Source organism: Rhodococcus sp. NPDC056506, from assembly GCF_042794945.1.
Taxonomy (GTDB): domain Bacteria; phylum Actinomycetota; class Actinomycetes; order Mycobacteriales; family Mycobacteriaceae; genus Rhodococcus_F.
In genome coordinates, this window is record NZ_JBHTSW010000002.1 from 169,783 (window position 1) to 342,830 (window position 173,048).

The 173,048-nt window shown below is 61.8% G+C and carries 158 protein-coding genes and 1 pseudogene (1 of these 159 running past the window's edge); 81 read left to right on the plus strand and 78 right to left on the minus strand.

The annotated features are described in order from the left end of the window. Positions 1 to 848, plus strand: the 3' portion of a protein-coding gene (locus ACFQ6H_RS03015; RefSeq protein ID WP_378643767.1) for a SulP family inorganic anion transporter. 853 nt of this gene lie to the left of the window's left edge; 848 of the gene's 1,701 nt are visible here — the last part of the coding sequence; the start codon falls outside the window, past its left edge; the stop codon is at positions 846 to 848. Here ACFQ6H_RS03015 and ACFQ6H_RS03020 read toward each other — a convergent pair. The 3 genes from ACFQ6H_RS03020 to ACFQ6H_RS03030 all read right to left on the minus strand — a co-directional run bounded on the left by ACFQ6H_RS03020 (position 840) and on the right by ACFQ6H_RS03030 (position 5,201). After that, complete coding sequence (locus ACFQ6H_RS03020) at positions 840 to 1,661, minus strand: hypothetical protein (protein ID WP_378643770.1); 822 nt, start codon at positions 1,659 to 1,661, stop codon at positions 840 to 842. The genes ACFQ6H_RS03015 and ACFQ6H_RS03020 overlap by 9 nt on opposite strands. Before the next feature lie 14 nt (positions 1,662 to 1,675). Beyond that, on the minus strand, positions 1,676 to 4,375 hold the full coding sequence (locus ACFQ6H_RS03025) for a LuxR C-terminal-related transcriptional regulator (protein ID WP_378643773.1): 2,700 nt from the start codon (positions 4,373 to 4,375) through the stop codon (positions 1,676 to 1,678). A gap of 187 nt (positions 4,376 to 4,562) precedes the next feature. Then, complete coding sequence (locus tag ACFQ6H_RS03030) at positions 4,563 to 5,201, minus strand: TetR/AcrR family transcriptional regulator (RefSeq protein WP_378541745.1); 639 nt, start codon at positions 5,199 to 5,201, stop codon at positions 4,563 to 4,565. 88 nt (positions 5,202 to 5,289) lie between these two features. Here ACFQ6H_RS03030 and ACFQ6H_RS03035 point away from each other — a divergent pair, with 88 nt between their 5' ends. Genes ACFQ6H_RS03035 through ACFQ6H_RS03050 form a run of 4 tightly spaced genes read left to right on the plus strand, consistent with a single transcriptional unit; the run spans position 5,290 to position 8,909 of the window. Further along, positions 5,290 to 6,072 carry an SDR family oxidoreductase gene (locus ACFQ6H_RS03035; RefSeq protein ID WP_378643776.1) on the plus strand — a complete coding sequence of 261 codons (783 nt, stop codon included), beginning with the start codon at positions 5,290 to 5,292 and terminating at the stop codon, positions 6,070 to 6,072. Positions 6,073 to 6,121: 49 nt separating this feature from the next. Continuing rightward, the gene (locus tag ACFQ6H_RS03040; protein WP_378643778.1) at positions 6,122 to 7,189 is read left to right on the plus strand and encodes a dihydrodipicolinate reductase; all 1,068 of its coding nucleotides are present in this window, start codon (positions 6,122 to 6,124) and stop codon (positions 7,187 to 7,189) included. Next, on the plus strand, positions 7,186 to 8,121 hold the full coding sequence (locus tag ACFQ6H_RS03045) for an NAD-dependent epimerase/dehydratase family protein (RefSeq protein WP_378643781.1): 936 nt from the start codon (positions 7,186 to 7,188) through the stop codon (positions 8,119 to 8,121). The genes ACFQ6H_RS03040 and ACFQ6H_RS03045 overlap by 4 nt, the downstream gene beginning before the upstream one ends. 38 nt (positions 8,122 to 8,159) lie before the next feature. Beyond that, entirely contained in the window at positions 8,160 to 8,909 is a 750-nt protein-coding gene (locus ACFQ6H_RS03050; protein ID WP_378643783.1) for an ankyrin repeat domain-containing protein, read from the plus strand. On the opposite strand, the gene ACFQ6H_RS03055 is transcribed toward ACFQ6H_RS03050, so the two are convergent. Continuing rightward, a complete protein-coding gene (locus ACFQ6H_RS03055) occupies positions 8,870 to 9,910 on the minus strand; it encodes a helix-turn-helix domain-containing protein (protein WP_378541756.1) in 1,041 nt (346 codons plus the stop codon). The genes ACFQ6H_RS03050 and ACFQ6H_RS03055 overlap by 40 nt on opposite strands. A gap of 99 nt (positions 9,911 to 10,009) precedes the next feature. Between ACFQ6H_RS03055 and ACFQ6H_RS03060 the strand changes: the two genes are divergently transcribed. Then, entirely contained in the window at positions 10,010 to 10,816 is an 807-nt protein-coding gene (locus ACFQ6H_RS03060; RefSeq protein WP_378643786.1) for an alpha/beta fold hydrolase, read from the plus strand. A 30-nt stretch (positions 10,817 to 10,846) separates the two neighbouring features. On the opposite strand, the gene ACFQ6H_RS03065 is transcribed toward ACFQ6H_RS03060, so the two are convergent. The 4 genes from ACFQ6H_RS03065 to ACFQ6H_RS03080 form a co-directional block, all read right to left on the minus strand. Then, the gene (locus ACFQ6H_RS03065) at positions 10,847 to 12,037 is read right to left on the minus strand and encodes a lipid-transfer protein (protein WP_378643789.1); all 1,191 of its coding nucleotides are present in this window, start codon (positions 12,035 to 12,037) and stop codon (positions 10,847 to 10,849) included. Next, positions 12,034 to 12,507 (minus strand): Zn-ribbon domain-containing OB-fold protein, encoded by a 474-nt coding sequence (locus ACFQ6H_RS03070; RefSeq protein WP_378447555.1) that lies wholly within the window; start codon positions 12,505 to 12,507, stop codon positions 12,034 to 12,036. The genes ACFQ6H_RS03065 and ACFQ6H_RS03070 overlap by 4 nt, the downstream gene beginning before the upstream one ends. Positions 12,508 to 12,718: 211 nt before the next feature. After that, entirely contained in the window at positions 12,719 to 14,446 is a 1,728-nt protein-coding gene (locus tag ACFQ6H_RS03075) for an FAD-dependent oxidoreductase (RefSeq protein WP_378643790.1), read from the minus strand. Between the two features lie 33 nt (positions 14,447 to 14,479). Then, positions 14,480 to 15,487: a diiron oxygenase gene (locus ACFQ6H_RS03080; RefSeq protein ID WP_214880718.1), complete on the minus strand. Its 1,008-nt coding sequence runs from the start codon at positions 15,485 to 15,487 to the stop codon at positions 14,480 to 14,482. Between the two features lie 277 nt (positions 15,488 to 15,764). Here ACFQ6H_RS03080 and ACFQ6H_RS03085 point away from each other — a divergent pair, with 277 nt between their 5' ends. Beyond that, positions 15,765 to 16,607, plus strand: a complete 843-nt coding sequence (locus ACFQ6H_RS03085; RefSeq protein WP_378643791.1) for an SDR family oxidoreductase — start codon at positions 15,765 to 15,767, stop codon at positions 16,605 to 16,607. A 66-nt stretch (positions 16,608 to 16,673) separates the two neighbouring features. On the opposite strand, the gene ACFQ6H_RS03090 is transcribed toward ACFQ6H_RS03085, so the two are convergent. The 3 genes from ACFQ6H_RS03090 to lanKC form a co-directional block, all read right to left on the minus strand. Then, on the minus strand, positions 16,674 to 17,912 hold the full coding sequence (locus ACFQ6H_RS03090) for a DUF222 domain-containing protein (RefSeq protein ID WP_378643792.1): 1,239 nt from the start codon (positions 17,910 to 17,912) through the stop codon (positions 16,674 to 16,676). A gap of 62 nt (positions 17,913 to 17,974) precedes the next feature. Then, on the minus strand, positions 17,975 to 18,967 hold the full coding sequence (locus ACFQ6H_RS03095) for a hypothetical protein (protein ID WP_378643795.1): 993 nt from the start codon (positions 18,965 to 18,967) through the stop codon (positions 17,975 to 17,977). 422 nt (positions 18,968 to 19,389) lie between these two features. Next, positions 19,390 to 21,972: a class III lanthionine synthetase LanKC gene (gene lanKC / locus ACFQ6H_RS03100; RefSeq protein WP_378530622.1), complete on the minus strand. Its 2,583-nt coding sequence runs from the start codon at positions 21,970 to 21,972 to the stop codon at positions 19,390 to 19,392. A gap of 371 nt (positions 21,973 to 22,343) precedes the next feature. On the opposite strand from lanKC, the gene ACFQ6H_RS03105 reads away from it, so the two are divergent. The 3 genes from ACFQ6H_RS03105 to ACFQ6H_RS03115 are packed head-to-tail and all read left to right on the plus strand — an operon-like array spanning position 22,344 to position 24,967. Further along, on the plus strand, positions 22,344 to 23,537 hold the full coding sequence (locus tag ACFQ6H_RS03105; RefSeq protein WP_378530624.1) for a thiolase family protein: 1,194 nt from the start codon (positions 22,344 to 22,346) through the stop codon (positions 23,535 to 23,537). A 28-nt stretch (positions 23,538 to 23,565) separates the two neighbouring features. Then, entirely contained in the window at positions 23,566 to 24,327 is a 762-nt protein-coding gene (locus tag ACFQ6H_RS03110) for a 3-hydroxyacyl-CoA dehydrogenase (RefSeq protein WP_003942978.1), read from the plus strand. Between the two features lie 13 nt (positions 24,328 to 24,340). Further along, positions 24,341 to 24,967, plus strand: a complete 627-nt coding sequence (locus tag ACFQ6H_RS03115; RefSeq protein ID WP_378530628.1) for a TetR/AcrR family transcriptional regulator — start codon at positions 24,341 to 24,343, stop codon at positions 24,965 to 24,967. A gap of 72 nt (positions 24,968 to 25,039) precedes the next feature. Here ACFQ6H_RS03115 and ACFQ6H_RS03120 read toward each other — a convergent pair whose 3' ends face one another. Together ACFQ6H_RS03120 and dhaL are read right to left on the minus strand one after the other, a co-directional pair. Then, the gene (locus tag ACFQ6H_RS03120; RefSeq protein WP_378530630.1) at positions 25,040 to 26,662 is read right to left on the minus strand and encodes a long-chain fatty acid--CoA ligase; all 1,623 of its coding nucleotides are present in this window, start codon (positions 26,660 to 26,662) and stop codon (positions 25,040 to 25,042) included. A 101-nt stretch (positions 26,663 to 26,763) separates the two neighbouring features. After that, positions 26,764 to 28,449 carry a dihydroxyacetone kinase subunit DhaL gene (gene dhaL, locus ACFQ6H_RS03125; RefSeq protein ID WP_378643800.1) on the minus strand — a complete coding sequence of 562 codons (1,686 nt, stop codon included), beginning with the start codon at positions 28,447 to 28,449 and terminating at the stop codon, positions 26,764 to 26,766. A gap of 54 nt (positions 28,450 to 28,503) precedes the next feature. Between dhaL and ACFQ6H_RS03130 the strand changes: the two are divergent. Together ACFQ6H_RS03130 and ACFQ6H_RS03135 are read left to right on the plus strand one after the other, a co-directional pair. Beyond that, positions 28,504 to 29,366 (plus strand): annotated as a pseudogene (locus tag ACFQ6H_RS03130) (patatin-like phospholipase family protein). Next, positions 29,363 to 30,217: an LLM class flavin-dependent oxidoreductase gene (locus ACFQ6H_RS03135; RefSeq protein WP_378530634.1), complete on the plus strand. Its 855-nt coding sequence runs from the start codon at positions 29,363 to 29,365 to the stop codon at positions 30,215 to 30,217. Before ACFQ6H_RS03130 ends, ACFQ6H_RS03135 begins: the two are co-directional and overlap by 4 nt. Before the next feature lies 1 nt (position 30,218). Here ACFQ6H_RS03135 and ACFQ6H_RS03140 read toward each other — a convergent pair whose 3' ends face one another. After that, positions 30,219 to 31,229 carry a threonine aldolase family protein gene (locus ACFQ6H_RS03140; RefSeq protein ID WP_378643803.1) on the minus strand — a complete coding sequence of 337 codons (1,011 nt, stop codon included), beginning with the start codon at positions 31,227 to 31,229 and terminating at the stop codon, positions 30,219 to 30,221. Positions 31,230 to 31,564: 335 nt separating this feature from the next. Here ACFQ6H_RS03140 and ACFQ6H_RS03145 point away from each other — a divergent pair, with 335 nt between their 5' ends. Together ACFQ6H_RS03145 and ACFQ6H_RS03150 are read left to right on the plus strand one after the other, a co-directional pair. After that, a complete protein-coding gene (locus ACFQ6H_RS03145) occupies positions 31,565 to 32,104 on the plus strand; it encodes an HNH endonuclease (RefSeq protein WP_378530638.1) in 540 nt (179 codons plus the stop codon). Positions 32,105 to 32,123: 19 nt separating this feature from the next. Continuing rightward, positions 32,124 to 32,381 carry a WhiB family transcriptional regulator gene (locus ACFQ6H_RS03150; RefSeq protein ID WP_378643805.1) on the plus strand — a complete coding sequence of 86 codons (258 nt, stop codon included), beginning with the start codon at positions 32,124 to 32,126 and terminating at the stop codon, positions 32,379 to 32,381. A 4-nt stretch (positions 32,382 to 32,385) separates the two neighbouring features. Here the strand turns inward: ACFQ6H_RS03150 and ACFQ6H_RS03155 are convergent, their stop codons facing one another. The 7 genes from ACFQ6H_RS03155 to ACFQ6H_RS03185 all read right to left on the minus strand — a co-directional run bounded on the left by ACFQ6H_RS03155 (position 32,386) and on the right by ACFQ6H_RS03185 (position 38,674). Then, positions 32,386 to 33,807, minus strand: a complete 1,422-nt coding sequence (locus tag ACFQ6H_RS03155) for a DUF2252 domain-containing protein (RefSeq protein WP_378541783.1) — start codon at positions 33,805 to 33,807, stop codon at positions 32,386 to 32,388. An 80-nt stretch (positions 33,808 to 33,887) separates the two neighbouring features. Further along, positions 33,888 to 34,211, minus strand: coding sequence for a DUF6292 family protein (locus ACFQ6H_RS03160; RefSeq protein WP_283306201.1), 324 nt, complete (start codon positions 34,209 to 34,211; stop codon positions 33,888 to 33,890). Positions 34,212 to 34,280: 69 nt separating this feature from the next. Next, entirely contained in the window at positions 34,281 to 35,561 is a 1,281-nt protein-coding gene (locus ACFQ6H_RS03165; protein ID WP_378643808.1) for an NAD(P)/FAD-dependent oxidoreductase, read from the minus strand. A gap of 47 nt (positions 35,562 to 35,608) precedes the next feature. Continuing rightward, a complete protein-coding gene (locus ACFQ6H_RS03170) occupies positions 35,609 to 36,091 on the minus strand; it encodes an acyl-CoA thioesterase (RefSeq protein ID WP_372472416.1) in 483 nt (160 codons plus the stop codon). 125 nt (positions 36,092 to 36,216) lie between these two features. Then, positions 36,217 to 37,020, minus strand: coding sequence for a class I SAM-dependent methyltransferase (locus ACFQ6H_RS03175; protein WP_378643811.1), 804 nt, complete (start codon positions 37,018 to 37,020; stop codon positions 36,217 to 36,219). Then, the gene (locus ACFQ6H_RS03180) at positions 37,017 to 37,676 is read right to left on the minus strand and encodes a FadR/GntR family transcriptional regulator (protein ID WP_378643814.1); all 660 of its coding nucleotides are present in this window, start codon (positions 37,674 to 37,676) and stop codon (positions 37,017 to 37,019) included. The genes ACFQ6H_RS03175 and ACFQ6H_RS03180 overlap by 4 nt, the downstream gene beginning before the upstream one ends. A 95-nt stretch (positions 37,677 to 37,771) precedes the next feature. After that, a complete protein-coding gene (locus ACFQ6H_RS03185; protein ID WP_378643817.1) occupies positions 37,772 to 38,674 on the minus strand; it encodes an Lrp/AsnC family transcriptional regulator in 903 nt (300 codons plus the stop codon). 224 nt (positions 38,675 to 38,898) lie between these two features. Here ACFQ6H_RS03185 and ACFQ6H_RS03190 point away from each other — a divergent pair, with 224 nt between their 5' ends. Beyond that, the gene (locus ACFQ6H_RS03190) at positions 38,899 to 40,614 is read left to right on the plus strand and encodes an amidohydrolase (RefSeq protein ID WP_378541792.1); all 1,716 of its coding nucleotides are present in this window, start codon (positions 38,899 to 38,901) and stop codon (positions 40,612 to 40,614) included. After that, positions 40,614 to 41,948, plus strand: coding sequence for an MFS transporter (locus ACFQ6H_RS03195; RefSeq protein ID WP_378643819.1), 1,335 nt, complete (start codon positions 40,614 to 40,616; stop codon positions 41,946 to 41,948). The genes ACFQ6H_RS03190 and ACFQ6H_RS03195 overlap by 1 nt, the downstream gene beginning before the upstream one ends. A 152-nt stretch (positions 41,949 to 42,100) precedes the next feature. Here ACFQ6H_RS03195 and ACFQ6H_RS03200 read toward each other — a convergent pair whose 3' ends face one another. The 3 genes from ACFQ6H_RS03200 to ACFQ6H_RS03210 all read right to left on the minus strand — a co-directional run bounded on the left by ACFQ6H_RS03200 (position 42,101) and on the right by ACFQ6H_RS03210 (position 44,805). Then, a complete protein-coding gene (locus tag ACFQ6H_RS03200) occupies positions 42,101 to 42,466 on the minus strand; it encodes an antar domain protein (RefSeq protein WP_378627961.1) in 366 nt (121 codons plus the stop codon). Between the two features lie 335 nt (positions 42,467 to 42,801). Further along, positions 42,802 to 43,668 carry an alpha/beta hydrolase family protein gene (locus ACFQ6H_RS03205; protein WP_378643822.1) on the minus strand — a complete coding sequence of 289 codons (867 nt, stop codon included), beginning with the start codon at positions 43,666 to 43,668 and terminating at the stop codon, positions 42,802 to 42,804. A gap of 90 nt (positions 43,669 to 43,758) precedes the next feature. After that, entirely contained in the window at positions 43,759 to 44,805 is a 1,047-nt protein-coding gene (locus ACFQ6H_RS03210) for a LacI family DNA-binding transcriptional regulator (RefSeq protein ID WP_378530658.1), read from the minus strand. A 249-nt stretch (positions 44,806 to 45,054) separates the two neighbouring features. On the opposite strand from ACFQ6H_RS03210, the gene ACFQ6H_RS03215 reads away from it, so the two are divergent. The 6 genes from ACFQ6H_RS03215 (at position 45,055) to ACFQ6H_RS03240 (ending at position 52,068) form a co-directional block, all read left to right on the plus strand. After that, positions 45,055 to 46,509 (plus strand): APC family permease, encoded by a 1,455-nt coding sequence (locus ACFQ6H_RS03215; protein ID WP_378643825.1) that lies wholly within the window; start codon positions 45,055 to 45,057, stop codon positions 46,507 to 46,509. Beyond that, entirely contained in the window at positions 46,506 to 48,110 is a 1,605-nt protein-coding gene (locus tag ACFQ6H_RS03220; protein ID WP_378643828.1) for a N,N-dimethylformamidase beta subunit family domain-containing protein, read from the plus strand. Before ACFQ6H_RS03215 ends, ACFQ6H_RS03220 begins: the two co-directional genes overlap by 4 nt. A gap of 1 nt (position 48,111) precedes the next feature. After that, a complete protein-coding gene (locus ACFQ6H_RS03225; RefSeq protein ID WP_378643831.1) occupies positions 48,112 to 48,474 on the plus strand; it encodes a cupin domain-containing protein in 363 nt (120 codons plus the stop codon). Between the two features lie 14 nt (positions 48,475 to 48,488). Then, positions 48,489 to 49,916, plus strand: coding sequence for an aminobutyraldehyde dehydrogenase (locus ACFQ6H_RS03230; protein ID WP_378644021.1), 1,428 nt, complete (start codon positions 48,489 to 48,491; stop codon positions 49,914 to 49,916). A gap of 302 nt (positions 49,917 to 50,218) precedes the next feature. Next, positions 50,219 to 50,470 (plus strand): hypothetical protein, encoded by a 252-nt coding sequence (locus ACFQ6H_RS03235; RefSeq protein WP_378643834.1) that lies wholly within the window; start codon positions 50,219 to 50,221, stop codon positions 50,468 to 50,470. After that, positions 50,467 to 52,068: a N,N-dimethylformamidase beta subunit family domain-containing protein gene (locus ACFQ6H_RS03240; protein ID WP_378643836.1), complete on the plus strand. Its 1,602-nt coding sequence runs from the start codon at positions 50,467 to 50,469 to the stop codon at positions 52,066 to 52,068. The genes ACFQ6H_RS03235 and ACFQ6H_RS03240 overlap by 4 nt, the downstream gene beginning before the upstream one ends. A gap of 83 nt (positions 52,069 to 52,151) precedes the next feature. On the opposite strand, the gene ACFQ6H_RS03245 is transcribed toward ACFQ6H_RS03240, so the two are convergent. Beyond that, positions 52,152 to 52,838 (minus strand): nucleoside/nucleotide kinase family protein, encoded by a 687-nt coding sequence (locus ACFQ6H_RS03245; protein WP_378643839.1) that lies wholly within the window; start codon positions 52,836 to 52,838, stop codon positions 52,152 to 52,154. 124 nt (positions 52,839 to 52,962) lie between these two features. Here ACFQ6H_RS03245 and ACFQ6H_RS03250 point away from each other — a divergent pair, with 124 nt between their 5' ends. From ACFQ6H_RS03250 to ACFQ6H_RS03270, 5 genes are all read left to right on the plus strand, one after another. Further along, positions 52,963 to 53,556, plus strand: a complete 594-nt coding sequence (locus ACFQ6H_RS03250; RefSeq protein WP_378530671.1) for a TetR/AcrR family transcriptional regulator — start codon at positions 52,963 to 52,965, stop codon at positions 53,554 to 53,556. 45 nt (positions 53,557 to 53,601) lie between these two features. Next, positions 53,602 to 54,480 (plus strand): crotonase/enoyl-CoA hydratase family protein, encoded by an 879-nt coding sequence (locus ACFQ6H_RS03255; protein WP_378530673.1) that lies wholly within the window; start codon positions 53,602 to 53,604, stop codon positions 54,478 to 54,480. 14 nt (positions 54,481 to 54,494) lie between these two features. Continuing rightward, a complete protein-coding gene (locus tag ACFQ6H_RS03260; protein ID WP_378643841.1) occupies positions 54,495 to 56,138 on the plus strand; it encodes an AMP-binding protein in 1,644 nt (547 codons plus the stop codon). A 97-nt stretch (positions 56,139 to 56,235) separates the two neighbouring features. Then, on the plus strand, positions 56,236 to 57,789 hold the full coding sequence (locus ACFQ6H_RS03265) for an acetyl-CoA hydrolase/transferase family protein (protein ID WP_378643843.1): 1,554 nt from the start codon (positions 56,236 to 56,238) through the stop codon (positions 57,787 to 57,789). Positions 57,790 to 57,826: 37 nt separating this feature from the next. Then, on the plus strand, positions 57,827 to 59,050 hold the full coding sequence (locus tag ACFQ6H_RS03270) for a PucR family transcriptional regulator (RefSeq protein WP_378643845.1): 1,224 nt from the start codon (positions 57,827 to 57,829) through the stop codon (positions 59,048 to 59,050). Here the strand turns inward: ACFQ6H_RS03270 and ACFQ6H_RS03275 are convergent, their stop codons facing one another. After that, a complete protein-coding gene (locus ACFQ6H_RS03275; protein ID WP_378643847.1) occupies positions 59,051 to 59,878 on the minus strand; it encodes an SDR family oxidoreductase in 828 nt (275 codons plus the stop codon). A gap of 196 nt (positions 59,879 to 60,074) precedes the next feature. Between ACFQ6H_RS03275 and ACFQ6H_RS03280 the strand changes: the two genes are divergently transcribed. Beyond that, on the plus strand, positions 60,075 to 61,307 hold the full coding sequence (locus ACFQ6H_RS03280; protein ID WP_378643849.1) for a PucR family transcriptional regulator: 1,233 nt from the start codon (positions 60,075 to 60,077) through the stop codon (positions 61,305 to 61,307). 4 nt (positions 61,308 to 61,311) lie between these two features. On the opposite strand, the gene ACFQ6H_RS03285 is transcribed toward ACFQ6H_RS03280, so the two are convergent. After that, entirely contained in the window at positions 61,312 to 61,659 is a 348-nt protein-coding gene (locus tag ACFQ6H_RS03285) for a hypothetical protein (protein WP_182261544.1), read from the minus strand. Between the two features lie 225 nt (positions 61,660 to 61,884). On the opposite strand from ACFQ6H_RS03285, the gene ACFQ6H_RS03290 reads away from it, so the two are divergent. Beyond that, on the plus strand, positions 61,885 to 62,970 hold the full coding sequence (locus tag ACFQ6H_RS03290) for a TerC family protein (RefSeq protein ID WP_378628001.1): 1,086 nt from the start codon (positions 61,885 to 61,887) through the stop codon (positions 62,968 to 62,970). A 175-nt stretch (positions 62,971 to 63,145) separates the two neighbouring features. Beyond that, the gene (locus ACFQ6H_RS03295; RefSeq protein ID WP_378643851.1) at positions 63,146 to 64,075 is read left to right on the plus strand and encodes an alpha/beta hydrolase; all 930 of its coding nucleotides are present in this window, start codon (positions 63,146 to 63,148) and stop codon (positions 64,073 to 64,075) included. On the opposite strand, the gene ACFQ6H_RS03300 is transcribed toward ACFQ6H_RS03295, so the two are convergent. The 5 genes from ACFQ6H_RS03300 to ACFQ6H_RS03320 all read right to left on the minus strand — a co-directional run bounded on the left by ACFQ6H_RS03300 (position 64,058) and on the right by ACFQ6H_RS03320 (position 69,222). After that, positions 64,058 to 64,711 (minus strand): Dabb family protein, encoded by a 654-nt coding sequence (locus ACFQ6H_RS03300; protein WP_378643853.1) that lies wholly within the window; start codon positions 64,709 to 64,711, stop codon positions 64,058 to 64,060. The two genes, ACFQ6H_RS03295 and ACFQ6H_RS03300, sit on opposite strands and share 18 nt — an antisense overlap. A 10-nt stretch (positions 64,712 to 64,721) precedes the next feature. After that, on the minus strand, positions 64,722 to 65,069 hold the full coding sequence (locus ACFQ6H_RS03305; RefSeq protein ID WP_378541829.1) for a hypothetical protein: 348 nt from the start codon (positions 65,067 to 65,069) through the stop codon (positions 64,722 to 64,724). Between the two features lie 60 nt (positions 65,070 to 65,129). After that, positions 65,130 to 66,620 (minus strand): MFS transporter, encoded by a 1,491-nt coding sequence (locus ACFQ6H_RS03310; protein WP_378643855.1) that lies wholly within the window; start codon positions 66,618 to 66,620, stop codon positions 65,130 to 65,132. A 154-nt stretch (positions 66,621 to 66,774) separates the two neighbouring features. Beyond that, positions 66,775 to 68,238, minus strand: a complete 1,464-nt coding sequence (locus tag ACFQ6H_RS03315) for a benzaldehyde dehydrogenase (RefSeq protein WP_378643857.1) — start codon at positions 68,236 to 68,238, stop codon at positions 66,775 to 66,777. A 93-nt stretch (positions 68,239 to 68,331) separates the two neighbouring features. Further along, positions 68,332 to 69,222, minus strand: coding sequence for a LysR substrate-binding domain-containing protein (locus ACFQ6H_RS03320; RefSeq protein WP_378447514.1), 891 nt, complete (start codon positions 69,220 to 69,222; stop codon positions 68,332 to 68,334). Between the two features lie 124 nt (positions 69,223 to 69,346). Between ACFQ6H_RS03320 and ACFQ6H_RS03325 the strand changes: the two genes are divergently transcribed. The 3 genes from ACFQ6H_RS03325 (at position 69,347) to ACFQ6H_RS03335 (ending at position 72,820) form a co-directional block, all read left to right on the plus strand. Beyond that, entirely contained in the window at positions 69,347 to 70,714 is a 1,368-nt protein-coding gene (locus ACFQ6H_RS03325) for an NAD(P)/FAD-dependent oxidoreductase (protein WP_317826081.1), read from the plus strand. A gap of 66 nt (positions 70,715 to 70,780) precedes the next feature. Continuing rightward, complete coding sequence (locus tag ACFQ6H_RS03330; RefSeq protein ID WP_378447513.1) at positions 70,781 to 71,533, plus strand: IclR family transcriptional regulator; 753 nt, start codon at positions 70,781 to 70,783, stop codon at positions 71,531 to 71,533. 99 nt (positions 71,534 to 71,632) lie between these two features. Further along, the gene (locus ACFQ6H_RS03335; protein ID WP_378530697.1) at positions 71,633 to 72,820 is read left to right on the plus strand and encodes a 4-hydroxybenzoate 3-monooxygenase; all 1,188 of its coding nucleotides are present in this window, start codon (positions 71,633 to 71,635) and stop codon (positions 72,818 to 72,820) included. Between the two features lie 30 nt (positions 72,821 to 72,850). Here ACFQ6H_RS03335 and ACFQ6H_RS03340 read toward each other — a convergent pair whose 3' ends face one another. The 3 genes from ACFQ6H_RS03340 to ACFQ6H_RS03350 all read right to left on the minus strand — a co-directional run bounded on the left by ACFQ6H_RS03340 (position 72,851) and on the right by ACFQ6H_RS03350 (position 75,302). Continuing rightward, entirely contained in the window at positions 72,851 to 73,207 is a 357-nt protein-coding gene (locus tag ACFQ6H_RS03340) for a DUF4440 domain-containing protein (protein ID WP_378643861.1), read from the minus strand. 48 nt (positions 73,208 to 73,255) lie between these two features. After that, positions 73,256 to 74,575 (minus strand): ClC family H(+)/Cl(-) exchange transporter, encoded by a 1,320-nt coding sequence (locus tag ACFQ6H_RS03345; protein ID WP_378643863.1) that lies wholly within the window; start codon positions 74,573 to 74,575, stop codon positions 73,256 to 73,258. A gap of 106 nt (positions 74,576 to 74,681) precedes the next feature. Next, positions 74,682 to 75,302: a LysE/ArgO family amino acid transporter gene (locus ACFQ6H_RS03350; protein ID WP_378643866.1), complete on the minus strand. Its 621-nt coding sequence runs from the start codon at positions 75,300 to 75,302 to the stop codon at positions 74,682 to 74,684. A 75-nt stretch (positions 75,303 to 75,377) separates the two neighbouring features. Here ACFQ6H_RS03350 and ACFQ6H_RS03355 point away from each other — a divergent pair, with 75 nt between their 5' ends. The 5 genes from ACFQ6H_RS03355 (at position 75,378) to ACFQ6H_RS03375 (ending at position 82,555) form a co-directional block, all read left to right on the plus strand. Next, positions 75,378 to 76,271 carry a LysR family transcriptional regulator ArgP gene (locus tag ACFQ6H_RS03355; RefSeq protein WP_378643869.1) on the plus strand — a complete coding sequence of 298 codons (894 nt, stop codon included), beginning with the start codon at positions 75,378 to 75,380 and terminating at the stop codon, positions 76,269 to 76,271. A 132-nt stretch (positions 76,272 to 76,403) separates the two neighbouring features. Beyond that, a complete protein-coding gene (locus tag ACFQ6H_RS03360) occupies positions 76,404 to 77,876 on the plus strand; it encodes a class I adenylate-forming enzyme family protein (RefSeq protein ID WP_378643871.1) in 1,473 nt (490 codons plus the stop codon). Positions 77,877 to 77,961: 85 nt separating this feature from the next. Beyond that, entirely contained in the window at positions 77,962 to 79,809 is a 1,848-nt protein-coding gene (locus ACFQ6H_RS03365) for a DUF3556 domain-containing protein (protein WP_378541850.1), read from the plus strand. Beyond that, on the plus strand, positions 79,806 to 81,239 hold the full coding sequence (locus ACFQ6H_RS03370; RefSeq protein ID WP_378643874.1) for a phytoene desaturase family protein: 1,434 nt from the start codon (positions 79,806 to 79,808) through the stop codon (positions 81,237 to 81,239). The genes ACFQ6H_RS03365 and ACFQ6H_RS03370 overlap by 4 nt, the downstream gene beginning before the upstream one ends. A 35-nt stretch (positions 81,240 to 81,274) precedes the next feature. Then, a complete protein-coding gene (locus ACFQ6H_RS03375; protein WP_378644023.1) occupies positions 81,275 to 82,555 on the plus strand; it encodes a PucR family transcriptional regulator in 1,281 nt (426 codons plus the stop codon). Positions 82,556 to 82,657: 102 nt separating this feature from the next. Here the strand turns inward: ACFQ6H_RS03375 and ACFQ6H_RS03380 are convergent, their stop codons facing one another. Beyond that, positions 82,658 to 83,959 (minus strand): DUF222 domain-containing protein, encoded by a 1,302-nt coding sequence (locus ACFQ6H_RS03380; RefSeq protein WP_378643877.1) that lies wholly within the window; start codon positions 83,957 to 83,959, stop codon positions 82,658 to 82,660. A gap of 295 nt (positions 83,960 to 84,254) precedes the next feature. Between ACFQ6H_RS03380 and ACFQ6H_RS03385 the strand changes: the two genes are divergently transcribed. From ACFQ6H_RS03385 to ACFQ6H_RS03415, 7 genes are all read left to right on the plus strand, one after another. Continuing rightward, a complete protein-coding gene (locus ACFQ6H_RS03385; RefSeq protein ID WP_378643880.1) occupies positions 84,255 to 85,556 on the plus strand; it encodes an SWIM zinc finger family protein in 1,302 nt (433 codons plus the stop codon). Then, on the plus strand, positions 85,553 to 87,037 hold the full coding sequence (locus tag ACFQ6H_RS03390) for a DUF5691 domain-containing protein (RefSeq protein ID WP_378643883.1): 1,485 nt from the start codon (positions 85,553 to 85,555) through the stop codon (positions 87,035 to 87,037). Before ACFQ6H_RS03385 ends, ACFQ6H_RS03390 begins: the two co-directional genes overlap by 4 nt. Before the next feature lie 59 nt (positions 87,038 to 87,096). Then, positions 87,097 to 88,167: an AAA family ATPase gene (locus tag ACFQ6H_RS03395; protein WP_378644025.1), complete on the plus strand. Its 1,071-nt coding sequence runs from the start codon at positions 87,097 to 87,099 to the stop codon at positions 88,165 to 88,167. After that, the gene (locus tag ACFQ6H_RS03400; protein WP_378643886.1) at positions 88,146 to 90,350 is read left to right on the plus strand and encodes a DUF5682 family protein; all 2,205 of its coding nucleotides are present in this window, start codon (positions 88,146 to 88,148) and stop codon (positions 90,348 to 90,350) included. The genes ACFQ6H_RS03395 and ACFQ6H_RS03400 overlap by 22 nt, the downstream gene beginning before the upstream one ends. Continuing rightward, the gene (locus ACFQ6H_RS03405) at positions 90,347 to 91,510 is read left to right on the plus strand and encodes a VWA domain-containing protein (RefSeq protein WP_378643889.1); all 1,164 of its coding nucleotides are present in this window, start codon (positions 90,347 to 90,349) and stop codon (positions 91,508 to 91,510) included. The genes ACFQ6H_RS03400 and ACFQ6H_RS03405 overlap by 4 nt, the downstream gene beginning before the upstream one ends. A 105-nt stretch (positions 91,511 to 91,615) precedes the next feature. Further along, a complete protein-coding gene (locus ACFQ6H_RS03410) occupies positions 91,616 to 91,837 on the plus strand; it encodes a hypothetical protein (RefSeq protein ID WP_378643891.1) in 222 nt (73 codons plus the stop codon). Positions 91,838 to 92,018: 181 nt separating this feature from the next. Beyond that, positions 92,019 to 94,346: a putative bifunctional diguanylate cyclase/phosphodiesterase gene (locus ACFQ6H_RS03415; RefSeq protein ID WP_378541862.1), complete on the plus strand. Its 2,328-nt coding sequence runs from the start codon at positions 92,019 to 92,021 to the stop codon at positions 94,344 to 94,346. 1 nt (position 94,347) lies between these two features. Here the strand turns inward: ACFQ6H_RS03415 and ACFQ6H_RS03420 are convergent, their stop codons facing one another. Together ACFQ6H_RS03420 and ACFQ6H_RS03425 are read right to left on the minus strand one after the other, a co-directional pair. Continuing rightward, positions 94,348 to 95,472 carry a GGDEF domain-containing protein gene (locus ACFQ6H_RS03420; RefSeq protein WP_378628053.1) on the minus strand — a complete coding sequence of 375 codons (1,125 nt, stop codon included), beginning with the start codon at positions 95,470 to 95,472 and terminating at the stop codon, positions 94,348 to 94,350. A gap of 121 nt (positions 95,473 to 95,593) precedes the next feature. Next, entirely contained in the window at positions 95,594 to 97,033 is a 1,440-nt protein-coding gene (locus ACFQ6H_RS03425; RefSeq protein ID WP_378628056.1) for an amino acid permease, read from the minus strand. Between the two features lie 157 nt (positions 97,034 to 97,190). Between ACFQ6H_RS03425 and ACFQ6H_RS03430 the strand changes: the two genes are divergently transcribed. Further along, complete coding sequence (locus ACFQ6H_RS03430) at positions 97,191 to 98,729, plus strand: PucR family transcriptional regulator (protein ID WP_378643894.1); 1,539 nt, start codon at positions 97,191 to 97,193, stop codon at positions 98,727 to 98,729. On the opposite strand, the gene ACFQ6H_RS03435 is transcribed toward ACFQ6H_RS03430, so the two are convergent. From ACFQ6H_RS03435 to ACFQ6H_RS03445, 3 genes are all read right to left on the minus strand, one after another. Then, positions 98,705 to 100,141 carry an aldehyde dehydrogenase family protein gene (locus ACFQ6H_RS03435; RefSeq protein ID WP_378643896.1) on the minus strand — a complete coding sequence of 479 codons (1,437 nt, stop codon included), beginning with the start codon at positions 100,139 to 100,141 and terminating at the stop codon, positions 98,705 to 98,707. The genes ACFQ6H_RS03430 and ACFQ6H_RS03435 overlap by 25 nt on opposite strands. Next, on the minus strand, positions 100,138 to 101,511 hold the full coding sequence (gabT, locus tag ACFQ6H_RS03440; protein WP_378643899.1) for a 4-aminobutyrate--2-oxoglutarate transaminase: 1,374 nt from the start codon (positions 101,509 to 101,511) through the stop codon (positions 100,138 to 100,140). Before gabT ends, ACFQ6H_RS03435 begins: the two co-directional genes overlap by 4 nt. A gap of 106 nt (positions 101,512 to 101,617) precedes the next feature. Beyond that, positions 101,618 to 102,424 carry an alpha/beta fold hydrolase gene (locus tag ACFQ6H_RS03445; RefSeq protein WP_378643902.1) on the minus strand — a complete coding sequence of 269 codons (807 nt, stop codon included), beginning with the start codon at positions 102,422 to 102,424 and terminating at the stop codon, positions 101,618 to 101,620. A gap of 75 nt (positions 102,425 to 102,499) precedes the next feature. On the opposite strand from ACFQ6H_RS03445, the gene ACFQ6H_RS03450 reads away from it, so the two are divergent. After that, positions 102,500 to 103,261: a DUF2127 domain-containing protein gene (locus ACFQ6H_RS03450; RefSeq protein WP_378447495.1), complete on the plus strand. Its 762-nt coding sequence runs from the start codon at positions 102,500 to 102,502 to the stop codon at positions 103,259 to 103,261. On the opposite strand, the gene ACFQ6H_RS03455 is transcribed toward ACFQ6H_RS03450, so the two are convergent. Both ACFQ6H_RS03455 and ACFQ6H_RS03460 read right to left on the minus strand, forming a co-directional pair. Further along, the gene (locus tag ACFQ6H_RS03455) at positions 103,245 to 104,384 is read right to left on the minus strand and encodes a cation:proton antiporter (RefSeq protein ID WP_378643905.1); all 1,140 of its coding nucleotides are present in this window, start codon (positions 104,382 to 104,384) and stop codon (positions 103,245 to 103,247) included. The two genes, ACFQ6H_RS03450 and ACFQ6H_RS03455, sit on opposite strands and share 17 nt — an antisense overlap. 7 nt (positions 104,385 to 104,391) lie before the next feature. Further along, on the minus strand, positions 104,392 to 104,850 hold the full coding sequence (locus ACFQ6H_RS03460; RefSeq protein ID WP_378628085.1) for a hypothetical protein: 459 nt from the start codon (positions 104,848 to 104,850) through the stop codon (positions 104,392 to 104,394). Positions 104,851 to 104,999: 149 nt separating this feature from the next. On the opposite strand from ACFQ6H_RS03460, the gene ACFQ6H_RS03465 reads away from it, so the two are divergent. Both ACFQ6H_RS03465 and ACFQ6H_RS03470 read left to right on the plus strand, forming a co-directional pair. Beyond that, on the plus strand, positions 105,000 to 105,446 hold the full coding sequence (locus ACFQ6H_RS03465; RefSeq protein ID WP_378643907.1) for a cupredoxin domain-containing protein: 447 nt from the start codon (positions 105,000 to 105,002) through the stop codon (positions 105,444 to 105,446). A gap of 82 nt (positions 105,447 to 105,528) precedes the next feature. Then, entirely contained in the window at positions 105,529 to 107,319 is a 1,791-nt protein-coding gene (locus ACFQ6H_RS03470; protein WP_378643910.1) for a CocE/NonD family hydrolase, read from the plus strand. Between the two features lie 48 nt (positions 107,320 to 107,367). On the opposite strand, the gene paaI is transcribed toward ACFQ6H_RS03470, so the two are convergent. The 4 genes from paaI to ACFQ6H_RS03490 all read right to left on the minus strand — a co-directional run bounded on the left by paaI (position 107,368) and on the right by ACFQ6H_RS03490 (position 110,863). Next, positions 107,368 to 107,736, minus strand: a complete 369-nt coding sequence (paaI, locus tag ACFQ6H_RS03475) for a hydroxyphenylacetyl-CoA thioesterase PaaI (protein ID WP_378532713.1) — start codon at positions 107,734 to 107,736, stop codon at positions 107,368 to 107,370. A 66-nt stretch (positions 107,737 to 107,802) separates the two neighbouring features. Next, on the minus strand, positions 107,803 to 108,114 hold the full coding sequence (locus ACFQ6H_RS03480) for an EthD family reductase (protein ID WP_378530753.1): 312 nt from the start codon (positions 108,112 to 108,114) through the stop codon (positions 107,803 to 107,805). Positions 108,115 to 108,120: 6 nt separating this feature from the next. After that, the gene (gene paaZ / locus ACFQ6H_RS03485) at positions 108,121 to 110,163 is read right to left on the minus strand and encodes a phenylacetic acid degradation bifunctional protein PaaZ (RefSeq protein WP_378643913.1); all 2,043 of its coding nucleotides are present in this window, start codon (positions 110,161 to 110,163) and stop codon (positions 108,121 to 108,123) included. An 88-nt stretch (positions 110,164 to 110,251) separates the two neighbouring features. Further along, a complete protein-coding gene (locus ACFQ6H_RS03490) occupies positions 110,252 to 110,863 on the minus strand; it encodes a TetR/AcrR family transcriptional regulator (RefSeq protein ID WP_007730612.1) in 612 nt (203 codons plus the stop codon). 107 nt (positions 110,864 to 110,970) lie between these two features. On the opposite strand from ACFQ6H_RS03490, the gene ACFQ6H_RS03495 reads away from it, so the two are divergent. From ACFQ6H_RS03495 to paaK, 9 genes are all read left to right on the plus strand, one after another. Then, entirely contained in the window at positions 110,971 to 111,699 is a 729-nt protein-coding gene (locus tag ACFQ6H_RS03495; protein WP_378643915.1) for an enoyl-CoA hydratase/isomerase family protein, read from the plus strand. Continuing rightward, positions 111,696 to 112,553 (plus strand): 3-hydroxyacyl-CoA dehydrogenase family protein, encoded by an 858-nt coding sequence (locus ACFQ6H_RS03500; protein WP_378643917.1) that lies wholly within the window; start codon positions 111,696 to 111,698, stop codon positions 112,551 to 112,553. Before ACFQ6H_RS03495 ends, ACFQ6H_RS03500 begins: the two co-directional genes overlap by 4 nt. Before the next feature lie 27 nt (positions 112,554 to 112,580). Beyond that, positions 112,581 to 113,366 carry an enoyl-CoA hydratase-related protein gene (locus tag ACFQ6H_RS03505; RefSeq protein ID WP_378643919.1) on the plus strand — a complete coding sequence of 262 codons (786 nt, stop codon included), beginning with the start codon at positions 112,581 to 112,583 and terminating at the stop codon, positions 113,364 to 113,366. A 91-nt stretch (positions 113,367 to 113,457) separates the two neighbouring features. Continuing rightward, on the plus strand, positions 113,458 to 114,426 hold the full coding sequence (paaA, locus tag ACFQ6H_RS03510) for a 1,2-phenylacetyl-CoA epoxidase subunit PaaA (protein WP_378530763.1): 969 nt from the start codon (positions 113,458 to 113,460) through the stop codon (positions 114,424 to 114,426). Further along, positions 114,423 to 114,725: a 1,2-phenylacetyl-CoA epoxidase subunit PaaB gene (gene paaB, locus ACFQ6H_RS03515; protein ID WP_214880577.1), complete on the plus strand. Its 303-nt coding sequence runs from the start codon at positions 114,423 to 114,425 to the stop codon at positions 114,723 to 114,725. The genes paaA and paaB overlap by 4 nt, the downstream gene beginning before the upstream one ends. 29 nt (positions 114,726 to 114,754) lie before the next feature. After that, positions 114,755 to 115,672: a 1,2-phenylacetyl-CoA epoxidase subunit PaaC gene (gene paaC / locus ACFQ6H_RS03520; protein WP_378643923.1), complete on the plus strand. Its 918-nt coding sequence runs from the start codon at positions 114,755 to 114,757 to the stop codon at positions 115,670 to 115,672. Positions 115,673 to 115,737: 65 nt separating this feature from the next. After that, the gene (gene paaD, locus ACFQ6H_RS03525; RefSeq protein WP_378532715.1) at positions 115,738 to 116,196 is read left to right on the plus strand and encodes a 1,2-phenylacetyl-CoA epoxidase subunit PaaD; all 459 of its coding nucleotides are present in this window, start codon (positions 115,738 to 115,740) and stop codon (positions 116,194 to 116,196) included. Positions 116,197 to 116,200: 4 nt separating this feature from the next. Beyond that, positions 116,201 to 117,280: a 1,2-phenylacetyl-CoA epoxidase subunit PaaE gene (gene paaE / locus ACFQ6H_RS03530; protein ID WP_378643926.1), complete on the plus strand. Its 1,080-nt coding sequence runs from the start codon at positions 116,201 to 116,203 to the stop codon at positions 117,278 to 117,280. Between the two features lie 41 nt (positions 117,281 to 117,321). Beyond that, positions 117,322 to 118,623: a phenylacetate--CoA ligase PaaK gene (gene paaK / locus ACFQ6H_RS03535; protein WP_378643929.1), complete on the plus strand. Its 1,302-nt coding sequence runs from the start codon at positions 117,322 to 117,324 to the stop codon at positions 118,621 to 118,623. Between the two features lie 3 nt (positions 118,624 to 118,626). Here the strand turns inward: paaK and ACFQ6H_RS03540 are convergent, their stop codons facing one another. The 3 genes from ACFQ6H_RS03540 to ACFQ6H_RS03550 all read right to left on the minus strand — a co-directional run bounded on the left by ACFQ6H_RS03540 (position 118,627) and on the right by ACFQ6H_RS03550 (position 120,647). Then, entirely contained in the window at positions 118,627 to 119,250 is a 624-nt protein-coding gene (locus ACFQ6H_RS03540) for a LysE family translocator (protein WP_378643931.1), read from the minus strand. A 220-nt stretch (positions 119,251 to 119,470) separates the two neighbouring features. Beyond that, positions 119,471 to 120,304: a MurR/RpiR family transcriptional regulator gene (locus ACFQ6H_RS03545; RefSeq protein ID WP_378628120.1), complete on the minus strand. Its 834-nt coding sequence runs from the start codon at positions 120,302 to 120,304 to the stop codon at positions 119,471 to 119,473. Between the two features lie 37 nt (positions 120,305 to 120,341). Continuing rightward, positions 120,342 to 120,647, minus strand: coding sequence for a putative quinol monooxygenase (locus tag ACFQ6H_RS03550; RefSeq protein ID WP_378541902.1), 306 nt, complete (start codon positions 120,645 to 120,647; stop codon positions 120,342 to 120,344). A 287-nt stretch (positions 120,648 to 120,934) separates the two neighbouring features. Here ACFQ6H_RS03550 and ACFQ6H_RS03555 point away from each other — a divergent pair, with 287 nt between their 5' ends. After that, on the plus strand, positions 120,935 to 122,467 hold the full coding sequence (locus ACFQ6H_RS03555) for an amidohydrolase family protein (RefSeq protein ID WP_378643934.1): 1,533 nt from the start codon (positions 120,935 to 120,937) through the stop codon (positions 122,465 to 122,467). A 29-nt stretch (positions 122,468 to 122,496) separates the two neighbouring features. Here the strand turns inward: ACFQ6H_RS03555 and ACFQ6H_RS03560 are convergent, their stop codons facing one another. The 10 genes from ACFQ6H_RS03560 to ACFQ6H_RS03605 form a co-directional block, all read right to left on the minus strand. Then, positions 122,497 to 123,690, minus strand: a complete 1,194-nt coding sequence (locus tag ACFQ6H_RS03560) for a globin domain-containing protein (protein ID WP_378530783.1) — start codon at positions 123,688 to 123,690, stop codon at positions 122,497 to 122,499. Between the two features lie 31 nt (positions 123,691 to 123,721). Then, a complete protein-coding gene (locus ACFQ6H_RS03565) occupies positions 123,722 to 124,171 on the minus strand; it encodes an Rrf2 family transcriptional regulator (protein ID WP_042446409.1) in 450 nt (149 codons plus the stop codon). A 119-nt stretch (positions 124,172 to 124,290) separates the two neighbouring features. Further along, positions 124,291 to 125,421 carry a galactokinase gene (galK, locus tag ACFQ6H_RS03570; protein WP_378643943.1) on the minus strand — a complete coding sequence of 377 codons (1,131 nt, stop codon included), beginning with the start codon at positions 125,419 to 125,421 and terminating at the stop codon, positions 124,291 to 124,293. Next, the gene (gene galT, locus ACFQ6H_RS03575; RefSeq protein WP_378643945.1) at positions 125,421 to 126,524 is read right to left on the minus strand and encodes a galactose-1-phosphate uridylyltransferase; all 1,104 of its coding nucleotides are present in this window, start codon (positions 126,522 to 126,524) and stop codon (positions 125,421 to 125,423) included. The genes galK and galT overlap by 1 nt, the downstream gene beginning before the upstream one ends. Continuing rightward, positions 126,521 to 127,147, minus strand: a complete 627-nt coding sequence (locus ACFQ6H_RS03580) for an SMI1/KNR4 family protein (RefSeq protein WP_378530789.1) — start codon at positions 127,145 to 127,147, stop codon at positions 126,521 to 126,523. The genes galT and ACFQ6H_RS03580 overlap by 4 nt, the downstream gene beginning before the upstream one ends. Before the next feature lie 21 nt (positions 127,148 to 127,168). Further along, a complete protein-coding gene (locus tag ACFQ6H_RS03585; protein ID WP_378643948.1) occupies positions 127,169 to 127,753 on the minus strand; it encodes a TetR family transcriptional regulator in 585 nt (194 codons plus the stop codon). After that, entirely contained in the window at positions 127,750 to 128,799 is a 1,050-nt protein-coding gene (locus ACFQ6H_RS03590) for a saccharopine dehydrogenase family protein (protein WP_378643950.1), read from the minus strand. The genes ACFQ6H_RS03585 and ACFQ6H_RS03590 overlap by 4 nt, the downstream gene beginning before the upstream one ends. A gap of 88 nt (positions 128,800 to 128,887) precedes the next feature. Beyond that, complete coding sequence (locus ACFQ6H_RS03595; protein ID WP_378541914.1) at positions 128,888 to 129,241, minus strand: VOC family protein; 354 nt, start codon at positions 129,239 to 129,241, stop codon at positions 128,888 to 128,890. A 106-nt stretch (positions 129,242 to 129,347) separates the two neighbouring features. After that, positions 129,348 to 130,091, minus strand: a complete 744-nt coding sequence (gene lepB / locus ACFQ6H_RS03600) for a signal peptidase I (protein WP_378643953.1) — start codon at positions 130,089 to 130,091, stop codon at positions 129,348 to 129,350. Positions 130,092 to 130,175: 84 nt separating this feature from the next. Further along, positions 130,176 to 130,727: a transglycosylase family protein gene (locus tag ACFQ6H_RS03605; protein ID WP_378643956.1), complete on the minus strand. Its 552-nt coding sequence runs from the start codon at positions 130,725 to 130,727 to the stop codon at positions 130,176 to 130,178. 588 nt (positions 130,728 to 131,315) lie between these two features. Between ACFQ6H_RS03605 and ACFQ6H_RS03610 the strand changes: the two genes are divergently transcribed. Further along, positions 131,316 to 132,827, plus strand: a complete 1,512-nt coding sequence (locus tag ACFQ6H_RS03610; RefSeq protein WP_378628156.1) for an anion permease — start codon at positions 131,316 to 131,318, stop codon at positions 132,825 to 132,827. Between the two features lie 3 nt (positions 132,828 to 132,830). Here ACFQ6H_RS03610 and ACFQ6H_RS03615 read toward each other — a convergent pair whose 3' ends face one another. Genes ACFQ6H_RS03615 through ACFQ6H_RS03625 form a run of 3 tightly spaced genes read right to left on the minus strand, consistent with a single transcriptional unit; the run spans position 132,831 to position 136,279 of the window. Then, positions 132,831 to 133,580: a succinate dehydrogenase/fumarate reductase iron-sulfur subunit gene (locus tag ACFQ6H_RS03615; RefSeq protein ID WP_378530803.1), complete on the minus strand. Its 750-nt coding sequence runs from the start codon at positions 133,578 to 133,580 to the stop codon at positions 132,831 to 132,833. Next, positions 133,577 to 135,529, minus strand: coding sequence for a fumarate reductase/succinate dehydrogenase flavoprotein subunit (locus ACFQ6H_RS03620; protein ID WP_378643958.1), 1,953 nt, complete (start codon positions 135,527 to 135,529; stop codon positions 133,577 to 133,579). Before ACFQ6H_RS03620 ends, ACFQ6H_RS03615 begins: the two co-directional genes overlap by 4 nt. Then, positions 135,530 to 136,279, minus strand: a complete 750-nt coding sequence (locus ACFQ6H_RS03625; RefSeq protein ID WP_378643961.1) for a succinate dehydrogenase cytochrome b subunit — start codon at positions 136,277 to 136,279, stop codon at positions 135,530 to 135,532. A 156-nt stretch (positions 136,280 to 136,435) separates the two neighbouring features. Here ACFQ6H_RS03625 and ACFQ6H_RS03630 point away from each other — a divergent pair, with 156 nt between their 5' ends. Both ACFQ6H_RS03630 and ACFQ6H_RS03635 read left to right on the plus strand, forming a co-directional pair. After that, entirely contained in the window at positions 136,436 to 137,764 is a 1,329-nt protein-coding gene (locus tag ACFQ6H_RS03630; RefSeq protein WP_378643963.1) for a lipase family protein, read from the plus strand. Positions 137,765 to 137,766: 2 nt separating this feature from the next. Next, the gene (locus ACFQ6H_RS03635) at positions 137,767 to 139,017 is read left to right on the plus strand and encodes a Tat pathway signal protein (protein WP_378643966.1); all 1,251 of its coding nucleotides are present in this window, start codon (positions 137,767 to 137,769) and stop codon (positions 139,015 to 139,017) included. A gap of 51 nt (positions 139,018 to 139,068) precedes the next feature. Here the strand turns inward: ACFQ6H_RS03635 and ACFQ6H_RS03640 are convergent, their stop codons facing one another. Next, on the minus strand, positions 139,069 to 140,445 hold the full coding sequence (locus ACFQ6H_RS03640; protein WP_378541933.1) for a spinster family MFS transporter: 1,377 nt from the start codon (positions 140,443 to 140,445) through the stop codon (positions 139,069 to 139,071). 52 nt (positions 140,446 to 140,497) lie between these two features. After that, positions 140,498 to 141,373, minus strand: a complete 876-nt coding sequence (locus tag ACFQ6H_RS03645; protein ID WP_378643969.1) for an SGNH/GDSL hydrolase family protein — start codon at positions 141,371 to 141,373, stop codon at positions 140,498 to 140,500. A 136-nt stretch (positions 141,374 to 141,509) separates the two neighbouring features. Here ACFQ6H_RS03645 and ACFQ6H_RS03650 point away from each other — a divergent pair, with 136 nt between their 5' ends. From ACFQ6H_RS03650 to ACFQ6H_RS03660, 3 genes are all read left to right on the plus strand, one after another. Beyond that, positions 141,510 to 142,793 carry a PucR family transcriptional regulator gene (locus ACFQ6H_RS03650; protein ID WP_378643972.1) on the plus strand — a complete coding sequence of 428 codons (1,284 nt, stop codon included), beginning with the start codon at positions 141,510 to 141,512 and terminating at the stop codon, positions 142,791 to 142,793. Between the two features lie 23 nt (positions 142,794 to 142,816). Continuing rightward, entirely contained in the window at positions 142,817 to 144,217 is a 1,401-nt protein-coding gene (locus tag ACFQ6H_RS03655; RefSeq protein ID WP_378643975.1) for a serine hydrolase domain-containing protein, read from the plus strand. A gap of 147 nt (positions 144,218 to 144,364) precedes the next feature. Beyond that, positions 144,365 to 145,003 carry a YdcF family protein gene (locus ACFQ6H_RS03660; RefSeq protein WP_378541944.1) on the plus strand — a complete coding sequence of 213 codons (639 nt, stop codon included), beginning with the start codon at positions 144,365 to 144,367 and terminating at the stop codon, positions 145,001 to 145,003. Positions 145,004 to 145,005: 2 nt separating this feature from the next. On the opposite strand, the gene ACFQ6H_RS03665 is transcribed toward ACFQ6H_RS03660, so the two are convergent. Beyond that, complete coding sequence (locus tag ACFQ6H_RS03665; RefSeq protein WP_378643978.1) at positions 145,006 to 145,914, minus strand: AraC family transcriptional regulator; 909 nt, start codon at positions 145,912 to 145,914, stop codon at positions 145,006 to 145,008. A gap of 175 nt (positions 145,915 to 146,089) precedes the next feature. Here ACFQ6H_RS03665 and ACFQ6H_RS03670 point away from each other — a divergent pair, with 175 nt between their 5' ends. Then, complete coding sequence (locus tag ACFQ6H_RS03670; protein ID WP_378530827.1) at positions 146,090 to 146,782, plus strand: alpha/beta hydrolase; 693 nt, start codon at positions 146,090 to 146,092, stop codon at positions 146,780 to 146,782. A gap of 55 nt (positions 146,783 to 146,837) precedes the next feature. Here the strand turns inward: ACFQ6H_RS03670 and ACFQ6H_RS03675 are convergent, their stop codons facing one another. Further along, the gene (locus ACFQ6H_RS03675; protein ID WP_378541948.1) at positions 146,838 to 147,269 is read right to left on the minus strand and encodes a MarR family winged helix-turn-helix transcriptional regulator; all 432 of its coding nucleotides are present in this window, start codon (positions 147,267 to 147,269) and stop codon (positions 146,838 to 146,840) included. Positions 147,270 to 147,430: 161 nt separating this feature from the next. Further along, complete coding sequence (locus ACFQ6H_RS03680) at positions 147,431 to 148,099, minus strand: DsbA family protein (RefSeq protein ID WP_378643980.1); 669 nt, start codon at positions 148,097 to 148,099, stop codon at positions 147,431 to 147,433. Positions 148,100 to 148,190: 91 nt separating this feature from the next. Here ACFQ6H_RS03680 and ACFQ6H_RS03685 point away from each other — a divergent pair, with 91 nt between their 5' ends. Then, positions 148,191 to 149,066, plus strand: coding sequence for a helix-turn-helix domain-containing protein (locus ACFQ6H_RS03685; protein ID WP_378541952.1), 876 nt, complete (start codon positions 148,191 to 148,193; stop codon positions 149,064 to 149,066). Here the strand turns inward: ACFQ6H_RS03685 and ACFQ6H_RS03690 are convergent. Together ACFQ6H_RS03690 and ACFQ6H_RS03695 are read right to left on the minus strand one after the other, a co-directional pair. After that, entirely contained in the window at positions 149,053 to 150,048 is a 996-nt protein-coding gene (locus ACFQ6H_RS03690; protein WP_378541954.1) for an ABC transporter substrate-binding protein, read from the minus strand. The genes ACFQ6H_RS03685 and ACFQ6H_RS03690 overlap by 14 nt on opposite strands. Positions 150,049 to 150,054: 6 nt before the next feature. Further along, the gene (locus ACFQ6H_RS03695; protein WP_378541956.1) at positions 150,055 to 151,449 is read right to left on the minus strand and encodes an MFS transporter; all 1,395 of its coding nucleotides are present in this window, start codon (positions 151,447 to 151,449) and stop codon (positions 150,055 to 150,057) included. Between the two features lie 119 nt (positions 151,450 to 151,568). On the opposite strand from ACFQ6H_RS03695, the gene ACFQ6H_RS03700 reads away from it, so the two are divergent. Continuing rightward, positions 151,569 to 152,231: a TetR/AcrR family transcriptional regulator gene (locus ACFQ6H_RS03700; protein ID WP_378541958.1), complete on the plus strand. Its 663-nt coding sequence runs from the start codon at positions 151,569 to 151,571 to the stop codon at positions 152,229 to 152,231. A gap of 7 nt (positions 152,232 to 152,238) precedes the next feature. On the opposite strand, the gene ACFQ6H_RS03705 is transcribed toward ACFQ6H_RS03700, so the two are convergent. Next, on the minus strand, positions 152,239 to 153,459 hold the full coding sequence (locus ACFQ6H_RS03705; RefSeq protein ID WP_378541960.1) for an SfnB family sulfur acquisition oxidoreductase: 1,221 nt from the start codon (positions 153,457 to 153,459) through the stop codon (positions 152,239 to 152,241). 98 nt (positions 153,460 to 153,557) lie between these two features. Here ACFQ6H_RS03705 and sfnG point away from each other — a divergent pair, with 98 nt between their 5' ends. Then, on the plus strand, positions 153,558 to 154,682 hold the full coding sequence (gene sfnG, locus ACFQ6H_RS03710; RefSeq protein WP_378541962.1) for a dimethylsulfone monooxygenase SfnG: 1,125 nt from the start codon (positions 153,558 to 153,560) through the stop codon (positions 154,680 to 154,682). Between the two features lie 12 nt (positions 154,683 to 154,694). Here sfnG and ACFQ6H_RS03715 read toward each other — a convergent pair whose 3' ends face one another. Next, positions 154,695 to 156,215, minus strand: coding sequence for an aldehyde dehydrogenase family protein (locus ACFQ6H_RS03715; protein ID WP_378643983.1), 1,521 nt, complete (start codon positions 156,213 to 156,215; stop codon positions 154,695 to 154,697). A gap of 127 nt (positions 156,216 to 156,342) precedes the next feature. Here ACFQ6H_RS03715 and ACFQ6H_RS03720 point away from each other — a divergent pair, with 127 nt between their 5' ends. Together ACFQ6H_RS03720 and ACFQ6H_RS03725 are read left to right on the plus strand one after the other, a co-directional pair. Next, positions 156,343 to 157,485 (plus strand): acyl-CoA dehydrogenase family protein, encoded by a 1,143-nt coding sequence (locus ACFQ6H_RS03720; RefSeq protein ID WP_378541965.1) that lies wholly within the window; start codon positions 156,343 to 156,345, stop codon positions 157,483 to 157,485. A gap of 9 nt (positions 157,486 to 157,494) precedes the next feature. Next, entirely contained in the window at positions 157,495 to 158,187 is a 693-nt protein-coding gene (locus tag ACFQ6H_RS03725; RefSeq protein WP_283305416.1) for a GntR family transcriptional regulator, read from the plus strand. 27 nt (positions 158,188 to 158,214) lie between these two features. On the opposite strand, the gene ACFQ6H_RS03730 is transcribed toward ACFQ6H_RS03725, so the two are convergent. Next, on the minus strand, positions 158,215 to 158,904 hold the full coding sequence (locus ACFQ6H_RS03730) for a TetR/AcrR family transcriptional regulator (protein WP_378643987.1): 690 nt from the start codon (positions 158,902 to 158,904) through the stop codon (positions 158,215 to 158,217). A 44-nt stretch (positions 158,905 to 158,948) separates the two neighbouring features. Between ACFQ6H_RS03730 and ACFQ6H_RS03735 the strand changes: the two genes are divergently transcribed. The 3 genes from ACFQ6H_RS03735 to ACFQ6H_RS03745 all read left to right on the plus strand — a co-directional run bounded on the left by ACFQ6H_RS03735 (position 158,949) and on the right by ACFQ6H_RS03745 (position 162,316). Then, entirely contained in the window at positions 158,949 to 159,827 is an 879-nt protein-coding gene (locus ACFQ6H_RS03735) for an oxygenase MpaB family protein (RefSeq protein WP_378643990.1), read from the plus strand. Positions 159,828 to 159,931: 104 nt separating this feature from the next. Further along, positions 159,932 to 161,071: a serine hydrolase domain-containing protein gene (locus ACFQ6H_RS03740; protein WP_378643992.1), complete on the plus strand. Its 1,140-nt coding sequence runs from the start codon at positions 159,932 to 159,934 to the stop codon at positions 161,069 to 161,071. Between the two features lie 150 nt (positions 161,072 to 161,221). After that, positions 161,222 to 162,316 (plus strand): diguanylate cyclase, encoded by a 1,095-nt coding sequence (locus ACFQ6H_RS03745; RefSeq protein ID WP_378643995.1) that lies wholly within the window; start codon positions 161,222 to 161,224, stop codon positions 162,314 to 162,316. A 9-nt stretch (positions 162,317 to 162,325) separates the two neighbouring features. On the opposite strand, the gene ACFQ6H_RS03750 is transcribed toward ACFQ6H_RS03745, so the two are convergent. After that, complete coding sequence (locus ACFQ6H_RS03750) at positions 162,326 to 162,538, minus strand: DNA-binding protein (protein ID WP_378541969.1); 213 nt, start codon at positions 162,536 to 162,538, stop codon at positions 162,326 to 162,328. A 32-nt stretch (positions 162,539 to 162,570) separates the two neighbouring features. Beyond that, positions 162,571 to 164,001, minus strand: a complete 1,431-nt coding sequence (locus ACFQ6H_RS03755) for an MFS transporter (protein WP_378643998.1) — start codon at positions 163,999 to 164,001, stop codon at positions 162,571 to 162,573. Between the two features lie 63 nt (positions 164,002 to 164,064). Here ACFQ6H_RS03755 and soxR point away from each other — a divergent pair, with 63 nt between their 5' ends. Continuing rightward, complete coding sequence (soxR, locus tag ACFQ6H_RS03760; RefSeq protein WP_378541971.1) at positions 164,065 to 164,505, plus strand: redox-sensitive transcriptional activator SoxR; 441 nt, start codon at positions 164,065 to 164,067, stop codon at positions 164,503 to 164,505. A 12-nt stretch (positions 164,506 to 164,517) separates the two neighbouring features. Here the strand turns inward: soxR and ACFQ6H_RS03765 are convergent, their stop codons facing one another. The 3 genes from ACFQ6H_RS03765 to ACFQ6H_RS03775 form a co-directional block, all read right to left on the minus strand. Continuing rightward, the gene (locus ACFQ6H_RS03765) at positions 164,518 to 165,324 is read right to left on the minus strand and encodes an ABC transporter ATP-binding protein (RefSeq protein ID WP_378644001.1); all 807 of its coding nucleotides are present in this window, start codon (positions 165,322 to 165,324) and stop codon (positions 164,518 to 164,520) included. Positions 165,325 to 165,339: 15 nt separating this feature from the next. Next, positions 165,340 to 166,044, minus strand: a complete 705-nt coding sequence (locus ACFQ6H_RS03770; protein WP_003943086.1) for a FadR/GntR family transcriptional regulator — start codon at positions 166,042 to 166,044, stop codon at positions 165,340 to 165,342. 102 nt (positions 166,045 to 166,146) lie between these two features. After that, complete coding sequence (locus ACFQ6H_RS03775; protein ID WP_378644004.1) at positions 166,147 to 166,707, minus strand: QsdR family transcriptional regulator; 561 nt, start codon at positions 166,705 to 166,707, stop codon at positions 166,147 to 166,149. A gap of 158 nt (positions 166,708 to 166,865) precedes the next feature. On the opposite strand from ACFQ6H_RS03775, the gene ACFQ6H_RS03780 reads away from it, so the two are divergent. The 6 genes from ACFQ6H_RS03780 to ACFQ6H_RS03805 all read left to right on the plus strand — a co-directional run bounded on the left by ACFQ6H_RS03780 (position 166,866) and on the right by ACFQ6H_RS03805 (position 172,897). Next, positions 166,866 to 167,837, plus strand: a complete 972-nt coding sequence (locus ACFQ6H_RS03780; protein ID WP_378541975.1) for a phosphotriesterase — start codon at positions 166,866 to 166,868, stop codon at positions 167,835 to 167,837. 3 nt (positions 167,838 to 167,840) lie between these two features. Then, complete coding sequence (locus ACFQ6H_RS03785) at positions 167,841 to 169,496, plus strand: AMP-binding protein (RefSeq protein WP_378644006.1); 1,656 nt, start codon at positions 167,841 to 167,843, stop codon at positions 169,494 to 169,496. Between the two features lie 251 nt (positions 169,497 to 169,747). Further along, on the plus strand, positions 169,748 to 171,139 hold the full coding sequence (locus ACFQ6H_RS03790) for an MFS transporter (protein WP_378644008.1): 1,392 nt from the start codon (positions 169,748 to 169,750) through the stop codon (positions 171,137 to 171,139). A gap of 68 nt (positions 171,140 to 171,207) precedes the next feature. Continuing rightward, entirely contained in the window at positions 171,208 to 171,882 is a 675-nt protein-coding gene (locus ACFQ6H_RS03795; protein WP_378447436.1) for a TetR/AcrR family transcriptional regulator, read from the plus strand. Positions 171,883 to 171,920: 38 nt separating this feature from the next. Continuing rightward, positions 171,921 to 172,553 (plus strand): HAD family hydrolase, encoded by a 633-nt coding sequence (locus ACFQ6H_RS03800; protein WP_378644010.1) that lies wholly within the window; start codon positions 171,921 to 171,923, stop codon positions 172,551 to 172,553. Positions 172,554 to 172,609: 56 nt separating this feature from the next. Beyond that, entirely contained in the window at positions 172,610 to 172,897 is a 288-nt protein-coding gene (locus tag ACFQ6H_RS03805) for a putative quinol monooxygenase (RefSeq protein ID WP_230817338.1), read from the plus strand. The last annotated feature ends 151 nt before the right edge of the window (positions 172,898 to 173,048 follow it).

Consider the following 173,048-nt stretch of genomic DNA (forward strand, 5'->3'; position numbering starts at 1 on the left):
CAATCGACGCCAATCGTGAACTGGCTGGACTGGGCGCGGCAAACCTGGGATCGGGCCTCTGCTCGGGAATGGTAGTAAACGGCAGCCTTTCGAAGACTGCTGTCAACGGGGGAGCGGGGGCCAAATCTCAGGTCAGTGGATTGGTGGTCGCTGCACTGACTCTTGTGACGCTGTTGTTCCTGACTGGGTTGTTCGAGAAGTTGCCAGAGGCGACGCTCTCGGCGGTGGTCATCGCAGCAGTGATCGAACTGGTCGATTTCTCTTCTCTCGCAGCGCTGTACCGGGTGTGGACGAAGCGGTTGGGCAGCATCTACGGGCACGCCGCGCGGGCCGATTTCGCCGCAGCGATCGCGGCGATGTTCGGAGTCCTGCTGTTCGACACCTTGCCCGGATTGATCATCGGAATCGCCGTCTCGATGTTGCTGCTCCTGTATCGAGTCTCCAAACCGCATGTGGCCGCTCTGGCCAAGGACGGCACGCGCTGGGTCGACACCAGCAGTCATCCTGATCTGAAGACACTCGACGGCGTCGTAGTGGTCAGGGTTGAAGCGGGGATGTTCTTCGCCAATGCCGACCACGTGCGTGATCAGATCACCGATTTGGTGACTGCCGGCACCACCATGGTCGTCCTCGACGCCGAGACGTCACCGTTCATCGATGTCAGCGCGGCCCAGATGCTGGCTCAGCTTCGAGATTCGTTGGCTCGCAAGAATGTGAGTTTCCGTGTGGCACGCGACATCGGACAATTCCGCGACGTTCTGTCCGGCGCTGACCAGGGCGCGCTGAAGGTCGACGTCTACCCGACTGTCTCGCAAGCGCTTGCAGGTCGGGACAACACCTCAGCGTGAGGTTCGCAGCCAGATTCCCAGCGGACCGGAATCTTTGGCCACTGATCCGACGATCGACGACGCGACAACCACGATGGCCGAGAAGATGAACAGCCAGCCGATGACGGTGAACATCACGCCCAGGAGACCGAACTCGTCCTGAGACGTCTTGGTCATCCGCGGCAGAAAAAGAGTGCCGGCCACGTGCAGGCCGGTCAGACCCGTCGCGGTGAGCAGTCCGGACCCGACGCACATGCGAGTGGTCATGCGATTGGCCGTCAGTAGCATGGGCACGGCGGTCCAGACGAGTGCCCACACCCCATAGACCGCAAAAAATTCCAAGAGATTGCCCACTCCCGGAACGCTGTTCAGTTCTCGGCACAGGGCCGCGCCGACCACCGACCCGGCCACGACGAAGACGACAGCGATCCATCGCCACGCCTGACGAAGCGTCGCGGTCGGCACGCTCCAGATACGTCCGTACATGCGGCCGAGAGCGCGCGCGTAGGACGTGGAACTGATCAGCAGCATGAGCAAGCCGACGATCCCGAAAGCCGCAGCAGTGGAGGTACTGGTGATTTCGGCGTTGGGGAGTTGGACGCCGAGGTCATCCTTTGCGGCATCGGCCAACGGCTTCAGCTGCTCCAGGGTGGACGCCGCGATCATGACCGGCAGCAAGGAAGTGAAGGCCTGGGCTGCCAACGTCATGGCGCTGTCCACGAGTCCGACTTCGAAGACCCCGATGGTTGCATCGGTCGCCAACCGTCGACTCGGTGTGCCTCTCGCCCAGACGGTCAGTCGATCGCGCGTATCGGAATACAGCTTCGGGGGCATGGAGGCAGTCTTGCTCAGATGAGTCCGCCGCGTCGCGCAGCCTTGAGTGCGTCGCGTCGGTTGCTCACTTCCAACTTGCGATAGATCCCACGAAGATGCGTCTTGATGGTGTTGACGGACAGGAACAGCGTGTCGGCAATCGACTCGGTGGTGTCTCCCGAAGCGAGTTCACGCAGCACGGTGTATTCGCCCGGGGTGAGGATCGGTGCACTCACCAATTCTTGTGGACGTATGCGGTTGCGTACCTGTTCGGCGAATGTTTCCTGATCACCGAAATGCCCACTGAACTCGTCGAACACCGGCCGCAGGGATGGGCCGTAGTCGAGGAAGGGACGCAGCAAGTTACCGGCTTCCGCGGCGCGTAGCGCTTTGTGAAGGGAACGAAACGACTTGCGCTCGTGACCTGTTGCAGCGTGGATCCCGGCTTCGAGTGTCCAGGCGTAGACGTGATGTGCGAGCAGCGGGATTTCGGAGGACCCGAGAGCTTCGGAAACTTCGGCGAGTGCTTCCGCGAACTTGTTGGACGAGAAGGCGACGGCACCCCGCGCGAGATGTATCTCCGCGGTCTCGCCGAACCGATCGGCCGCATCCCGTACGAGTCGGGCTGCCCATTCCACTTCGCCGACGGAAAGGCACGCGTTGACGACGGGCGGTAGAAGAGCCAAGGTCGCGAACGCGAAGGTACGTAATTCGATCGCGCTGAGCATCGCGTCGCGGACATCGGCGGCGGTCGAGCGTCGGTCGGTCGAGCCGTCGAGACTGTGAAGGCCGAAGGTTACGACGGAGTGCCACCCGAATGCCGGCGTGCTGGCGCCGAGAACGTCTGTGCTCCGGTAGTTTCCGATCGTCGGGATGCGGTACGGAAGCTCACTCGAAGCGCAGAGATATGCAGCAAAGGCGGCCACCGACGCGGACAACTCGTACTCCGCAGTCGTCGTGATGCGATGCTCGACCGCGTAGTCCAGAGCGTAGATGGAGTGAGCCCTCATGGCCCCGATGTCTCCGCTGAGGGAAGCGACATAACCCAGTCCGGTCAGCGACTTCAAGACGAATCGCGCCCTGCCCCGCAGCGTCCCGAGTGCGACGGCTTGAGTGTATTCGACAGTCGCCCTGTCGAACTCACGTCGAAGTAAGTGCGCAGTCGCCAACTCCATGTGTGCGTAGGCTTCGACGTCGGAGTGGGTGCTGTTCTGACGCTGCTCCAGACGTGACGCCAGCGGCTCGCTGTCGGAAGTTACCGTAACGCAGGATATTTCCAGGCTCATTGCCTGAAACAGTGGGTCGTCTGCAATCGGTGGATGAGTTGCTTCGAGAAGATCGAGGCACGTCGTCGCCGAGGTGACGTCACCGGAATGGAGGGCGGCCGCCGCCAGCACCAGCCGGGTGATCGGGGCTTCAGAGACCTGCGTCGACACGGATTCGAGGACTCGCACGACGTCTCCACAGTGCCCGTCGAGTACGAGGCCCAGCCCGCAGCGTTCGAGAAACGCGATAATGCGGCGTGGGTCGCCGATCGACACCTCGAGTTCGAGCGCTTCGAGTTCGAGGTGATTGCTTTCGAACCAGGACGCGGCTCGCAGGTGTGCGCGATTTCTCTCGTCGTGATCGACGCGACGGAACTCTGCCCGAAGATGTTCGCGCAACAGCGGGTGATAACTGAACCACGTTGTGTGATCGGCGGAGTCGGTACGGGTGACAGGGAAGTTGAACTGAATCAGCGAGTCGATCTCGGACCGTGCGTTCGAGTCGGTCAGAGTTTCCGCCAATTGGGCGGAGAAAGAATCGACCACCGATGTCCGCAGCATGAACGAGGTGACATGTTCGGGCAAGGACGTCAGTACCTCGTCGACGAGAAAGTCTGCGATCGGGCGGGGCGTGTGCGTGAACTCGTCGAGCGCATCGCCGATGTCGCTGCGGCCCGCCAGAAACGCTGCGGTGAGGCGAACGACGGCGCCCCACCCCTTGGTGAAGTTCTCGACGATTGCAAGCTCGTCGTCGCGCAGCGTGATGTTGTACTCACCGAATATCGCGGTGATCTCGGAGCGGTCGAAAGCAAGATCGGTGGATGCGAAGCGGGTGAGTCGGCCGTCGAGAGCCAGGCGATGCCACGTGAGCGGTGGTTCGTAGCGGGCGGCGACGATGACCGACAGGTTGCCCGGCGTCTGGGTGAGAATTCGATCGAGCAGACTGATAGACATCGGATCGTGGAGGGTGTGAACGTCGTCGAGGATCAACGTTGTTCGGCGCTCGTGCGTTTCGAGGGTCTCCGCGAAGTGCGCGAGCCATTGCTCGACAGGTGGCCTGGATCCCGTCTGCGCGGGAAGCCTCTGGCCTGACGTGTCGACGGATGTCGCGATCGCCTCGGCGAGGGATTCACACAGTATCGACACGTTGTTGTCGCGCTCGGCCAGTGTCAGCCAGGCCAGCGCAACATCAGGGGAGGCGCGCGAATATTCGCGAGCCCAATCGGCCAGCAGCAAGGTCTTCCCCGCCCCGGCCGGAGCCGAGAGCAGCCCGACGGGCCCGGGTCCCGAGCCTTTGGTGGCTGTGGAGGCGGTGAGCTTGCGATGCAGGCGCGGACGCGGGACCAGTCCTTTGACGGCAGATGGCGGGTGAAAACGACCGTTGAGTACGGCACCTGGCACGTGCGCTTGCCCGACGCGGTGAGACGCGTCGAGCGTTAGTGCAGCGGCATCACGAAATGGGCTGCTCATCCGACTCCTGTTCGACTGGCTGCACTGGACGTGACCGCTGGATCGACATTTTGAACGAGTTAGATGATGTGAAACTACCCAATTCGGACACTTGTTAAGCGTCCAAATCAAAAATTCGGACCAAAGTCCCTGATTTAGCGAGTCCCGATTTCGAACTCCACGAATCGTCCGTTCGGCTCTACCGCGCTCAGGTGATGTCCTGGTCCTTCGGCGTGACGCCATGGAGCAATATGTCCGGCATTCGTTCGACCAGGGGTGCGGATTCGTCCTCGGGCATCAGCATTCTCAGGACCATCGTGCCGCCGACGATGAACAGCATCGTTGCCTGAGCGTCCCGCATCGCGTCGGTATCACCGTCGCCGCGGTTCAGCATCTGCGCGAGCATGGCGATGCCGGGGCCGCCGAACTCCGACCACAATGTCGACGGCAGGTCGCCGCGCTCGGCGAATGCGGAGAGCAGGCCCGGCAATGCGGCCTTCACCTCCGGCTTTGCAAAGAGTTCCAGGGTGTAGTTGCACGAAGCCCGTACCCATTCTTCGGGGTCGGTGGCGTCGGCGACGGGCGGAGGCTCGTCGACCCAACCGAAGACTGCTTCGAAAACCAGGTGGGTCTTGGACGGCCACCGACGGTACAGGGCGGGCTTGCCGACGCCGGCGCGCTCGGAGATCGCCACCATCGTCGTTTTGTCCCAGCCGACCTCGGCCAGCAACTCGCGTGCTGCGGCCAGGGCTGAATCACCGATGGCGGGATCGCGGGGCCTCCCGCGTAGCCGTTCGGTGTCTTCGTCTGGGGTGACGATGTCTGGGGTGACTTCTTCGAAATCCATTGTGAATAGCGTAACGCAGTGTTACGTTTCTCCATATTCGTAACACGGCGTTACGTTATCCCTCGGGTGCCCTGTGGAGGTGCGCGTCATGACTCAATTGCTCGAAGACTCGACCGTGGTTGTTTCCGGTGTCGGAACCGGTTTGGGGCGTGAAATCGCTTTGGCTGCAGTCCGTGACGGGGCCAATGTGGTGCTCGGCGCAAGAACCGAAGAGAATTTGAAGTCCGTCTGCGAGGAGATCGACCCGACCGGCGCTCACGTCGCCTATTCAGTGACGGACATCGCCGATCCGGAGTCGTGCTCGCGCTTGATCGATACTGCCACCGAACGTTTCGGCCGGGTGGATGCGCTGGTCAACGTCGCGGCCAAGGAAGACGTGTTCGGCGGACTCGAAGGCGCTGATCTGAGTGCCTGGAAGGCGATGCTGGACGTCAACGTCATCGGAACTCTCACTTTGACGCAGGCGGCGTTGCCCGAATTGAAGAAGCGCGGCGGCTCTGTCGTCATGATCGGCTCGCAGGCCATGTTTCATCCGCAGTTGCCCCAATCGGCATACGCGACGTCCAAGGGTGCGCTGTACGCAGCGATGTGGTCGCTGGCAAAAGAACTGGGACAGTATCGAATCCGTGTCAACACTGTAGTTCCGACATGGATGTGGGGACCGCCGGTACAGCTCTACGTCGGCCTCGCGGCGGCCGACCGTCGGGTCCCCGAAGAAGACATCATCGCCGAGATCAGCAAGAACATGCCGCTCGGTGAAATCCCGGCAGACGACGACGTAGCGGATGCCGTGGTCTTCTTCGCGTCCAATCGCGCGCGAATGTTGACCGGGCAGACGCTGTTCGTCAACGGCGGCGAGTTCTTCCGCTGATCGTCGATACACCATCTGTTGACTCTGCTCTGGAAAGGACTGTACTGCAATGAAACACAAGGTCATCGTCTGGGGAACGGGCGTCGTGGGGAAGTTGGTCATCCGCGAACTGCTCGATCATCCCGAATTCGAACTGGTCGGCGTGATCGTGCACAACCCGGAGAAGGACGGCGTCGACGTCGGCACACTCATCGGAGTCGAGCCGGTGGGGTTGGCCGCCACGATCGACAGCGAGGCAGCACTCGCCGTCGATGCTGACGCGGTTGCATACTTCGGTCCGACTGCTGAATTCGCCATCGAGAACATCGCGAACATGTCTCGCTCTCTGCTGTCAGGTAAGCATGTGGTGTCGACGTCGATGACGCCGTTGGTCTACCCGCAGGTGTGCCCGAAAGAAATGCTGGAGGACCTCGAAAAGGCTTGTCGTGAAAGCGGAAAGTCGTGCTTCACCACGGGAATCGATCCGGGATTTGCCAACGATCTCTTCCCGTTGACGCTCATGGGCGTCTGTGGCCGGGTGGACAGCGTCCGCGTGCAGGAACTGTTGGACTACGCGAACTATGCAGGCGACTACAGCTCCACGATGGGAATCGGCGTGTCGGTCGATACTCCGGCGGTACTCGAGATTCCCGAGGTGTTGATCTTCGCCTGGGGTCACACCATTCCGATGATCGCCGACGCCGTCGGAGTCAAGTTGGACCGTATCGACACCGTGTACGAGAAGTGGGCCGCCACCGAGCCGATCACGTATCCGTTCGGTGTCATCGAACCCGGTCAATGTGCCGCAGTGCGATTCGAGATCCGCGGTTGGGTGGGTGACGAGGCGAAGATCGTGATCGAGCACGTCAACCGCATCACCAACGATGCCGCAACACACTGGCCCAGAGCAACTTCCGTGGAGAACGACGTCTACCGCGTGATCATCAAAGGCAGTCCGGACATCACGCAGGAGACCGCGTTCCGTGGGGCGCTCGACGGAGATCCGATCACCGGAGGTTGCCTGGCGACGGGAATGCGAGCGATCAACGCCATTCCGATGCTCGACGACATCGACGCCGGGCTCGTTTCAGCGCTGGATCTTCCCCTCATCGCCGGGCGAGGCACCATCCGATCATGAAGGTGCTCTTGACGGGAGCCTTCGGGAACATCGGTTCGCACGTTCTGACGGAACTCGTGCGCAGAGGTCACGACGTTCGTTGTCTTGCGCTGGCAACTCCCGAGGATCGCAAGCGGGCGAACGCCTTTCACGGGATCGAGACGATCTGGGGCGACATTCGTGACTACCAGACCGTCGAGGCCGCGGTGGCAGGGGTAGATGTCGTAGTTCACTTGGCCGCAGTCATTCCGCCTGCCAGTGAACTCGACGTTGCTGGTGCGGCGAAGGTCAATGTCGAGGGAACTCGTAACGTCGTCACGGCAGCGCTGGCGCAGAGCGGTCCACCGAAAGTTCTCTTTGCGTCGACATTCGATGTTCACGGTCGAACGATGGATCGGAAACCGCCTCGTAGAGTGGATGATCCACTCGAGGCGACGGATGGTTACACAGCCCAGAAGATCGAAGCCGAACGCATAGTGCGAGAGTCCGGTCTGACGTGGTTCATCCCGCGGTTCGCCGACGTTCCGATCATCGCCGCACGTGGGGCCGATCCCATCATGTTCGAGATCGGCTTGGACAACAGGATCGAGGTGCTGCACCCAGATGATGCGGCCGTCGCTCTCGCCAACGCACTGGAGACGCCACAGGTGTGGGGCCGGGTGCTGTTTGTCGGTGGTGGTGAGTCCTGTCAGGTGACCTACCGTGACTATCTGGCGAGGATGCTTGGCGCCATGGGGTTGGAACCGTTGCCCGAGACAGCTTTCAGCGGCAACGAATATGTGACGGACTGGGTGGATACCGAAGAGAGTCAGCGGCTGTTGCGGTATCAGAGCCGTAGCTTCGACGACATCACCGCGGACATCGCAGCCACGCTCGGCTGGAAACGGTGGATCATTCCGGCGATCAAACCGGTGGTGAGACGATCGATGTTGAAGATGTCGCCCTATCTGTGATTCTCGGGCCATTCGGCCGGCTGTGGAAGACTGGTTCCATGAAGCGGATGTCGAGAGCTGTCCTCGCAGGCGGAATAATCGCAGCGTCGGTAACCGGAGCCTTGGTGGGTTGCAGTTCTTCCGACACCTCGGTGGCGCCGACCACCGCGTCGTCGTCAGCGACGGCACCGCCTGCAGATGCCAAGCCGCCGTCGTCGCCGGAATCCGAACGGGCACTCTTCGATGCGGTGGACCGCAATGATCCGGCAGCGATCACCGCTGCCCTGGCTTCCGGTGCGAACATCGAAGCCCGCGATCAGGACGATCGGACTCCGCTCGTCGAGGCCACCAAGAACAACGCCGTCGCTGCGGCGTCCACGTTGATTCTCGCTGGTGCAGACGTGAACGCGAAGGATTCCATGCAGGATTCGGCCTTCCTGTATTCCGGAGCCGAGGGATTGAACGAGATTCTGGCGCTCACGCTCGCCCACGGCGCGGACGTCGACAGCGTGAACCGTTACGGCGGTACGGCTCTGATTCCCGCGAGTGAATACGCTCATGTCGAGACCGTCCGGATGCTGATCGCTGCCGGGGTCCCGGTCAATCACGTCAATGATCCGGGGTGGACGGCGCTACTCGAAGCTGTTGTCTACGGCGACGGTTCCGCGCGCTATATCGATGTGATCACTCAGCTCCTCGACGCTGGGGCAGATCCCTCGATCCGGGATGCGTCAGGAAAGACCGCGTTGGACAATGCCGAAAGTCGTGGTCAGTCAGACGTTGTGGCGCTACTTGAATCGCGGAGCTGACGCCAACGAGTCGGGCTGATTCCGTAGGCCAGCCGAAAGCGTCGGCTGAAGTGGCCGGCGTCGACAAAGCCCGCCCGGTGCGCGATGGTCGCGATCGGCAGGTCGGCGGTGGCCGGTCCACGAAGTTCTTCGCGAGCCTTCTGCAGACGCTGGGTGATGATCCATTGCTCGATCCGAAATCCGTTGTCCGAGCAGATCTTGTACAGCTGTCGCAGTGAGATGTTGTGGGCGTGAGCAATTCGTGCGGGATGCAGTGCTGGATCGTGAAGGTGTTCGCGGATGTATCGACGGATCGAAGCCGCGGCGAGTGTCGATCTCGGGGCCGAAGCGTCGGGATTGGAATGCGCGATGGAGGTGACCAACGCGCGCGCGAGTTCGATCGAAGCCTCACCCAGTTGTTCGGCCGCGGGATCGGTGTCCAACAGGTCGGCGCAGCGGAACAATTCGCGAACGTGCGCGATCATCAAGGGGTACAGATTGCTGTGATGAGGCCGGGTCGCTGCGTCGCGGACGGTCTCGATCGGCAATCCCAGACGATCCATCGGAACGTAGAGGCACTGGGAAGCGCCCGCTCCCGACCAGGAGAAATCGTAGGTCGACGTCAGGTCCGTCATCAACAGTTCACCGGCGGGCACTCTGCGTTGTTCGTCGTGTTGGTCGAGATGGCCGATCCCGCTCTCCTGCAGGGCAATCGCAAGGACGGGCATCGATGCGGACCGGACGTGGCGTGGTGTTCGGGCCAACCGCATACCAGTCGACTCGGAGCGGAACAGTGATGCTGCACCGAGGTTCCACACGTTCATTCTTGCGCTCACCCGTTCCGGGGTCTCCAAGTGGATTGCGCACGGAACCGAGGCACGACCCATCGCGTCGACAAAGGCGTCCGTGCGTTGGTCAGGCTCCAGCACGGATGTATCCAGGAGCAAAGCCATGCAGCCCTGATACCCCGCGATGCGGACGCTCAACCAGAAGTTGTGCAGTGTGAGCCCAGAAGTCTGCACGGACAGTCACGTCCGTCGCACCAGGTATTTCTAGGATCGAAACGGGCATGTCCCGGCTTACCGCAGTTTCTCGCTTTTCGACGAGAGTGAAGGAAACGCATGAAGATCTCACGTGTATTCACAGCAGTTCTGGCGTTGCTCATGACAGTTGCGGCCGGACTGATCTTCGGCTCTGGTGCCGCGGTGGCAAGCCCCATGCCAACTGTCGTTCTCGTTCACGGCGCCTTTGCCGACGCGACCAGTTGGGACGGCGTTGCCGCCGACCTCCGTTCGCGTGGCTATCGCGTCGTGGTGCCGGACAATCCTCTACGCGGGCCCGCTTACGACGCATCCGTGATCGAGAAGACGGTTGCGGATATCGACGGGCCTGTCGTGCTCGTCGGCCACTCGTACGGCGGCGCGGTGATCACCAATGTCCACGACCCGAAGGTTCAGTCGTTGGTGTACATCGCGGCGTTTGCTCCGGTTCAGGGTGAGCCGGTGCAGATCACGATCGATCCCATCAGGTTCCCGGGCAGTCAATTGCTGCCTCCGGCGTTGGGATTGAAGATCGTGGACGATCCTCACGCGATCGGCGGCAAGAACGTCGACGGCTACGTCACCGACGAGTATTTCCATTCGGTCTTCGCTCAAGATGTTTCGGACGAAACAGCGGCAACGATGTTGGCGCATCAGAAGTCGATCGCGCTGTGGGCAAATCTGGAACCGGGTGGTGCGCCATCGTGGGCGAACACACCGAGCTGGTATTTGGTCGCCGGTGACGATCGCGTGATTCCGCCGACAGCGCAGCGGTTCATGGCAAATCGCATGGGCGCGAGCACCAGCGAACTCCCGACCTCGCACGCATCGCTGGTTTCACAGCCAGGGGCAGTGGCAGACGTGATCGTGGCGGCAGCTCACGGTTGAGTGAGCGACCGCCACGAAAGCAGAACAGGGTCAGGCGGAAACGATCACCGAGGAGCCGTGGCCGAACAGGCCCTGGTTGGCGGTGATACCGATGCGAGCGCCTTCGACCTGACGGCCTTCGGCCTGTCCACGAAGCTGCCAAGTGAGCTCGCACACCTGCGCAAGTGCCTGTGCGGGAACGGCTTCGCCGAAGCATGCGAGACCGCCGGACGGATTGACCGGGATGCGGCCCCCGATGCTGGTGTCACCCGCACGCAGTAGGTGCTCGGCCTCGCCGCGCTTGCACAGGGCGAGGTCTTCGATCCAGTCCAGTTCCACCGAGGTGGCGAGGTCGTAAACCTCGGCGACGTCGACGTCCTCGGGAGAGATCCCGGCTTCTTCGTATGCGGCGTAGCCGATGGACTCCTTGAACGTGCGCTCCGGAGCGGGGACGGCGGAGCTGGAATCGGTGGAGAAGTTCGGCATGTCCATGATCGTCTGCGGGAACGTCGGCGTGACTGTCGAAATAGCCTTGATTCGAACAGGTTCCGCGATACCCATCTTGCGGGCGTATTCCATCGACGTCAGCAAGATTGCGGCGCCACCGTCAGAAGTTGCGCAGATGTCGAGCAGGTGCAGGGGATTGGACACGACGGGGGAGGCCAACACGTTTTCGACGGTGACTTCCTTGCGGTAGCGCGCATTCGGATTGGCCAGCCCGTGCTTGGCGTTCTTGACCTTCACGTTGGCGAAGTCCTCAGCGGTTGCGCCGTAGAGGTCGATGCGACGACGCGCGTTGAGCGCGAAGTACGCCGGGTTGGTCATGCCCATGAGGCGGAAGCGCAGCCAGTCCGGGTCGTCCCAACGCTCACCGGCAACGGGAGCGAGGAAACCCTTGGGCGTGGTGTCGGCGCCGACGACCAAGGCAACCTCACTGAGGCCGGCCAGGATTCGAGCGCGCGCAGTGTCGAGTGCCTGGGCCCCCGTCGCACACGCGGCGTACGACGTGGCGACGCGAGCGCCGTTCCAGCCGAGTGCCTGGGCGAACGTGGCTCCGGCGACGTATCCGCCGTACCCGTTGCGGACGGTCTCGCCGCCGACGATGAAGTCGACGTCCTGCCAGTCGACACCCGAATCGGCGAGCGCGGCGCGAGCGGCGGCGACGCCGTACTTCACGAACGACTGGCCCCACTTGCCCCAGGGGTGCATGCCCACACCCAGTACTGCGACGTCCTTGCTCATGACTGCGACTCCTGATCGGCGGCGACAGGCTTCCAGCGCCACGTCGTACGAACTCCGGTTTCGTCCGTGTACAGCGGCTCGACAACCAATTCGACGGTATTGCCGACCTTGAGATCGTCGACGCCGTAACCGTCGGCCACCTGGCCGAGGATGACGATGCCCTCAGGCAGCTCGACTGCTGCCAGAGCGAAGGGCTCGTACGGATCCGAGCGCGGGATGTACGGCGGTGGCGGCTGGTACTGCGCGTCGGTGTACGACCAGACGGTGCCGCGGCGGGAAAGTTCCACGTCGTCGAACTCCTCGCTGAAGCAGCTCGGGTTCTTGCAGAACGTCGCCTCACGAGGGAAGGAAATGGTGCCGCAGGATTGGCACTTCGTGCCGATCAGAGCAGGTTCGTCGCCGGTGGTGAACCAACCCTCTACTGCAGGTGTCACACTCCCGTTCGGCGCCGGCGTTGCAGTCTCGCTCATGCAATCCTCATCTGGTTGGCGCGCCTGATCCTGAGATCGTGGCCCGCTGTGCCGCTTACTGGAACAGGTTGCAGTATTACACGATTTCCGCCGCTGACGGGCAAAAATTTTCGCTGAGTGGGACGCCCGGCTCAACGCAGACAGCCCCGCCGGGCAGACGAGTCTGCAGGCGGGGCTGTGTGCGTGAAAGTAGCTGTTTACCTGTGGTGGATCAGCGAGCGCGAACGGGTCGACCGAATCGACGGGCCGGCTTCACCCGAGCTGCGGCTTGGAGGATCGACGTGACCTCGCCTTGATCGAGAATCTTCTCGCGGACGCGATCGTGGGCAGCGCCGCGTTCCAACTCTGCCTTGTCGATGGAGTGCCAACCCTCGCGGTCGACAACGTCGGACTGCCGAGCTCGGACCAGACGATCGACGGCGGAGTCGTCGGCGACAGGGTTGGTCAAGCGGCCGTCGTTGAAGTCGTCGACGAGCATCCTGATGGTTTCCTGCGCACAGGACTTGTTGGTGCCGATGAACCCACTCGGTCCACGCTTGATCCATCCGGTTGCGTAGACGCCGGTGGCGGGATCACCGTTCGGAGCCTCGAGGACGCGGCCGCGCTCGTTCGGAATGACCGAACCACGCTCGTCGAACGGGACGCCGGCGATGGGCACTCCGCGGTAGCCGATCGAGGTGAGAACGAGCCCGGCGTCGATGGTCTCGGTATCGCCGGTCGCCTCGATCTGCACGGTTCCGTTGACGTCGACCAGGGCGTTGCGAGCGAATTCGATTCCACTGACCTGGTCGTCGCCGGTGATAGACGTCGGCGTGAGCAGGTAGCGCAACGTGATGCGCTTGTTGCCGACGTCGACGTGATCGCGGTTTTTCAGGGCTTCGAGTAGACGCAACTTCTGCTCGACGGCGTGTGGAAGCTCGCCGCGTTTTGCCAGTTCTTCGGTTGCCGAGTCGAGAACCATGTCGTCGGGTCCGACGGACAGTTCGATGTCCGGCAGTGCCATCAGACCGGTGAACTCGGGAACTGTGAACGCTGACTGCGCGATTCCGCGGCGACCCACGATGACAACTTCTTCGACACGACTCTTCCGCAGAGCGGCGAGTGCGTGAGCGGAGATGTCGGTACCCGCCAACTTCTCGGGATCGGCCGTCAGGATGCGAGCGACGTCGAGGGCGACGTTTCCGTTTCCGATGATGACCGCGCGGCGATGCGAGAGGTCGAAGACGTCGTCTGCGTGATCAGGGTGGCCGTTGTACCAGGCCACGAAGTCCGTGGCCGAAGCCGTGCCACGCAGATCAGCACCCGGAATGCCGAGACCACGGTCGGACGATGCGCCGACTGCGTAGAGCACCGCATGGTGATTTTCGAGCAGTTCGCTGTGCGAGATGTGCTTGCCGATCTCGACGTTGAGGTAGAACTCGAAACCCTTTTGCGCGGCGATCTTGTCGAACAGGCGGGTGACCTGCTTGGTCTTCTGATGATCCGGAGCAACGCCGGCTCTGACCAAGCCGTACGGGACCGGAAGGCGATCGAAGACGTTGACCTGCACATCGGGCTGCGTCAGCAACTCGTCCGCGGCGTACATCGCCGACGGGCCGGAACCGACGATCGCCACTCGCAACGGCGGGCGGCCCTTGTCGACATGGGCTGCCGGGATGACCTTGGCGAGAAGTGGCCGAGGCCGCTCTTCCTTGTAGAAGTCCGCATTGATGGACAGGAACACTCGCTGCGGGTCGGTCAGCTTCGATTCGGGGACGATGGCATCGACCGGGCAGGCCGAGACACATGCCCCGCAGTCGACGCAGGCCTGCGGATCGATGTGCAGCATCTCGGCGGTGAGGAAGTCCGGCTCGTCCGGCGTCGGATGGATGCAGTTGACCGGGCAGGCGTAGACGCACGAGGCGTCGCTGCAACAGGACTGCGTGACTACGTGTGGCATGGCGCTATGAGTCCGATCTCGACTGTCCGGGAGCTACGCGGCGGCGTTGTGCGAGCTGCGGTGAGGTTCGCTACGGAAGCGTGATGCCCGGCCGTCCATCTTGCAGGCCTTCCACACCAAGCGCGAGGCACGGTTCATCAGTCCGGTGTCGGTGGCCAGCATGCGGACGTCACCGAAGTAGTTGCGCAGGGTCTGACGCGATTCTGGCAGATCCCAGAACAGGTCCTTCTTCACGGACTTCGGGATGTCGAACTGCTTCCAGAACGACTTCGGCGGGATGACGATGGCGTCACAGAGAATGCGCATGACGATCGGGAACAGCAGCGAGAGGACAAACCGGTTCGGGCGTGACATCAGCGGGATGCGACGGCTCAGAAGCTTGTGCGCGAACGAGATGTGGCGCGCTTCCTCGGCCACGTGGATGGCCATGACCGACTGCATGATCGGGTGGATCTGGCCGCCGGCGCGCAGGATGCTCTTCTGGATGTGGTCGATCGGCTCTTCACCGGCGAGGACACCGACGAAGAACAGTTCGGGGAACGGACCCGCGGCGAGGGGGATGAAGGGTGCAAGCATCTTCATCGGACGGCTCATGCCCGGAGCGTCGGCACCGATGCGGTTGACCATCTCCTGGAACATCATCGTGTGGTTGCACTCTTCGACGGACTCGTGCGTGCAGTAGCGTGCCTCGGCCGAATCGTTGGGCAGCGAGAAGACGTACTGCATCATGCCGCGGATCAGGATGTTCTCGAACTGGAGACCGACCTTCGCGACGTTGGCCTGGCGCCACATGCCGATTTCGATCTGCTTGGCCTCGGACTGCGCCTGGTACCAGGGGTGTGCACCCAGCGGGTCCGTCTCGGCCGGGAGGATCCAGCGGCGATCGTTCGGGACGACGGCGAACTCGGGGGAATCCCAGTCGATGTCGAGGTACGGGTCGAAGTGCTTGTGCACCGAGCCCTCGGACAGGAGTCGAAGCGTCTCGTTGTACGAGTCGTCGGATGCTTCTGCGCGCTTGTCGAGCGGCGATGTGAGCGTCATGGCGTCTCCTCTTCGTTTCGGTCACCGCTGGTGTTTCTCGCGGTATTCGGTGGAATCGAGGGCCGGTTGTGTGATCGCTGGCACTCGGTCTGGATTTAATGTAACCCGAGGTATCAGGAAAAGCTAGTGGCAGATACTCCTGGATCTCGACGAATTCTTGACACGGTCGAAACGGCGCCATAACTTACTTTTGAGTAATTTCCGCGGTGCGTCCGAAGTGGGCTGTTCAGGGACGGGTTCGCACCGAATCGCACGCGAAGATCGAACCGAGGCCGACGTGATCAGATCGATTCTCAGCAATCTCGCATTGAGTCCGCCGACGCGTCTGCGCTCACTTGTTCCGTCGCGTGGCGTCACGCTCTCCGACAAGACAATCGTTCTGACGGGAGCCTCCTCGGGGATCGGTGAGGCGACCGCCCACCTCTTGGCCCGGCGAGGAGCCGAGATGATCCTGGTCGCGCGTGGTGAGGAAAACCTCGAACACGTGCGGGACGCGATCCACCGCCAGGGAGGGTGGGCGCATATCGTGCCTGCGGACCTCTCTCGAGGGGAAGCGGTGGACGAACTCGCGGAGACCATCGCCGATCGATTCGGGTCGGTCGACATACTCGTCAACAATGCGGGTCGCTCGATCCGGCGTACCGCGTTGGATTCGGTCGACCGATTCCACGACTACGAGCGCACCATGGCACTGAACTATTTCGGACCTACACGACTGACGCTGCGTCTGCTGCCCGCGATGCTCGAGGCGAAATCCGGACACATCATCAACGTCGGAACCTGGGGAGTTACTGCCGGGGTGATGCCCAGGTTCAGCGCCTATCACGCGTCGAAGTCTGCGCTCAGTGCCTTCGGCCGAAGCCTCGGAGCGGAGTGTCACGGCACCGGTGTCGATGTCACGACAGTGCAATTCCCGCTCATACGAACACCGATGATCGCGCCGACGGCAGATTACGTGAGCCAGCCGGCGCTGACAGCCGATCAAGCTGCGTCGTGGATCTTGCGGGCGATCAATACTCGCCCCGCCGAGATGTATCCGCGATACGCGGGGCTTCTCCGGGCGATCGATGTTGTATCCCCTTCTGCTACTGACGCTCTCGTGCGCAGGGCCGGGATCTGACCTGAACGTACGTCGAGCACCGGGGCATGGTGATGCCCCGGTGCTGATGTGTTCGATTGTCGCGATTCACGCCGCTGTCGGTGGGCTGTTCCCGCCGATCGGATGCTGATACGGATCAATCGACATCGGTGGATAGAACACTGTTTTTCGGTCGGGGCCGATCTCGACCCGCCATTCGGTGTGGTGCATCGTCCGATGATGATGACCGCACAACAAGATCAGATTGTCGAGATCTGTTGGGCCACCATCGTTCCAGTGAACAATATGATGAGCATCGCACCACCCCGATGGAGTCCCGCACCCCGGAAACGCGCACCCACCATCCCGGACGGCCAACGCGCGCCGTTGGGGTACCGTCGCGGTTCTCGCTTCCTTACCGCAGTCGAGCGGAACACCGTTCTCATCCAACAGAATCCGGGTGACCGAGCAATCACAAGCCAACATCCGGGCGGTGTCGATGCTGATCGGTCCCACCCAATCCGTCCACGCAAACCCCAACTCCTCCGTGGAGGGCAACAGATCCTTCAAGGCTTTGAGGTCGGTCATGTCTTTCGCCGACGCAGTCACCGTGATGTGCGGTTTCACCCCACCCTCGATCGGACCCAACCCCGCCCGCTCGTACCGCCGCAACAACTCGCAAAACCCGTCCGCCCGTCGCAGCGCCGGAGTGCGGGTGTCTTTGACGCCGTCCTTCTCCGGCGTCGGCGCCGACAGACTCGACAACAACGTGATCAGACGGGCACCGTTGACCGCATCCAGATCACCCTTCACTGACACGCGCCCGTACAGGCCTTTCGAGGCGTAGAACTCGTTGCGCTCCGAATCCTCCCCGACCGGGACGCCGTCTTCGCGTTTTCCGTACTGCTTCTCGATCCGCCGGATCGCCGCCCGCACCGCATCACAATCGGCAATGTTCTTCGAGGCCAGATCAAGCAGGATCCTGCGGGCCTTGTCGACGTCCGCCGGGGTCATGTTCTTGGGTGGATGCTGACAAAACGACGCCACCTGACGGGCCTTCAACGCATCCACGTCACCACGGTGAAAAGCATCGGCGACAACAGGTTCGAGCAACAGCAACCGCGCCAGACTGACCAACAGACTGCACTCACCGATCTCCAAATTCGTCGAACCGTGCAACCACTGCGCGATCGCCCGAAAACCCTTCCCGACCACAGTCTCCCGGGAAAACATCTCCACGATCAACAACACCATCCGCGACTGCAATTCGTGCCGGACGCGCACCAGATCCAGAACCTCACTCTTGAGGTCCTCGCCATCCAGCTGCCACGCTTCCCGACTGTCCATGCCGAAAGTTTAATCGAACAAAGTTTCGAACACAAGGGAATGTGGATCGAAAATGGCTGCTATCAAATCGATTTCGACATTTCAGACATTCGGTTGTGGGCGGGTTGCCGACGTAGTCCACGTGCGCCGACGAGTGCGAGCGCCACCATCAACCCGGAGCACAACAGCATCACGGCAGTCTCGATGAACTGAAATTGCCAGTACCGACTCTGCGGGTGATAGGCCACGGCGTAGTGATCGATTCCCTGTTCTCGAAGGCAGTCGTCGATCTCGCGGTCTTGCTGCTTTTGATCGGAAGTATCCGAGGCCCTGCACACTGAGTAGTCGGCGTCGATCATGTTGCTGTCCATATCGGCGAAGCCGGCACCGATGACCCACCTCGAGTCGAGATTTTGGTACGGAGACGGTGCGTATTCTGCGGCACGTGCCCGTCCGTCGATGGGTTGGACTTCGATGTCGGGAGCCGAGTAATGCTCGCGGACCATTGCGCTCAACGCGACGGGCACGATCAAGAACACGAGAAGAGTCGTGACCATCGCGACGACGGTGTTGCGTACGAGCAATGCGGCCGCGCTGCCGGTGACCATGGCGACAAAGGTGTAGGCGCCGAGGACGATTCCCGTCGTGTGAAAATTGGGGAACTCCATCAACGAGAACGAGGTCATTTCATCTGTTGCGGTTGCTCCCCGGCCCAGCGAATGGGTCCAGCCGAGCACCAGGCCCAGGACTGCCAGCCCCAGCGTGATGGGAACGAAGACCACCAGGACCCGCAAGAAATACCATCGAACAAGGCTGGTGGACTCGAGAAAATCGAGGTTTTCGGGGCCTTGCTCGAAGTCTCGGGCGAACGTGGTGACGCCGACCAGCATTCCTGAGGCGAAGGGAAGCAGGAGTGCGAGAAGCGTCGTCAAGGTGAGAGCGGTGTCGGCGCGGCAACCGCCACCTCCGTCGTACCAGCGTGAGCAGATTTCTCCGAAAACCCAACTCTCGCCTGAACGCTGAACGAACCACCCTGAAATTGCGACGGTCAGGATCAGGAGAAAGATTACCGCCAATGACCATACGATCTGCCCTCGGCATTGCCGCCAGGTCGCGTAAATCATCGGCGTATGCGGCTCGGTGATGTGTTGATGCGTCTCATGATCAAACAATACTGTTCGTTTGGTAATTCGCATGGATTTCAAAAGCCGATACCCCGGACCTTTGTCCGAGGTATCGGCCGGAGGTCAGAGGCAGAAGAAACTGAGCGAACTGATTGCCGCGTTCTGCTCGAGTTGGCCGGCATCTCCGACGTTGCCGGCGGCGACTGACAGATCCTGAAGGGAGAGAATAGCGTCCATTGTCATTTCCTTTGTTGATCGGCATGTTTACCGATGGATTTGATCGATCGAATTTTCTTGCGGTGCTGATTTCATTTCAGGTTTTTGGCCTGATACTTCTGTGCTCCAATCTTCCGGGGGTGATTTCTTCCGAACAATTAGGAGATGTGGCAGTTCGACGCGCACATCAGTGGAAACGACTGCCGGGCAGTTGACGATCCGGCATGTCGGAGCAATGCCAGTATTCCTGCAGATCCGGTTGCCCAATCTGTCGACAGTCTCAGGTTTTGCTCGCCTGGAAAGTGCAGGCTTCCTTGGTGATTGACGGAGTGAAGGCCTAGAAGTCCCAACTGTTGGACCAATGCGCTTTCGTAATCGGAGTCGGCATAGGGGGTCTTGGAGAGCTCGACCAGAAAGAGAATCAATCCAGCTCGACCGTTGACCAGCCCCGCTTGGGCAGTGAATTCGACTGTGGCGGCGCGGGATATCGCACGCACCGCAGCTGCGTAGCGCGGTTCGTCGACATGGCGCAGAAGTTGTAGAAGTACCAGGCCCACACCGACCGATCCCGATCCGAGATACGGCATTGTCCGGCGCTCCTCTCGCAGCTGCATCGACCCGTCAGGGCACATCGACATCACCGACAGATCGATGTCGACGAGCTGGCGTGCGTGTTCCAGCGATCGAGGATCACCGCTCAGTTCGTAGTGGCGAGTCCAGAACAGCGCTTGTCCGCTCGGTCCCCGCATCAACCCACCTCGGCCGGCCACTGCCCAAGGCGGCCCGTCGGCGACGCGGACATGCGCGCGAGCAGCTGAAATTCGTTCGCTCAGAGTTTCAGTCACGACGGCGAGAGTGGGTGACACGATCGGTCGTGAAACCGATTCCTCGAGTAGTAGGCAACCGATTCCGGAAAGGCCGCTGAAGAGGCTGGAGTCGAGCTCGTCGAGTGGGGCTCGACACAAAGTCTCGACCCATCTGTCGGCAGTCGAATGTCGCCCGTGATGCCGAAAGGTGTGCACCGCACCCGCCAGCCCGTCGAAGAAACCGAACTGTGGTTGCGTATCCGAATCAACCTGATGTTCAGTCCATTCCAGGACTGACTCCAAGGTGTCGGTGGGAAGATCATCGGCGAGCAGGTTTCCGCACGAGCCGTGCGCAATGCCGTAGCCGTTCACCTCGAACTGGGCGATGTCGCCGGGAAAGAGTCGATCAGCGCGGGCGAGATCAAGCGAGGCGAGGATGCCGCAGCGCAATAGAGCGGCCGTGCGTTGCAAGGTTTCGTTCGACGACGTGTCCCAACGATGCGGGCGATTCTCCGGTTCCGGCGGGAGTACGTCGAGCATCGAGTAGAGCGAGGCACGGAAGGCACGAGGAAGATCGAATCGAGACACCGCATAGTCGATGAGTTCGGGGATCTTGTTGCAATCGAGAGGGAACAATGTAGTAAGTGGGACAAAGAGTCCCAGCTCGATGCATCCCAAGGAGTATCGATCCGCCTCGATTCCTGTCAACTGTCGAGGTGCGGTGTATCCGGGAGCTCCGGTGGACCGGGGCGGATGCTCGTCGATGTTGTGGGCCATCTCGAAGTCGATGATCCGAATACCGGACGGTGAGCACATGACGTTGCCAGGGTGTAGATCGGCGTGAACGATTCCGGCGTTGTGGAAGCTCTCGACCGCGGTGGTCAACTGTTGTGCAATTTCGAGTGCCCAGGTTCTGTATTCCGTTCGGGAACCGAGTGTCTGGTCCGCGCGTATCAGTGGGTAGCGGAGCGCAATTTCCTGATTCAGGGGAGTGCCGGGAGCGCGCTCGGTGACAAGGAAGTGATGTCCCTCGCGCTCGAACAAGCTGATCGCAGAAGGTGGGTACGGGTTGTCGGCCAGGTGAGTCAATTTGTCGTACTCGTTACGGATCCGGTCGATTGCGTACCGGCCGTTGGCGTCCGGGGCGGTAAAGGGACGGCCTTCTTTGATGACCAGATTGACGCCGTTGCTGTCGAACGCAGAGTAGATTCCTCCACTGTTGCTGAAGTGCAGGGCTTCTCGAATCGAGAAGGGGAACTCACCTGGTGATTTGAGTTTGTCTTGTTGTGCACGAACAAAGTCCGGGATTTGTACCCAGTCGGGAGTCCTGAAGGAAGTGCCGCGCAGATCTGGTTCGAGCGATCCGTCAGGACGCCGAATTGCCGGGACACGATCGCCGAACGAATCGTAGGTCTGCATGGGCAGGTACGCGCCGTATCGTAGGTAGAGCGGTCCACGGTTCCAGCGCACATCGCTGAGGATGTAGGGTCCGTCGGCACCCGCGACAAGCCCGTCCAGTTCGGTGATGACACGTTGTGTGGCAACACCATCCGGCGGATAGATCGTGATGAATTTTCCGCTGGAAGTTCGATTGGCCTGCTTGCTGTTGGACAACATGAGGTCTGTCGCCGTCCGAAGAAATTTGAACGGCACCAGATTGTGGCCGCAATACGCGGAAACGGTATCGAGCAACTCCTGTGCGTTCGCCTGGGTAGCGGAGCAGTGGATCTTCCATCCCTGTTCGGGCAGCGGATTTCCAGGCGGTTGGAAGTAGTTCCACGGTCCGCTTTGGGGACCGCGCCGCCAGAGTGACCACTCCACCGACTTTGCGGGGACAAAGTGCTGGTCAGTCGGTGTGTCAGGTCGAATCACCGTTCTGATTCGGTCGTAGAAATGCGAGTCGGCACGAGTGAAGGCAACGTATCGCAGGTCCACGCTCAACCTCCCGGTCAGTCCCCCTGCGGTTTGTCATCGATTGGTGCCACGTCCCGAATCCCCATGTGGCTTGGATTGCTTGTGGCGGAAGGTTATCCGATTCCGGACATTTCGGGCGAAGATTGAAAACCTATCATTCGAAAGTACTAACGGTTGGCTGAGGCCCGACGAGGTTACTGATCGTGTGAACGGTCGTTGGTGAGCATCTGATTCGAAGCCCGGCAGCTCCTCTTGACGCGCGGGTTGCGTCGATGGTAATCCTTTAGCGAGCGCTAAGTCAGGGTGCTCCCTCGATCTCGGTCCGGCGCTCGGCGCCACGAAACTCGGGTGCCGGACCGCCCCAGCAGTACACGTCCTCGAAGGGAACGAAGATGACCAAGGCAGTGATCGTCGATGTAGTCCGGATCGCATCAGGCAAGGGCAAGCCGGGCGGAGCACTGTCCGGGACGCACCCTGTCGAACTGATGGCCCATGTTCTACGTTCCATCGTCGATCGAAACGGCCTGGACCCCGCCCTGGTGGACGACGTTATCGGCGGTTGCGTCGGACAGGCCGGTGAGCAGGCTCTCAACATCACCCGCAGCGCGGTCCTCTCGGCCGGATTCCCCGAGTCGGTACCCGCCACCACGATCGATCGCCAGTGCGGATCAAGTCAGCAGGCTGCGCACTTTGCCGCGCAGGGCGTGATCGCCGGTGCATACGACATCGTGATCGCGGCAGGTGTCGAGTCGATGAGTCGTGTCCCGATGGGCACTACGACGATGGGGAAGGACGCTTCCGGTCCGGGCGTCGCGGCTCGCTACCCCGAAGGCCTGGTCAATCAGGGCATCTCCGCGGAGTTGATCGCCGCGAAGTGGAAGTTCGACCGCGAGGCTCTCGACGCATTCGCTGCGCAGTCCCACCAGCGGGCAGCGGAGGCAGCGGCGAAGGGGCTCTTCGACAAGGAGATCCTGCCGATCTCGGTGATCGATGCCGCCGGTGAGACCGTCTCGCACACCGTCGACGAGACGGTTCGCGCGTCCACTACCGCCGAGGGTCTCGCCGGCTTGAAGCCGTCGTTCTACTCGGAGAAGTACGCGCAGCGTTTCCCTGAGGCACAGTGGTCGATCACTCCCGGTAACTCGTCGCCGCTCACCGACGGTGCATCCGCGGCACTGATCATGAGCGAAGAAATGGCGTCGAAGTTGGGGCTGACCCCGCGAGCACGCTTCCATTCCTTCTCCGTCGCGGGCGACGACCCGATCTTCATGCTCACCGCGCCCATCCCGGCGACCCACAAGGTGCTCGCTCGCGCCGGCCTGAGCATCGACGACATCGACACGTACGAGGTCAACGAGGCGTTTGCTCCCGTGCCGCTCGCCTGGGCTCACGAGTTCGGTGCCGACCCGGCAAAGCTCAATCCGTGGGGCGGCGCCATTGCTCTCGGCCACGCCTTGGGGTCCTCGGGTACACGCCTGCTGACCACGATGGTCAACCACCTCGAGGCCACCGGGGGACGCTACGGTCTGCAGACCATGTGCGAGGGCGCCGGCATGGCCAACGCCACCATCATCGAACGCATCTGAAACACATAACCTTTCGAAAGGAACTCTCATGATCGTCAACGACAGCGTCGCCGTCGTCACCGGTGGAGCATCCGGCCTCGGCCTGGCCACCACCAAAGCCCTTCTTGCCGACGGCGCCAGCGTCGTCATCATCGACCTGCCGTCGTCGAACGGTGAAGCCATCGCCAAGGAACTCGGCGACCGGGTCCGCTTCGCGGCCGCAGATGTCACCGACGAGGCCGCGGTCACCGCTGCACTCGACGTGGCCGAGTCCCTCGGACCCCTGCGCGTGGCAGTCAACTGCGCCGGAATCGGCAACGCAGTCAAGACGGTCAGCAAGAAGGGGGCCTTCCCGCTCGACGCTTTCAAGAAGGTCATCGACGTCAACCTGATCGGCACCTTCAACGTCCTTCGTCTTGCTGCGGAACGTATTTCGAAGACCGAACCCATCGACGGTGAACGTGGCGTCATCATCAACACCGCCTCGGTTGCAGCCTACGACGGCCAGATCGGGCAGGCTGCGTACTCCGCGTCGAAGGGCGGCGTCGTCGGTATGACGCTCCCCATCGCCCGCGACCTCGCGTCGCTGCTGATCCGCGTCAACACCATTGCGCCCGGTCTGTTCAAGACCCCGTTGCTGGCCGGACTGCCCGAAGCAGCCCAGGCATCGTTGGGTCAGCAGGTGCCCCACCCCTCACGCCTGGGCGATCCCAGCGAGTACGGCGCGCTTGCTGCACACATCGTTTCCAACCCCATGCTCAACGGTGAGACGATCCGCCTCGACGGTGCAATCCGTATGGCACCGCGTTAATTTCGGGCATCACATGACTGGTGAGGTGGAGTCGGTGAATTCGGTGGCAGTGGACTGGAGGTCCTTCCCGCCGCTGGTGATGACCGACATCCTGACGGCTTCGCTCGAGCTGTTCGACGAGAACGGTTACCACGGTACGACGGTGCGACAGATCGCCAACCGCGTCGGGGTAACCGTTCCCGCGCTCTACTATCACCACGCGAACAAAGAGGCGGTCCTGGTCGCTTTGTTCGAGATCTCGATGAGCGAACTGAATACCAGAACCGAAGCGGCAGAAGCGGAGGCCGGTGAGAATCCGGTACGACGCTTTGCCTTGGTGGTGGAGGCGATTGTTCTCTACATGACCCACCGGTCGCGGCATGCAGCGTTGGACACCGAGATCCGGCATGTCTCACCGGAAAGCCGAAGCCGATACGCCGCCAGCCGTAAACGGCTCGAGTTGCTGATGCGCAGGATCGTCGACGACGGTGTGGCATCAGGAGATTTCGCGGTCACCGATACCGAGGAGACCGTCCGGGCAATACTCGGTATGGCACAGTCACTGCCGCGTTGGTTCCAGACCGGCGGTCCGATGTCACCGTCGCAATTGGCGCAGAAGTACGTCGACATCGCTTTTCATACGGTCGGGTATCGACCGTAAGGTGTCTCGTCCGTAAACGAAGGCGGGCAACAGGTCGAAAACCTGTTGCCCGCCTTCAGAATTTGATACGTGTCAGAGTCGCGTGACTTCGAGTCCACCCTCGTGGTAGTCGGCCCGCAAGCGCTTCTTGTCGAACTTGCCGACGCTCGTCTTCGGGACTTCCTGGACCACAGCCCAGTTCTCGGGCAGCTGCCACTTGGCAACCTTGTCCGAAAGATACTGTTGCAGTTCGGACATGGTGGTTTCGGAACCAGCGCGAAGAACAACCGCAACCAACGGGCGCTCGTCCCACTTCTCGTCCGGCACGCCGATGACGGCAGCTTCGGTGACGTCGGGGTGGCCCATGACGGCGTTCTCGAGGTCGACCGAGGAGATCCATTCGCCGCCGGACTTGATGATGTCCTTGGAGCGGTCGGACAGGCTCAGGAAGCCGTCGGACGTGATGGATCCGACGTCGCCGGTCTTGAGCCAGCCGTCGTTGAACTTGTCTTCCGCGTCGACGCCGTAGTACGACCCGGTGATCCAAGGGCCGCGCACTTCGAGTTCGCCTACGGAAACTCCGTCGTGTGCAACAACTTTGCCGTCGTCGTCGATGAGACGCGCCTCGACAGATGCCGGGAATCGACCCTGCGAGTAGCGGTACTTCCACATCGCGTCGCCGGTGACACCGGCCGGCGGGCGGGCAACGGATCCGAGCGGGGAGGTTTCGGTCATGCCCCAGGCGTGCAGGACGGAGACGTTGTGATCGGCCTCGAATGCGTGCATGAGGGCGGGCGGTACCGCGGAGCCGCCGATCAGAACCTCACGCATCGAGGAGATGTCCTGAGGGTTCTGCTCGAGGTAGAGGTGCAGGCCCTGCCAGATGGTGGGTACGGCTGCGGCGAACGTCGGCTGCTCGCTGGCGATGATCGCAGCCAACGGGGCAGGCTGGAGGAAGCGGTCGGGCATGATCAGCGAGGCGCCGATCATGAACGCGGCGTAGGGAAGTCCCCACGACATGGCGTGGAACTGAGGCACCACGGCAAGCGCACGATCGCCCTGGGCGAGGTTGGGGCCGTCGCTCATGCAGACCTGCATGGAGTGCAGGTAGATCGAACGGTGGGAGTAGACGACGCCCTTGGGATCACCCGTGGTGCCGGATGTGTAACACATTGCGGCAGCGCTGAGTTCGTCGACCTCGGGCCAGTCGAATTCGGTGGGCTGATCGGCGATCAAGCCCTCGTAGGTGTGAACCTGCACGCCCTCGGGAGCTTCGAGTCCCGCAGTGGAGGTGCCGGTGACGATGATGTGCTTGACGGTCGTCAGCGACGGAAGCTGCGGAGAGAGAAGCGGAATCAGGGACGGGTCGACGATGATCACGCGGTCCTCGGCGTGATTGGCGACGTGGATCAACTGCTCGGGGAACAGACGAATGTTCAGCGTGTGGAGCACAGCGCCCATCGAGGGGATCGCCAGGTACGCCTCGAGATGCTCGGAGTTGTTCCACATGAACGTGGCGACTCGCTCGTCGCCCTCGACGCCGAGCCCGCGCAGGGCGTGCGCAAGCTGTGCACAACGCTTGCCGACGTCAGCGTAGGACACACGGCGCGGGCCGGACTCAGTCCACGTGACAACCTCGGAGGCGCCGTGAACGGAGGCGCCGTGGCGGAGAAGTTGCGCAATGGAGAGGGGGGCGTCTTGCATGGTGCTCAGCATGGGCTGCTCCTGTGTGGTGTGTGAGACCGGTGCTTTTGCCCACGGGCCGTCACAAACGATGTGCTGTGGCTGCCAGATTAGTCACAGCACAGAAGTGCTCGCTAGTGCCCCACTGCACAAGCGAAGAACCACGCTATGAGTAGCGCTCCCGGATCGACCACTCCGCGAGCGGCTTCTCCCACATAACTTGCACGTCCGCGGTTTGCGAGCATGGTTTCGGTCGACTCCGCCCCGGCCGCTGCGGCTTCCGCTGCGCTCGCCAGAGCAGCCTCCCGATCGGCTTCCGAGCTCACGGACTGCTCCAACGACTCGACCGCCGGAACTATCGCGTCGACCATCGTCTTGTCGCCGACGCGTGCGCCGCCGAGCGAGGTGATGTTGTCGAGTCCCGCCCGCGCTGCAGCCGCGATCGCCCCGAGGTCGAGTTCGGAGTCCGCCGAGTCTGCGGCAACGCGGAAGAAATGCCTGAACCAGATGCCGAACAAAGCGCCGGAGGTACCGCCGGCGTGGCCGAGGTAGGCCTGCGAGACCGCGTCGAATATCGTTGCAGTGGAATAGGTGTCACGGATCGCTGAGATGTCGAGCTGATCCAGCGCGGCCACCATGTTGGTCCCGAAATCACCGTCACCCGCTCGTCTGTCGAGATCGGTGAGGGCCGGTTCCTGCTCCAGTACCTTCTCGGCCCAGTCCGCAATCCAGCCGCCGACGAAGCTGCTTTCGGCAGTGCGTGAGATGTCGGGTGTGAATGTGGGACCGAAAGATTCGCGCTTGCCCATGCCGGTGTACTCGCGCGCCCTAGCATTCGGCCAGGCGGGCGCTTTTGTTGGTGCGTCCCATAATTCGAGGATTTCTTTGTCTGTGCGAACAAGAGTGATGGACGCGCCTGCCATGTTCAATGCAGTGACAAAAGTTCCGATCAATGTCCGCTCGATGTGAATTCCCTGTTCGTCCAGATAATCTCCGAGTTCGGCGAACAGTAGTTGCAACTCCAGCGGGTGGGTGGCGCCGAGACCGTTGACGACGGCGATGACGCGGTCACCTTCGGCGAGACTCAAGGACTTGATGATCGGGTCCGTCAGCCGCCGCACCAATTCCGGTGCGGGCAGGGCGTCCACGCGTTCTGTGCCGCGTTCGCCGTGGATGCCGATACCGAGTTCCATCTGACCCGCCGGCAAGTCGAACGACGGCTCGTCAGCCCCCGGCAAAGTGCACGGGTGAAGAGCGACGGCCATGCTCCGAGCGGAGTGCGCGACGTGTTGTCCGATCCGGGTCACCTCGGCCAGGTCGTCGCCGCGGGCGGCGGATGCGCCGCAGACCTTCTCCACCACGATGGTTGCCGCAGTACCGCGTCGCCCCGGGCCGCTGCCGTCTGCGCGTTCGGTCGCGACGTCGTCGTCGACCAGGACGACGTCCGTATCGATCTTGTCCTCGCGTAGCAACTCTCGGGCGATACCGAAGTTCATCACGTCGCCGGTGTAGTTCTTCACGATGTGAAGGACGCCGCCGCCGGCGTCGGCAGCCTTGGATCCCTCGTGGATCTGAAGTGCATTGGGTGAGCTGAAAACCAATCCCGGGCAGACGGCCGTGAGCATTCCTTCGCCGATGAATCCGGCGTGCATGGGTTCGTGACCGGAGCCGCCGCCGGAGACGAGTGCGACCCGTCCGCGAGGAAGCGGCCTCGCCCGTGTGAGATATCCAGGGTCGGGATTCCAGGCGATGTCGTCGGTGGATGCGATCAACCCGCGGAGTGCGTCGGGAACAAATGTCTTTGCGCTGCGCATGAACATCACTTCAGAGTAGGTCTAACGTCGACTTCGGGCACGGATCACGATCGACGAGAGGTGGACGGCGTGAAATTGGGGTTGGTACTTGCCGGCGGCGGCGTTGCGGGAATCGCCTGGGAAACCGGTTTTCTGTTGGGCGTTCAGGACAAATCGCCTGACACTGCAGCATCGCTGCTGACTGCGGACGTGTTGATCGGCACGTCCGCAGGTTCCACGGTGAGCGCTCAGATTGCGGGCGGTGCAACACTGCAAGAACTTTTCGACGCACAAACAGCGGACGCGACCGGCGAAATCGATCCGAAGGTCGATGTCGAGGTACTCGGTCAGATGTTCGTGGACGCGATCGCAGGATCGCAGGACCGGGCCGAGCAGCTCCGTTTGCTCGGCGAGGCAGCGATGGGAGCCGACACCGTCGAACCCGCCGTGCGTCGTGCGGTCATCGAGGCGCGGCTGCCGAATCGGTTGTGGCCCGACCGGGAGTTGCGCATCCCGGCGATCAACGCGGAGACCGGTGAGTTGAGGGTGTTCGGCAATGCCTCCGGCGTCGACCTGATCGACGCAGTCGGAGCGAGTTGCGCTGTCCCCGGGGTGTGGCCGGTAGTCACGATCGACGGTCACCGGTACATGGACGGCGGAATGGCCAGTGGCTCGAATGTTCTTCTGGCTGCCGACTGCGATGTAGTCGTGGTTTTTCACCCGCGGCAGACCCTGCCCCGAATCTGCTGGGCGGCAGTCTACGAGAGGAAATCGATGTGTTGGCGCCCGCGCGCGTACTGCCGATCTTCGCCGACGACGCCGTCGTGGAAGCGATCGGAACGAACTCGCTCTCGCCGACAACCAGGCGCCCGGCAGCTGAACTCGGCCGTGAACAGGGCCGGCGAACAGCCGACGAGATCGCCGCTTTTCTGGTGACGGCATGAGTACCGCACGGATTGCTGTCGTCCTGCGCCCGGAACAGCCCCCGGAGGACCTTGTCAGCCATGCGAGGTATGCCGACGAGAGTGGTATCGGTGAGGTCTGGCTGTGGGAGGACTGCTTCTTCGGCGGAGGAATAGCCACTGCTGCAGCTGTATTGGCTGCAAGTGAGCGCCTGGGAGTGGCGATCGGCGTGCTGCCGACCCCGATGCGCAACACCGCGATCACGGCGATGGAGATTTCGGCGCTCGCAAGAGTTCATCCGGATCGACTGCGGGTTGGCTTCGGTCACGGCGTTCAGAGTTGGATGCGGCAGATCGGGGCCAAGGCCGAATCGCCGTTGACTCTCCTGCGGGAGCAGTTCGGAGCAGTCGAGCGGCTACTGCGCGGTGAGTCGGTGACGGTGTCCGGTCGATACGTGAATCTCACGGACGTCACGCTGGCGTGGCCACCGGAGAAGGTGCCGCAGTTGCTCGTCGGTGCGACGGGGCCAAAGACTTTGGCGCTCAGTGGCGAGTTGGCGCAGGGCACTGTGCTCTCGGGTGGGACGACCCCGGACGGCGTGCGTCGGGCGATCGCTCACATCGGGGCGTCGGATCACGAGGTTGTCGTTTATGTCATCTGTGCTTTCGGTTCCGGCGGTCGTGAGCGCGCCCTTGCCGAGGCCGCAGCGACCGGTAGCGAGTCGCCGGAGGATGCGATTGCCGCGGGCACCGCGTCCGAAGTCGCGGCAGCAGCACGGCGATGGGCGGCAGCAGGTGCTACCACCGTGGTACTCCAACCGACTGTTGACGAGCCGGATGTCCGCGAGTTCATTCGCTTTGTCGCGCAGGAGGTTCAACCCCTGGTGACGTAGCTCAGAAGGTTACTCTGGACAAAACCGCGTCGATGTCGGCAGTGCTCACGTCGCGATGTGTCACGAACCGAACCTTCCCGGCAACAGTGACCGCGCCGACGTCGACAGCGGCGAGCTGTGCAACGGTGGCCGACGGATCGGGTGTTGCGGCGAGAACGATGTTGGTGGCGGGTTCGTCGACAGCCCAACCGCGTTCACGAAGCCCCGATGCGAGGCGCTGCGCGTTGTCGTGATCGTCGGAGAGGCGAGCTTGTGAGCGCAGCGCGACGATGCCGGCTGCGGCCAGCACTCCGCCCTGGCGAACACCGCCGCCGAGCATCTTGCGGATCCTTCGGGCTTCTGTGATCAATTCGGGTGATGCGGCGAGTATCGAGCCGACCGGCGCACCGAGTCCCTTGCTCAGGCATACCTGAACGGTATCAGCGCCGGAAGTCAGTTCGGTGGGCGAAACAGCTAGTGCAGCAGCGGCATTCCAGAGACGGGCGCCGTCGAGGTGAATCTTCAAGCCACGTGATCGCGCGGCGTCGACCAGTGTCGTCCACTCGGTCGGATTCATGACGGCACCGCCGGCGAAGTTGTGAGTGTTCTCGAGACAGAGCAGCGTGGTGTTCAACGTGAAATACGGGCCGGGGGAGCCTGCCGCCTTCACGACGGTCTCGGGGCTGGGACGCCCGGGTCCGCCGTCGTGCGGCAAGGCCATCGGCATTCCCTGGGCGAGCCAGGCGGCGGTGCCCAATTCGGAACCCAGGATGTGAGAGTGCTCCGGTGCCAGGAACTGATCGCCGCGGCGAAGGTGCAGCATCAGCGCAATCAGGTTGCCCATCGATCCGCTCGGCACCCACAGTGCGGCTGTGAACCCCAGAGTGTGCGCCACTTCTTCCTCGAGCGCCGCCATGGTCGGGTCGTGATCGAGGACGTCGTCACCGACCTCTGCGTCGGCCATTGCCTTGCGCATCTCCGCGTCAGGCTTGGTGACGGTGTCCGAGCGAAGGTCGATGTACGACGAAGTCATGGCTCATTCGATCAAGCCGCGTGTTCCGGCGTCAAACCGCGGTATTTCCAGGACGGCTCTTCCGGACTGATAAATCGATATCGCTGAGGATGCCTTCCGTGTGATGATGGGCGCCGGCAAGCGCCGGTGAAGAGAACAAGAAGTGGAAGGGGACAGGCATGCGCGACTGGAAGCAAGCGTTGCACCTGCGCGGGCACTCACCCCGCGGCATTTCCCATCCCGCATTCGGGGAACAGAGTGGCGCTGAATACATGCCGTTCCCCAATTCTTGCACTTGCTCCTGACCCGCCTTCGTGTCCAGGAGTTTCACTCCTCGACACGAACTGAGAACTCTCATGCGGAACCCGAACCGCGCACCCGCCGCCGCCTCTCACAGTTGGATGAACCGGTCCGTCCACGTACTCAACGCCACGTACGAGTACCTCGGTGAAGTGAGCGCCGATCGGGCGGTCGTCCTGATCGCCACCGGCTCCGCGCAGTCCACCGAAGACGTGATCCCGGTATTTCCGGTGCGCTCCAAGCACATCGAGATCCCACTGCCTCGGACGATTCTGCTCGCCGAGTACGTGTACGTTGCTCACCGGGTGACGGTCACCGATTCCAGTCGGGCCACTTTTGCCGGTGTTTTCGACCGGGACGGTCGTCAATGTGCGTACTGCGCCGCCCGGGCGACAACCATCGACCACGTCCAGCCTCGAAGCCGTAACGGCCCGAACACGTGGGGAAATCTGGTGGCGTGCTGCAGTTCCTGTAATCAGCGCAAGGCGGATCGCACACCGGCTGAGGCCGGTATGCGGCTGCTGTGGGAACCAAAGGCACCTCGGCGCATCGAGAAAGTGCAGCAGAAGATCTGGCGTGAATTGAGTCGGACGTGACGGCCGAAGGGAGCAAGTGATGTACGCAGACGAGATCTCGAATCTGGCTGAGCTTCTGCCGATTTCGGACGACCGGGTTTGGTGGCAGGCGGAATGCAGAGGGGACCCCGAGCCGGACCGCTGGTTCCCTTTTCCGTCCGAGGGGTATTCCTACGCGACCGACGTGTGCAGCAGGTGCCCGATTGCGGATTCATGTCGTGAATTCGCCTCTGCCACTGGCCAGAGCGGAATCTGGGGTGGAGTGAAATTCGAGCAGGGCAGGATCGTCGCGGCGTGAGGGATCAGATTCCCGGCTCCGCGGCGATCGTGCCCGCTGATACCGCCCGACACAGGGCGTCGTGGTCACGTTCGGTCTGATCGGCGTAAAGCCGAGCAAACCGGGTGAGGGCGGTATCGACCGCGTCCGAGGTTCCCAGGTAACCGGAAATCAGTGACGCGCCACTGGTTCGGGCGTGTCCCTTCGCCAGGAGGCGACCGCAGATCGCGACATAGTCGGTCAACGCTGCTGCGTCGATATTGTTCAGGTCCACAGAACCTTTCATGTTCCGGAACTGACGGACGTAGTACTGGCGGTCGTCGACGGTGCACCAACCGAGCAGTGGATCGCTGACCGTCTGGAGTGCTTGCTGGTATTCCGCGACGCGTCGTCCTTGGTGGTCGTGCCAGGCCGAGTCGCCGTGGACGAAGGGTGCAACTACGGATCTGCGAGCCTGTTTGAGCTGCAAGAAGATGACGTCGTCCGGGATGCTCCCTTCGCACAGAGCGACATAGGCTCGCAGGGCGACGCTTCCGACTCCGACGACTCGGTGCGCCACGTCGATGACGTTGTAACCCGAGACAACTCGACGCCAGTGTGGTGCAAGGGTTTCGAGATACTCGTCGAGACCCTCCAGGAGGAAGTCGGTGTCCTGTGGGGTGAGTCGTGTTGTGAGCGGCGGGTTCTCGAGTAGCTGGCGTCGGCCGTGGTCCTCGACGGTGAACCGGGGAACCGCGTGATCGCTCGTGCGCCGTCGTGCCCGCTCCGCGGCGCGGCGGATCTCGGCCAGCAATCCGGGATCGGTGACGTGATCGGTGAGTCCGTCGAGATCGACCCGGTCGAATGAACGATCGAACAGTGGACGCTCGGACAGCTTTGCCAGGTGGAGGCGATACGCGGACACACACGAGGTTGTTGCTGTCTCGCACTGAGCTTCGGTGAGGCCGTTCTGCCGACCGGCCACCCAGATGCTCGCGGCCAGCCTTCTCAAATCCCATTCCCAGGGGCCTGGATGTGCTTCGTCGAAATCGTTGAGGTCTATGACAAGTTCGCGTTCCGGGGATCCGTAGAACCCGAAGTTTCCGACGTGTGCATCTCCGCAGATGACGGGTGTGATGCCGGTGGACGGGAGCTGCGCCATGTCCTCGGCCATCAATCCGGCAGTACCACGCAGGAATCCGTAAGGCGAAGCGACCATGCGTCCCACACGGATCGGAACCAACCAGTCGAGTCGTCCCTCGTGTGCTGTGTTGACCTGATCGACCGGGTCACGTCGGTTGAGTGGTGGCGTCCAATCGCCGAGCGACGATCGTGCCACTCGCTTGCGCAGGCCTTTCCCGATCTTGCGACGCTCGCTGCGGGGTGTCTGACGCGCCCGCAAAGTCGCCCTGCCGTCCGGTTCGTTCTCGAGAGCCAACTGACCGGCAGGCCTGCTCAGCGGGTCCATGTCGGGCTCTCTTTCGTCGGGCGTGCGAAACTCGCGCTCGATCTTATGCCCGCTGGACTGAGCGCCGCGCGACGAGTTCCTTAACTACCCGCCTGTGCAATCAACTCGACGGCGCGGTCGGCGCACAGTTCCGGATCCGGCATTCTCCCGATACCGAGGCATTCGACAACGGCGAACGACGTATCCGGTGTGGTTTCCACACCGAGAGCCCACCCGAAGTAGTGATTCCAGGCGAGCACCGCTCGGTGGCCGCTGTGCTGCGGAATTTCGCTACCCAGCACGATCACCGCGTCGAACGCGGGACCGTCGCACCAGATCACCGATTCGGCGAAGGTGGAGCTGGCGACAGCGACTACGTACCTGTGACAAGTCGATTCACTCGGAATGGCGATGTGTGCACGCATGGTCGCTCCTCCGGCTCGGTTGCGATCGGAGGGTTCCCCATTGCCGGTGCCGAAAAAACGCTTGGCAGATTACGTCCCGGCCACAGATCCACGACGCAGACGGTGCCTGAGATGTTTTTGTGCTGCCCGAACGACCGAGCGAGCCGAGAGATACTGCTCGGCAGGTATCAACCGGGAACCGAACAAGTAGAACCTTTGGGCTTCGCCTTGGTCATGGGTGGCCGCGGAGATGAGCAGACGTTCGAATACGGTGAACTTTCGCCCACCGGCGTAACCACTCATATAGTCGATGTGACTCGTCATACTCGCTCTGGCACTGCGGTATTCGGTCAGTGCAGCTTTCATGTTGCGATGTGAATCGAGTGTGTGTGCCGTCGTCTCCACCAGTACTTGCGCGGTGGCGTCGACCAGCATCTGCGCGGTCTCTAGTGCCCACGAGCATCCGATGCCCCACAACGGGTCGTTTGTCGCCGCGGCGTCGCCGATGAGTGCGAACCCGTTACCTACCGGTTCGGTGAGGGTTGTGGAGAAGTGTTTGGTACCAACGATCTTCCCGACGATGTGCTCGCGGCGAATCGGCGGAGCGCCGGGTAAAGCGTTGGCGTATTCGAGGAAAGCGGTAGACAGGTCGTCAGTGAACGAATCGAGTTTGTCGAGGGCGGGGAAGACGACCAGCACGCTGATCCCGCCGTCGTTGGGGAGCAGATAGGCGACGTCGGGATCCATGAACCACGACAGTGAAGATTCTTCGTCGAGTCGTTCGAGTCCGGAGAGTTGGGCGAAGTAGCTGAAGCGACCGTTTGTCACGGTCTCCGAGTCGCATCGCGCGGATCGTGCGACTGTCGAATCCTTGCCGTCCGCTCCGACGGTCAATTTCGCTTCGAGAGTGAAGGCCGAGCCCTGTGCGGTTCCGTACACGCCGGCCGTGGTGCCGTTCTTGGTCAGCAGCCCGGAAACGCGATGTCCGAGAAGAAGGTCGACGTTCGGGTAGTCGTTCGCGAGTTGCCGCAGGAGCGGGTCGAGCGTCTCCCTTCGGACATTGAATCCCGGTGGCGACGAGGCGTCGGTGGCGTCAGGGGTGATCCATCCCCACGGAGTCCAGAACTTCGGAACGGTTTGCACCATTCCCAGGGCGAGCAGTTTTTCCGTGGCGCCGAGCCTTTGCAGGATCGGGGCGCCGCACGGTTGTAGATGGTGAGTGCACAGGACCTTGTGGGCTCGGGCGTCGGAGCGGGCGTCGAGAAGCGCTGTTCGCAGACCTTGCTGGGCGTACATGATTGCGGCGGCGCATCCAGCAATGCTTGCGCCGACAATCACGACGTCATATTTGTCTTGCGCTTTCGAAGTCACACCGGTCAGTTTAATGCATAAGATTATAACTTAAATGCTTGCAATATTCAGTCATCGTGTTCGGGCGTTAGGTCCCGAACTGCGGCCCGGATGGACTGTTCCCGCAGTTCGTTCTCCCTTCGCAGCTCACGGCGCCGACGCCCGGCCTCGAACCGTTGCCTCGCGATTGTTCCGGTCGGTCGGAGTTGGGGTACCTCAGCGGGTTTTCCGTCGCTGCCCATTGCCACCATCGTGAAGTAACAACTGTTGGTATGTCGAGATTTTCCGAGAAGGATGTCTTCGGTTTCGACGCGTATTCCGATTTCCATCGACGTGCGCCCGGTGTAATTGACGGAAGCGGTGAAGGTGACAAGTTCACCGACGTGCACCGGCTCGCGAAACACCACACGATCCACGGACAGGGTCACGACGTACGTCTGGGCGTATCGACTCGCGCACGCGTAGGCAACCTGGTCGAGGAACTTCAGAATCGTTCCGCCGTGAACGTTGCCCGAGAAATTGGACATGTCCGGCGTCATGAGGACGGTCATGGACAAGGTTTGTTTCGATGCTTGCTGCGACGCTTGCTTCAATTCGGGCAGGGAGTTCGATTCGGACATCGAGCGGGCCTCTTCGGGTCGGTGGACGGTGAAGAGACCGTATCCGGCCCCACGGGTTACCCGCGCGTTCGAAGGGGCGCGGTCCTAGGGTTCGGGACAGTCCCGACGTGCAGGACGTATTCACTGGTGGCGACGGGTCCGGTTGCGCTCGACCTGAGATAGGGCGCAAGCGTCGAGCGCAGGTGAGCGGACATCGAAGCCCAGCTTCCTGTTTCTCTGACTGCCTCGCGAAAATTCTTCAATGCCGGTGCCTGGTCGCACAGTTCCTCTATGGGATCCGACCCGGCTGGTAGTTGCCACTCGAGCACATGAGAGGACGAGCTCACCGACTCCAATCCAGCTGCTGCCTTCTCGAATTCGCTCGAGCGCGCCCACGTCGTCGGTAGCGGTGTGATGCCTTTCCATGCTGAGGCTGCTTCTCTGCGGAGTGCTGCTGCCCACCCGTTCTCCGACCACGTTGCGACGCAGATCTTTCCGCCTGGCCTGGTCACCCGCATCATTTCTGCGAGAGCGATCGCGGGATCGGGGCAGAAGATGATCCCGAAGATACTGACGCAGGCGTCGGCGCTCGAATCCGGCCACGGCAACGATTGTGCATCGCCGATCGTGAAGGTGGGTTCAGTGATGCCGGGGCGGGGAATCCAGCGTTCGCGCGCGGCCTCGAGCTGGCTGGCGGAGAGGTCGAGTGCGTGGACCGTCATGCCGCTCTGGGCCGCCGGGAGCGCAAAGTTTCCGGTTCCGGCGCAGACGTCGTACACCGTGCTGACGTGTCCGATCGAGCGCAGTGCCTCCCGCGATGCCGGTGAGAGTTGTTCGGCAAGAGTCGAATACGTTGCGCCGTTCCAGGTTCCCCGATTCACGACAAGCTCCTCTCGATTGCGTCGATGACCGTATCGAGTGCTGCGCCTGCCGCGCGTGCTGCTTCGTCGGGGTTGCGTTTCTCGATGGCTGCGATCAAGGGTCGATGCTCGTCGACGTGGAATCCCGGACCGATGCTCACCGCGGACAGTGAATCCGATACGGCGGCGAGGACTCCCCGATAGACGTCGATGAGGGCGGAGTTATGCGAAGCCTCGACGATCGAAAGGTGCAGGGCCATACCGGCTTCGGTAGTGCAGAAGCCGCCGGCGTGATCCGGGTGGGCGTTCCAGGCCGCGCGGATCCGTGCGAGGTCTTCGGGGGTGCGGCGCTGCGCTGCGAGCCGTGCGGCTTCGACCTCGAGTCCGCGTCGCAAGCTCAGTACGTCGAGAACGTCGCCTCTGGCGAGTCTGCGCCCGAGAAGTCCTTCGACCGGCGACGCCGCCGTCACGTACACGCCGCCGCCGTGGCGAACGGACAGAACTCCGGCATGTGCAAGCGCCCGTACCGCCTCGCGCATGGTGTTTCGGGCGACTCCCAATTGCTCGACCAGCGCGGTCTCCGGTGGGAGTTTTGATCCGACGGGCCATAGTCCGGAGGCGATGGCCTCCTCGATCGTCGCGGCGACAGTGTCTACCTTGCGTCCGGAATCGGACATGTATGCAACCTTGGGTAAGTGGGTCAATGACTTGTCCGAGGTTAACGTGCTCAACCAAGTGGGTCAATGACTTGCCAACTACCCGGACTTGCCAGCTACCCGCGTACGTCCAGGCTGCGGGCGTAGTGCTCTTTGAACACCTCGAGATGTGCCCAGGATTCCAAGCCGCTGACACCGTCGATCCCGCGGATTCGCTCGGACAGGGCATGAAGGTCGTTGGAGGAGTTGGCGGCAACGGTCGCGATCACGTCGTACCGCCCCAGGGTTCGGGCGAGGAATTCGATTCCGGGCAGCGACTCGATCTCCGACACCGCGTTGTCGTCCCGCGAGCCCAGGTTGACGCCGATGCCCATCGCCAATGTCCGGCCACCGCCTCGCCGCTTGACGACGGCTCCGACGCGAAGTGCCGTGCTCGCGACAAGGTGATTGACGCGGTTGCGTACGGCACTCGGCGACAGGCCAGTATGTTCGGCCAGCTCGAGAAATGGCATGCGCCCGTTGCGTTCGAGTAGTTCGATCAACGCGACGTCCGTCGAGTCGAGTCGGATGTCGGCTTGTAAAGCGCTCTCGGGCATGAAGATTCCCTTGATGACGTCGACGTAGACCAGCGTGCTCACGGATCGAACGCCTCGCTGTGAGCGGAGTTCGGCGATGGCGCGATACAGATCGTCGTGACCGGGCACACGAAGTTCCGCAATCACGTTGTACTGCCCGCTGACTGCCGAGATGTAGACGGCGGCCTCGGACTCGATCAACGCGTTCAGCACGGGGGTCATCGGTCCGGACACGGCGATCGAGACGTGTGCGAGTGCCTTCAATCCGAGAAGTTCGGGATGCGCGACCGCAACCACGGACACAGTTCCCGAGTCGAGCAGTGCCTGCACTCTGGTGGACACCGCTGCGCGTGGTGCGTCGACCGCCGCGGACAGTTCGCGGTATGTCGCTCGCCCATTGCGCTGAAGTGCGGCAATGAGCTTGGAATCGAGATCGACGGTCATGGATGTCCCAACTTTTCCAGAGATTTTTCTGTACCCGCTACCTATTAGAACAGTCGCATGTGGCCATGAATGATGCGGATAAGTGCAGAAATGCTCGAAAACCACTACAAAAAAGTTGTATACCACCTGGTCTGAAACTTTGATGCATTGCATAGCTCCAGGTCAGGGCGTAGTTTTCGCTCAACACGCAGTGACCTGCACCACCATCTCGACGAAGGACCACCATGCGCAAGTTGCACACGCACGAAGCCTCGCCGCTCGACGCCACCGCCACGATCTTCACCGGCGCCAAGATTCACACCGTTGACGACAGCACGGCGGGAGCCGAAGCGTTCCTGGTGTTCGGAAACCGCTTTGCAGCGGTGGGAACACTCGAGGAATGCCGCACCGAGGCGCGTCGCCTGAGCACTCGCACAATCGCGGTGGTCGAACTCGACGGTGCCACCGTCGTCCCCGGCTTCGTCGATCCGCACGCACACCCGCTCATGTACGGGCAGATGCTCAGCTGGGTGGACTGCGGTCCGGAGAAGGCTCACTCGATCCCCGGAATCATTGCGCTGCTTCAGGAAGCGGCACTCACAGCACCTGCGGGTGTCCCGATTCGCGGATACGGCTACGAGCACCGCAACCTGATCGAAGGGCGTCATCCGCTCAAGGAAGAGCTCGATCAGGTCGCCACCGATCGCGAGGTCTACCTCATGAACGCGAGCGGTCACGGTGGCGTCGTCAACTCCTTCACCTTCGACAAGCACGGCATCGATGCGAGCACCGAGAACCCGGCCGGTGGCGAGTTCTTCCGAGATTCGGACGGCGAGCTCACGGGCGAGCTGTCCGACGCCGCGTGCAACATTCTCACCGGCGTCAACGGAGTGAAGGTCGGTCATCACGGACCCAACTTCCATCTCGAGGACGAGCCCGAAGAGCACCTTCGCCAGCTGTCCGTCGCGCAGGACAAGTTCCTGGCCGGCGGCGTCACCACCATCGGTGACTGCCAGGTGACCCGTCGTGAATTCGACATGTACCTGCGTCTGGCCGAGCAGGATCAGCTCAAGACCCGCGTCTCCATGTACATGCTCAGCCACCTCCTCGATCACGTCATCGACACGGGAATGCACGGCGCCTTCGGAAATTCCAAGCTCGCGTTCGGCGGCATCAAGTTCTACGCCGACGGCACTCTCGGTGGCTGGACCGCGTACTTCCCCGACGGATACGTGGGCGACCCGTGCCGCACCGGGCAGCTCTACCACGAGCCTGCGGACTACTCGGAGCTGATTGCCAAGGCACACTCGGTGGGTCTGCAGACCGCCACGCACGCTCAGTCGCCGACGGCCATCGACATGGTGCTCGATGCCATCGAAGCTGCGCAGAAGGCTCACCCTGACGCCGACGCGCGTCACCGCATCGAGCATTGCGGACTTCCGACTGCCGAGCAGATCGCCCGGATGAACCTGGCCGGTGTCTACCCGGTGAACCAGCCGCAGCATTACTACAACTGGGGCGAGGGCGTCACCGCTGCGATCGGGACTCCGGGTGAGCGGTTCAACCCGCTCGGCGAGTTCATCGCTGCCGAGGTTCCCGTGACCATCAGCTCCGACGCACCGGTCGCCGAGCCCAAGCCGCTCGAAGCGATTCAGGCTGCGGTCACCCGTGTGACGCGTCAGGGCCATCAGCTCGGCTCGGATGCACTCCGCATCACCGCCGACCAGGCACTGCAGGCTCACACGCTCAACGGTGCGCGTGCGCTGGGCCGTGAAGCAGAACTGGGCAGCATCTCGGTGGGCAAGCGGGCCGACTTCGTCATTCTGGGCGCGGATCCTCTCGAGGTTCCGGCCGACGCGATTGCGCAGATCGATGTCCGGGAGACCTGGATCGACGGCGAACTCGCACATTCAGGTCATAACCACCTATTGTCGAGCACTTCGACCACCGAGGAAAAGTAATGAACCGAGAGCAACAGATCGTGAAGGCCCGCAAGGCGGGATTTGCAGCCTTCGTCGGTACAACTATCGAGTGGTACGACTTCTACGTCTATGCCACGGCAGCCGCGCTGGTATTCGGTGACATCTTCTTCCCGCCCGGAACCGACCGCCTGACCGGTGTTGCTGCGGCGTTCGCGACGTACGCCGTCGGCTTCTTCGCTCGCCCGCTCGGCGGAATCGTGTTCGGCCATGTCGGTGACAAGATGGGCAGGCGCACCGCCCTTGTCGTGACTTTGACGCTGATGGGCGCAGGAACATTCCTCATCGGCATGTTGCCCACCTACGCGTCGATCGGGTTCTGGGCGCCGTTGCTTCTGGTTGTTCTTCGCTTCGTCCAGGGCTTTGCCGTCGGCGGCGAATGGGGCGGTGCCGTCCTGATGGCCGTCGAGCATGCTCCCGAGGACAAGAAGACCTTCTACGGCGGATTCGCCCAGCTGGGCAACCCCGCCGGCGCGCTTCTAGCCACCGGTTTCTTCAGCATTCTCTCCACCTGCGGCGACGACGCTCTGCGCGAGTGGGCGTGGCGTCTGCCGTTCCTCTGCTCGGCGCTGTTGATTCTCGTCGGCTTGGTCGTTCGCCTGAAGGTCGAAGAGTCCCCGGTTTTCGAGTCCGAGGTGAAGTCCGCGGACGTACCGGAAATGCTGCCGCTCAAGTACGCGTTGGTGACCAACTGGCGCCCGATCATCCTGGGCATCGGCATTCTGCCCGTCGCAGTCGGCGGCTACTACCTCGTGACGACCTTCATCACGGCGTACGCAACCGACCCCGATGTCGGGTTGTCCGAGACGTTGATTCTCAACGCGCTCAGTGTCGCGGCAGTGGTCGAGTTGATCGCGACTCTCGGAGTGGCGTGGCTCGGCGACAAGGTGGGACGCGTCCGCGTCGTTATCTGGGGTCTTGCCGCGGTCGCAATACTCGCAGCACCGCAGTTCCTGGTGCTGAAGTCCGGATCCGTGTTCCTGATCTTCCTGACCTTCGCCGTCATGCGACTGGTGCTGGCTGCCACGTACGGTCCGATCGCCGCTGTTCTGTCGCAGATGTTCAAGCCGCAGGCTCGCTACACGAGCATCTCGTTGGCGTACCAGGGCGCCGGCGCGATCTTCGGCGGATTGTCTCCGCTGGTCTCGACGCTGATGTACAAGGCAACCGGCAGCATCTGGCCGGTCATCGCACTGCTGATCGGCATGTGCATCCTGAGCATCGTCTGCCTGCTCTTCGCTCCGCAGCATGTGGACGAGGCGACCGATACCGACGGTGCACCGCAGGGCCTGAACAAGGAATCGGCTTCCGCCTGACTGCCGAGGGTCGGCTTCCGCCTGACTGCCGAGGGTCGGCTTCCGCCTGACTGCCGAGGGTCGGCTTCCTGTCAACTGAAAACACAAAGCTGGGGCAGTACACGATTTCCGTGTACTGCCCCAGCTGTCGTTCAGCTGTCCTTCAGGGCCGGTTACGCGCCGACGAGATGGCGATGAAAGTGATCGCTGCGTCGGTGTGCCTGGCTGAGATTCCTGATCTCACGCAGCCAGAAGTGAGACGCCAGTGCGTTATCGCTTCCATAGCCGGTGCCGGACGTGTCCTCGTCGATCAGGGCGACAAGCGCCTTGATCAGGCTGGTGACCTTGAGGTTGTTGGTCTGAGAATGTCGGACCAGCAGGTCGGCAGCTTCGTCGGAGCTGCAACGGTAGAGGGTGCAGACGATTTCGATCCCGCGCTCGCGGATCCGGCCCGAAGTTGTCGGGATCCGTAGACCGTTTGTCGAGTTGCTGTTCGTCTGGTTGTTCGTGTTGTCGGGGTGAATCATGGTGTTGATCAAGGTATTCCTTTGAACTGCACGGGTTTTAGGCCCGTGCAGTGTGTAGCGCATGTTGATACTGGTGCAGTCGGTACGCGATTGGCGGCAGACTCCGTCGGAGCCTTCGGCCTGGTCAACAATCTGCGGGACTGATGAAAGTGCGTAGTGATCAAAGGCGCGGATTTGCACCGAACTGGAAGTCTGCCCTGGAACGAATACTGGAACCTTAGTTCCGGGCGAAGCGACCGGCTGCCTGACTGACGGCTGCCCTCTGATTACCCCACCGTACGTCATCGATGCGGTTTCAGCTAATTCTTTATCGGGCGATCGTGATCACAGCGGGTGCTTTTACCTGCTCAAGAGGCATTAATGTGGTCGAGTATTGCTTGCTTGGTGATAGCCCAGGCGTTGGTGGTCGGGTTCCCGAATTCGCCGTGGCCGACTCCGGGTAGTTCGATCAGATCGACCGCATCGCCTGCTGCTCGGGCGGCACGGGTATAGCGTCGGCTCTGTTCGATCGAGACGACCTTGTCGCCGAGTCCGTGGATCGCCGTGACAGGGATGCCGGTGGGGAGGTGTTCGATCGGTGATGCGATGCGGTAACGGTCCGGATGGTCGACGGGCATGCCGCCCAGAAGATTTCGAACAAATCGATCTTTGCCAGCGGTTGCGGCGAGCGTCATGTCGAAGACGCCGGCCATGATCGTTGCCGAGCGAACGGGCACGGTGAGGTCCGGTTCCGGAGCGTCTGCACTCTGCTGTGATCGCGACGCGACCCAGGCGGCTAGCTGTCCACCCGCGGAGTAGCCGGCGATGTGTACACGGCTCAAATCCAGTCGCCCGGAAGCTCTTTCCTGAACAACGCCGGCCAGGGCGTTGGTAGCCGCAACCGTATCGGAGAGCGTGGTCGGCCAACCGCCCTGACCACCTACACGCCTGTATTCGATGTTCCAGACCGCAATTCCATACGGGGTCAAGGTTTTTGCCCACGCACCCGCGTACTCGAGATTGCTTTTCTGAGCCCAGCCGCCGCCGTGGATGAGGACAACGACCGGCAGGTCGCCGTCGGATCCGGTTGGAAGATACAGATCGCCGAACGTGTCTGCGGCCGCGGCGTATGCGATGCGTACGGGAGCCACTTCACGATCGAGACCCGCTGCACTGCTGACAGACAGGAGGAGAGTGAGAACACAGACGAGCGCTACGGCGAGGTACCCGGCCAAGCGGTCGCGGGAGCGGTGCGCGATGACCTGATTCCTCTCGGCGTGTGACGGACGATAATTCGGAAATCAGTCTATCGGTGCCGAGTGAATTTATGGTGTGAGCGTAAGTGCCGTGCTTGCCCGCACACGTAGTTCGCTCCGAGTATGTATCTGAGCTGGGCGTCCGTCTCCGTCGATCAAGGCGAGTAGTGCATCCACTGCCAATCTCGCTTGTTCCTCGGGGAAGAAATCGATTGCAGTGATCGGGGGATCTGAAATCAACAGAGCAGGTTCGTCGCTGTCCTGTGCGATCAAGACGTCTTCTGGAATTGACAAGCCGAGATCGCGCGCTGCCCGAACGGCGGCGGGAGCGCAACCGAGGATCAACGACAGTATCGCGTCGGGAGGATTCTCGGACGTGAGCGCCTTGTGGGTCGATGTATAGGCTGCGGCAACGAGCAGGTCGACGGTATCAGCGCCAGAGGACGGCGCCAGATCGTCGCTGATTCGAGGCGTCACCCCGCGGGCGCGGCACCACTCGATGTACGCCTTGGTCGTGGCGCGCGTCCACTCCGAATGCAGTCCGGGGGTGAGGATGAGGATGTCTGTCGCGCCCTGGTCGGCGAGGTGATTCAGGAGCGTTTCGGTAGTCGAGACGAGATCCGGCGAGATGAAGCATCCGAATTGTTCGGCTCGTCCCGGACCCACTGCAGCAGAGGGGATTCCGATCCTCCGCAGGACATCGACACGAGGGTCGTGGGCGGCGGGGTCGACAACGATAACTCCGTCCATCTCGATGCGACGTAGTCCGTTCGGATCTTTCATCGACGGAAGCAGTAGGAGTGAATGATCAGCCTGGAATGCGGCCTGGGTGGCGGCGGTTGCCACACGTCCGTACCAGTCGAAGTTGAGGTACTCAGCCGATGACATCTCTTCCGGGGCCGGGAGCATCAGTCCGAGGGTGGCAGTTCTGCCTGTCCGAAGATTCTGTGCCGAGCGATTGGCCCGGTACCCCAAGCGGTCGGCGACTTCTTGGACGCGTGCGCGAGTTGCGGAGTCGACTCTGCCCTTGCCGTTGAGTGCGTAGGAAACGGTCGACACGGCGACACCGGCGGCAGTCGCGACGTCACGAAGCGTCGGGGCGTTCGGCGTGATCATCGGGTCGCTTCCTTTGCTGGTCGGTTTCTACTCAAGAGTAACGCCCGAGCATCGGGCGCTGCTGCAATTGGTGGACGGTTGTCTAAAAAAGGACTAGTGCCGAATCGTTTCATCGCAGCTATTGACAGTGCTGAAACGATTCGGCACGCTCATGGAACGCCAGTCGAACGCCGAATGAATTTCCTGGAGACACATGTCGTACTCGTTCCAGTCCAAGCGCATAATTGCGATAACGCACGGAGTCACTCCATGACCGACAACACCGACCCGCGAAGGGTGGGCACAGCTCCCGACCCGCATCCGCCCGGACCTACTCCGGGGCTTCGTAGGGGGACGATCAACAGCCGACATCTGGTCTTCTTTGTCATCGCCGCCGCGGCACCGCTGACCATTCTGGTGGGATTTGCGCCGCTCGGACTGATGAGCGCGGGCGCTGCACTTCCTGTCGGTTACATCGTTCCGGGAATCGTCTATCTGCTGTTTGCGGTCGGATTCACGGCGATGAGCAGGCATATTCGTGGTGCGGGCGCCTTCTACGCCTACATCACGGAGGGGCTCGGCACCATCGTCGGCGCCGGATCTGCGGTGGTGGCCTACGTCGGCTATCTCGGCGGTCAGATCGGCTTTGTCGTCGCGTGCGGCATTTTCACGTCGTCCACCCTCGACAGTCTTTTCGGTATCTCGGTTCCGATCTATGCATGCGCGCTGACAATTGCCGTTCTGGTTACGGTCGTGGGATACAACCGGGTGGACATCGGTGCCAAGGTGCTCGCGGTGTTGATGGCTCTCGAACTCGGCGTGCTCGCAGTTTTCTGTGTTGCGGTCCTGGCCAAAGGCGGGCATGAAGGACTGTCGCTGGGCAGTTTTTCGCCCTCGACCTTCCTGACGGCCAGCTTGGCCAGCGTCTTCGTGTTGACCTTCACGTCCTTTGTCGGCTTCGAGCAAACGGCGATTTACAGCGAAGAGGTGGTCGACCCCCGGCGCACCGTTTCTCGGGCGACGTACACGGCAGTCACCGTCCTGGCAGTCGTCTATTCCTTCTGCGCCTGGGTGATCGTGCAAGCCGTCGGACCGAGTCGCATGGTCGACTTCCTCGGCGGCGATCCGTCCGAGCTCATCTTCGACCTCAACAGTGAATTTGCGGGCGAGATGATGACCGACGTCATGCACCTACTCATCGTCACGAGCTTCTTCGCGGGGTGTCTGGCTCTGCACAACGCGTGTAGTCGCTATCTATTCGCGATGGGGCGGGGCAGGATCCTGCCGACGGCGTTGGCGAAGGTGTCGGCGTCGACCGGTACCCCCAGCGTCGCCGGAATTATGCAGGGCGCGTTGACCTTTCTCGCGATCGCAGGATTTGCGTTGACCCCAGCAGATCCGTACACGCAGGTTGTCTTGTGGACGAACACCCCGACCATCATTGCGGTGCTTGCTCTGCAGATTCTGACCTCGCTTGCAGTGCTCCGATTCTTTTCGCAAGGAGCTAGAGGAGAAGGATTGTGGCAGAGGCTGATTGCACCGTCGCTCGCGACTGTTGCACTCGTCGTGGCACTTGGTTTCCTGCAAGTCAACATGGGTGCCATGACGGGCCTGACCACTGCTCAAAATCTGTTGTTCGTGGTACCGCTGGTCATTGCATTCGTAGTGGGGGTCCTTCGGAGCCTGTGGCTTCGAAGCCACTCGATCGAGGTGCTTTCGGCATGAGTGAATACGCATGGTCGGTTCCCGGCGGATTGGTCGAACGGCCGGGATTGAATCCGGGAGAGCCGGAGATCTGGGTGTACGCAGACAAGTTCTCGTATTTCGCCGGCGACACCGTCTCTCTTCGAGTACACACCACCGCAGACGAATACGACCTCGAGATCGTGCGAGACGGAGCCCGCCCACAGAGCATCGTCAAGTACCTCGGTCTCCCGGGAAAGCAACAGCCGACGCCCGACGACGCCTACGCGGTCGGGTGTGGATGGTCGGAGTCCCTGGCACTCACGGTTGCCTCGAATTGGTCCTCGGGGATGTATTTGATTCTCGTACGGATGCGCCACGAAGGCGTCGTCGTCGAGCGTGAAGGCTTTTTCATAGTGCGATCGCGTACCGCTGCGCCGGCCGACATGGTTCTCATTCACACGACCAGCACGATGCTCGCCTACAACGACTGGGGCGGAGCCAACCACTATCGTGGAGTCCCGGACGGTTCCGGCGACGTGCCGACACCGTTTTCCTCGACGCAGCGGCCCATCGCGCGAGGAATGTTGCGCAAACCCACAGGCGCCGCCCGCAACATTCACACTGATACACCCGGAATCGGATGGATTCCGCGTCATCCGCCGTACGAATGGGCGTGGGAGAACGGCTACTCGCGCCACCATGCGGATGCGTTCTGGGCCACGTACGAACGCCCCTTCACGGTGTGGGCGGAAGACCGAGGGTTTCGCGTCCACCACATCACTCAGCATGACCTACATGAGGATCCCTCAGCACTGCAAGGGTATTCGTGTGCGGTCATCGTCGGTCACGACGAATACTGGTCATGGGAGATGCGTGACCGTATCGACGGATTCGTCGAAGGCGGGGGTTGTTTGGCGCGCTTCGGCGGGAACTTCCTGTGGCAAGTTCGTATCGAGGGCGATACGCAGGTCTGCTACAAGAATCCGTTCGAAGATCCGATGCGAGAAGTCGACCCGACGCGGGTGACGACTGCGTGGGATTCGCCCGAGATCGACCGGCCGGGTGCGTGGACTATGGGTTTGACCGGAATGGCGGGAGTGTACAACCGTTACGGTGCAACAACTCCCAGGTCTTCGGGCGGGTTCACGGTGTATCGGCCTGATCATTGGGCGTTGAACGGGACCGATCTGTACTACGGAGACAATTTCGGAAGCGCGCCGATCTGCGTCGCCGGCTTCGAGATGGACGGCGTGGATTTCACGTTCCGGAAGGGCCAGCCGTATGCGACCGGAGTCGACGGTGCTCCCGAGGATCTGGAGATCATCGCGATGGCACCGGCGGTGTCGGGTTCACGGGACAAGTGGAACGGGACGGTTCCGATCGGTGCGCCCTTTGCCGAGGTGCAGGGAATCCTCGAATGCTTTTACGGCAGTGATCCCCCCGAGCATCTTCGTGATCTCGAATACGGATCGGGAATGGTCGCCTGTCACAAGCGAGGTCTTGGGACCGTGTTCAACGCCGGCTCCACCGAGTGGGTGAACGGACTCATCCATCACGATCCCTTCACCGAACGAATAACTGCGAACGTACTGAATCTCTTTGCCGCCCAATTGACAAGCTTGAACACGGAGGAAAACTGACGTGAGTGTCAACGACATTCGAACCTTCGGACCCGGCCAGGGGACGCAGTTCGTGCCGGAATGGGGTGATGATGCGAGCGCGAATTGGTCCGAATCGGAATGGCGATCGTTCGGTGATCCGGAAGGTGAGTACTTCGGCGGTGGTTGGGAAGGGGAGCCGGGCACTTTGCTGTGTGACCCTTACCCGTACGACGAGGTCTGTGTCATGATCAGCGGCCGGGTGGCGCTGATCGACCTCGATGGAAACCGTCGCGAATTCACCTCCGGTGATGCATTTTTCGTTCCGAAATCATTTCGTGGGATCTGGGAAACCGTGGAACCGTCCAAGAAGTACTTCATCGCATTGCCGGGATCATGCTCGTGAGTGTTGCCTCGACCATGGGCGTCGAAGTCTTCGGCCACGTCATCGACGGTGTCTGTGAGACATCACTTGGAAATCTGTCCCAACTGGTCAATCCTGCGAACGGCGAAGTCTATGCGCGTGCGGCCGTTGGTTCTGCGGAAGACGTTGATCGAGCATGTCTGTCTTCGGAGATCGCTTCCAGGAAGTGGCGTCGATCAACGCCTGCGCGGCGTCAAGAGTTGCTACTGGCACTGGCGGACGCTCTGGAATCGAATGCGAAGTACTTCCTCGAGGTTGAATGCCGCAGTACCGGAAAGCCTCTCAGGCAGGTGCGAGACGACGAGATCCCGCAGTGTGTCGATTTTCTGCGGTACTTCGCTGGTATCGCTCGCTCATTGCCGGGTACTGCCGCAATGGAATACACCGAGGGCGCCACCTCGTATGTCAGGCGAGAGCCGATCGGTGTAATCGGTGCAATCGCACCGTGGAATTATCCGCTGATGATGGCGGTCTGGAAGATCGCGCCGGCACTCGCGACGGGAAACACCCTCGTGCTCAAACCGGCTGAAGAGACTCCGGAAACTGCAGTAATGCTGGGAGTTCTTGCTGCGCAGATCTATCCACCTGGAGTGCTCAATGTGGTGTGTGGCGATCGCGATACCGGAGCCGCGCTTGTCGCTCATCCGGCGCCTCGCATGATCGCGCTGACGGGGTCGACGAGAGCGGGTATTTCGGTCGCCAAGGCGGCATCCGAAGACGTCAAGCTTTTGCACCTCGAGCTCGGAGGTAAGGCTCCAGCTGTCGTGTTTGCCGATGCGGACCTGGACGGAGCAGTCGCGGGGATCGTTGCCGGCGCCTTTTACAACAGCGGTCAAGATTGCACCGCTGCAACGAGGATTCTCGTACAACAAGAGGTAGCGGAAGAGTTCACCGAAAAGTTGACGGCTGCGGCCGCGGACTTGAGGTTGGGAGGCCCGGACTCGGGCGATTGTCTCGGCCCTCTGGTCAGCCGCGCTCATCGTGATCGGGTGGCAGAGTTGGTAGAAAGACGTTCCACAAATGCGAACGTACGTGTTGGTGGAGGGCAGCCTGCCGGATCTGGTTTTTTCTATCTGCCGACTGTCATTTCCGGGGTGCGGCAGGACGACGAGTTGGTTCAGGAAGAGATATTCGGGCCCGTTGTCACGGTGCAGTCGTTCTCCACTGAAGTCGAGGCGATCGAACTTGCGAATGGGACCAAGTACGCTCTCGCGTCGAGTGTGTGGACGTCCGATCACGGCACTGCGATGAGGATGACTGCCGAACTGGACTTCGGCTGCGTCTGGGTCGGCGTGCACGGGGCTCTCACCGCGGAAATGCCGCACGGCGGCTTCGGTGGTTCGGGTTACGGGAAGGACCTGTCGGAGTTCGCGCTCGCGGAGTACACGCGGGTCAAGCACGTCATGCACGCCACGAAGCCATAGTTCACTCGAATTCGATTGCGATGACGGCTACCGCCTGGGGGTCGATCGTCCCCAAGCGTCACACGACATGACGGCACTTCATGAGGTCCAATCGTCACTGGAAGACAAACCTGACGGACGGTTGTTGCGCGAAAGTAAATTGCCGAATCGTTTCACTGCAATATATTGATAGCGCTGAAACGATTCGGCACTCTCGTAGTTCGTTGGGCAACATCGGATGAACCTCGAATGAATCTCGGATGAACCTGGCACCCTCGTTTCAGTCCAAAGCGCATGCTTGCGAGAACTCACGGAGTCACTTCATGATCGACGGAACCGTCCCGCGGCAGGTGGGCAAAGATCCCACCTTGTATTCGCCCGAATCCATCCAGGGGCATCGGACGGGAACGGTCGACAGCGGGCATGCGGTCTTCCATGTCGTCACTGTCGTGCCGCCGCCGCCGGCCGTCCCGTTCCGATTTGCGCCCTGCGGACCTATGCCTGCAGGTACGGCGCGCCACCGTTGCTTCACACCCTCGGGCTTGGACCCGTCGATCGAGCGGCCTGCGGCGTGAGCGAATACGCATGGTCGGTCTCCGGTGGTTTGGTCGAACGGCCGGGGATTAGTCCGGGAGAGCCGGAGATCTGGGTCTACGCCGACAAGTTCTCGTATTTCGCCGGCGAGACTGTCTCCATTCGGGTGCACACCACCGCTGACGAATACGACCTCGAGGTGGTGCGAGACGGAGCCCGCCCACAGAGCATCGTCAAGTACCTCGGTCTACCGGGAAAACAGCAGTCGACGCCCGACAACGCCTATGCGGTTGGTTGCGATTGGTCGGAATCCGTTGCCTTCACAGTCGCCCCGAACTGGGCGTCGGGAATGTACTTGATCGTGGTCCGAATGCGCCATGAAGGTGTGGTCGTGGAACGGGAGGGTTTCTTCATAGTCAAGGCGCGTGAAGCCGACCACGCCGACTTTGTTCTCATTCACACGACGAGCACGATGTTGGCCTACAACGACTGGGGTGGGGCAAACCAATACCGGGGTGTTCCGGACGGTTCCGGCGACGTGGCGACACCGATCTCCTCGACGCAACGTCCCATTGCGCGAGGTATGTTGCGCAAACCCGAAGGCGCAGCGCGTAATACCCATACCGATACGCCGGGAGTTAGATGGATTCCGCGTCACCCGCCGTACGAGTGGGCCTGGGTGAACGGCTACTCGCGCCACCACGCTGACGCGTTCTGGGCCACGTACGAGCGCCCCTTCACGGTGTGGGCGGAAGAGCAAGCCTTTCTTGTACACCACGTCACTCAGCATGACCTGCACGAGGATCCTTCAGTACTGCAAGGGTATTCATGCGCCGTCATCGTCGGCCACGACGAGTGCTGGTCATGGGAAATGCGTGACCGTATCGACGCGTTCGTCGAAGGCGGAGGTGGTTTGGCGCGATTCGGCGGGAACTTCCTGTGGCAAGTTCGTATCGAGGGCGATACGCAGGTCTGCTACAAGAATCCGTTCGAAGATCCGATCCGTGAGGTCGACCCGACGAGGGTGACGACTGCGTGGGATGCGCCCGAAATCAGCCGGCCGGGTGCGTGGACCATGGGTTCGACCGCTACGGCCGGCGTCTACAGCCGTTACGGCGCAACAACTCCCAGGTCTTCCGGCGGTTTCACGGTGTATCGCCCTGACCATTGGGCGTTGAACGGAACCGATCTGTATTACGGCGACAACTTCGGAAACTCTCTCTGTATTGCCGGTTTTGCCATGGACGGCGTGGACTACACGTTCCGAAAGGGCCTGCCGTACGCCACCGGAGTCGACGGCGCGCCCGAAGACTTGGAGATCATCGCGATGGCACCGGCGGTGTCGGGTTCACGGGACAAGTGGAACGGAACGAGCCCCATCGGTGCGTCCTTGGCGGACGCGCGGGGAATCGTCGAATGGTTTTACGGGAGTGAGCCACCCGAGCATCTTCGTGATCTCGAGTACGGATCGGGAATGGTCACTTGTCACAGGCGAGGTCGCGGGACGGTGTTCAACGCTGGTTCTACCGAGTGGGTGAACGGACTGATCAATCACGATCCGTTTACCGAGCGGATCACCGCAAACGTGCTGAATCTATTTGCTGCGCAACTCTCGAACTTCAACGTGAAAAACAATTGACGAAACCCTCATGGCAATAAATACGAACGTATGTATTGCCAGCGAAAAGCATGTGTGAACTGTGCCTTCGTCCCTGCAGTCGGTCATTTTCGTGGTGATGCAGGATGGTGAAATGGCTGACGAGAAGGTGCAGGCACGATCTCGACGATCAGATCCGCGCGCGACCTGACTTCCCTGATCAGGTCGGCGTTCGGCTGATCTACCCGTTTCACCCACTCGGCAGCCGCTTCGGAACTCTTTCCGAAGCGGCTGTGGCGTGTCACCAAGCGTTCCGTGCGAGTCGCCTCCGGAACGTCCAGATACCAGACCTCGTCGAGTGTCGCACGCACTTCAGGCCACCCACCGGTCGGTAGGAGAAGATAGTTCCCTTCGGTGACGATCAACGGTGTATGTGGATCGACGGAGGTTGCACTGCCGATTGATTCGTCGATCTCGCGATCGAAGACGGGGACGTAAACGGTGGCATCCGAGGTTTGGAGCCGGCGCAGTAGAGCCGCGTATCCGCCGGCGTCGAAGGTGTCCGGAGCGCCTTTGCGTGCACGCCTGCCCAGCTTGTCGAGTTCCTGATTGGCAAGATGAAAACCGTCCATCTCGACGACGGCGCAACGAGAACCCAGTTTCCGTGCAATAGCCTGTGACGCCGTCGATTTTCCGGCTCCCGGCGCTCCCGTGATGCCGAGGATGTGCCGGCGGTTGTCGGTGATCAGGGAATTGGCGCGTGAGGCAAGTTCATCGAGCGTCAGTGAGACGGTCGGCGGAGTGGTCTCCACGCGAAGCTCCATCCTGTATGCGGGTCGGGTTCCTCGAGCGTACGCGCGGAGCCGAGACCTATTGACAGTCTAAATGGACTGTGAAACTGTGAGCCATGCCACGCGAGAAACTGGAGGTGTGAGCGTGACTCTGCGTGATGTGCAGCGCGAAGCGACACGCCACCGAATTCTTGACGCGGCAACGGATTTACTGATCGCGGACGGGTATTCGTCGTTGACGACGCAGTCGGTGCAAACCGCTGCCGGAGTCAGTCGTGGCGCTCTGCTGCACCACTTTCCGAACATGCAGGAGTTGACTGCGGCGTTGGTGTCGAACATCGTCGTGCGGAACGAGGCGGCGGTAAGAGCGGCGATGTCTCGGCAGGATCCGTCGGTGGACACGATCGAGAACTCGATCTCCGCTTTGTATTCGGCGTTGACTCGGCCGCCGTTTCAAGCGGAACTCGAACTGTGGTCCGCAGCTCGGACGGATCCGGTTCTGGCAGAGGTACTTCGAGAATCGGAGCGCGTCGCCGGGCGGGATCTGCAGCGTGTTGTCCACGACGCTTTCGGTCCCGAAATTGTTGCTTCCGAGAACTATTCGCAGATTGCAGATCTGACGGTGCTGATGCTCCGTGGTTTGGCGCTGTCCCGCGCAGTGCAGAAGAGCGACGCCTCTGCGCGTCGTTCGATCAGTCAATGGGCAGGCGTCGTTCGCCTGCTCCTCACCCAGAACTAGCGCAACTCGTTCCGATCGAGGTGTGCTCTGTCGACAGGACCGATGATGACGGATTTTGCGACCCTGAAGTACGAGACCTCGGACGGTAAGGCGTATATCACGCTCAACCGACCCGATCGGCTCAACGCGATCGATGATGTGATGCCGTCGGACATTCGAAATGCGGTGGCAGCAGCCAACGACGACGACGATGTTCGCGTGATCATCTTGCAAGGTGCGGGCAAGGCGTTTTGCGCCGGGTACGACCTCAAGAAGTTCGCTGAAGGAGACCTCGACGGAAAGTGGAACCAGGGCCCGGTATGGGACCCCATCAAGGACTTTCGGGGGATGAAACAGAATACCGATGACTTCTTCACGCTCTGGCGATCGCTCAAGCCGACGATCTGCAAGGTTCAGGGTTACGCAATCGCCGGCGGGAGCGACATCGCGCTGTCCTGCGACATGCTGATCATGGCCGACGACGCCCACATCGGGTACCCGCCTGCGCGCGTCTGGGGTTGCCCGACGACGGCGATGTGGGTGTATCGACTGGGAGCCCAGCGGGCCAAGCGAATGTTGTTGACTGGCGACACTATTGACGGTGTCACGGCGGCAGACTGGGGATTGGCGCTCGAAGCGGTGCCGGCCGATGAATTGGACTCGGCAGTGGAAGCGTTGGCGGATCGCATTGCCGGTGTCCCGCTTAATCAGTTGGCTATGCAGAAGATGATGATCAATCAGGCATACGACAATATGGGGCTGCAGGGCACCCAGGTGCTGGCAACCCTGTTCGACGGAATCACGCGTCACTCTCCGGAAGGGCGCTGGTTCAAGGATTTTGCCGAGCGCGACGGATTTCATGCCGCGGTGCAATACCGCGATTCCGGGCGCAAGATTCCAGACGGAGGCGGGCCGCTCCCCGCGTCCGACACCCCTCCTCGATAGAAAGTGGATGTGAGATGAGCAGTGTTCTCGAAACGTCGTACTTCCCCGCTGACGTGTCGGACCCGATTGCGGAACAAACCGTGGGCGGGCTGCTGCGAGAGTGCGCCGCGGACTCGCCGAATCTGGTTGCAATCAGAGAAGTAGTTCCGGCGCAATCGCATTCGTTGTCCGGGGCCGCCCAAACCGATCGTACGTGGACCTTCGCGCAACTGCTGGACGAAGCGGAGGGGTGTGCGCACTACCTCTTGTCCCAGTTCGATCGCGGAGACCGGATCACCGTCTGGGCTCCGAACGTTCCGGAGTGGATGATCCTGCAATACGGCGCCGCGCTCGCCGGAATGGTTCTGGTGACTGCCAATCCGGCGTTGGGTGCGGAGGAACTGGCGTACGTCTTGTCGCAGTCCCAGTCCCGCGGGCTCTTCCACACCGGAAAGTTCCGCGGCGGTGACATGGCGGCGGTGGCGTCCGAGGCAATTTCGATTGCGGGAGAGGAGGTTCTGGCAGTCAACTTCGAAGACTGGGATCGTCAGGTTCGAGGTTGGACCGGCGAGCGGGGCGCTCTGCCGGAAGTCTCTCCCGATGACAATGCGCAGATTCAGTACACGTCGGGAACCACCGGTGTGCCCAAGGGTGCATTGCTGCATCACCGAGGTTTGGTCAATAACGCCGATTTCGTCAGCCGGAGAGGTCAATTCCCCGAACGGGGTTCGGTCGTCTCGGCCATGCCACTGTTCCACACGGCCGGATGCGGCATCCTGGTTCTCGGTGCCGCACAGCGAAGAATGTCCATAGGCCTGATCCAGTACTTCGATCCGGTTGCGGTTCTCGATGCGGCAGAACGCTTTCACGCCGACGTCGTCAGTGGAGTACCGACGATGCTGATCGCCATGATTAACGACGCGACCTTCGCCAGCCGCGATTTCTCGGCGTGCTCAGTGGTCGTATCCGGTGGATCGTCGGTACCGCCCGAACTCGTCAGCACGGTGGAGTCGGCATTCGGTGCGGGATTCAGCATCGTCTACGGACAAACCGAAGCCAGTCCCGTGATCACGCAGACCAGTCCGGCCGACACCCCCGAAGACAAGTCGGAGACGGTCGGCCTCGCGTTGCCACAGGTCGAGGTGAAGATCTCCGACGTCGTGACCGGGGACAGCGTTCCGCACGGCGAACAAGGTGAGATCTGCGCTCGCGGGTACCTCGTCATGACCGAGTACTTCCGCAATCCAGAGGCCTCGACCGCGACCGTGGACAAGGACGGGTGGTTGCATACCGGCGACTTGGGGACGATGGATCAACGTGGATACGTCCGGGTCACCGGACGCCTCAAGGACATGATCATCCGCGGCGGGGAGAACATCTATCCGCGTGAGGTCGAGTCCGTGATCTTTACGCATCCGAAGATCCTCGATGTGGCGGTCGTCGGTGTTCCCGACGAGGTGTGGGGTGAGCGCGTGGTTGCCGTCATCCGCTGGAAGGACGAGTCCGATCAACCGACTGCCGCCGAACTGATCGAGTTCTGCAACGAACGACTAGCGCGCCACAAGGCACCCAAGGAATGGTTCAGCGCGGAAGCATTCCCACTGACAGGCTCGGGCAAGATCCAGAAGTATCGGATCGCGAGCTTGGTCGGCGAAGGCGTGTACGGCGTCGTCAGCTGATCGGAGCACAGCACGTCGGAGCTCATAGCACGTCGGGGCGATTCTGTCTGGGTTATCCCCGTAAATCGCTTCGACGTGCCGTGTTTATCCTGATGGCGTGAGTTCAACCCTCGGTGAGACCGGACACAAAGCTATCTCCAACCGCATCCGCGCCACAGCCTTTGCGTCGAAGGTGATGTCCGCATCCGACGCCGTGAAGTTCATCAATCCGGATGACACTGTCGCGATCAGCGGTTTCGCAAGCGCCGGTACGCCCAAGGTCGTCATCCCGGCCCTTGCCGAGCGTATTCACCAGACCCGTGGCAACGGATCGAACTTCACGGTCAATCTCCTGACCGGTGCTTCGGTGTCCACCGAGACCGAAAGGCTGCTCGCCGAAGTCGACGGAATCGCACTGCGTATGCCGTATCAGTCCGAGGCCACCGCACGTCGCCGGATCAATGACGGTCGCATGGACTACGTCGACATCCATCTCTCCCACGTGGCTCAGCAGGTGTGGGAGGGCTACTACGGCAATGTCGACGTCGCGGTGGTCGAGGTCGCCGGTATCACCGAATCGGGTGAACTGATTCCCTCCGCGTCGATCGGCAACAACAAGACGTGGCTCGACGTCGCCGACAAGGTCATCCTCGAGGTCAACTCCTGGGTGCCCGAGGCGATGGAGGGTATTCACGACGTCTATTACGGCACGGCGTTGCCGCCGCATCGCAAGCCGCTCCAGATCATCCGCGTCGAGGACCGGATCGGTCAGACCACGTTCCGGGTGGACCCGGCCAAGGTGGTGGCCGTTGTCGAGACCAACTGCCGAGACAGCGCGAGTCCGCTCTCTGCGCCCGACGCCGTCAGCGAGGCGATCGCCGGGCACGTACTGGAATTCTTCGACTTCGAGGTGCGCGCCGGACGGATGCCGGCCGATACGTTGCTTCCGCTGCAGGCGGGCATCGGCAATGTCGCCAACGCGGTGCTCGGAGGGCTCGATCGGGGGCCGTATCGCGGGTTGACCTGCTACTCCGAGGTCATCCAGGACGGGATGCTGAAGCTGATCAAGGACGGCACCGTCGCGCATGCGTCGTCGACGGCTTTGGCGCTCACCGACGAAGGCATCGAGGAACTGACTGCGAACATCGACTTCTACCGCAACCACATCACGCTCCGTCCGCAGGAGATCAGCAACCACCCCGAGGTGGTGCGCAGACTTGGAATCATCGCCATGAACGGGATGCTCGAGGCCGACATCTACGGCAACGTGAACTCGACGCACGTCATGGGGACGAAGATCATGAACGGAATCGGCGGTTCGGGGGACTTCGCCCGCAACGGCTACGTGTCCATGTTCCTGAGTCCGTCGACGGCCCGCGGCGGCGAGATCTCGGCGATCGTGCCGATGGTTCCGCACGTCGACCACACCGAGCACGACACGCAGGTATTGGTCACCGAGCAGGGGTTGGCGGATCTGCGCGGTCTGTCACCGCGGCGCCGCGCACGCCTGATCGTCGACAAGTGTGCTCACCCGGAGTTCCGGCCACTCCTTCACGATTACATCGCTCGCGCCGACGCTCAACCGGGTGCCGGGCAGACTCCGCACCTCCTGGGCGAGGCATTCTCGTTCCATCAGCGCTACATCGACACGGGCTCGATGCGGCTTTCCTGACGCCAAGCAAGGCCGCGCACAGTGAGAGAATGCGAGGGTGAGCCGAACCGGGGTACCTGACGACGCCATACGCCGGGTCGCGGCGGCAGGGGCGGACGACGCCGGTGGCCTACCCGTCGATCTGCTGGGCGACTTCCTCGACGTGCTCAGCGACGCTGTCTGTGACGGGAAACCGCTGCAGCGTCGTCAGTTGCACCGCTTCCGCGCTCGCGGTGAAGAAGCAGCGCAGCAGGGTGTGGCCCTGCGAGCCCTGCTCGATCTGTATCTCTCCTCGGCCTGGCGTCTGTGGCGTGAACTGCCTGCTGTTATTGCGGCACAATCGGATCCGAATGCCGTCGTCGCGGCCGGCGAAGTGATGCTGCGTGCCGTCGACGATGCCGTCGCAGAACTGGCCGAAGGTTTTCAGTTGGCCAGGCGTTCTCTGGTCCGCTCGCAGGTATCGGCACGCCGCGAGTTCGTCGACGACTTGTTGACCGGCGGCGCTGACGTCGTCGGATTGTTGGGTCGCGCTTCAGGATTCGGTCTCCACCTCAGTGGTCCGCATGCCGTGGCAGTAGTGACCGCAGCCCGCGAGTTCACCGACGACAACCCTTTGGTGCGAGCTGTCGAACGTGCCGTTCTGGGCAGCAAAGGTGACGCCGACGCGCTGGTTGCCAGCAAGAGCGGCAAACTGGTCGTCGTTTTCGCCGCGCCGGATCGCGATGCCGTCGACCACGTGCTGGCCGGGATTCGGTCGGCTCTCGGACCGGGGACAGGCGCCGTAACCGATAACGACGGGCGAGTGCAGTTGCAGCGACGCGTATTGGACGGCACTTGGCAGATCGCGGTCGGGCGCCCACGCGCCACCGCTTCGGGCGTGGTGGCGTCGTACCGGGAGGCACTCGACGCACTCGACCTGGCGCAGCGACTGTCGTTGAACGCACCGATCATCGACGCTCGCGATCTGCTGGTCTACCGGGTTCTGGTCAACGACAGACCAGCGGTCACCGACCTGATCCAGACGCTTCTCACGCCGCTGCTCGAGGCACGCGGCGGCGCTGGGCCGATGATCGACACCCTGCTTGCGTACTTCTCCGCCGGCGGCAACACGGCGAAGACCGCCCGAGACCTGCATCTGTCCGTCCGTGCGGTGACGTACCGCTTGGACCGCATCCGCGAACTTACCGGCCAGAACGTCAACGACCCCAACGACAGCTTCGCGCTGCACGCAGCTGTGCTGGGCGCGAAGCTGCTCGATTGGCCTGCCACCGAGCTGACCTGATCAGCTTGCGCGGGCGCGTTCCTCGTAGGCGGCACGTGCCGCGGTGTCGACGTCGCCGAGAAACTGCGTCTCGACGCCGAAAAGGCGGCTCAATGCCTCGTACGGTCGCCGGGGGAAGAACCCTTGCGCCTGGACGAGTAGTCCGGACGCTCGCGTAATGCGCACGCGTGGACGAGGTTTGGTGATCAGTCCGACGATGGCTTCGGCGATTTCCTCCGGCTGAACCTCGCGGAATCCCTTCATTCCCGAAGTGCCCGAGGTGAGTTGGGTGTTGGTGAGCGTCGGCAATACGGACGAGACGTGCACTCCGGTGCCACGAACTTCCTTGCGGACCGAATCGGTGAATCCCAAGACTGCATGCTTGGCGCCGCAGTAGGTCGACAAACCCGGGCAGGGGAGTTCGCCGGCAAGCGAAGCGATGTTGATGACGTGTCCGCGCCCCCGCGGCAGCATCCGTCGCAATGCGAGCTTGGTTCCCGTGATCACCCCGAGGACGTCGATCTCGATGATGCGCCGGGTCACGGTGTCGTCCTCGTCGACGATCCGGCCGACCGGCATGATGCCCGCATTGTTGACCAGTACGTCGATCGGGCCGAGTTCACCTTCGACGGTGTCGAGGAAGTCGAAGAACGAGGCGGGATCGGTGACGTCGAGACGTCCGAACGTACGGATGCCCAAATCCTTGCTTGCCTGCGCGAGAGTGGCTTCGTCGATGTCGCCGATCGCGACCGTCGCACCGAGGCTGATGAGGCTCTTCGCGGTGGCGTATCCGATGCCTCGGGCGCCGCCGGTGATGACCACTACCTGACCGTCGAAAGGCTTGTCCATTTGCTCCAGCGTCTCCAAAGATAGGGGATGGGGTTGCAGTGAGGTAAATCTGCAGCGCCGTGAAACTGCGGTGAGATGTGATTGTGGACCAGCCGAAGCCGGGTTACTAGGGCTTGATGCCCGAACTCAATCGCTAGGTTTGTGACAAAGTCACAATCGGGGTCACGAATTGGGGCCACGAATCGGGGAGACGGATATGGACACATCGGAGTTGGACGGCTGGATTGCAAATCTCGCACCCATCTATCTCCAGCCGGAGGTGATCGACGGTTTCGTCCAACGCATCGACGACGCCATTGCCCTGGCCAACCCGGAAGTCGCAGCGGACCGGGAGCTGCGACGCGATGTGGATGCAAGCACCGCGGCGCAGCTCCGCGTCATCGTGGCCGCGATCGCGGGTGGTTCCCAGGAGGTCACGCCGCCGGCGGAGTCGATTGCGCTTGCGCTCACCGTTGCCAGGCGCGGAATGGATCTTCGAGTCCTGCTCAAGATCTACGGCGCCGGACGCCTCGCGATGCTGGGTTTCGTCGACGAGTCGATCGAGGCACTCCCGATCGGTCCGGAACTCAAACGCGCACTTCTCGTTCGGGTGTGGGGTTCGGCGATGCGATGGCTGGAGGTGACCACCGAATTGTTGGTGGCCACATATGCGCAGGAACGGGAGAGCTTGGCGCGCGGCGCTTTTGCGCGTCGATCCGAGACCGTTCACGCGATCGTCGCCGGCGAAGCTCTTCACTCCGAAGAGGTTTCGCAGATTCTCGATTACCCGATGCGGCGCCACCACACTGCATTTGTTCTCTGGACGGACGACACCGACCCGGCTGCAGACGTATTGGCGCGATTGGACTCGTATGCACGTTCCTTGGTGGGCGAGTCGAACGGCGAGCGTGTGCTGACGCTACCTTCGGGTGCGCGCGAGGTGTGGTCGTGGGTCGCACATTTCGACCACCTGGAGTGGGCGTCGCTCGATCATGCTCGAAATGCGGATCTTCGTGTCGCAGTGGGGGCCAGCGGTTACGGAATGGAGGGATTCGCACGCAGTCATCGCGAGGCGCTCGCCGCGCAGCGCGTCGCAGTCCGGTCGACGGGTTCTTCGCCCGTCACCGTCTACGAGGACGTTCAGGTTCCCTGTCTGCTTACCGAAGATCTGGGCGAACTGCGTGCGTTGGTGGCTCGGGAACTGAAAGGCCTGGCCGGCACGGACAGCGTCACGACGCGTATCCGTGACACCGTCCGGGTCTATTACGAGAACAATTGCACTGCAGCGGCTACGGCCGCGGCGCTCGGCCTGCACAAGAACACTGTGCGGTATCGACTCGATCAGGCCGAAAAGCTACTAGGTCGCAGCGTGGACGATCGGCGCCTGCCGACGGAGTTGGCGCTCATCGCGCTGGAGAGCTACGGGGTCAGCGTCTTGCCCGCCGGGTGATTCGTTATTGCATGTCGTCGAGGCCGGGGAGCGAGTAGCCGGAGTTGTCATCCCAATCGGCAGGGGTGTCGTCGAGTGAAACGTCCCAGTCTGCGTCCGGCACTGCTCTGCGAAGCTCGGTCAGAGCGTTGAACCAGTAGACGAGCGAAGGAATTACCTCGGTCGGATCGCTCGAGATCTTGGTCGAACCGTTGAGCAGAGTGTTGGGGATATCCGACGGGTAGAGGTCCAGGACCTCGTAGTCGAACGGAAATTCGTCGTTGTGGACGGCGATGAGTCGGTCGACTTCGGCCTTCTCGTCGTCGGTCAGCGGTGTAGTGCGGACGGCGGAGTAGTACAACGAGGTGCTCATGCTTGCCAGGCTAGAACAAGATGCCTTCCAACGGCGGTTTCGGCCGCAACACCCTCAGATTGCAGGGTATCGGCAACTTCAGGTCTAAAAGTCGTCGATATTTCGACAGGGATGGATAGAAGTCGGCAAGGAACACTGGAGAAGACGGCGAGACGGCCGTCCGAACCCAGTGAAGGAGCTCCCCGTGACCGCAGTCATCAGTGCCATTCGGGTAGGTGGTCAGCGATGAACGTTCCCATGTGGGCGTGGGCCGCGTTCGCCGCAGTCATCGTCGTCATGTTGCTCATCGACCTGCTCGCCCACCGCGGCGCGCACGTCATCGGCTTCAAGGAAGCGGCCTGGTGGAGTGCACTCTGGGTCGGTTTGTCTCTCGTGTTCGCGGTGGTTGTCACCCTGACCTTGGGGGTGAACTCGGGCGTCGAATTCACCACGGCCTGGCTGTTGGAGAAGAGCCTCTCCGTCGACAACCTCTTTGTGTTCGCCCTGATCTTCGGTTACTTCAAGGTGCCCCGTGAGTACCAGCACCGTGTGCTGTTCTTCGGTGTCATCGGCGCCCTGATCTTCCGCGGTATTTTCCTCGCCGCCGGCGTTGCCGTGGTCAGCAAGTTCACGGCCGTGCTGTTCGTCTTCGCCGCCATCCTGCTCTACAGCGCGTACAAGCTGCTCAAGGATGACGACGAGAGCTTCGATCCGGGAACCTCGCTGGCAGTTCGCCTGCTGCGCAAGATCATGCCGGTCCGTGAGGAATACGCCGGAACCAAGTTCTTCGTCAAGGAAGCCGGAAAGCGCGTCGCAACACCGCTGTTCGCCGTCGTCGTCGCCATCGAAGCCGCCGACCTCGTGTTCGCAGTCGACAGCGTCCCGGCAGTGCTGGCAGTGAGTGACGATCCGTTCATCGTGTACTCCAGCAACGCGTTTGCGATCTTGGGTCTGCGTGCCCTGTACTTCCTGCTCTCGGGTCTGCTCGAGAAGTTCCACTACCTGTCCAAGGGTCTGTCGATCATCCTCGCCTTCATCGGCGTGAAGCTGATCATGCAGGCCAGCCACAAGGTGATCAGCACGTCGATCCCCGAGATTCCCTCACTGGTCAGCCTCGCGGTGATCATCGTGGTGTTGGCAGGCTCGATCATCCTGAGCCTCAAGAAACCGCTACCGGAAGCGCCTGACGCCGACGAGGTTGCGCCCGGTGACACTCCGGTCGAGCTCGGGAAGGCAGGCAGTGAAGCCGAGACAGAGGCTTCGGGCATCGAGCTCGCGGCCGGCGATCGTGATGACGACGACGACAAGGTAGATGCTCGCAGTAGGAGCTGACACCTGATCGGCTGAACCGAATCGAAAAGGGAGACCACACAACGAGGTGTGGTCTCCCTTCTCGTTTCTCACGACTCTCGCTACAAAACAGACCACTGATCGGGAGGGTGTGTTCTCACTCAGCCGTGGGCGATTTACCTTGGCGAATGCCCGACGTCCGAGATCAGGAGTGCCCATGACAATTCACGCGGAAGTCGTCACAATGCTGGCCACGCTCAACGCAGCATTTCCGGACGTCACCAGCTTCGACCCGTCGGAGTTACGCGCTTTGCTTCGGAATCGGCGAGCTCCGCTGGAGCGGCTTCCCGACATGCGTGCAGTCGAAGATCTCGCAATCGACGGCCCTGGGGGGGATCTGTCGATCCGCGTCTACCGCCCGCACGCTTCCCCCGATGCCATTCCGCTGGTCGTCTTCGCTCACGGTGGAGGCTTCGTGTTCTGCGACCTGGACAGCCATGATGAATTCTGCCGGTCCATGGCGGAAGGTGTCGGCGCCGTTGTGGTCTCCGTCGATTATCGTCTGGCCCCTGAACATCCCGCCCCGGCAGCACACGACGACGTCTATGCCGCAGTGGAGTGGGCAGCGAAGCACGCGGCAGAGTACGGCGCTGACCCGAGCAGGATCGTGCTGGCCGGTGACAGCGCGGGTGGCAATCTTGCTGCGACAGTTGCCATTGCCGCCCGCGATCGTGGAGGTCCGGAGGTTGCGGCGCAAGTTCTCATCTATCCCGTGATCGACGACGATTTCGACACCGAGTCCTACCGTCTCTACGGCACCGACCACTACAACACGACTACGGCCATGAAGTGGTACTGGGACCAATATGCGCCCGAACGCCGAGATGACGTGCGGGTGATACCTACTCGGGCAGAGTCGTTCGCCGATCTTCCAGCGGCCGTCATCGTGACAGCTGAGCTGGATCCGCCGTGCTCGGCCGGCGACGAGTACGCGAAACTGCTTGCCTCGGCCGGCGTCCCGGTGCAGCATCATCGCTTCGACGGGCTATTTCACGGGTTCCTCACTATTCCGTCGTTGTCGCTCACGGAACCTGCACGACAGAAAGTTTGGGCGATGATTCGCGAGGCGTCAGCCGTCACTCGATAGGAGTTCTTCGCTCAATTCGCCGAAGGTATGACAGATTCTGTCCCGAACAATGACTTCGGTGCATTCGGGGTCGAACCAGCGATCAACGACGCCCCAATGGATCGGATGGTCGAGGTATTGGGTCTGCAGTGACGCGAGATCGGTGAACTCCTGCTCCCACACATGGGTCCACGGTGCTTCGTCACATGCAGATGGTGCGCCGGTCGCTGCGCTCACTCGACTGAGCCGCCAGGCAGCGATCGAGGAGATATGCGCGGGCATCTTCAGCAAGTCGCTTTCGAAGCGTTCGATTGCGTCCTCGGGGGTATGGGGTGCAACGCGAATCAGCAGCGCTCGGTACACCCCGTTCGGGCCGGTGGCGCGCGAGCGACCCTCGGTTCCGGAAGCGTACTCGGCGCCATGAAAGCGCTCGACGGCGTCGTGGTGAAGTCCGGCGTCAATGGCACCTCGAGCGGCCTGCCACGACGCTTCGTCCTCGAACTGGAGATGCATGATCAGATCTCCGCCGTTGATGACGCCGGGCAGTGTGGCGGTGACGAGATGGCGAACTGATCCAGACGATTCTGCCACTGCTGCAATGGTGTTCATCGCATCGACCCAGCTGGCCGAGTCCGCGGTGTCGGCTGCAAAAACCACCCTTGTGACGTTATACATCGGCCAGTCCCTCGACGTCGTCGGCAGCGGCAGCCATGGTGCGGCTTCGTTCGGCAATGAGCGGAGCCGTTGCGTCCCACCATTGCCGGAGAGTGGCGTCACCGCGGCTCGAACGAGTCATCTCCCACCAACCGGCGGTCCCCTCGACGGTCCACGTGATGGTGACGATGTTGGACTCGTCCTCGGCCCACAGCGGCGGACTGACAAGTATGTTGTCGAGAGTCAGGTTGCGGCGACTGGCATTCGGCAGGTAGCCGGCGCGAAATTCGTCGACGAACTTCTGCCCACATCCGGGATTCGTGACTATCCGGTCGATCACGTAGAGCGTCTCACCTGGCATCTGCGCAGGCTACGGTGCGCTTAACCCCCTGCGGTACTTCCGATCTCACGCAGCGGGAGGTTACTCCGTGGAGGCTGGGGAACGCGCCGGGCGCAGACCCAGCCACCCGACCACACCGACGAGGGCGAAGGCCACGGCGGCGGTCACGAACGTGACGGTGAAGGCGGATTCGCTGGGCAGAGCGGCTACGCCCTCGGGCAGGTTCGCGATGGTCATCGAGGCGAGAATCGTGGTTACCACCGCACTGCCCATGGCGCTGCCGGTGGAACGGGAGATCGAGTTGATGCCGTTGGCTATTCCACTCTGGCGATGCGGAACACTCGACATGATGATCGCGGGCAAAGCCGCGTAACCCAGGCTGACGGCGGTGCCGATCACGATGCCGGCACCGATGACCGATGCGGTGTGCGTGTGGTCGTATGCGAGCCAGGCGAACGGCACCGCACCACAGATCGCGGTGAGTCCCAGGACGAAACGTGGCCCGCGCACTCTGATGAGGCGCCCACCGATCGGTGCCGCGATCAGCGAGGCAATCGCTCCCGGCAGTAGGAATTCCACCGATGCACGCAGAATGCTGGCGTCGAATCCGTATCCCGTGAGGGCATGGGGAAGTTGCACGAGATAGGAGATGCCCAGGAAGTTGGCGAACATTCCGAAGCCCAGCATGACCCCTGCCAGGTTCGCCATCATCACGGGCCGGTGGACGAACATCCGCATGTCGACCAGTGGTTCGTCGACGATCTTCTCGATCCAGACCCAGACGGCGAACATCACGATCGAGCCCAGGAAAACACCGATGGTCAAGGGCGAGATCCAACCCCATTGGTGGCCTTGCGAAATCGACAACAGGAGCAGAAGGAGTGCAGCGCCCAGGCTCAGCGCACCGATGACGTCGACGCGCCCACCGCTCTTGTGCTTGGTCGCCGGCACCAGCGTGATGACGGCGACGAGGGCAAGCAACGCGAACCCGGTGGCCATCCAGAAGGCGTTGCGGTAGTCGGCATCCGGAGCCGATGTGAGAAGTCCGGTGGCGACGAGGGCGAGCCCGCTGCCGAATGCAAGAGTTCCGCTGACCAATGCCATCGCGCCGGGAAGCTTGTGCGGGCGAACCTCTTCGCGCAGAACCGAAAGAGCCAGCGGGAAGATGGCGGTGGCAGTTCCCTGGAGGACGCGTCCGAGGATGAGAAGTGGCAGATTGTGTGCCAGTGCGGCGACGATCGAACCGATGACCATCACGATCAGAACGCCGACCAGCGTGCGCTTCTTGCCGTGCTGGTCGCCGTAGCGGCCCAACAGGGGAGTGAAAACGGCGGCCGAGAGCAACGTCGCCGTCGTCACCCAACTGATGCCGGCCGCGGATGCGCCCAGATCGGACTGAATGCGTCCCAAGATCGGAACGGGCAGCGTCTGCATCATCGAGACGATCATCGCGGCCAGGCTGAGGGCGCCGATGATGACGGCCTCGCGGCGCGGTGATGTTACGACGGATACATCCGGGGTGTCGTGGACCGTTGGCTGCGCAGCGCTGTCGGTCGTCACTGAATTCGTCAAGTGGGTCCTTCTCGGGAATTACAAGAGAAAATGCTTAATGTGGCGAAGTAATTTTCTCTGGATGGTAAGTCCGCGAGATCGATCCCGTCAATGCTGGTCAGTGAGCCACCGGGACACGCCTGGTATTTGTCGGACCAGCTCGGTGTTTGTCGAACTAGAAGGGGTAGACCGGGAGTGTGCTCTGGGCCGTCACCCACTGCGTTTCGGTGAAGGCGTCGAGGTTTGCGCCGATACCGCCGACGCGGCCGCCGTTACCCGAAGATGCCATGCCGCCGAACGGGATGACGGCTTCGTCGCCGACCGTCTGATCGTTGATGTGTACGAGGCCGGTGGGGATTTGTTGGGCGAGCTCGAGCCCGCGCATGGCGTCGGAGGTCAGAATGCCCAGTGACAGTCCGTACTCGGAGTCGTTGGCTATGGCGACGGCTTGTTCGACGGTGGCAAAGGAGGTCACCGGTGCGACCGGCCCGAAGACCTCGTCGGCGAAGGCCGGTGCGGTCAGTGGGGTGTCGGCCAGCACGGTGGGTCGGTAGAAGAGATCCTCGTAGGTGCCACCGGCAGCCAGTTTTGCCCCGGCCGCGATGCTTCCGGTGACCAGGGAGTGGATGTGGTCGCGTTGTTTGGCGTCGATGATGGGGCCGAGTGCGACCTGACCAGTGAACGGGTCGCCTACCGGAAGCTTGTCGGCGCGTTCGGCAAGGAGTGCGGTGTAGTCGGCAGCGATACTTTCGTGGACCAGTTGACGACCAGTGGTCATGCAGATCTGCCCCTGGTGCATGAACGAGCCGAAAGCGCCGACAGATGCTGCCTTTTCGAGGTCGACGTCGTCCATGACGATCAGCGCGTTGTTTCCGCCGAGTTCGAGATGCGCTCGTTTGAGGTGGCGGCCTGCCAGTTCGCCGACAGCCCGTCCGGCGCGGGTCGACCCGGTGAATGCGATGACGCGAACGCTCGGATGAACCACGATTGCCTCACCGGCGTCAGCGCCGCCCGGCAACATGCTGAACACTCCCGCGGGCAAGCCGGCCTCCTCGAAGATGCGAGCGAGAACCACACCGCCACAGATCGCCGTGCGCGGGTCAGGCTTGAGGATCACCGAATTACCCAGTGCCAGTGCGGGAGCGACTGCACGGATCGACAGGATGATCGGAAAGTTGAAAGGTGCGATGACGCCGACGGTTCCGACGGGTACGCGACGAGAGAAGCTCAGGCGAGGTTGCTCCGAGCGCAGCACTTCACCTACTGGGTGTGCGGCCAGGGCTGCGGCGTTGTAGCACTCCTCGGCAGCGGTATGGGTTTCCAGTGCGGCCTTGGCCGGGATGCTGCCGGCCTCCCGGATCACCCATTCGCCGATTTCGTCGGCGTACTGCTCGAACAATTGACCGGCGCGGCGCAGAACAGCGGCGCGTTCGGTGTAGGGGCGTGCTGCCCAATCCTTCTGAGCTGCAGTAGCGTTTGTTGTAGCGGCTGCCACGTCGTCGGGTGTTGCCATGCCCACCGTCGTCAACTGCTTGCCCGTGGCGGGTTCGACGACGATGCGATCTTCGGCGTTGCCGCGGACCCATTCACCGTCGAAGATCTTCGATTCCCACACAGGTTCGCTCAACAAGCTCGACATGGCCGCTCCTCGAGAAAGGGATGCGACTGCTCGCCGCATCACATGGTTACCCACCACGTTGCTCTGTGAGTGAGGTCGATCGCCATCGCACTTTCATTCAGTGAAAGACGGGTTCATTGCGTCCTTGAGTGCTTGGATCAGATCGGCGAACTCGGTGGAGAAGGTGATGCCGCTACGGGTCACCCCGGACACCGGAATTCGCAAGCGGCCGTGCGATTCTCGCATGAAGCTGATTCCAGCACGTGGAGATTCGCCTGCGGTGATCGAATACAGCAGCGTCCAGGCGCGAGGGTTGGTGATCACGTCCAGCGTGGCGGTGTGATCGCTCGGAATTGCAGGGCCCAGTTGGACGCGTCGATCTATTTCGCGGAACGCGTCCTCGACCACCTTGTGGATGAGGACCTGGCTTTGGCGTGGCGGCAAGAGCAGGGGATATGCGGCCAGATCGTTGAGGTCGACGCTTTGCTGACCGGCCAGGGGGTGCCGGCTCGACATGACGACCAAGAGGTCCTCGACGCCGAGGTCCAGGGGCTCGAGTCCGGGGCGGTCGACGCCGCCGCGAATCAGCGCGATGTCGGCGTCACCGGAGGCCACGGCGTCCATGCGGTGGGCAAAACTCTTGATGACGAACTCGACGTCCAGGTCCGGATGAAGTTCGCGCACGTGTGCGATGGCGTCCAGCGTCTGAGCGGCAAAGCTCATGTTTCCGGTGATCCGGATCCGAGCTCTCGGGTCGCGTGCGACGGAGTACGCCATCGTTTCGAGGCTGAGGACTTGCTGCGCGATGGGCACCAGTCGCGATCCTGCCGGGGCCAGCCGAACAGCTCGGGTCGAGCGTTCGAAGAGCGTCGCGCCCAGTTCCTTCTCCAGTCGCGCGACCTGATGGCTGATCGCCGACTGCGAGATGAAGCAGCGCTCGGCAGCTCGACTGAAGCTCAGTTCCTCGCTCACGACGAGGAAGTACTTGAGTTGGCGGAAGTCCATGAAGACAGCTTACTTATGAGCAATCGAGATAACAGTCTTGCGAATACTCCAGCTAGCTGGACCGGACCCATGATCAGTCCATACCGTAATAGTCATACTTTCAATTTGGTTGAGGAGATTTGTTGTGGATAGAACAGCTGCGGGTCGCGCTGACATCGACGCGACTGGACACGAGCAGACTCAGGTAGTGATCGTCGGCTCGGGATTCGGAGCCCTCGCCGCGGCCAAGACCCTCGCGAAGTCCAAGACGCCGTTCGTCCTCATCTCCGCCACCACCGAGCACCTCTTCCAGCCGCTGCTCTACCAGGTGGCGACGGGTGTTCTGTCGGCCGGCGAGGTTGCTCCGCCCATCCGCACGATCCTGCAGAAGTACCCCAACGCCGACGTGCGACTCGGCCGCGTCGTCGAGGTCAACGCCGAAGAGAACACGGTCGTCTACGAAGCCTCGGGCACCCGCCATACGCTCGGATACCGCTCGCTCATCGCAGCCACCGGTGCCACGCAGGCGTACTTCGGTCATGACGAGTTCGAGAAGGTCACCTACAAGCTCAAGACCGTCGAGGACGCCGAGGTACTGCGCAAGCAGATCCTGCGCTGCTTCGAAGAAGCTCACACCACCAACGACGCGCTGGTTCGCCGCAACCTGCTCAGCTTCGTTGTCGTGGGTGCAGGCGCGACCGGCGTCGAGCTCGCCGGACAGATCAAGGAACTGGCGCGTCGCTACTTTGCGAAGGCCATCAACAACATCAGTGCCGACGAGGTCACGGTCACCATGGTCGAAGGCGCCGGCGTTGCGCTTCCTGCCTTCGGCGGCAAGCTCAGTGAGTACACGCAGGCCTCGCTCGAGAAGTCGGGTGTCGAGGTGGTCCTCAACACAATGGTCACCGCCATCGACGAGCACGGCGTCACCGTCTCTTCGGCAAAGACCAAGGAAGAGAAGCGCATCGACGCCGAGACCGTCATCTGGTCGGCCGGTGTACGCGCCAACGACTTCGCCGCGGTGCTCGGAGAGGCAACCGGTTGTGAGAGTGACCGCGCAGGTCGTCTGCTCATCAATCCGGACTTGACCGTCGGAGGATTTGCCAACGTCTTTGCCATCGGCGACATGACTTCGCTGAACGGTCTGCCGGGTCAGTCGCCCGTTGCAATGCAGGGTGGCCGTCACGCCGCGAAGACTGTGAACGGAAAGGTCAAGGCAGGAACGCCTTTCAAGTACTTCGACAAGGGCAGCATGTCGATCATCAGCCGATTCAGCGCTGTGTGTCGCGTCCGCAAGGTCGAGTTCAAGGGCACGATCGCCTGGTTCATGTGGTTGGCCGTGCACGTGATGTACCTGGTGGGCTTCCGCAACCGGTATGTCGCCGTGATGTCGTGGTTCGGATCGTTCATCGGTCACCGTCGTCCGCACTTCCATTACGCGCAGGAGCCGATGAAGATCGAGGCCGCGCCGCCGGTGACCGAACGCGAACCGGAATTGGCGCACTCCGCGTAGCTCTGCACCGCTCGAACACGTTTCGCCTGATGTCAGTCACACGGCTTTGTGAGTCACACTGTGTGAATGGCATCAGGCGACCGTTCGTTGATCGGCCGGGCATTTATCGTGCTCGGTGCCTTCGATGCGACGTCTCCTCGGTTGACTCAATCTGAGATCAGTCGCCGCACCGATCTACCTCTGCCCACCGTCCATCGACTGTGTGGGCAGTTGGTGGCTGCCGGCGCCCTCGAGCGTCGGAGCGACGGCAAATACCAGGTCGGAGTCCGGTTGTGGGAGATCGGCGCTCTCGCTCCCGGGGCGCACGGTCTGAGACAGGTGGCGTTGCCGTTCCTCGAGGACCTGTACGAGGTCACCCGGGAGAACGTGCAGTTGGTTGTCCGTGAGGGCACCGAGGCGCTGTACCTCGAGCGCTTGTCCTCGCGTAGCGCCGTCACGGTGGTCGGCCGCGCGGGCGGAAGGTTGCCGTTGCACGCGTCCAGCGGTGGATTGATTCTCCTGGCGCACGGCGGAACCGAGCTTCTCGACGACGTCCTCCGAGCCGGCCTCGAGGCGTTCACACCCAAAACCATTACGTCCGAGCGGATCTTGAGAGCAACTCTCGACGAGATCAGACGCACCGGATTCGTGGTGTGTCGTGAGTATCTGAATGTCGGAACTCTTGCCGTTGCCGCTCCGGTCCGCGAAGCCGGCGGCGACGTTGTCGCAGCGGTGTCGACAGTTGTTCCGGTGGAGCAGGATCCGGCTCCCTTACTGCCGGCCTTGGCCGCGGCTGCTCGCGGAATATCACGCGGGCTTGGTGGCGGCGGGCTTCGATAGCTCAGTTTCGATCTTTCACTGAGTGAAATTTCAGCTGTTCAGGGGAGCGGTAGTGGTTGAGGGTGGTCTCAATCGCCACTCACCTCAGGAGTTCTCTGTATGTCTTCGTTGCGCACCCAGGTCGGAATCGTCGGTGGCGGTCCCGCCGGGTTGATGCTCTCGCATCTCTTGCATCTGAGGGGAATCGATTCGATCGTCCTGGAATGCCGCACCCGCGAAGAGGTGGAAGGCACCATTCGTGCGGGTGTGCTCGAACAGAACACCGTTGATCTCATGGTCGAGACCGGACTCGGTGACCGACTGAAGCGAGAAGGCCTCGAACATCACGGAATCGAGTTGCGATTCGGTGGGCGAGGGCACCGCATCGCATTCGACGAACTGACCGACGGGCGCGCCGTCACGGTGTACCCGCAGCACGAGGTGCTCGTAGACCTGATTGCGCGACGCCTCGCCGACGGTGGGGACATTCGATTCGGAGTGACCGACGCGCGAGTGCACGATCACGAATCAGATAGCCCGAGTATTACTTTCGTCGACTCGGACGGTAGCGACCAGAAGCTCGAGTGCGTCCTGGTGGCCGGTTGCGACGGGTCACGAACCGAAACGCGAAAGCTGATTCCCGAACCGTCGATCCGCACGGATCATTTCCGGCAGTATCCCTTCGCGTGGTTCGGCATCCTGGCAGAGGCGCCGCCGTCATCGGAAGAATTGATCTACGCCAACCACGAGCGTGGGTTTGCGCTGATCAGCACACGGACGCCCGAGGTGCAGCGTCATTATCTTCAGGTCGATCCGGACGACTCCGTGGACAACTGGTCCGACGATCGAATCTGGGACGAGCTGCACATGCGGGTCGACGGTGAGGGTGCGGAGATCAAGGACGGCAGGATCTTTCAGAAGTCGATCCTTCAGTTCCGCAGTTTCGTGTGCGAGCCGATGCAGCACGGCAACCTCTTCCTTGCTGGGGATGCGGCGCACACTGTGCCGCCGACCGGCGCGAAGGGAATGAATCTCGCGATTGCGGACGTCTACGCCTTGGCAAAGGCAATGGACAGTTTCTTCACCTCGTCCGACCGAAAGATGTTGGACGGGTATACCGAAACGGTGCTGCCGCGTGTGTGGCGGACGCAGCACTTTTCGTGGTGGATGTCATCGATGCTTCATCGCTTGCCAGACGACAGCGGTTTCGGCCATCGTCGTCAGTTGGCTGAGTTGGACATGGTCACGCGCTCGGTGGCCGGACGAACATTGATCGCCGAGAACTACGTCGGAACGCCCTTGACCTAGAGGGCTGTTCGCAGGTTGAACATTGTGCGGTCACAGGAGCGGGGTGCCTTGATGGTGTACCAATTGCCATCCGCTCGGTGTTCGACGCCACAAGGATGTGCGCCGCGCGCGACGCATCCCACGAACTGAATCCCACTGCGTGAGGACGTATCCGTCGTCGATGATTCGACCGGTCATATTGTGAACTTCGATGGCGACGGCGTCGATGGGTTCGTTCCGCAGTGATTCTACGGTCGACGGGAGGTCCCAGACGCTGCCCGATGCGCCTATCTCGATGAAGTCTTCGGCGAGCAATGCGAGCACACGTGCGCTGTTGCGCCTGCATTCGACAGTTTGCAATTCCCGCTCCAGGGCGAGGACTTCCCCGACGTCGGTGCGTGGGGTCATGGATGCTCCTCTGCGTACACATCACGGCGGTGACGATGTTGATCATGATCATCCCAGAGGAGGGCGTCGAGCTTCCAGCATCCGCTCTCGGAGACTGTCGTAGATGGGGGCCGACCCTGCCACGGTAGCGACGAATACCGCTGCGGCCGTGGCCGCGAGCATCGGGACCAGCGTCGACGTCACCGCTGTCATCTCGACCACGATCACGATGCCGGTGAACGGTGCGCGCACCACGGCGCCGAAAAACGCGGCCATGCCTACGGTGGCCATGGTGATCGTGAGTCCGGCGCCGACTCCGGGCACGAAGCTAGACAGTCCGGTGAAGATCGATCCCCACAGTGCGCCGAGTGCGAGTAGGGGAGCAAAAAGTCCGCCGGGAGTGCCGGCGGCGTACGACAGCGGGCCCGTGAAGAACCGAACCACCAAGTACAGCAGCAGAATCGGCAGAACGAAGGTCCTGCCACCGACGACCATCTGTGCAAGAACGTCACCGCCCCCACTTGCCAGCGGGTCGAGGAAGAGCGTCAGGCCGATGACGGCGCCGATCATTGCGCCGATGACTGTCGGTGGGATCCTGTTGAGTCGTGCAACGATATCGAGTAGTCCCAGAATCAAGCGGTTGTACGCGATACCGAGTAGCCCCGTGAGGATTCCGAAGACGACAAACAGTGGCAACAGTGCGAGTTGAGGTGTCGGGACGGTGCCGACCTCGAAATCTGGTTGATCGCCGATGACAAGTCGTGCACAGCCCACCGCGATCGAAACACCGAAAAGCGTTGGCAGAACAGTGCGTAGCCGGAAAGAGTGCGTCACCTCCTCGCAGACGAACAGTGCGCCGGCGATCGGCGCGTTGAACGCAACGGCGAGTCCTGCTCCGGCCGTGGACGTTTGCAGCATGGCGACGTCCGGTTCGGTAAGGTGGGCCCGTCGTCCCGTTTCCGCTCCGATTGCCGCGCCCATGTGGACGGTGGGGCCTTCGCGGCCGAGGACCAGACCCGAGCCGATCGCCAAGAGGCCGCCGATGAATCTGGCGGGCACGAGATTGATTCCCGGCGGCTTCGCTTCACCGCGGGACACTGCCTCTACGTGCTGGATACCGCTTCCCTGTGCGAGGGGTACTCGTCTGACGATCAGAACAGCAAGGACGGTGCACAGCGCAACCAGGACGACCGGCACGAGCCACCCGACGTACGGAACGTGATGTGCCCAATTCACGATCGTCTGACGAAGTTCATCGGCCCTGATCAGGCACCATCGGAACGCGCCGCCGACAAATCCGACCACGACGCCGGCGGCCGCAGCGAGTAGACACAGCAAACCCAGTCCGCGGTAGGAGTTACGCGGTTCGGAGTCGACATCCTCGGTCATCGTGATCAGCCCTACCTGATGGTCACAACTCTCGACAGGTGAATTGAGCCTTCCTCACCTTGGACGGTAACCCATCCCGATACCGGAAAGTGCTTGTATCGCCGGGTCACAATTCGGTGAGCAGACTGATTCCGAGGACTGTCATCATCACGGCGATCAGAGCGTCGAGAACCCGCCAGGCGGTGGGTTTTGCAAAAAGCGGTGTCAGCAGGCGCGCGCCGTAACCGAGGGCGCTGAACCAGACTGCACTTGCGGTGACGGCGCCGATTGCAAACCACCACCGTCCGATCTCGCCGCGACCGTTGGCAATTGAACCCATCAGCACGACGGTGTCGAGATAGACGTGCGGATTCAGCCAGGTGAGTGCCAATGCCATCGTGACGGCGGTAAGCCTCGACCCGTTGCCATGTTGATCCGGTGCCAATGTTTGCGGTCGAAGTGCTCGTTTGGCGGCGAAGAGTGCATAGCTGAGTAGGAAAAGGGCACCGGCGATGCGAACGGCAGTGATCAGTGACGGTGCGTGTTCGAGGAGGGCGCCGATTCCGCTGATGCCTGCAAGGATCAGAACTGCGTCTGAGACGGCGCAGACTGCGACGATCGGGAGTACGTGCGAGCGCGTCAGGCCTTGGCGAAGAACGAATGCATTCTGTGCGCCGATTGCGACGATCAGAGAGAGTCCGACTCCGAAACCGACGAGGGCCGACGCTGGGTCGGTGGTGCTGAGCATGTTGTCGAGCCTGCCCCGCAGATTGTAATCAGTCCAGCTAATGATTCTTAGGATGCATCAGAGTAGCTTCAGATTATGTTGGACTTCGAGCAACTGAGGGCATTGCACGCTGCGGTCGACGAGGGAACCTTTGACGCGGCGGCGCGGAAGTTGTACATCACGCCGTCGGCGGTCAGTCAACGGATCAAAGCTCTCGAGACCTCGGTAGGCCGGATCCTGGTGCAGCGCACCAAACCCATCAGGGTTACCGATTCCGGGCGGGAAGTCCTGCGTCTTGCCCGTCAGATAGATGCCCTTTCGCGCGATACCGTGCGAGAGCTCGGCCTTGAAAACGGTTCGGGAACATTCGCCCGTGTCTCTGTCGCGGTCAACGCCGATTCGCTGTCCACCTGGGTTCTGGGTGCTCTCGCGGAGTTCACGCACGAGGTCAGTTTCGACTTCCATCTCGACGATCAAGACCACACCACCGAACTGTTGCGCGACGGTTCGGTCATGGCCGCTGTCACGTCGGTCGCGTCGCCGATTCAAGGGTGTTCTTCGAGTCGGCTCGGCATAATGCGCTATCGGCCCATGGCGAGCGCGGAGTTCTGTCGTCGTTGGTTTGCGGATGGTGTTACGGCAGAATCTCTTTCCGCCGCGCCGCTGGTGGTGTTCAATCGGAAAGATCTCTTGCAGGATCGGTATCTCGATCAAAAAGTCGGCCATCCCGTCGATCCGCCCCGCCATCTTGTTCCTTCGTCTGCAGATTTTGCGGACGCGGTTCGGCGGGGATACGGCTGGGGGCTGATACCGGACCTGCAGCGTGGCGACGACGGTCATTCCGGGGCGCTGATCGAATTCGACCCGGACTTCGTGGACGACGTTCCGCTGTATTGGCAGCAGTGGAAACTGTCGTCGCCAGTCTTGCGCCGGATCTCCGAAGTGGTGACGCAGCGGGCCCATGAGGTGTTGCATCAGCCCTTGATCTGACGTGCGCTGCACATGCGGCGTTGTGCTCCGGGAACAAAGAACCTGGATAAGTTGATCTCCTGGGACCGTTTCTTCGACCACGGGACGCCGATAGTGTTTTGAGTCACACACGAATGAAAGGTGCTGACTCTCGTGGCGGACATCGGATATCTGGCTTGGGATCTTGCAGAGAAGTACGGGAAGAAGCCGTGCCTGCGGGACGACCACGTCGAACTCACCTATGAGGAGTTCGCAGATCGCACGGAAGCTGTTGCCGCGCAATTGGCCGGACTCGGGATCGGACTCGGTGACGTGGTGGCGATCATGCTGCCCAATCGCGTCGAGTTGCTGATCGCGATCATGGCTGCTTGGCGAGTAGGTGCTGCGGCTACACCCATCAACCCGATGTTCACTGCGAACGAAGCGGATTACCAGATCGCGGACTCCGGTGCCGAGTTGGTCATCACCGCCACCGCCGACGCGCCCTCGGGTGGCCGTGCGGTATTGGTCGTCGACGATTTGGCGACAGTGCCGCCGACGGATCTCCGGCCCGGAACCGATGTTGCAGCAGACGATCTGGCGTTGCTCATCTACACCAGCGGTTCCACCGGACGACCCAAGGGAGTGATGCTCTCGCATGCCAACCTGCAGTTCATGGCTTCGTCGATGGGCAAGAACATCGGTGTCACCGGCGCAGATCACTGCCTGCTGATCTTGCCGCTGTTCCATGTCAACGCGATCTGCGTCAGCGTCTTGACGCCCTTGCTCGTCGGCGGGCAGGTGAGTGTCACCGGGAAGTTCTCGGTGTCGAGATTCTTCGACGACGTTGCGCGGCTTCGTCCCACGTATTTCTCGGCGGTGCCGGCAATCTACGCGATGCTGACCTCTCAGCCGGAAGACGCGTCGATCGACACGTCCTCTCTGAGGTTCGCCGTGTGTGGTGCGGCACCGATCAGCAAGGAGCTCCTCGAACGCGCTGAGCAGCGTTTCGGTTTCGTGATCGTCGAGGGGTACGGACTTACCGAGGGGACCTGTGCGTCGGCCTGCAATCCTGTCGAGGGGGTGCGCAAACTCGGCACGGTCGGACCGGCGCTGCCCGGCCAGCAGATTGCGATTCTCGCCGAGGATGGAACCTTTGCGCCCGTCGGTACCGCCGGAGAGGTAGTCATCAAGGGCGACAACGTGATGCGCGGTTACCTGGGCAAGCCGGAGGAGACCGCGAAGACCGTCAAGAACGGCTGGTTGCACACCGGTGACGTCGGAGTACTGGACGAGGACGGCTACCTGACGCTGGTGGACCGCATCAAGGACATGATCATCCGCGGGGGCGAGAACATCTACCCCAAGGAGATCGAAAACTCGCTCGCCACACATCCTTCCGTGCTGGAGGCCGCCGTCATCGGGGCTCCGCACCAGGTCTACGGAGAGGTGCCAGTTGCCTATGTCGTCGCCTACCCCGACGCGCCCGTCACCGAAGACGAACTGCTCGAACATGTCACGGCCTTGCTCACCCGAGTGAAGGTGCCAGTGGCGATCTACGTCGTCGATACGCTTCCCCGAAACCCGGTGGGCAAGATCGACAAACCTGGAATGAGACGAGCTTTGAGCGCAACTCCCGCTCACTAGTCACTTCCCAGTAGTACCAGCACAACTCGGCGACGTCCGTCGAGTCGATCCGTCATGCCCACATTCCGTATTTCAGGAGCACATCATGGGATTCAAAGAAGGAAACTTCCCTCCCGTCGATCCGGCAACGTTCATGGACAAGCCGTTTCTCGAGCGTCTGCGTGACATGTCCACGCACTGGGTGGATTACGGCTTCGGTACGCCGAAGATGGTCCACACCGTCTACATCATGAAATTGTTGTTCCTCTACCTGGCAGCTGGAACAGCCGTTGCCACTTTGACTTCCGGCCTCTCGTGGTTCGACATCGGATCGTGGTGGAACCAGCCGATCATCTACCAGAAACTCATCATCTGGACGATGATGCTCGAGATGCTGGGCCTGGCAGGATCCTGGGGCCCGCTCGCCGGCCACTTCAAGCCGATGACCGGTGGAGTTCTGTACTGGATCCGCCCCGGCACCATTCGCCTGCCACCGTGGCCGGGCAAGGTGCCGCTCACCTCGGGTGACACCCGCACGATGTTCGACGTTGTCATCTATGTCGCCGCAGTCGCCAATCTCCTTGTTGCCGCTGTTCTTCCCGGTGTTCACACCACAGGAATCGATTCGGCAATCGCTGACAATGCCGGACTGGTGCGCCCGACGGTCTTGTACTCCTTCCTGGTACTCATGGTGATTCTCGGGTTGCGGGACAAGGTGCCCTTCATCGCTGCCCGTAGTGAGCAGTATTTGCCGGCGATCTTCTTCTTCACGTTCCTGCCCTTCGTCGACATGATCCTGGCGCTCAAACTGCTGATCGTCATGGTGTGGATCGGTGCCGGTGTCTCGAAGTTCGGTCGCCACTTTTCGCTGGTGGTCCCGCCGATGCTCAGCAACACGCCGTGGATCCCGTCGAAGAAGATCAAGCGTGCGCACTACCGGAACTTCCCCGAGGATCTGCGGCCTTCGCACCTGGGCGGCGGCGTCGCTCACGTGGCCGGAACGATGGTCGAAATCGTCACCCCGTTGATCCTGCTGTTCTCGACGAACAAGACCCTCACGATCCTTGCCGTGATCCTCATGGTCGGATTCCACTTGTTCATCGCGTCGACTTTCCCGCTTGCCGTCCCACTCGAATGGAATCTTCTGTTCGCTTACGCCTCGGTCTTCCTGTTCCTGGGATTCCCGGCGTGGGACGGCTACGGACTCGGCGCCATGTCCTCACCGTGGATTACTGCGGGAATTGTTGCAGCCCTTGCCTTCTTCCCGATTCTCGGAAACCTTCGACCCGATCTGGTGTCGTTCCTGCCGTCGATGCGTCAGTACGCCGGCAACTGGGCATCGGCGACGTGGGCCTTCGCGCCGGGCGCCGAAGCCAAGATCGACCAGTTCATCAAGCGTCCGTCGCCGGATACCCGCAATCAGTTGATGACGATGTACCCCGAGGACGTGTCCGACGTCGTTCTGCATCAGCTGTTGGGCTGGCGTTCCATGCACAGCCAGGGGCGTGCGCTGTTCTCTCTGATGATCAGGCACCTCGGCGACGACATCAACACGTACTCGCTGCGGGAAGCAGAGTTCATGTGCAACTCCATCGTCGCCTTCAACTTCGGTGACGGCCACCTGCACGACGCGAAACTGATCGCCGCGATTCAGCGTCGCTGCAACTTCGCGCCGGGTGAGTTCCTGGTGACCTGGATCGAATCGCAGCCCATCCACAAGGGAACGCAGGAGTATCAGGTGATCGATGCGGCTCTCGGTGTCATCGAACGGGGTACTTTCAAGGTCGCCGACGCAGTCGCCGAACAGCCGTGGTTGCCGAACGGGCCCATTCCGTTCGACGTTCAGTGGACACTGGACGTACGGGCCGACCGCGCGGCAACAGATCCGCAGGTTGTCTCCGAACCGAAGATGCGTACGAGGGTCAGCGGTAGCGAGCAAGAGGTGAGTAAGTGACAAAGGCCGTAGTCGTCGGCAGCGGGCCCAATGGGCTCGCTGCCGCGGTACACCTCGCACGTAGCGGTGTGGACGTGCAGGTACTCGAGGCCGCCGACCAGATCGGCGGAGGCACCCGCTCCGGTCCGATCGACGTGCCGGGGTTGATCCATGATCACTGCTCGGCGTTTCACCCGATGGGTATCGGCTCGCCGTACCTGTCCAAGCTAGACCTCGAGCGCTACGGGCTGATCTGGAGATGGGCAGAGGTGGACTGCGCGCATCCGCTCGACAACGGCGACGCGGGTGTTCTGTACCGCTCGCTGGAGCAGACCGCGGCGGGGTTGGGTGCGGACGGGCAGCGATGGCAACGGATGTTCGGTGACTTGTCGACGGGATTCGACGCTCTGGCGTCCGATCTGATGCGCCCGATCGTCAATGTTCCGCGCCATCCGCTGCGGCTTGCGGCTTTCGGCCCGCGAGCACTGCTTCCGGCAACCGTGACCGCGAAACTGTGGAAGACGGAGAAGGGCAGAGCATTGTTCGGCGGAGTCGCCGCGCACGCGTTCTATCCGCTCAACCGTCCGGCGACGTCGGCGGTGGGGTTGATGATCACGGCTGCTGGTCACCGCTACGGGTGGCCGGTCGCCGAGGGAGGGTCGCGTTCGATCACCGACGCCATGGCAGCGATGCTCCTCGATCACGGCGGCAAGGTCGACACCGGCGTTCGGATTCGCACCGCCTCCGAGATTCCTGACGCCGATGTTGTTCTGCTGGACGTCAATCCGGGTGGTGCGCTCGAAATCCTGGGTGATCGTCTCCCCGCCCGAGTGGCGAAGGCCTATCGAAAGTTCAAACAGGCTCCTGGGGCCTTCAAGGTTGATTTCGCGATAGAAGGTCACGTGCCGTGGACCAATCCGGATTGCGCTCGGGCCGGAACAGTCCATCTGGCAGGTGGTTTCGAGGAAATCGTGGCAGCTGAGCGTGACACGAATTCAGGCCGTATGCCGGACCGACCGTTTGTGCTTCTCGGTCAGCAATACCTGGCTGATCCCACCCGCTCTGCCGGGAACATTCATCCGTTGTACGCCTATGCCCATGTGCCTCACGGTTACGCCGGCGATGCTACGGAGGCGATCACGCGTCAGATCGAGAGGTTTGCGCCGGGGTTCCGGGAACAGATTGTCGCGACGTCGAGCAGTGGTACAGCTGCCCTGGCAGAGGACAATCCGAATCAGGTAGGCGGCGACATCATCGGAGGTGCCAACACCGAACTGCAGGTTGTCTTGCGTCCGCGCGTCGCAGTCGATCCGTACAGCACGGGGATCGCGGGCACTTACCTGTGCTCGGCCTCGACCCCGCCGGGTGCCGGAGCACATGGAATGTGCGGGTACAACGCAGCCGAATCGGCTCTGAAGTACCTGCGACGAAAGGGTGCGGAAGTTCTGTGAGTAGTCCCTCGCACAAGGAGCGAGGCGCCGGTGCGATGCGGCGCCTCGCCCGGGTGCCTGCAGCCGCGGAGCCGGAAGTGCTTGCCGTGGTTGCCGAATTGGCCCGGCGACTCGACGCGCGCAGCGCCGATATCGCGCGTGAGATGGCTTTCATGATGGCTCACGAAATCGACCAGTTGGACGCCGATGCCAATTTGCTCGAAATGCTCGAAGCGAGCGTGCAGGGAAATATCACGACGATCATCCACGTCTTGGCCAACGACATTCCGATCGATCATCTCCAACCCACCACTGCCGCGGTGGAATACGCTCTGCGGCTGGCACAGCGGGACGTTCCGTCCAACTCTCTCGTTCGCGCCTACCACATGGGCCAAGGCGATCTGATGCGGATCTGTCACGACGAGATCAGCACACTGGACATTCCGGCACGACTCACTTTGGCTGTCCTGAAACACACTTCGGATGTGGTCTACAGCTACATCGACTGGATCACGCTCTACGTCTTCGACGCGTACGAGCGGGAACGCAGTCGATGGATGGCAGCGCAGGGAAACCTCCATTCGGCCGCGATCCACGCGCTCTTGTCCGGCACCAACGCAGATACCGCTGCATTCGAAGCGGAGACCGGATACCGCCTCGGTCAGAACCACGTCGCCCTGGTGGTCTGGTCGACGTGGGATGCGGACGTCATGGGCATCAACACCCTGGACCGACTCGTACGCGATCTCGGCGCGGCGGCGGGAGCGGACAAGCCGCCGATCATCACCGCCATCGATCGACGCACCGTGTGGGCGTGGCTGCCCTTCGGTCGCCGGGTGCCTGCGGCGGAACGGGAAGTTCTCGCGGCGGCAGTGCCGTTGGACGGCGGAGCGAGGGTGGCAATCGGACTGCCAGGGTCAGGGGTCGAAGGATTCAAGCGGTCCCACGAACAGGCCACGGCAGCCTATTCCGTTGCTGCCGTCCCGGATACACCGCAACGCCCCGTGGTGAGTTTCGGGGACCGAGGCATCGCCGTGGTATCACTCCTGTCGGAGAACATCGATTCTACGAAGTCATGGGTCTGGGAGGTACTTGGTCCGTTGGCGGACGATACACCTTCTGCCGCATCCTTGCGGACGACGCTGAGCGTGTATTTCGCCCACGGGGAAAGTCATCTGCACACGGCCAATTACATGAACTTGCACCGTAATACGGTGAAATATCGCATCAACAAGGCTCTCGGCGATCCGGTCGCCGCGGGCCGAGACAAGTTGGATCTCGCTCTGGCCCTGCAGGTTTGTGAGTTGTTGGGTAGATCGGTCTTGCGCCCCGCATGAACGCCGTGAGTATTGGATGCGGCACGGCCTGTGGGCTCCGTATCGGGTGCTGATGTCCGATGCGGAGCCTGGCCGTGTTCTGTTGTGCCTGAGAAGCTGTTCTCAGGTTTTGAAGGTGGTGTTCGCCGGCCTGGGGTGCTGTCCGGGGTCGATGGAGGGTGGCGGGATGAACCAGGGTTTGTTGTCGATGCCGATTCTGATGTCCCATTTTCCGACGAACCCCTTTTTGCGGTGCATCAGTCGGTGGTGCGAACGGCAGAGTAGGACCAGGTTGTTCATCACTGTCGGGCCGCCGTTGGCCCAGTGCTTAATGTGGTGTGCGTCGGTCCAGGCCGGTACGCATGTGCAGCCGGGGAACGCGCAGCCCTTGTCGCGGGCGATCAGGGCGACGCGTTGTTCGGCGTTGACCAACCGTTTTCCGGGTCTCGCATCGAGCGGCGCGCCGTGAGCGTCCAGTAGGACGGTGGACAGGAAACAATCGCACCCCAACAACCTCGTCTGAGACACCGACAGCGGTCCCAGCCATGGCATGTGCCCGACATCAAGATCCGACGGGGACTCTTCACCATCTGAAGGCGCGGCGGCGCAGTCCCGATGCTCGGCGAGATCGCGCGCGTTGATGTGCACGTTCACGTGCGGACGCTGACCACCATCGGTTCCGGTCTTGGCGCAGTCGAGGTACCGGCGGATCAGTTCGGTGAACCCGTCCGCGGTCCGCTTCGCCGCCGACCGGGCGTCGGGAGTTCCGTCGGGTGCTGGGGTCGGCATTGTCAGATTCGACAGGGCGGAGAGCAGCATTTCGCCGGTGAGGGCGTCGAAATCACCCCGCACCACCACCCGACCGTTCAATGTCGAGGCGATGCGTAGCTCGTTGCGATCCACGTCTTCGGCAGGTGGAATCTCATCGGATTCGAACAGCCGCTCCAAGGTCGCGATGACGTGCCGCACCTTCGTTGTCGTCGCTTCCACCCCCGACGCAGCCGCCAACAACAAATCGATGCACTTCGGTAGCGCTTCCTCCGGCATCCCCTTCGGCGGGGACTCACAAAACGCCACGATCAAGACTGCGTGATCGAACGAGCAATCCCCATCATCGAAGCCTGCCGCCACCGCTGGAAACGGCCGCAACGCTGCGCCCAGGGCTGCGATCTTCTTCCCGTCACGAACCTGCAGCATGGTGTTGGCCGCCAACCACGCACCGACACCGCGGCTGGCAATCACCTGATCGTCCGGGCGCATCGAGAGTTCGTCCACCACCGCTACCCGCACCGCTTCCAGGCGAAGAATCTCCGCACTCGCCTCGACAGCAGCAGCCCGTAACTCGGCGGCAGTCAACTGCCACAGGCGTCCGCGTAATCCCACCGCAGAACCAGACACCACGTCTGATGATGTGTCGATACTCATTGAATCCCCCGATCCCCAACCTCAATTATACTCGAACATACGTTCGAGTCAATAGTCCGTCGAAGCTCAACTCTCCAGGAGTGTTTCTCGGGTCGCATTCCGAGAATTACAGAGGGACTGCCTATTTGAGGTGTTGCGCGACTGGCATATTCTTCCCGTGCCGGCTAACTGAGGTGGATTGCCATGCTTGGCAAGTGAGAGCACATCGGGGCCAAGAGGTTGATGTAAGTGGGCCGTGTCGCGCATGGGATCGGCCTGACTCTGCGATGTCAGCAGGTTGTCATACTGTGGTCGAGTGACTTCGTCGTGGACAGCTGGGCAGGTGGCATCGGTAGCTCCCGACGCCGCATCGCTGGCTGCTGCGCGCAAGTTGGTTGGATCATGGAGCCACACCGGTAACAAGGGTCTCGCGCTCTGGGGACTGTGCCAGGGAAGCGGCTCGAAGCCGTATCAAGCTGTGGTTGACCTGCGTGGCCCGGCATACAAGTGCTCGTGCCCCAGTCGGAAGTTTCCGTGCAAACATGCCCTGGGGCTGCTGGTGGAATGGTCGGAAGGGCGAGTGCCTTCGGCGGACCAGCCAGCCGACTTCGCCGCCGAGTGGTTGTTGCGCCGTGAGGAGAAGGCCGATGCCAGCGCCGAGACCACCGGCGACGAGGCGCCCAAGAAGACTCCCGACCCGGCAACAGCGCAGAAGCGCGCCGACCGGGTTGCGAGCGGTCTCGTCGAATTGGACCTGTGGATCACCGATCAGATCCGGAGTGGTCTGGCGGCGATGGACACGTCCTGGGCGGGCCTCGACGCAGTCGCCGCTCGAATGGTGGATGCTCAGGCACCCGGTATTGCAGGCACGCTTCGAGCATTGGCGGGAACCGTTGCGTCTAACGAAAACTGGCCCGAGAAAGTCCTCGACGAGTTGGCTCGGTTGCGCCTGCTGGTCGCTGCGCATCAGAAGCTGCCCGAGCTGCCGGAAGATCTTGCCCATTCAGTGAAAGCGCACGTCGGCTATCCCGTCTCCACCGACAGTGTGTTGGAATCGACTCCGGTGCAAGAGAACTGGATGGTTCTCGGTTCCGGGATCACGGAGGAGAAGCGACTGTTCACCCGAACGGTGTTGATGCTCGGCAGGAATTCGAGACGTTGGGCCATGCTGCTCGACTTCTCCCATGGGTCACCGAACTTTTCCACCGAAACGCCGCCAGTCGGGTTTCTGGTGGACGCCGATGTCTATTTCTATCCCGGTGCGTCGGCTTTGCGCGCCCGGTTGGGAGCAACGCATGGCGAACCGGAGCCCTTCACAACCATGCCGTCCGGAAGCATCGACGCTGCGTTGCAGCAGTTTACCGATGCGCTCGCGGCAGATCCATGGTTGCGGTCGTGGCCGGCAGTGATCAGTTCGGTGGTCCCCTCATTCGTCGATGGCGCCTGGTTTCTCGTCGACGAATCGGGCACAGCGATTCGGGCAGAGGGCGATTCGGACCTACTGTGGAAATTGCTGGGCATTTCCGGTGGCTACCCGGTCACGATCTGTGGAACGTGGAATGCGCAGGCTCTTACCCCGATCTCGGTTTTCACGGGAGGACAGGTGATCGTGCTGTGAGCACATTGATCTCGGCTGCGCTTCTCGGGACGGCCAGAACAGCAACAACATTCGAGGACCTTCCGGCCGACGTGCATGCCTACGCGCGCGAACTCGACGGAGATCCTGCCGAATTGCTTCTCGCAGCAGTCGCGCTGGAGCGGGCGTACCGCCGTGGCGGTGCGGGCTCCACCACGGCGACGGTGCCGACGCCTGCTCCAGACGATGCGCGATTTACCCTGCCGGAATCGTCGGCCGCACATCTGCTGTCGATGCTCGCTGCCAAGGCGACCTGGCTCGACGAATGGTTCACCGTCGCGTTGGCGCACAACTACCGTGCGCCTGATCATCTTGTTGCCGAACTGCTTTCCTACGCTCGGACGAGCGAAACTCACCGCGAGAGTATTCTGCAGCTGGTCGGCGAGCGAGGTCGCTGGCTCGCCGCGCAAAACCCCGAGTGGAGCAAGCTCGTCCGAACCAGAGATGCAAACCCGGACGTGTGGCGTCACGGAAGTTCGTCCCAGCGCACGCAGTGGTTGATAGACACTCGCCGAACAGATCCTGCGATGGCGCTGGCCGAACTCCGAAAGTCCTGGGGCGCCGAGCGTGGAGAACAGAAGGCTGCGTTCGTCTCGGCGCTGGCAAACGGATTGAGCGCGGATGATCAACCATTGTTGGAGGAAGCCCTCGACGAGCGTCGCAAGGACGTGCGACGTGCAGCAGTGGAGGTGCTCGGACGACTACCCGCATCGGAGTTCGGGGAGAGAATGGTTGCTCGGGTTCAGAATTGGGTGCGGGTGGAACGGAAACTCCTTCGGTCCACGCTTGTCATCGTGCCGCCTGAGGAAGTCGATGCAGCGGCCAGACGAGACGGTATCGAAGACCGGCCGAACCCACACACCGACTATCGCGCCGAGTACGTCCGTCAAGCGATCAGTTCTGCGCCTTTGTTCTTGTGGAACACCATGATCGGTGGACCCGACAAGGTTTTGGGGATGAGCGTCGACGAAGGTTGGGAGCCGATCCTTCACGACGCTTGGTCCAATGCTGCAGTGGCGCAGAACAATGTGGAATGGGCTTTGGAACTCTTTCGCACACGAGGCGTAGCCACCGATCGTCGACTTCTCCCGTTGGTGCCCTCTGAAGCGCTGGCGGATCTGTTGAGGTCCGGAAACGGCGACGCCAATGTTCTGCATCCAGGCCGGGCAGCGATCTACGACGCTCTGCACGGTCCATGGCCCGAGGACATCACCCGGGCAGTCGTGGCCCAGTGGGAACGAGTTGCGGCCAGACGCGCCGATGGGGGCGCCAAGGCCGGCGAATTCTCACGCTACAAGTACGTGACCTCGCTGCGCCTGGCCGAGACTCGATTTCCCTACAGTGCAGTAACTTTGCTGGACCGGGCGGCGGAGCGTGCTCGTGACCCGGACTGGCGGCAAACCTTCGCCAGAACGGCCAGTGCCATCACCCACCGCAAGACTCTGCTCGAGGAGCTCAAGTGACTGACAGCGTAACCGTGCCTGCCACGGATCCAGCAAAGCTCGCGGAACCGGCAAAGCTGATGCGGCCCCACGCAGAGCAGGAGTACGCGCTCGAACTCGAGGCGCTTGCCGCGCAGGACACCCGCCCGCGTCCGCCGTCGTGGAACTTGTCGCCGTGGGCTGTGGTGACGTATCTGTTGGGTGGCACTCTCGATGACGGAACAGTCGTTTCGCCGAAGTACGTCGGTCCGCGGCGGTTGATGGAAGTGGCCGTCGCAACTCTTGCCACCGATCGGGCTTTACTGCTGTTGGGTGTGCCGGGAACAGCCAAGACCTGGGTCTCCGAACATCTTTCGGCGGCAATCTCGGGCGCGTCGACGCTCCTGGTTCAAGGTACGTCCGGTACTCCCGAGGAAGCTATTCGCTACGGCTGGAATTACGCCCGCCTCCTAGCGGAAGGACCGACGGTAGGTGCGTTGGTGCATTCTCCGGTGATGACCGCGATGGAAACCGGGAAGATCGCTCGCGTCGAAGAGTTGACGCGTATTCCCGCCGACGTGCAGGACGCGCTCATCACCATTCTCTCCGAGAAGACGTTGCCGGTGCCGGAACTGGGCATCGAGGTGCAGGCAGCCAAGGGCTTCAATCTGATCGCAACCGCCAACGATCGTGATCGCGGTGTCAACGATCTGTCGTCGGCATTGCGTCGACGGTTCAATACCGTTGTCCTGCCGTTGCCGGCCAGCGAGGAGGACGAAGTGGCTATCGTGGCGCGACGAGTCGAACAGCTGGGCGCAGCATTGGAATTGCCGACGACCCCCGCAGCGGCCGAGGAAATTCGCCGGGTCGTCACAGTGTTCCGGGAGCTACGATCGGGAACGACCGCCGACGGCCGAACCAAGCTGAAGTCCCCGTCGGGAACCCTCTCGACGGCGGAGGCTATCTCGGTGGTCACCAATGGTTTGGCGCTGTCCGCGCATTTCGGGGACGGCGTATTGCGGGCGTCCGACGTCGCTGCCGGAATCCTGGGTTCGGTGATCAAGGATCCAGTCGCAGACAAGGTGGTGTGGAACGAGTACCTCGAGGCCGTAGTGCGTGAGCGCGGAGAGTGGTCCGACTTCTACCGGGCATGCCGCGAGGTAACCGGGTGACCATCGCCATTCCGGATCTGCGTGTCCGGGTCTTCGGTATCCGTCACCACGGCCCCGGATCGGCCCGTTCGGTTCGGCAAGGCCTGGAAGAGTTTTCACCCGACGTCGTCCTGATCGAAGGGCCTTCGGATGCAGATCCGTTGGTGATGCTGGCGGCATCGGAGTCGATGGAACCGCCGATTGCGTTGCTCGCGTATGCCACTGGTGAACCGTCGAAGGCGGCTTTCTGGCCATTTGCGGTGTTCTCACCCGAATGGCAAGCGCTGCAGTGGGCTGCGAAGAACGGTGTGCAGGCACGGTTCTGCGACCTGCCCGCGTTCAACGTGTTGGCGGATCAGGGGATTCGTACTACACGCGAGGGTGATCCTCTGGCGGAACTGGCCGCGGCCGCTGGTTTCGACGATACTGAACGCTGGTGGGATTCGGTGATCGAATCGAGTTCGGGCGCAGACTCTTTCGATGCGATCACCGAGGCGATGGAGGCACTGCGTGAGACAGTGCCGATCGACGAGGAGACCGCGCATCGCGAAGCGTACATGCGCCAGGTGGTGCGAAAGACGTTGAAAGAAGGAGCCGAGAGGGTTGCCGTCGTCTGCGGCGCCTGGCATGCGCCGGCGTTGGTCGGTGCCTTGGGTCCTGCGGCCCCCGATGCTCGCATTCTCAAAGGAATGTCCAAGATCAAGACCTCGCTGACTTGGGTTCCCTGGACACATTCACGCCTTGCGTCGGCATCTGGTTACGGCGCCGGAATCACTTCGCCGGGTTGGTATCACCATCTGTTCACCGCGAACGACAAGACGATCACCCGGTGGCTCACCAAAGTTGCCCGGGTGCTCAGAGACGAGGACCTCCCGATCTCGAGTGCCCACGTCATCGAGGCTGTCCGGCTGGCAGACACGTTGGCGGCACTGCGTTCTCGCCCCTTGGCGGGGTTGTCGGAAGTTACCGAGGCCACGAGGTCGGTGATGTGCGACGGCAACGATGTTCTCCTGGATCTGATCACACGAAGACTCGTTGTGGGCGAAGCACTGGGCGTGGTACCCGAGGAGACGCCGACAGTCCCACTCGAAGCAGACCTGCGCGCACGTTCGAAGACGTTGCGGCTCAAACAACAAGCAGGGGCAAAGAATCTGGATCTGGACCTGCGACGCGACATCGACGTCGAGCGTTCCCAGTTCCTGCACCGCCTGGGAATTCTCGAGATCGATTGGGGGACTCCGGCCGACAGTGAGGTCCGGTCCACCGGAACTTTCCGAGAAACCTGGGCACTGCAATGGAAACCGGAATTCTCGGTGTCGGTGATCGAGGCGTCGCTGTGGGGTACGACGGTGGCCCAAGCGGCAGCGTCGCGGGTCGTCTCGAAGATTCACGAACCGGAAATCACTCTTGCTTCACTCGTCGAACTGCTGGAGAACTCGCTGCTGGCAAACCTTCCCACAGCACTGTCCGCAGTGCTGCAAAGCGTGAAAACGGTTGCAGCGCTTGATCATGACGTGTCACATCTGATGGCCGCTCTACCCACACTGACCCGAACACTGAGATACGGCGACGTGCGCGGTACCGACGTGTCGGCGTTGATCGACGTCGCCGACAGCTTGCTGATCCGCATCTGTACCGGCCTCGCAGTCGCCGTCACCGGGTTGGACGATCCCAGCGCCGAGGAGTTTCGCGATCACCTCGACAAGGTGCACTCGGCAGTCATGGTCCGTGACGATAGCGATGCGAGCGCCCGGTGGTTGCAGGCGATGGCCGGAGTGATCGATCGTGACGACGTCAACGGACTTCTCGTCGGCCGGATGGTGCGGCTCCTTCGCGACAGCGGTTCCGTCACGGAAACCGCTGCAGCTCAGCGCTTGTCTCGGGCCCTGTCTGTGGGAAGCGCGCCCACCGCCAAGGCAGGGTGGGTCGACGGGTTTCTCGGCGGAGGAGGGCTTGTGCTCATTCACGATCGAGCGTTGCTCACGCTGATCGACACGTGGGTCCGTCACCTTCGTGAGCAGGATTTCATCGACACGCTTCCGTTGCTTCGACGCACGTTCGGATCCTTCGAAGCCGGGGAACGTCGGGCGATCGGTCAGGCGGTCAGGGGTGGTCGACGCGTCGAAACGACAGTGGAGACCGATGCTCGACGCGGCAGAGCGGCAATGGCGGTCGTTGCGGACATCTTGGGGGTGGGCGCATGAGCGACGATGATCAGCGCCTTCGACGCTGGAGATTGATGCTCGGGGAATCCGCCGAAGAGTCGACGGGTGGACTGGGCCAACCGGGCGAGCGTCGAATGGATGCGGCTCTTGCAGCGCTCTACGACTCGTCCGGCCCCAGCAAGGGCCGACGTCGCTCAGCCGGATTGGGGGCGTCGGCGCCGTCCGTCGCCAGATGGCTCGGTGACATCCGGACGTACTTTCCCAGCACGGTGGTGCAGGTGATGCAGAAGGACGCGATAGATCGGCTGGGTTTGGCGCAACTGCTGCTCGAACCGGAACTGCTCGACGCGGTCGAACCGGATGTGCATCTGGTCGGGACGCTTCTGAGCCTCAATCAGGTCATGCCGGAGGCCAGCAAGGCAACTGCTCGGATGGTCGTCGGCAAGGTGGTTCGCGAAGTCGAGGAGCGAATCGCGCAGAAAACGAAGGCCGCGGTGACCGGCGCACTCAATCGCGCGGCCAGAACTTCGAATCCGAAGTTGCGTGACATCGACTGGGATCGAACCATCCGAGCAAATCTGTCGCACTATCTGCCTGAGTATCGAACCGTCGTTCCGGAGCGGCTCGTCGGATACGGCCGAAAGTCGAAATCAGTTCAGCGCGACGTGGTGCTCGCGATCGATCAATCGGGTTCGATGGCGTCCAGTGTCGTCTACGCATCAGTGTTCGGCGCGGTGTTGGCATCGATGCAGGCGCTGAAGACTTCGCTCGTCGTTTTCGACACCGCCGTCGTTGATCTGACAGAGAAACTGTCCGATCCGGTCGACGTCTTGTTCGGGACGCAACTCGGTGGGGGCACGGACATCAACCGCGCGATCGCCTACAGCCAGTCGTTGATTTCGCGTCCCGCCGAGTCGATTTTCGTTCTCATCTCCGACCTCTACGAGGGCGGTATCCGCAACGAGATGTTGCGACGCATGGCCGCCATGAAGACCTCCGGCGTTCAAGTCGTGGTTCTACTGGCGCTCTCGGACGACGGGGCACCGTCGTTCGATCACGACAATGCGGCGGCGCTGGGTGCTCTCGGCATTCCCGCGTTTGCGTGCACGCCGGACAAATTTCCGGAGCTGTTGGCGGTGGCTCTGGAACGAGGGGACGTATCGGCCTGGGCAGATCAGCTCACTCTCGAACAGCACTGACCGGTCTGCTTCGGAGACCTGAGCGCCAGGTACGACAACCTCACGACATCTGCGATTGCCGGCATCGAAGACAACCCATCGGTTCCGACCTCGGTGCAGCAGCAAGTGAGCACTGACCTGGCCTCGGGTTTGCCCTTCTTGACGACAATGCAACTCCGATCAGCTCTCGGTGATGCCGGTGTCGCCGAATCCGCGGCGGACGCGATCGTGGATGTGAACGAAGGCGCCAAGCCTTACGCGTCGCGGTCGGCGGCAAACGCGCGTCGAGCTAAGAATCAGCAATCGTTTACCGACCTGGAAGATCGAACGACCGACCTCTGGATATAGTGATCTGCGCACAATCGATTCGTCAGATGGCTACCGTTGTAGAGAAACAAGCAGCGAGTCTGAAACACTGACGTTTCGCCGGAAAAGGGTTCGGTGGGGAGCCAGGGGAGGTTCGGATGGGCAGGCGAGCGGTTTTGACGCCCGCTGCTGGCGCCTGCGCACATGTCAGGATGCCCCGTCGATGAACCGTCTGAGTAGACCTGGTCGGCAGGATCCCGCTTCGGAGGCCGACTGTAACAGCCTGTTTCGCCGTCAGATCGACGAAGCTGCTGCCGTCGCACCGTTCGCCAATCTTGCGTACATGGCGAGCTTGGTCGTGATTCTGGCGTACACCGTTCCGCCCGGACGTCAGACGCTCAGATGGCTGGGTGGCGCGCTCATCTTTCTTGTCCTCGCGAATTCGATTCGAGTATGGATACCGCTTCGCTGGCGACCGTCGAAGCACACACCGCGCTACGACTACGCGGGTCTGCTCCTCGAAGTGATCGTCATCGCGAGCCTCGACGTCACACTTTTCGCCTTGCTTTTCCACGACATGGACGTCTTCCGTGACTTGGTGCTGATCGCGACGATGGCCGGAATCATGGGCGCCGGAACCGTCACGTTTTCGAGTCTGAGGTCGGTGAGCCTGACTTGGATCTACATTCACGGCCTCGGCGTATTCACCGTTCTCGTCGTCCACGCCGAACCCCACTTTCGCGTACTTGCGATTCAGTTGTGCATCTACATGTTTGCGCTCACGGTGGGTGCGGTGTATCTCTCGGCCTCGTTCCAGCGACGTTGTCTTGCAGAGTTTCAGGCGGAATCCGAGCGTCAAACTGTGGCACTGTTGCTCGACGGTTTCGAGGGCGGTTCCCGCGACTGGCTCTGGGAGTGTGACACCAACGGCCGGTTCTCCCACACCTCGGCCCGGCTCGCCGAGGTCGCCGGTATGACGGTGGACGAGTTGCAACAACTCACCTTCGGGCAGCTCCTCACCAGACTCCAGATCGCATCGAGTCCGGAGGGGCGTGCGGCCGCGGCCGAAATGATCGACAAACTCGAATCGAGTACCTCGTTCCGGGATACCGTCGTTCCAGTGCATGTCGACGGCAAACGACGCTGGTGGTCACTTTCCGGTAATCCCCGGGTCCTCGAGTCCGGGGTGATTCTGGGCTGGCGCGGTGTCGGATCCGACATCACGGAGAGGTATGTCCACGAGCAGGAGATTCTTCGTCTTGCTGCCACCGACTCGCTGACGGGGTTGCCCAACCGTCGTGCCTTTGGTGTGGCGCTCGAGGCGGCCATCAAATCTCGGGTGCCGGAGAAGCAGGTCCTCGTCGGGATTCTCGACCTCGACAACTTCAAATCGGTGAACGACACCCTCGGCCATCCGATCGGGGACCACTTACTTCTCGAAGTCACCAAACGCCTGCGCGACGTCATCGGTTCGGACATGTGCTCGAGGATGGGCGGCGACGAATTCGGGCTCATCGTCTGTACCTCGTCCGGCGACGATCCCGGTGAGATTTTCGATCGGTACCTGGCAGTGCTCCATGAGCCCTTCTTCGTAGAAGGCAATCGAATCGAGGTGCGGGCCACGATTGGTTACTCCAGCGCACCCGAGGATTCCACCGACGCCGACGGACTGGTGATGCTGGCGGATCTGGCTCTGTACGAAGCAAAGTCGACGGGACGGAATCGAGTCGGCAAGTTCTCGCCGTTACTGCGAGCGCGGGCATCGGCACGCGCAACAGCGCTGCACGAGCTGGACAGGGGGATCGAGGAAGGTCAGTTCGATCTCCACTACCAACCTCAGGTCGACACTCAGACCGGTGAAGTGGTCGCGTTCGAGGCTCTTCTTCGGTGGAACCATCCCAGTCGCGGCCTCATTGGGCCCAGCCAGTTCATCTCGGTGGCGGAGGAAACCGGAATGATCATCCCCCTCGGCGCACAGGCAATGGCGATGGCGACCGCGGCCGCTGCGGGGTGGCCGAGCGGAATCGGCGTCTCGGTCAACGTTTCACCAGTGCAGTTGGTGTCGCGAGAGTTCGGCGCGATGGTGAAGAAGGCTCTGACGGATTCGGGTTTGCCTCCGCATCTGCTGCAACTCGAAATCACCGAGACAGGTGTTGTGGACGATCGGGCAATCCGGGATCTCTACAAGCTGCGTGAACTCGGTGTCACCGTCGCACTCGATGATTTCGGCACCGGCTATTCGTCTTTCGCCACGCTTCAGAGACTTCCGATCGACGTTCTCAAGATCGATCGCATGCTGGTCACGGATTCGGACGATCCGAAGATGTCCGTGGTGAAATCCATTGTCGAATTGGCCGCGGCTCTCGGCATGCGGTCGTTGGCCGAGGGCGTCGAGACGATTGAGCAGTTCCGCCGCGTTCAGTGGGTCGGCTGCGACCTGGTCCAGGGCTACCACATCAGCAAGGCTCTGACGGCCGAGCGCGTCGACGTGTATCTGGCGGCAACCGACACCGAATCCGGTCGGAGCGTTCACCCGTTGACGTGGCTGTGAATCAGATCTGAGCCGAGCGGATGGTATTGCCGCCTGCCGCTTTCGCTTGGTACATCATCGAATCCGCGACATTTGTCGCGGCCAGGATCGCGGAAGCACCGCCGCTCCACGCCTTCGATTCGGCGGTCATGATCACCGCTCCGACGCTTACCGTAGTGGCGATCGCATCGGAGCAGTCCGACAGCGCGGCGTTTATCCCCTCGATCGACAGAGTCGTTGATTCGGGATCCCCGGCGATGACGGCCAGATACTCTTCCCCACCGGTCCGAGCAATGACCCCGCGTTCTCCGAGATGCGTACTCAGGCGGTTCGCTGTTCTTCTGATGACATGGTCTCCCTCGGCGTGACCGTGAAGATCATTCACCGTCTTGAATTTGTCGATATCGACGACGATGAAAGCGAGACAAGAAGAATCGTCGCGAGCCCTCTCGAAGAGATCGCTGGCCGCCCCCTCGAGGCCGCGACGGTTGAACAGTCCGGTAAGCGGATCACGATCCGAATATTGGGCATCGCGGTACAGAGTGCGCCAGGTCAGGTGTGCAAAAATTGGAACAAGTGTGACAGCTCCGAAAAGAACGGTGCCGCGGGCGAGAAGCGTCGTGATATCGACTTCGCCTTGTAGGTATGCAAGAACGAATACTGTAGTCGTGACAGTCGTCGACCAGAGGACATGAGCGACAAGCCATCTTGCGCTGACAAAAAGCGTCGCAAAGGTTCCGGTGACCGCAAAGACGATGCAACCGAACGTCCCGGACGAGCGTTCCGGCACCAGAAGTACCGCGGCCGCGATCCCGAGATCTGCGAATATCCCGAATGCGAGCAGGCCGCGGCGACCTGGAAACGGTTGAGTGAACCAGCACGCCGCGATCGCCACACATGTGCAGATCATGAAAACCGACAGTGCTTTGCCGGGTGTGGTCGGCGGTGTATCCGGTCCGATCAATTTGTAGAAAGCGGAAAGCCCGAAGATGATCGTCATCATTCCGAGCAAGGTTCGGAAGATCGGAATGATTGCTCGGCCGGATCTCTGGTGTTTTATCCACTCGTAGTCGTGTGGTTCGTTGAACCATTCGTGAAGTGTTTGCCAAGAACTGTGCCCTTCGGAGGCGATGACAGGGCTCGGCATGCTGTCCATTTTGCCTTGAATTTGGACAAAGAAAAAATCTTGTGTTCGAGCGGTTTCGCCGGTCCGATTTTTTCGGGGAAGTGGTTTAATTATCGAGTTGAGCGCTTACTCGATGCTTGTTTCAAGCCTTCTTCGAACTGCTGTGTGCGTTGTTCGAGTCGGTCGCGAACGATACGACTTTTCGCGTACGAGACTTTCTCACGACGTAAGCGACGAGGATAACTCCCAGAGCGACCAGGCTTTGGACGAATTCCGCGCGCGTGGGTTCGTTGAGACCCATTCCCACCAGGATCACGAGAATCAGACCAGTGACCACTATCGGCAGGCCGGGATACAGCCAGACGCGGAATTTCAGAATCTCGGGGCTTTCGCGTTCCCATCGGCGTCGGAGGCGTAGTTCGGATACACAGATCAGGATGTAGACGAACAAGCAGATTGCGCCGGACGAATTCACGAGGAACAAGAAAATCGTGTCCGGCCAGATGTAGCCGGCCGCGATACAGAAGTACCCGGCCACGGTGCAGGCGAGTACGCCCTTCACCGGCACGCCGCGGCTGTTGGTCCGTGTCATCCAGGCCGGCGCGTCGTTGTAGACGGATAGCGCGAAGAGCATCCGTGACGCCGTGTACAGGCCGGAGTTGAGGCAGGACAGCACCGCGACCAGAACCACGAGATTGAGAATGTCGGCGGCGCCGGGAATTCCGAGCAGATCGAGTGCGGAGATGAACGGAGAATCGCCGACGACGAACGAATCCCACGGCAGCATCGTCACGAGGAGGAAGGTGGCGACAACGAAGAAGGCGAGAATGCGGAAGACGACGGTATTCGTGGCTCGCCTGATCGCTCCGGCCGGTTCGGCGGATTCCGCTGCGGCGATCGTGACCAGCTCGGCTCCGGTCATGGAGAAGATCACGGCGACAACGCCCACCAGTACGGGGGTGAAGCCGTTCGGCAGAAATCCTCCGTGGCCGGTCAGATTGCTGAAATCGACTTCACTGCCGGGCCAGATGCCGAAGACGAACAGACTGCCGAGCACGATGAAGCCGATGATGACGGCGACCTTGATACCCGCAAACCAGTATTCAGCCTCGCCGAAGTTGCTGACGGAGAGAAGATTGACCCCGGTCATCACCAACAGGAGTACCGCTGACATGAGCCAGAGCGGGACACCATGGATCCACCGGGAGAGCAAGGTTGCTCCGACGACGGATTCGATGCCGACGACGATCACCCAGAAATACCAGTAGAGCCAGCCTGTGGTGAAACCCGCCCAGTCGCCCAACGCCATGCGTGCGTACTCGGTGAACGATCCCGTACACGGCTTGGCCACGGCCATTTCACCGAGCATGCGCATCACCAGGAACACGATGATGCCGCAGATCGCGCACGTGATGACTGCGCCGGGGCCGGCCTGGTTGATGATTCCGCTCAGCCCGACGAAGAAACCGGCGCCGATGACGCCGCCCATGGAAAGCATGGTCAGGTGGCGCTTCTTCAAGCCTGTTTTGAGTGTCGAATGAACGGTGGCGGCTTCGGCTGTTTCGGTGCTGCTGTCGGGCATCTGGGCTCAGCTCCTATTGCATGACGCGATCAGTTCTTTCGGAGAGACGCTAAGCTCATCGTGTGATCCAGAACATGGACTTGATGTACAAATCTGAACTGGAAACTGTCAGTTCTGTCCACTGCCTTTCGGTCCACTGTCTTCGGAGGTTGCGGTAATGCCGATGACGGTCCGGCGGCTGGCAGCCACCCCCTCGCTCGGCCTCACGATCGTTGCAGGTCACGACGACGTAGATCTATCGATCAGTTGGGCGCACGCAATCGAATTGCAGGATCCGACCCAGTGGCTCGCTGGTGGAGAGCTTGTCATGACGACGGGGCTGCACCTTCCGCGTTCGGCGACAAAGCAATACGAGTACGTCGAGCGCATTGCGCAGACCGGTGCGGTGGCACTGGCGTTCGACACCGGCACCGTGCACGAGAGGGTGCCGGACGCGATCATCAGGGCCGGCGACGAACTGGGTTTTGCCGTGCTTTCCGTCGCCAAGGAGACGCCGTTCATCGCCATCTCGCGGGCGGTGATCGACGAACTGACCGCCGACCAGATACGAACGGTGCAGGCGGTGGTCGACGCGCAGGAGAAGTTGGCGCGTGCCCTGCTCGACGGGGTGCCGGCTCTGATCACTGCCCTGGGTCGAGCGGTACATGCAGCAGTGTGTGTTCTCGATCGGGACGGCGCGGTGCTGGCTCTGACGGAAGGTGCGAGTTCGTCTCTGCCCGAACGTATCAGGGAGCGATCAGGTAAGGAGCGCAGCCGGATCGTGGTGGACGACGACGGCCACCTGGCCATTCACCGCCTTGCTGTGAGCGGCACGCTGGCCGTGGCGTCCGAGGCCGCCTTGGATCAGTCCGAGCGATTGTTGGTGGGCCACACGGTGTCGCTGTTGACCATCGAGCTTGCCAAGCCGTTGCGGGTTGTCGATGCCGAACAGCGGCTGAGGTTGGCAGTTACGACGATGGTGCGCCAGGCCGGCGGTGACGTCGACGAAAGTCTGTTGCGGTACTTCGGATTCGAATCCGAAACCACGGTGGTGGCAACTGCCTTGACCGATGTCGGACCTTTGCTTGCGGCCACCGACATCACTTCAGCGGCCCTGGAAGAAGAGTCGGTGCCGTACCTGTTGGCCCCGCTGAATGACGGAACCGGTGTGTGGTTCGTCGTGAAAAGTGAAGTTGCGGAGAAGGTCACACGCAGTGTGTATGCGAGAGTACGGGAGAATTCACGCCGGAGTATCAACGGTGGAATCGGTGGCGTCCGGCCGATGAGCGGTGTTGCGGCCAGTCTGCGCGAGGCCGTCTCTGCTGCCAAAGTGGGGCAGGTCGAAGGACACACGCTCGTTCCGTTCTCAGAACTCGGGACTTTCAGTCTCTTGTTGAGTGTGCAGTCGAGCGAAGTTCTGCAGTCGATCGCGGCCGGAGGTCTCGGTGTGCTGGAAGGCTACGACGCCGAGAACGGTTCCCGTCTGGTGGACTCGATCGAAGCGTTCCTGCACCACAATGGTCAATGGGAATCCGCTGCAGCGCAATTGGGTGTTCACCGGCACACACTGCGTAACCGCATGGACAAGGTTGCCGAGTTGATCGGCCGAGATCTCGATTCCGCCCACACGCGGTCTGAGTTGTGGATTGCACTCAAAGCTCGTGAACTGCTGCAGGCGGAATCGAATTCAGATCACGCTCGGCCGCCCCTGAGATAGACGGTGGTGGTGTGAGTGAAGAACTCTCGCGCTGCGTCGCCTTGTTCCTTGGGCCCGTATCCACTCCTCTTCGCGCCGCCGAAGGGCACGTGGGGATCAGCGCCCGCCGATTCCGAATTGACGTGCAGGATCCCCACGTCCAGGTCGTCGATACCGGCAAGCGCAGTGGTCAGGTCTTGCGTGAACAACGCTGCGGACAAACCGAATTCGCCCTCGTTCGCCAGGCGGAATGCGTCCGCAGTTGTTGCTGCCTGCTGCACCGCCAGAACCGGGCCGAAGAGTTCCTCGAACCACAGTTCGGTGCTCGCCGGTAGTTCCAGCACAGTCGGCTGGACGTAGTAGCCCGACTGCGGCGCTTCGGCGGTGGCCACAACTCTGGCGCCGCCGCCGATGGCTCGATTGATCCCCTCGCTGATCGACTGCTGCGCGTATGCGCTGATCACGGGACCTGTCGTGACGTCGGGATCGAGTGGATCTCCGACTCTCAGTTCCTTGACTTCGACGGTCAGCCTCGCCAGGAATTCCTCGGCGATGGATTCATGGAGCACCAGACGTGAAGTGGCCGTGCATTTCTGGCCGGTTGACCGGAATGCGCCCAGCATGACCTGCTCGACCGCAAGCTCCAGATCTGCGTCGGCAAGTACGACTGCTGCGTTCTTTCCACCCATTTCCGCCTGTACCGGAACTCCGCGCGCCGCAGCAGATCCAGCGATCTTTCGGCCGACGCCGGTGGAACCGGTGAAGGTGACGGCGTCGAGGTCCGGGTGATCGACCAGCGCTTCACCGGCTGCGCTGTCGCCGAGGATCATGTTCAGGACTCCGTCGGGTAGGCCGGCTTCGGTCATTGCCTGCGCGAGACGGAAGGCCAGAAGGGGCACCGCGGCAGCGGGTTTCCAGACGACGGTGTTTCCGTACGCCAAGGCAGGCGCAATCTTCCATGCCGGGATCGCGATCGGGAAGTTGAACGGCGTGACGACGCCCACCACGCCGAGAGGTTTGCGAGTGACGAGAATCTGCTCGCTGCTACGTGGGGAGGAGTACACCGTTCCGCTCTCGCGGTCGGCGGCGTTGCCGTAGTAACGCAGAATCTGCGCTGCCCGGCGCACTTCTCCGATACCCTCGGCCAGCGTTTTCCCTTCTTCGCGGGTGAGTTCTTCGCCCCAGTCCTCGGCGTTGGATTCGATGATTTCCGCTGCGCGAGTGAGGTATGCGCCGCGTGCGGACATCGGCAGGCGAGCCCAGTCGTTCGCGGCGATGCGGGCGACGCGAACGCCGGTCGCCATTTCGGAGGCACCAGCGCGGCCGCCGGTGGCGACAACCTCGTCGGGACGCGCCGGGTTGGTGTCCGTCAGTGTGCCTTCGCTGCCCGTGACCCAAGCTCCGCCGATCAAGCTGCGCACGGTGACGCTCATCGGACTGCGGCCACAGCGTCGCGAAGGATACCGAGTCCTTCGGTCAGCAACTCGTCGGAGATGCTCAGCGGCGGGAGGAATCGGACGACGTTTCCGTAGGTGCCGGCGGTGAGGAGAAGGAGACCGTGCGTGTGGGCGTAGCTGACGATCTGGACGACGGCCTCGCGATTCGGAGTCTTGTCCTCGTCGTGGACGAGTTCAATTGCAACCATGGCGCCGCGTCCACGAATATCGCCGATTATGTTTGTGTCCGAGGCGATTTCGGACAGCCCTGTGGTCAGAATGTCACCGATGTTCTTGGCGCGGTCGAGGAGCCCTTCCGTCTCGATCGTCTCGAAAACTGCCAGGGCGGCCTCGCAGGCAACAGGATTGCCGCTGTAGGTACCGCCGATACCACCGGGATGCGCGGCGTCCATGACGTCGGCTCGGCCGGTCACGGCGGCGAGTGGCATTCCGCCGGCGAGACCTTTTGCGGTTGTGATGATGTCGGGGACGAAGTCCTCACTCTCGCTGGCGAACCAGTCTCCGGTTCGTGCGATACCGGTCTGGACCTCGTCCGCGACGACGAGAATGCCGCGCTCACGGCAGAATTCCGAGATGCGCTTCAGGAATCCCGGAGCGGGAACGATGAAACCGCCCTCACCCTGAATCGGTTCCACGACCACAGCGGCTACCGATTCGGCACCGATCTGAGTGTCGATCGCAAGACGGAACTGGGCGAATGCTTCGTCGGCCGCATTTTCGGGGCCGCTCGGCCAACGGTAGGGGTAGGCCATCGGAACCCGGTAGACCTCTGGCGCGAACGGGCCGAATGTGGCCTTGTACGGCTGGTTCTTGGCTGTCATCGTCATCGTCATCAACGTGCGACCGTGGAATGCATGGTCGAAGACGACAACTGCCGGGCGACCGGTGGCGGCACGTGCGTATTTCACGGCGTTCTCGAGCGCCTCGCTGCCGGTGTTGAACAGCGCTGTTCGCTTCTCGTGATCTCCTGGGGTCAGGCGGTTGAGCGCTTCGCAGACCTCGACATACCCCTCGTAGGGGTTTGCGAGGAAACACGTATGGGTGAACTGACCGAGCTGGCGCGTGGTGCGTTCGACCACGCGCGGCGCGCTGTTTCCGACGGTGGTCACGGCGATGCCGCTGCCGAAGTCGATGAACGAGTTGTCGTCGACGTCGACGACAACTCCTCCGCCCGCTGCAGCAACGTAAATGCTGGATCCGCTGGTCAGTCCGGCCGGCAGTGCGGCGCTCCGGCGCTCGGCCAAAGCGCGCGAGTTGGGGCCAGGCACTTCGGTGACGAGGCGTCGTATCTGGGGAAGGGTCGGTCCACCGATGCACGTTTCCGTGCCGTGCTCGAGAATGGTCATCGCAGTGCCTCCAGTCGTTTTCCGAACTGTAGGGCGGCGATAAACAATCCGGACATGGCCGGATTGTCGAGTGGCTTCTATCTCATAGGACGCCGCGTCCAGCAGGTTACTGGGCGAAACTGCCGAGGAATCGTTGCAACAGTGGGTTGTACACCTCAGGGGCTTCCCAGAACGCTGCATGACCAACACCGGGAATCACGTGATACGTGCCCTCCCAGAGATTCGCGAAGGTCAACGACGCGACATACGACGTGTTCACGAACGGGTCCCTGGCGCCGTCGATCACCGCAAGTGGCACAGACGCCGTTGCAACCAGAGCCTTCTGATCCGATTCGCGGCCAGCTCCGAACGCGTCGAACATGATCTTGCGAGCGCGACCGTCCGTGCGTATCGCGGCGTCGAGGGCCGCCTGTTCGAAGGGAACTGCGGTCATCCGAGCGTAGAGTTCGGCTTCCCGTTCGGTGATGACCTCGGTGCCGCCGATGGACAATCCGTCGCCGGCATTGAAGGCGTCGCCGAGCGTCTCGGGATTGGCCGGCGGCGTACCGGTGATGACGATTCCAGCGAGCCCGGGGAACTTCGCGATCAACTCGAGGGCGATGTGTCCGCCCAGCGACCAACCGACAACCACAGCCCGTTCGACGGCGAGTTCGGTCAGAACATCGACGATGGCGTCGGCGTAGCCGTTCTGCGTGTACGCGGCTTCGGGGTCGCTCGCGTCCTCGGAATCACCGTGACCGAGTAGGTCCAGCGTGATCATGCGGTAGCCGGCGGCCCAGTCGGCGTCGACCTGGTTGCGGAAGATGGAGCGACTGGCCGAGTTTCCGTGGATGAAGACAACCGGGTAACCGTCGGTGGCACTGTCGTCGACGGCCATGACGCCATGCCGGGTTTCGATCTTGGTGGTAGTCATCGGAATCCTCGTCGTTCGAAGTGCACGGTCAGCGGGTATCCACGCTACCGGGCACATGCGGCATAGAGTTCACCCGTGGACTTCGCATTGCGCTCGTGCAGTTGGCACGGTCACGAGACCTACGCTCCGGACGAACCGGAACTGCGGGATCGACTACATGTGGATACTGCGGTGGGTCAGGCGTGGCGGTGCCTACGTTGCGGCAACTTCGTCCCGGGAGCGCCCCGGGCATCCGGACCGGCTGACGCCGCCCCCGAGGTTCCGCGGGGTCGCCTGCTTCGCGACAGGTTGATCATGCGACTTCTCGCCACCGAGAGAATGTTCCGCGCCCTGGGTTTGGTTCTTCTGGCGATCGGTGTTTTCAAACTCAGATCGTCGAAGGGCCGCGTCGAGGACGCCTTCGAGAACGAATTACCGTTGATCAGGCCACTCGCCCGTCAGCTGGGTTGGAACATTGACGATTCCAAACTGGTCCATCACATCGAGCAGGCGTTTTCGTTGTCGGCGACGACGCTCACCTGGATCGCAGTCGGGCTGTTGGTCTACGCCGGCCTTCAAGTGATCGAGGCAGTCGGCCTGTGGATGGTCAAACGCTGGGGCGAATACTTCGCGGTGGTGGCGACCAGCTTGTTCCTGCCCCTCGAAATCTACGAATTGACCGAGAAGATCACGTGGTTGAGGGCCGGGTTGCTACTGGTGAACATCGCTGCCGTCGTGTGGCTGATCTGGAGCAAGCGACTCTTCGGTGTCCGCGGCGGCGGCGCGGCGTATCACGCCGAACATTCGGAGGAGAGTTTGCTGACGGTGGAGCGGGCCGCGGTCAAGCAGGCTTCGTGAGACCAGCTTTCGACGCGGCGGCACCCGCCAGCGTCGCAGCACCGATCGTGATCATGGCGGCGAGGAGGATGGCAGCGGGTTCACCCTCGCCCATCACCCCCAGCTGGGTGCCCACCGTTACGGCGGCAACGGGTACCCCCAGTTGTGCGGCGGACAGCACTCCCAAGGGGAGAGGTAGGCCGAGGATTCGTATCACTGCGTGAACTACGAGAGTTGCGCCGCCCAAGGCCAATCCGAGCCAGATGGCGGACGGATGGGTCACGAGGTCGCGCAGATTGATCGCCGCTCCCAGCCAGACGAAGAAGAGGGGAGCGAAGAAGCCGTCGGTGATCGCGAAGAGCTGTTTGGCGAGCCGGCGGGGTTCACCGATCGCGGCAAGAACGAGCCCGAAGGCGAAGCCCGCGAGCATGATCGACACGTGGGTGCTTGACGCCAGCGCCGCCAGGGAGAAGAGGATCACGAGATTGATCCGGAGTTCGAGTGCAAACTTTCGTTTCTCGGAGAACTTGTGGAGCTTTCGCCAATGGCCGGAACGATGGAAAGCTCGCAGTACGAAGAACAAGGCAACCGCACACGCCGCCACAGCCAGTGCGCCGAGGCCCGCGCGAGGGGCATTGTCGGGATCGATTACCAACGGCAGCGCGACAATGCAGACGGTGTCCGCGATTGCGACTTGGGCCGTCATCTGCAGGACCGACGTTCCTCCGAGCGCCAGCGAATCGACGATGGGGAGAATCAACGCTGCGGACGACGACGCGATCAGGACCGCGTACAGCGCGGCGTGACCGGTGCCGAATACCGTCGCCGCACCGTAGCCGGCAACAACCGACAGGAGCCCGACGACGACCGAGCGAGCGGCACCCTTGCCTATTGCCGCCCGAACTGCCGGATCGCGGACCGGGACGTGCGAGCCGGCCACCATCATCGTGAGCGCGAACCCGATATCGGCCAGGAACGTGAAAGTCCGGTCGGAGGAGTCGAGCAGCCCGAAACCGGTGACACCGAAGATGACACCGGCGGCGAGTTCGCCGACCACCACGGGGACATGCCAGCTGACGCGGGCGCCGAGCAGCGGGCCGAGGATGCCGGCCAGGGCGACGAGGGCAAGGATGCCGAAGGTCATCGACGACCTACGAGTTAACTGTCGAGGGTGCGATCTTCGCGGGGATGGCGGTGTTCTCGTCCACGTGGTAACTCGCACAGACACGGTGGTAGCCGTCGGCGATCTGCGCCGGTACTCCGGCGCGGAAGTCTCCCTGCACCAGCAGGATCGGCGACAGCGCGATCCCCTTGCGGATCTTCAACAGGTCGGCAGCGACGTGCGGGTTGTCGACCGGGAGCAGGGGTAGCCCGGCAGCCCGCAGGATGTCTTTGGCCTTCTTCGAGACCAGCGTCGCCGTCTTGAGGGCGTACACGAGAGCTTGGACCTGGACCGGTGTGGCGCCCAACTGGAGGTAATCGCGGGCCGCGGGGTAGTCGTGCTCGTCCGGTAGGTCCTTCCAGAGGACTGCGGGCGCCTTCGCCACGGGCGCTTTTGAAGCTACCGCCGCCTTCGTCTTGGCTGCCTTCGACGTTTTGATCTTGGCCATCTGTGCTGTGTCCTTCAGTTTCGGTCCGCGAGTGGAGGTGGTGCAGAAATCGTGCACTATCAGCGTCGCAGGCACCACATCGGAGCTGTTTGGCCCTCTAGGCGGCGGGTAATCAGCAGACTGCGGGGGAACGAGCAGGAGGCGAAGCAATGAAGCGGATTCTCGCGGTGCTCGCAGCGCTGATCCTGGCGGTGTTCGCACTGACCGCGTGCAGTGACAACGGTGATTCGTCGGGCAACGATTCGGCAGATCACAATGGCATGGCGATGACCAGCATGACGATGACGAGCAAGCCGACCAGCATGTCGATGCCGAGCATGCCCCTGGGTATGTCGACGCCGGGAGCGTCGTCGATGGGAATCGTGATCAGCGGCTTCGAGTACTCGACGCCGGAGTCGGTGATGCCTGGACAGGTACTGACCATTCAGAACAACGACACCGCCGAGCACTCGGTTACTTCCGATACCGCGGGACTGTTCAACGAGGACATCGAAGCTGGCGAGACAGAAACCATCACGGTGCCGAACGAGCCCGGGACGTACACGTTCCACTGCACCTACCATCCGAGTATGCATGGCACCTTGACGGTCAAGTAGAGGTCCACCCCGCCCGACGTAGCGCTCGCTGGGAAAAGATAGGCGCCACGCGCCCGATTCGACTGGCGGAGAACAGGTCCGGGTGTACGGTTTTCAGGTGCGCCGGAGAATAGCGATCAGTGTCGTCACGCTCGTGGTTTGCGCCCTCGGCTTTTCGCCGCCGGCGCTCGCGGATTCACCGAACGGCTCGTATTCGTCACAGCTACTGTACTTCTCGGTCGATGTCGGGCCTGAACTCTCGACGCCGTGCACCGTCGTCGGTGAACTTTTTGTTCCCGACGGCGTCGACGCGGACAATCCGGCTCCCGCGATCCTGACCACCAACGGGTTCGGCGGTTCGTACAAGGATCAGATTCCCGCTCTGCAGAACTTCGCCGAGAACGGGTATGTCGGACTGACGTATTCGGGGTTGGGCTTCGGCGGCTCGAGTTGCAAGATCACACTCGACTCTCCCGCATACGACGGCGTCGCCGCTTCGCAGTTGGTCAGTTTCCTCGGCGGCAAAGAGGGGATTGCGTACACGGACCAGGCTCTGACACAGCCCTATCCGGCGCTCAATGCGGTGGTGCAGGACTCCGTCGACCACAACGGTGCACCGTCGACGAACGACCCGCGGGTCGGCATGACAGGTGGCTCTTACGGCGGTGGCATTCAATTCGCCGCCGCGAGTGTGGATCCCCGTATCGACACGATCATCCCCATGATCACCTGGAACGACCTCTCCTATTCCTTGGCGCCCAACAGCACCGGCATCATCTCCGGTGTGTCGACTGCTGAACCGGGAGCCGCGAAAGTGCTCTTTGCGTCACTGCTCTTCGGTGCCGGCATTGCAAACCCTGGTGTGGACGGTTACATCGCCGACCCCGCACGACTTCCCGGCTGCCCGAACTACGTGCCGTACATGTGCAACGCGATCGCCGAGGCAGTGGTGACTGGTGACATCGGACCCCAAGTAGTAAGTGAGCTCCGAGCGTCGTCGGTATCGTCGTTTGTCGACCGGATCAATATCCCGGTACTGCTTGCACAGGGACAACAAGACACCCTGTTCGATCTGAACGAGGCAACCGCGACCTACGGCGCATTGAAAGCCCGTGGCGTGGACGCCAAGATGATCTGGCATTCGTGGGGACACAGTCACTTGGCTGCTGCGCCGGGCGAATTCAGCTTCTCCGCACCCGACGAAGACGCCCAGTACGAAACCGGTCGCTTCATGGACTGGTTCGATCACTACCTCAAGGACGAGAACACGGAGACCGGACCGGAATTCGCATACTTCCGTAACTGGATCGACTACGAGGGGAACGCGGCGCCGGCCTACGCGACGTCCGACACCGTCGACGTCGGGACCGCCCGCTCCTTCCATCTGTCCGCTGACGGGGGGCTGCTGCCGGACGGCGCGCCGGCGGTACCTGGTTCGAAGACGATTGTCACTGCACCGGGTGGGCTCCCGACAGGCGTCGAGCCGCTCAATATCAATCCGGCCGGAAACATTCCGAGTGCACAGATTCCGGGAACCGAGGCGCTCTGGACCACTGCGCCGATGGCCGAGGCGATGGACGTGGTGGGAGCCCCCACTGTGACGCTGCGTGTTGCGGCGCCCGGACAGCCGGTGGTGTTCGCGAAGCTCTACGACGTGGCACCGGACGGGACGTCGTCGCTGATCAACGGGCTCATCGCACCTGTTCGCATCAGTGATCCGTCGCAGCCCGTACCGGTGACGATGCCGGCGATAGTGCACAGATTCGAGCCGGGGCATTCCGTTCGCCTGGCAATCACGGGTGGCGACATCAGTTTCCGTGGAGGACTGCAGGGCATGCCGGTGACGATCTTCGCCGACGGGTCCGGCCCCCTCGAACTTCCCGTCGTGGGCTGATACACCGTGGGCTGATACACCGTGGGCTGATACACCGTGGGCTGAATTTCAGCGGGTGATGGTGCGACTGTCGCCGCGGAACTCGGCCACGACGGTGTCGCCATTGCGAACGGTCACGTCGTAGATCCCACTTCGGCCCCCTCGTGCCTTCTCGGTGGCGACCGCGGTCAAGGTGTCGCCCAGGCGTGTTGGACGGAGAAATCGGATGTCCGCGCGCGCTGCAACGGCTGAATCCTCGTAGCCGTTGCAGGCGAGCGCAAACGCGGTGTCCGCGAGCAGGAAAACATAACCGCCATGTGTGATTCCGTGACCGTTCACCATGGTCTCGCCCACCGTGACGGTCACGGTTGCGCTACCTGGCGCCAGTTCGAAAATCTCGATACCGAGCGCCCGAGACGCCTGGTCCGCGTCGAACATCTCTCTGGCGGTGATGCTTCCTGTGCTCACGAGACAACTCCTGTGGGATCGGAGAACTGCAGGGGTCTAGAGGACCGAGACAACTTCCTGGACGTACATGTCGACCGTGCCGGTGGCAAAGTTTGCGACATCTCTTCCAGCGGCGCCCATCTCCGGGGACTTCAGGCCGCTCTGCATCGTCTCGAGATCGGGAAACACGAGGTTGGCGACGGCGTAGAAAACGGGGTCGGAGCCATCGAGTGTCGAGCACTTGCTGAAGGTGAAGTCCGACAACCCTGGAACCGCGCGGGCGAGCGGAATGTGGATGTCGTTGTAGTACTTGTCGAAAGCCTCCGGATCGGTGGGGCGTCCGTAACACACTGCTACGCGATAGGTCATGTGCTTTCAATTCCCTTCGGGGAGAGTCTTGGCTACCAGCGTCAGGACGTCGTACGTTGCGACTGGATCGCTGTCCTGGTTCGTCACGACGGCATCCCAACGAACTTCACCGTAGTCGGCGCTGCTGCGGGGTGTGATGGTCTTGGCTGTGAGGGTGACGGTCAGGCTGTCTTCGGCTTTGACCGGGGTCAGGAACCTGAGGTTGTCCACGCCGAAGTTCGCGAGAACCGGGCCGGGAGCGGGGTCGACGAACAGGCCGGCAGCGAGCGAGACAACCAGGTATCCGTGCGCGACGATGCCACCGAAAAGTGGATTCGCGGCGGCGGCAACCGGATCGGTGTGCGCGTAGAAGGTGTCACCGGTGAACTCTGCAAAATGATCGATGTCCGCGAGCGTGACCTGGCGCGGACCGCCGACAATCGTGTCGCCGATCTTCAACTCGGCAAGACTCTTTCGGAAAGGATGCTCGGATCCGACGGTGCGCTGTGAACCGGTGAACCAGCGCTCGCCGACCGCGGTGAGTACGTCGGGCGTGCCTTGAACTGCGGTGCGCTGCATGTGGTGTAGAACTCCGCGGATGCCACCCAACTCCTCACCTCCACCGGCGCGGCCGGGCCCGCCGTGTACGAGCACCGGGAGGGGAGAGCCGTGACCGGTTGATTCCTTGGCGTCGTCGCGGTTCAGGACGAGAACTCGGCCGTGAAAAGCTGCCAGGCCCAGTACCAGTCGACGTGCGACGTCCGTGTCGGCAGTTACCACCGAGGCGACGAGGCTGCCCTCACCGCGGGCTGCGAGCTCGATCGCATGATCGATGCCGTTGTAACCGATGACGGTGCTGACAGGCCCGAATGCCTCCACTTCGTGCACCTCGAGGGCATTGTCCTCGGCACGCAGGAGGATCGGTGAAAGGAAGGCTCCGGACCGGGCGTCGGCACCGACCACGTCGAGGTTCTCCGGGTCTCCGAACACGATGGACGCCGACTTCGTCAGGCCGCGAATCGATTTCAGGACTTCGTCGCGCTGTTCGATGCTGGCGAGCGCACCCATCGTGACACCGTCGGTATCGGGGTGCCCGACGACCACTTTGCTCAGTCGCTCGGATACGGCATCGACGACGGCGTCGACCAGGGAGTCCGGGACCAGTGCGCGCCTGATCGCTGTGCACTTCTGGCCCGCCTTGACCGTCATCTCGGTGACAAGTTGTTTGACGTACAAATCGAATTCGGGAGTTCCGGGTACGGCGTCCTCACCGAGGATCGACGCGTTGAGTGAATCGGCCTCGGCATTGAAGTGGACACCCTTGCCGACGACGTTCGGGTGAGCGCGCAGTGTTGCTGCGGTATCGGCGGATCCGGTGAAGGCAACCGAATCCTGCCCACCGAGGTGATCGAGGAGTCCGCGTGCGCTACCGGAGAGCAGTTGGACGGAACCCTCGGGGAGCAAGCCTGATTCGATGATGCGCCGGAAGACGAGTTCGGTGAGATACGCCGTGGAACTGGCAGGCTTGACGATGGACGGCACACCCGCGATGAATGCCGGCGCCAGCTTCTCCAGGAATCCCCACACGGGGAAATTGAAGGCGTTGATCTGCACGGCGACACCGCGACGTGATGTGTAGATGTGTTGCCCGAGGAAAGTTCCGCCCTTGCCCAGAGTTTCGACGTTGCCGTCCAGAAACACTGTGCTGTCGGGCAATTCGCGCCTAGCCTTGCTCGCGTAGCTCAGCAATGTTCCGAACCCGCCGTCGATGTCCACCCCGGAGTCTCGCGTCGTCGCCCCGGTGGCGGTGGAGAGTGCGTAGAACTCGGCCTTCCCTGCCATCAACGTGAGAGCCAGAGCCTTGAGTGCGCCGGCTCGTTCGTGGAAGGTCATCGCTGACAGTGCAGGCCCGCCGACGTCGCGTGCGTACGCAACCATCTCGGCGAGGTCGACGCCGGTGGCGGAGATCCGGGCCACCTCGGATCCGTCCACTGCGCTCGGCAACGGGGTACCTGCGTCCGGAGCGGCGTACCACTGACCGGCTACATAGCTTTCCAACAGTCTGCTCACGACAACTCCATCTCACCGTACGTTCGGTCGGTAATTACGATCGCCCGGTAACGCCGCGTTGTCAAGGATTCGGCAGAACTGCCTGGAGTCAGGCCTTGCGAAGTCCGTCGAAAGTGACAGCGACGACCGCGTCGGCGATGTCGGAGACGGACTCACCCGCTCGGGGTTTGTACCACTCGATCAGTGAGTTGACGGTGCCGAACATCAGCTTGCTGGCGAGGGCGGGTTCGATGTCCGGACGCAGGTCGCCCTCCGCTGCGGCGGACGCGACGAGACCTCCGACGAAGTTGTCGAATTCGCGTCGACGAGCGAGTGCGGCGCGCTCGACCGTCGTGTTACCGCGGACGCGTAGGAGCAGGGTGACGTACGGAAGCTCTGCTACCAGCACCTCTACGCTGCGCCGGACCAGGTATTCGAGCCGGTCGATGTAGGGGCCGGTGGTGGCACCCTCTTCGGTCGTGACCGCAAACAGTGCGTTGAGCGCACGGGAAAGGGCGAGTTCGAGAAGTTCTGACTTTCCAGACACGTGGTGGTAGATCGAGGACTTCGTGATGCCGAGTTTCTTGGCGAGCACTTCCATGCTGGCGCCGTCGTAGCCCTTGTCGTTGAACACCTTCACGGCCACGGCGAGGAGTGAATCGAGGTCGTAGCCGGGACGTCCAGGGAGGCCGGTGCGTCGAGTGGGGCGTGCCGTAGTCATGTCCCCATCTTCTCAGTTCGGGCAAAGCTGTGCACCATCCTCGTTCCCACCCTTGCCAAACTACCGAATGTTCGGTTACTAATGTAGAAGAGTGAGAAGGAGTGAATGTGAACACCCTGCACGTGGACGAGCGCGAGGATCGCGTCGTGGTCACCCTCGACAGGCCCGCGCAACGCAATGCAATCAACGCGGAAATGATCGACGAACTGCATCAGGTTTGTGGACGCCTCGAACGGGATCCGAAGCTGCTCCTGCTTGCCGGGCGCGGGGACCACTTCGCGGGCGGCGCTGACATCGCGGAGCTCCGCGAGCGCGGACGAGAGGAAGCGTTCGCGGGTATCAACCGCACGCTGTTCGACCGCATCGGAAAGCTCCCGCTTCCCACCGTGGCCGCCGTGAGCGGCTTCGCGCTCGGCGGTGGGGCAGAGTTGACCTACGCCTGCGACATTCGCATCGCGACGACGACGGCGGTCTTCGGTAATCCCGAGCCCAATCTCGGGATAATGGCGGCCGCCGGCGCCAGCTATCGGCTGCCGAAGCTCGTCGGCGTCTCGATCGCGAAGCAGGTGCTCCTCGGTGCCAGTAACCTCGACGCCGAGCAGGCGCTGCGAGCGGGGCTTGTTGTCGAGGTGACCGAACCGAAGTGTCATGTCGACGCTGCACATAAGCTGCTCGACCGCATTTCCCGACTGTCCCCGCTGGCACTGCGATTGACCAAGATCATCGTCGATGCGCCGGGATCGCATCCGTTTGCCGACGACATCGCCCAGGCCGTCCTGTTCGAGAGTTCGGACAAGCGCGATCGCATGACGGCCTTTCTGGAGAAGAAATCATGACTGAAGCAGTTGCACCGAAGGCCGTCGGCGTCATCGGCGGTGGACGCATGGGTGCGGGTATCGCCCAGGTGTTCGCCGCGCTCGGCGGGGTGGTCACCATCGCGGAGAGTGGAGACGCCGAGGCCGCTTTGCAGCGTGTGTCCACCGGCCTCGATCGAGCCCAGGAGCGAGGGAAGCTCGACGGCCAGGACTCTGCGACGGTGCTGGCGCGCGTCAACGTCGTGGACGCAGTGACCTCCTTGCCGCCGTCGCTCGACGTGATCGTCGAGGCGGTCCCGGAAATCGCGGCGCTCAAGGTCGAGGTTCTCGCCGCTGCCGAAACCGTTGCCGGAGAACACACCGTGATCGCCAGCAACACCAGTTCCATGTCGATCGCCGAACTCGGCGCAGCACTGACGGACTCGGGACGATTCATCGGTATGCACTTCTTCAACCCCGTCCCGGCGTCGCTGTTGGTCGAGATCGTTCGGGCACCTCACACCCGCCCCGAGGTGGTCGACTCGGTAAGAGCATGGGTGTCGATGCTCGGCAAAGCCGAGGTGCTCGTCAACGACTCACCTGGCTTTGCGACCAGCCGGCTTGGTGTCGGCCTTGGGCTCGAAGCCATTCGGATGCTCGAAGAAGGTGTGGCGGACGCGGAATCCATCGACCGCGCAATGGAATTGGGGTACCGGCATCCGATGGGTCCGCTGCGTTCGACAGATCTGGTCGGGTTGGACGTGCGCCTGGCAATCGCCGAGCATCTTGCGAGCACGCTCGGTGATCGATTTGCACCCCCCGCACTGTTGCGAGAGAAGGTCGCGCGCGGCGAGTTGGGGCGCAAGAGTGGACAGGGTTTTCACACGTGGAACTGAACCGAACCGCCTGCGAAGGGAACATCGATGACTGACGTGATCCGCACGGAGATCGAGCAAGGTCTGGCGACAATCACTCTCGACCGGCCGAAGGCCGCCAATGCCGTCAACGGCGAGATGAAGGCTCAACTACTCGAAGCGCTGCTGCAGGTCCACGCGGACGCGGACGTGCGAGCCTTGTTGATTCTCGCCGAAGGTAAGAACTTCTGCGTCGGCCAGGATCTCGGCGAGCATGCGGCAGCTCTGAACGCTGATCCCGCGCACGCGATGGACACCGTCGAGGCGCACTACAACCCGATGGTCACTGCGCTGTCGACGCTCTCTGTCCCGGTGGTGGTGGGCGTCGGCGGCGCCTGCGTCGGGGCGGGGTTGGGAATTGCTTTGGCCGGAGACATCCGGGTGGTCGGGGCTCATGCGAGCTTTGCGACGGCATTCACCGGCATCGGTTTGGCGAGTGACTCCGGGCTCAGTCATGCGCTCGTGCACGCGCTCGGACCGAGCCGTGCCAGTGGCCTGATGTTGCTCGGCGACAAGTTCGACGCGCAGAGTGCGTTGGAGTGGGGATTGGTCCATCGGGTGGTGGCCGACGAGGACGTTGCCGCCGAGGCTCGCTCGGTTGCCCGTCGACTTGCCGACGGACCCACCGCCGCCTTCGCGCACGTGAAATCACTGATCAGGGCTGGCGCTCCCGGGCTTCCCCAGGCGCTGGAGGCCGAGGCGAGTGCGCAGGTGGAGTTGGGTACCACGGCAGATCATCAAGGCGCCGTCGCCGCGTTCCTGTCGAAGCAGAAGCCGGTTTTCGAGGGCCGCTGATTCGCTTGCGCCGAAAGATTCTCTTGTGCGCTGGGACACCTCGGTGCATACTAGTTACCAACCGATCATTCGGTAATAAAAGGTAGGTACGATGACCAACGTGGAAGCTCCACAAGACCTGCAGAACTTGTTCGACGAGACGATCGCGGCAGACCAGCGCATCGAGCCTCGCGACTGGATGCCGGACGGCTACCGCAAGACGCTGATCCGTCAGGTTGCTCAGCACGCGCACTCCGAGATCATCGGGATGCAGCCCGAAGGAAACTGGCTCACCCGGGCGCCGTCGCTGCGACGCAAGGCGATCCTGATGGCGAAGGTGCAGGACGAAGCCGGGCACGGTTTGTATCTCTACTCCGCGGCCGAGACGCTCGGTGCCGATCGCGGCGATCTGACCACCAAACTGATCGAGGGAAAGCAGAAGTACTCCTCGATCTTCAACTATCCGACACTTACCTACGCCGACGTGGGAGTGATCGGCTGGCTGGTCGACGGAGCCGCCATCTGCAATCAGGTTCCGCTGTGCCGCAGCTCCTTCGGGCCGTATGCACGCGCGATGATCCGTGTGTGCAAGGAGGAATCGTTCCATCAGCGGCAAGGCTTCGAGTTGTTGGCGACGATGATGCGAGGCACGGACGCCCAACGCGCGATGGTGCAGGAAGCCGTCGACCGATGGTGGTGGCCCGCCCTGATGATGTTCGGGCCCCCGGACGACGAGTCGCCGAACACCGAACAGTCGATGAAGTGGCGCATCAAGCGACACACGAACGACGAACTGCGACAGCGATTTGTCGACATGTCGATACCGCAGGCCGAGGTACTCGGTGTGAGCTTCCCCGATCCCGATCTGCGCTGGAACCCCGAACGTGGTGCACACGATTTCGGTGAGCCGGACTGGAATGAATTCATGGACGTGGTCCGCGGTAACGGTGCGGCCAGCGTCGAGCGGATCGCCAATCGGAAAGCGGCACACGACAACGGGGCCTGGGTCCGTGACGCCGCCTACGCCTTTGCACAGCGCGAGAGAGTCGCGCACGATCTCACGACTGGGGAAACATCATGAGCGAAAACGATCAGGTACGGGGCGAATGGCCTTTGTACGAGGTGTTTCTGCGGGGAAAGCGCGGACTGAACCACGTACATGTCGGGTCACTGCGTGCGGCGGACGATCAGATGGCCCTACGCCACGCGCGCGACGTCTACACCAGACGTAACGAAGGCGTGAGCATCTGGGTCGTGCCTTCCGCGAACATCGTGGCTTCGAGTCCGGCGGAGAAGGATCCGTTCTTCGCACCGAGCGGGGACAAGGTCTACCGGCACCCGACCTTCTACGACATCCCGGACTCCGTTCCCCACATGTGAGACACCACTTCGACTTCGAGGACCAACAGATGAACGATCACGACAGTGCCTACGACGGCCTGGTCGACGGCGACGGCCACGGTCAGTGGGCGTTCGGAACCAGCTTCGACGACCCCCTCGCCGGAGTCGACACCACGGTGCCGGATGACGTCGATCTCGGTGCTCTGGCGCGCTACTGCCTCATGCTCGGCGACGACGCGCTCGTCAGTTCGCAGCGCCTCGCCGAATGGTCGACGCGGGCACCGGAACTCGAAGAAGAGGTAGCTCTCGCCAACGTCGGCTTGGATCTGATCGGACAGGCCAGGCTGCTGCTGGCTCGCGCAGCAGCAGCCGATTCCACTGTGGTTCCGTTCATCTCGGACACGTCGCCCGTGCCGGCTGAAGATGCGCTTGCGTTCTTTCGTGATCAGTTCGGCTTCCGAAACGTGAGACTGGTGGAGCTCGCCAATGGCGACTTCGCGCACACGGTCGTTCGGCTCCTCGTGTTCTCGACCTGGCGGCTGGCGCTGTTCGATCGGCTCCGCACGTCGCGGGACCCGGTCCTCGCGGCCGTGGCGAACAAGGGCGTCAAAGAACTGACCTACCACCGCGACTACGCGGCAAGATGGGTCGTCACGTTGGGCGCCGGCACAGCAGAATCCAAGCGTCGGACCGCCGCAGCCCTGCTCGAGATCCTCCCTTTCGTGGACGAGCTCTTTGTTCCCACACCGGACGAACTCGTCTTGGCCGAGGTTGGTGTCGGAGTGGATCCGCGCACTGTTCGGCCGGAGTTCGACGCCGTACTTGCCCAGGTCCTGCACGCTGCCGAAATGGAAGAGCCCCCTGCACGTTTCTCCGGTTTCGTCGGCGGCCGCGGCGGGCGTGCCGGACTGCACACCGGGGCGCTGGGGCTGCTTCTCGCCGAAATGCAGAGCGTTGCTCGGGAGCATCCGGAAGGGGTGTGGTGACCGTGACTGCCACTACCGTCTCATCCGCTACTGTCTCTTCCGCGCAGGAGATCGTCGCCTCGGTGATGGATCCGGAGATGCCACTGTTGACCTTGGCCGATCTCGGCGTCATCCGATCGGTCGACGTCGACGCGAACTTCGTCTGTGTGACAATCACTCCCACCTATTCCGGGTGCCCCGCCATGGCAACGATGCGAGACGACATCGAGCACAAACTGACCGACGCGGGGTACGGCAGCGTCCAGATCAAGACTCAACTGTCGCCGCCCTGGAGTTCGGATTGGATCAGCGAAGAGGGACTGGCGAAACTGCGGACGGCCGGGTACTCGGTGCCGGGGGCCGCGCCGCGTCGCACCTCCGGCCCGATCGCCTTGACCTTGACGGCCAAGCCGCGCGACATCCTGTGCCCCCAGTGCGGTTCGGCAAACACCAGACTGAGTTCGGAATTCGGTGCGACCCTGTGCAAAGCGCTCTATCGCTGCCTCGACTGCCTCGAGCCGTTCGATCACGTGAAGGAGATCTGAACAGATGAGTACCGCAACGACGAACCGGAACAAACCCTTTCACCCGTTGACAGTGGCAGATGTCGAATCACTGTGCGACGACGCAGTTGCCGTCACCTTCGACGTACCCGCCGACATCGCCGATCAGTTCGACTTCGGCGCCGGGCAGTCAGTGACACTGCGGCGGATGATCGACGGCGTCGAGCACCGTCGTTCGTACTCGATCTGTGCACCGGTAGGGGCGTCTCCCCGGGTGGGGGTCCGCGAAGTAGCGGACGGACTCTTCTCCACCTGGCTGGTGCACGACGTGAAGGCCGGGGATCAAATCGACGTGCAGGGCCCCTCGGGCAATTTTGTCGCCGATCCCGCATTGGGAGGACGACACGTTCTTATCGCAGCAGGTTCCGGCATCACGCCCATGCTGTCCATCGCGGCAACACTTTTGGCGAACCCCGAGGCCGATGTCACCCTGCTGTACGGAAACAGACGTACGCGCTCGGTGATGTTCGCCGAAGAGATCGCCGACCTGAAGGACCGGTACGGTGCGCGTCTGGACGTCATTCACGTTCTCTCGCGCGAGCCACGGGAGGTCGAGTTGTTCTCGGGCCGTCTCGACGCCGACCGGTTGCGTGAGATCTTCACCTCTCTGGTTCCCTGCGACCAGGTCGACGGCTTCTGGTTGTGTGGCCCGTTCGGGATGGTCAACGACGCCCAGGAAGTGCTGGCCGGCTTGGGAATTGCAAAGGACCGCATTCATCACGAGCTGTTCTATGTCGACGATGTCGCGCCGCCGGTCGCCGTGCATCGGGAGCCCGGAATAGCCGGGCCAGGCAGTGAAGTCACCATCACGCTCGACGGTCGATCGACCACCGCGACACTGCCGCGAGATCAGTCGATTCTCGATGCAGCGGAACAGTACCGATCGGATCTACCCTTCGCGTGCAAGGGCGGAGTCTGTGGCACCTGCCGTGCCAAGGTCACCTGCGGTGACGTCGAGATGCGAAGGAACTACGCACTCGAAGACTACGAAGTCGACGCGGGTTTCGTGCTGACCTGCCAGACCTTTCCTGTCGGTGAACAGATAACAGTCGATTTCGACGCCTGACCGCCCGCACAGCGCCCTCACTGAGCCCACCGGAGACAATCATGACCGAACTCGTCACTGCTACATCGCAAGACATCGAATTTGCCAGTCGGGACCGCATTTCGACGCTCCAACTCGAGCGGATGCAGTGGTCCCTGATGCACGCGTACACAAATGTTCCGCACTACCGCAAAGCGTTCGACGACGCCGGCGTTCACCCGAGTGACTTGAAGGACCTGAGCGATCTCGCGAAATTCCCCTTCACCACGAAAGCGGATCTGCGCGAGAACTATCCGTTCAAGATGTTTGCGGTGCCCCAGGACCAGGTTTCGCGGATTCATGCGTCGTCGGGAACCACCGGGCGCCCGACGGTGGTGGGATACACGAGCAACGACCTGAACAACTGGGCCGATCTCATCGCCCGCAGTCTCTCGGCCGGCGGCGTGCGATCTTCGGACAAGGTGCACGTGGCTTACGGATACGGCCTGTTCACCGGCGGGCTGGGAGCCCACTACGGCGCGGAGCGATTGGGCTGCACGGTCATTCCCATGTCCGGTGGTATGACCGAGCGGCAGATCCAGCTGATCGAGGATTTCGAACCCGACGCCATCATGGTGACTCCGTCGTACATGCTGACCATCGTGGATGCGATGATCAAGAAGGGTATCGATCCCTCCAAAACCTCGCTGCGCGTTGGAGTTTTCGGAGCGGAACCGTGGACCGAACAGATGCGGACCGAGCTGGAACAGCAACTCGACATGCATGCCGTCGACATCTACGGTCTCTCCGAGATCATGGGCCCGGGCGTGGCAATGGAATGTGTGGAAACCAAAGACGGGCTTCATATCTGGGAGGATCACTTCTACCCGGAGATCATCGATCCGATCACGGGCGAGGTGCTGCCGGACGGCGAGGAAGGTGAGCTGGTTTTCACCTCGCTTACCAAGGAAGCGCTGCCCATCATTCGTTACCGCACCAGGGATCTGACTCGACTGTTGCCCGGCACGGCGCGCTCGATGCGAAGGATGCAGAAGGTCACCGGCAGGACCGATGACATGATCATCCTGCGCGGCGTCAATCTGTTCCCCACGCAGATCGAAGAATTGATCCTGACCGTCCCCGCCCTGGCGCCCCAATTCCAGTGTGTACTGGACCGTCCGGGCCGAATGGACACCCTGACGGTGCGCGTCGAGGCCCGCCCTGATGCAGCGGTCTCGGATCACGCGGCAGCGTCTTCCGCGTTGCAGAAGCTGGTGAAGAACAAGATAGGCGTCACGGTCGAGGTGAACGTTCTCGAACCCGGCGGACTCGAACGTTCGATCGGCAAAGCGCGTCGCCTGATCGACCAGCGTCCGAAGGGCTGAAGACTACTCGAGCGCCATGCGGGTGGCGAAGATTCCGAGAATGCCACCCGCAAGCCACTTCTGAGCGCGCATCCACACCGGACGTGCTATGAGGAAGGTCGACACGGCTGCCGCACTGCAGACGATCAACGCGTTGACGGTGACTGCCACCAGGATCTGTACTCCGCCGAGTATCAGCGCTTGCTGCCAGACGGGGCCGGCAGAGGGATCGACGAACTGGGGGATGAGCGCCGCGTACATCAGCGCGATCTTGGGATTGAGCAGGTTGGTGGTCAACCCCATCCCGAACAGACGACCGCTGCCGTGGCGATCGACTTCGCCCACCTCGAAAGCGGACTTGCCACCCGGTCGTAGCGTCGACCAGGCGAGATAGGCGAGATACAGGGCGCCGCCGATCTTCACGGCGGTGAACACCGTGGGTACGGCGAAGAGAACCGCCGTCAACCCGGCACACGTCGCGGCGAGGTAGACCAGAAACCCGGTCGCGACGCCGCCGAGTGAGATCAATCCTGCTCGTCGGCCCTGACTGATGCTGCGGGACACCAGGTAGATCATGTTGGGGCCCGGTGTCAAAACCATCGCGAGGGCGATCAGCGCGACTCCCGTCATCGACGCTGACGTGATCATGTCGGTCTCCCACTACTCGGTCTGGTTGCTTTCTCGGCAGTTACCCAGACGAGTACACAAGGGGTTGCGGTCGCGCGCCAAGGTCCAGTTCGCAGACAGTGGTCCGGTGTAGGGGCTCTGTGCAGAACCCCTACCTTTCTCCCGAACCCGACCATCGCGAAAGAATCTCTACTGCATTCTGTTCGGGAGTGCCTTCGGGATTGACGTCAGACATCTCGACTCAGTCTCGGTCATCCATGAGATCAAGGTCGTTCCATACCTTTTGGACCAGGCCGGCAGCGTGATTACTGTCGGCGTCGCGGAGCTCGCCAAGCACGGCCTGCACCGCAGCCACCATTGCGGTGACCGAGACCGAACCGTCGATGCCCTCGATGGGAGAGACGATCAGGTGTGTGGCGTCATCGGCCAGGCGAGATGAGCGCAGGTCGGTGAGGACGCAGACGGTGGCGCCGCGTTCGCGGCCCATGCGAGTCAGTCCGCGCAAGGTCCGGGTAAGTCGCCAGACGTTGATGACGACCAGACAGTCGGTCTCACCGAGGCTGTTGACTTCGATCGCCTGGGTCGTCGGGTGGCCGAATGAGAGCTGGATGTCGTGGCCGTAGATCGTGCCGAGCGTGCCGAGAACTTGTGCGGGTGCGGCGCCGACTCCGGAAGTGATGACGAGTGTCCGGCGGGATCGTTTTATGGCCCCCGCGATGGCCCGGATAGCTGCTAGGTTCGACTCGGTGGCGAGTGCGGCGATGTTCGCGCTGTCCTGGCGGAACAGCTGTGTGGCCTCGGTCGGCTCGGTGGTGGTGGTGCCGTTTCCCGCGGCGACTTTGCCGAGGTAAACGGCGCGCAACTCCTCGCGCAGCTCTTGCCATCCAGCAAAGCCGAGTTGTTGTGCGGTGCGTACCACGGTGGATACGTTGACGTCGGCGCGTTCGGCGACCTCGCGGGCAGAAGAGTACGTGGCGAATTGGGGCGCTCGAACCAGGACGTTGACAACTTTCTTCCCACCGAGGCTGAGCGTATCGCGCCCGTCCCTGTCCGCCAGCCATTCCTCGATTGCCACGTCGTCTCTTCCCGTTGGAGTGGCCAACCGAGTGGAGTCATGATTCCCGGTCGGTGTGGTGCACGATGTGGAACCGGTGTGAGCGTGTGCTGTCTCCGGAGTCGAAGAACGACGCCATGCTGCGACCGAATTCCAGGCGTACCGGCGAATTCTGCCACACCGTGTAAGCCGAATCGTCGGGCCACAGTGCAGTGACCACCAAAGTGGTCGGGTTGTCCTCGGCGACCATGACTTGCGTCGACAGAGCGCCCGAGGCTTCGAGGACACCTGCCTCTCGGTAGAACGTGATCAAGTCCTCGATCCGGCCTGCGGTGGGTTGCAAGGTCAGCACTGAAAGAATCATGCATCAATTGTTGCATATCATTTGATTTGCATCTAGTGTTTGGAATCGCTTCATTGGGATGGTGTCGTGACACCTCGGGGTGTTGGTTGTCCACGCAGTCCGACCCAACTGATTTCGGCCGCGCCGTCCGGCTGAACCTGTTCGCACACAATGCAAATCGATGTTCTGTGGTCGCGGAGTTCAGAGTGGGCTCTTGCCGTTGAGTGTGCGTGGGTTGCAACAGACTTCAACACACGCGGAGCTGCCGCCCAGCGTTCTTCTTCCGCATATCTCGAGAGAGGCAACACATGTCGAACACGTCCTCCCCGATCATCGCGTCGGGAACCGAAGGGAGTCTCGGCCGCGGGCCGTACAAGCGACTGGTGCTCCAGAACGTCACAGTCATCGACGGCTCCGGAGCACCGCCCTACGGACCTGCCGACGTCGTCATCGAGAAGGACCAGATCCGTTCGATCAACTCCGCCGGCCGAAACACCGATCTGACCCAACACGGTCGAACTACCGACTCGTCCGCCGAGGTGCTGGACCTCAGTGGTCACTACGTGCTTCCGGGTCTGATCGACTCGCATGCTCACATAGGCTTCTCACATCAGGGGCCTGGAGCCGACTACATCTATCAACTCTGGCTCGGGCACGGAATTACCACAGTCCGTGAGCCCGGCGCGATAGTCAATGGCGTCCCGTTCACACTCAATGAGGCCACCCGCAGTGACGCCAACGAGATCACCGCACCTCGCATCGTGACCTATGCAGCCTTCGGGGCCGGACGCGGCGAACCGTTTCGCACCCCGAAAGACGCCGAGGAGTGGGTCTCTGCGCAGGCCGATGCAGGCGCGGCCGGAATCAAGTTCTTCGGCGCCCCACCGGAAATCTTCAAGGCGGCCATCGAGGAGGCAAGGCGTCTGGGCTTGGCCACCGCGTGTCACCACGCCGTCAGTGACGTCGCCCGCGTCAACGCTCTGACTACTGCACGCTGGGGTCTCACCAGCATCGAACACGGCTACGGGTTACCGGAATCAATGTTCGCGGACCGTCGGCTTCAGCGCTTCCCCGCCTCCTACAACTACAACAACGAGCACGATCGTTTCGAACAACTCGGACGGCTCTGGCACGAAGCAGCCGAACCAGGCAGCCGCGTCTGGGATGAAACCATCGACGAGCTTGTCGCTCTCGGAACCGCGATGGATCCCACTCTGGTCGTTTACGTCGCCTCCCGCGACGCTGCGCGGGCCCGCGGTCGTGAGTACCACCGCGACTACACCGCCCCACAAGCCTGGCAATTCTTCCAGCCGCATCCTGAGACTCACGGCTCGTACTTCACCGACTGGGGCACCGAGGAGGAAGTCGCTTGGAAAGAGAACTACCGCCTGTGGATGACTTTTGTCCGAGACTTCTACCACCGTGGTGGTCTACTCACCGCCGGTTCTGACGCAGGCTTCATCTACAACCTGTACGGGTTCGGTCTCATCGAGGAACTGGAGCTACTGCGAGAGGCGGGACTGACGGCCCTCGAAGTGCTCCAGTGCGTCACCTCCAACGCCGCAACCCTTTTGGGACGAAATGATCTCGGGATCGTCGAGCCGGGGAAGCGCGCCGACCTGCTCGTCACCGCCGAAAATCCTCTTGCCAACCTCAAGACTCTCTACGGTCACGGTCACCTGCGCCGTCAACCCGACGGCACCATGGCTCGCGTCGGTGGGGTTCGCTACACGATCAAGGACGGCATCGTCTTCGACGCTGCGAGCTTGCGTGCCAACGTCCGCGACATGGTGGCCACTGAGCGTGAACGCCTGGGAGTCGATGCGCCCTACACTCCCTGACGCAAGTCTCGAGTGCAGGGAATCGCCGCTCAGGTGTTTGCCCAACTGTCCGGCCCGAAGACCTCGTAGTGGATATTCTGTGCCGGCACATCCCGTTCGAGCAACGATGCGCGCATCGCCAACATGAACGGCATCGGCCCGCACAGGAAGGCCTGGGTATCCGGCTCCACTGCGATGTCTTCCAGATTCGCCCGTCCTTCGTGAACCGATCCGAACGCAACGTGCGTGCCGAGATCTTCGTACCAGCGGTGCAAGGTTGCGGCGGGAATCTTTTCGACGAGCGTGCTGAGTTCTGCTCGATGAGCATGATCGGCGATGGATCGGTCAGCATGAATGACGGAGACGGAACGCTGTGCACCGGTGTCCGCAAGATGATTGAGCATGCCGATCATCGGTGTGCAACCGATTCCGGCCGACGCGAGGAGCAGTGGTGAGTCGTCGTCGGGCATGGTGAGATCACCGAACGGTGTGGTGACGGAGAGCTCTTGTCCTTCGAATACATTGTTGTAGAGGAAGTTCGACACCTCGCCGTCGGGAGTTCCCGAGATTCGCTTCACACTGATCCGCCAGTCAGCGCTGCTCGGCACCGAACACAAGCTGTACTGGCGAATCTGGCGAGCGCCGTCTGGAAGCACCACGCCGACCGAAAGGTACTGTCCGGGAGCGAAGGTGGGCAGTGCGCTGTCGTCGAGCGAGGTGAGTGTCAGTGAGACGGTGTCTGCAGATTGCAGGACGCGCTCACTGATTCTGACAGTTCGCCACACGTCACCGGTCTCGACTCCGGCGAGCTGGTAGAGGCCCCGTTCCATCGTGATGAGAGTTTCGGCCATCAGCCAGTAGACCTCGTCCCATGCTGCCGCGACCTCGGGAGTGACTGCATCGCCGAGTATTTCGACGATTGCGGCGAAGAGGTGTTCGTGGACGATCGCATACTGGTCAGGGGTGATGCCCAACGACGCGTGCTTGTGAGCGATACGTGAAAGGATGAGATCAACCTTGGCACTGTCGGGTTCGAGCTGCAGTGTTGCGAATGCCGCGATAGCGCCGGCAAGTGCTTTCTGCTGTTCACCCTGCTTCTGATTGCCTCGATTGAAGAGATCGCGTTCGAGTTCGGGATGTGCGTCGAACATCTTGCGGTAGAACAGGGTTGTGATATCGCCGATGGCAGCGCCGACCACGGGAAGGGTGGCGCGAATGACCTCGGTTGACTGTGGGGAAAGCATGAGCTGCTCCGTTCGGTCGAAATTCGGTTGATCAGCCTGCTTCGTCGCTCCGGGTGGTCAGGCGAAGCAGAACAGTTTTGGACGGCTGACGGATGACGTCTTCGATTGTGACCGCGTCGAGTGAGACGAAAAACGCTTCCTGTGCGTCGCGCAATGCACTTCGAAGGAGGCAACCGCCGCGCAGTGGGCACGGCTTGTCGCCCTCGCAGTCGACGACCTCGCCGGGCCCTTCGAGGCGTCGGGCCAGCCAGCCGATGGTGGCGGTGCGGCCGAGTTCGGTGATGGAAAGTCCACCGCCGCGGCCGCGCCTGGTTGTGACGATGCCCAACTCGCCGAGCCGTGTAACCACCTTGGTGGCATGGGAGTACGACACGTTGAGCTGCTGCGCAACATCCCGGGTACTGGGGGAGGCATCCGCGTCGAGTACGGCCAACCGCATGACGACGCGCAATCCCAGATCGGTGAACTGCGTCAGTTGCATGACCTGAACCTACATAATTCGCATCTGAGATGACTATTTATGTGAGGGGGATCTCGAGGCGCCCCAACCGGAGCGAACGGTACGTTTGGCGCCGTCAGTGCGCTGAAAGTGCCGTTCGCTCACAGTCGGGTGGCCGAACCCCCGGCGACGGCGGTGAGAAAGTGGGGCGCTCGCCAGCCTCGCGCTGCAAATTCGCGGCCCACCGACGCAGTGACCTCCGCTCCCCTACCTACCGGAACCAATGCGATGGCCGAACCTCCGAAGCCGCCACCGGTCATCCGCGCACCGATCGCGCCGCCGCGTCGTGCTGCGGCAACGGCGACGTCGAGTTCTTCACACGAGACCTCGAAGTCGTCGCACAACGACGCGTGGGAATTGTCGAACAGCGTTCCGACATCACTGAATCTGCTGTTGCGTAGGAGTTCTGCTGCTTGCCGTGTTCGGGCGATCTCGGCCACGACGTGCCGCGCCCGTGCCCGGAGAATCGGATCTGACAACGATTCGGCCTGATCTACAGTTGCTTCTCGCAAACTGTCGACGCCGAGAGCCTGTGCGGCGTCGACACATTGGGATCGGCGCAACCCGTACTGTCCGTCCGCGAGTGAGTGTTTGACCCGGGTGTCGATGACGATCAGTTCGAAGCCGGCATTGTGGAGATCGAATGGAATGGGTTCGGTTGATCCGTCCTGGCAGTCCAGCAGCAACGCAGTCGAGGGTCTGGCGAAGAGGGCAATCGTTTGGTCCATCCCGCCGGTCGGTGCGCCGACGCCCTCGTTTTCCGCTCGGATGCACATCTTCACCAGCTGATCTCGGCTGAACGGCGAACCGTGAAGATCGTTGACGGCCAACGCAACAGAGCAGGTGAGGGCGGCGGAGCTCGACAGCCCGGCCCCGACCGGTACCGACGAGTCGACCGCCAGATCGATTCCCTCGAGGGGAAGACCTTCGCGCGCCAGCGACCACACCACCGCCGTGGGGTAGGCGGCCCATCCTGCTGCGATGTCGCCGACGGACCCGGAATATGTCTCGTCGGATTGCCGACTGTGAACGCGCACAGTCCTGTCACTGCGCAGCGCGGCGGCGACCAGTGTTCGCTGCTCGAGAGCGACGGGCAAGCACAACCCGTTGTTGTAGTCGGTATGTTCGCCGATGAGATTGACTCGACCGGGCGCTGCCCAGACACCGGTTGCCGGATATCCGTAGGTGTCGTGGAACTGTTGGAGCACAGTTTCTTTCGAGACAGGATCCACTATTTCAACTCCCGCAGGCGGGCCGCGACTGCCTCGGGAAGTGTGTCGTTCACCCAGGCGCCCATTGCGGACTCGGACCCGGCGAGGTATTTGAGTTTGCCGGGTGCACGCAAGATCGAGAACAGTTGAAGATGCAGGCGACCCAGCGCGCGGTCCACGCGCACCGGGGCTTGGTGCCAGGCCGCGATGTACGGCACTCGGTCGACGCCCGGATAGAAGCGGTCGACACGGCGTAGGAGATCTTGGTAGACCACCGCAAGCTCCTCGCGCTCTTCGTCGTTCAGTGACGGAAGGTCCGGGACGTCTCGGTGCGGTGCCAGGTGAACCTCGATGGGCCATCGTGCAGCAGTCGGAACGTAGGCGCTCCAGTGATCGCCGTCGTAGATCAACCGGGTCCCGTCCTCGCGCTCGAACGCCAGAACATCGGCGAGCAGTGAGCGACCGGTGCGCTCGAAGTGCTTGCCCGCCTGCGTCAGCATCGATCGGGTGCGTGACGTGACATACGGGTATGCGTAGATCTGTCCGTGCGGATGGGTGAGTGTCACCCCGATCTCTTCGCCACGGTTCTCGAAGCAGAACACCTGTTCCACATCTGGATCCGCCGACAACTCTTCGGTCCGAGAAATCCAGGCACCGACAATCGTGCGCATGCGTTCGAGCGGAAGTTCGGCGACGGACGCCGTGTGATCGCTCGAGAAACACATCACCTCGCAGTGGCCGACAGCTGGGCGATCGCTCGGGTCGTCGTCTCCGGGACTGTGGGCGGCATCGCCGGGCGCCGACGCAAAACTCGGAAACCGATTCTCGAACACCGCGACGTCGTAGTCCGATTCGGGTATCTCTGTGGGCGTGCGTGTTTCGTTGGTCGGGCACAGCGGGCAATCGGCGGCCGAGGGGAGGTGGGTCCGCGTCATACGATGTGAGGCCATGGTGATCCACTCGCCGGTGAGGACGTCGAACCTCATCCGAGAAGAGTGGTCGAGCGCCGGCAATTCGCGTGAATCTCGCGCAGTGCGGGCGCGGAAACGGCCGGCGTCGTCGAAGTAGAAGATCTGGCGACCGTCGGCGAGGATGCGGCGGGTCGGGTTGCGATCTGACGTCATGCGTCGACTTCCCATTCCAGAACACCCTTGCTGACAACGGGTTTCCACACTCCTATCGTGGATCCTGTTTCCAGCGCAGTGGCGTGGGCGGCCAACATGACCGAGATGGACGCCCAGATCGGACCCCCGTTGTCGGTGGCGTCCGACGCATATTCGGTCACACAATGATGAAGTGCACCACTGCGTGTGTCCACGAAGTAGTGGTACTCGTCCAGTCCGGCAAAGGGAACGAACGAGGGGATGAACATGGTTGCGGCAGTGCCTGCGTCGCGTTGATCGTGTCGATCCATCTCGTCCTCGGCGTAGAGGTCCGGATTCTCGTAGATCGTCTCGTCCCACGTTTCGAGGAGTGTGAGGCGAACTTCGGTTGCGACGTCGATGGGGTAGAAGAACTTGTCGGGAAGCACACTGCCGAGAAAGAGCCCCGTCCGGTCGTCGTGGGTCAGGCTGCCGTTGTGCACCCGATACAGGTCGCGAAGTTCCTCGGGCCACGTGACGCCGGTCGACGCTTCGAATTCCTCGATGACGGTGTCACCGAGTCCTGGTTGAAACGCTGCAGCCGTCACCGGCGCGTGTGTACGGCACCACGCTTCGATTCGGCTCCATTCGTTTGCAACGCTCATGGGCCTTACGATACGTCCGAGTCAGGACCCGTGAATCAGGTACTGCAGCGTGTTCACCAGCTTTCGGTCCGAAGCCTCCGACTTTCGACCGGCAATGCCTGAACGAAGAACGGCGGAACCCTCGAGCAGACTCACGATGGTTTGCGCCGTTGCACCAAGGCCCGCAGCATCCAGATCCGGTTGTGCACACGCAACAGCGCGCTCGACGTGTGCGATGTACTGCGCGTAGAAGTCTCGAACCACCACCGCCACTTCCTCGTCTGCCGCAGCAATCGCCCACACTTCGACGTACAGACGCACGGTGGACTGGTCATCCTGTTCTCCGAGCAGGACTGCGATGAAGTGCTCGGACTCTTCGCGAGAAAGGCTCTGATCCGTGTCTGTGATGGCAGCGAGGCGATCCAGTGAACGAGTCAATGCACGTGACATCACCGCGCGGATCAGGTCTGCACGGGTGGGGTAGTAGTGCTGCAGATGCCCCACCCGCACTCCGGCAGCGGCCGCGAAATCGCGCATGGCCGAGTTGGCATTGCCCTGCGTGGTGAGGACCTGTTCTGCTGCGTCGAGAAGTGCTGCCGCGCGGGCGGCACCCTTGGAAGGGGTCATGCCCGCAATACTGCCACCCCGAAGTTCTCCAACTCGGAGACGGTGCTGCACGGATTCGGAAGCGACTCGGGGAAAGCAACTCCCGGCTGAGCATCGTCGGCCAAAGCATGTCTGACGGCCATCGCGCCGCCCACCGCAGTGAGGTGGGCTTGACCTCGAGGATCGACGATCGTTGCGCTTGCCGCGGAGCCCGGGCCGGTGACATCGATGCGTACTTGCGCGCTCCCACCCTTGCCGGGCGAGTACAGGAGTCCGCGTCGTAGCGGCGTGAAGCGGTCTCCGCGACCCCAACGGAACAGGCCCACCTTCTTGGCGGCGAGCAGGGCAGTTGTGGATGCATTCGAACTGAAACCGATTCGAGTACTGGCAGTTTCGGCGCCGAGGGTCATGGGAAACGTGAATTGTTCCGGAGTGTCGATTCTTCCGACCTTGGTGCGCGATCCGGGAAAGTCGATCCAGCGTGTATCCGTCAACGGGCTGACGGTGATCGGGTTGCCTTGCTGCATCACCTCGAAATCCTGGCCGAGACGATCGATGAAGTCGACGGAGTCGAGCCCGGCAATGTCGTTGACGTCGTAGCGAATCGAGACGTCGATCGCGGTTGCGCCACCCAGTTCCTCGGCCAACGCTGCGGCGACGACGTTGGTGACTCCGCCCATCCAGCCGGACGAGAGGTACACCGGTGCGCTCGGCGACATCTGACCCGCCAGAGTTGCGGCGCGGGCGACGCGGGTTGTCCAGCGAGTGATGTCGACGTAGGGGATCCCGGCCTCGACGGCAGCGGACAGCACACGATCGTGGGGATCGTTGACCGTCGACACGACCGCGCGTACCGACGCGTCGAAAGGCGTCGGGTCGAGGAGGTCCCAGCGGCGGACGGTGGCACCGTGACGGCGCGCCAGTTCGTTGCCGCGCTCGGGGGTACGCCCGGTGAGGAGCAGTGGGAAGTCGGGGGCGAGCAGGGCGGTCAGGGCGCTGCCCACGGTTCCGTATCCGCCGGCCACGAGGATCGGGCCGTCGGCTGAATACTGCAAGGAATCTTTCATGCTCTCAACTCTAGGTCAAATGACCTAAAACGTCGAGCGACGTCTTTCAAGTGCTCAGTCCCGGTGTTCGTTCAGTCCCGGTGTTCGTTCAGTCACGGTGTTGCACGATGTTGACGACGTTGCCGTCCGGCGCCCTGACGAGGAATCGGCGAACACCCCACTCTTCGGTCGTAATGGGGTGCACGATTTCGTAGCCGAGTCTGCGGGCCTCTTCGTAGGCGCCGTCGACGTCGTCAGCGTGGACGGAGATGACCGAGTCCTCGGCCGCCGTCGCGTCGTGCGTGACGAGCTGTACGTGCGCACCGGTGTCGGGTGAGGTGTAGCGAGCGACCCACCCCATGTTGAACTCTTCGGTACTCAGACCGAGATAGTCGGAGTAGAAACTCCTGGCGGTTCCGACATCGGCGACCTTGAGATTGGCGGTGATGCGTCGTGCACGCATGCGGTTCTCCTACCTTCGGCAACAGATGTGCTCGATGATCGTCCGAATGCGGAGTTGTGTCGACCGTGTAGTCCGAAGATGCTTTCCTACTGGCTGATTCGGTTGGTCACTGCGGATCGAACGAACTCACAGTTCCCCACCGTGAGAAGGGAAGGACGATCAGTTGAACCTTGCCGATCACATTGTCGATCGGCACTGTTCCACTGTGTTCGTCTTCGAGATGGAATCGTGAATCCTTCGAATGGGCGCGGTTGTCGCCCATCACCCACAGGTTCCCGTCGGGAACGGTGACCGGACCGAAATACTTTCCTTGGCAGGGGATGCCGTTGCCGGGAATGCGATCGTCGATGTACGGCTCCGTCAGCGGTTTGCCGTTCACTCTGAGCCCCTCGTCCTCGGACAGGCACTGTACGGTTTGGCCTCCAACCGCGACTACCCGCTTGACGAGGTCGTTTTCGTCCGGTGGGACCAATCCGACGATGGACCCAAGTCCCTGAAGCGCGCGAATCACCGAGTTGTCGGAGCGAATGGATCGATACTCGTCGTTCCAGGATTCGGGTCCCTTGAACACGACCACGTCCCCAGGTTGTGGATCCCCGAATCGATAACTGATCCGGTCGACGAGGATCTTGTCTCCGGTGCAGCCGGTACATCCGTGAAGCGTCGGTTCCATGGACTCCGACGGGATCAGAAAAATACGTCCGACGAAGTTCTGAATGACAACACTCAGCACGAGTGCGACCACAACGAGGATCAGAATCTCACGCCACAGTGGGCGTTTTCTCGGGTGATCGGCCACAGTCGATTCAATTGATTCAGTCGAGTCTTCGTGGGCGTCGGATTCCGTCACACTCCCGACAATAGATGGCGCAACCGGTCGTCGGCCCGATACGAATGTTCTCGATTCGTGGGTCTACCTCTCGGCGGTCTTGCTTCAGAATTGGATCACATCACCCGCGAAGATCAGGTGGGGATCGGCGATCCAGGTATTCCTGGCCCAAACATCCTGCCAACGAATCCCTTTCGCAGAAGCAAGGTTGAACAACGTATCGCCCGCGGAAACTGTCACCGTGTCGCCCGCTGAACCTGCCGACGAGGGAGCCGTGGTGGTCGAATCAGGGGTGGTGCCGCCCCAGCCGAGGTAGGCGCCGCAGACCGGCCACGCACCGATGCCCTGAGCTGAGAGGGTTGCCTCCGCAGCCGCGACTTGATCGGATTTCGACGCCAGGTCGGCCCGGGCCGGCGCGCCTGCCGGTTTGTATGCGTCCCACGTCGACTGTGTGAACTGGAGCCCTCCGTAGAAGCCGTTGCCGGTGTTGATGTTCCAGTCTCCGGAACTCTCGCACACGGCAACTTGCGACCAATCGTGCGCACTGGCAACGCCCGTGGTAACGATGGTGCAGGCAAGCGCGAGAGCGCCTGCTCCTGCGGCTGTCGTGACGGATTGTTTGGCGCGAGAACGATTGTTCTTCCGGTGAATTCCCATGATTCTTTCCTTTGATCGGTCTGAAGGGACAGCGATCTCGGCTCGGCGTGGCGCTGCAGTGGTTTGCGGCATATCGCGGCACTCGAAATCGTCAGTGCTGAAATGTGATTGAGGTGGGCAGGGCGCTCGTCGCCAGATCGTGGTTCCGAGGTATGACCAGATTGGCGGCGCCGCACGCTTGCCGACAACGGCTCGATTACCCGGTGGCATACCTGTTTGTAGGCCGAGGAAAAACGTCGGTGTACTCGGTGCTGAGCGGAAAACAGGTAGACGAACAGGCCATTCGACCCGTGTGCTGACGAGCACCGACCGGCATGCTGAAGCAACACCGAAACAGGATCTCTTCGAGATTCAAGCTTGCGGCACGCCGGCGCCTCCTGTTGATCGATCGGCGCACCCTTTTGAGGGAGATGTGTCGCACCCCAGGGCCGCAGTCTGCGCCCGGGGATGAGCCCTCCTGTGGAATCCAGAGCAGTGGATACCGCAGGAGGGCATTCTCTCGAACTTCGATTGACCGCACGAAAACCGGACGTTTGGGGGACAATCATCTGGGGCGATCACCTGGGGCGAGAAGTCGAGGAGATATACATGTCCGAGGCCAAATCCGAAAGCACCGAGTCTCTCGCTGGAACGACACCGCCGGCAAAGACGCCGCCGGCAAAGACACCGCCGACGGAGCCGTCGAAACAATCGGTGCTCAGGCGGTACTACCCGGCTGCTGTGCCCGTCATCCTCGGCTTGATCATCTATTTCATGCCTGTTCCGGACGGTGTGGATCCCAAGGGCATGCACATGCTCGGAATCTTCGTCGGCACCATCGTGGCGTTGATCTTGCAGCCCCTGCCGACGGGTTCGGTGGCGCTGGTCGGTCTGTCGATCGCCATGATCACCCAGACCGAGACGCCGAGCGAAGCGCTGTCCGGGTTCAGCAACACGACGATCTGGCTGATCGTCGCGTCGTTCTTCATCGCCGAAGGCTTTCTGGTCACCGGACTCGGCAAACGTGTCGCGCTCATGTTCGTGACCAAGCTCGGCAAGTCGAGCCTCGGTTTGTCGTACGGAATGGCGTTGACGGACTTGATACTTGCTCCGGCTACGCCGTCGAACACCGCCCGAGCTGGTGGCGTCGTCTATCCGATCATCGTCTCGCTGAGCAAGTTGGAGGACTCCAATCCCGAGCCCGAGGACTCTCGCAAGAAACTCGGAGCGTATCTGCTGCTCACCTCGTTGCAAGTCAACGTCGTCACCTCGGCGATGTTCATCACCGCCATGGCGGGTAATCCCGTGGCCGTCGATGCGGCGGCCAAGATCGGCATCGACATCTCGTGGGGCAAATGGGCGCTGGCAGCCTCGGTTCCGGGGATTGCGAGTCTCATCGCGATTCCGTGGGTGATGTCGAAGATCTTCCCGCCCACGATGTTGAAGACACCGAAGGCGCCCGAGCAAGCGCGGGAGGAACTCCGCAAGGCAGGCCCGATCAGTCGCAATGAGAAGATCATGGCTGCCACCTTCGTTCTGCTGCTGGTGCTCTGGTGCCTCGGATCGCAACTCAACGTCAATGCCACTACAACAGCCTTCGTCGGGATCGGCATCCTGTTGGTGACCAAGGTGCTGACGTGGAACAACCTCGTCCACGACACCGGGGCGTGGCAGACGCTCGTGTTCTTCGCCGTTCTGGTCGGCATGGCGAGCCATCTCGAAGAACTCGGCGTGATCTCGTGGATCGGAACGCAGGTCTCTTCGAGCGTCGACGGATTGCCGTGGATCTGGGCCTTTGCGATCCTGACGCTGGTCTACTTCTACGCGCACTATCTGTTCGCATCGAATACCGCGCAGATCGTTGCGATGTACGCGGTATTCCTGGGCGCAGCAGTGGCAACCGGTGCACCGCCACTGTTCTCGGCCTTGGTGTTCGGCTTCATCGGCAGCTTGTTCGGCGGAATCTCGCACTACGCTTCCGGCCCGGCCGGAGTGATCTACGGATCCGGATACATCAAGACTTCGGAATGGTTCCGAATCGGGTTCGTGATGAGCGTCGTGATCATCCTGATCTGGACGATCATCGGCGGGGCGTGGATGAAGCTGATCGGCGCGTGGTGATTGTCAGTTGTCCTTGCGCCGCAATCCGAATCGCATCGATTCCTTGTTGACAGCGGCAATCGCGGTCAAAGGTATCTCCGCGGGACATACATCGGCACACTCACCGTAGGTCGAGCACGGCCCGAAATCGGCCTCCATCTGGTGCGACATCGCTCGGGCCCGCTTGCCACGTTCGTTGCGTCCCTGCGTGACGAGGGACAGATGGGTCAGTTTGGAACCGGTGAAGAGGTGCGCGGCACCGTTGGGGCAGGCTGCCACGCAGGCGCCGCAGCCGATGCACGCGGCGAAGTCCAGCGCCGCTTCGGCACTTTGATGCGAGAGCGGCTGACTGTCCGCGTCCGGCGCGGTTCCTGCATTGACCGAAACGTATCCACCGGCTTCGAGCACCCGGTCGAGCGCCGAACGATCGACGACGAGGTCTCGGACCACCGGAAAGGCTGTGGAGCGGAACGGCTCCAGTTTGATTCGGTCACCGTCGGAGAAGCTTCGGAGGTGCTGACGGCACGTGGGAGTGTTCGCAACCGGCCCGTGGGGAACGTCGTCGACCGTGATGCCGCAGGACCCGCAGATCCCTTCACGGCAGTCGGAATCGAAGGCGATGGGTTCGTTGCCGCTCTCCACTAGTTGGTCGTTGAGTCGGTCGAGGAGCTCGAGTAGCGACATCTCCACTGTCGCGTCGTCCACCTGGTAGGTGTCGAACGTTCCGGGCGATTCGGGTCCGGACTGGCGCCATACGTCCACGGTGATTTTCATACGTAGTTCCTCGTCTGCAGTGGAACAGCGGTGAAGGACAACGGCTCGTCGTGTCGAATGTGTCTGCCGTCCTTGGCGGTTTCCCACGCCGAAACGAAGCACCAGTCCTGATCGTTGCGTTGTGCTTCGCCGTCGGGAGTCTGATGTTCGGCACGAAAATGCGCTCCACAGGACTCGTCACGATCGAGTGCGTCGACGCACATCAGTTCGGCGAGCTCGAGGAAATCGGCTACCCTGCCGGCCCTTTCCAACTCCTGGTTGAACTGGTTTCCGCTGCCGGCAACTCGTAGGTTCGACCAGAAATCGGCTCGTAGCGCTCGGATTTCGGCGATCGCCTTCGTCAAGCCCTCGGCCGTTCGGGTGACGCCGCAACCCGCGTAGAGGATCTCGCCCAGTTGACGATGGAACCTGTCGGGGCCGTGTGTTCCGCCGACCGAGAGCAGCAGGTCTACCCGACCGCTCACGTCACTGAGCGTCGACGTCACTGCGGGATCGGAAAGTTCGAGAGGTGCTGATCCGAGCAGCGGCGCAAGATAATTCGGAATCGCGTACGGAAGGGTGAACCATCCGTCGACGCAGGCCGAGAGCAGCGAATTGGCGCCGAGGCGGTTGGCACCGTGATATCCCCACCCGGCCTCGCCGCCGACGAAAAGGCCAGGGATGGAGGTCATCTGGTCGTAGTCGTTCCAGAGTCCGCCCATGGTGAAGTGGGCTCCAGGGGCGATACGCATCGGCACGGTGTACGGGTCCTCGCTGGTGGCGTCGCGATACATCGAGAACAGATTTCCGTACCGCTCCTCGATGGTCTTGCGGCCGAGCCGTGCCAACGCGTCGCGAAAATCCAGGTACACACTGTTTTTCAGCGGGCCGACGCCGTGACCGGAGTCGATTTGCTCGCGGGCGGCCCGTGAAGAGACGTCGCGGGGAGAGAGGTTCCCGAATGCCGGATACTTGCGCTCGAGGTAGTAGTCGCGTTCATTCTCGGGAATGTCGCCGGGCTCACGATCGTCTCCGGGCTTGGCCGGTACCCAGATCCGACCGTCGTTGCGTAGGGATTCGCTCATCAGAATGGTTTTCGACTGCCACTCGGAGTTGACGGGAAGTGCCGTCGGATGGAATTGGATGAACGAGGGCGAAGCCATCAGGGCACCGCGTCGGTGCGCCCGCCACGCGGCCGTGGCGTTGGAGTTCTTGGCAAGAGTGGACTTGTGGAACACGGTGCCGTAGCCACCGGAGGCCAGTACGACGGCATGGCCTGTGGTGGCACCGATCTCGCCGGTCACGAGATCGCGTGTGACTATCCCTTGTGCTCGGCCGTCCGAAACGATGAGATCGAGCATCTCGGTTCGGGTGCGGAGGTTGACCGTTCCGGCTGCGATCTGACGCTGCAGTGCCTGCGACGACGCTATCTGCAACTGCTGGCCCGTTTGCCCGCGCGTGTAGTACGTGCGCGAAACCTGAACGCCGCCGAAGGATCGGGTGGCCAGAGTGCCGCCGTACTCGCGAGCAAACGGTGCCCCGATGGCATTCATGTGATCGATGACGCGTACGGATTCTTCGGCGAGACGGAAACAGTCGGCCTCGCGACCCCGGAAATCGCCGCCCTTCACCGTGTCCTTCACGAAGCGGGCAAGGCTGTCATTGTCCACCTTTCGAGCGCGAGCGGCGTTGATGCCGCCCTGCGCGGCGACGCTGTGTGCACGGCGTGGCGCATCGTGGAAGGTGAAGGACTCGACGTGATAACCCAGTTCGCCGAGCGAGGCGGCGCAGGCCGCGCCGGCGAGTCCGGTACCGACGACGATGACCGTGAACTTGCGCCGGTTGAGTGGGCTGACGAGCTTGTAGTCGAGCTTGCGAGTGGGCCAGGCGGTCTGTGGATCGCCGGCCGGGACCTTACCGTCCACCGGCGCCCCGATGGTGCGCAGATCGTCGAGTTCGAAGCTGTTCACTTATGACGCTCCTGTCTTCGAGATGACGCCGGTCATCACTGCGATGGGGATCGACATGTTTCCGACCATCACGACGAGCGCAAAGATTCCGGAGAGTGCAACGGCAATCTGTCGCAGCCGTTGACCGGTCACGCCGAGATCGTTGACCGCACTCCAAAGTCCGTGCGCGAGGTGCATTGCCAGCAGGGCCATCGCGACGATGTAGAACACCGCCACCAGTGGACGCTCGAAGCTGGCGATCAGATTGTCGTATGCGTAACTCTGTGTGCGCGTGGCCGCTTCGTACTCGCTGCTGCCGATGGGTCGGGTTCCGGTCGTGAGGTCGAGTATGTGGAAGATGACGAAAAGCAGCAGCACTGCTCCGGTGACGGGCATCGTGCGCGCTGTAAAAGACTTGATTCCCAAGCCTTTACGTCGAAATTTCCCTCGCGCTCGGCGTCCGCGAACGGTCAGCAGCCAGGCGCACCAGACGTGTGCGACCAATGACGCTAGCAAGACGATACGAAGAATCCACAGAAGTCCCTCGTAGGGCAGGAAGGGTTCGAACACCGTTCGAAGCCAGTGTGCGTAGTCGTCGAAGTGATCGGCACCGGTGTAGACCTTCAGGTTTCCGATCATGTGGACGAGCACGAAAGCGGAGAAGATCACCCCCGTCACGGCCATTAGAATTTTGCACGTGATGTTGGACGGCCGCGGTCGAGCTCGGAGTGAATCGCCGGTAGCTCGCGATACACGGGTCGGTGCACTCACAGACAAACCTCCCACGCCAGACTTGCCGGACAGGTGCCGTCAGCCTAAGCCCGATCGAGGTTTTCGGCCAACGGATCGGTGCCCGACTTGTCTGTTATTGCAGGTGGATGGGAGTGTAGGGGTGCTCATTACCCGAAAGTAAGGAACTCGTGAACGATGTTTGACTCGACGTGGCGACGGTGGTCATGGCGCGCCGGAACGGCATCGGCCCTGGCAGTGGCCTTGTTTGCGGTGGGGTCGCCGGCTGGTGCGCAGGAGAGCGTCGACCTGGCCGACGTGTTCAACCCGTTGGTCGTGAAGGCACTCCAAGGCGCTGATATTTCCACCGAATTGACTCCACTCGGGCTCGCGTCCGACGATCCGTGGTTCGACGAGCCCGAAATCGAGCCGGGTACCGTCCCTGGCACTCTTCTCAAAGCGCGTCCGGTCAGTGTGCAGGTCTACCAGGTCCGTCCGGACGTGGTCTCGGCTCACCAACTCATGTACACAACCACCGATCACTTCGGTCGGCAGGTGATCAGCACCGGAATTTTGATGATTCCCGAGGACGGAACCGCGCCAGGTGATCGCAAGGTCATCGGATACGCCGAGGCGAACGACAGCCTGGGCGCGAACTGCGCGCCCAGTCATCAGTGGACCGGTGGCAACCAAAGCGACCCTGCGATGTTCTCGGCGCTCGGCCCGGTGGCAGAGATGTTCGGTCACGGCTGGGCAGTGATGATGAGCGACGTCGGCAACGACGGAGACACTTCACCTCATCCGTTCTCGATCGGACAGTTCTCGGGCAAGGCAACGCTCGACGGTGTGCGGGCAGCACTTGCGCTTCCTGAAGCCGGCCTCGAATCAAATACACCTGTGGGTATCTACGGGGTCGCCGGAGGCGGTGTCGCGGCGGGGTTTGCCGCGGAACAGGCGCATGACTACGCGCCGGAATTGAACGTCCAGGCCAGCGCCATCCAAGCGATGATGATCGACCCGGCAACGTTCGAGGAGACGGCCGCCGGTGGGATCGGTTCGGGATTCGTCTTCTCGAGCATTCTCGGATTCGACGCGGGCTACCCCGACATCCGGCTCGACGATCACCTCACTCCGATCGGTCACAACGTGGCCGCAGCCTTCCGCGCGTCGTGTCAGGCGCTGTACCTCGGACTTCCGTTTGTTCCCTTCGACGTCCTGCTCACCAACCCGGCGCCCCGAACGATCCCGGCACTGGCCGAGGCGTACGCGGACAACACGTTGGGAAAGCAGGCGCCGGCCTCCAAGCTTCTGATTTCTTCCTGTGAGGACGATTTCCTCGTCCCCTTCAGTGAGGCAGAACAGTTGGCACAGACGTATCGAGCAGACGGCGGTGACGTGGACCTGATCCCGTCGCAGTGCGGGCCGCTCGACTACGTGACGAATCTGTACAAGACCGTGACCGATCAGTTGGGCATGCAGGACATCGCCTGGCTGGCAAAGACGTTCGACGAAGCAGAGGGACGATGAGCATGCGGAAGTCTCTGACGCGCAGGGATTTTGCGCGCACGGTTCTCGCCGCTTCGGCAGGTGTCGGTGGAGCCGTCGTACTCGGCGGCCGGGCGTCCGCGAACAACGGTGTCCTCGACAGCTACCTCGACCTGGAAGCGGTGAACGCAAACGCCGAAGCCGCAGGCGGTCTGCATCCGTCACTCCCGTCGGATTCCGCAACTCTTCGGTCTTTGGTGGATACCGCCCGAGCCTCGGGAGTGGATCCGCGTCGCTATCAAACACTGCTCGAGCAGTACTGGCTCGCGGTCGGGACCGAATCCGCAGGAATCGATCTCGCTTCGTGGACACCGTTCGACGGAGTGCACGCGAATCTCGGAAACCTCACCAACACCTTCCAGTTCTACGAGCGACTCCAACTCGAGCATCAAGAACTGCAGTGGGCAGGTATGGGCGGAATGGTGGGGCCCGCCTTCGCCGGTGGGCTCCTCGACTTGGACTACGGGCGGGTTGTGCTGGAAGTCCAGGCGATCAGCGAAGCGATGGCGCTGGTGTGGCGAGAGATCGACCGCGTCGGATCGCCGGTCACAACGTCGATGGGGGCTCCCGAGGACATTGCGGCGCTGCTCCAGGTCGGTCACGAAATTCGCCCCGAGGACGTGATGTGGTTCCAGGGCAAGGTGATTGCGATGAGCAAACACATCTTCTCGGATCTGATTCCCATGCACATGGCGTGGGTTCACAACGGTGTCGACGGCATCGCCGAACTCGATCGCGCGGGGCTGCTCGACGAGAACGCGCGCATCGCGTGGAACAACATTGCTTCGGGGACACCGGAATCGGTCTTCGACGGCAATGTGCGTCTGCTGCGACGGGAGCAGTACCAGTCGGTGGGTGATCAGTGGGACGAGGCGAAGGCGTACCGCGGCAGCGTCGGTCGCTCGTTGACCTACCTGACCACCTTCGCCGCATCACCGTCCATGCCGGGCGTTGTGCCGCCACGCGAGTCGAACCCGCTTTCGTTCGCGGTGGGTAATGCCGTTGTGAAAACACCGCTTCCGGACTTCAACTGGGCAGACCGTGACGGTCGGTGGACCTATATCAACGATCAGCTGCTCCCGGTCTACAACAACCTGATGAAGAATCAGCCGGAGCTGTGGCGAGCGACGCTGGCGGCGCCAGTCTCCGTTCGGATAACCGAGCAGCGAATGATCGCTCGCTTGCCGGACATGTTGCGGTCCATGCTGTCGACTCTGGCGATCACGGTGAACTGACCTCGATGGCGGGGCTCTGGGGAGCCCCGCCATCGTCCGTGAACTTGTCGGTCAGGCCTGGCTCAGTTCCGCTTGCATACGCGCGGAGTCCTTGCCGACAGTGCGGGTAGCCAGGTAGATGAATACCGCGGTGAGTGCCAACATGATCGGCACGAGATACATGGCCGAATTCAACCCGTCACCGGCGTACTGAGCCAACTTCCCGGTACCGGCGTCGGCAAGAGCGCGTTTGGCAAACCAGTCCGAGATCGCACCCACGGCAACCGGTCCCGAGAATCCGCCGAGAAGGTACATGGCAGCGAAGAACAACGCCGTCGCAGTGCCGCGGAGCCTGGGAACCACGACGTCGTGAATAGCGGGGTAAACGCTGATGTAGAAGCCGTAGGCCAACAACCAGCCGGCGGAGAACAAGAGAGTGAACATCACGACGCTCCCGCCGTGCTGCAGCAGCGCCAGCGCCGTCAAAGGCGCTGCCAATGCCGAGGTTCCGACGCCGATCATCAGACGTGCCCGCGGCGAGCGTGCGCTGGCCTTGTCGGCGTAGCGCGCACCGAGAAGCAATCCGATCAGGCCCGTGATTCCGACGATGATTCCGGTGACCGAAGCCGCAGCAGTCAGTTTCAGGTGGTACTGACGCATCAGAAGCGGGACGACAAACGAATTGACCGCGTAGGCAGCGAAGTTGAATGTCAGTCCGGCAAGGATGAGCCAGCGAAGCGTCGGAATTGCGAGCAGACGACGAATCGGCCGGGTGATCGGGGCCTGTGAAACAGCGGCTGCGCGAGCCTCCGGACTTTCGGAACCACCGCGAACCGGATCGGCCATGCGGTAGAGGACAACTGCCAGAAGGACACCGGGAATCGCGGCGAGGAAGAACGGTGCGCGCCAGCTGTCGAAGGCCTCGGCGATCTTGCCGACCGTGAAGTAGGCGAGCATGAGGCCGATCGGCAAGCCGAGCATGAAGACACCCAGAGCACGTGAGCGTCGTTCCGCCGGGTAGATATCACCGATCATGGAGTTGGCGGCGGGTGTGAAGGTCGCTTCGCCCACACCGACACCCAAGCGCGCGAGGATGAACAGCACGTAGCTGCCGGCGGCACCGGTTGCCGCTGTCAGCCCGCTCCACACCAGCAGGCCGATGCCGATGATCTTGGGGCGATTCTTCGTGTCGGCCAACCGGCCGAGCGGCAGCCCGGCGATTGCGTAGACGAGGGTGAAGGCAGAGGTGATCAGCCCCAATTGCAAGTCGCTGAGCGAAAACTCGTTCTTGATCGGCTCGGCGACGACCGAGGGGATTGCCCGGTCGAAGAAGTTGAGCATGTTCGCGAGAAACAGTGCGACGAGTGTGCCGCCGAGAAGTTTGTCACGCGTTCCGACCGGGGCGCCGTCGACGGACGGTAGCGGCGGAGCGTCTCGTTGAATTGACATGGTTGTTCCACCCTTTTCGCGAGTGCTGAATGAATTGTGCTGGGAGAGAAGCTCAGGACAGAGCGTCGACGACGGCGTTGCCGATCGCCTGCATGCCGGCCGCAGTGGGATGCAGGGGAACCGCCGGCTGGGTGGGGACGATACCGGTGTAGTACGCAGTGGCAGGGTCTGTGCAGATGTCATGTCCGGCAGTGGCTTCGGTGATGTCGATGTACTCGATACCGTGACGCGCCGCGGTGGCTGCCATAACCGTGTTGCCGTAGTCGATGACACTCTGGAGATAGTCCGCGTCGCGCGGCCAGAACGGCTGGGCGCCGGGGCATCCACCGTTGGCGATGTACGTCCCGTATCCGATCACGACGATGCGTGCCGAGGGTGCCCGGTCGCGAACTACTTCGATCATGGAACTCCAACCTGCGGAGGCATTTTCGATCATCTGTCGCTGTTGATCGACGCCACCGGTGGTGAACTTGTCACGGCAGGACGTTCCGGTGGGTTCGGGGAGTGGATTGACGCAGCTCAGAACTGTCGGAAACAACGAGATGTCGTTGGCGCCGATGGTGATGGTGACGAGGTCGGTATCAGGCCCCAATGCTGTTGCCTGCGGTGATACTTGACCGGAGAACGTGGATTGTGCGGTGTCCGTGACGTTGGCGGATCGCGCCGACGAGCAGGTCATATCCGTGAGTTGAGCGCCGAGTTCTCGCGCCACCACGGACGGGTAGTTGTCGAGTGATCGTAGACAGCCCGGTGACGACGAGTCCTGCGCGGTGACCAGTGGGCCGGCCGCCGCGGAATCGCCGAGTGCGACGTACTGGATAGCGCTGACAGGTGTCTCGGCGCTTGACACACCGGTCCCGAGAGCCGCGATCGAACCGGCAGTCACGACGCCTGCCAGAATGGCTGCGCTGCGCGTCTTCCACGTCACTCGGGGCTCCTATTGGTCGAAGGTGAGACTTCCAGTCATGCCACTGATTGTGAATTCGTGAGTGGCGTGGGTTACATAGTGATAGGAAAAAGGCAGGTCGGCCTTGTGGTGGCAATTCAATTCTGTGGAGGGTTTTGTGTCTGGAAACAAAGATCTGCCGTTCGAGCCGATAATGGTTGGTGGCAGATCTCTGGCCGACCGATTGGCGCAGCGCACCCATCCGCTGGTCATTGCGACGGTTGATCTGGTGCACCGCGACGTCACCTTCTATCGTTTGCTCCCCGACGAGGCATTGCGGAACGACGTCACGACCATCGTCAGACGCAATCTGGAACTGTTCATCTCGATGCTGCGGACGGGTGCTGATCTGGCGCCCGAGACGCTCGCGGACATCAGTGAGTCCGCCCGTCAGCGAGCTCAGGAATTGGTTCCGCTCGGCGAGGTGTTGCGGGCTTATCACCTGGGTGCGGGGCTTTGGTGGGAGACGATATCCGAATGGGCGCTCGCACAGGACGGTGTGGCTCTCGCGCGCACCGGACGACTCTTGAACGCATATGCTGCGGCGTCGACGTCGGCGGTTCTTGCCGGCTACGGCTCCGACCATGCCACCCAGACGGACGAGGATTCTGCGCGAAGGTCATTGTTCGTAGCACTTTCGACGGGTGTCGATGTTGATCGGGTCTCCGACGACGTGGGCATCAGGTTGGCGCGCCTGTACTGGGTGGTGGCGCTGCACGTCGAGCGCAACGACGACGAGTCCTCGACCGAGGTGGACACTGCCGTTGCCGAGCGGAGAAAGGTGCGCCACCTGCAACGAGAGTTGGATCAGGTGGGGCGGGACAAAGCCCTCGGGGTGCTCGGCAGCAGCGGCGGAGCCGTCCTGATTCCCATTGTGGAATCGGAACCCGCAGAGGGAAGCTGGGCATCGAGTCCGCAGTACCTCGCCCTGTGTCGCCGGTTGGGTGATCTCGAGAAGGTCATCGGTGCATCGACGGCTGCCGCCGTCGACGTCGCGGCACCAGCAGCAGTTCCCGCAGCGGTGAAGCAGGTGCGCGAGGTGCTGAACGTTGCCCGAAAGTACGGACGTACCAGTGGGGTCGTTCGTCTCGAGGATCTTGCAGTCGAGTATCAACTGACCCGGCCAAGCGCTGCGCTGCCGATCCTCGCAGATGTGTTGTCGCCGTTGGAGTCCGATACTGCCGTGCTCGAGACACTCGAATCTTTCATCGACTCCGGATTCGATCGCGCCGCCACCGCCCGGCAGTTGCACGTGCATCCGAATACTGTGGTGTACCGCCTGCGTAAAGCGAGTTCCCTGACAGGACTTGACCTGTCGGCGCCGAAAGATCTTGTGCAGGTCACCATGGCGCTGGGAGCGCGTCGCGCAATCGGAATGGAGGCGGACACTTCCCAAACGTGATGCGTCTGTGGTTCTCTGTGAACGTGTCTGATTCTCGCGGTTTTCGCCGCGCTCTTTTGATTCCCCTGTTCGGTGCTTTGATTGCCGGTTCAGTCGCGGCACCTGTGGGAGCTTCCCCCGCCTCTTGTGAGAACCCCGGTACGGCTGGGGAATTCACACAGCTTCCCGCAGCGGAACTGGGTTTCGACGCTGCGGCGCTGCAGCAAGCAGTCGACTTCGGCACAGCCAAAGCGTCGACGTCCATACGTGTGTTGCGGCATGGATGTCTCGCGGCGTCCAACGTCGACGGCGTCGCCGATGCGATTCCGTTCCCGTTGGCTTCTTCGTCGAAAGGCGTAGTTGCGCTCGCCGTCGGCAGGGCGAACACACTCGGATTGTTGGGACTCGACGATCGAGTCGGTCAGTACATCGGGGGACTTGACCAGGAACACGCTGACATCACAGTTCGGCAGTTGCTGACTCAGTCGTCCGGGCTCGACTTCTCGTGGGGTGCTGACATTGCGGGCTACTACACAGACGCGGTGCAACAGACGCTGCACCTTCCGTTCGTGGCCGAACCGGGAACCAAGTTCGCGTACGGACAGACCACTGTCACGGTGCTGACCCGGATCGTCCAGAATGCGGCGGGACGGGACTTTCAGGATTTCGTGCAACAAGAGTTGTTCGGCCCCTTGGGGATTCCGCGTGACCACTGGGTATGGGTGCGTGATCGTTCGGGTGACACCATCGGAGCCGGTGGATTGGCGATCCGGCCGGGAGACATGGCCAGGCTGGGTCAGCTGATGGTGCAACGAGGCGCGTGGCGTGATCAGACGTTGATCGACTCCGCCTACATCGACGAGTTGTCCGCGCCCTCTCCGTCCAATGGTGGGTACGGCTTCTTGACCTGGGTGAACGCGGGCGAAAACTTCTATTCCGTGAATGCGCCGGTGAGCAAGTATGTTTCGCATCCGGTGTGGCAGAACGCGCCTCGGGACCTCTACGGTTTCGTCGGAATGCTCGGGCAGTTGATCGTCGTGGTTCCCAGCCGTGACCTGGTCATCGTAAGGGACGGATTGACGAGCTACTTCGACCCTGCAGACCCGTCGGCGGGATTGACCGGTGAATCGAATCCTGATCTTCAGGAGTTCTTGGGGCTTGTCGTCGCTTCGATCGTCGACGTTCCGCCGCCTCCGTACGTCGGGCCTTCTCCACACGGTTCAGGCGGTCCCCTGATCGACGATCCGTCACAGCTTGTCGGCTTCGCGAATCCCGAACTGATCTTCGACACCATTGTCGGGACGGGGCGAGCCGGAACATCTGGATGCAACATTGTGATCTGCAACAACGAATTGTTGCCGTCCAGTGTCGCCCACCTGCTCGGGGATGCTGCAGCTCAGATCGGAAATGCGGCGGGCGCGTCGAATCGAGACGCTGGTAGATGACGGTTTCGAAACCAAATCGTTGTGAAACCTTCATGTTTAGTCTGTGTGACGGTCAGTGAACAGTAAATTTAGGTCAAATGATGCAATCGCGACAAAACGTTCGTTACCGTGTGCTGGACAACCGACAATTTTTGGGGGTTCGGCTACATGGCAAATGTTCGTAGGTCTCTGACGAAGGGATTGATTGCTGCTTCGGTAATCGCCGCAGCCGGTGTGGGATTGTCGCCGGCGACAGCGAGCGCCGACATCACTCCGACGACGGTCGTCAACGGCATCCTGTCGACGGTGGGTGGGTGCCAGACGCCGGTGCGATCCCTCATCCTTGCGTGCACGAGTGCTGAGACGCTGACGCGTCAGTCGCCGGTGTTGCTGGACCTCAATCCGGTGGGCACCAACATCGTCGTTCTCGGTGCAGGACTCTTCGATGACGGCACGATGCGTCCGATGCTGGTCGACCGACTTCAGGCGGCACTGCAGCTAGCTCGTCAGTACCCGCAGTCTCCGATCATTACGAGCGGTGGGGCACCGAAGTCGGGTGTCACTGAAGCCAGAGCCATGCGCGAATGGCTCGTCGCCAACGGCGTTGACCCGGGCCGGATCACCGAAGAAGGCACGTCGTGGTCCACGGTGGAGAACGCGCTCAACTCTGCGCGGATTCTCGCCGATCGAGGCGCGACCGGCGTGGTTGTGGTCTCGAGCGCCAATCACGTGGAGCGCGCGATGGTGGACTTCCGGGTTGCAGTTCTGGGCCGGATCCCGGTCGCCGGTGTGATCGCGGCGACCTGACGTCAGCGATTGTGGGAGTTGGATTTCCGCCAGTTCAACGGTGAGGCGTCGAATCGTCGACGGAAGGCGCGGCTGAACGCGGCATCGGATTCGTAGCCGACAGTTATTGCAATGGTTCCGACCGACTCGGTGGTTTGCACGAGTAGTTCGGCGGCGCGGTCGAGTCGGCGCTCGGTAATGTAAGCGCCGGGTGTCTGGCCGACCAGTCGCGAGAAGCGCTCTGCAAAAGACGATCTCGACAGCGTGGAGAGCTTGGCCAGTTCGTCGATGGTCCAGTTGCGTGACGGGTCGTTGTGTACGGCCTCGAGAGCCTGTCCGATTCGTGGATCCATGGCTGCGGTCAGCCATCCGCCGTTCGATCCGTCGGCTCGTGCCCACGCTCTGAGAATCTGGACGAAGAGAAGGTCGAGAATCCGGGAAACCATCACGGAGGAACCAGGTTTCGGATCGTCCACCTCAGCACCCAACAGTCGGCTGCTCACCTCGAGCCACTCGACCGGGGTCCCCGGCGTCGCACGCAACTCGACGAAGTCCGGCAGAACTGAGAGCAGTCGCTGCGCTGCGACGTCGTCGAGTGTGAAAGTCCCGAACAGCCAACGAGTCTCGGTGATCGGAACCATCGGAATCGCATTCTCGATCGTGTGGGCAAGTCCGTGAGGCAACAGTACGAGTTCCCCGGGGCTGAGTTCGATCGGGGCCTTGCCCTGCGTTCTGATCACGATGTCACCGTGCTCGGCAATGTGAAGTGCACGCACTCCAGCGGGGACCTCCACGGTGAAGTTCTCGTCATGGACGCAGCGATGAATCTGGTCGCCGCGTAGGTGAACGACTTCGAGAACGTGCGAGAGGGTATCCCGGGTTCGAGTCTCGTCGGTGGTGGGTACGTACCGCTGTGATGATGGGCTCGTCATGGATCGATCACTCCGATGATCTCGGGCATTCGGCGTTTCTGCACAAAAACTTGGCAATCTGGTCATGGTTATTGATCCAGGATCCCCTTAACGTGGGTAACAGGCAAGGCCCTGATTTCGAAGGCTTGCCGATCGTCGGAGTATTCGTCGCACTGCGTATCTGGAGGAGTTGGTCATGGCAGAGAAGGTAAACATCGTTCTGGTGCATGGAGCCTGGGGAGACGGTTCTCATTGGCGTCACGTCATACCCACCCTGCACAACGCCGGGCATCGAGTGGTTGCGGTTCAGAATCCACTTACTTCGCTCGCCGACGACGTGGACCGCACCAGGAAGCTGGCCGAATCGATGGACGGCCCGACCCTGCTGGTCGGACACTCGTACGGCGGCGCGGTGATCACCGGCGCGGGCCATGCGGAAAATGTTGTGGGACTGGTGTATATCGCTGCCTTCGCGCCGGACGAGGGTGACAGCCTGGGGAGTATCTTCGCCCGCACGGATCAGCCGGCGGGAGCGGCGAACATCGCGCCGGATGCCGAGGGCTTCTTGTGGATCGCCCCGGACAAGTTTCAGGAGAGCTTCAGCCAGGATCTCGACGACACCGAAGCATTGGTCATGGCATTGACGCAGAAACCCATTGCGGGTCAGTGCTTCTCGGACCCATCGGGGCCGCCGGCATGGCGCGGGAAGCCCAGTTGGTACCAGGTCTCAGGGCAGGATCGAATGATTCCGCCGGAGACCGAGCGATGGATGGCAGAGCGTATCGGTGCCCGCGAGATCGAGGAACTCGACGCAGGCCATGCATCGTTGGCGTCTCACCCACACGAGGTCACCCAGTTGATTCTGCGTGCTGCAGCCGAAGTGTCGTGACCCGGTAAGTTCGTCCGACTGTTCGAGTTGGCTCTAACCCACAACTGTTCTCGTGTCAGTCCTTGGCCTGAGCGAGCCGACGTAAGAGGGCTGTCAAAGTGGTGATGTCATCGGTGTCCCACTGCGCCAAACGAGCACGCCAGCGTTCGAGCTGCTGGGTGCGGTAAGTCGTGAGCTTCGTTCGGGCTTCGGGCGTCAGCGCGACCAACTTTGCGCGGGCATCGTCGGGATCGGGAATGCGTTCGACCAGACCAAGCCTGGCCGCTGCATCGATCTGCCGGGTCAGTGTCGACTTCTCGATGTTGAGTATCGAGATCAGGTCTGCCATCCGAACAGCGTCGGACCGGCTCAGGATCACGAGAACGTGGTACAGAGCGGGGTCGAGTTTGGGATGAATCGCGCGTGCGTCGTCGCGCGAGCGTGCCCGACCCTTCTGCCACATGTCGGTAAGTTCCATCTCCAGGCCGGTGATCGGATCTGAAACCACAGGTTTTCCTCCCCTTGGTGCAATTTGTTCCGATGTTCATCAAACCAGAACGGGGAGGTGTGTGAATTCGGTGAACCGCTGCTGTGCGAAAGGTACGTTCGGTGCACTGAAGGCGCTGAACGTACCTTTCGCTCGGGAAGGGGTGGCGAGGACGGGGGTGGTCAAGCCACCGCATACGCCCGCACGCACGTGTTCAGATCGCGGGTGAGATCGGCCGCGGTACTGGTCGGCGAACCGAATTTCACGACGGACCCGTCGCTTCCGTGGAACAGGAGCGTCGGAAACGAAGTGGCGCCGAGCCTGCGTGCTCGCACGAAATCGGCGCGGGCGGCATCCTTCGAAGCGGCGGTGAACAGGGAAGACACTGCGGCAGAGGGGTCGAGTCCGAGCGATGTTGCAACAGTTCGGTACGTCTCGGGATCGGAGAGGCTGCGACCGTCTCGGTAGAACGCGATCTGCATGGCCTCCGCGATGTCGAGCGCGAGTGTCGGGTCTTGCGCGCGCAGCGCGGCGAGTCCGATCGCGGCATCCGTCGAATCCATGACGAACCGTCCGTCAGCCACCAGTTGTGAATATCCGTCACCGAAGACGGCTCCGGTCTGAGCTGCGATGGTGGCGTTGGCTGATTTGAGGTACGGAGCCGAAGACATAGGTGCGACGCGCTCGCCGGTGAACAGTCCGCCGCTGACTACGGACAAGTCGATGGAATCGGCATTTCGACGGACGAACTCCGTCAATGCAGGGCCGAAGCCGAAACACCATCCGCAATAGGCGTCGAAGACGTAGGTGAGTTGTGTCTTGCCTGCTGTTGTCGGGCCTGCTGATTTCACTGTGGATTCCTATCCGAGCGCGAACTGATTGATACTGTGACGGTATGTCGCATTCGGGTATTCGGTCACGGTGAAGATGAGTCCCGAACTAGTGAAAAACAGACAAGTACCCGTCCGGGACGTCGGGTACGCATCTTCGGTTGCTGATGCGACCGAGATCGAGGTTCTCAGCCTGGACACCATTCGCATCAACGGGGGGAGCGCCGAGTTCGTCGGCCCTCAACGTCCGCAGTTTCACCTACTCGCGCTGGTGACCGAGGGCTCGGCGCTGCACACCATCGACTTCGTGAACTACGCGGTCAGCCCGGGGACTGTGTTCTGGGTCAGACCGGGGCAAGTGCAACAGTGGGGTCGAATCCAGGATTTCGAGGCGACGGTTGTTTTGTTCACACCCTCGTCGCTCGATGCCGTCAGCCAGCAACTGTTGGACGGTAACGCTCACAGTCGGCAGGCCGCGTGGCAGTTGTCCGGCGAGAACCTCGAGACCATCAGCACGGGTATGAAACACCTGAATCTCAACTACGGCTGCCCGGATACTTCTGCGCCGGTCGTTCGCGCGGCCATTCTGCGGCACACGCTGACCGCAATTCTGTTGAAGCTGACCCATCTCGGTGGGCAGGAACAGAGCTCGGTGCTGGCGCACAATGACGTATTCGAAAGGTTCCATTCCGTTGTCGAACGTGACTTCGCCACGGTCCGTTCGGTTTCGGAGTACGCCAACAAGATCGGGTACTCCGAGAAGACTGTATTGCGGGCTACCCGAGCCGCGGCCGGAATGACGGCAAAGCAGTACATCGATCAGCGCGTGGTGCTCGAAGCGAAACGTCTACTGTCGTTCGGTACGGACACGGTCACCCAGGTGGCGTCGAAGTTGGGGTTCGACGATTCTGCGAACTTCACGAAGTTCTTCGCCACCCGGGTGGGTGTTTCTCCGCTGACTTTCCGTCAGGACGTCAGAGCGCGCTGAATGCCGCCCATCGCGCGTCGGCACTGTCGAGGGTTCCGATGCTGCTCTGCCCCTTGCCATGTGCGATGCCGTCCAGGTCTTGGATGATCCAGTAGATCGCAAACGGATGGCTGCCGAACCAGAGATCGCCGCTGACGTCCAGTGCGTGCGCCGGATCGGGCGCCAGGTTGTCGAACAGCGGAGTGTTTCGCACGATGGATGCGTCGTACTGCTGGCCGGACAGCACGGCGACGGTTTGCGCAGCATGCTCGGGCAGGAGCTCCGGGGAGACGGGTGAAATCGTGCCGGTGTCTTGATTGTTGGTCGCGTTGACTTCCGACACCGGCCTGGTGAAACCCGCCTCGGTGACCAATGTGGAGATGGGAGTGGTCGGTGGCACGGTGAACAGGTTTCCGCTGTAGCCGAGAAGTATTGCAAGGCTCTGGCCGGCCGCCGCGATCTTGACGTCTTCGAGACCGGATTCCAGCTTTTCGATCATCGCGGTTGCTTCGCTGTCTCGATCAAGCTGTGCCCCAGCTTGTTCCAGCACATCACGCCACGGTGCCGAGTAGGGGAGGACCAAGGTCGGCGCCACGGCGTTGATCTGAGCGAACAGACTCGGTAGTGGGCCGGCATTACTCATCAAGATCTCGTCGGGTTCGACCGACGCGATCTCCTCGACGGCGGGGTTGGCAAAGAAGGTCGGTTTGTCGAGAACTTCGACGCCCTGCTCGCGCAGAATTGTTTTGGCGACGTCCGATCGCAGGGTGCTGTAGACGACGGTGGGCTTCACACCGAGCGCGAGTGCACTCAGGCCCGCATACTCGTCGAGCGCGAGAATGCGCTGCGGTGATGCCGGAACTTCGACGGTGCCGAGTTCGTGTGTGACGGAGCGAGTTGCAGAAGCGGTGTCGGACTCGGCGGAGCTGCTGCACGCGCTTGCACCGGCAACGGTGAGGAGAAGCGCCGAGACGATGCCGAATGCGGTTCGGGTGGTGAACATCTGAGGTCAACGATCCATTCGTGGGAAGAAGAAGGACAGGAGGGTTCCGGCCAGTAGCAGGCCGGAGCAGACGAAGAGGGCTTGGGAGTATCCGGAAACCAGTGCTTCGGTCGGTGCGCTGTCCGAGCGCGCCGTCGAGGAAGCGGCGACGCTCACGAGAACGGCCAGTCCGAGTGAACCGCCGATCTGACGCGACGTGCTGAGCAGCCCGGATGCCATGCCGACTTCCTCGGGAGGAGCGTCGGCCGTGGCGACGTTGCTGAGCGGCATGAACGACAGACCGATGCCGATGCTCGCCAGAAGCGAAGGCACCAGGATGACGGCCCAAAAGGGGCTGTCGACGTTCATGGTCGAGAAGATGAAAGTTCCGATCGCTGCGACTGCTGTTCCGACTACGAGCAGCGGCCGAACTCCGTAGCGCGGAAGGAGTTTGGTGGACGCAAGGATGCCGATGACCAAGCCGAAGCAGAAGGGCAAGAAAGCCAGACCGGTGATGGTCGGCGAATAGCCCAGCCCACGTTGCAGGAAGAGTGAGACGAAGAAGAACGCGCTGAACTGTGCCGCGCACACCAGGCACATGATGGCGTTGGCCAGCCCGATTCGGGGTCGAAGCAGGGTGGACAGTCGTACCAGTGGGGTGGCACAGCGGCTTTCGACCACAACGAAGGCGGTCAGCAGGGCGATCGTGAGCGCGAATCCACCCAGCACGTAACCTGAAGTCCAGGAATGTGATTCGGTGGCGATGACGGTGCCGACCAGGGCGGTGATGCCCGTCGTCGCCAAGATGGCCCCAGGGAGATCGAGGGAGCCGCCTCTGGCGGCTTGGCCGGCCGGCAGTCCACGGGCGCCGGCAACTGCGGCGAGCAGGGCCACCGGTGCGCCGGCGAACATCACCCATCGCCAACTGAGCCCTTCGGTCAAGATGCCACTCAGTACGACACCGAGTGCGCCGCCGAGCGCTGATGACATTGCCCCGATGCCGAATGCCTTCGCCCTGGCGCGTCCGGTGGGAAAGGCTTGGCTGAGGGCGGCGAGCCCGGCCGGCGCGATCATCGCAGCGCCGACGCCTTGAAGCGCCCGAGCTCCGACAAGCATCTCGGCGGACACGGAGAAGGTGCCGACGATGCTGACGAAGGCGAACAGCAGAAGCCCGGAAACCAGAACCCGACGAGTGCCCATTACGTCGCACAGACGGCCGCCGAGAAGCAGCAGTCCGCCGAAGGCGAGGGCGTACGCGTTGACGACCCAGGACAATCCGGCGTCGGAGAAGTTCAGTGATTTCTGGATGTCGGGCAGTGCGACGTTGATGACCGACATGTCGAAGGCCACCAGGAACTGTGCTGCCGCGGCGGCTGTGAGGATCAGAGCAGGCGCCGCTACCGCCCGGGTTGTTGTTGTCATTGCAGGTAACCAATTTGTATACGCGTTCTCATAAGTAGTTAGGTTTACCTTGCTGAGGGCTGAGATGCAAGGGGTTCCCCGGGCGAGAGCGTCGTAGCAGGGGCGCGCACAATCGACGGATGGCCGAAAAGATGGAACCGAGATCACCGCGGCTCGGACGTCCCCCGACGATCACGGCGGAGCAGATAGTCGACGAGGCGAAACGGCAACTTCAGTCCGGTGGCGCCGACGCATTGAGCATGCGAGCGTTGGCGAAGTCGCTCGGCACCACACCGATGGCGCTGTACCGGCACGTGGGCGACAAGGAACAGCTGATCAGTGCGGTTCTCGATGTGTACTCACAAGACCTCGGTTCACTGGTCCTGCCACAGGATCAGGTCGAGCGCCTTCGCATGATCTTTTCCGCGATCTTCGAAAAGCTGGCGTCGGAGCGCTGGATCATCGAGTTGCTTCAGCGCGGAGGGCGCGGCGGGAGCGGCGCTGTGGTCTTGGTGGACCGGGCGATGGCCGCGTGTGTCGAACTCGGTATGTCCCCGCGTCGCGCACTGTTGGTCTATCGAGCACTGTGGAACTACACGCTCGGTGCGCTGCTCAACATCTACGACACCACGACGCGGCCGGAAGGCAGTGTGTCACCTCTCGCGGTCAAGATCCGGGAAATCGGGCCCGAGAAACTGCCGGTACTCAGTGAGGTGCTCGAGGACTGGCCTGCAGGGACGACGACTGAGAGTTACTTGGAAGGTCTCGACGTCTTGATCAGCGGGTACGTGAATTCCGGCTAGTCGGCGATTACAGCAGGCCGTGCCTCGGTGGGATTGTCCCGGACAGCGTCCAGCGCCCGATGTGTTGGACCTTCCATCGGGTCGGATCGTGGAGGGTGTGGGTGCGTGCGTCACGCCAGAACCGCGAGAGGTTCGCAGACTCGCCTGCGCTTCGGGTACCGCCGATTTCGAACAACGTGCTCGTAGCCGCCAATGACGCCCTGGCGCCGACCACCTTGGCAGTTGCGGCGTCGATGGACGCTCGGGCTGTGGAGTCCTCGGTGGGATCACGACGCGCCACGTCGATCGATCGCGCTGCCTCCGCCAAGAGGGATCGGGCAGCGCGAACCTCGATAGCCGCTTCGCCTGCGAGTTGAACGAGCAGTGGATCCTCCACCGCCGTATCGACTTTCGCCTCGAAGAAGGGACGTGCTTTCGCGGCGAGTTCCACGGATTCGCGCAGTGCGGCTGACGCGATGCCGGTGTCGATCGCGGCGTGCAGTATCTGTGCCTGTGCCCCGTAGGTGGTCGGATGCGCGAACAGCGATGTGAAGGGTACGACGTTGAACCGCGGCACCGACACGGATTCCAGGGTCACGGTTCCGCTTGCAGTTGTCTTCTGCCCCATGCCGTCCCAGTCGTCGACGATCGACAGTCCGGGTGTATTCCGAGGTAGGTAGACCACGGATTTCACTTGCGCGCCGGTCTCGGTGAACTGGTCCGCATTGGCCGCACGCACTACGATCCAGTCTGCGAAGAGCGCTCCCGTGCAATAGAACTTGCGACCTTCGAGCAGAAAGTCTTCGCCGTCGGGAGTGAGAGTGGTGCCGTCGATGTCGATGGTCTTGTTGCCGCGCTCGCTCTGGGCGTTGGCGAACTGCTTACCCGACAATGCCTCGGCGTAGAAGAACTGCTTCTGCTCGTTCGACCCCTGATACCGAAGCGCTTCCAGGAAGGTGAAGTGGCTGTGGGGAATCTGCGCGATGCTGGGATCACCTTCGGCGAGTAGACGGAAGACCTCGGTCAACGTCTCGGTGCTCGCGTCGATTCCACCGAACTCCCTCGGCACCGAGAGTCCGAGCAGGCCGGACTTCGCCAGGGCGCGGACCTCGTCGTGGGGAAGAAGGCGCTGCGCATCGCGGACGCCGGCACCTGCCGCGAACTCGGCGGACAGCTGTGACGCCACCGAGAGCGCCTCGTCTTCGCTGGTGATGCGGTGCGCGATCTCCTGAATGTCCACAGCAGTCATGCTGCCACCGTTTCACGGTCGTAGCACCCACCCAACACTTACAACCTGTGTGATCGCTACCCTGGAAATAGCCGGGAACTGCATGTTTGCTGGACATTATGTCTACTGAACGTATCGCCGACGAGATCAAGTTCGCCTACTGGGTGCCCAATGTCAGTGGTGGTCTGGTCACCTCCGACATCGAGCAGCGGACCAGCTGGGACTACGAGTACAACAAGAAGCTGGCGCAAACCGCCGAGAACAACGGCTTCGAGTACGCCCTGAGTCAGGTTCGCTACGAGGCGAGTTACGGGGCCGAGTTCCAGCACGAATCCACGAGCTTCAGCCTCGCGCTACTCCTGGCAACGGAGAAGCTCAAGGTGATCGCCGCGGTACACCCCGGACTCTGGCAGCCGGCAGTATTGGCGAAACTGGGTGCTACCGCTGATCATCTGTCGAACGGTCGATTTGCCGTCAACGTCGTCAGCGGTTGGTTCAAGGACGAGTTCACTCACCTCGGTGAGCCATGGCTCGAGCACGACGAGCGCTATCGGCGTAGCGCCGAATTCCTTGAGGTTCTTCGCAAGATCTGGACCGAGGACGACGTCGATTTCCGCGGAGACTTCTACCGCATTCACGACTTCACGTTGAAGCCGAAGCCTCTCAACACTCCGGAGCGTCCCAATCCCGAACTGTTCCAAGGTGGTAACTCGGCGGCAGCCCGAGAGAACGCCGGCCGCTATTCGGATTGGTACTTCAGCAACGGCAAGGACTACGACGGAGTCACCGAACAGTTGGTCGACGTTCGCCGGGTTGCTCGCGAGAACGATCGGGAGGTGAAGTTCGGGCTCAACGGGTTCATCATCGCCCGCGACACCGAGGCCGAAGCAAAAGACACACTGCGGGAAATCATCGCCAAAGCCAACCGCCCTGCGGTCGAGGGATTCAAGAATGCAGTTCAGCAGGCAGGCGCGTCGACCGCGTCCAAGGACGGCATGTGGGCGGATTCCAAGTTCGAGGACCTGGTTCAGTACAACGACGGCTTTCGCTCGCAACTGATCGGCACGCCGGAGCAGATCGCTCATCGGATCGTCGAATATCGCCGTCGCGGTGTCGATCTGATTCTCGGTGGGTTCCTCCACTTCCAGGAGGAGATCGAGTACTTCGGGGCCAAGGTGCTTCCGCTGGTTCGTGAACTCGAAGCAGCCGACAGTGCCGAACAGGTGCTCGTCACTGCCGGCTGATCGCCCGACCTCTCAGGACTTTGAGTGGCGCTTCGCCAGCATCCAACGAGAGATCTTCATGTCTCGAGCTTTTCTCTCGATGGTCAGCAGGTCCAGCGGAGCGCTGAACTTCTGAACGGCAAGTGATTTTACGCTGCTGAACTCACGCAGACCGTCAGCTCCGTGGATACGGCCGAATCCGGAATCGCCGACCCCGCCGAACGGCAGGGCGGCGATTCCGGCGAATCCGAGAACCGAATTGACCGTGACGACACCGCATTCGAGCTTCTCGGCAATCGCTCTGCCCTTCGACGAACTCTTGGTGAACACCGAGGCGCCCAAGCCGTACTTCGACGCGTTGGCGCGCTCGATCCCCTCGTTCATGTCGGCCACCTTGTTCACCACCACGCTCGGGCCGAACGTTTCCTCGGTGATCGCAGTGGAATCCTCCGGAACATCCGTCAGGATGATCGGATCGATGAACGGACCGTTGAACGAATCAAGTCCGCCGAGTACAGCTTTCGCACCGCGTCCGAGAGCGTCTTCGATCTGACCCCGGACTATCGCAGTCTGCTTTCCCAACGTCATCGGCCCGTAGGTCGAGCTGTCGGTGGCGCCGGCGTGGGCGTCCCGTAGTGCGGCTGTGAGTTTGGACAGGAAAGCGTCGTACACGGGTGCTACGACGTAGATTCGCTCGACGCCGGCGCAGGTCTGTCCGCCGTTGCCCACTGCCCCGAACGCGGCGAAGCTGACGGCTGCATCGAGGTTGGCGTCGGCGTCCACCAGCATGGCGTCCTTGCCGCCACATTCGGCGACCAGGGGAGTGAGGGTGTCCGCGCAGGCGGCCATCACACGCTTCGCGGTAGCGGTCGAACCGGTGAATGCGATCTTGTCGACACCGGACGAACACAGAAGTGCGCCGGTTTTGCCGTCACCGGTAATGGTCTGCAGGACAGGGTGTCCGGGTGCAGCGATGTTCCACAAGCGGGCCAATTCGACGCCGACGCCCGGTGAGAGTTCGCTCGGTTTGAACACGACGGCGTTACCGGCGGCCAGTGCGTAGCCGATCGACCCCATCGGTGTGTACAGCGGATAGTTCCAGGGACCGATCACGCCGACGACGCCCATAGGCCGGTAGCCGACTGAGGCAGACTGGTTGGCGCTGATCAGTCCTGCGCCGACGCGTCTGCGGCGCAACACTTTCTGTGCGTTGCGTGCCGCCCAGTCGAGATGTTCGACGGCCAGCATGACTTCGAGTAGTGCGTCGTCGCTGGGTTTTCCCGTCTCGGCGGAAATGATCGCCGCCATCGATTCGGCGTGAGTGGCGATTGCGGCGCGGAAATTTCCGAGCACCTTCCGGCGGCCTTGGAATCCGAGTTGATCCCACCACTTCGATGCGGTGCGAGCTGCGGAGACTGCCTTCTCGATCGCCTGCTGATCGGCGATGGGGTGCTGCGCGACCACGGAGTCGTTGCGAGGGTCGAGGCTCGCGAAGGTGTGGTCGTCCGATTTCGGATCTGTAGACGTGCTCTGGCGTCCGAGCTGTTCTGTCATGTTCTTCAGATCCTCCACATGTCGGTGCATCACATATATGTGATGTGATTTACTGTGCTGGTAGTCACAGTATGCGTCGGACGGAGCTCCGACAAGCCTCCAGTCTCATCTCACTCGGGAGTTTTCGATGTACATGGATTTCACGCAGGAGCAGTCTGATTTCGCCAAGTCGGTAGCGGCGTTCTGCAAGAAGGAAAGTGGGACCCGTGAGCAGCGAGATCTGCTGACCGATCATGGCGCCCATAACCACAACCAGGCGTTCTACGAGAAGATGGCCGAATTGGGATGGCTCGGGCTGACCGTCCCGGAGGAGTACGGCGGATCGGCCGGAAGCACGGTTGACCTGTGCATCTTCCTGGAGGAAGCCGCCAAAGGGATGGCGCCGATCGGTGGACTCGGCCCGACCGTCATCACCGGGGCCGCGTACGAGAAGTTCGGAAGTCCGGAGCAGAAGGAGGCAGTGCTCGGCGGGATCGTCCGCGGCGCCTCCCAGTCGATCTCGATGTCCGAACCCGAAGCAGGTTCCGACGTGGGCAATCTGAGTTGCCGCGCCGAGAAGGTCGACGGCGGGTGGCTGATCAACGGCCAGAAGACGTGGTGTTCCAACGCGCACTTCGCCGAGAACATCCTCCTGGTGGCTCGTACGTCCAGAGGTGAAGGCAAGCATGAGGGCCTGTCGATGTTCCACGTGCCGGCTGACATCTCCGGATTGAAGATCAGTGGAATCGACACCATGGGTGGCAAGGAGGTCAACGATCTGTACTTCACCGACACGTTGCTGCCCGAGGACGCGGTGGTCGGGGAAGTCGGCAACGGCTGGCGTCAACTCATGGCCGGACTCAACATCGAACGCCTCATCCTCGCTGCGATGATGCTCGGGACCGCACAGCGCGCTTTCGACGACACCCTCGAATTCGTCACCACGCGTAAGCAGTTCGGCCGTCCGGTCGGATCGTTCCAGGCGCTTCGGCACCGGATCGCGGATCTCGCCACCGAGATCGAATGTGGCCGTCTGCTGGTCTACAGCGTGGCCCGGATGGTCGACGCAAACCCGACCAAGATGTTCCCGCGGGAAGCGTCGATGGCCAAGCTCAAGCTGACCGAGACCGCCAAGAAGGTCGCGCTCGAGGGGATGCAGATGATGGGTGGGTACGGTTACGCGACTGAGTTCGACATGGAGCATCATGTGCGAAAGACTCTTGTGTCCTCCATTTATGGTGGTACCAACGAGATTCAGCGAGACATCATCGGCAAAACGTACGGACTGTGAGGATCGGTTGTGGCAACGTCTGCACGCACTCGGAGAGCGACATCTGAGCTGAGGAGACGGCCACAGTTGTCGGAGGACGTGGCCAACCACGTTCGCAACCTGATCATGTCCGGCTCGGTTCGTCCGGGCGAGTTCGTCAGGCTGGACGAAACCGCAGCCGACCTCGGGGTCAGCGTCACGCCGGTGCGAGAAGCCCTCGTCGCATTACGCGGCGAGGGGATGGTCGAGTTGGTTCCGCATCGCGGCTATCTCGTTTCACCCCTCAGCCGCCAGGACATCGAAGATATCTTCTGGTTGCAGGGGCAGATCGCGGTCAAGCTGGCCTTGCGGGCGATGGACAGCATCACCGCTGATCAACTGGTGGAACTCGCGGAGCTCAATGCCGATTTGCGAGCGGCGGTCGACGCCTCGGATGCAGCTGCGATCGAGCAGTGCGAATTCGAGTTCCATCGCCTGATCAATCGCGCTGCAGGCGGAGCGAAACTGGCGTGGTTCCTGTTCGGCGCGATTCGGTACACCCCTGCTCGTCTCTACGCGACCGATCCCGGATGGGGTGAGCTTGCGGTATCGAGTCACGACAGCCTGATCGAAGCGTTCGAAAAAGGTGACCGTGAGCAGGTCGACGCGCAGATGGGTCTGCAGTTCTCCGACGGCGCTGCCCGACTGCTGGCGCACCTCGACAACATCGGTATCTGGGACTGAATCAGGAGCTCACGACGGAGCAGGAACTCAAGACGGTGGTAGGGCGGGAGCGAGCAGGATCGCCGCACACTCGGCGGCCAGTTCTTCTTCCGTCACGTCGATGTACCCGTCGAGCCATGCACTGAGGGTTTGCGCCAGACCGCCGACCAGGAACGTTGCCGTCAGGGTCAGATGACCGCTGTCGTTCAATCGGTAGAAGGTCTTGGCGTTGGCAGCCAGGAGACCGACGAATATCGTCGTCGACGCTTGGCGTTTCTCGGCCAGGACAGGGCTCGTCAGGGCGCTGGAGAACAGAAGACGTCCGCGGCGGGGATCGTTCGCGATAGTGCGGACGATGTTCGCGATCCCGGCGAGCGCCTTGCCGCGTTCGGTCTCGGCGGCGTCCACCGCAGCCTGGGTTGAAACGGCGATATCCGTGATGACTGTGTCGTAGACGGCCGACATCAATGCATCACGATCGGTGAAGCTCTCGTAGAAGTACCTCGCCGCGACACCGGCCTGCTTGCACACTCCTCGGACCGTCAGTTCGGGATCGGTCGACCCCATGAGTTCCAAGCCGGCCTCGATCAGCGTCTCCCGTCGTTGGGCTACGCGCAGCGCGCCGTCGACGCCACCGTACGAACGCGGTTGGTCATTCATGAAGACCATCTTGGCATCTCGGTGTTGATTGAAATCTCGGCGTTGCTTGACATCTCGGCATTTCAGCGTTTCACTCATCTGAGAACGTGCGTTCGCAGATGCGACTTCGAAGGGGTTCTGCCATGACGGTGAGTAGGGATTCGATCGACGGGCGCGGGAAAACGTCGACAAGTGTTGACGCCAAAGCGATCGACATCGACGCGGAAGTCGAAAAGGCGATGTCCGGACTCGGGTTGTTGGCCGCCGGCGCGAACGTCATCATGCAGTTGGCGCGTCCGGCGGTGGGGTACGGCGTGTACGAGAGCAAGGTCGAGACGGGTCGGTTGGACCGACACCCGGTCAAGCGAACCCGGACGACGCTGACGTATCTCGCGGTCGCGAGCCTGGCGACGGACGAAGAAAAGAAGCTGTACCGACGCGCAGTCAACGGCTCGCACAAGCACGTTCGCTCCGACGAGAACAGCGCAGTCGAGTACAACGCATTCGATCCCCAACTGCAATTGTGGGTGGCCGCCTGCCTGTACCGAGGCTTCGAGGACGTGTACAAAATTCTGTACGGCGATCTCGATCCGGTGACCCAGGACGCGTTCTATCAGCGCAGCGCGACCTTCGGTACGACTCTTCAAATGCGCCGCGACATGTGGCCGGCGGACCGGGATGCGTTCGAGGTCTACTGGAACGAGAACCTCGGCAAGGTGGCCATCGACGAGACGATTCGTGAGCATCTGTACGGGATCGCGTCGGCGACATTCACGCCGAAGTTGTTGCATCCCGTGGTCGGCCCGTTCAATCGATTTGTCACCACCGGGTTCCTTCCCCAGGTCTTTCGTGACGAGATGCGGCTCCCGTGGTCAGTGTGTCGGCAGCGTAATTTCGACCGATCCATGCGCGTCGCCGCGCTGGTCAATCGGTTCAGTCCGAAGATTCTGCGGATGTTCCCCTACAACTTCTATCTTTGGGATCTGCGTCGGCGCATCGCCAAGGGAATTCCGTTGGTCTGAACAAACTCTCGGACCTGAAGTGATTGACACCACAGGCAAATTGGACACATACTCAAGATAGTTGAAGTTGACGTCAAGTTTCATCATTCCTGTGGAGGCTGTCAGTGGCGAACATCGAAGGCGTATGTGACCAGCGATTCTCTGGTTTGAAGGAGGCACTGGCACGCAATCTCGATACCGGCGAGGATGTCGGGGCAGCGATAGCACTGACGATCGACGGCGAATCCGTCGTCGACATGTGGGGCGGTTGGGTCGACGTCGAGCACACTGCTCCTTGGGGCCGCGACACCGTCACCAACGTCTGGTCCTGCAGCAAGACCGTGACCGCGCTGGCCGCGCTCATGCTCGTCGACCGCGGCTTGCTGGATCTCGATGCCCCGGTCGCGCAGTACTGGCCCGAGTTCGCCGCAGCAGGCAAGGATCGTATTCAGGTGCGGCAACTGCTCTCGCACACCTCGGGTGTGTCGGGGTGGGATCAACCCTTCACCTTGGAGAACATCTGCGACGACGAGTACGCCACCGCCCGGTTGGCGACCCAGGCCCCCTGGTGGGAGCCGGGTACGGCATCCGGATATCACGCCCTCAACTACGGTCACCTGATCGGTGAGGTCGTCAGGCGCATCGACGGACGAACCCTCGGCCGCTTCATCGACGAGGAAATTGCCGGTCCGCTCGATGCTGATTTCCGCCTGGGCTTGCCGAAGTCCGAGTACGGGCGAGTCTCGAATGTCATTGCACCACCGCCGTTGCCGATCGACATCGCGGCACTCGGGATGGACAGCATCATGGTGAAGACCTTCTCCGCACCGCCGGCCGACGCTACAGGTTCGTGGACCGACGGGTGGCGCGCCGCCGAGATCGGCGCGGCCAACGGTCATTCGAATGCGAGGGCGCTCGCACGCATCCAGTCGGTGATCGCGTGCGGTGGCAAGGTCGGTGACGTCCGTCTGCTGTCGGAGGAGACCATCGACAAGATCTTCGAGGAGCAGTCGTACGGGGTCGACCTCGTCCTCGGTGTGCCGGTTCGATTCGGCGTCGGATTCGGCTTGCCGGCGCCCGAGTCCGTCCCGTTCATTCCGGAGGGGCGAATTTGTTTCTGGGGTGGTTGGGGAGGCTCGCAGATCATCATCGACACCGACAAGCGCATGACGTTTTCGTACGTGATGAACAAGATGGGGCCGGGTCTGCTCGGTTCGGAGCGATCGGCGCAGTACGTATCGGCCGCCTACGACGCGCTGACCTGATCGGCCGTTCCCGAATCCGGCAGAACGGTTTGTTTGTCCGTCGGCGCTGACTATGCTGCCGGATATGCCAGTGTGTTCCGGGGGGAAGTCAGCATGTCCGCTACGTCGAAGTGTGCCCGAAAGTTGCAGACCTGCGCCGGTTGAACTGTGATGAACGGTCTCGTCGAAGTTGTCATGCGCTGGTGGCGGTTGCCGGACCAGTTTCACAGTTTCAGTCGCTACCTCGAGGACCGTGGGTTCTTGGCTTCCTGCCGGGCACTGGTCGGCGGAACCGCGTTCTGGATGGGGTTGGTGTTGCTGTCGGCGCGCTTCAGCGACGTCGGTCCGCAAGGTACGTTCTGGCGAGCAGTAAATCTGACAGTCATTGCGATGTGTGTCGGTGCGGCCCTGATCTGGTGGTTGTTTCCGCCGACGCCGTTGTGGTCGTACACCTTTGTCGTGGGGTCCGACCTGGCGATTGCGGCAGCATCGGCAACCGACTCGGAACCGCTGGGGCGGCTCATCGCGTGTGTCGTTTTTGCGTCGATCGGTGGCTACATTGCGTTCTTCCACAACCCGAAACTGCAAGTCGGTCACCTGATCTTCGCCTCGATCGTCACGGTGCTGTCCGGGTGGACCCTGCTGTTCGGCTCAACAGCCGACGTCGGGTTGGGACTGGCGAAGATCTCGGTTGTGCTGGCTACGATTATCGTGATTCCCGTTGTGTCACAAATGGTTCTGGCGGTCCTGGGTTCGGACGCCACTACCTCCGACATCGACCCGTTGACAGGACTGCTCAACCGTCGCGGACTGGCGCGTCGGGTGAACGACTTGATGGGCGCCCCGGTCACCGAAGCGGACGCACTGCTCGTAGTGGTGATCGACCTCGACCGCTTCAAGACGATCAACGACGTTCACGGCCATGACGTAGGAGACAGCACGATCATGCGAACTGCACTGCGCATCCGTTTGTGGACAACCCAGTCCGCCTTGACAGCTCGTATGGGCGGTGACGAGTTCGTCGTGGTGGAGCGGGTACCGGTCAGCGTGATTTCCAGGCTGGAAGGACAGATTCGCTCCGCGATGGACGGGGCGGCCGATGATCCGCCGACGAGCGCGAGCATCGGAATGGCGGTCCGCACCGCGCCACGGAATTCGGACGAGTCGGTCGACGAAGCCTTCGCCGAACTGTTCCGCGTTGCAGATTCGGCAATGTACGAAGCGAAGCGGGAAGGTGGCAACCAGGTTCGCGCGAGCCTGGTCTGATGTGAGAGTTCAGTCGGTGAAACTCAGACCACGTTCGGCGAGTGCTTCGCGCAGAATCCTCAGTGCCTTGGGCCCCATCCCGTGCAAGGCGCCGAGTTCTTTTTCGGACACGGACGTCAGTTGTGCGAGGTGGGTGTAACCCGCTCCGATCAGCGCGCGCTGTGCCGGAGCGCCCGTTTTCGGGAAGTCGGTTTCCACTGTGTCCGGATCCGGTTCTGTCACTGGCCAACTCCTCCGTGTGGGTTTTCCACAGTTTAGCGAGCGTCGTGAACGATTTCGGGTCTGTCGACTTTGTCGAGCGTTCGCGGAAGTGCGCGAACTGCCACGGCAATGCCGATGATCGCGACAGCGGCGAAGGTGAAGAGGAGCAATTGTGCAGAACGAAGCGTCGACGGTTCGCCGATGTTCACCAGCACTCCGGCCAAAGCTGCGCCGAAGGCGTTGGCGATCAACTGCACGGTGTTGATGGCAGCCGAGGCCCGAGCACCTTCCCCGGGATCGGCGACCGAGGTCATCGCACCGACTGCGAGATGAGGCCAGGCGATGCCGATTCCGACGCCGGCGACCAGCAGTCCGATCACCCACGCGACCATCGCACCCGCGCCGGCGTGCTCGGTGAGAAATGCTGCCATGATGCCCAACCCGATCGCGACGAGGATAGGGCCGCTGACAACGATTCGACGCACGATACGAGGGGTCGTGGCTGAGGCGCTCGGGATTTCGCCGAGAGTCCAGCCCAGAGCGAGTGCGGCGCCGAGGAATCCGGCGGCGAGCGGTGCCAGTCCGGCAAGTCGTTGGCCGAAGAGTGGAATGAATGTCTCGACGGTCGACGCGACGGCGAGGACGACGATGGTCAGGTACACCCATTTGAGAGACGACGCTTTGAACGTCGACGGTGGCAGTACGCCCTGGCCCGAGCGGCGATCTGCGGCGACAAAAGCGATCAGCAGCAGCACAGCGGCGAGGACCATCCCGGCGGTCACTGCGAGGTTGGACAGAATTCCGGCGACGCTGACCAACAATGCTGCCGCGGTCAGCAGCGCCAGTGAGAGGACCGGTACCGGGCTACTGGCGGTGCTGCCCGGTTCATGCGCTGGTAGGGCGCCGGGAACGAGAGCGGCAACTGCAATCGTCGCGACGACCAGAACGCCGAAAGCCCATCGCCAAGCACCGAATTGAGCAAAGACACCGCCGATCGCGGGCCCGGCGAAGGTGCCGACTCCCCACATCGCCGAAACCAGCGCAGCCCCGCGCGTCCACAGATGTTTGGGGAGCGCGGAATTGATGACGGCGTAACCGAGACCGGCCAGCAGGCCACCTCCCGACCCCTGGATTGTGCGGCCGACCAACAGCATTTCCATGGTCGGGCTGACCGCACATACGACGGTGCCGAGCGCGAAGATCGCGAGGCCGATCAGGTAGGCCCCGCGCGGTCCCCTGGCTGCGAGGACGTTGGTGACCAGCATCGAGGAGATGACGGAAGCGATGAGAAAGACCGTTGCGGTCCAGGCGTAGTACTGCTGACCACCGATGTCGTCGATGGCAGTCGGAAGCAGGCTGGTCGTCAGGTAGACGTTGGTCGCATACAGTGCGACGCCGCCTGCGAGGACGGTAGCGGTGCCGAGGTATCGACCGCTCAGGAGCTGTCGCCAGGTTCCGGCGGGAGCATCGGTAGGGGAGTGCATGTTGTCGAAGGTAGAATCTCAAGTGCGCTTCAGGTCAATGTTGCGCAGCCATTGGGAGGCAAAATGATCCGCAAGAGTGACGAACTTCTCTCGATCGGTGAGGTCTCGGCGCGAACCGGCGTCGCCGTGTCGGCGGTGCGTTACTACGAAACACTCGGTTTGGTTCCTGCGGAGCGGACGGCGGGAAACATGAGGAAGTTTCCGCGTCACTCGATCCGGCGGGTGTCGTTGATCCAGTTGGCAGTCAGGTTCGGGATACCTTTGGCCGAAGTTGCCGAGGTCTTCGAGTCGTTGCCGCAGGGGCGAACTCCGACGAAGAAGGACTGGCGCAAGATTTCGACCGAGTGGAATCAGCGCCTCGAGGATCGCAAGCAGGCCATCGCGCGAATGCAGGACGAACTGACGGGCTGCATCGGCTGCGGGTGTCTGTCACTCAAGACGTGCAACCTGCTCAACCCTGGAGACGAACTGGGCCGGGAGGGTCCCGGCGCCAGACGTCTCTGAAACTTCTGCCGGTCAGACCCTTTCGCGTGGCCGGGACTGCGCATTCCACCGACCACCGCGACGCTCGATCTCGATGGGGTGCGAGAAGCACTCGCTGATGTTCTGGGTGGTGATCACTTTGTCGGCGAGCCCGCCGGCGGTCACGACGCCGTCCTTGATCAGGAGAGCGTGCGTCGTGGTGCTCGGAATCTCTTCGATGTGATGCGTCACGAGGATGCTGGCAAGAGACGGGTTCTGATTGCGGAGGTCGTCCAGGGCCGTCAAGAGTTGTTCGCGTGCAGCCAGATCCAGCCCGGTCGCCGGCTCGTCGAGCAGTAGCAGACGTGGTTCGACCATGAGTGCTCGGGCGATCAGGGCTCGTCCCCGTTCACCTTGGGACAGGTTGGGCCACAGTGCGTCCGAACGCGGGCGCATGCCGAGGAGATCGATCAGCGCGTCGGCATGAGCTTCTTGTTCCGGAGTCGGTGACCACCGCGGCATCACCTCCGTGGTGTTGGTGAGACCGGTGATCACGACGTTGCGGACGGTGATCGGAATTCCGATCGTGTGACGAGGGTTCACGTGCCCGATGTCCATCCGCAGTTCCCTCATGTCGACGCGGCCCAACTTGTGGCCGAGGACGTAAACGGAACCGTGAGTCGGGTGGGCGGTTGCTCCGAGCAGGCTCAGAAGCGTGCTCTTGCCCGCGCCGTTCGCGCCGAGGAGGACCCAGTGTTGTCCGGGTTCGATCGAAATGTTGATGTCTTTCAACAAGTATCGGCCGTCGCGGACGAGATCCACGTGTTCGGTCGACAGAACTGTGCCGGTGGGGTGTTGCACGAAAACTAACCTCTCTTAGGCGTCGAGCACACGCAGTCGTCGTAGGACGGTGTCGATGTTCGCTCGGGTTGCCGCTACCGCGGCTTCGGGGTCGGCGTCTTGAAGTGCCTCGACCAATTGATCATGGGCATGTGAGGTGTCGGGGACGCCGGCCTCGTGGGCCATCATCTCGACGAGGGATTCACGAAGGAGCGGACGCACCGACGTGAACAGTGAGAGCAGGACCGCATTTCCGGAGAGGCGGACAACTTCCGTGTGAAAGTCGAGGTCGACGTCGACGAACTTTTCGACATCACCTTCGAAATGGCTGTGTCGCATGGTCAATCGTCGCCTCAGGCCGTCGAGGTCCTCGGGTTGCACCCGCTCCGCAGCCAGCCTGGCGGCCTCGATTTCGAGTGCGCGACGCACTTCGAATACCTCCAGGATGCGTGAGCGTCGCAGAAGCTTCGTGAATTCGTCGACGTGCTCGAGTTCGGACGCGGCCGCCACGAAGGTTCCGACGCCGTGCCGAACCTCGAGAAGTCCGTCGCGAGCGAGGAGACGGATGGCCTCGCGAATCGAGGAGCGTCCGACGCCGAGTTCGACGGCGAGGGCCGCCTCGCTCGGTATGCGCTCGGACGGCGCCCACGTTCCATGCATGATTCGCCCGCGCAGCAACTGTTCGAGTTGCGGTACCAGCGGACCACTGCGAAGTGTGAATCCTGTGTGGTCGTCGGACACGGCTTGCCTCTCGGGTGGGTACCGAAAGAGTAACAACTCATCAGACGTCTGAGGACTCGGGTGGCCGGTGTGTCGCCGCAGTGTTCACACGGTCGAAGCGTGTCAGTTGCGGGTGACGCCGAGGAGCAGTGCGATCAGGTCGAGGGCCGTCTCGATCTCGGCCTTTTCTCGGCCGAGCAGGGGGGCGTAGAGGTGCACGTCGCAGATACGAACGAGGGCTTCGCCCAGCACCTGTGGCGAAAGTGTGATGGTCAACTGGCCCGCGTCGACCTGGGACTGCAGTATCTCGGCGGTGATGGAGGCGGAGATCGACTCGATCGAACCGGGCATCATCGCGAGCTTGATGAACACCAGGGGTTCACGTTTGGTCAGCGCGCGCAGTTCGGTCGATGATTCCACCGAGCGCATGACGCGGCCGAAGACGTCGAGGATGTACTCCGGACCTTGCCCCGACGCCTGTGACATCGCTTTGCGGTATGTCCGTTCGGTCGCTTCGGCCAGCACTGTTCCGAGCAGTTCGTCGCGGTTGCCGACCCAGCGGTAGAGCGTCGCGCGGCCTACCCCGAGACGGTCGGCGAGCAGTGACATGTCGAGTGGTTCCTCCGCGAGGTACATGCTCGCGGCGGTGTCGATCGCGCGTCGGCGTTCGAGGTCGGTAGGCATCGGGACATTCTCTCCGGTTGTCCGGTACTGCACAATTTCGGCGGTCGAACAGAGGTGGGTTTCGGGTGGATCGAGCCTATTGACGAACCAGGCGACGTGAGACACACTAGCTCATTGTCTCATGTTAGTGATGGCGATCACAGTCAGGGGTTCGATCGATGAGTTCAGTACAAACCGTTCGTGGGCCGGTGGACACAGCCGATCTGGGAAAGGTGTTGATGCACGAGCATGTCTTCGTTCTGGGTGAGGAGATGCGTCAGAACTATCCCGACTACCCGGAGCCTTGGGACGAGGAGGCTCGAGTAGCCGATGCAGTGACCAAGCTGTCCGAGCTGAAGTCACGAGGGATCAGCACGATCGTCGATCCCACGGTCATCGGACTCGGTCGCTACATTCCGCGTATCGCTCGGATCAACGAGCAGGTCGACCTCAATATCATCGTCGCGACCGGCGTCTACACGTACAACGACATTCCGTTCCAATTCCATTACACCGGACCAGGTTTGCTGTTCGACGTTCGCGAGCCGATGGTCGATCTGTTCGTGAAGGACATCAAGGACGGCATTGCCGGCACCGACATCCGCGCGTCGTTCCTCAAGTGCGCCATCGAAGAACCTGGTCTGACTCCCGGCGTCGAGCGGGTGATGCGAGCGGTCGGTCAGGCACAGGTCGAAACCGGGGTACCGATCACGGTTCACACGAACCCGCATACGGAATCGGGCCTCGTTGCGCAGAAGGTTCTGGCCGAGGAAGGTGCAGATCTGAGCAAGGTAGTCATCGGGCATTCGGGTGATTCGACCGACCTCGACTACCTGTGCGCTCTCGCCGATGCCGGCTCGCTACTCGGGATGGACCGCTTCGGTCTCGATGTTCTGCTCCCGTTCGAGGAGCGGGTGAACACCGTCGTGGAACTGGCTCGTCGTGGCTATGCCGAGAAAATGGTTCTGGCACATGACGCCTCGTGCTTCATCGACTGGTTCTCCAGTGAAGCAAAGGCGGCCGCGGTACCGAACTGGAACTTCACCCATATCAGTGATCAGGTCATCCCCACTCTGCTCGAACGTGGCGTCACCGAGGACCAGATCAACATCATGCTGGTGGACAACCCACGTCGGTACTTCGAGAGCTGAGTTATGACCAACGTGTACGAGAGCGAGCCCTGGCTCGCCAATTACGACGCTGACACTCCGCCGAACGTAGACATCGAGCACGTCAACGCCCTCGAGATGTTTCGTGCATCGCTGGAGCGCGATCGCAACGCCCCGATCATCCGGTACTTCGACAGGTCTGTCAGCTTTGCCGAACTCGACGAGATGTCGGACGCGCTTGCCGTAGCCCTAGCCGAGGACGGAATCGGGTTCGCAGACAGAGTTTCCTTTGTCCTGCAGAATGTTCCGCAGTTCGTGATCGCCACGGTCGCGGTGTGGAAACTCGGCGCCGTCGTCGTTCCGGTCAATCCGATGTACAGGGACCGTGAACTGTCCACCGTTCTCATCGACAGCGGCGCGGTAGCGGTCATCTGTCTGGAGTCTTCGGCCCAGACGGTTGCGACTGCGTCTGCGGGCACCGAAGTGCGACGGGTCATCACTACGTCCGAACTGGATCTTCAGTCGCGCGACGACGAGCGGATCTTCGGTTCGGCGTCCAGGATTCGCCACGATGGATTTCCGGACCTACTGGAATTGATCGAGGCTCATCGAGGGCAGAAGCCCGGGCGGGTCGAGCTCGGACCGGAAGACCTCGCCTACCTTCCCTATACGTCGGGAACAACCGGCCCGCCGAAAGGTTCGATGAACACGCACGCGAATGTCGTGTTCGCGGCACAGATCTATCGGGACTGGTTGGGACTGCGACCAGGCGGCGCGATGTTCGCGGTGGCGCCACTGTTTCATATCACCGGATTGATCGGGCACGTTGCAGCTCCACTCCTGGCCGGTGCGCCCACGATTCTGACCTGCCGATTCCATCCTATTGTTGCAGCGGAATCGATTTCGGAGCATCGGGCCACCGCGATCATCGGTGCGATCACCGTGTTCATCGCGTGGACGGACAGCGTCGCAGTCTCGAAGGAATCGCTGAGCACTCTCGAGTCGGTGTACTCGGGTGGCGCGCCGATTCCGCACGCGGCGTTGGAAGCGTTCCGATCGAAGTTCGGTCACTACATTCACAACGGTTACGGGCTGACCGAGACGAACAGCCCGGCAATCGTGGTACCGAATTCTCGTGAAGCGCCGGTGGATCCGGCGTCGGGAGCGGTCGCCGTCGGTGTGCCGGTATCGAATACGTACGCGGAGGTCGTAGACGAGAACGACAAGCCGGTACAGATCGGTGAGTACGGCGAGATCGTGGTCTCCGGTCCACAGGTCGCACTCGGTTACTGGAACAAGCCGGAGGAAACCGCACATGCCATGCCGGGCGGGCGTTTTCACACCGGCGACATCGGATTCATGGACGGCGACGGCTGGTTCTACATCGTCGACCGGATGAAAGATCAGATCAATGCCTCGGGCTTCAAAGTGTGGCCGCGCGAAGTGGAAGATGTTCTCTACGAACACCCTGCCGTGCGGGAAGCAGCCGTCGTCGGTGTCATGGACCCGTATCGCGGCGAAACTGTGAAGGCCTTCGTGTCATTCAAAGACGGGGCCGAGGCGACCACCGAGGATCTGGTCGAATTCTGCAAGGAAAAGCTTGCAGCATACAAGTATCCGCGCATCGTCGAGATCATGGATGACCTACCGAAAACGGTGAGCGGCAAGATTCTTCGTCGCGAGCTGAGGGTTCCGAACTAGATCTACCTGACAAACGAATTGCCGGCCGCCGTCAAGGTGAGTCGGCCATTCGTCGTGGTTGCTGCCGGGAATCGGTAGGGGATTAAGTCCCTTATGCGGCAATGTATTTCAGTGATTGACATCACTCTTTTTGTATCGCAGACTGATCGCAACGCCACAGAGTTGAAGTTGGTGTCAGTTTCTACTTCTGGCTCCGATTCGACTTCTCAACTCCCGGCGCGACGAGCGTCCGACCCATCGAGGAGTAACCCATGACGAGATCGGCAGTGGATTCGAGCACGCAGGCAGGGGGCCTGTCCGATCAGGAACGGAAGAAGAAGAAGGCGCACCGCAAACTTCTAGGCGCGGGACTGCTCGGCAGTTCCATCGAGTGGTACGACTTCTTCTTGTACGGAACGGCTGCAGCACTGGTCTTTCCGCATGTGTTCTTTCCCGATTCATCCGCGCTGATGGGCACACTGCTCTCGTTCAGTACGTTCTGGGCCGGGTTCGTAGCTCGTCCCATCGGCGGGTTGGTCGCTGGGCATTACGGTGACAAGTACGGACGCAAGCCCGCCGTCGTCACCTGCCTTTTGCTGATGGCTGTCGCGACGTTCCTGATCGGCGCGATTCCGAGTGCTTCGGCAATCGGCGTAGTCGCTCCGATTCTCCTCGTGACACTGCGATTCATCCAAGGTCTCGCCTGCGGCGGCCAGTGGGGCGGAATCGTCCTTCTCCTCACCGAATCCGCGAGTCCCAAGAAGCGCGGATTCTCAGGCACTTTCGGTCAGATGGGTGTTTCGTTCGGTGTAGTGCTTGGCAACCTGGTCTTCCTCGTCGCGACCGCGACCATTTCCAACGAAGCATTCCTGAGCTGGGGTTGGCGGGTTCCGTTCTTCGCCAGCGCGCTGCTCTTCCCCGTTGTTCTGTACATCCAGACGAAGGTCGAGGACACGCCGGAATTCCTCGAGCTGCAGGAAGACGCCAAGAAGAATCAAAAGGACGTGGTCGTTCAGGCTCCGTTGGCCCAGGCGCTCAAGGATCACTGGCGCAAGATCCTGCTCGGCTGCGGACTGCTCGCTGCCACCAATGCGCTGTTCTACATCAGCATCGCCGGCGTGCTCAGCTACGGCACAACCGAACTGGGGTTGAAGCGGAACTCGCTGCTCATCATCTCGCTCCTGAGTGCGTTGCTGACCGTCGGAGTGGTGCTGTGGTCCGGGAAGATGTCCGACAAGATCGGTCGTCGTCCGATGATCCTGATCGGCGCCGCGGCGATCGTGGTCTGGGCGTTCCCGTACTTCTGGTTGATCAACACCAAGTCCCTGCCGCTGTTCTTCATCGCGGTGACAGTCGGCAGCGTGTTCCAGTCGATGACCTACGGGCCGATCGCTGCGTACATGGGTGAGCTGTTCGCGCCCAACGTGCGTTACTCGGCAGCATCGTTGGCGTACCAGCTGGCGGCGATCACGGTCAGCGGCGGCACTCCGTTCATCATGACGGCACTCATCGCGAAGACCGGGACCACTACATGGGTTGCCGTGTTCGTAGCCCTCATGGGCTTGGTGACCTTCTTCAGTGCCTGGGTGCTGAAAGAGACCAACCCGAAGGAAGTTCGGGACGATCCGAACGCAATTCCGGGCGCGCACCTGTACGCCAAGTAACTCTTTCGGTTTCGAGCAGACGCCCGCTATCGGTCACCGGTAGCGGGCGTCTGACGTATAACTGGAGCATGGCTGCAGCGCGCACAGGCTCCGAAGATGCTTCGTCGACAGTGTCACGGGAACTCCCCTCCACTCAGCGTGGTTTGCGTACGCGTCGAGCGTTGATCGATGCGGCCCGCACGGTCTTCGAACGGTCCGGCTATCTGGACTCGCGGCTGATCGACATCACGGTGGAGGCGCAGTGCTCGGCCGGTACCTTCTACACATACTTTGCGAGCAAGGAAGAGATCTTCGCAGCAGTGATGGAGTTGGCTCGCGAAGACATGATGCATCCGGGTATGCCGCACACTCCGAAAGGCGCGGATCCTGCTGAGGTCATCGCGGCGAGTAACCGCGCGTACCTCGAGGCGTACCGACGGAACGCGAAGCTGATGGGGCTGCTCGAGCAAGTCGCAAGTATCGATCCGGAGTTCCGGGTTCTCCGCCTCGAGCGCGCTGACGCGTTTGTACGTCGCAACGCCCGCAGCATCGAGAAGCTGCAGAAAGCCGGTCTGGCGGACGCGAACCTGGATCCGCTGCTGACCTCTCGCGCGCTCTCCGGAATGATCAGTCGACTTGCGTTCGGTTACTTCGTGTCCCGCGGTGGCGCGGACGGCGCCGCCGGAGTGACCTTCGACGGTCTGCTCGATACGGTCAACCGGTTGTGGATCAACACTTTACAATTCTCGCTGCATCAAAATTGATGTTGACGCCGAGTTCATGTTTGGTGTCTGATGGAGTAATGACACTCACGCGTACGGCAGTGCTCGTCGATTTCGGTGGAGTTCTCACCTCCAGTGTTCTGCAGGCCTTCGCGGACTTCGGAGCCTCGCTTGGCGGTGACCCGCGACTTCCGTTGACCCTGCTCTCCCGCGACGACGTCTCGAAGAGGCTGCTCGCCGATCATGAATCAGGAAAGATCGACCAGGAAGCATTCGAGGCCGGATTCGGGGAACGTCTACGTGCGCACGGCGCCTTCGTCGACAGCGTGGGGTTGGTCGACCGGATGCAGGCCGGGCTGATTCGGGATGAGGAGATGGTGCGTCTGCTCGCAGACGTGCGGGCGGCGGGACACCCTGTTGCGCTCGTGTCCAACGCTTTCGGGCGTGATTGTTATGCGGGATTTGTCCTCGAAGACCTGGCTGACGAGGTGGTGATCTCGTCGGAAGTCGGGATTCGCAAGCCCTCTCGTCAGATCTACACAATCGCGTGCGAGCGCCTGGGTGTCGCCCCCGAAGATGCCGTGATGATCGACGATCTGCAACAGAACCTCGACGGAGCGGCCCGGTTGGGGATTGCGGGCATTCTCCACACCGACGCGGAAAGTACTCGCAGGCAATTGGAATCGACGTTCGGACTACTGCCCACGCAGTGAAACTGTAGGTTGCTCGGTAATACTCGAATACTGCTGGAACACTTTTGGAGGAATGAATGATTGCTGTCATCGCGGATATCACCGTCAAGGACGGAAGCGGCGAGCAGTTCGAAGCCGTGGTCGCCGAACTCGCCGAAAAGGTGCGCACGGAAGAGCCCGGAACGGTTCTGTATCAACTGATCCGCTCGAAGACGGACACGAACTCCTACAAGTTCATGGAGCTGTATCAGGACGGCGCTGCCATCAAGGCGCACGGAACGTCCGAGCATTTCCAGGCTGCCGGAAAGGCGATGGCACCCTTCCTGGCTGGTGCCCCGCAGATCGAGTACTTCGACGCTCTCTGAGCGCATGGACAGGGCTCTCTGAGCGCATGGACAGGTGAGCCCCGGCGAATCTCGCCGGGGCTCACCTGTGTTTTCAGTTCTGCTTCTGGGCGAGGAGTTCGGACCGGTCGATCGATCGCTTGAGGATCTTTCCCGTGGAACCCTTGGGGAG

What these genes read in the sequence shown, in the direction of transcription:
- ACFQ6H_RS03320 (WP_378447514.1), bottom strand. Translation starts at nt 69,222, where the DNA reads ATGGACTTCCGCCAACTCAAGTACTTCCTCGTCGTGAGCGAGGAACTG.
- ACFQ6H_RS03340 (WP_378643861.1), bottom strand. Translation starts at nt 73,207, where the DNA reads ATGACCCCACGCACCGACGTCGGGGAAGTCCTCGCCCTGGAGCGGGAA.
- ACFQ6H_RS03120 (WP_378530630.1), bottom strand. Translation starts at nt 26,662, where the DNA reads ATGCTGAGCACCATGCAAGACGCCCCCCTCTCCATTGCGCAACTTCTC.
- ACFQ6H_RS03785 (WP_378644006.1), top strand. Translation starts at nt 167,841, where the DNA reads ATGACCAACGTGTACGAGAGCGAGCCCTGGCTCGCCAATTACGACGCT.
- gabT (WP_378643899.1), bottom strand. Translation starts at nt 101,511, where the DNA reads ATGACCATTCTCGAGCACGGCACGGAAACGTGCATCGGTGGACCGACC.
- paaI (WP_378532713.1), bottom strand. Translation starts at nt 107,736, where the DNA reads ATGTTCGACGCGGACCAGGCGTCTCGGGCGCTCGGTATCGAGATTTTC.
- ACFQ6H_RS03115 (WP_378530628.1), top strand. Translation starts at nt 24,341, where the DNA reads ATGACTGGTGAGGTGGAGTCGGTGAATTCGGTGGCAGTGGACTGGAGG.
- ACFQ6H_RS03445 (WP_378643902.1), bottom strand. Translation starts at nt 102,424, where the DNA reads ATGACTACCACCAAGATCGAAACCCGGCATGGCGTCATGGCCGTCGAC.
- ACFQ6H_RS03395 (WP_378644025.1), top strand. Translation starts at nt 87,097, where the DNA reads ATGCGGCCCCACGCAGAGCAGGAGTACGCGCTCGAACTCGAGGCGCTT.
- sfnG (WP_378541962.1), top strand. Translation starts at nt 153,558, where the DNA reads ATGTCTACTGAACGTATCGCCGACGAGATCAAGTTCGCCTACTGGGTG.
- ACFQ6H_RS03630 (WP_378643963.1), top strand. Translation starts at nt 136,436, where the DNA reads ATGTTTGACTCGACGTGGCGACGGTGGTCATGGCGCGCCGGAACGGCA.
- paaD (WP_378532715.1), top strand. Translation starts at nt 115,738, where the DNA reads ATGGATCCGGAGATGCCACTGTTGACCTTGGCCGATCTCGGCGTCATC.
- ACFQ6H_RS03775 (WP_378644004.1), bottom strand. Translation starts at nt 166,707, where the DNA reads ATGCCTACCGACCTCGAACGCCGACGCGCGATCGACACCGCCGCGAGC.
- ACFQ6H_RS03730 (WP_378643987.1), bottom strand. Translation starts at nt 158,904, where the DNA reads ATGAGTGAAACGCTGAAATGCCGAGATGTCAAGCAACGCCGAGATTTC.
- ACFQ6H_RS03435 (WP_378643896.1), bottom strand. Translation starts at nt 100,141, where the DNA reads ATGAGCGTCACCGTGCGCAGCTTGATCGGCGGAGCTTGGGTCACGGGC.
- ACFQ6H_RS03455 (WP_378643905.1), bottom strand. Translation starts at nt 104,384, where the DNA reads ATGACCTTCGGCATCCTTGCCCTCGTCGCCCTGGCCGGCATCCTCGGC.
- paaC (WP_378643923.1), top strand. Translation starts at nt 114,755, where the DNA reads ATGAACGATCACGACAGTGCCTACGACGGCCTGGTCGACGGCGACGGC.
- ACFQ6H_RS03465 (WP_378643907.1), top strand. Translation starts at nt 105,000, where the DNA reads ATGAAGCGGATTCTCGCGGTGCTCGCAGCGCTGATCCTGGCGGTGTTC.
- ACFQ6H_RS03145 (WP_378530638.1), top strand. Translation starts at nt 31,565, where the DNA reads ATGCGGAACCCGAACCGCGCACCCGCCGCCGCCTCTCACAGTTGGATG.
- ACFQ6H_RS03615 (WP_378530803.1), bottom strand. Translation starts at nt 133,580, where the DNA reads ATGAAAATCACCGTGGACGTATGGCGCCAGTCCGGACCCGAATCGCCC.
- ACFQ6H_RS03580 (WP_378530789.1), bottom strand. Translation starts at nt 127,147, where the DNA reads ATGAGCGTTGCAAACGAATGGAGCCGAATCGAAGCGTGGTGCCGTACA.
- ACFQ6H_RS03260 (WP_378643841.1), top strand. Translation starts at nt 54,495, where the DNA reads ATGAGCAGTGTTCTCGAAACGTCGTACTTCCCCGCTGACGTGTCGGAC.
- ACFQ6H_RS03160 (WP_283306201.1), bottom strand. Translation starts at nt 34,211, where the DNA reads ATGCGTGCACACATCGCCATTCCGAGTGAATCGACTTGTCACAGGTAC.
- ACFQ6H_RS03035 (WP_378643776.1), top strand. Translation starts at nt 5,290, where the DNA reads ATGACTCAATTGCTCGAAGACTCGACCGTGGTTGTTTCCGGTGTCGGA.
- ACFQ6H_RS03330 (WP_378447513.1), top strand. Translation starts at nt 70,781, where the DNA reads ATGGCATCAGGCGACCGTTCGTTGATCGGCCGGGCATTTATCGTGCTC.
- ACFQ6H_RS03780 (WP_378541975.1), top strand. Translation starts at nt 166,866, where the DNA reads ATGAGTTCAGTACAAACCGTTCGTGGGCCGGTGGACACAGCCGATCTG.
- ACFQ6H_RS03795 (WP_378447436.1), top strand. Translation starts at nt 171,208, where the DNA reads ATGGCTGCAGCGCGCACAGGCTCCGAAGATGCTTCGTCGACAGTGTCA.
- ACFQ6H_RS03665 (WP_378643978.1), bottom strand. Translation starts at nt 145,914, where the DNA reads ATGACGAGCCCATCATCACAGCGGTACGTACCCACCACCGACGAGACT.
- ACFQ6H_RS03560 (WP_378530783.1), bottom strand. Translation starts at nt 123,690, where the DNA reads ATGCTTTCCCCACAGTCAACCGAGGTCATTCGCGCCACCCTTCCCGTG.
- ACFQ6H_RS03355 (WP_378643869.1), top strand. Translation starts at nt 75,378, where the DNA reads ATGTTGGACTTCGAGCAACTGAGGGCATTGCACGCTGCGGTCGACGAG.
- ACFQ6H_RS03105 (WP_378530624.1), top strand. Translation starts at nt 22,344, where the DNA reads ATGACCAAGGCAGTGATCGTCGATGTAGTCCGGATCGCATCAGGCAAG.
- soxR (WP_378541971.1), top strand. Translation starts at nt 164,065, where the DNA reads ATGATCCGCAAGAGTGACGAACTTCTCTCGATCGGTGAGGTCTCGGCG.
- ACFQ6H_RS03030 (WP_378541745.1), bottom strand. Translation starts at nt 5,201, where the DNA reads ATGGATTTCGAAGAAGTCACCCCAGACATCGTCACCCCAGACGAAGAC.
- ACFQ6H_RS03720 (WP_378541965.1), top strand. Translation starts at nt 156,343, where the DNA reads ATGTACATGGATTTCACGCAGGAGCAGTCTGATTTCGCCAAGTCGGTA.
- ACFQ6H_RS03230 (WP_378644021.1), top strand. Translation starts at nt 48,489, where the DNA reads ATGGGCGTCGAAGTCTTCGGCCACGTCATCGACGGTGTCTGTGAGACA.
- ACFQ6H_RS03255 (WP_378530673.1), top strand. Translation starts at nt 53,602, where the DNA reads ATGACGGATTTTGCGACCCTGAAGTACGAGACCTCGGACGGTAAGGCG.
- ACFQ6H_RS03700 (WP_378541958.1), top strand. Translation starts at nt 151,569, where the DNA reads ATGGCCGAAAAGATGGAACCGAGATCACCGCGGCTCGGACGTCCCCCG.
- ACFQ6H_RS03185 (WP_378643817.1), bottom strand. Translation starts at nt 38,674, where the DNA reads ATGACCGTCGATCTCGATTCCAAGCTCATTGCCGCACTTCAGCGCAAT.
- paaB (WP_214880577.1), top strand. Translation starts at nt 114,423, where the DNA reads ATGAGCGAAAACGATCAGGTACGGGGCGAATGGCCTTTGTACGAGGTG.
- ACFQ6H_RS03460 (WP_378628085.1), bottom strand. Translation starts at nt 104,850, where the DNA reads ATGGCCAAGATCAAAACGTCGAAGGCAGCCAAGACGAAGGCGGCGGTA.
- ACFQ6H_RS03640 (WP_378541933.1), bottom strand. Translation starts at nt 140,445, where the DNA reads ATGTCAATTCAACGAGACGCTCCGCCGCTACCGTCCGTCGACGGCGCC.
- ACFQ6H_RS03220 (WP_378643828.1), top strand. Translation starts at nt 46,506, where the DNA reads ATGAGTGAATACGCATGGTCGGTTCCCGGCGGATTGGTCGAACGGCCG.
- ACFQ6H_RS03215 (WP_378643825.1), top strand. Translation starts at nt 45,055, where the DNA reads ATGACCGACAACACCGACCCGCGAAGGGTGGGCACAGCTCCCGACCCG.
- ACFQ6H_RS03140 (WP_378643803.1), bottom strand. Translation starts at nt 31,229, where the DNA reads ATGACTTCGTCGTACATCGACCTTCGCTCGGACACCGTCACCAAGCCT.
- ACFQ6H_RS03195 (WP_378643819.1), top strand. Translation starts at nt 40,614, where the DNA reads ATGAACCGAGAGCAACAGATCGTGAAGGCCCGCAAGGCGGGATTTGCA.
- galT (WP_378643945.1), bottom strand. Translation starts at nt 126,524, where the DNA reads ATGACGTCAGATCGCAACCCGACCCGCCGCATCCTCGCCGACGGTCGC.
- ACFQ6H_RS03635 (WP_378643966.1), top strand. Translation starts at nt 137,767, where the DNA reads ATGCGGAAGTCTCTGACGCGCAGGGATTTTGCGCGCACGGTTCTCGCC.
- ACFQ6H_RS03490 (WP_007730612.1), bottom strand. Translation starts at nt 110,863, where the DNA reads ATGACTACGGCACGCCCCACTCGACGCACCGGCCTCCCTGGACGTCCC.
- ACFQ6H_RS03050 (WP_378643783.1), top strand. Translation starts at nt 8,160, where the DNA reads ATGAAGCGGATGTCGAGAGCTGTCCTCGCAGGCGGAATAATCGCAGCG.
- ACFQ6H_RS03565 (WP_042446409.1), bottom strand. Translation starts at nt 124,171, where the DNA reads ATGCAACTGACGCAGTTCACCGATCTGGGATTGCGCGTCGTCATGCGG.
- ACFQ6H_RS03070 (WP_378447555.1), bottom strand. Translation starts at nt 12,507, where the DNA reads ATGAGCGAGACTGCAACGCCGGCGCCGAACGGGAGTGTGACACCTGCA.
- ACFQ6H_RS03345 (WP_378643863.1), bottom strand. Translation starts at nt 74,575, where the DNA reads ATGACCGAGGATGTCGACTCCGAACCGCGTAACTCCTACCGCGGACTG.
- ACFQ6H_RS03505 (WP_378643919.1), top strand. Translation starts at nt 112,581, where the DNA reads ATGACTGACGTGATCCGCACGGAGATCGAGCAAGGTCTGGCGACAATC.
- ACFQ6H_RS03755 (WP_378643998.1), bottom strand. Translation starts at nt 164,001, where the DNA reads ATGCACTCCCCTACCGATGCTCCCGCCGGAACCTGGCGACAGCTCCTG.
- ACFQ6H_RS03025 (WP_378643773.1), bottom strand. Translation starts at nt 4,375, where the DNA reads ATGAGCAGCCCATTTCGTGATGCCGCTGCACTAACGCTCGACGCGTCT.
- paaA (WP_378530763.1), top strand. Translation starts at nt 113,458, where the DNA reads ATGACCAACGTGGAAGCTCCACAAGACCTGCAGAACTTGTTCGACGAG.
- ACFQ6H_RS03540 (WP_378643931.1), bottom strand. Translation starts at nt 119,250, where the DNA reads ATGATCACGTCAGCGTCGATGACGGGAGTCGCGCTGATCGCCCTCGCG.
- ACFQ6H_RS03280 (WP_378643849.1), top strand. Translation starts at nt 60,075, where the DNA reads ATGGACACATCGGAGTTGGACGGCTGGATTGCAAATCTCGCACCCATC.
- ACFQ6H_RS03595 (WP_378541914.1), bottom strand. Translation starts at nt 129,241, where the DNA reads ATGCGTGCACGACGCATCACCGCCAATCTCAAGGTCGCCGATGTCGGA.
- ACFQ6H_RS03555 (WP_378643934.1), top strand. Translation starts at nt 120,935, where the DNA reads ATGTCGAACACGTCCTCCCCGATCATCGCGTCGGGAACCGAAGGGAGT.
- ACFQ6H_RS03590 (WP_378643950.1), bottom strand. Translation starts at nt 128,799, where the DNA reads ATGAAAGATTCCTTGCAGTATTCAGCCGACGGCCCGATCCTCGTGGCC.
- ACFQ6H_RS03425 (WP_378628056.1), bottom strand. Translation starts at nt 97,033, where the DNA reads ATGCCCGACAGCAGCACCGAAACAGCCGAAGCCGCCACCGTTCATTCG.
- ACFQ6H_RS03110 (WP_003942978.1), top strand. Translation starts at nt 23,566, where the DNA reads ATGATCGTCAACGACAGCGTCGCCGTCGTCACCGGTGGAGCATCCGGC.
- ACFQ6H_RS03285 (WP_182261544.1), bottom strand. Translation starts at nt 61,659, where the DNA reads ATGAGCACCTCGTTGTACTACTCCGCCGTCCGCACTACACCGCTGACC.
- ACFQ6H_RS03060 (WP_378643786.1), top strand. Translation starts at nt 10,010, where the DNA reads ATGAAGATCTCACGTGTATTCACAGCAGTTCTGGCGTTGCTCATGACA.
- ACFQ6H_RS03405 (WP_378643889.1), top strand. Translation starts at nt 90,347, where the DNA reads ATGAGCGACGATGATCAGCGCCTTCGACGCTGGAGATTGATGCTCGGG.
- ACFQ6H_RS03585 (WP_378643948.1), bottom strand. Translation starts at nt 127,753, where the DNA reads ATGACCCCTTCCAAGGGTGCCGCCCGCGCGGCAGCACTTCTCGACGCA.
- ACFQ6H_RS03090 (WP_378643792.1), bottom strand. Translation starts at nt 17,912, where the DNA reads ATGGACAGTCGGGAAGCGTGGCAGCTGGATGGCGAGGACCTCAAGAGT.
- ACFQ6H_RS03135 (WP_378530634.1), top strand. Translation starts at nt 29,363, where the DNA reads ATGAGTACCGCACGGATTGCTGTCGTCCTGCGCCCGGAACAGCCCCCG.
- ACFQ6H_RS03365 (WP_378541850.1), top strand. Translation starts at nt 77,962, where the DNA reads ATGGGATTCAAAGAAGGAAACTTCCCTCCCGTCGATCCGGCAACGTTC.
- ACFQ6H_RS03605 (WP_378643956.1), bottom strand. Translation starts at nt 130,727, where the DNA reads ATGGGAATTCACCGGAAGAACAATCGTTCTCGCGCCAAACAATCCGTC.
- ACFQ6H_RS03235 (WP_378643834.1), top strand. Translation starts at nt 50,219, where the DNA reads ATGATCGACGGAACCGTCCCGCGGCAGGTGGGCAAAGATCCCACCTTG.
- ACFQ6H_RS03380 (WP_378643877.1), bottom strand. Translation starts at nt 83,959, where the DNA reads ATGAGTATCGACACATCATCAGACGTGGTGTCTGGTTCTGCGGTGGGA.
- ACFQ6H_RS03075 (WP_378643790.1), bottom strand. Translation starts at nt 14,446, where the DNA reads ATGCCACACGTAGTCACGCAGTCCTGTTGCAGCGACGCCTCGTGCGTC.
- ACFQ6H_RS03745 (WP_378643995.1), top strand. Translation starts at nt 161,222, where the DNA reads ATGAACGGTCTCGTCGAAGTTGTCATGCGCTGGTGGCGGTTGCCGGAC.
- ACFQ6H_RS03020 (WP_378643770.1), bottom strand. Translation starts at nt 1,661, where the DNA reads ATGCCCCCGAAGCTGTATTCCGATACGCGCGATCGACTGACCGTCTGG.
- ACFQ6H_RS03610 (WP_378628156.1), top strand. Translation starts at nt 131,316, where the DNA reads ATGTCCGAGGCCAAATCCGAAAGCACCGAGTCTCTCGCTGGAACGACA.
- ACFQ6H_RS03155 (WP_378541783.1), bottom strand. Translation starts at nt 33,807, where the DNA reads ATGGACCCGCTGAGCAGGCCTGCCGGTCAGTTGGCTCTCGAGAACGAA.
- ACFQ6H_RS03335 (WP_378530697.1), top strand. Translation starts at nt 71,633, where the DNA reads ATGTCTTCGTTGCGCACCCAGGTCGGAATCGTCGGTGGCGGTCCCGCC.
- ACFQ6H_RS03695 (WP_378541956.1), bottom strand. Translation starts at nt 151,449, where the DNA reads ATGACAACAACAACCCGGGCGGTAGCGGCGCCTGCTCTGATCCTCACA.
- ACFQ6H_RS03065 (WP_378643789.1), bottom strand. Translation starts at nt 12,037, where the DNA reads ATGAGCAAGGACGTCGCAGTACTGGGTGTGGGCATGCACCCCTGGGGC.
- ACFQ6H_RS03420 (WP_378628053.1), bottom strand. Translation starts at nt 95,472, where the DNA reads ATGCCGAGCCCTGTCATCGCCTCCGAAGGGCACAGTTCTTGGCAAACA.
- ACFQ6H_RS03305 (WP_378541829.1), bottom strand. Translation starts at nt 65,069, where the DNA reads ATGCCAGGTGAGACGCTCTACGTGATCGACCGGATAGTCACGAATCCC.
- paaE (WP_378643926.1), top strand. Translation starts at nt 116,201, where the DNA reads ATGAGTACCGCAACGACGAACCGGAACAAACCCTTTCACCCGTTGACA.
- ACFQ6H_RS03430 (WP_378643894.1), top strand. Translation starts at nt 97,191, where the DNA reads ATGCCGATGACGGTCCGGCGGCTGGCAGCCACCCCCTCGCTCGGCCTC.
- ACFQ6H_RS03705 (WP_378541960.1), bottom strand. Translation starts at nt 153,459, where the DNA reads ATGACTGCTGTGGACATTCAGGAGATCGCGCACCGCATCACCAGCGAA.
- ACFQ6H_RS03190 (WP_378541792.1), top strand. Translation starts at nt 38,899, where the DNA reads ATGCGCAAGTTGCACACGCACGAAGCCTCGCCGCTCGACGCCACCGCC.
- ACFQ6H_RS03275 (WP_378643847.1), bottom strand. Translation starts at nt 59,878, where the DNA reads ATGGACAAGCCTTTCGACGGTCAGGTAGTGGTCATCACCGGCGGCGCC.
- ACFQ6H_RS03805 (WP_230817338.1), top strand. Translation starts at nt 172,610, where the DNA reads ATGATTGCTGTCATCGCGGATATCACCGTCAAGGACGGAAGCGGCGAG.
- ACFQ6H_RS03500 (WP_378643917.1), top strand. Translation starts at nt 111,696, where the DNA reads ATGACTGAAGCAGTTGCACCGAAGGCCGTCGGCGTCATCGGCGGTGGA.
- ACFQ6H_RS03790 (WP_378644008.1), top strand. Translation starts at nt 169,748, where the DNA reads ATGACGAGATCGGCAGTGGATTCGAGCACGCAGGCAGGGGGCCTGTCC.
- ACFQ6H_RS03375 (WP_378644023.1), top strand. Translation starts at nt 81,275, where the DNA reads ATGCGGCGCCTCGCCCGGGTGCCTGCAGCCGCGGAGCCGGAAGTGCTT.
- ACFQ6H_RS03715 (WP_378643983.1), bottom strand. Translation starts at nt 156,215, where the DNA reads ATGACAGAACAGCTCGGACGCCAGAGCACGTCTACAGATCCGAAATCG.
- ACFQ6H_RS03350 (WP_378643866.1), bottom strand. Translation starts at nt 75,302, where the DNA reads ATGCTCAGCACCACCGACCCAGCGTCGGCCCTCGTCGGTTTCGGAGTC.
- ACFQ6H_RS03290 (WP_378628001.1), top strand. Translation starts at nt 61,885, where the DNA reads ATGAACGTTCCCATGTGGGCGTGGGCCGCGTTCGCCGCAGTCATCGTC.
- ACFQ6H_RS03080 (WP_214880718.1), bottom strand. Translation starts at nt 15,487, where the DNA reads ATGACGCTCACATCGCCGCTCGACAAGCGCGCAGAAGCATCCGACGAC.
- paaK (WP_378643929.1), top strand. Translation starts at nt 117,322, where the DNA reads ATGACCGAACTCGTCACTGCTACATCGCAAGACATCGAATTTGCCAGT.
- ACFQ6H_RS03415 (WP_378541862.1), top strand. Translation starts at nt 92,019, where the DNA reads ATGAACCGTCTGAGTAGACCTGGTCGGCAGGATCCCGCTTCGGAGGCC.
- ACFQ6H_RS03480 (WP_378530753.1), bottom strand. Translation starts at nt 108,114, where the DNA reads ATGACCTATCGCGTAGCAGTGTGTTACGGACGCCCCACCGATCCGGAG.
- ACFQ6H_RS03800 (WP_378644010.1), top strand. Translation starts at nt 171,921, where the DNA reads ATGACACTCACGCGTACGGCAGTGCTCGTCGATTTCGGTGGAGTTCTC.
- ACFQ6H_RS03180 (WP_378643814.1), bottom strand. Translation starts at nt 37,676, where the DNA reads ATGTCCGATTCCGGACGCAAGGTAGACACTGTCGCCGCGACGATCGAG.
- ACFQ6H_RS03735 (WP_378643990.1), top strand. Translation starts at nt 158,949, where the DNA reads ATGACGGTGAGTAGGGATTCGATCGACGGGCGCGGGAAAACGTCGACA.
- ACFQ6H_RS03660 (WP_378541944.1), top strand. Translation starts at nt 144,365, where the DNA reads ATGGCAAATGTTCGTAGGTCTCTGACGAAGGGATTGATTGCTGCTTCG.
- ACFQ6H_RS03150 (WP_378643805.1), top strand. Translation starts at nt 32,124, where the DNA reads ATGTACGCAGACGAGATCTCGAATCTGGCTGAGCTTCTGCCGATTTCG.
- dhaL (WP_378643800.1), bottom strand. Translation starts at nt 28,449, where the DNA reads ATGTTCATGCGCAGCGCAAAGACATTTGTTCCCGACGCACTCCGCGGG.
- ACFQ6H_RS03210 (WP_378530658.1), bottom strand. Translation starts at nt 44,805, where the DNA reads ATGATCACGCCGAACGCCCCGACGCTTCGTGACGTCGCGACTGCCGCC.
- ACFQ6H_RS03400 (WP_378643886.1), top strand. Translation starts at nt 88,146, where the DNA reads ATGCCGCGAGGTAACCGGGTGACCATCGCCATTCCGGATCTGCGTGTC.
- ACFQ6H_RS03550 (WP_378541902.1), bottom strand. Translation starts at nt 120,647, where the DNA reads ATGATTCTTTCAGTGCTGACCTTGCAACCCACCGCAGGCCGGATCGAG.
- ACFQ6H_RS03690 (WP_378541954.1), bottom strand. Translation starts at nt 150,048, where the DNA reads ATGTTCACCACCCGAACCGCATTCGGCATCGTCTCGGCGCTTCTCCTC.
- ACFQ6H_RS03040 (WP_378643778.1), top strand. Translation starts at nt 6,122, where the DNA reads ATGAAACACAAGGTCATCGTCTGGGGAACGGGCGTCGTGGGGAAGTTG.
- ACFQ6H_RS03670 (WP_378530827.1), top strand. Translation starts at nt 146,090, where the DNA reads ATGGCAGAGAAGGTAAACATCGTTCTGGTGCATGGAGCCTGGGGAGAC.
- ACFQ6H_RS03295 (WP_378643851.1), top strand. Translation starts at nt 63,146, where the DNA reads ATGACAATTCACGCGGAAGTCGTCACAATGCTGGCCACGCTCAACGCA.
- ACFQ6H_RS03315 (WP_378643857.1), bottom strand. Translation starts at nt 68,238, where the DNA reads ATGTCGAGCTTGTTGAGCGAACCTGTGTGGGAATCGAAGATCTTCGAC.
- ACFQ6H_RS03045 (WP_378643781.1), top strand. Translation starts at nt 7,186, where the DNA reads ATGAAGGTGCTCTTGACGGGAGCCTTCGGGAACATCGGTTCGCACGTT.
- ACFQ6H_RS03170 (WP_372472416.1), bottom strand. Translation starts at nt 36,091, where the DNA reads ATGACCGTCCTCATGACGCCGGACATGTCCAATTTCTCGGGCAACGTT.